Below are 230686 nucleotides of genomic sequence, written 5' to 3' on the forward strand. Positions count from 1 at the left end.
CAATAAGGGTGATACGCGAACCCCGGGAACAATGATTTCTTTACTTAAGCGAACTTTAAGTTAAATTGAATTAATGTAATAGTCATATATCAGATTTATTTTTTGTGCAGGGTTTGAGCACTGACTGATGCTATTTTAATCTTTTCATGCATCTCTTTTATGGGGATTTCCTTAAATTAAGAAAACAGATCTTTAGTAAGTTATCTACCATTAAAAGTGGTTTGTTTGGGGGTTTTTATGGGTAATAATGCGTGGCGAAAATAAAATTTAGTTATTTTCAGTACGCATTGTACATTTTGCTGAATTCTAAAGTGAAAATCAACAAAAATAATCTTATCTGAGTGAAGAGTATGCACTCTGCATCGGCTTCGATGTTTTTATTGGAGACGCGTGTTAATCATACTCATCTTATTTTAAATGTTTAAAGGATTAAGAATGAAAACTGTAGTGAAAACAATCGCTGCTTCGGCAATGATTATGGGGTTCGTGTCTTTCGCTAATGCGGCGGGTACGAATATGGGTAACGTAACATTTACCGGTACGATTGAAGATTCTCCATGTTCGATTGCGGTGGGCGACGAGCATCAGACCGTTAACCTGGGACATATTGGCACCGGTTCTCTGTTGAAAGGCGGTCAGTCTTCCGCAGTTGATTTCCATATCAAACTGGAAAATTGTGCGTTCACTACCGAGAAAACCATGTCGACGACATTCTCAGCGGCGGGTAATGAATCCACAACGAGTGCAGGCAATATCGCCTTAATGGGCGCGAACGGTGAAATGGCAGGATCAAGTATCGTTTTGGCAACTTATAAAGGCGCACAGATTAAGCTGGATGAAGCTGATAGCCAGCCTCTGGCTGTCGATGCCAGCGGCGTAGGGCTGGCTGATCAGACGCTGAACTTCAAAGCATGGGTAAAAGGGGACGACGCGGCAACGTCGATCGATACTGGTGAATTTAACAGTGTCGTGAACTTCGCAGTGAGCTACCTGTAAGGTATGCCATTCTCTACGGCAGTCGTGCCGTAGAGAAACCAATCAAGATAATTTTATTCGCCATCCATCAGATCGTCTGAGGGTTTATTTCGCTTGCTATCATTAAATTATCAGGGATAGATATCTGATGAGCCGTTATTCATCATTTCGCTCGCATGCGCTAACGTTTCTCGTCGGTATGGCGTTAATTGGCGATCTGGGAAATAGCTTCGCCGAAGATGCTATTCAGTTTAATACTCAGTTTCTCGACGTTAAGGATGGTTCGAAATTCGATCTCAACCGCTTTTCCCGCAAAGGGTACGTCATGCCGGGCAAATACACATTACAGGTGATGGTAAATCAGAGCCAGATTGCCCAGGAACGCATCGTAAATTATATAACAGCGCAGGCTGATAACACGGTTACTTTTCCCTGTTTACCCCCTGAATTGATTGCGCAATTTGGATTAAAAACAGATGTTCTCGACAAATTACGCTGGATAAATTCAGGCGCCTGCCTGATGCCTAATCAACTCGATGGCGTCGAATTTCAAACGGATTTAAGTAAATCGACTCTGGTGGTTATAATCCCGCAAGCCTATCTCCAATATTCAGATAAAGACTGGGACCCGCCATCGCGCTGGGATGAAGGTATTCCCGGAATATTCATCGACTACAATATTAATAGCCAGTGGCAGCACCCTGAGCATACAAAAGGTGACGAATATGACGTCAGCGGGAATGGTACGCTGGGGGCAAACCTGGGGTCGTGGCGTTTGCGCGCCGACTGGCAGGCCAATTACTGGCATCAGGATGCGGACGATCGGGAAAATGACGAGGTTTCTGCTCATTCTGACCGTAACTGGGACTGGAGCCGCTATTACGCCTATCGTGCTATTCCGTCCCTGGGGGCGCAGCTGAAATTTGGCGAAGATTCGCTAACGTCAGATATCTTTGACAGCTTTCGTTATATCGGTGGCAGTCTGAATACCGACGATCAGATGCTGCCGCCGAATCTGCGAGGCTACGCGCCGGATATTTCCGGCGTCGCCCGAACGCACGCCAGGGTCACCGTTACTCAGCAAGGACGGGTGATCCATGAAACGCAGGTACCGGCGGGTCCGTTTCGCATTCAGGATCTCAACGAGGCCGTCTCCGGCGACCTTCACGTACGTATTGAAGAACAGAACGGTCAGGTGCAGGAGTATGACGTCAGCACCGCGTCTGTCCCTTATCTGACACGACCTGGACAGGTGCGTTATAAAGTGGCGATCGGCCGCCCGCAGGACTGGGATCGTCATTTGCAGGGTTCGCTGTTCAGCGTCGGGGAGGCGTCCTGGGGGGTGGCGAACGGCTGGTCATTGTACAGCGGCGGGATTGGCGAAAAAGATTACCAGGCGCTGGCGATCGGCGTCGGGCGGGATATGGCGGTTCTGGGGGCGCTGTCGATCGACCTGACCCATTCGCGAGCGCGTATGCCTGAAGGCAGCGTTTATGGCGAGGGAATCATCCACGGGAACGCCTTTCGGGCCAGCTATGCTAAAGATTTTGACGCGTTGAAAAGTCGTCTGACCTTCGCGGGTTTTCGTTTCTCGGAAGAGAACTATATGACGATGGATGACTATCTGGATGCTCAGTATGCGGATGAGGATCGGGTGCGCAGCGGCCATGATAAAGAGATGTATACGCTGACGTACAGTCAGAACTTTGCCGAGATTAACGTCAACGCCTATCTGAATTTTACTCACCGGACCTACTGGAACCGACCGGACGAAGAAAGCTATAACCTGACGGTTTCCCACTATTTCAACGTTGGCGACATGCGCAATGTCAGCTTATCGATCAATGGTTATCGCAACGACTATGACACTGATACCGACGATGGGGTTTTCGTCTCGCTGAGCGTCCCATGGGGAAGTGACCGCACGCTAAGTTATAACGGCTCCTTCAGCGACGGCAATAACAGCAATCAGGTGGGGTATTACGAGCGCATCGATGATCGTAATAACGTCCAAATCAACGCCGGTCACAGCAACGACGGTGCGACGATGGACGGCTACTATCGCTATGCCGCTAATTTTGCCGATGTGGATGCCAGCGTGAATTATCAGGAAGGGGAATACCTTTCCGGCGGGCTCTCCTTACAGGGAGGAGCAACGTTAACGCCGTACGGAGGCGCATTTCACCGTACTGGCGTGAATGGCGGTACCCGATTATTGGTTAACGTTGACAGTCAGGCGGATATTCCGGTCAGTGGCTACGATACGCCGGTGTACACCAATGGTTTTGGTAAAGCGGTGCTCACCGATGTCAACGATTACTACCGCAATCAAATCCGTATCGATCTGACGGAATTACCCGAAAATGCCGAAGTGATTAATTCGGTAGCGCAGGCGACGCTAACCGAAGGGGCAATAGGCTACCGTCATATGGACGTGATCAGCGGCGAAAAAGCGATGGCGGTTATCAGGTTGCAGAACGGTGATTATCCCCCTTTTGGCGCAGAGGTTCGCAACGAGCATCTCCAGCAGGTGGGCATTGTTGACGGCGACGGCAGCGTCTATTTGATTGGCGTCAATGCGGCAGAGCGGATGCAGGTTATCTGGGACGGACTGCCACAATGTGAAATCGTGCTGCCGACGCCGTTGCCGAAAGCGTTATACAGCGGGCTGCTGCTTCCCTGCCGGAGCGAGGGGGCTGTCATGAAAGAGCCGGCTCTCGACCTGTTCTCCCGATGACACAGCAGAAAACCCGGTTAGCGCCTTCCGTAAAACCGGAAGCGCTTTTAACCCGAAACTGATCACAAAGGATTTATTTTATGAAAGGACATCTTCTGACCGTGTTGGTGAGTTGCGCAATGGGCACAATTGGCGCGACGCAGGCGGCCGTATCCCCGGACCGCACGCGACTGGTATTCAAAGGGGATGATAAATCCATCAGCGTGGATTTAAAAAATGCCAGCGAGAAAATGCCTTACCTTGCTCAGTCGTGGATCGAAGACGAAAAGGGCGTGCGGATCAGCTCGCCGCTGACCGTCGTACCGCCGGTGCAGCGCATTGAAGCGAAAAGTATCGGCCAGGCCAGGATTCAGGGAATGCCGGGTTTAGCTGCGCTGCCCCAGGACAGGGAAAGCTTATTTTTCTACAACGTACGTGAGATCCCGCCCAAAAGCGATGCGCCCAACACGCTGCAAATTGCGCTGCAAACGCGGATCAAGCTGTTCTATCGCCCCGTGTCGCTAGCGAAAGTCGATCCCATGAATCCCTGGCAGTATGACGTGGTGCTGGAGAAAAAAGGGGGTCAGTATCAGGTGAATAACACCACGGGTTATTACGTCATAGTGAGCGATGCCAGTCGCGACGTGGACGGCGAGACGGCGAAAGGGTTTACGCCAATGGTGATTGCACCGCAGACCAGCCAGATGATGGTCGCCGGTATCGCCGAATTGGGTAACACGCCGGTACTTACTTACGTGAATGATTATGGCGCTCGCTTGCCGCTGATTTTTAACTGCTCAGCAGAGAAATGCACAGTCAATAAAGAGAAGAGCAGAAAATCGTGAGTGTCTTCAGCAGGAAGAACGTGGCGCGTATAGGGGCGGCGGCGTTAACGTTATTCATTTGCGCAGGAATAGCCCCGGTTAATGCGAAAAGTAAAACGGTCAATATGAAATTGATCGTGCTGGTGAACGCGGCTCCGCCCTGCACCGTCACGGGCGGGTCGGTTACGTTTGGCGACGTGCTGACGACCGAAGTGGGGAAGGTGGAGTATATCCAGCCGGTTAAGTACTCATTGAACTGTAACGGAAGGGTATCCGATTACCTGAAATTGCAGATCCAGGGCGCACCCGTGACGATAAACGGTGAGTCGGTGTTAAAGACCAGCGCCAGCGGGCTGGGTATTCGTATCCAGACGGCCAGCGACGGAACGCTGGTTCCCCTTGATAACAGCAACTGGCTGAATTTTACCTACGCTTCCACGTCCGGCATACCGCTGGAGGCCGCGTTGGTTAAGGCGAGCGGTAGCGAACTTCAGGCACAGGAATTCAGCGCGGCCGCAACATTAGTGGTGGATTATCAATGAAAAAAATACTCCTGGGCTTCCTGCTAAGCAGCTTTACGCTGTCGGCGGCGGAAAACCTGCAATTCAGCGGGACGCTGATCGCGCCACCCACATGCACCGTTAACAATGAAGAGACAATAGAGATCGGCTTCGGTGATGTCGCCATTGAGAAGATCGATGGCGTCAACTATACGACGCTGATTGGACTTTATGTTTATTGCAACTATCCCGGCAGGAACCACCAAATGACGTTAACCATCGGTGGGGCGATCAGCGATTATAATCCTGCGGCAATTGAAACAGATGTTGATGGTCTGGGTGTCGAAATCAAACAGAATGGTAAACCCTTCCCCATTAATGATGTGCTGTCGGTTGAGGAACTGACTTTCCCGTTGCTGGAAGCGGTGCCGGTGAAAAAGAGCGGGGCAAGCTTAAAGGACGGTTCCTTTGAGGCATGGGCAACGATAAAGGTGGAGTATCAATGAGCGTCGTGAAAGATGCGCTCTGCTTGCTGGCGCTGTGGGGAATGTTGGGACAGACGGTGAACGCAGAGACGAAAATTCATTTTACCGGTCGGTTGCTGTCATCGCCCTGCTCGCTGGTGGTCAATGGCAATACGCTTACAGAAGTCCTTTTTCCCTCATTGAGCGCGCCAGAGCTGGCTACCCGCGGGAGATCGAAGCCTGTCGCATTCAGCTTACAGCTTAAAGACTGCAATACGGTGACAAGCAAGTCTGTTTCCGTGCGTTTTTCCGGAATGGAAGTCAGCGGCATGAGCGGCTTTCTGGCGCTGGAAGGGGGCGCCGACGCCAGCGGCATTGGCATCGGCATTGAGACTGAAGACGGCGCACAGGTGAAGATCAACGGCGCTTCAGGAAATGAATTTATGCTGAGCGATGGGCTGAATACATTGAATTTTAATGCCTGGATTCAGGCGGTGGAAGGCCAGGAGATAACGCCGGGAACCTTCAGTGCGACAACTCTCGTTGCTTTTGAGTACTTATAACGATGAAAAAATTTATCTGCATCAGCGTATTTTTTCTTTGCTTACCCTTATTTTCCCCTTCCGCGACTGCGGCCGGGGATAAGTTGGCGAACTCAAAATTTAATAGTGAAACGATCTACTACGGGCGTAATCGGACAATCAATAGTGGACCGACGACGCTAAATGTTACTGTTGCCACGCCTCAGGGGGTTGCCTATGGGGCTTATCAAATTCCCTATGTGTCACATAAAGGCTCGGTCATTGCGGCAACATCCTGGTCGGGCACGGGAAAGGCGCCCATCCTGACGATAGTCGATTTTGCATCGGCATCGAACTCAAACTGTCCCGGCATAGATACCTCTAAATGGCAATGTGGTCAACTCGTCGTCAGCGTTGAGGTTGAATCGGATAACTTTGGCTGTCCATGGATAGCGACAATATCGGCGACATCGACAATGCGAGCGAATGGCAACTTTTATACGGGGCCAGTGACCCGCGACTCGGTATGCCCGACGGTACCGGTGGACACATTTGATATTTCCTGGGATCCCAACATCGTAAAGCACGAGACCGTTCTCGCTGTTGATGCTACAGGCGGGACGGTGACCTCCTCGCTGCAAACCTATTTAATGGAGAGCGGTTCGCTATGCGATAAAAGCAAGTATGATTCGCGCGGCGCGTACTGCCGTTTTGTGGGGACTGGAGTGACGTTGAGTGTACTGGGATGCGATGACAATCATGTCCAAAGCAGAGCCTCGCCCTTTGCGCTAACAGATAAAGCCTTGCACGATATTACTGTTTCGGTGAACACCAAAAATATAGGCACGGGAATGGTAAAAGCAACCTGTAATTTCCAGTATATTCTTGAACAGCTATAAGACGTTTTTCGCTGTACAGGCTTGCAGATAGCCCCCATCCCTGACTTATCTTCCGGATGGGGGCGGTGGTGTTTAAACCTCCAGGTAGTTCATGATCCCGTCAGCCGCTTTACGGCCTTCGGCAATGGCGGTGACCACCAGATCAGAACCGCGTACGATGTCGCCACCGGCGAAGATTTTCGGATTGCTGGTCTGGAACGCGTTATCGCTGCTTTCCGGAGCGATAATACGGCCCTGTGAGTCCAGCTCGACGCTGTGCGCTTTCAACCATTCCATGCTGTGCGGACGGAAACCAAACGCCATCACGACGGCGTCAGCCGGGACCACGTGTTCTGAACCGGCGACGATCTCCGCGCGACGACGGCCTTTCGCATCCGGCGCGCCCATTTCGGTGCGCGCCATTTTCACGCCGCACACCTTGCCGTTGGCGTTGACTTCAATACCCAGCGGCTGCACGTTGAACTGAAACTCGACGCCTTCTTCACGCGCGTTTTTCACTTCGCGTTTTGAACCCGGCATATTTTCTTCGTCGCGGCGATAGGCGCAGGTGACGTGCGTCGCGCCCTGACGAACAGAGGTACGCACACAGTCCATCGCCGTATCGCCACCGCCCAGCACGACCACGCGTTTGCCTTCCATACTGATGAACGGCGCGTCGGTGGTTTCGCCAAAGCCCATGATCTGCCTGGTGTTGGCGATCAGGAACGGCAGCGCGTCAAACACGCCATCGGCGTCTTCGTTTTCCAGCCCGCCGCGCATGGACTGATAAGTGCCGACGCCGAGGAACACCGCATCGTAATCCTTCAGCAGGTCGTCGAGCTGTATGTCACGACCCACTTCCACGTTGAGTTTGAACTCAATGCCCATGCCAGTGAAGATTTCGCGGCGACGGGTCATCACCTCTTTTTCCAGCTTAAACGCCGGGATGCCGAAGGTCAGCAGGCCGCCGATTTCCGGATGACGATCAAAGACCACCGCCTTTACGCCGTTGCGGGTCAGCACGTCGGCGCAGGCCAGCCCGGCAGGACCTGCGCCGATAATCGCCACGCGTTTGTCGGTCTGACGTACCCCGGTCATATCCGGACGCCAGCCCATCTCGAACGCTTTGTCGTTGATATAGCGCTCGATATTGCCGATAGTCACCGCGCCAAACTCGTCGTTCAGCGTACAGGATCCTTCGCACAGGCGATCCTGAGGGCAGACGCGACCGCACACTTCCGGCAGGGTGTTGGTCTGGTGAGACAGCTCGGCGGCCTCGAAAATACGCCCTTCGTTGGCCAGTTTCAGCCAGTTCGGGATGTAGTTATGTACCGGACACTTCCACTCGCAGTACGGGTTGCCGCAGGACAGGCAGCGGTCTGCCTGTGCTTTGGCCTGACCTTCAGAAAACGGCTCGTAGATTTCGACGAACTCGATTTTGCGAATTTTCAGCGGCTTCTTCGGCGGATCAACGCGCTGCAGGTCGATAAATTGATATACGTTTTGACTCATGACCAGACCCTCTTACTGCGCCTGCACGCGCAGCTCGGCTGCGCTACGACTACGGTGACCCAACAGGGCTTTCACATCACTGGATTTCGGCTTCACCAGCGCGAACTTCGTGGCAAAGGCTGACCAGTTCGCCAGAATTTCTTCGCCACGCTGCGATCCGGTATGCTGCACATGTTCGGTAATCAATCCACGCAAATGCTCCTCGTGAATCGCCAAATCGTCAACGCTCAGCACTTCCACTAATTCCGGATTCACGCGTTTGCGGAACTCACCGTCTTCATCCAGCACGTAAGCAAAACCGCCCGTCATGCCTGCGCCGAAGTTCACGCCGGTTTTGCCGAGAATGCAGACAATACCGCCGGTCATGTATTCGCAGCCGTTGTCGCCAATGCCTTCCACGACGGTGATTGCCCCGGAGTTACGCACCGCAAAACGTTCACCTGCGCGGCCTGCGGCGTACAGGCGACCGCCGGTCGCGCCGTACAGGCAGGTGTTACCAATAATGCTCGCCTCATGACTGCGGAAAGCTGAACCGACCGGTGGACGTACCGCCAGCAGCCCCCCCGCCATGCCTTTACCGACATAGTCGTTAGCATCGCCGGTCAGGTATAACTCAACGCCGCCGGCGTTCCAGACGCCGAAGCTCTGGCCCGCGGTGCCGTTAAAATGCGCTTTGATCGGGTCAGACGCCAGCCCCTGATCGCCATGCGTCTGGGCGATATAGCCCGACAGCGACGCGCCAACGGAACGGTCGGTATTGCGAATGTCAAACCAGAAGGTTTTGCTCTGACGTTCGTCAACGTACGGTTTCGCCTGTTGTAACAATTGCGCGTTCAGCACGCCGTTATCGAACGGCGGGTTGTTTTCCGTGCAGTACAGCGCTTTGCCTGGATGAGGCTCGGCGGTTTCCAGCAGACGGGACAGGGCCAGTTTCTGCTGTTTGGCGGTAAAGCCTTCCAGCTCTTTCAGCAGGTCGGTACGGCCAATCAGATCCACCAGGCGGGTGACGCCCAACTGCGCCATCAGCTCGCGGGTTTCACGGGCGATAAACTCAAAGTAGTTGGTCACTTTGAACGGCAGCCCGTGATAGTGATTCTTACGCAGTTTGTCATCCTGCGTTGCGACGCCCGTCGCGCAGTTATTCAGGTGACAAATACGCAGGTATTTACAGCCCAACGCCACCATCGGGCCGGTACCGAAACCGAAGCTTTCCGCGCCCAGAATCGCGGCTTTGATAATATCAACGCCGGTTTTCAGGCCACCGTCCACCTGCAAGCGGATCTTATGACGCAGACCGTTTGCCACCAGCGCCTGCTGGGTTTCCACCAGACCCAGTTCCCACGGACAGCCCGCGTATTTCACCGAGGAGAGCGGGCTGGCGCCAGTACCACCGTCGTAGCCAGCGATGGTGATCAGATCGGCATAGGCTTTCGCCACGCCGGTCGCAATGGTGCCGACGCCCGGCTCGGAAACCAGCTTCACGGAGATCATCGCTTTCGGGTTAACCTGCTTCAGGTCGAAAATCAGCTGCGCTAAATCCTCGATAGAGTAAATATCGTGGTGCGGCGGCGGGGAGATCAGCGTCACGCCCGGTACCGAGTAGCGCAGTTTGGCGATGTATGGGGTGACTTTATCACCCGGCAACTGGCCGCCTTCGCCCGGCTTCGCGCCCTGCGCGACCTTGATCTGGATAACATCGGCATTGACCAGATACGCTGGCGTTACGCCAAAGCGACCGGATGCCACCTGCTTGATACGCGACACTTTATTGGTGCCGTAGCGCGCCGGGTCTTCACCGCCTTCGCCGGAGTTGGAGTTCCCGCCGAGGCTGTTCATGGCTTCCGCCAGCGCTTCGTGGGCTTCGGGGCTCAGCGCGCCGATGGACATTGCCGCCGTGTCGAAACGCTTGAACAGTTCGCTGGCCGGTTCAACGTCGTCAATACTCACGGCGTCGTCACCCGGTGTGATAGCCAGCAGATCGCGCAGCGTCGTGGCGGGACGTTCGTTGACCAGCTTCGCGTATTCCTGATAGTCGCTGTACTCGCCGCTTTGTACCGCCTGTTGCAGGGTACGCACCACGTCCGGGTTATAGGCGTGGTATTCGCCGCCGTGCACGTACTTCAGCAGGCCGCCCTGGGCGATTGGCTTGCGCGCCAGCCAGGCGCGTTTGGAGAGATTCAGCAGATCCTGCTGGAAGTCGGCGAAGCCTGCCCCGCCGATGCGACTCACCACGCCCTGGAAGCACAGGTTCACCACGTCGTCATGCAGGCCGACCGCTTCAAACAGCTTCGAGCAGCGGTAAGAGGCGATGGTTGATATGCCCATTTTGGACATGATCTTGTACAGCCCTTTGTTGATGCCGTTACGGTAGTTCAGCATCACGGTGCGGTAGTCTTTGGCAATCGCCTGGGTGTCGATCAGACGGCCCAGCGTTTCGTATGCCAGATAGGGATAGATGGCGGTCGCGCCGAAGCCGAGCAGCACCGCAAAATGATGCGGGTCACGGGCGCTGGCGGTTTCAACGATGATGTTCGCGTCGCAGCGCAGGCTTTGTTCCACCAGACGCGTCTGTACCGCGCCCACGGCCATCGGCGCGGGCACCGGCAGACGGTTCTTGCCAATGTTGCGGTCGGAAAGCACCAGCAGGACGGTACCATTACGCACCATCTGTTCGGCAGTGTCGCAGAGCGTTTTCACGGTCTCTTCCAGCGTGGTCTGCGTGGCGTCGAAGGTGATATCAAGCCAGTCGGCGCGATAATGCTCCTCTTTCATCGTCGTCAACTGTTTAAAGTCAGAGTACAACAGGATCGGCGATTTAAAGCTCAGACGATGCGCCTGGCCTTCCGCTTCGCAGAAGACGTTCATTTCGCGACCAATGCTGGTGGCCAGCGACATGACGTGAGCTTCGCGCAGCGGATCGATTGGCGGGTTGGTTACCTGCGCAAACTGTTGGCGGAAGTAGTCGTAAATAATGCGCGGCTGGCTGGAGAGCACGGCAAACGGGGTGTCATCACCCATAGAGCCGACCGCTTCCTGGCCGTTTTCGCCCAGCACACGGATGACGGAGTCCAGCTCTTCCGCGCTGTAGTTAAATTGTTTCTGGTAGCTGGCGAGCGCGTCGTCGTCCAGTTCGCGGCTTCCCACCTGATCGTCAGCCAGCTCTTCAAACGGTACCAGGCGGCGAACGTTTTTCTCCATCCACTCTTTATACGGGTGGCGGCTTTTCAGATCGTCGTCGGTTTCGGCGGAATGCAGAATACGGCCGCCGCGGGTGTCGATCACCATCAGTTCGCCAGGTCCAACGCGGCCTTTTTCCACCACTTCGTCAGGCTGGTAATCCCAGATGCCGACTTCCGAGGCGCAAGTAATGAGCTTATCTTTGGTGATGACGTAGCGCGCCGGACGCAGACCATTACGATCGAGGTTACAGGCAGCGAAGCGACCGTCGGACATGACGATCCCCGCCGGGCCGTCCCAGGGCTCCATGTGCATGGAGTTAAAGTCGAAGAACGCGCGCAGCTCCGGATCCATGTCCGGGTTATTCTGCCAGGCTGGCGGCACCAGCAGGCGCATCGCGCGAACGATGTCCATCCCGCCGGCCAACAGCAGTTCCAGCATGTTATCCATGGAGCTGGAGTCGGAGCCGGTTTCGTTAACAAACGGCGCGGCGTCGTGCAGGTCCGGGATCAGCGGCGTCTGGAATTTATAGGTACGGGCGCGCGCCCACTGACGGTTACCGGTGATGGTATTGATCTCGCCGTTATGCGCCAGATAGCGGAACGGCTGCGCCAGCGGCCAGCGCGGTACGGTGTTGGTGGAGAAGCGCTGATGGAACAGGCAGATGGCCGACTCCAGACGCAAATCCGCCAGGTCCAGGTAGAAGCGCGGCAGATCCGCCGGCATACACAGGCCTTTATAGATGTTTACCAGGTTCGACAGGCTACAGACGTAGAAATCTTTATCATCCTGGAGGCGCTTTTCAATGCGGCGGCGGGCGATGAACAGGCGGCGTTCCATATCGCGCGGACGCCAGCCTGCAGGGGCGTTGACAAAAATTTGCTCAATGCGCGGCAGAGAGGAGAGGGCAATTTCACCGAGAACGCCTTCGTTGGTTGGCACATCACGCCAGCCGACAATTGACAGGGTTTCCTGCTGCAGCTCTTCTTCAACAATACGGCGAGAGGCGGCGGCCAGATCCGGATCTTTATTTAAAAAGATCATCCCGACGGCGTAGTTTTTGGCTAAGCGCCAGCCGCGCTCTTCGGCAACGATACGAAAAAAGCGGTCCGGTTTTTGTAACAGCAAGCCGCAACCGTCGCCGGTTTTACCATCGGCGAGGATCGCGCCACGGTGCTGCATTCGGGCCAGTGCGTGGATTGCGGTACGCACTACCTTGTGGCTAGGTTCGCCTTCTATGTGGGCGATCAGGCCAAAACCACAGTTATCCTTCTCAAGGGATTTATCGTACAACATATCAGTGAACCTCCCCAGGCTCTGCGGGATCCCCTTCCGACACCGTTTGCGCGCGGGCACACCAAGAGCATGGCGACGGGGTTTGCGCATCTTACGCTTACCTCGCATTCGCCCTCTTTATCCTTATCGCGTAGGTCAAACAAGTTTGTGGACTTGCTGTCAGAGGGAATCTCAATTACTGCATAAATATGATGAGCGCAGCGCTCATCCAGAAAGCTTCCAGCGGATTTCCAACTTATCGGGAATCCACACACAGGTCAAATGGCAAGCTTATTTATGCCAAAATGTGCTACGCAGCATGTATCAGAATGAAATTACTGGAATTATTGACATTTTTACATTGCTTTAACGTGGGAGATACGGGATGCGGAGTGTGATCTGTCTCACTGTCATATCCCCCTGTTAACCCTTATCTCAGCTTGATTCCCCGTGAGATGCAGTGTTTTGTGCTGGTTGTCGCTGTGAAGGCGATTCATCATACTGTTTTTGCGCAATCGGCGTCAGAAGATAAAAAAAATGGAAGGAGATAAGGAAAAATAATTGAACAGCTTATGAATGAAATAGCGTTTATTTTGACTGGATATGCAATTGATAAAAGCCCGCCGTGGCGATTGATCCAGGTCATCGCCGAACGGGGCTAAAAATGGCAGGCTTTGGCCTCTTTTTAAGAGGCGGTCTATCAGATTATGCAGTTACAGAAATTAGTCAATATGTTTGGTGGGGATCTTTCGCGTCGTTATGGACAAAAGGTTCATAAACTGACGCTGCACGGCGGGTTTAGCTGCCCTAACCGTGACGGCACCATCGGTCGTGGCGGCTGCACTTTCTGTAACGTCGCCTCTTTTGCCGATGAAGCCCAGCAGCATCGATCGATCGCCGAACAGCTTGCCCATCAGGCGCATCGGGTCAATCGCGCCAAACGTTATCTGGCCTATTTCCAGGCTTATACCAGCACCTTCGCCGAAGTGCAGGTGTTGCGCGCGATGTATCAGCAGGCGATAAGCCAGGCCAACATGGTCGGCCTGTGCGTCGGTACGCGTCCCGACTGCGTGCCGGATGCGGTGCTCGATCTGCTCTGTGAGTATAAAGACCAGGGCTACGAAGTGTGGCTGGAGCTTGGGTTACAGACCGCGCATGATAAAACCCTGCATCGTATTAATCGGGGTCACGATTTCGCCTGCTACCAGCGCACCACCCGGCTGGCGCGCGAGCGCGGACTGAAGGTGTGCGCGCATCTTATCGTCGGCTTGCCGGGCGAAGGCCAGCGTGAGGGCCTGCAAACGCTGGTGCGGGTGGTGGAGACGGGGGTGGATGGCATTAAGCTGCACCCGCTGCATATTGTCACGGGTAGCATTATGGCGAAGGCCTGGGAAGCGGGGCGGCTGACCGGCATTGCGCTGGACGATTATACCTTGACGGCAGGAGAGATGATTCGCCATACGCCGCCGGAAGTGATTTACCATCGTATCTCCGCCAGCGCCCGCCGTCCGACGCTGTTGGCGCCACTGTGGTGTGAAAATCGCTGGACCGGAATGGTCGAGTTGGATCGCTATCTTAACGAACACGGCGTTCAGGGGTCGGCGCTTGGACGCCCCTGGATTTCGCCCGACGCCTGATCTATGACGGGCGCTCGCATTTCTTGCACATTCTTCAACGTCACGCCCAGAATTGAGTATTATTGTGCCAGGTTGTCGTAAAGGAAATTCCTGATGAAGCAAATTCGTATGCTGGCGCAGTACTATGTTGATCTAATGATGAAATTGGGTCTGGTGCGCTTTTCGCTGCTTTTGGCGTTAGCGCTCGTTGTGCTGGCAATTGTCGTGCAGATGGCGGTCACTATGGTGCTGCATGGCCGGGTCGAACAGATCGACGTCATCCGCTCCATCTTCTTTGGTTTATTAATCACTCCCTGGGCCGTCTATTTTCTGTCGGTGGTGGTCGAGCAACTGGAGGAGTCACGCCAGCGGCTTTCCCGGCTGGTGCAAAAGCTGGAGGAGATGCGCGAGCGCGACCTTAAGCTCAACGTTCAGTTAAAAGATAATATCGCGCAGTTGAATCAGGAGATCGCCGATCGCGAAAAGGCGGAAGCTGAACGTCAGTCGACCTTTGAACAGCTGAAAGTGGAGATCAAAGAGCGCGAGGAAGCGCAAATTCAGCTTGAGCAACAGTCTTCTTTTCTGCGGTCATTCCTTGATGCATCTCCGGACCTGGTTTTTTATCGCAACGAAGATAAAGAATTTTCCGGCTGTAACCGGGCGATGGAGCTGCTGACCGGCAAAAGTGAAAAGCAATTGGTGCACTTAAAGCCTGCTGATGTTTATTCGCCGGAAGCGGCAGAAAAAGTCATTGAAACCGATGAAAAAGTGTTCCGCCATAACGTGTCGTTGACCTACGAACAGTGGCTGGACTACCCGGACGGACGGAAAGCCTGTTTTGAAATCCGCAAAGTGCCGTACTACGACCGCGTGGGTAAACGCCACGGTCTGATGGGCTTTGGCCGTGATATTACCGAGCGGAAGCGTTACCAGGATGCCCTTGAGCGCGCCAGCCGCGACAAAACCACCTTTATCTCCACTATTAGCCATGAGCTTCGTACGCCGCTGAACGGCATCGTCGGCCTGAGCCGCATTCTGCTCGACACCGACCTGACCGCCGAGCAGGAAAAATACCTGAAAACGATCCATGTTTCCGCCGTGACGCTTGGGAATATTTTCAACGATATCATTGACATGGATAAGATGGAGCGGCGAAAAGTCCAGCTCGATAATCAGCCCGTGGATTTCACCAGCTTTATGGCCGACCTGGAGAACCTCTCCGGTCTGCAGGCGCAGCAGAAAGGGCTGCGTTTTGTGCTGGAGCCGACGCTGCCGCTGCCGCATAAGGTGGTGACCGACGGTACGCGTCTGCGCCAGATTCTGTGGAATCTGATCAGCAACGCGGTGAAATTTACCCAGCAGGGTCAGGTGACGGTGCGGGTTCGCTATGACGAAGGCGATATCCTGCATTTTGAGGTGCAGGACTCCGGCATCGGTATTCCGCAGGATGAGCAGGATAAAATCTTCGCCATGTATTATCAGGTGAAAGACAGCCACGGCGGTAAACCGGCCACCGGCACAGGGATTGGTCTGGCGGTTTCCCGTCGTCTGGCGAAGAACATGGGCGGCGATATCACCGTGTCCAGCCAGCCGGGGAAAGGTTCCACCTTTACGCTGACCGTGCATGCGCCCGCCGTCGCGGAAGAAGTGGAAGACGCGTTTGAAGAGGACGATCTGCCGCTGCCGGCGCTGCATGTGCTGCTGGTGGAAGATATCGAACTCAACGTCATCGTGGCGCGTTCGGTGCTCGAAAAACTCGGTAACAGCGTAGACGTGGCAATGACGGGCAAAGCGGCGCTGGAGATGTTCACGCCGGGCGAGTATGACCTGGTGCTGCTTGACATCCAACTGCCGGACATGACCGGTCTTGATATCTCCCGTGAGCTGACCAAACGCTATCCGCGTGAAGATCTGCCGCCGCTGGTGGCGCTGACCGCGAACGTTCTGAAAGATAAACAAGAGTATCTGGATGCCGGAATGGATGACGTGTTGAGCAAGCCGCTGTCGGTTCCGGCATTAACCGCGATGATCAAGAAGTACTGGGACACGCAAAACGAGGAGGAGAGCACGGTGACACCTGAAGAAAGCAGTAAATCACAAGCGCTGTTAGATATTCCGATGCTGGAACAGTATATCGAGCTGGTGGGGCCGAAGCTGATTACCGATGGCCTCGCCGTGTTTGAAAAGATGATGCCGGGCTATTTGAGCGTGCTGGAGTCCAATTTGACGGCGCGCGACAAAAAAGGCGTGGTGGAAGAAGGACATAAAATTAAAGGCGCCGCTGGCTCTGTTGGTCTGCGTCATTTGCAACAGTTGGGGCAGCAGATCCAGTCTCCGGATCTCCCGGCCTGGGAGGATAACGTCGGCGAATGGATAGAAGAGATGAAGCAGGAGTGGCAGCACGACGTGGCGGTGCTGAAAGCCTGGGTGGCGGCGAACGGCGGAAAAAAATGACCCCGGCTTGACCGGGGTGCGCGAATACTGCGCCAACACCAGGGAAATCGTGGCTGCGCCGTAAGTTATACTCATTATCTCAAAAGGCGCAGCGCTCATTTTCAGGCCGCACGCAGATAAGATAGCAAATCTTAAATGTTTTGTTACATGAATCAGTTAAATGTGTGAAGCGCGGCAGTGTAATCACAATTATTAATGCGCTTCATACGAAGGGAAAAGGACATTTTGCATGAAGAAAATTGGCGTAGTGCTCAGCGGATGCGGCGTCTATGACGGTGCGGAAATTCATGAAGCGGTGCTGACTTTGCTGGCGATTGCCCGTAGCGGCGCGCAGGCCGTTTGCTTTGCGCCGGATAAGCCCCAGGCCGATGTGGTTAACCATGTGACGGGAGAGTCGATGGCGGAAACCCGCAATGTGCTGATCGAGGCGGCCCGCATTACGCGTGGTGAGATACGCCCGCTTTCGCAAGCCGTTTCTGCTGAACTGGATGCGCTGATCGTTCCTGGCGGCTTTGGCGCGGCTAAAAATTTGAGCACCTTCGCCAGCCAGGGCCGTGAATGTCAGGTTGACGCAGATCTTGCGGCGCTGGCTGTCGCCATGCATCAGTCGGGGAAACCGCTCGGCTTTATGTGCATTGCCCCGGCGATGCTGCCGAAAATCTTCGGCTTCCCGCTGCGGTTGACCATTGGTACCGACATTGATACCGCAGAAGTACTGGAAGATATGGGCGCAGAGCATGTGCCATGCCCGGTTGATGATATTGTCGTCGATGAAGACCATAAAATTGTCACTACACCGGCGTATATGCTGGCGCAGAATATCGCCGAGGCAGCGTCTGGCATTGAAAAACTGGTGTCGCGCGTGCTGGTTCTGACGGAATGAAAAAAGGCATCACCGCGTTTCTGCGGCGTCTGGTTCTGCGCATTATTCTGGTGCTCGCGGTGTTCTGGGGCGGCGGCATTGCGCTGTTCAGCGTGGCGCCGGTGCCGTTTTCCGCGGTTATGGCGGAGCGCCAGATTAGCGCGTGGCTACAGGGGGATTTCGGCTATGTCGCCCATTCTGACTGGGTGAATATGAATGAAATCTCCCCCTGGATGGGGCTGGCGGTGATTGCCGCTGAAGATCAGCACTTCCCGGCGCACTGGGGGTTTGACGTCGCCGCGATTGAAAAAGCGCTGTCGCACAATGAGCGCAACGAGAACCGCATACGCGGCGCCTCTACGCTGTCACAGCAAACGGTCAAGAATCTCTTTTTATGGGACGGGCGAAGCTGGCTGCGTAAAGGTCTGGAGGCGGGTCTGACGCTGGGTGTCGAGACCGTCTGGAGCAAGAAGCGGATCCTGACGGTGTATCTGAATATCGCCGAATTCGGCGAGGGAATATTTGGGGTGGAGGCCGCGGCACAGCGCTATTTCGGCAAGCCCGCCAGCCGGTTGACGCAGTCGGAAGCGGCGCTGCTCGCGGCTGTGTTGCCTAATCCGCTGCGCTATAATGCCGCCGCGCCGTCCGGGTATGTCCGTAGCCGTCAGGCATGGATACTGCGTCAGATGCGGCAGTTGGGTGGCGAGTCGTTTATGACCCGCAACGCGTTGTATTAAACGTTTTAAGCCTCGCGGGAAGAGAGCGCCAGACCTGCGGACTCTTTTGGCGCCGCGCTTCTTTCCAGCGCCAGTGCCAATGCCGGTTGGGCAATAAACCGCTGCCACAAACGTTCCTGTTTGCGCTGGCAAAACCATTTCGACCAGCTGGCCAGCGGGATCAGCGTTCCTTCACCAATGTTATCGCACACGACGGGCACCACCTCGGATTCACTGATGCGATGGCAGAGGATATTCTGCGGCTTCAGCGTCATGGTCACGATATGGTTGTCACGCAGATAGCGCTTCAGCTTCTTCAGTAATTGACGCAAAACGGCAACGTCATCCTCGTAACGACACTGTTTAGCAAATTCAGTGAGCGTCACAGACGGTTTGCCATCGTAATCGGCAATCACATCGTATACATATCCTGTACCGCAGTCGGTCTCCACCGTGCCGTAATAGCGCGGGATCCCGCTCCAGTCCTGCAAATAGCGAGAGAGACGCGCGTAGTATTTCAGTTCGCGCTGTGTCTCTTTATCGCCGCCGTGGCCGCCGTTATAGACAATCTTGATACAGCGCCGGGCATCATCCGGATGCGCATAACATTTACGATGTCGTCCGGTGCCCAGGGGTGTCTGATCGGATAGACGAATCATGAGGGTATCCTGGAAATATTTACTGACAATAATCCAGTATGGACAACCAAAGTAAATGAAACCTAAACGAGCGGCCTTAAGGTTTTCTTAAGGTTATTCTTAGAGAAAAAAGCGCACAAAATGTACAAACGGAGAGCGTGAGAATAAAAAAACGCCGGGCGGCGTTTTCTGTGAAGATCTTAATTGCGGTCAACCGGAGACTTAGTCTTCGTCGAATCCTGAATTGAACAAGGCGATCACCGCAGCCAGCGCCTCGACTTCCTGCGGGCCTGAGGCTTCAATTTCAATCTGGCGGCCTTTCGCCGAGTCCAGCATCAGCAGCGCAATGACGCTGTTGGCTTCGGCTTCGGTGCCTTCATCGTTACGTAACAGAACTTCGGCGTCAAATCCCTGCATTAATTCGAAAAGCTTCATCGCAGGCCGGGCATGCATGCCCAGCTTGTTGGTGACTTCCACAGTTTGCTTCACGGTCATGTTTTGCGTTTTTCCAGCGTACGATGGCGCGACTGTACGTTTTTACCGCGCGAGCGGAAGTAGTCTGCCAGCTGTTCTGCAATATACACCGAACGGTGCTTCCCGCCGGTACAGCCGATGGCTACGGTCAGATAGCTACGGTTGTTGGTTTCCAGCATCGGTAACCATAGCTCAAGATAGCTGCGCGTCTGGTAAATAAAATTGTGTACTTCTGTGTGCCTGTCGAGAAAAGCGGCAACGGGTTTGTCGAGACCGGTCATGGGGCGTAGCTTCGGGTCCCAGTGCGGGTTTGGCAGAAAGCGCACGTCGAAAACATAGTCGGCATCAATCGGGATGCCGTGCTTAAAGCCAAAGGACTCAAACACCATCGTCAGCTCGCGCTCGCGTTTCCCCAGTAATCGGGTGCGTAGCATTTCCGCCAGCTCATGTACCGACATTTCTGAAGTATCGACAATCAGGTCGGCGCGGGAGCGTAGCGGCTCCAGCAGGTCGCTTTCCTGATCGATCGCGCTTTCCAGGGAGAGGTTTTTACTGGAAAGAGGATGCAGACGACGTGTATCGCTGTAACGGCGAATCAGGGTGTTGCGATCGGCGTCAAGGAACAGCAACTGCGGTGAGAACGCATCGGGCAGGTTGTTCATCGCCTGCTCGAAGATCTCCGGGGATTCAGGCATGTTGCGCACGTCAATACTGACAGCTGCCGAGATCTGGCGTTCGGCAAGCGTGCGAGCCAGATCGGGCAACAGCACCACGGGAAGGTTATCCACGCAGTAAAAACCCATATCTTCCAGCGCCCGCAGGGCGACAGATTTACCTGACCCTGAACGACCGCTGACGATCATCAGTACCATGTACTGTTTCTCCTCACCACGTCAAAAGGGGAGTGTTTTACGCGCTTACTCATCATCCTGGCGGCCTTCTGTGTCAGTGATGATTTGATACAGCTCTTCATCGCTTTGCGCAGCGCGAAGCCGGCGACAAATGGTTTTATCCGCCAGACGCTTGGCGACTAAAGACAGCGTGTGCAGATGCGTTTTGGTTTGATCCGCGGGCACCAGCAGTGCAAAGAGCAGATCCACCGGTTGATTATCGATCGCGTCGAAAGCAATCGGCGTTTCCAGTTGCACAAACACGCCTACGGCCCGCAAGGTATCTTCTTCCACTTTGCCGTGTGGGATGGCGATGCCGTTGCCGATGCCGGTACTGCCCATCTTTTCCCGCGTCAGGATCGCTTCAAAAACGATCTGTGGAGGCAAACTTAGCTGCTTTGCCGCCAGTTCACTGATAATCTCCAGCGCGCGTTTTTTGCTCTGGCAATGCACGCCGCTGCGTGTACATTCCTGGTTAAGTACACTGCTCAGTTGTAGAGTTGTATCGTTATTTATCATAATTTCACCTAAGAACCTGCCCCTTCAAGTGAGAAAACAGGTTCGGAGCGCTAACTGTACAAATGGCCCGTTGTTGTACACAACAGGCCGTCCTGCACCCGCTAACTGCCCGGACAATTAGTGTTGTTTCAGTTTATCTTTATGTTTGGTTAGCTGTCTTGCCAGCTTATCGATTAAGCCGTCAATGGCGGCATACATGTCCTGACCTTCCGCACTGGCGTGAATTTCGCCACCGTTGACGTGCAGGGTTGCATCCGAGATGTGGGTGACTTTCTCCACTTTCAACACAATGTAGACCTGATTGATTCTGTCGAAATACTGTTCGAGCTTCGCGAACTTGGTATTGACGAAGTCGCGCAGGGCTTCAGTGATCTCGACGTTGTTTCCAGTGATGTTGAGCTGCATAGTGTCTTCCTTATCGGTTGGGTCAAACCAGCTGTTTACGCTGATTCGACGGCGGAATGGATAAAGACTCTCGGTACTTCGCAACGGTGCGGCGCGCCACCATGATACCCTGTTCCGACAGCAAAGATGTTAACTTGCTGTCGCTCAGCGGTTTCGCGGGGTTTTCGGCCGCAATCAGCTTTTTCACCAGCGCGCGGATAGCCGTGGAGGACGCTTCGCCACCGCCTTCGGTGTTCACATGGCTGGAGAAAAAATACTTCAGTTCAAAAATGCCGCGCGGACTGTGCAGGTATTTCTGCGTGGTCACACGGGAAATGGTTGATTCGTGCATTTCGACGGCTTGGGCGATATCCGCCAGCACCATCGGTTTCATAAATTCTTCGCCCTGCTCAAAGAAGGCCTGCTGTTGCTCGACGATACAGCGGCTGACGCGCAGGAGCGTATCGTTACGGCTCTCCAGGCTTTTAATGAGCCATTTCGCGTCCTGCAAATTGCTGCGAATGTACTGACTGTCGGCATCGTTACGCCCGCCGCTACACATTGCCGCATAGTGCTGATTGATCTGTAGCCGGGGGATGCTGTCGCCATTCAGTTCGACCGTCCAGCGGCCATTGTGCTTACGCACCAGCACATCCGGAATGACGTATTCAGGTTCACTGGTCTGGATCGACTGGCCGGGCCTGGGATCGAGCGACTGGATAAAATTGACCGCCTCTTTGAGCACGTCTTCTTTCAGGCGCGTCACGCGCATCAGGGTGCGGAAGTCATGATTCGCCAGCAGATCAAGGTGATCGCTGACGATCAGCCGGGCTTCGTCGAGAAACGGGGTGGCCTTATCAAACTGGGACAGTTGGATCAGCAGACAGTCACGCAGATCTCTCGCCGCCACGCCAACCGGATCAAAGCGCTGGATGCGTTTCAGGACCGCTTCGACCTCATCAATGTCCACCTCCTCGTCGCCCATGCTGTCGAGAATGTCTTCCAGAGAGACGGTGAGATATCCGGTGTCATCCACGGCATCAACGATGGAAGTGGCTATCGCGCGGTCTGTATCGGAGAAGGGCGTCAGCTCCACCTGCCACATCAGGTAATCCTGAAGGGACTGGGTGGTCTCGCCCTGATAAACGGGAAGCTCGTCGTCGATGTAATCTCCGCTGGTGCCGGATGGCGTACCGGCGGTATAGATCTCATCCCAACTGGCGTCGAGCGGCAGCTCTTCCGGCATCTCTTTTTGTTCGAGCGCGTCGGCGGCGTCCAGCGTTTCGCTGTCCTGCGTTTCGCGGGTTTCCACTTCATCATGAACGTCGGTTTGCTCAAGCAGCGGATTGCTTTCCAGCGCCTGTTGCAGCTCCTGCTGAAGTTCCAGCGTGGACAGCTGCAGCAGACGGATAGCCTGCTGAAGTTGCGGCGTCATCGCCAATTGTTGGCTGAGCCTGAGTTGCAAACCTTGCTTCATGTTCAGAGTCGTTTTCCCCCGCTATAACGTCGCGAACTTCTACCCTATCAGAGTCTGAAGTCTTCCCCAAGGTATACGCGCTTAACGTGTTCATCCTGGAGAATTTCCGTTGGCGTGCCGTGGGCGATCAGATGTCCCTGGCTGACGATATAGGCGCGTTCACATACTGCCAGCGTTTCACGGACGTTATGGTCGGTGATCAGAACGCCCAGGCCGCTGTCGCGCAGGTGCTCAATGATACGTTTGATGTCGATGACGGAGATCGGGTCAACGCCCGCAAACGGTTCATCAAGCAGGATAAATTTCGGGTTTGCGGCCAGCGCGCGGGCGATCTCGACACGGCGGCGTTCGCCCCCGGAAAGCGACTGTCCCATGCTGTCGCGCAGGTGCTCAATGTGAAATTCTTCCATCAGCTCGTTGGCGCGATCTTCGCGTTGCTCGCTGGTAAGATCGTCGCGAATTTGCAGTACCGCCATCAGGTTATCGAACACGCTCAGGCGGCGGAAGATCGATGCTTCCTGCGGCAGATAGCCAATACCGCGGCGCGCGCGGGCGTGCAGCGGCAGCAAACTGATGTCTTCATCATCAATGATGATGTTACCGGCGTCGCGCGGCACAATGCCGACCACCATATAGAACGTGGTGGTTTTACCCGCGCCGTTAGGCCCGAGCAGACCGACAATTTCGCCTGAGTTAACGGTCAGACTGACATCTTCCACGACGCGGCGGCCTTTGTAGGCCTTCGCCAGATTCTTTGCAGTTAATGTTGCCATAACGAATTAGTTACTCTTTTTCTGAGCCGGAGCCTGGTCTTTATTTTTGTCCTGCAGCTGGGACGGTACCAGAACGGTGGTCACGCGCTTGCCTTTCTCGCTGAACGCCTGCATTTTTTGCTCTTTCACCAGATAGGTAATCTTGTCGCCGGTGATGTTACTGTCGAGCTGTTCCAGGTAAGCATTGCCGGTAAGCACGACGAAGTCTTTCGCCAGCTCGTAGTGCATCTTCGAGGCGTGGCCTTTGACCGGCTTCCCGTTGTCCTGCATTTGATAGAAAGTGGCCGGGTTGCCGAAGCCGTCAATGACCTCTTTGCCTTCTTCGCCGCCCGGGCGGGTCACGACAACTTTATCGGCGTTGATTTTAATGGTGCCCTGGGTCACGACGACATTGCCGGTGAAGGTGACGACGTTACCTTGCATATCCAGAGACTGCTGGTCCGACTCGATATGGATCGGCTGCTCGGTATCGCCGGTGACGGCGAACGCTGGAATGCTGGCGGCCAGAAGGGCGCTGGCAAGCACAAGATTAAGGCTGAGTTTGTTTGTTTTGAATTTCATAGGAGGTTCTAACCTTTTCAATCAGCTCGGCGTTCTTGCTGCGTAAGTTGCCGCGCATTTTCAGTCCGCTGGAGTTAAATGTTGTTCCGTATAACGTGACAAGATCCTCAGACGTGACATCCTGCGTCACGAGGTTGATCTGCGCGTTATCGGTGGTAATTTTGCGAAGTTGAGCGTCAGGCACCAGCGCGTTGACTTCAACGTGACCATACAGATACAGCATCCGATCGTCGGTCAGCTTGGCTTTATCCGCCTTGATTGACCACGTAGGGACCTTGTCCTTATCAAAGGTGGTTAATACCGGTTGAGTAAACCACGAAATGGCTTCATCCGAGAAATACTCAACGTTCTGCGCAATTAAACGATAGCTCAGCGCGCCTTCCGGGCTGTACACGACGGTATCGGTATGCTCGCTCTTATAAGTGGGATCGCTCGTGTTCACCACCACCTGCGCGGTATCGTCTTTATCGGCCAGATTAATACCAATCAGCACCAGCACGGCCAACGACAGTAGAATGATAACCCAACGTCTGGCTTTACTCATATCGATTGCCCTTTGGCCTCATCAAGCTTACCCTGCGCCAGCAGGAGTAAATCGCACACTTCCCGTACCGCACCGCGTCCGCCAGCGATTTTCGTGACGTAATCCGCGCGCGGAATCAGTAACGGATGCGCATCCGCGACCGCGACGCTCAGGCCGATTTTTTCCATCACTGGCCAGTCGATCAGGTCATCGCCGACGTACGCCACGTTTTCCGGAGCAATCGCAAGCTTATCCAGCAGATCGTGAAACGCCAGCAGCTTGTCAGACTGGCCCTGATACAGATGGGTGATCCCCAGGGTGGCGCAGCGATCTTCTACCAGTTTAGCCTTTCGCCCGGTAATAATGGCAACGTCGATATCAGACGTCAGCGCACAGCGGATGCCGTAACCGTCGCGTACGTTAAAGGCTTTTAGCTCTTCACCGTTGTTACCCATGTAAATCAGCCCATCCGACAGCACGCCGTCGACGTCAAGAATCAGCAGCCGAATGTTCTCTGCTTTGGCGATGACTTCAGCGCTAACGGGGCCATAACAGGTCGCAAGCGACGCACCTGCTTTACTCATTTCTTTTATCCTTGAATTGCTACACAACGCCTGCACGCAGGAGATCATGCATATGTAACACACCGAGTAACTGGTCGCCATCGGCAACCATTACTGAGGTGATATGGCGGGACTGCATTAAGTTCAGCGCATCGACCGCCAGAATCCCGGGACGCACGCGGATACCGCCCGGCGTCATCACGTCGGCGATACCTAACTGGCGTACGTCAACGCCCATATCAAAGACGCGACGTAAATCGCCGTCGGTGAAGATACCGTCGATCTTCATCGCATCGTCGCAAATCACGGTCATACCGAGATTTTTACGGGTGATTTCCAGCAATGCCTCGCGCAGGCTGGCGTCTTTGCGTACATGGGGGATTTCATCCCCGGTATGCATAATATCGTTAACGCGCAGTAAAAGTTTACGCCCCAGCGCGCCGCCCGGATGAGACAACGCGAAATCCTCGGCGGTAAACCCGCGCGCTTTTAACAATGCCACCGCCAGCGCATCGCCCATGACTAATGTGGCCGTGGTGCTGCTGGTCGGCGCCAGCCCCAACGGGCAGGCCTCTTTCGGTACTTTAACACACAGATGCACATCCGCGGCACGCGCCATGCTGCTTTCTGGCCGGCCAGTGATACAGATAAGCTGCACCTGGAGGCGTTTGAGTACAGGAATTAACGCGGCAATCTCGCTGGATTCGCCGGAGTTGGAGATGGCAATCACCACATCCTGCGAGGTTACCATGCCGAGATCGCCATGGGCGGCTTCACCCGGATGCACAAAAAAGGAGGACGTGCCGGTGCTGGCGAACGTCGCGGCCATTTTGCGTCCGATATGCCCCGATTTTCCCATGCCCATGACTACCACTTTGCCAGTGCAGTTGAACATCTTCTCACAGGCGAGGGTGAAGTCCTGATTGATGTACTGATCAAGCTCCGCCAGGCCTTCACGTTCAATCGCCAGGACCTCTTTACCGGCCTGCTGAAAGTCAAAACCCGGTTGTAACGCTAAGTGCGACATAATCTGTTTCCAGTTATCCAACAAGGAGCGGCGACAGCCAATACAACATCGCCAGCCATATGATAAAACCGCCGGTCAGCAGTACGCCCGCGCCGCGACCGGACTGGCGGGGGCGCCGCCAGCAGAGTAATGCGAAGATGACGCTTACCAGTAGCATCACGCTGTAATCGCGGCTAAACGCCAGCGGGTTGACCTCGCCGGGCGTCAGCAGCGCGGGCAGGCCAAGGACCAGAGCGAGATTAAAAATGTTCGCCCCAATAATATTGCCTACCGCGATATCGTTCTCACCTTTACGCACGCCGGCAATCGCGGTCGCCAACTCCGGCAGGCTGGTGCCGATAGCGATAACCGTCAGGCCGATGGTCAGTTCGCTCATCGCAAAGTAATTGGCAATAACGGTGGCGTTATCAACCACCATGCGAGTGGCCATCGGCATTATGATAAGCGCGATGCCCAGCCATAAAAACGCCACCGGCAGCCCGCCTTCGCGCGGTAGCTCCGCCAGTTGTTCGCGGGTGAGGCTGTCATTGCCCTGGCGTTCGGCCAGACGGGCGATTTTAACAATGAACAGCAGCCATAACACCGCTAACAACAGCAAAAATATGCCATCGCTACGGCTTAGCTGACCGTCGTAAAGTACGGAACCGGCCACTACGCTGACCAGCAACATTAACGGTAATTCGCGACGCAGAATATCGGAATGCACGGTAAAGGGGTGGATCAGCGCGGCAAGCCCCAGAATCAACAGGATATTGGTGATATTGGATCCGATCGCGGTGCCAACGGCGAGATCCAGCTGCCCGTGCAGGGAGGCGGCGAGCGAAACGATGATCTCTGGCAACGACGTGCCGATACTGACCACCGTCATGCCGATGATCAGCGGCGGGACCCCCAACGTTCGGCATAAAATAGACGCGGCGAACACCAGACGGTCGGCGCCGTAGACGACCAGAAGTAAACCAATAATTAACAGCGCCGTTGCTAAAAGCATCTAAAGTCCTTTCTTCAGGTATACTCGCCGGTCACCGGGATCCTCTGGAAACCGTAACGAAGTCTTAATTTTGACTTTATGCGGCTAAAAAGTAAAACAAATGCCAGCTTTAGCTAACCAGGGCAGGTAATATTCTGTAAATATGTTGGGTTCATGGCGCCATTCAACGCCATGCTTTGATCAACACGTAATACAAAGGATGAATGAATGGGTGAGTCTGCGGCGAATTTAGTCGATATGCGCGACGTCAGCTTTACGCGTGGCGACCGCTGCATCTTCGATAATATCTCCCTGACGGTGCCGCGTGGAAAGATCACCGCGATCATGGGACCATCGGGCATCGGTAAAACGACGCTCCTGCGCCTGATCGGCGGTCAAATTTCCCCAGACAAGGGCGAGATCCTGTTTGATGGCGAGAATATTCCCGCCATGTCGCGTTCGCGGCTCTACACGGTACGTAAACGGATGAGTATGCTGTTTCAGTCGGGCGCGCTCTTTACCGACATGAACGTTTTCGATAATGTCGCCTATCCGCTGCGCGAACATACCACGCTGCCCGCGCCGTTACTGAAAAGTACAGTCATGATGAAGCTCGAAGCGGTCGGTCTGCGCGGGGCGGCCAGACTGATGCCGTCCGAACTCTCCGGCGGAATGGCCCGTCGCGCCGCGCTGGCGCGCGCTATCGCGCTGGAACCGGACCTTATCATGTTCGATGAACCGTTCGTGGGGCAGGACCCCATCACGATGGGTGTACTGGTTAAATTGATCTCTGAATTAAACAGCGCGCTGGGCGTCACCTGCGTGGTGGTTTCTCACGATGTGCCTGAAGTCCTGAGCATTGCCGATCACGCCTGGATCATGGCGGACAAGAAAATTGTCGCCCACGGTAGCGCGCAAGGACTGCAGGAGAACGCCGATCCGCGCGTCCGTCAATTCCTGGACGGTATTGCCGACGGGCCGGTCCCGTTCCGCTATCCGGCGGGCGATTATCATTCTGATCTACTCGGAACAGGGAGTTAAGCCACACATGCTGTTAAATGCACTGGCGACGCTGGGACACAAAGGTATCAAAACCGTCAGCTCGTTTGGGCGCGCCGGGTTAATGTTATTCAATGCGCTGGTCGGCAAACCGGAATTTCGTAAACATGCGCCGCTGTTGGTGCGCCAACTCTATAATGTCGGCGTCCTGTCGATGCTTATCATTCTGGTGTCGGGCGTGTTTATCGGCATGGTGCTGGGGCTACAGGGGTATCTGGTGCTCACTACCTACAGCGCGGAAACCAGCCTTGGCATGCTGGTGGCGCTGTCGCTGCTGCGTGAGCTTGGCCCGGTTGTCGCGGCGCTGCTGTTTGCCGGACGCGCGGGTTCCGCGTTAACCGCGGAAATCGGTCTGATGCGCGCCACCGAGCAGCTGTCCAGTATGGAAATGATGGCCGTTGATCCGCTACGCCGGGTGATTTCGCCGCGCTTCTGGGCTGGCGTGATTTCGCTGCCGCTGCTAACCATTCTGTTTGTCGCGGTCGGTATCTGGGGCGGCTCCCTGGTCGGCGTAAGCTGGAAAGGAATCGACCCGGGATTCTTCTGGTCGGCGATGCAAAACGCCGTCGACTGGCGTCTCGACCTGGTGAACTGTTTGATTAAAAGCGTGGTGTTCGCCATCACCGTAACATGGATTGCATTATTCAATGGATATGATGCGATCCCGACCTCGGCAGGGATCAGCCGGGCGACCACACGCACCGTTGTGCACTCGTCGCTGGCCGTTCTGGGCCTGGATTTTGTGCTGACCGCTTTGATGTTTGGGAATTGAGTTCATGCAAACGAAAAAAAATGAAATTTGGGTGGGGATTTTCTTATTAGCGGCGCTGCTGGCGGCGCTGTTTGTCTGCCTGAAAGCGGCAAACGTAACGTCGATGCGCACAGAGCCGACCTACACGATTTATGCGACCTTCGATAATATCGGCGGCCTGAAAGTGCGCTCGCCGGTGCGCATTGGCGGGGTGGTCGTGGGACGCGTCGCGGATATTTCGTTAGATCCGAAAACTTATTTACCGCGCGTCACGCTGGATATCGAAGAACGTTATAACCACATTCCTGACACCAGCTCGTTGAGCATCCGGACCTCCGGTTTGCTGGGCGAACAATATCTGGCGCTGAACGTCGGTTTTGAGGACCCGGAGCTGGGAACGTCTATCCTCAAAGATGGCGGCACGATTCAGGACACTAAATCCGCGATGGTGCTGGAAGATATGATTGGTCAGTTCCTTTACAACAGTAAGGGGGATGACAATAAGAATTCTGGCGATGCGCCAGCGCCGGCCGAAGGCAATAATGACGCTAACGGGCCTGCGGGCACAACGAATTAATCTCAGGAGATTCGACATATGTTTAAACGATTGATGATGGTGGCTCTGCTGGTGATTGCACCACTGACCGCCGCCACTGCAGCCGATCAAACTAACCCGTACAAGCTGATGAACGAAGCGGCGCAAAAAACGTTCGACAGACTGAAAAATGAACAGCCGAAAATCCGTTCGAATCCGGACTACCTGCGCGACGTCGTCGATCAGGAACTGCTGCCGTATGTGCAGGTGAAATATGCGGGCGCGCTGGTGCTGGGCCGTTACTACAAAGAAGCGACCCCCGCGCAGCGCGAAGCCTATTTCGCTGCGTTCCGTGAATACCTGAAGCAGGCTTACGGACAGGCGCTGGCGATGTACCACGGTCAGACTTACCAGATTGCGCCTGAACAACCGCTGGGCGATGCGACGATCGTGCCGATCCGCGTCACCATTATCGATCCTAACGGTCGCCCGCCGGTGCGCCTCGACTTTCAGTGGCGTAAAAACACCCAGACGGGCAACTGGCAGGCCTATGACATGATCGCCGAAGGCGTCAGCATGATCACCACTAAACAAAACGAGTGGAGCGACCTGCTGCGAACCAAAGGGATCGACGGCCTGACCGCGCAACTGAAATCTATCGCACAGCAGAAAATCACGCTGGATGAGAAGAAGTAATGACGCAGTCACTCAGTTGGACGCGTAAAGGCGATACGCTGGCGCTGATGGGAGAGCTGGATCAGGACGTGGTAAATCCGCTATGGGATGCGCGCGTTGAGGCAATGCAAGGCGTCACCTGTATCGACCTGAGCCAGATTTCCCGCGTCGATACCGGTGGGCTGGCGCTGCTGCTCCATCTTATCGATCAGGCAAAAAAGCAGGGCACCCGTGTTTCGTTGCAGGGGGTGAACGATAAAGTTTACACCCTGGCGCAGCTGTATAATCTGCCTGAGGACGTTCTTCCTCGCCTGTAATTTGCGCCGGGTAGCTTACTGGCTATCCGGCCTTTTCCTGTCGTTCTGATCACCGCGTTAGCGTCACCATCAGGCAACTTTACGTTGATCGCCCTTTTGCTTATTTATGACAGCGCAACTTTGCTCTAAGATGTTGGGCTGTTTTCACTATCTGACGAATATAGAGCCCATGGAAAATAATGAAATCCAGAGCGTGCTGATGAACGCACTCTCCCTCCAGGAAGTCCACGTCTCCGGCGATGGCAGTCACTTTCAGGTTATTGCCGTGGGTGAGATGTTTGACGGTATGAGCCGGGTGAAGAAACAGCAGACCATCTATGCCCCGCTGATGGAGTATATTGCGGACAACCGCATTCATGCTCTGTCCATCAAAGCGTATACCCCCGCAGAGTGGGCGCGCGATCGCAAACTTAACGGTTTTTGAGCTACGGGAGAAATACCGGTAGCGACGATGAATTTTAACTGAGAACAACATCATGGATAAATTTCGTGTACAGGGGCCAACGAAGCTCCAGGGCGAAGTCACCATTTCAGGTGCAAAAAACGCCGCACTGCCGATCCTCTTTGCGGCGCTGCTGGCGGAAGAACCGGTCGAGATCCAGAACGTCCCGAAACTGAAAGATGTGGATACGTCCATGAAGCTGCTGAGCCAGCTTGGCGCCAAAGTGACGCGTAACGGCTCTGTGCACATTGATGCGCGCGACGTCAACGTATTCTGCGCGCCGTATGATTTGGTGAAAACCATGCGCGCGTCGATCTGGGCGCTGGGTCCGCTGGTCGCCCGTTTTGGTCAGGGCCAGGTTTCGCTGCCGGGCGGCTGTACTATCGGCGCACGTCCGGTTGACCTGCATATCACCGGTCTTGAGCAACTGGGTGCGACCATTAAGCTGGAAGAAGGTTATGTGAAGGCCTCTGTCGACGGACGACTGAAAGGCGCGCATATCGTGATGGATAAAGTCAGCGTTGGCGCGACGGTCACCATCATGTGCGCAGCGACTCTTGCGGAAGGCACCACCATTATTGAAAACGCCGCGCGTGAGCCGGAAATTGTCGATACGGCGAATTTCCTGGTGACGCTGGGGGCGAAGATCTCCGGTCAGGGGACCGATCGGATTACGATCGAAGGCGTTGAACGTCTGGGCGGCGGCGTGTACCGCGTACTGCCGGACCGTATCGAAACCGGCACCTTCCTGGTCGCGGCGGCTATCTCCCGCGGTAAGATCATCTGCCGCAACGCGCAGCCGGATACGCTGGACGCCGTATTGGCGAAGCTGCGCGACGCCGGTGCGGACATCGAAGTGGGCGAAGACTGGATCAGCCTCGACATGCATGGCAAACGCCCGAAAGCGGTAAACGTGCGTACGGCGCCGCATCCGGCGTTCCCGACCGATATGCAGGCGCAGTTTACGCTGCTGAACCTGGTGGCGGAAGGCACGGGCTTCATTACTGAAACCGTGTTTGAAAACCGTTTTATGCATGTGCCGGAGCTGAGTCGCATGGGCGCGCATGCGGAAATCGAAAGCAATACCGTGATTTGCCACGGCGTCGATAAACTTTCCGGCGCCCAGGTGATGGCAACCGACCTGCGTGCTTCTGCAAGCCTCGTGCTGGCAGGATGTATTGCAGAAGGAACCACAGTGGTTGATCGTATTTATCATATCGATCGCGGTTACGAGCGCATTGAAGATAAACTGCGTGCGCTGGGCGCAAACATCGAGCGCGTAAAAGGCGAGTAATTCGGACGCATTCGTCACGAATAAACAGGTAGCCCCATCGCGAAAGGGGCTACCGTTCTGCCGTGTCACTCGGTGCCTGGCTTCTCCCGACGCGACGCTCTCATCAGGCGCGTTCTGTCGATGAATTCATGCGTTTTGGCGTCGTGATAGCGCGACGGCCAGATCACCCACGGTTCCGTTCCCAGCGCTTTGGCAATAATCAGTTCGCCTTTCGGCCACGGTCGGGTTAAGGCATTGGCCAGCGTCGAAGAACTTAATCCGTTTCTGCGCGATTCAGCCGCCATTGATGTCCCTCTTTTGCGTAATCCCGCGATGATATCAGCGGGATGCCAGTCGATCAGTTTGCTCTCCATTTTTCCCTCGCTCCTTAACTTGTTCATGGGAATTTTGAACAATAAACCTGAGAAACACACTATACGCCGAAAGAACAAATGTTCTAAAAAGTTCATGTAAAGAGAGCGAATATTCAGAATATGCCAGGAGTTATTACAGCTATTGCAAGGGGTTTATGGATGAGCAAATTAATTAAAGAAATTTACTGGAATTTATATGAATCCATCCCGCGCGATACGGGATGGAGAGGATGTGTTTAACGGTCGCGCTGGACGGCGATATGCGCGAGGCCAATCAGCGCGTCGCGCCACGGCGTGTCCGGTAGGATCTGCAGGGCGGCGATGGCCTTATCCGCTTCTTCTTCCGCGCGCTGGCGTGTCCATTCCAGCGAGCCGCAGGCGTTCATCGCATCCAGAACCGGTTCCAGAAGATGTCGGCCGTTTCCTTGTTCAATGGCGGTGCGAATCATTTGCGCTTGTTCAGGCGTACCGTGACGCATCGCATGCAGCAGGGGAAGGGTTGGCTTGCCTTCGTTCAGATCATCACCCACGTTTTTACCAAGTTGCTCGCCGTCGGCGCTGTAATCCAGCAAATCGTCAATCAACTGGAAAGCGGTGCCGAGGTAACGGCCATAGTCCTGTAACCCTTTTTCCTGCGCGCCAGTACAGCCCGCAAGGATACCGGAGCATTGCGCCGCCGCTTCAAACAGGCGCGCGGTCTTGCTGTAGATGACGCGCATGTAGTTTTCTTCGGTGATGTCCGGGTCGTTAACGTTCATCAACTGCAGCACTTCGCCTTCTGCGATGACGTTAACGGCTTCGGACATCACTTCCAGTACCTTCAGCGAGCCAAGGCTGGTCATCATCTGAAACGCGCGGGTATAGATAAAGTCGCCGACCAGAACGCTGGCGGCGTTACCAAACGCGGCGTTGGCGGTGGCTTTGCCACGACGCATGTCGGATTCGTCCACCACATCGTCGTGAAGCAGGGTGGCGGTGTGGATAAACTCGATCAGCGCCGCGATAGTGACATGGGCATTTCCCTGATAACCCACGGCGCGCGCCGCGAGTACCGCAATCATCGGACGGATACGTTTTCCGCCGCCGCTCACAATGTAATAGCCCAACTGGTTGATCAACTGGACGTCGGAATTAAGCTGTTCAAGGATTGTCGCATTGACACCCGCCATATCTTGCGCGGTTAACTCGTTGATTTTTTCTAAATTCATCGCAAAAGCCGGGCTTTTCGCCCTGTTTACCTGACGGTACATCAAGGTAACTTAGGGTTTAGGGTTAGAAATAAATGCTGATTGTACTGAAAAAACGCCGCAGATAAACGTTACCATACACGTTGTGTTTTTTTTCTTCATGTATTGACTGTAGCACTTGTCAAAGGCTCACGTTTTGCGTAATATTCGCGCCCTATTGTGAATATTTATAGCGCACTCTGAATCATTCAAAAGGTGTGCGCGGAAGCGGAGTTTTTTATGTACGCGGTTTTCCAAAGTGGTGGTAAACAACACCGAGTAAGCGAAGGTCAGACCGTTCGCCTGGAAAAGCTGGACATCGCAACTGGCGAAACTGTTGAGTTCGCTGAAGTTCTGATGATCGCAAACGGTGAAGAAGTCAAAATCGGCGTTCCTTTCGTTGATGGCGGCGTAATCAAAGCTGAAGTTGTTGCTCACGGTCGTGGCGAGAAAGTTAAAATCGTTAAGTTTCGTCGTCGTAAACACTATCGTAAGCAGCAGGGCCATCGTCAGTGGTTCACTGATGTGAAAATTACTGGCATCAGCGCCTAAGACCTGAGGAGAGATTTAAATGGCACATAAAAAGGCTGGCGGCTCCACTCGTAACGGTCGCGATTCAGAAGCTAAACGCCTGGGCGTTAAGCGTTTCGGTGGCGAAACCGTTCTGGCGGGTAGCATCATCGTTCGTCAACGTGGTACCAAATTCCACGCTGGTGCTAACGTAGGTTGCGGTCGTGACCACACTCTGTTTGCTAAAGCAGACGGTAAAGTGAAATTTGAAGTTAAAGGCCCGAACAACCGTAAATACATCAGCATCGTTGCTGAGTAAGTTTTTCGTGGTCCGGTAACGGATTAAAGCCCCGCACCTGTTGCGGGGCTTTTTACATTCGACGACCGGTAAATATGCTCGTGAAACCGTTCCTTTTCGGCTCACGAGCCCTTGCAGGGAAACGGGCATGAAGCAGCAGGCTGGCATTGGCATTCTTTTGGCGCTCACCACCGCGATGTGTTGGGGGGCTTTGCCAATTGCGATGAAGCAGGTGCTGGAGGTGATGGAACCTCCTACCGTCGTGTTTTACCGTTTTTTAATGGCCAGCGTTGGCCTGGGGGCGATCCTGGCGGTGAAGCGCAAGCTGCCGCCGCTGCGAATTTTCCGTAAGCCGCGCTGGTTGGTGCTGTTGGCGATTGCCACCGGCGGGCTTTTTGGTAATTTCATTTTGTTCAGCTCTTCCCTGCAATATCTTAGCCCGACAGCCTCGCAGGTTATTGGGCAACTGTCGCCGGTTGGTATGATGGTTGCCAGCGTATTTATTCTCAAAGAGAAAATGCGCGGCACGCAGATCATCGGCGCAATGATGCTGCTGAGTGGGCTGGTGATGTTCTTCAACACCAGCCTGGTCGAAATCTTTACCAAACTGACCGATTACACCTGGGGCGTCATTTTTGGCGTTGGCGCGGCGATGGTCTGGGTGAGTTATGGCGTTGCGCAAAAAGTATTATTGCGGCGTCTGGCGTCACCGCAGATCCTGTTTTTACTGTACACTTTATGTACGATAGCGCTATTGCCGCTGGCGAAGCCAGGGGTGATCGCGCAGCTCAGCGACTGGCAGCTTGCCTGTTTGATTTTCTGCGGGCTGAATACGCTGGTAGGATATGGCGCCCTGGCGGAAGCGATGGCGCGCTGGCAAGCGGCGCAGGTGAGCGCGTTAATCACGCTTACCCCGCTGTTTACCTTGTTATTTTCAGATCTTTTATCTGTGGCCTGGCCCGATTTCTTCGCCAGACCGATGTTAAACCTTTTAGGTTATCTCGGTGCGTTTGTCGTGGTTGCGGGCGCGATGTACTCCGCCATTGGTCATCGAATTTGGGGCGGATTACGCAAGCATGAACCGGTGGTATCGCAACCCCGCTCAGGCGAATGATTTACGGAGAGTAAAATGAAGTTTGTTGATGAAGCAACGATTCTGGTCGTTGCAGGCGATGGTGGTAACGGTTGTGTCAGCTTCCGTCGCGAAAAATACATCCCGAAAGGCGGCCCGGACGGCGGCGATGGCGGTGACGGCGGTGACGTCTGGCTGGAAGCGGACGAAAACCTTAACACCCTGATCGACTACCGTTTTGAGAAATCCTTCCGCGCGGAGCGTGGTCAGAATGGCGCCAGCCGTGACTGTACCGGTAAACGCGGTAAAGATGTCACCATTAAAGTGCCGGTCGGCACACGCGTGATCGATCAGGGCACTGGCGAAACCATGGGCGATATGACCAAACACGGTCAGCGTCTGATGGTGGCGAAAGGCGGCTGGCACGGTCTGGGGAATACCCGTTTTAAATCTTCCGTAAACCGTACCCCGCGTCAGAAGACCATGGGGACGCCGGGTGATAAGCGCGATCTGTTACTGGAGCTGATGCTGCTGGCTGACGTCGGTATGCTCGGTATGCCAAACGCCGGTAAATCGACCTTTATCCGCGCAGTATCGGCGGCGAAACCAAAAGTGGCGGATTATCCGTTTACCACGCTGGTGCCGAGCCTTGGCGTGGTGCGTATGGATAATGAGAAGAGCTTTGTGGTCGCGGATATCCCGGGGCTGATTGAAGGCGCTTCTGAAGGCGCAGGGTTGGGGATTCGCTTCCTGAAGCACCTTGAGCGCTGCCGTGTTCTGCTGCATCTCATCGACATCGATCCGATCGACGGTTCCGATCCGGTGGAAAACGCCCGTATCATCATTGGCGAACTGGAGAAGTACAGCCAGGATCTGGCGTCCAAGCCGCGCTGGTTAGTGTTCAACAAGATCGATCTGCTGGATAAAGCCGAAGCGGAAGAGAAAGCGAAAGCGATCGCTGATGCGTTGGGCTGGGAAGGTAAATATTATCTCATCTCTGCCGCCAGCCAACTGGGCGTGAAAGATCTCTGTTGGGATGTGATGACCTTTATCATCGAGAACCCAATCGTTCAGGCTGAAGAAGCGAAGCAGCCGGAAAAAGTCGAATTCATGTGGGATGACTACCACCGCCAGCAGCTCGCGGAAGTCGAAGACGAAGCGGAAGATGACTGGGATGACGACTGGGACGAAGACGACGAAGAAGGCGTTGAGTTCATTTATAAGCGTTAACCTGTGTAATGCGAAGCGCCGGATGGCGCTTCGCTTCTCCGGCATTACCGCCCGCCTAGTTGTTCTGATAAATATCCTTGTACAACCGGCTTTCGAAACGCACCAGCGGAATTCGGCGGTTACGCTGCTCGGCTGGCGCAACCGCATAGCCTGACAGATACTGTACGAATGCCATACGCTGCCCGCTTGCGGTAGTGATGAACCCTGCCAGGTTATAAACGCCCTGAAGCGAACCGGTTTTCGCCGACACCTTACCATCCACTCCCGCCTGATGCAGACCCGCCCGGTATTGCAGAGATCCGTCATAACCCGCCAGCGGAAGCATAGAGATGAAGTTCAGCTCGTTGTCGTGCTGTGCGATATATTGCAGCACCTGCATCATGGTCGCAGGGGCTATCAGGTTGTGGCGAGAAAGACCGGAACCATCGGCGATAATGGTATTGCCAATATCTACGCCCGCCTGCTGACGAAGGATCTGGCGTACCGCATCGGATCCGGCGCGCCAGGTGCCCGGCACGTTGAAACGGGCATGGCCAATCATGCGAAAGACGGTATCGGCAATCATGTTGTCCGACTTTTTCAGCATAATCTTAAGCAGATCGTGCAACGGGGCGGACTGTTTGCTGGCAACAATGGTTCCCGGTTCATTGACCTGCGTCTGGCGTAATAACGTTCCGCCATAACTGATACCGGCTTGTTTTAACTCGGCTTTTAAAATTGCCCCGGCATAGCTGGCGCCATCCTGGATGGCGAAGGCTAATGGCAGCGGTTCGGCACGCTGCGGCAGGCAGCCGGTTAATGTGAAGCGGTTTAAATCTCCAGGCACCACGTCCAGTTCACAGTATTGCGCCTCAGCGGAGCCGCGAGCGAGCGTACGCACCTGGCTAAAGAAGGTGACAGGATAGTAAGACGCTACGCGAATATACGCCAAATCGTTGGGTTTCTGGGCGCTATAAAGCGAAATGGAGAAGCAGTTTCGGTCCACAATCGCAGCCGCAGGCGGGGCGCTAAAGCATTGAGTCATGTCATTCCACGGCCATCCCGGCGCTTTGTCATGACTGGCAAAAATCGAGGTATCAATGAGGATATTTCCGGTAATCTGCGTGACACCTGATTTTTTCAGGTTCGCGACCATATTCCGAATATCCTGACGTTTTAACGTCGGATCGGCACCGAATCGCGCCACTAAGTCACCCTTCAAAACGCCGCCATCGACCTGGCCTTTGGTCTCCAGCGTTGTCGTAAAACGGAAGTCCGGGCCGAGCTGTATCAGCGCCGCCAGCGCGGTGATGACTTTCTGCGTGCTGGCAGGTAGGGCCATTTGCTGACTATGATAATCAATCGCGGGGGCCGGCGCGCCAACCTTCTGCACCATGAGGGCAAGATTGGCTCCGGCAGGAAGCTGGTTGATGTACTCATCAACGTTCGCGGCCTGGACGCTGAACGCTATACTGGTGGTCAATCCGATGATAAATCTGGAAAATCGCATAATCTCGCGCTAACAACCTGGAAACAAGCCGTCATACTACGGCGCAATGCCCTGGAAAGTAAACGATGACCCATAGGGAACTCCAGGGTAAAATGAGTATCAAATTGAGAATTGTAGCTGACCTGGGTTTTTGCCCGGGTCGGTATTTTTTTGCTTCTGGCTCGGGTATGACGCCATACCGGGGCAGGCTTAACAGCCGGGGTGGACCATTGCCCCCCTACAGGAATGTTTAAGAGGTATAACAAATGCAAGCTATTCCGATGACCTTACGCGGCGCAGAAAAACTGCGCGAAGAGCTGGATTTTCTGAAATCTGTACGCCGCCCTGAAATTATCGCCGCTATCGCTGAAGCGCGTGAACATGGCGATCTCAAAGAGAATGCGGAATATCACGCCGCGCGTGAGCAGCAAGGGTTTTGCGAAGGCCGCATCAAAGATATCGAAGCGAAACTGTCGAATGCGCAGGTGATCGACGTTACAAAAATGCCTAACAACGGTCGCGTGGTTTTCGGTGCGACGGTCACCGTGCTGAATCTTGATAACGATGAAGAGCAGACCTGGCGCATCGTGGGCGATGATGAGGCCGACTTTAAACAAAACCTGATTTCGGTGAATTCGCCGATTGCCCGCGGTCTGATTGGCAAAGAGCAGGATGACGTTGTGGTCATCAAAACGCCGGGCGGCGAAGTGGAGTATGAGATCACCAGGGTCGAATACCTGTAAGAATTTCCCAATACTCAAGATGTTGATGTATTGTAAAGAAAGGAAAAAGGCCGCATAGCGGCCTTTTATCAACGAACAGAGCGTGGCATTTTGCTCTCCTGCCAGCGGAAAATCCCTCGTTTTACACAGAATTTGTGTTCAACGTCAGGATATTCTTAGCGCGGCAGCGAGATTTTACGTTCTTTACTTGGGCGATAAAGCACCAGCATTTTACCGATGACCTGTACGTTACAGGCGCCGGTTTCGCGCACGATAGCGTCCACGATCAAGGTTTTGGTTTCGCGATCTTCTGATGCGATTTTCACCTTGATAAGTTCATGGTGCTCTAACGCTTGTTCAATCTCGGCCAGTACCCCTTCGGTCAAACCATTATTGCCAAGCATAACGACCGGCTTGAGCGGATGTGCCAGACCTTTCAGGTGCTGTTTTTGTTTAGTACTCAGATTCATCGTATATTTTTGCTTACGTTGGGATTGAAAACGGGTCATTCTACCGCCATCTCCCATATATCACCAAATAGTGCGTTGAAATTTACGCCGTATGGCAACGATGTTCTGCCCGGATGGGAAAGTTAAATGACAGGTAAAAAGCGTTCTGCCAGCTCGAGTCGCTGGCTTCAGGAACACTTTAGCGATAAATATGTTCAAGAGGCACAGAAAAAGGGGTTACGTTCCCGTGCCTGGTTTAAACTTGATGAAATACAGCAAAGTGACAAACTCTTTAAGCCGGGAATGACGGTTGTCGATCTCGGTGCCGCGCCAGGGGGCTGGTCACAGTATGTGGTCTCGCAAATTGGCGGCAAAGGCCGCATCATCGCTTGCGATCTTTTACCTATGGATCCTATTGTTGGTGTGGACTTTCTTCAGGGCGACTTTCGTGATGAACTAGTGATGAAAGCGCTGCTGGAACGCGTGGGTGACAGTAAAGTACAAGTTGTCATGTCAGATATGGCACCAAACATGAGCGGAACACCGGCGGTGGACATCCCCCGCGCCATGTACCTGGTGGAACTGGCGTTAGAAATGTGTCGTGATGTGCTAGCGCCGGGTGGAAGTTTTGTAGTGAAGGTGTTCCAGGGCGAAGGTTTCGATGAGTACCTAAGGGAAATTCGCTCCCTGTTTACGAAGGTGAAAGTTCGTAAGCCGGACTCTTCTCGCGCACGTTCGCGTGAAGTGTATATTGTAGCGACCGGGCGTAAACCATAACTGGTCGATTTCAGACGAAAGTTTGAAAGACGCTGGATATAGAGTATCCTGACGCTGTTTTTAACACAGTTGTAATAAGAGGTTAATCCCTTGAGTGACATGGCGAAAAACCTAATACTCTGGCTGGTCATTGCCGTTGTGCTGATGTCAGTATTCCAGAGCTTTGGGCCCAGCGAGTCTAATGGCCGTAAGGTGGATTACTCTACCTTCCTGCAAGAGGTCAACAACGACCAGGTTCGTGAAGCACGTATTAACGGACGTGAGATCAACGTTACCAAGAAAGATAGTAACCGTTACACGACCTACATTCCGGTTAACGATCCGAAGCTGCTTGATAACCTGCTGACGAAAAACGTCAAGGTTGTGGGTGAACCACCGGAAGAGCCGAGCCTGCTGGCTTCCATCTTTATTTCCTGGTTCCCGATGCTGCTGTTGATCGGTGTCTGGATCTTCTTCATGCGTCAGATGCAGGGCGGCGGTGGCAAAGGCGCCATGTCGTTTGGTAAGAGCAAAGCGCGCATGCTGACGGAAGATCAGATCAAAACCACCTTTGCCGACGTAGCAGGTTGTGACGAAGCGAAAGAAGAAGTCGGTGAACTGGTTGAATACCTGCGCGAGCCGAGCCGTTTCCAGAAACTGGGCGGTAAAATCCCGAAAGGCGTTCTGATGGTAGGGCCGCCGGGTACCGGTAAAACCCTGCTGGCGAAAGCCATCGCCGGTGAAGCGAAGGTACCGTTCTTTACCATTTCCGGTTCTGACTTCGTGGAAATGTTTGTTGGTGTCGGTGCGTCTCGCGTACGTGACATGTTCGAACAGGCCAAGAAGGCGGCGCCCTGCATTATCTTCATCGATGAAATCGACGCCGTAGGCCGCCAGCGTGGCGCAGGTCTGGGTGGCGGTCACGATGAACGTGAACAGACGCTGAACCAGATGCTGGTTGAGATGGACGGCTTCGAAGGTAACGAAGGTATTATTGTTATCGCGGCGACAAACCGTCCGGACGTTCTTGACCCGGCGCTGCTGCGTCCAGGCCGTTTTGACCGTCAGGTCGTGGTGGGGCTGCCGGATGTGCGCGGTCGTGAACAGATCCTGAAAGTCCATATGCGTCGCGTGCCGTTGGCGCCGGATATCGATGCGGCCATCATTGCCCGCGGTACGCCTGGCTTCTCCGGTGCGGACCTGGCGAACCTGGTGAACGAAGCGGCCCTGTTTGCTGCGCGTGGCAACAAGCGCGTGGTCTCCATGGTTGAATTCGAAAAAGCGAAAGACAAAATCATGATGGGTGCGGAACGTCGCTCCATGGTGATGACGGAAGCGCAGAAAGAATCGACCGCTTACCACGAAGCTGGCCATGCGATCATTGGTCGTCTGGTGCCGGAGCACGATCCGGTGCATAAAGTGACGATTATTCCGCGCGGTCGTGCGCTGGGGGTGACCTTCTTCCTGCCTGAGGGCGACGCGATTAGCGCCAGCCGCCAGAAACTGGAAAGCCAGATTTCGACGCTTTACGGTGGTCGTCTGGCAGAAGAGATCATCTACGGTGTTGAACACGTTTCTACCGGCGCGTCAAACGACATCAAAGTGGCGACCAACCTGGCGCGTAACATGGTGACCCAATGGGGCTTCTCGGAAAAACTCGGTCCGTTGCTGTATGCGGAAGAAGAGGGTGAAGTGTTCCTTGGTCGAAGCGTCGCGAAAGCCAAACACATGTCCGATGAAACCGCGCGTATCATCGACCAGGAAGTGAAAGCGCTGATTGAACGTAACTACAATCGTGCGCGTCAGCTTCTGAACGATAACATGGACATCCTGCACGCAATGAAAGATGCGCTCATGAAATACGAGACCATCGATGCGCCGCAGATTGATGACCTGATGGCACGCCGTGACGTTCGCCCGCCAGCTGGCTGGGAAGAACCCGGCTCTAACAATTCTGACAACAATGGCACCCCGCGTGCGCCGCGTCCGGTTGATGAACCCCGTACGCCGAACCCGGGCAATACCATGTCAGAGCAGTTAGGCGACAAATAAGTCATACCATTGTTGATGACTGCGCGTTAATGAAAACCCTGGGGCTTGCTCCGGGGTTTTTTATGATTTCATACCAGGGATAACATTATGCAACTCTTCGCCCAGGGCACTTCACTTGATCTTAGCCATCCGCATGTGATGGGCATTCTCAATGTCACCCCAGACTCCTTCTCTGACGGTGGAACGCATAACACGCTGATCGAGGCCGTGAAGCATGCGAATCTGATGATTAACGCCGGTGCCACCATCATTGATGTTGGTGGCGAATCAACGCGTCCTGGCGCGGCTGATGTCAGCGTGGAAGAGGAATTGCAGCGGGTGATTCCGGTTGTTGAGGCGATTGCGCAGCGTTTTGAAGTCTGGATTTCCGTGGATACATCAAAGCCGGAGGTGATCCGCGAATCAGCCAGAGTGGGCGCTCACATCATTAACGACATCCGCTCGCTTTCTGAACCCGGCGCGCTGGAAGCCGCAGCGGAAACCGGTTTGCCCGTTTGCTTAATGCACATGCAGGGGCAACCGAAAACCATGCAGCAGGCGCCGAAATATGACGACGTGTTCGCTGAAGTTAATCGCTACTTTATTGAGCAGATAGCACGTTGTGAAAGGGCGGGTATCGCAAAAGAGAAATTGTTACTCGACCCGGGATTCGGTTTCGGTAAAAATCTCTCCCACAACTATACATTACTGGCGCGTTTATCTGAGTTTCATCATTTTAATCTGCCGCTGTTGGTGGGAATGTCGCGCAAATCGATGGTGGGCCAGTTGCTCAACGTCGGGCCTTCAGAGCGACTGAGCGGCAGCCTGGCCTGCGCGGTAATTGCGGCCATGCAGGGAGCGCAGATCATTCGTGTCCATGACGTCAAAGAAACCATAGAAGCGATGCGTGTGGTCGAAGCCACATTGTCCGCAAAGGAAAACAAACGCTATGAGTAACCGTAAATATTTTGGTACCGATGGAATCCGTGGTCGCGTTGGCGACGCCCCGATCACCCCTGATTTCGTGCTTAAACTGGGATGGGCGGCCGGTAAAGTGCTCGCGCGCCACGGCTCCCGTAAAATCATCATCGGTAAAGATACGCGTATTTCCGGTTACATGCTGGAGTCGGCCCTGGAAGCGGGACTGGCGGCGGCGGGCTTATCCGCCTCATTTACCGGCCCGATGCCGACGCCCGCCGTGGCATACCTGACGCGTACTTTCCGCGCAGAGGCTGGCATTGTGATATCAGCGTCGCACAATCCGTTCTATGACAACGGTATTAAGTTCTTCTCTATTGATGGCACCAAGCTGCCGGATGCGGTGGAAGAAGCCATTGAAGCAGAAATGGAAAAAGAGATCACCTGCGTGGACTCCGCTGAACTGGGTAAAGCCAGCCGTATTGTGGACGCCGCAGGACGCTATATTGAGTTCTGCAAAGGCACATTTCCAAATGAACTGAGCCTGAATGAGTTAAAAATTGTTGTCGATTGCGCGAACGGCGCGACCTACCACATCGCGCCCAACGTGTTGCGCGAGCTGGGCGCGAAGGTCATTGCGATTGGCTGTGAACCGAACGGCGTCAATATTAACGAAGAAGTGGGCGCGACGGATGTGCGTGCTCTGCAGGCGCGCGTTGTCGCGGAAAAAGCCGACCTGGGGATTGCCCTGGACGGTGACGGTGACCGCGTGATCATGGTTGACCATGAAGGCAATAAAGTCGATGGCGATCAGATTATGTATATCATCGCCCGTGAAGCGTTGCGTCAGGGACAATTACGCGGCGGCGCCGTCGGTACGCTGATGAGCAACATGGGGCTGGAGCTGGCGCTCAAACAGCTGGGCATTCCGTTCACCCGTGCCAAAGTAGGCGACCGCTACGTGCTGGAAAAAATGCAGGAAAAAGGCTGGCGTATCGGTGCGGAAAACTCCGGGCACGTCATTCTGTTGGATAAGACCACCACGGGCGACGGCATTGTGGCGGGACTGCAGGTATTAGCGGCAATGGTGCGTAACCATATGAGTCTTCACGATCTCTGCAGCGGCATGAAAATGTTTCCGCAGATCCTCGTTAACGTGCGCTATACCGCCGGCAGCGGCGATCCGTTGGAAAACGAAACCGTGAAGGCGATCACGGCGGATGTGGAAGCGGCGTTGGGCAACCGCGGTCGCGTGCTGTTACGTAAGTCAGGCACCGAGCCGTTAATCCGCGTGATGGTGGAAGGCGAGGACGAAGCCCAGGTCACTGAATTCGCTCACCGTATCGCAGAGGCTGTAAAGGCGGTGTAAAGGTCCTTTTTACTGCATAAAAAGGCGGCAAATGCCGCCTGTTGCAGGTAGAAATGGCATGCTTTTGCTGTTTTTTTCCGCAGTTGATACAATGGCCTAAAATTGCCCTTGCGAAGGACATTCGCTTTGGTTAGTATTCACACCCGCTTCAGTGGGAAACAGTAGCTTATCCCACTTTATTGGTTTGAAGCATTGGTATGCGGCAACTCCGCAAGGAACAGGTTGATTATGTACGAAGCTCTTTTGGTAGTTTTCCTTATTGTGGCAATTGGCCTTGTCGGTCTGATCATGCTGCAGCAAGGTAAAGGCGCTGATATGGGAGCCTCCTTCGGAGCAGGCGCTTCCGCTACGCTGTTTGGTTCAAGTGGTTCTGGTAACTTCATGACCCGAATGACGGCTGTGCTGGCGACGTTGTTCTTCATCATCAGTCTGGTGCTGGGCAATATCAACAGCAATAAAACCAATAAAGGAAGTGAGTGGGAAAATCTGAGCGCGCCGGCGAAAACCGAGCAGACTCAGCCTGCGGCTCCGGCTAAGCCGACCAGCGATATCCCACAATAAGATTTTCGTGCCGAGGTGGTGGAATTGGTAGACACGCTACCTTGAGGTGGTAGTGCCCAATAGGGCTTACGGGTTCAAGTCCCGTCCTCGGTACCAATATTCCGAAAGAAAGACGCTGAAAAGCGTCTTTTTTTTCGTCTTTTATTTATGACTCTTGCCGTCTGTGGTCATTTGCCTGCCGAATAGTGGTTGCGCCGATATTCAACATTATTCACGAAGCCTGATGGCGCCACGCTTATCCGGCATACAGGGTGACGCCACGTATAAAAAAGGCCGCAAACGCGGCCTGGTGGAAAGCATCTTTTCCGATCACTTCGCTTTATTTTCCAGATTCTCTACCTGCGGCAGACCGGTCGCGGAAGAGGCGGTGAGCAAGCCAGACTGCGCATAGCCAAACAGCTTCTCACGGGTGTCGGTGATATCCAGATTACGCATAGTTAACTGACCGATACGATCGTCCGGTGAGAATACAGAGTCACCTTTTTCCATCGTCAGGCGTTCCGGTTTGTAGGTCAGATTCTCTGAAACGGTATTGAGGATGGAATAATCATTACCGCGGCGCAGTTCCAGCGTGACTTCACCGGTGATCTGGCTGGCGACCCAGCGTTGCAGACCGTCACGCAGCATCAGCGCCTGTGAGTCAAACCAGCGGCCCTGATACAGCAGGCGGCCTAACTGACGCCCGTGCGCATGATATTGCTCAATAGTGTCTTCATTATGAATGCCAGTCAGCAAACGTTCGTAGGCGATATGCAGCAGCGCCATCCCCGGGGCTTCATAAATACCGCGACTTTTCGCTTCAATGATACGGTTTTCAATCTGATCGCTCATGCCCAGACCATGACGGCCGCCGATACGGTTCGCTTCCAGCATCATCTCCACATCGTCGCTAAACGTTTTGCCGTTCAGCGCCACCGGATGCCCCTGTTCGAAACGTACGGTGACTTCTTCCGCCGGGATTTTCACGTTTTCGTCCCAGAACTTCACGCCCATGATCGGATTAACGATCTTCACGCTGGAGTTCAGAAACTCGAGGTCTTTGGCTTCGTGCGTCGCGCCGAGCATATTGGAGTCCGTGGAATACGCCTTTTCGACAGACATTTTGTAGTCGAAGCCGCAGGCGATCATAAATTCAGACATCTCGTGACGACCACCCAGCTCATCAATAAAGTCGGTGTCCAGCCACGGTTTGTAAATCTGTAGCTCAGCGTTGGTCAGCAGACCGTAGCGGTAGAAACGCTCAATATCGTTTCCTTTATAGGTGCTGCCGTCACCCCAGATGTTCACGCCGTCTTCTTTCATCGCGGCAACCAGCATGGTGCCGGTTACTGCGCGGCCGAGTGGCGTGGTATTAAAATAGGTCAGGCCGCCAGTGGTGTTATGAAATGCGCCACACTGAATCGCCGCGATACCTTCGGCAACCAGCTGTTTACGGCAGTCAATCAGGCGAGCGTTCTCTGCACCGTATTCCATTGCGCGACGAGGAATCGCATCGTAATCGTCCTCATCTGGCTGACCCAGATTCGCAGTATATGCATATGGGACAGCCCCTTTTTGTCGCATCCACAGCAGTGCTGCGCTGGTGTCCAGTCCGCCGGAAAAAGCGATACCAATACGTTGACCTGCCGGAAGATGCTTGAGAATCGTCGTCATAAAATAAAACCCTGCTTGATAGACTGATGGTGAGATCGGCTTTCTGCTCTTATTGCATTTTTATGCAAAATAAATGAGTTTTCATTTAAACATCTTTTTCGCAAGACAGGAAGTGTTTCATGCGTTTTTCCACCATTCGCGCCGATGGCGTGTCGCGAGAGGATGCTGTTAACAAGGTTGACACAATGGGGGAGTAATCAATATAATAGCTGCAGATTTTACGTCCCGTCCTCGGTACCAAATCCCAGCAGTATTTGCATCTTTTACCCAAAACGAGTAAAATTTGCCACGTTTCAGGCGCGGGGTGGAGCAGCCTGGTAGCTCGTCGGGCTCATAACCCGAAGGTCGTCGGTTCAAATCCGGCCCCCGCAACCACTTTCCCTTAGAGTTCTTTTTCAAATATACTGTGAAGACTTAGGCCTTCGTAGCTGGATTTGAAAAAAATTCTTTCGGAAGGTTCTCCAGACCGCAGTTGCGGTTATAGGGTTCAGTTATCTAAAGCCCCGATTTATCGGGGTTTTTTGTTATCTGACTACAGAATAACTGGGCTTTAGGCCCTTTTTTTATGTCTTGGGGGTGGGCTTGTCCACATTAGAGCAAAAATTAACAGAGATGATTACAGCGCCAGTTGAAGCCTTAGGTTACGAGCTGGTCGGCATCGAATTTATTCGCGGTCGCACATCCACACTGCGCATCTATATTGATAGTGAAGATGGCATCAATGTTGATGATTGTGCTGATGTGAGCCATCAGGTGAGCGCTGTACTGGACGTAGAAGATCCGATCACGGTGGCGTATAACCTGGAAGTCTCCTCACCGGGGCTCGACCGTCCGATGTTCACTGCTGAACACTACGCGCGTTTCCTGGGTGAAGACGTTTCGCTGGTACTCCGCATGGCGGTACAGAACCGCCGTAAATGGCAGGGCGTGATTAAAGCGGTGGATGGTGAAATGATTACCGTCACAGTCGAAGGAAAAGATGAAGTGTTCGCGCTGAGTAATATCCAGAAGGCGAACCTGGTTCCCCACTTTTAACAGTCTGGATTGAGGTGAAAAGCCCGCGATGAACAAAGAAATTTTGGCTGTTGTTGAAGCCGTATCCAACGAAAAGGCGCTGCCACGCGAGAAAATTTTTGAAGCGCTGGAAAGTGCGCTGGCTACAGCAACTAAGAAAAAATATGAACAAGAGATCGACGTTCGCGTAGAAATCGATCGTAAAAGCGGTGATTTCGATACCTTCCGTCGCTGGCTGATTGTTGAAGAAGTAACCCAGCCGACGAAAGAGATTACACTCGAAGCGGCGCGTTTTGAAGACGAAAGCCTGAACCTGGGCGACTACGTTGAAGATCAGATCGAATCTGTCACCTTTGACCGTATCACCACCCAGACGGCAAAACAGGTTATCGTACAGAAAGTACGTGAAGCCGAACGCGCGATGGTTGTCGATCAGTTCCGTGAACACGAAGGTGAAATCATCACCGGCGTAGTGAAGAAAGTGAACCGCGACAACATCTCACTGGATCTCGGAAATAATGCTGAAGCCGTGATCCTGCGTGAAGATATGCTGCCGCGTGAAAACTTCCGTCCGGGCGACCGTATCCGCGGCGTACTGTATGCAGTCCGTCCGGAAGCGCGCGGTGCGCAGCTGTTCGTTACCCGCTCCAAACCGGAAATGCTGGTCGAATTGTTCCGCATTGAAGTGCCGGAAATTGGCGAAGAAGTGATCGAAATTAAAGCGGCGGCTCGCGATCCGGGTTCCCGTGCGAAAATCGCGGTGAAAACCAACGACAAGCGTATCGACCCGGTCGGCGCCTGCGTAGGTATGCGCGGCGCGCGCGTTCAGGCGGTGTCGACCGAACTGGGCGGCGAGCGTATTGATATCGTTCTGTGGGACGATAATCCGGCGCAGTTCGTCATTAACGCAATGGCGCCTGCTGACGTCGCGTCTATCGTGGTGGATGAAGACAAACACACCATGGATATCGCCGTCGAAGCGGGTAATCTGGCGCAAGCGATTGGACGTAACGGTCAGAACGTCCGTCTGGCTTCGCAACTGAGCGGCTGGGAACTCAACGTAATGACCGTTGATGACCTGCAGGCAAAACATCAGGCTGAAGCCCACGCCGCCATCGATACCTTCACCAAATATCTCGATATTGATGAAGAGTTCGCAACAGTTCTGGTTGAAGAAGGTTTCGCAACCCTGGAAGAGCTGGCCTACGTGCCAATGAAAGAACTGCTGGAAATCGACGGCCTTGACGAGCCGACCGTTGAAGCGCTGCGCGAGCGCGCTAAAAACGCACTGACCACTCTGGCACTGGCCCAGGAAGAAAGCCTCGGTGATAACAAACCGACTGACGATCTGCTGAATCTCGACGGTATGGATCGTGAACTGGCCTTCAAACTGGCTGCCCGTGGTGTTTGTACGCTGGAAGATCTCGCCGAACAGGGCATTGATGATCTGGCTGATATCGAAGGGTTGACCGACGAAAAAGCCGGAGAGCTGATTATGGCTGCCCGTAATATTTGCTGGTTCGGTGACGAAGCGTAATAAACTGTAGCAGGAAGGAACAGCATGACAGATGTAACCGTAAAAACGCTGGCCGCAGAGATACAGACCTCCGTGGAACGCCTGGTACAGCAATTTGCTGATGCCGGTATCCCGAAGTCTGCTGATGACTCTGTGTCCGCACAAGAAAAACAGACCTTACTGGCGCACCTGAACCGTGAAAACGGTTCAGGCCCGGATAAGCTGACGCTGCAACGTAAAACGCGTAGCACCCTGAACATTCCTGGTACCGGTGGAAAAAGCAAATCGGTACAAATCGAAGTCCGCAAGAAGCGCACATTTGTGAAACGCGACCCGCAAGAGGCTGAACGTCTCGCCGCGGAGGAGCAAGCGCAGCGTGAAGCGGAAGAGCAAGCCCGTCGTGAGGCAGAAGAAGCAGCCAAACGCGAGGCGCAACAAAAAGCTGAACGTGAGGCCGCAGAACAAGCTAAGCGTGACGCCGCTGAAAAAGCGAAACGTGAAGCTGCGGAAAAAGACAAAGTGAGCAATCAACAGACTGACGATATGACCAAAACCGCCCAGGCCGAAAAAGCCCGCCGTGAAAATGAAGCTGCTGAGCTGAAGCGTAAAGCGGAAGAAGAAGCGCGCCGCAAGCTTGAAGAAGAAGCGCGTCGCGTAGCGGAAGAAGCTCGCCGTATGGCGGAAGAAAACAAATGGACGGATAACACTGAGCCGACTGAAGACACCAGTGATTATCACGTCACCACTTCTCAGCATGCCCGCCAGGCTGAAGACGAGAACGATCGTGAAGTTGAAGGCGGCCGTGGCCGCGGTCGCAACACGAAAGCGGCCCGTCCGGCGAAGAAAGGCAACAAGCACGCTGAGTCTAAAGCCGATCGCGAAGAAGCGCGCGCAGCGGTTCGTGGCGGTAAAGGCGGCAAGCGTAAAGGTTCCGCGCTGCAGCAGAGCTTCCAGAAGCCAGCGCAAGCCGTTAACCGTGACGTTGTGATTGGCGAAACCATCACCGTTGGCGAACTGGCGAACAAGATGGCGGTGAAAGGCTCTCAGGTCATCAAAGCGATGATGAAACTGGGCGCAATGGCCACCATTAACCAGGTCATCGACCAGGAAACCGCGCAGCTGGTTGCCGAAGAGATGGGCCACAAAGTGATCCTGCGTCGTGAAAACGAGCTGGAAGAAGCGGTAATGAGCGACCGTGACACCGGCGCAGCGGCTGAACCGCGCGCACCGGTAGTGACCATCATGGGTCACGTTGACCACGGTAAAACCTCTCTGCTGGACTATATCCGTTCCACGAAAGTGGCCTCTGGCGAAGCGGGCGGCATTACCCAGCACATCGGTGCGTATCACGTTGAAACCGACAACGGCATGATCACCTTCCTGGATACCCCGGGTCACGCCGCGTTTACCTCCATGCGTGCGCGTGGCGCCCAGGCAACGGATATCGTGGTTCTGGTTGTTGCCGCAGACGACGGCGTGATGCCGCAGACCATTGAAGCTATCCAGCACGCGAAAGCGGCGGGTGTGCCGGTGGTGGTTGCAGTGAACAAAATCGATAAGCCGGAAGCGGATCCGGATCGCGTGAAGAATGAACTGTCCCAGTACGGCATTCTGCCGGAAGAGTGGGGCGGTGAAAGCCAGTTCGTCCACGTATCGGCAAAAGCCGGTACGGGCATCGACGAGCTGCTGGATGCGATTCTGCTGCAAGCCGAAGTACTTGAGCTGAAAGCGGTACGTAAAGGCATGGCGAGCGGCGCGGTCATCGAATCCTTCCTGGATAAAGGACGTGGCCCGGTTGCTACCGTTCTGGTTCGCGAAGGTACCTTGCATAAAGGCGATATCGTGCTGTGTGGCTTCGAATATGGCCGCGTTCGTGCGATGCGTAACGAACTGGGTCAGGAAGTGCTGGAAGCGGGTCCGTCGATTCCGGTGGAAATCCTCGGTCTGTCCGGCGTACCGGCTGCGGGTGATGAAGTGACCGTGGTGCGTGACGAGAAGAAAGCGCGTGAAGTTGCACTGTACCGTCAGGGCAAATTCCGTGAAGTCAAACTGGCGCGTCAGCAGAAATCGAAACTCGAGAACATGTTCGCCAACATGACCGAAGGCGAAGTTCACGAAGTGAATATCGTGCTGAAGGCCGACGTACAGGGCTCTGTGGAAGCGATCTCCGACTCCTTGCTGAAACTGTCTACTGACGAAGTGAAAGTGAAGATCATCGGTTCCGGCGTGGGCGGTATCACCGAAACCGACGCGACCCTGGCGGCAGCATCCAACGCAATTCTGGTTGGCTTCAACGTACGTGCCGATGCGTCTGCGCGCAAAGTGATTGAAGCGGAAAACCTGGATCTGCGTTACTACTCCGTCATCTATAACCTGATCGACGAAGTGAAAGCGGCGATGAGCGGTATGCTGTCTCCGGAACTGAAACAGCAGATTATTGGTCTGGCTGAAGTGCGTGATGTGTTCAAATCACCGAAATTCGGTGCGATCGCGGGCTGTATGGTTACCGAAGGGACCATCAAACGTCACAACCCGATCCGCGTTCTGCGCGACAACGTGGTTATCTACGAAGGCGAGCTGGAATCCCTGCGCCGCTTCAAAGATGACGTCAACGAAGTCCGGAACGGTATGGAATGTGGTATCGGCGTGAAGAACTACAATGACGTTCGCGTCGGCGATATGATCGAAGTGTTCGAGATTATCGAGATCCAACGTACCATCGCGTAATCTTCGTCGTCTTTCGGGCCGCAACTGCGTTGGCTACGAGTGTTCACCCCGGTCACATAGTTATCTATGCTCCCGGGGATTCACACTCTTGCCGCCTTGTTGCAACCCAAAATACTTAGAAGATAATTTTGCGTAGGCCGGGTAAGCGAAGCGCCACCCGGCATGAATTTCAAAAGGGGGCTGATTGCTCCCTTTTTTGTCTGGAGAATTGATTATGGCGAAAGAATTTGGTCGCCCGCAGCGCGTGGCGCAGGAAATGCAAAAAGAGATCGCAATTATCCTGCAACGCGAAATTAAAGATCCGCGCCTGGGCATGATGACGACCGTTTCCGGTGTCGAAATGTCCCGCGATCTGGCGTATGCCAAAGTGTACGTCACTTTCCTGAACGACAAAGATGAAGACGCAGTGAAAGCGGGCATCAAAGCGTTGCAGGAAGCCTCCGGTTTTATCCGTTCCCTGCTGGGTAAGGCAATGCGCCTGCGGATCGTGCCGGAACTGACCTTCTTCTACGACAACTCGCTGGTCGAAGGGATGCGCATGTCTAACCTGGTGACCAACGTGGTAAAACATGACGAAGAGCGTCGTGTGAACCCGGACGACAGCAAGGAGGACTAATGAGTCGTCCTCGTCGTCGTGGTCGCGACATTCACGGTGTCCTGCTGCTGGACAAGCCGCAGGGCATGTCCAGCAATGATGTCCTGCAGAAAGTAAAGCGCATTTATAACGCCAACCGCGCCGGACACACCGGTGCGCTGGATCCGCTGGCGACCGGTATGCTGCCGATTTGCCTCGGAGAAGCGACAAAGTTTTCGCAATATCTGCTGGATTCTGACAAGCGCTATCGTGTGATTGCCCGTCTCGGGCAGCGAACGGACACCTCCGATGCCGACGGGCAAATCGTGCAGGAGCGTCCGGTAACGTTTACCCCTGAGCAGCTTGCCGCCGCGCTGGATACCTTCCGTGGCGACATTGAACAGATCCCATCGATGTACTCGGCGCTCAAGTATCAGGGCAAAAAGCTCTACGAATACGCGCGTCAGGGGATAGAAGTACCGCGGGAAGCCCGACCGATAACGGTTTACGAACTGCTGTTTATTCGCCAGGAAGGCAATGAACTGGAGCTGGAAGTGCACTGCTCGAAAGGCACCTACATCCGCACCATCATCGACGATCTTGGCGAAGCGCTGGGCTGCGGGGCGCATGTCACCTATCTGCGCCGCCTGACGGTAAGCAACTATCCGGTTGATCGGATGGTGACGCTGGAACAACTGCGTGAGCGGGTGGCGCAAGCCGAGCAGCAGGGCATTCCGGCGGCGCAGCTGCTGGATCCGCTGCTGATGCCAATGGACAGTCCGGCCTCGGACTACCCGGTCGTTAATCTGCCGTTAACCTCCTCGGTTTACTTTAAAAATGGTAATCCGGTACGCACCGCGGGCGCGCCGCTGGACGGGCTGGTCCGCGTGACGGAAGGGGATGACGGTAAGTTTATTGGCATGGGCGAGATCGACGATGAAGGCCGCGTGGCGCCTCGTCGGTTAGTGGTGGAATACCCAGCCTGATGCGGGTTCGTCTTGCGATAAGCAGGCGCTACGAGTAGAATACTGGCGCTTAACGTCGCGTAAATTTTTTAACAGTTTACGCGATGTACACTGGGACTGCTGAATTAGAGATCGGCGTCCTTTCATTCTTAATACTTTGGAGTTTTAAAATGTCTCTAAGTACTGAAGCTACAGCTAAAATCGTTTCTGAGTTTGGTCGTGACGCAAACGACACCGGTTCTACCGATGTTCAGGTTGCTCTGTTGACTGCACAGATTAACCACCTGCAGGGTCACTTTGCAGAGCACAAAAAAGATCACCACAGCCGTCGTGGTCTGCTGCGCATGGTTTCTCAGCGTCGTAAACTGCTCGACTACCTGAAACGTAAAGATGTTGCACGCTACACCGCGCTGATCGAGCGTCTGGGTCTGCGTCGCTAATTCTTGCGAGTTTCAAAAAAGGGGGCCTTCATGGCCCCTTTTTTCAAGCAGATGGCAGCAATTCACTGGAAACTATTGTATTGTTGCTATGAATGATCTTCCGTTGCAGAGGTTCGCGCGGCTAATGAGAGGCTTTACCCCATATCATGCGGGTTAGGGTTGTCATTAGTCGCGAGGATGCGCAGAAGATCGGGTCTTAACGGCGACTCAGCATAGGGTCGCCAGAATCAGGAAAGGATATTATTTTGCTTAATCCGATCGTTCGTAAATTCCAGTACGGTCAACATACCGTTACGCTGGAAACTGGCATGATGGCGCGTCAGGCCACTGCCGCTGTTATGGTTAGCATGGATGACACTGCGGTATTCGTTACCGTTGTGGGCCAGAAAAAAGCCAAACCAGGTCAGGACTTCTTCCCGCTGACCGTTAACTATCAGGAGCGTACCTACGCTGCTGGTCGTATTCCGGGTAGCTTCTTCCGTCGTGAAGGCCGCCCGAGCGAAGGTGAAACCCTGATCGCGCGTCTGATTGACCGCCCGGTTCGCCCGCTGTTCCCGGAAGGCTTTGTCAACGAAGTCCAGGTTATCGCGACCGTGGTTTCCGTTAACCCGCAGGTTAACCCGGATATCGTTGCGATGATCGGCGCCTCTGCCGCGCTGTCCCTGTCCGGCATTCCGTTCAACGGCCCGATTGGCGCCGCGCGTGTAGGCTACATTAATGACCAGTACGTACTGAACCCGACGCAGGACGAACTGAAAGAGAGCAAGCTGGATCTGGTTGTTGCCGGTACTGAAGCTGCTGTGCTGATGGTTGAATCCGAAGCGGAACTGCTGAGCGAAGACCAGATGCTGGGTGCGGTGGTGTTCGGTCACGAACAGCAGCAGGTGGTTATCCAGGCGATCAACGATCTGGTGAAAGAAGCCGGTAAACCGCGCTGGGACTGGCAGCCGGAAGCCGTAAACGAAGCGCTGAACGCGCGCGTTGCTGCTCTGGCCGAGTCTCGTCTGAGCGACGCTTACCGCATCACCGACAAGCAGGAGCGTTACGCTCAGGTAGACGTGATCAAATCTGAAACCATCGATGCGTTGCTGGCGGAAGACGACACTCTGGACGTTAACGAGCTGGGTGAAATCCTGCACGCCATCGAGAAAAACGTTGTCCGTAGCCGCGTACTGGCAGGCGAACCGCGTATCGATGGTCGTGAAAAAGATATGATTCGTGGTCTGGACGTGCGTACTGGCGTACTGCCGCGTACTCACGGTTCCGCACTGTTCACCCGTGGTGAAACCCAGGCGCTGGTTACCGCGACGCTGGGGACTGCCCGCGACGCGCAGGTGCTTGACGAACTGATGGGCGAGCGCACCGACAGCTTCCTGTTCCACTATAACTTCCCTCCGTACTCCGTCGGCGAAACCGGCATGGTCGGTTCTCCGAAACGTCGTGAAATCGGCCACGGTCGTCTGGCGAAGCGCGGCGTGCTGGCGGTTATGCCGGAAATGGATAAATTCCCGTACACCGTGCGTGTGGTATCGGAAATCACGGAGTCCAACGGTTCTTCCTCCATGGCTTCCGTGTGTGGCGCGTCTCTGGCGCTGATGGACGCAGGCGTGCCGATCAAAGCCGCCGTTGCGGGTATCGCGATGGGTCTGGTGAAAGAAGGCGACAACTTTGTTGTCCTGTCTGACATTCTGGGCGACGAAGATCACCTGGGCGATATGGACTTCAAAGTAGCGGGTTCCCGCGACGGTATCTCTGCGCTGCAGATGGATATCAAAATTGAAGGTATCACCAAAGAGATCATGCAGGTTGCGCTGAACCAGGCTAAGGGTGCGCGTCTGCACATCCTCGGCGTGATGGAACAGGCGATCAATGCGCCGCGCGGCGACATCTCAGAATTCGCTCCGCGTATCCACACCATCAAGATCAACCCGGACAAGATCAAAGATGTGATCGGTAAGGGCGGTTCTGTGATCCGTGCGCTGACCGAAGAGACCGGCACCACCATCGAAATCGAAGACGACGGTACAGTGAAGATCGCCGCGACTGACGGTGACAAAGCGAAACACGCGATTCGCCGCATCGAAGAGATCACCGCTGAAATCGAAGTGGGTCGTATCTACAATGGTAAAGTGACCCGTATCGTTGACTTTGGCGCGTTTGTTGCCATCGGCGGCGGTAAAGAAGGTCTGGTCCACATCTCTCAGATCGCTGATAAGCGCGTTGAGAAAGTGACCGATTACCTGCAGATGGGACAGGAAGTACCGGTTAAAGTTCTGGAAGTTGACCGCCAGGGCCGCGTACGTCTGAGCATCAAAGAAGCCACTGAGCAGTCCCAGCCAGCTGCTGCGCCGGAAGCGCCAGCCAGCGAACAGGGCGAGTAAGGTTGTTTTTGCCCTCCGCTTTGCGGAGGGCGTTTAACCTGGCAGGACGCCTTGTTGAGCCGCCGGTGGACAGGACGTTCAGTTAATCGTTGTCTTCGGGAGTGGGAAATGAAGCCTTTTTTGCGCTGGTGTTTCGTAGCGACAGCACTCACGCTGGCAGGATGCAGTAACTCCGCCTGGCGTAAGAGTGAAGTCCTCGCAGTACCATTGCAACCGACTTTGCAGCAGGAAGTGATTCTGGCACGCATGGAACAAATCCTTGCCAGTCGGGCTTTAACCGATGACGAACGCGCGCAGCTTTTATATGAGCGCGGAGTGTTGTATGATAGTCTCGGTCTGAGGGCATTAGCGCGAAATGATTTTTCACAAGCGCTGGCAATCCGACCGGATATGCCTGAAGTATTCAATTACTTAGGTATATATTTAACGCAGGCAGGCAATTTTGATGCTGCCTATGAAGCGTTTGATTCTGTACTTGAGCTTGATCCAACTTACAACTACGCGCACTTAAATCGCGGTATCGCATTGTATTACGGCGGTCGCGACAAGTTAGCGCAAGATGATCTGCTGGCGTTTTATCAAGACGATCCCAATGATCCTTTCCGCAGCCTGTGGCTTTATCTCGCTGAGCAGAAGCTCGATGAGAAGCAGGCGAAAGAAGCGTTAAAACAGCGCTTCGAGAAATCGGATAAAGAACAATGGGGATGGAACATTGTCGAGTTCTACCTGGGCGACATTAGCGAATCCACGCTAATGGAAAAGCTTAAGGCAGACGCAACGGATAACACCTCGCTCGCTGAGCATCTCAGTGAAACCAACTTCTATTTAGGTAAGTACTACCTAAGTCTGGGGGATTTGGACAGCGCTACGGCTCTGTTCAAACTGGCGGTGGCTAACAACGTTCATAACTTTGTTGAGCACCGATATGCATTGTTGGAATTATCGCTCCTGGGCCAGGACCAAGATGACCTGGCAGAATCGGACCAGCAATAGCTGACGTACACATCAGCCCGTAATCTTATTGATTGCCATCACCTTCACGGGTGAGGGCGTTGTTGTTCGTTAATACACCTACTTTGAGCCGGTTCACACTTTTCAATGAAAATTGCAGATCAATTTCATGATGAGTTATGTAGACTGGCCGCCATTAATTTTGAGGCACACGTACTACATGGCTGAATTCGAAACCACTTTTGCAGATCTGGGCCTGAAGGCTCCTATCCTTGAAGCCCTTAACGATCTGGGTTACGAAAAACCATCTCCAATCCAGGCAGAGTGCATTCCGCATCTGCTGGGTGGTCGCGATGTTCTGGGTATGGCCCAGACCGGTAGCGGCAAAACCGCAGCGTTCTCTTTACCGCTGCTCAACAATCTTGATCCTGAGCTGAAGGCACCTCAGATTCTGGTGCTGGCACCGACCCGCGAACTGGCGGTTCAGGTTGCTGAAGCCATGACAGATTTCTCTAAACATATGCGCGGCGTAAACGTGGTAGCCCTGTATGGCGGCCAGCGTTATGACGTGCAGTTACGCGCCCTGCGTCAGGGGCCGCAGATCGTCGTCGGTACGCCGGGTCGTCTGCTTGATCACTTAAAACGCGGTACCCTTGACCTGTCTCGCCTGAGCGGTCTGGTACTGGACGAAGCCGATGAGATGCTGCGTATGGGCTTCATCGAGGACGTCGAAACTATCATGGCGCAGATCCCGGAAGGTCATCAGACCGCGCTGTTCTCTGCCACCATGCCGGAAGCGATTCGTCGCATTACTCGCCGCTTTATGAAAGAGCCGCAGGAAGTGCGCATTCAGTCCAGCGTGACAACCCGTCCTGACATCAGCCAGAGCTACTGGACCGTCTGGGGCATGCGTAAAAACGAAGCGCTGGTGCGTTTCCTGGAAGCAGAAGATTTTGATGCGGCGATTATCTTCGTTCGTACCAAAAACGCGACCCTGGAAGTGGCGGAAGCGCTGGAGCGTAACGGCTATAACAGTGCCGCGCTGAACGGTGACATGAACCAGGCGCTGCGTGAGCAGACGCTGGAACGCCTGAAAGATGGTCGTCTGGACATCCTGATCGCGACCGACGTTGCCGCCCGTGGCCTGGACGTTGAGCGTATCAGCCTGGTCGTCAACTACGACATCCCGATGGATTCCGAGTCTTACGTTCACCGTATCGGCCGTACGGGCCGCGCCGGTCGTGCGGGTCGCGCGCTGCTGTTCGTTGAGAACCGCGAGCGTCGTCTGCTGCGTAACATCGAACGCACCATGAAGCTGACCATTCCGGAAGTGGAACTGCCGAACGCAGAGCTGCTGGGCAAACGCCGTCTGGAAAAATTCGCCGCGAAAGTACAGCAACAGCTGGAAAGCAGCGACCTGGATCAGTACCGTGCGCTGCTGGCGAAAATCCAGCCGACCGAAGAAGGCGAAGAGCTGGATCTCGAAACGCTGGCCGCTGCGCTGCTGAAAATGGCGCAGGGTGAACGTACCCTGATCGTTCCGCCGGATGCGCCAATGCGTCCTAAGCGTGAGTTCCGCGACCGCGATGACCGTGGTCCGCGTGACCGCAACGATCGTGGTCCGCGTGGCGACCGAGAAGATCGTCCGCGTCGTGAACGTCGCGACGTAGGTGATATGCAGCTGTACCGCATTGAAGTGGGCCGTGATGATGGCGTGGAAGTGCGTCATATCGTGGGTGCGATTGCCAACGAAGGTGATATCAGCAGCCGTTACATTGGTAACATCAAGCTGTTCGCTTCTCACTCCACCATTGAACTGCCGAAAGGCATGCCGGGTGAAGTGCTGCAGCACTTTACGCGTACCCGCATCCTGAACAAGCCGATGAACATGCAGCTGCTGGGCGATGCACAGCCGCACACTGAACGTCGTGGCGGTGGTCGTGGCTTCGGTGGCGAACGCCGTGAAGGTGGTCGTGGCGAAGGTCGCGGTTTCGGCGGCGAGCGTCGCGAAGGCGGTCGCGGAGATGGACGTCGCTTCAGCGGCGAGCGTCGCGAAGGTCGTGCTCCACGTCGTGAAGAGGGTTCAAGCCGTCGCCGTTTTGGTGACGCGTAAATCCCGCGCTGACTAACGTAAAGTAAAAGATACAGGCCCCGATAAAATTATCGGGGCTTTTTTTATTCCCTTTGTACTATTGTACTGGTACAGTGCAGCGTATTAAAATTCAGTCGCAAAAGAATTCACTGGAGATCGGGCTGTATGGCAACACTAACCACCACCCAAACGTCACCGTCGCTGCTTGGCGGCGTGGTGATCATCGGCGGCACTATTATTGGCGCAGGGATGTTCTCTCTGCCGGTGGTTATGGCAGGTAGCTGGTTTTTCTGGTCCATGGCAGCGCTGGTCTTTACCTGGTTTTGCATGCTGCATTCCGGGCTGATGATCCTTGAAGCCAACCTGAACTACCGTATTGGCGCCAGCTTTGACACCATCACCAAAGACCTGCTGGGTAAAGGCTGGAACGTGGTCAACGGCATTTCGATTGCCTTTGTGCTTTATATTCTGACCTATGCCTACATTTCGGCGAGCGGCTCGATTCTGCATCACACCTTCGCTGAAATGTCGCTGAATGTGCCAGCTCAGGCGGCAGGCTTCGGCTTTGCGCTGTTGGTGGCGTTTGTGGTGTGGATGAGTACAAAAGCAGTGAGCCGGATGACGGCAATTGTACTGGGCGCGAAGGTGATCACCTTCTTCCTGACTTTCGGCAGCCTGCTTGGGCACGTCAACCCAACCACGCTGTTTAACGTCGCGGAAAGCAACGCCACCTATACGCCGTACCTGCTGATGACGCTGCCGTTTTGTCTGGCGTCATTTGGCTACCACGGTAACGTGCCGAGCCTGATGAAGTACTACGGCAAAGATCCGCGCACGATTGTGAAGTGTCTGGTCTACGGTACGCTGCTGGCGTTGGTGCTGTACAGCGTCTGGCTGCTGGGGACGATGGGCAATATTCCACGTCCGGAATTTATCGGCATTGCGCAGAAGGGCGGCAATATTGATGTGCTGGTGCAGGCGCTGAGCGGCGTACTGAACAGCCGCAGTCTGGATCTGCTGCTGGTAGTCTTCTCCAACTTCGCGGTGGCGAGTTCGTTCCTCGGCGTCACGCTTGGTCTGTTTGATTATCTTGCGGATCTTTTTGGCTTTGACGACTCAGCGATGGGGCGTTTCAAAACCGCGCTGTTGACCTTTGTTCCGCCGGTGGTGGGCGGCCTGCTGTGGCCGAACGGATTCCTGTACGCGATTGGCTACGCAGGACTGGCGGCGACGATCTGGGCGGCGATTGTCCCGGCGCTGCTGGCGCGTAAATCACGTGAACGCTTCGGTAGCCCAACATTCCGCGTCTGGGGCGGCAAACCGATGATTGCGCTGATCCTGGTGTTCGGCGTGGGCAACGCGCTGGTGCATATCTTGTCGAGCTTTAGTTTATTGCCGGTGTATCAATAGCGATAATGCCCGGCAGGCGTAGCGCCACCGGGCAAACCCCTGTTTACCCCACCAGTTCTTCTTTCACCTGCATGGCAAGATCGAAGGAGTGCAGACGCGCCTGATGATCGAAAATTTGGCCATTAACCATAATCTCATCGGCCTGCGTTTCCCGCAGAATGGATTCCAGACCGTGGCGGACTTTCGCTTTATCCCCCACCAGCGACATGCTCAGCGCCTGTTGTACGCCGTACTGTTCTGACGGCGACCAGAACTGATCCATATTCTGAATGGGCGGCGGAAGCTGGCCTGTTTCGCCACGGCGAAGTTTCACAAACGCCTGCTGCATTGAGGTAAACAGATATTCCGCATCACGGGTGCTGTCGGCGGCGATGATATTAATGCACACCATCGCGTACGGTTTTTCCAGTCGCGCGGAGGGTTTGAACTGAGTACGGTACAGATGTAGCGCCTGGAATAGCATATCCGGCGCGAAGTGCGAGGCGAACGCAAACGGCAGACCAAGCTGCGCCGCCAGCTGCGCGCTGTACAGGCTGGAACCCAACAGCCACACCGGGATCTGTTCGCCGTAGCCGGGCACCGGACGTACTTGCGGGTTGGGGTGGCAGGCGTCAAACCACTCAACCAGCTCCGCCACGTCGCGGGGGAAGTTATCGATATCGCCGCCCATATGACGACGCAGCGCGCGCATTGTGTGCTGATCGCTACCCGGTGCGCGGCCGAGACCCAAATCAATGCGTCCCGGATACAGGGTGTTGAGCGTACCGAACTGCTCGGCAATCACCAGCGGTGAATGGTTGGGTAGCATCACGCCGCCGGACCCCAGATGCAACGTGCTGGTATTCGCCGCCAGGTAACCAATCAGCACCGAAGTTGCCGCACTGGCGATGCCGGTCATGTTGTGGTGTTCCGCCAGCCAGTAGCGATGATAGCCGCGCTTTTCCGCCAGACGCGCGAGGTCCAGCGAGTGTGAGAATGCCTCTTTGGCCGAGGCCCCTTCAGGGATCGGCGCCAGATCCAGCACCGAGAATGGAATGGTTTTGTCAGTCATAACGGCTCACTTTGTTCCGGTTAATCTTTTCATACTGCATTAAAGATTAGCGAATGTTGTTAACAAAGTGAGCTGTTTTATCAGGCTTCCAGCGTCAGCCCGGCGAGCCGCTTCCAGTAGCCGTTGCAATCGCTGTGCGCAGCGAGCGGCAGCGGCGACGCGCCGTTTTCGTTGGCGCGGAAGGCGTCCATCATGGCGAACGTCCCGGTGTCGAGCGGCGACAAACGAACGATATCCACCAGTCCCTGCATCGACGTCAGTTCGTTACCAAGGTTATAGACATAGCCGCTCATGGTCTGAATGCCATTTAGTACAAACACCTGCTGATTCTCCTGGGAGAGCACGTCGCGGCCATTCGGATAGTTGATGCAGCAGGTTTCACACTCATCTTTCGGACGATCTTCCGAACGGGCGGTAAAGCAGCGAGCGGAATATGCCAGCGGCAGATGGCCGTAGCTCAGCACCTCGACTTCAAACTGGTTGCGAATGCCCAGCTCATCGCACTGCTCCAGCAGGTTAGCCAGCCAGTCGCGGGAAAGCTCCACCGGCATACACCAGCGTACCATTCCCTGTTTGAGCAGCAGACGAAGCGTTACCGCGTTATAGCAGTTCAGCGCATGTCCGGCGACAAACGGCAGCTTGCGCTCGGCGCACATGTTTACCACGCCGAGATCGCTCGCTTCCAGCAAAAACTCGCCGTTTTCCACGTAGCGTTTCAGTTCGTTCAGCTCAGACGAGGCCTGCACCAGCGCCAGCGTCGAAAGCACCACCTGCTTGCCGCTGCCGGCGAGCGATTTCGCCATCTCCAGCCAGTCGCCCACTTTAGTGGCGCGGCGTTTGCTGCACACCGCTTCACCCAGATAAATCACGTCAGCGCTGCTTTGCGCCGCCTGTTGATAAAAATCTTCCAGTGTTTCTTTCGGCCAGTAATAAAGCACCGGCCCCAGGGAATATTTCATTGCTTCTCTCACTGCCATTTCCGGTGATACGCGCCAAGCGTGGTCTGGGTGCCTTCGGACATCGCGCCGAGCGTCTCCATCCATGCGCTTTGCGGCACAAAGTTTTGCGGGTCGGCCAGACAGCGGTCGATCGCCTGACGCCACACTTTCGCCACCTGGCTTACGTATGCCGGGCTGCGCTGGCGTCCTTCGATTTTCACCGACGCAATGTTCGCCGCCAGCAGTTCCGGCAGCAGTTCCAGCGTATTCAGGCTGGTGGGTTCTTCCAGCGCGTGATAGCGCTCGCCGCCGACGAGATAGCGGCCTTTACACAGTGTCGGATACCCGGCGTTTTCGCCGTCCTGGTAGCGGTCTATCAGCACATCGTTCAGGCGGGATTCCAGTCCCTGCCCGGTTTGCTGCCAGCGAACAAAACGGGCGGGGGAGCAGGCTCCTACCGTATTCGGCGATTCGCCGGTTAAATACGACGACAGGTAGCAGCGACCCTCCGCCATAATGCACAGGCTACCGAACGCAAAGACCTCGAGTGGTACTGGCGTGGCGCGGGCAAGTTGCTTCACCTGGTGAATGGACAGCACGCGGGGCAGCACCACACGTGCGACGTCGAAGTTGCGATGGTAGAAGTTCACCGCTTCTTCGTTGGTCGCCGATGCCTGAACGGAGACATGGCGCTCAATATGCGGATAACGTTCTGCGGCATACTCAAGCATGGCCAGGTCGGCGAGGATCAGCGCGTCGGCGCCCAGTTGCGCCGCCATATCGACAGCGCGCTGCCAGCGGGCATAGCCGTCCGGATGCGCAAAGGTGTTGATGGCGATATGCAGCTTGCGGCGATGTTGATGGACAAAACTCACCGCTTCCTGCAGTTTCTTCTCGGTAAAGTTAAGGCCGGCGAAGTGACGGGCATTGGTATCATCTTTCAGCCCGATATAGACGGCGTCAGCGCCGTTTTCGATGGCCGCCTTAAGCGCCGGGAGATTTCCGGCAGGGCAGAGCAGCTCCATAATTTATCCTGAAGGTAGCGCCGCCTGGGACGCATAATTGTTAACGAACTGGGATTTTAGTTAACCTTGCTGCGACAATTTTTGATTTAAGGCAGTTAAAGTCGTATTGATATCAGCAATAAAGAGGTACGGTTAACGCATACAATTGTTGATTTACGCCGCTATGTCGTTTATCTGATATGGCAAAATGGCAGGACTACGGAAACAGGGAGTAAAGCTCGTGTTAGATAAACTGCGTTCACGCTTAGTGCATTTTGGTCCGTCTCTGATGAGCGTGCCGGTTAAACTGACGCCCTTTGCGCTGAAGCGCCAGGTTCTGGAACAGGTCCTGAGCTGGCAGTTTCGCCAGGCGCTGGCAGACGGGGAGCTGGCGTTCCTCGATGGCCGTTGGTTAAGCATTACGGTTAGCGATATTGGCCTTCAATGGTATACCTCTGTTGAAAATGACAAGCTGATCGTCAGTCAGCACGCGCAGGCCGACGTCAGTTTTCGCGCCGAAGCCAGCGATCTGCTGATGATCGCCGCGCGTAAGCAGGATCCGGATACGCTCTTTTTCCAGCGTCGGCTGGTCATTGAAGGGGATACGGAGTTAGGGTTGTATGTGAAAAACCTGATGGACGCCATTGAGCTGGAGCAGATGCCAAAAGCCTTACGCGTGCTGCTGCTACAGGTGGCGGATTTTGTTGAGGCGGGACTGAAGCACTCGCCGGAAACCAAACAGACATCGGTAGGTGAACCATGCTGATTCGAGTAGAAATTCCAATTGACGCGCCGGGGATTGATGCCCTGTTGCGTCGTTCATTCGAAAGCGATGCGGAAGCAAAACTGGTTCACGATCTGCGTGAAGATGGTTTTCTGACGCTCGGTCTGGTCGCCACGGACGACGAAGGTCAGGTGGTGGGTTACGTCGCGTTTAGCCCGGTCGATGTACAGGGCGAAGACCTGCAATGGGTGGGGATGGCGCCGCTGGCGGTGGATGAACACTACCGTGGGCAAGGGTTGGCTCGTCAACTGGTCTACGAAGGACTCGATTCCCTCAACGAATTTGGCTATGCCGCCGTCGTCACGCTGGGCGATCCGGCACTGTATAGCCGTTTTGGTTTTGAACTGGCCGCCCATTACGATCTACACTGCCGCTGGCCGGGCACGGAGAGCGCGTTCCAGGTGCATCGTTTAGCTGAAGATGCGCTGAAGGGCGTGACGGGGCGGGTTGAGTATCACGAACACTTTAATCGCTTTTAAGCGCCGTGGTTTGCAGGTCGTTGAGTAACGCTGCAAAACCGTCGCCATTCGCCACCAGGCGCTCTTTTTGACGCTTGGTGAGCTGTTTAATGCGGTATTCCATGCGCAGCGCCAGCGAGCGATCGCCCACCTGCGCGGAAAACGCCAGCGTCAACTCACCCTTTCCCCGCAGCGCCTTCGCGCCTTTTCCACTCTGATGCTGTTGATAGCGGCGCGCCACATCGGTGGTGATACCGGTATACAGCGCATTATCCGCAGTACGGATCAAATAGAGAAACCAGGGTGTCATCGTGACCTTCTGCGTGTTACGTTTCTGGCTCCCAGTATAAAAGAGAACAGCAATGGAAACACTCACTGCGATTAGCCGCTGGCTGGCAAAACAACACGTTGTGACCTGGTGCGTCCAGCATGAAGGGGAACTCTGGTGCGCCAACGCGTTTTACCTTTATGATGCGCAGAAGGTGGTTTTTTACCTGCTGACAGAAGACAAAACCCGCCACGCGCAGATGTCGGGGCCGCGAGCGAAGGTCGCCGGGACGGTAAACGGTCAGCCCAAATCAGTAGCGCTTATTCGCGGCGTGCAATTTACAGGTGAAATTCGCCGACTGGACGGTGAAGAAAGCGACGCGGCGCGTAACGCCTATCATCGCCGCTTTCCGGTTGCCAGAATGCTGTCAGCGCCAGTCTGGGAGATCCGGCTGGATGAACTCAAGTTCACCGACAACACGCTGGGCTTTGGCAAAAAACTTCACTGGTTAAGGCAGTCAGGCGCCGAGGATACGTAACGCCTCGCGGTTAAACGCCGGCAGATCGTCAGGGGTTCGGCTGGTGACCAGTTGGTCTTTATCCACCACCACTTCCTGATCGAAGAATTCCGCCCCGGCGTTCTTCACGTCAATCACAATGGGTTTAACGGCGGTGAGCTTGCGCCCGCGAATGACGTCCGCGCTGATCAGTAACTGTGGGCCGTGGCAAATGGCAAAAACCGGCTTTCCGGTGTTCACAAAGTCGCGTGTGAAGGTGACGAAGCGATCGTCGCCGCGCAGGTAATCCGGTGAATGGCCGCCGGGCAGCAGCAGGGCGTCAAAGTCGGCAGGGCTGACATCATCAATGGCTTTATCGATGGTGACGCTGGCGTCGCCTTTTTTCCCTTTTACCGTTTTCCCCGCCTGCTTCTCAATGGTGATGACCTCGTGTCCGGCCTGACGAAATTCTGCTGCGGGTGAAGTAAATTCGGAATCTTCAAACTCGTCAGTGATTAAAACGGCTATCTTCTTGCTCATGCTTCCTCCGCGGTGTTGGCATTGGATAAGGCAAATTTTCCATGATGAGGGATAATTACCTTGTGAATGAATAAGTCTGGTCGATGAGACTGAGAGTGCAAGTTGGACAATTCTGTAAAGGGGTGAGGATGAGTCAGGTATTGATTACAGGCGCGACGGGGCTGGTAGGCGGTCATCTGCTGAGAATGCTGCTTAATGAACCGAGAATCCATTCGATTGCCGCACCCACGCGTCGTCCGCTGGCTGACATGCCTGGCGTGTACAATCCTCACGATCCGCAACTGACCGATGCGCTGGCGCAGGTGACGGATCCGGTGGATATTGTTTTCTGCTGCCTGGGGACCACCCGGCGCGAGGCGGGAAGCAAAGAGGCGTTTGTCCATGCAGATTATACGCTGGTGGTGGATACCGCGCTGACCGGACGGCGGCTTGGCGCACAGCACATGCTGGTAGTCAGCTCAATGGGCGCTAATGCCCGCTCGCCCTTTTTCTACAATCGGGTAAAAGGGGAGATGGAAGAGGCGCTCATCGCCCAGGACTGGCCGCGGCTGACCATTGCCCGCCCGTCGATGCTGCTGGGGGACCGGGCGAAACATCGAATGAACGAAACCCTTTTTGCGCCGCTGTTCCGGCTGCTTCCGGGTAACTGGAAGTCGATAGAGGCGAGGGATGTGGCGCGGGCGATGCTGGCAGAGGCGCTGGCGCCCGAAAAAGAGGGGGTAACAATTCTTAGTTCTGCGCAGTTGCGGGAAAAAGCGGCGCAATAGGCTTTCGCATCGTGCCGGAAGCCAACGCGTTGCGTCTTATCCGGCATTCGGCATCAGGCAAAAAAACGACATTTCCAAACATTTCCCAAAGGCGTAGTATTCACCGGCAAAATATTCTAACACTCCCTGGGGAATGCTATGACTGGTCAGTCTTCATCTCAGGCGGCAACGCCAATGCAATGGTGGAAACCCGCTCTTTTCTTTCTCGTTGTTATCGTCGGTCTCTGGTATGTGAAATGGCAACCGTATTACGGTAAAGCTTTTACTGCCGCCGAAACTCACAGTATCGGCCAATCCATTCTGGCGCAGGCGGATGCGAATCCGTGGCAGGCAGCCTGGGATTACGCCATGGTCTATTTCATCGCCGTCTGGAAAGCGGCGGCGCTGGGGGTGATACTCGGCTCATTAATCCAGGTGTTGATCCCGCGAGACTGGCTGCTGCGCACGCTGGGGCAATCGCGCTTTCGCGGTACGCTGTTTGGCACGCTGTTTTCTTTGCCCGGAATGATGTGTACCTGCTGCGCCGCGCCAGTGGCGGCAGGAATGCGCCGTCAGCAAGTGTCAATGGGAGGCGCGCTGGCCTTCTGGCTGGGAAACCCACTGCTTAACCCGGCGACGTTGGTCTTTATGGGCTTTGTGCTTGGCTGGCATTTCGCGGCGATTCGCCTGGTTGCCGGGCTGGCAATGGTGCTGGTGGTGGCGACGCTGGTGCAAAAATGGGTGAAAGAGCCTGCGCAAACCGATCTGCCGATCGAGATCGCCGCGCCGCAAGCGCAGGGTGGGTTCTTTGCGCGTTGGGGTAAAGCGCTGTGGACGCTGTTCTGGAACACTATTCCGGTCTATATTCTGGCGGTGCTGGTTCTCGGCGCGGCGCGCGTCTGGTTGTTTCCGCACGCCGATGGCGCCATTGATAACAGCCTGATGTGGATCATCGCGTTGGCGGTAGCCGGATGCCTGTTCGTGATCCCGACGGCGGCGGAAATTCCGATTGTGCAAACGATGATGCTGGCCGGTATGGGCACCGCGCCCGCGCTGGCGCTGTTGATGACGCTTCCGGCAGTGAGCTTGCCGTCGCTGATCATGCTGCGCAAAGCATTCCCGGCAAAAGCGCTGTGGCTGACGGGGGTGTTGGTGGCGATATCGGGGGTTATTGTCGGCTGTCTTGCGCGAGTGTGACGTGGGATTGCTACCCTGCCTACGTGAGCCATCACGTAGGCAGGTTGATGTGTTATTTAATAAAGGTAAACGCGGTGGTGACACGCTTCACGCCGCTCACCCGGCTGGCGATGTCGGCTGCGGCTTTGGCTTCACGTTCAGTCACCAGGCCCAGCAGGAACACTTCGCCGTTTTCGGTGGTCACTTTCACGTTAGAGGATTTCACCTGGTCGCTGGTGAGTAACTGAGAGCGTACTTTGGTGGTGATCCAGGTGTCGTTGGAGGCGGTTCCGAGGCCAATTGGCTGGCCCTGACGGATCTCGTTAAAGACTTCGGTTGTGCCTTCCACGCCCATTGCGATCTGTTTGGCGCGCGATGACAGTTCGCTGTTAGGCGACTGACCCACCAGCAGCACCTTGCCCTGATAAGCCGTCACGTTAATCCGCGCTTCTTTCTTAATTTGTTCGTCTTTCGACAGCGCGCTGTTCACGCGCAGTTCCAGGGTTCCATCATCCACCTGGGTGCCGACGCTACGCGGGTCGGTTGCTGCTTTGGTTCCCACCGCGGCGGTACCGACTACGGCGGCAGCGACACAGCCTTGCAACAGCAGCGCAGAAATAAGGACTGCGATTGGCGATAAAGCCTTCATGTAAACTCCTTAATCATCCTGGTGAGGGAAAAGCGTGTTATCGATCAGATCGCACAAACAATTTACCGTCAGCATATGCATCTCCTGAATGCGCGCGCTATGGTGAGACGGTATGCGGATTTCAACGTCCTGCGGCCCTAACAGCCCGGCCAGCTCTCCTCCGTCATACCCGGTCAGCGCCACAATCGTCATATCACGCGTGACGGCGGCTTCTACGGCTTTTACGATATCGCGACTGTTGCCGCGCGTCGAAATAGCCAATAAAACATCGCCCGCATGTCCCAGCGCCCGGACCTGTTTTGCATAGATTTCATCATGCAGGCGATCGTTGGCAATCGCAGTTAAGACCACGTTATCGGTATTTAGTGCGATAGCGGGTAAACTGGGACGCTCTGTCTCAAAACGGTTGATCATGCTGGCAGCAAAATGCTGTGCATTGGCAGCGGATGTCCCATTACCACAACAGAGGATTTTGTTGCCATTCAGCAGCGAGTGTACCAGCGTCATGGCGGCGCGGGAGATCGCATCCGGGAGCGCTTCAGCCGCAGCTATCTGAGTTTGAATGCTTTCTGTAAAGCAGACTTTAATTCTGTCTAACACGCGAATCCTTAAGTCCCTGCTATAAGGCTATTTTATTTGCCATTTGTCCCTGGCAAGCGCTTACCCTCCGCACGTACGACACGTACACTCCGGGTGTTCCGCGCTGTCCGCCCGGACTGGCGGCAACAATGACGCCTTATAAGCAGGAACTGGTTTAAGTATCATGAGCAGTCGTTAAAGGCATCCCTTAACCACTCAACATCATTTCCGGTGAAGGCTAACACATCGAACCGGCAATCCACAGTATCAAAACTCCCATTGTGGCGCGCGAGCCACAAGCGGGCAGTGTGTAATAATTTGCGTTGTTTGCTCCGGGTCACACTGGCCGCCGCGCCGTCGAAGGCTGCTGAGCGGCGGTAGCGGACCTCAACAAAGACGGTCGTTTTACCTTCACGCATAATCAGATCAATTTCGCCGCCACGTTCGTTGACGTTGGCGGCGATAAACTGCAGTCCCTTGCGCTCGAGCCAGCGTCGCGCGGAGACTTCCCACGCGCCGCCGGTCTGTTTGCTCGTTAACTGGCCGGGACAATCTGCCCTTGCTGGTATTTGAGCCATGATAACTTCCTGTTAATCACACAGTCCTGATTAGCGGTCAGCGCGCCGGTGTTGCCGTTGATTTCAAAGCCCTGAACCTGACGCATCTGCGAGAAATGGTTCGCCAGCGTCCAGGCGTCAACGCCCATCGCGTACATGCGCGCCAGAGAGTAGTCGTTGCGTACCGCGCCGAGCGCCTGTTGCATCAGCGAGGGATTGCCGCCAGCCAGCATTGGGATTTCGCTGTACTGTAAGCCTTCCATTTCCAGACGGAAGTCCGGTCCGGCATTTCCCTGTGCGCTACGGGAGCTGGCGTAAAGCGTTGCGCCGCTCTGGCTGCCGTTGCGCATGGCGATCATCGGCTTAATAAACGCGATCTCGTTCGGCGTCGCCAGTATATAGACCGCGTCGACACGACCGCCGCTACCGGTAATTTGGGCCTCGGTTGGCGGCGCCGGAATGGTCAGATCGCCAATGGTCACCCCAGGCTGCGATGGCGCGCTGGCGGCGACCGGGCTACCGGTTAACGCGATGCCGGCGCCGCCGTTGACGCCCATCCGTAGCTCTGCGGTAGAACCGAATTTTTGCTGTAGCACGGTACCGCCGCCCAGCTTCAGCCATTCTTCAGCAAAAGCGTTGGCCACGCGATCGCCCAGCGCGCTGCGTGGGATCAGCAGCAGCGGCGACTGTTTACCCTCGTCACGAATGTGACGGGCGGCATCGCGCGCTTCATCTTCCGGCGAGAGGGCGAAATAGCAGATATTGACGCGGTTCTGCACTGCTTCCGGCTGGTTTAGCGCCAGCACGTTCAGCGGGGTATTGCTCTTGATCAGCTCATCGACATTGCTTTTCAGCAGCGGGCCTACCACGATGCTCGCGCCATCCTGCTGAACCTGATTCAGGATCTGCGTCAGCGGCTGTGAGCTGGTGTCATAAATTTTGAGTTCCGCGGAGGGATTCGCCGCCGCGCTTGCCGTTACAGGCTGTGCAGACGCTGTTTGCGGGGCGCTGGTCGGCGTGGGTTGCTGTGCTGGCTGCTCGTTGGTCAGATCGTTCACCGACGCCTGAGACGGGCTGGCGACGCCATCGGTTACCTGCGGCTGTTGCTCGGCTGGCGCAGGCGCCTCCACCGGCGCGGGCTGGGCGGCTGGCTGCGCGTCTACGGGCTGCGTGCCCTGGTTTTTCGCCGCTTCAAACCCTTGCTGGATGGTACGGCCAAAAACGGCGGCCTGACCGTTCAGCGGCAGCAGCAGGGCGATTTTACTGGTGGACGCTGGCTTAAAACTTTGCACATTCACCAATTGCGTCGGCAGCATTTTCGCTCCCGGGTTCTGTGGATAGCGTTTTTGCCAGTCTGTAATGCCCGCTTTCATCATGTCCGGATCGCTGCGGTTATCAAACCAGACCCGCTGCAGATCCAGCCAACCCTGCAGTACGTTTTCATCCGCATTGATAACCAGCGCTTTTGCCTGATCCTGACTCATGGAAGTCAGCGCCTGCCAGGTGGCATCGATGTTCGCCTGTTTTTCTTTTGCGCCGAGCAGTGGTTCCTGGGCGATCAGCGCACGCAGGAGCGTCAGGGAAGGCTGTCCCTGTTCCGCGGCGATGCCGATTTGCCAGAAACGCAATTGTTGATTTTTATCCAGCGCGGAAAGATCGATCTCGCCTAACTGTTTTTTCGCGCCGGCAACGTCCTGCTGCACGACCTTCACTTCTGCCCCCAGCAGCGCCTGCTCACGGCGCTGGGCGTCGTTCAGGTTCTGCGGCAGTTGGTTAAACAGTTCGATAGCCTGCTGGTTTTTGCCCTCTTTCAGCAGGGCACGAATGGCGAGTAATTGCCAGTTGGTCTTGCTATCATCTGCGCTCTGCTGCATTTGCTGTAAATAAAAGCCAGAGTCAGCTTGCGCGCTGCCCTGCATGTGCGCAGTGCTTTGATCGGGCGCCTGGGTGCCACAGCCGGCGAAAATCAGTGCTGCCAGAATGACGGGCAGACAGCGCGCGGCTTTTAAACGAGAAAATGTTAAGGGTACCATACTGTATCCAGTGATATTTTTTATACGCAATGCTCAATATTAAATCGGCAATACGGACGACACAATGAAACAACACGAATCGGCGGATAAATCTCCCGGCCAACTCTTTATTGTACCTACTCCCATCGGGAATTTGTCCGATATTACCCAACGTGCGCTCGAAGTTTTGCAAGCCGTTGATTTAATTGCCGCTGAAGACACACGTCATACCGGTTTGCTGTTGCAGCATTTCGCGATTACCGCCCGCCTGTTCGCCCTGCACGACCATAACGAGCAACAAAAAGCCGATACGCTGGTGGCAAAGCTGAAAGAAGGGCAGAACATTGCGCTGGTATCAGATGCCGGAACGCCGTTGATTAACGATCCGGGTTATCACCTGGTGCGCACCTGCCGGGAGCAGGGGATCCGCGTGGTGCCGCTACCGGGGCCCTGCGCGGCCATTGCGGCATTAAGCGCGGCGGGCTTGCCTTCTGATCGCTTCTGCTATGAAGGCTTTTTACCTGCAAAATCAAAGGGTCGGCGTGATGCACTCAAAGCCCTCGAAGCGGAACCGCGGACGCTAATTTTTTATGAATCGACTCACCGCCTGCTCGACAGTCTGGAAGATATGGTGGCGGTATGGGGAGGAGCCCGTTACGTCGTGCTGGCGCGAGAGCTGACCAAAACCTGGGAAACGATTCACGGCGCGCCGGTCGGCGAGCTGCTGGCGTGGGTGAAAGAGGACGAAAACCGCCGCAAGGGCGAGATGGTATTAATTGTCGAAGGGCATAAAGCGCAAGAAGACGAATTGCCCGCTGACGCCCTGCGCACGCTGGCGTTACTCCAGGCGGAGCTGCCGCTGAAGAAAGCCGCCGCGCTGGCGGCTGAAATTCACGGCGTGAAGAAAAACGCGTTGTATAAGTATGCGCTGGAGCAGCAGGACTAACGCTGCTACTTCACCACCACGGTAATGGTGGCGGTCCCCTTAAAACGCCCTCCGGCAAGCGTGCCCCCGGTGAGATTGACCGGGTAAGCCTGTAAATGCGCGGTCCCGCTGCCGGAACTGTCCATCAGAAGTGCGCCGGGGTTAAAAGGAATATCTATGTTTGTGGTGGTGATATCCACCAGGCGGATTCCCACATCCGGCTCGTTGTCAGACTCTCTGCGTCTTGCGACGAGCACATATTGGCTGGCCAAATCGCTGCCCTCGATATACATATACAGGCTGTTCTTTATTTCAGACATATCCCCGCAGTCATAGGTAATGTCGAAGTTAATGGGTGTGTAATGCTCAGGCATTTGGTCCTTAATTGTAAAATGTGCAGCACTGATTGTTCCAAGATTCACCTGGATGACGTCTCCTTGATTAATCTTACAGTGTTGTGGAACCGTAATTCGCCCCTGGATATGCAGCTCAGCAATATTATTGAAGGTTTTTGGATAGGTCGACGAGCTGCTCCATGCCGCCTGGATGTAGGCGACAAGGGTGTCAGGAATAATCATTTCGCCTAAAAACGGTTTGCGGACATACAGCGTAAATGTGGTATCCATACCAATTGAAATCGCTGACGATCTTTGCTCGGCAGGATCGTCATTACAGACGCTGTTACTGGTTTTTGTACTGTAAGAACCGCTGGTATCCTTGATGGGCGAACCAATTTTCGTGGGAACAAGTACGGTACCTGCGTTGGGAATATCGTTAATCTCGGTTTTAATGTCCAGACTGTCGTTTAAACGATAAAAACCACTTAAATGTCCGGTGGTGGTGATTGCGCTGACGGTAGAATAATAAAGGTTTACCTTGGTGTTAGCACTGCAGTCGCATCCTAATTGATAGGCATTGCCCCTGGCTGCCGAAGGGATCTGCCAGACTGAAGCTGTCACATTCTGTTCTTTTGTCCAGTCGGTTGCGATATCTGTCATAAAATTTCCATTCGCTTCGCAAATACCTGTCGCTGACTGAGCCGGTGAGACAGAAGCCAGGGCGATAAGCGCGGTAATCACAGATAAAATATAAATTCTCATCGAATACACCCTTAACGACATACCGTTGTGTCTTTTAGAACAGATGATGCGCTCTGCCGGTTATCTGACAGGCTATAAGTAAACTGACATTGCTGGCTGGCTTCTTTACCCCAGCGAATCGTCCAGGTTTGCGGCAACTCGTTAACCCCAGTGAGATAAAGCACGCCGCCCTCGTCCACGATGCTTTGCGTTCCCGCACTCTGGTTATTCGCCATAGCACCGAAAGGTAAAGGGGTATTCTGCGCATCGGTCACGGTGAGTAAAACTCTGCGCCCCGTCTGCGCACTAAAATAGGCACTCACGGCAGCGCCCTGACCTGGCACGACGATTTTTGCTGTTTCCGTTACGTCAACGTCATCCGGCATGGTGGTCGTGTCCAGCGTAATTCGGTTTTCCTGATACGGCGTGAGAAAAGGGATAACGGCATTGCCAAAATAGTCGGTTGCGATTCCCGGGTAGTTCTTAATCCGTATATTGGCGGCGCCATTGGCGTCAATAAGCGCAAAGGCATTACCAAGCGGCTGGGACAGCGTTACGCCATGAGAATGCGCAACGACGCCGCCAGAAAGGCCATAGCTGAGCTGGCGATTATCTGGACTGTAGTCGTAGCTACTGCTGACGGTACCGTATGCGGAGCGGTAATTTGCGGAAAAACTGCTACTGGTGTTGTCGTTATTTTCGCTTTGCCGTTGCTTAAGGCTATAGCTCAGACGATGGTCATCCAACAGCGAACCATTAATTCCTATCTCATGCTGTGTCGCTTTATTTTTATCTTCCGTAATACGCCATGTCGCCTGCGCATGGGGAAGCCATCGATCCAGCGGTACGCTAATACTGAGCGAAACGGAGCGCTCGCTCTCGCGGTCCGTTGAATCGGTGAATTGTCCGTTAAGGTTATAGCTGACGCCGTAGAGGCTGCCATTCAGTCCTGCGGAGAAGTTGTTATCTTTTTGGCTGTCGTTCCAGTAGGTACGTTGAGAACCGGAAACATAAAAATTGATGCTGTTGAGTAGCGTCTGGCTGATGCTGAATTGTGCTTCACTTTTTTGACGGTAACTATTATTTATATTCTTTGCATTGGCATCAGAAAACGTAAAATAGCCATTGCTGGTATAGCGATAATATCCCAGCGATAAATTCGTGCCAGTTTCTGGCAAATCTTTAATATATTGGGTACGCCAGGTATAGCCTTCAAAGGTATTGCCATCGTCAAATTGCGTCTCTGCCCTGCCAATATCCACTGAAACGGCGCCGAATTCTCCCAGAGTGCCGCCAACGCCGACGGTTTGCGACCGATAATTTTCAGCGGTTAGCATTCCGCCATACACCGTCAGGGCGTTGCTCAGACCATAGATGCCCGTACTTTCAATAAATTGGGGTTCTTTACTCTCTGCTGATTGGGCGGCGCGAAAGCGACCCGCAGTAAGGCTGTATTTCAGATGCCCCAGCCTTTGCATAACGGGAAGCGACGAGAAAGGTTGAACGAAATGGCGAACTGTCCCGTCGGCTTCTTCGATACTGACATCCAAATCGCCTCCGAAGGAGGAGGGATAGAGATCGTTAATCTCAAATGCGCCCGCAGGGACGTTGCTTTGGTAAATGGTATAACCGTTCTGGCGAACCGTGACGATAGCGCTGGAATTGGCGATGCCACGAATGGTTGGCGCAAAGCCTTTTTGACTGTTTGGCAGCATGTTGTCGTCGGAGTAAAGGCGAGCGCCGGTAAACTGGTAGCCCGGAAAAATGGCGCCGTCTGTTGAGCTTTCGCCAATCACCAACTGTGACCTGAGGGACTTTATGTCCCGTTGCAGCCAGCTGTTGATGCTGTCCCAACGAGCGTCATCCTCATTGTGCGTCCAGGTGGAGTAGTTACGTAATCGCCACTCGCCGAAGTTCGCGCCACTTTGCAGGTTCATGTACTGGCGTTCACTTTGTTCGTTATTGTCGTAGCGGCTTCTGGAACCGGTGAAACTGTAGTTGGTGAAAACGACCGGAACACCGTTATCCCAGCGCGAAGGATCGACATAGCCTCTGGCATCGCGATAAAGGGCGATTTGCGGAACGCTTAACTTGAGTTTGCTGTGGTTAAAATCAAATATCGCAACGCTACCGGGAACGGCTTTAGCGAGATCGGGAATGCGCGTACCGTCATCAGCATTGGCAAATGCCGGATTCTCATCGACTTTAAAGCCTAATTCGCGTAGTTGCCCTACTGTAAATTGTGGTTGAAGCTGGTGATTATTTGCGATGACAAAAGGCAGCGTTCGTTGCATCATCTTTTTATTATTGATGTAAATATCGACAGAATATTCACCGGGTTGCTGTGCATTCTTATGAGAAAAAAGTGACAGATCGACGGGGCGTTGACCGCTTTTGGCGGTTTCCAGTAGAGCGGGGTCGAAAAAATAGTCATCGGCAAAAACAGTACCTGAAACCAGGTAACCGCTGGTGATGGTAAACGGCAAAAGGTACCTGATGCAGTGGCGCAAATATTTCTTTGCGTACAGTACATCGATTTTCTCCGTTAAATCCTTTTTCCGCTTATAGCTCATATTTCCCTTATCACTGAAGCGTTGCCTGTTTTATGGAATCAGGCGTGTTTCTGGCGCTGTACTGCCACCAAAATCATTTATTGCCGCCCATTTCACCGTTCTTCCAGTCGTGGCATTGATGGCAATTATTTTTCTTTCTTGCGGCGCGATGTATTCAATTTTGTCGGTGAGGTTGACATTGTCTAAACTTAATCCCGCAAAAACGACATGATATGCCGATGGGTTATAAATAGTCAGTTGGTTCGCTGAGATGCCAAACTCGAGCGCTTTGAAAGCATCTCTGGCTTTACCGTTGAGTCCTTTGGGTCGGTAAAAAAGTTTGATCCGGGTTTTAAACACTAACGTTAATGTATTGGTATTGGCGAGATCGGCTTTGTTCTGTGCAGGAATGGCTCGCACATTGATAAAATACATCGACTCTCTGTCATTAGGCACCTGTCCATCAGCCTTAATAATACGTAGCGTAGAGTCTTCTCCGTCATCAAGTCGAAACAGTGGGGGCGTGACAATAAACGGGCCGCGCGAGCTGTTGTTGCTATTTTCTACCCATGATTGCAGCAGATAAGGCATTTTTTCGCTGTGGTTAGCGAGCGGCAGAGCGGCCTCTTTTTTACTGGCGTCATAAATAACGCGCGTCCTTTCCAGTACGATACCCCCTGCGAAAGCTGTGCTTGCCAGAGTGGTAAGCAAGATAAAAAATGCCAGTGTCGCCAGTCTCTTCATTATTTACTCCCTGAAATGTTAATATCTCTTTATCCCTGTAAAAAGGGATAAAGAGATATGATGAAGGGATTAACGGTAATCAAGAGTGACATCAACCGAAGCGTTTGCTTCACCTGGGGTAATGTCTTTAGACTCTACGGTTGAAACGTAATAAGCCAGTAAATTGATATCCATCGTCGCCCCGGTAATAGGGAAAGACACTTTAGGATCGTTGAGTTTGTTAATGGCCATTTGTGTCCCCTGGTCGTTATCGATACGAATACCGACACCCGTCGCAGGTTCGTCCATACCCGTCACCGCAACCAGTTCGTCATTTGTTCCGGTCGTTCCGCCATTTCGTGTTTCTAACCATAGCTGGAAAGACGCATCTTCAACACCATCAACGTGCTCCCACGGGTCAGTTGGACAATTTTTTAATGGGATAGTGACTGGAATACTTGGCGTTTTATCGCTAACGGTTTTGAACTGAGAAGCGGCGTAATGACCAAGTTCAACATCAACCGTGTCGCCATTAGCAAATTCACAGGTGCTGGTTAATATTTGCCCGGTAAATTCAATCGTTCCATCTGTCGCCCACGCGTGGCTTGCGGAAAGCGTGAGTAAACCCGCAATAATGGATTTCGTATAGCGTTTCATTACTAATTCCTTATCCTTGCTTAAAATACAATGAAATATTTCATTAGGCAATATATCTGCATGCTTTAAGGATTATACAGTTCCTGACGGCTTAGAATGGCGTAATGTTATGTTTTCGGAATATATTTATATTAATAAAGTCTATTTGGCTGGTGGTTAATTGATCTGTCAACAGGGGGGGTTAAAAATTCATACTTAATGCTGTTGCTCATAACTGGTTGATTTTAAGTCATAATGAAAGTGTAAGGTTAAATAAAAGTGAGCAGTCTATTTAAGATAAGTCAAATAAAAATATTCATATTATTGATATGAGGGGGCGATTCATCTCAAAAAAGACTTTTTAATATTATTTTTGTGCAATATCTTTATATAAATTTCTTTCGGGATAAGATACCATCAAGCTAAAGATATAATCTTAAACTAAACAGTATTTTTAATTTGTATAACCGGATAAAAAGTAGACTCGCTGCAGGCAGGCGCAGGCCTGCCTTTATTAAGTGAAGCTCTATACAATAATAAGCTCAACGCCGGTTTTGAGCACCGCCGCTTTATCCTGCTTACTGATGCCATCGTCAGTGATCACGCAGTTGATCTTCTCCATGGGGAGAACCTGGTTGAATCCGCGGCGGTTGAACTTGGTGGCGTCCAGAACGGCGACAACTTTGTGTGCCGCAGCGGCCATCACTCCGCTTATCGAATACCCTTCATTAAAGGTGGTGATCCCGTTGGTGGCGTCGATACCGTCCGCACCGACAAACATCAAGTCTGCGCTGATGCCTTGTAACGAACGTTCGGCGATGGTGCCATGCATGGAATGTGTTTTATGCCTTACCGTGCCGCCGCAAACCACCAGCGTCAGGTCTTTGTTGTCGGACAGGGTAAATGCCGCCGGTAAGCTGTTGGTAATCACGGTAATGTTGCTCTTACGGTTCAACGCTTCGGCGATCAATAACGTGGTGCTGCCGCTATCCAGAATGACGGTCATCCCTTCTTCCACCATCGCCGTCGCTGACTGAGCAATGCGCTTTTTCGGATCGCTGGCAAGCTGGTAACGGTCCTCGAGTATAACTTCCTGATTATCGCCTTCCGCCAGATGACTTCCGGGTTTAGCCGCGCCGCCGTGAAACCGCGTAACCAGACCCTTTTCCTCCAGCAAACGCAGATCGGCACGGATAGTGACTTCAGAAATACCAAAGGTATTCGAAAGATCAAGCACCAACACGCTGCCCTGCGAATTAATCAGGTCGACAATTTTGTTCCTTCGCTCAAATGAGTTCATATTGATTTGCCTGATAATTAACTGTGACTAGTTTAATCGAAGGATTGCGAAAGGTGAACGCTAAATTTCGAAAGTAAATGTGAGCCAGCGCAGGTTGCTGGCTCGTACGATCAGGAGAAGTCCAGGAGAATTTTTCCCTGCATAGGTGCGCCGTTTAGCGCTTTCACGGCTTCTGCGAAACGCTCTGGGTTACCCCGATGGGCAACCAGCGGGGTGAGCTGCAGGCGTTTCTCGGTCAACAAGCGTGCGGCCGTTTCCCACTCTTCTCCTGGCCACGGGCTGGAGTAGTTCATCCAACTGCCCAGCACCGTGAGCTCTTTGCGCAGGATCAGCCCGAAAACGTGACTGGTGAGCGTCAGATCATGATGCAGCGTGCCGACCAGCGCTACCTGCGCACGCGGTCCGGCAATTTCAATTGAGAGTGAGACGGTCTGCGGCGTGCCTGCCGTTTCCAGCACCAACTGGTCGAACTGCGCGTCGTTCTGCGCTGCCTGAATCTCTGCTGCGCTCATCTCCCGGCTGTTATACACCCGCGTGGCTCCCAGCGCTGTTGCCAGCGCCAGTTTCTGTGGATTAATGTCGATGGCGGCGACGCTTTTCGCACCGAGCTCTTTTGCGCACTGAAGCGCGAGCAGGCCGATGGTGCCCGCGCCAACGATGATAACGTTTTTCCCTTCACATCCCCGCGCCAGATGAAACGCATGCAGACCAACGGTGATCGGCTCAATGAACGCGCCGTCTTCGACAGGCATATCGGAAGGTAAGCGGAACAGATTGGCGCGCTTTACGACAACGAACTCCGCATTGCCGCCTTCACTGCGCGAACCGACAAACTGGTACTGTTTACACAACGAGTAAAAACCACGCTCGCACTGGGGACAGTGAAAGCAGGGCAGAAGCGGCACGCAGGCAACCGCGTCGCCCGGCTGCATGTCCTTCACGCCCTTGCCATACGATTCAACGTAGCCGCTAAATTCATGGCCGAGGGTGATAGGGTAATAATGCGCGCCTTTAGCAAAAATACGCGGAATATCAGAACCACACAGACCAGAACTGATGACTTTCACCAGCACGTCGTCGTCGTTTTGCAACTGGGGCATGGGGCGTTCTTCAACGCGCACGTCTCCCTCAGCGTGAATCACCACTGATTTCATAATATTCTCCAGAAAGATAACGGGGAGCGAACGCTCCCCTGAAATTACACGGTGGGCTGACTTTCCGTCAGCGTTGCGTTTTGCTCCGCGGCTGCAAAATGACGCGCCCGACGCCAGGTCAGCAGTACGCCGGTGAAATAGAGGACGGCAATCACCACGAACCCTATAACGTTCTGCCAGGTAAAGAGCTGGATCAGAAGCCAGGTTACCGGCGATCCCCCCTGGTCCATGGAGGCCACCATGCCACCGGCTTTCAGCGCCCCGGCATTGGCGGCAAGCTGGGTATGCAGACCGATGGTTTGCGTGGCGATCCACAGCGTGATGCCCATAATGATGACGCCGGATATCAGCGTGCGGAACAGGTTGCCCTGATGCACCGCCACCGCCATCGCGACAAAGAAACCGATAGTCGCAAGGTCGCCGAACGGCAGCACCTGGTTACCCGGGACCAGCACCGCAATCAGGATCGTCAGCGGGATAAAAATCAGGCTGGCGGAAACCACAGAGGTATGGCCGAGGAGCAGCGCCGGATCCAGTCCAATCAGAAACGCCTGGCCGCCAAATCGGGCTTGCAGACGTTTACGCGCCTGTTTGGCTATCGGCGTTAAGCCATCCATGATCGGTTTGATCACGCGCGGCATTAGTAGCATCACTGCCGCTGTTTTGACTGCCAGTTGCAGGACGGCTTTCACGTCGTAGCCTGCCAACATGCCAATCACCAACCCCATCACAAAACCGACGGTCACCGGCTCGCCAAACGGACCGAAGCGTTTTTGCACATCGTCCGCGCTGAAATGAATGCGGTTAAGGCCCGGTATTTTGTCGATAACCGTATCGACCAGTACCGCGACAGGACCGAGGTAGGCTGAGGTGCCATGCGGGATAGCTATTCCTTCCAGACCGAAGAAGTCGCGGGTATCTTTTGCGAACCAGTCGCCAAGTTTGTAAACAAAGGCAGCATGGACAATCACGCCGAGGATCCCCAGCCAGTACGATCCGGTCGCCAGATGCAGCATCGCACCGGTAAAGGTCATGTGCCAGATATTCCAGATGTCGACGTTCACAACGCGGGTCATACGCGTCACCAGCATCAGAATATTGACGCCAATGGCGACCGGGATGGCGATCAGCGCAATTTGCGAGGCCCAGGTCATGGGTGACGATCCGGGCCAACCAACATCAATGACGTGAAGATTGATTTGAAATTGTTCGGCCATCGCTTTCGCCGCAGGGCCAATAGAGTCAAGCATCAGACCGATCACCAGGCCGATTCCGACAAAGCCAATGCCAATATGCAGACCCGATTTAAAACAGTCCCCGAGCTTCATCCCCAGCAGTTTTGAGAAGATGATGATCACCAGCGGCAGCATTACCGTTGGGCCTAAGTCGAGGATATAACGCATAATTTCGCTAAACATGGCGTCACCCCACGAGGATCGTCAGTATTTTTTGCTGCAACGCTTCGATACCCACCCCGGAAACAAAAGGCATACCGTGAACGACAGGAATATCGCCAAAGGTGCGGTCGACGCGGGCGGTGGTGCAAATGAGATCGGCGCCGTCCATATAGGTTTCGATTTCCGTGACCCGACATTGCACCAGGTCGAGTGTGATATCGTTGGCTTCACATAGCTCTTTAATTTCTTCCGCGGCCAGCGTAGAGGTCGCGACAGCACCGCCACAGGCCACAATCACTTTACGTTTCATAGGGTATTCCTTTTATTATCAGTATATTATCAGGCCTGTTCGCAAGGCTCAGGCATCAGGATAGTTTCCTGAAAACGGGCTGCCAGCGCTGTTTCAGGGGCACTCAGTAACGCTTCAAGGGTGTCCGGGTTTTGCAGTTCGCTAAACAGACGACGCAGGAGTTTCAGCTGCGCCGTCGGGTTTTCAACGATCAGCGCGATGATCAGCGAAACGGCAATTTCGCCGTCGTCATCGGCCTGCTGAAACGCCACCGGAGTATCGGGACGGATGAGGTAGATCGCCGGCGATTTGGCGTGAACCGCTTCGCAGTGTGGAATCGCAATGGCATGGCGTTCCAGCGCGATGCCGGTTGGAAAGTTTGCTTCACGTTCGAGAAGCGCCTGCGGATACGTGTCATGCACCACGCCTTTGGCCAGCATCTCCTCGGCAATGTGCGCGAGCGCCTGCTGGCGCGAGGTAAAATGAATTCCAGTACGGACAAAAAGTTGGCTCATAGCGTCTCCGGTTTTCAGGCTGTTTCTGACGCGCAACCGAACCGGTATGCACGTAAAACATCCTGAATTTTGTCAATAATCAGGCTGTGCGGCGTGGCGGTTAGCGCGCCTTCCGACAGCCGTTCAAACTGTACAGGCATAAACTGGCTGATTAATCCCAGCGGTAATGAGACGCCACTCAGATTGGCGATCAGTTTTTCCACACTTTGCCGAATACGCGGGTGCGGCCAGTAGTAACGGATACGGTCTGACAGGCTGAAATGGATATCGACCATCGCCTGGCTCCAGGTCGGCCGGTAATACTTCTTCCAGTATCCAGGCTCGTTAAGCATCACTTCATCGATCACCTCCAGCACCCGGCTGCGTTGTTCCGGCGAAATCAGGGCGTCTTCCATCTGCGCCAGCGCAAAAACGGCTTCACGCAGAGCGAAAGTCAGGGCCGGGCCGACCTTGAGAATGGCGTAGTGATCACGAACCAGCGCACGGTAGGCTTGTCGGGTCTGGTAGTCTGTGGAGTGCGCTTCGTAAACCATTGGCGTGGCCTTGATCCAGGTAGTGAGCGCTTCGGCAGCCTGAGGCTGGTAGTGGATAATTTGGGTGTGATCGAATTCCACGCCGGGCTGCACGACGATGGCGATAACGCGGGTTAAGGCCTCATCAAGCCCCCGAGCGCGAAAGGCAACCTGATGCGTTTCCAGCGTGCGGGCGGCATCGTCGGCGCGGGTGACGTGAACCGTCCCAATGCTGCTGGCTTCCCCGCCCGGTACCGGAACTTCAGTGCCGATTACATAGGTCAGTCGGCGTTTTTGTTCTTCCGTTGCCGTCGCTTCAGCCGCCTGGCAAAGTACCGCTGCGCGTTCGGCGACCACCATCGGGTCGAGCGGCGTGGGGTCATCGGCGCAGGACATAGAGGCGTCCAGGTGGATTTTACTGAATCCTGCGGCGACGTAGGCCTGAATCAACACCACCGATTTTTCCATCGCATCCGCTGCGGGTTCATCCTGCCAACAGTTCGGGCCCAAATGATCCCCGCCAAGGATTAAACGCTCACGCGGGAAGCCAACCTCCTGGGCAATGCCATAGACAAAATCGCGGAAATCAGCGGGTTTCATGCCGGTATACCCGCCGAACTGATTAACCTGGTTAGAGGTCGCTTCAATCAGCACTTTGTTGTCGCTGTGCAGATCAAAGCGCAGGGCCGCTTCAATGACCAGCGGATGGGCTGAACAGACAGAACAGATCCCGACATGTTCACCGGCTTTATGACGCGAGATAATTTCTTTCACTTCTGACTCCGATATCTTTCGTTTGTATTGAATGCGATTGCGCTATCTGTCAAAGCTTGCCTTCGCAGCCGCAGTCGGCGATGACTTTGCGCACGACGGCTTTCATGGCGGCTTTGGCTGGCACCATGTAATGTCGGGGATCATTGGCCTTGGGGTGCTCACTAAGATAGGTTTTCAGGGCATCGGAAAAGGCAATTTTAAGTTCGGTGGCAACGTTAACCTTGCAGATGCCGAGTGAGATTGCGCGTTGGATATCCCCGGTGGGCAGGCCCGAGGCGCCGTGCAGCACCAGTGGAATATCCACGTGTTGCCGAATCTCCGCCAGGCGCTCAAAATCCAGTCGCGGTTCGGCGGTGTAGAGGCCGTGAGCCGTTCCAATTGCTACGGCCAGAGAATCAATGCCGGTTCCGGCGACAAACTCCCGGGCCTGCTGCGGATGGGTATAAAGCGCGTCTTTTTCGTCAACGCTCAAATCGTCTTCCTGCCCACCCAAACGGCCCAGCTCGGCTTCGACGCTAACGTCGTAACGATGGCAGTAATCGACAACATTTTTCACCAGGGCAATATTGTCGGCAAACGGAAGGTGCGAGCCGTCGATCATGACGGAACGCACGCCAGCAGCGACTTTCTGTTCTATATCTTCACGTTTTTCATGATGATCAAGATGGATCGCGAGAGGGTGGTTCCATGACTTCGCCAGTTGCCCGGCTATGGCGACGATATTGCTCACGCCTGCATAGCGAAACGTGCCTGGCGTCCCCGCAACGATCAACGGTGAACGTAATTCTGCTGCGGTTTCCACGACCACCTGCAGGGTTTCAAGATTGTGGATGTTGAAAGCCGGTACGGCGTAACCCTCGCGCTGGGCCTTCCTGAGCATGGTCTTGCTGGAAATAATAAACATCCTTCCTCCGAAATCTTTCGTTTGTCTTCTTCGAAAGAATGTATAGGCTTTCGTAATGTTTTTATGTGATTTCGATCGGATAAATGAAAGCTACGAAAGTAAAAGAAGGTTTGCGAAAGATTACGGCCGAAAAAAAAGCACGCCCGCCGGGCATGCTTTATGAGAAGAGAAGGGGGGGCGTCACGTCACCGGCGCCGGGTTAAACACTGCCAGTTGGTTATGAAGGCCCCATTGATCCGAGAAGGTTTTCTTCCGTCCGCTGGCTACCTCCAGGATAAACGCAAACAGCTTCTGACCGACCTCTTCAATGGTTTCTTCCCCGGTGGCGATGGTCCCGGCGTTAATATCCATTAAGTCATACCAGCGGTTTGCCAGCTCGGTGCGGGTAGCCATTTTGATCACCGGTACCGCCATCAGCCCATACGGGGTACCGCGCCCGGTAGTAAAGACCTGGACGGTGATCCCTGACGCCACCTGCTGGGTGCCGCAGACAAAGTCGCTGGCGGGGGTTGCCGCGTATATCAGGCCGCGCTTCGTTGGCCGCTGGCCCGGCGACAGCACTTCAACAATCGCGCTCTTACCTGACTTGGCAATGGAGCCGAGCGCTTTTTCGACCACGTTCGCCAGCCCGCCTTTTTTGTTCCCCGGTGACGGGTTGGCGCTGCGGTCGGTTTTCCCCATGTCGAGGTAGTTATCGTACCAGGCCATCTCTTCGAGCAGGCGCTTGCCCACCTCTTCGTTGACCGTGCGCGGGGTCAGCAGATGGATGGCGTCACGCACTTCGGTCACTTCGGAGAACATCACCGTGGCGCCGCAGCGAACCAGCAGGTCCGAGGCATACCCTACCGCCGGGTTCGCCGTGACGCCGGAAAACGCATCGCTGCCGCCGCACTGCATCCCGACGACCAGTTCAGAGGCCGGGCAGGTTTCGCGCTGGCGCTGATTGAGTTTCGCGAGATGACGCTCTGCCACCTGCAAAATCTCATCCACCATCGAGCGGAAACCGACGTGTTTTTCATCCTGCAAGCTCACGATGCTGGCGCTGTCCACCGGGATACTCTGCACATCGTCGGTACCTTCCAGCAGGCGCTCAGGTTGCAGTTTTTCACAGCCGAGGCCGATGACCATCACTTCGCCGCCAAAGTTCGGGTTCAGCGAAATGTTGTGAATCGTGCGAATGGGCACTACCGCTGCCGGGGCGTTGATCGCCACACCGCAGCCGTACAGATGGTTCAGGCCGACGACGCCGTCGACGTTCGGGTAGTCAGGCAGCAGATCGCGCTCAATGATCTTCACCACATAATCGACCACACCCGCCACGCAGTGGACGCTGGTGGTAATGCCGAGCAGATTTTTGGTGCCCACGCTGCCATCGGCATTGCGATAGCCCTCAAAGGTATAACCTTCCAGCGGCGGCAGCGGCTCCGGCACTTTGGTCGCCAGCGGCAACGTGTGCAGTGGCGGCGCCTTCGGCAGTTCCACCATGGACTCATCGATCCAGCTTCCGCGCGCGATATTGCGAACGGCATAACCAATCACCTCGCCATAGCGAACGATTTCACCATGCGCGGGAATATCCACTAGCGCCACTTTGTGCCCCTGTGGAATATGTTCGATCAGTTCAAGCCCGTCCGGGAAACGCGTTCCGGCTTTTAAACCATTGTCGTTAACAATGATTGCCACATTATCGATGTCGTGAACTTTAATATAAAACGCCGTCGGCGATTGCTGTCGGATGTCGATGTTAGCCATTGCTCAGTATTCTCCAGCTAAAAATAATTCGTTCAGTGAACCTGAAAAAAGAGAATGTCATTTTGATAAAATAAGCATGTCAGGCGCGCTGGAATAAGAATGTGATCGCGATCACCCGTTGTGGCGAACGCCACGCCCGCAGGGTGAGCAAAGCGTAAATCTGTGCATCAGCGCCCAGGCTTATGTGCATATGCTCAAAATAATATTTAATGCTCGTTTCTTTAATGAGCGTTTGCACAATGCCTAATACACCGCGGCTGATTATACTGAACCACGAACTTATTACACCCGTCGGTTATTTTAATTAGCATCGGTAAATGTCAAACAATAATAAAATACCGGCTTAAATGTCTGGGTAAATAAATAGTGACCCGTCCGTCGGTTTATAAAACTCTCTATATAACGGTTAAGTGACAAGGTAAACGTGATGAATAACGACATCTTCCCCAACAAATTCAAGGCAGCGCTGGCTGCGCATCAGGTGCAGATCGGCTGCTGGTCGGCGCTGGCAAGCCCCATCAGCACCGAAGTGCTCGGTCTGGCGGGCTTTGACTGGCTGGTGCTGGACGGCGAACATGCGCCGAACGATGTCTCAACCTTTATCCCGCAACTGATGGCATTAAAAGGTAGCGCCAGCGCGCCGGTTGTGCGCGTGCCGACCAACGAGCCGGTGATTATCAAGCGTCTGCTGGATATCGGCTTTTACAATTTCCTCATCCCGTTTGTGGAAACAGAACAAGAAGCCGTAAAGGCCGTGGCGGCGACCCGCTATCCGCCAGAGGGGATTCGCGGCGTATCCGTATCACACCGCGCCAATATGTTTGGCACCGTAGCGGATTACTTTGCGCAGTCGAATAAGAACATCACCATCATTGTGCAGATCGAAAGCCAGCAGGGCGTCGATAACGTGGACGCGATTGCGGCAACCGCAGGCGTTGACGGTATTTTTGTCGGGCCAAGCGATCTGGCTGCCGCGTTAGGCCACCTTGGCAACGCGTCGCATCCTGACGTTCAGAAAGCCATTCAGCACATTTTTGCCCGTGCGAAAGCGAACGGTAAACCCTGCGGCATTCTGGCGCCGGTTGAAGCCGATGCGCGCCGTTATCTGGAGTGGGGAGCGACGTTTGTGGCCGTGGGCAGCGATCTGGGCGTATTCCGTTCCGCCACGCAGAAGCTGGCAGATTCCTTTAAGAAATAACCACCACCGCAACAAGAGAGAATAGTGATATGACGATGAAAGTTGGTTTTATTGGCCTGGGTATCATGGGTAAACCAATGAGTAAAAACCTCCTGAAAGCAGGTTACTCGCTGGTGGTTTCTGACCGTAACCCTGAAGCGATTGCTGAAGTTATTGCTGCCGGGGCAGAAACCGCCTCTACCGCAAAAGCGATCGCTGAGCAGTGTGATGTGATCATCACCATGCTGCCGAACTCCCCGCACGTGAAAGACGTTGCGCTGGGTGAAGGCGGCATTATTGAAGGCGCGAAGCCGGGCACCGTTTTGATCGACATGAGTTCGATCGCGCCGCTGGCAAGCCGTGAAATCAGCGACGCGCTGAAGGCCAAAGGGATTGATATGCTCGACGCGCCGGTCAGCGGCGGCGAACCGAAAGCCATCGACGGCACGTTGTCCGTCATGGTGGGCGGCGACAAAGCGATCTTCGACAAATATTACGATCTGCTGAAGGCGATGGCGGGATCCGTGGTGCATACCGGTGAAATCGGCGCGGGTAACGTCACCAAGCTGGCAAACCAGGTGATTGTGGCGCTGAATATTGCCGCGATGTCAGAAGCGCTGACGCTGGCGACCAAAGCGGGGGTAAACCCGGACCTGGTATATCAGGCGATTCGCGGCGGTCTGGCGGGCAGTACCGTGCTGGATGCGAAAACGCCGATGGTCATGGATCGCAACTTCAAACCGGGCTTCCGTATCGATCTGCATATTAAAGATCTGGCGAACGCGCTGGATACGTCGCACGGTGTCGGCGCGCAGCTGCCGCTGACCGCTGCGGTGATGGAGATGATGCAGGCGCTACGCGCGGACGGGCTGGGGACGGCCGATCACAGCGCGCTGGCATGCTATTACGAAAAACTGGCGAAAGTGGAAGTCACTCGCTAATCACGTCGTGCCTCGTGGCACGCAGCAATCTGGCCTGCCTGTCGCAGGCCGGAACAGTGAAACGCCAATTGGCGTTATGCAGTAACAGGCTACCCCTATGAAAATCGTCATTGCCCCAGACTCTTATAAAGAAAGCCTTTCTGCCAGTGAGGTAGCTCAGGCAATAGAAAAAGGATTCCGGGAAATTTTTCCGGATGCGCAATATGTTTCTGTTCCCGTCGCCGACGGTGGTGAAGGAACAGTTGAAGCCATGATTGCCGCCACGCAGGGAACTGAACATTCCGCTTGGGTTACCGGCCCGTTGGGGGAAAAGGTCAATGCCAACTGGGGCATGTCAGGAGACGGAAAAACCGCGTTTATCGAAATGGCGGCAGCCAGCGGACTGGCGTTGGTTCCCCCGGAAAAACGCAATCCGCTGATCACCACCTCTCGCGGCACGGGCGAGCTGATTTTGCAGGCGCTGGAAAGCGGGGCGCGAAACATCATCATCGGTATTGGCGGCAGCGCCACCAATGACGGCGGCGCGGGTATGATACAGGCGCTGGGCGCGAAACTGTGCGACGCCAATGGCACCGAGATCGGTTATGGCGGAGGCAGCCTGAACAGCCTCAACGCAATTGATATTTCGGGTCTTGATCCGCGATTACGCGCCTGCACAATTCGCGTTGCCTGCGACGTCACCAATCCGCTGGTGGGGGAGAAGGGCGCATCGCGAATTTTTGGACCGCAGAAAGGCGCGACCGAGGCGTTAATTGTCGAACTTGACGCCAATCTTGCCCATTACGCCGATATCATCAAAAAATCGCTACGGGTGGATGTCAGAGAGGTTCCTGGCGCAGGCGCGGCGGGTGGTATGGGCGCGGCGCTGCTGGCCTTTCTCGGCGCGGAGCTGAAAAGCGGTATCGAGATTGTGACCCAGGCGCTGAATCTGGAAGAGCATATCCACGACTGTACGCTGGTGGTGACTGGTGAAGGACGAATTGACAGTCAGAGCATTCACGGAAAAGTACCGGTCGGTGTGGCGAGCGTGGCGAAGAAATACCACAAGCCGGTGATAGGTATTGCCGGCAGCCTGACGCGTGACGTCGCGGTGGTGCACCAGCACGGTATTGATGCCGTGTTTAGCGTATTAAGCAGCATTGGCACGCTGGAAGAAGCCTTCCGGGGCGCATTTGACAATATTTACCGCGCTTCGCGAAATATTGCGGCCACGCTGGCGATGGGAATGCGCAGCGCGGGGTGACAAGGGCGCGTAAACCCTCTATACTTCGCGCCGAAGCTGACCAGACAGTCGCCGCTTCGTCGTCGTCCCTTTCGGGGGAGACAGGCGGAGGGGAGGAAAGTCCGGGCTCCATAGGGCAGGGTGCCAGGTAACGCCTGGGGGGGAAACCCACGACCAGTGCAACAGAGAGCAAACCGCCGATGGCCCACGCACGTGGGATCAGGTAAGGGTGAAAGGGTGCGGTAAGAGCGCACCGCGCGGCTGGTAACAGTCCGTGGCACGGTAAACTCCACCCGGAGCAAGGCCAAATAGGGGTTCATAAGGTACGGCCCGTACTGAACCCGGGTAGGCTGCTTGAGCCAGTGAGCGATTGCTGGCCTAGATGAATGACTGTCCACGACAGAACCCGGCTTATCGGTCAGCTTCAACTCATTACTGAAACCCCGCCTTCAGGCGGGGTTTTTGCTTTTGTGAGGCAGATGAATGCCTGCCCACGACGCTATACCCAAAAGAAAGCGGCTTACCGGTCAGCTTCAACTCATTACTGAAACCCCGCCATCAGGCGGGGTTTTTGCTTTTGTGAGGCAGATGAATGCCTGGCCACGACGCTATACCCAAAAGAAAGCGGCTTACCGGTCAGCTTCAGCTCATTACTGAAACCCCGCCATCAGGCGGGGTTTTTGTTTTTGTGAAGCCGATGAATGCCTGTCCACGAGGATAACCATTCGGCAGGGGAGCGTATCGGACGCAAGAGATTTCCCGTTATGTGACAGTAAACACAAAACGCTGGCTTTGATTGTTTTGGCGACAGAAACAAAAAGCAAACGATCGCCTTCACAAAATTACTTGCTATAAAATCTATAAAAACTAGTGTTAATGGTTTGTTGGTAATGATAATGAATTGTATGCTTATATTTAATTATTGATAAAAGTAATGTTTATTTACAAACAAATACGGCAAAAAAATGTGATATGCCACAATATTTAACGTCATTTATGTTTTATATATAATTATATTTGATAAATTGCACATTAAATTTAATGACATATTTGAACGTTAATTGCACGATAATTGCTTGAAATATCATCATTCGCCGATTGTGAAAATAACCACAAGTTTATCGATGTTATCGCCATAAAATATTGTTATCCCCCCCTATTTTTTTGATTAAAATCAGACTAAAGCGACATTGTAATTATATAACTGCTTGAAAAATATAAATTTAATAATTTATTTGCCAGCTTCATAAAATAATGGCAAGGCAATTTGTGAGTGGTCGCACATATCCCCCTTTACGTAATTTGTTACACTCCACGCCGTCAACAAAGTTATTTTCGCAGGTCGATATGAATACGTTTGCTCTCCCAAAAACTCAGCAGTTGGTGGTCTTTCAGGAAGTAATCAGAAGTGGTTCGATCGGATCTGCGGCGAAAGAATTAGGGTTAACTCAACCGGCGGTCAGTAAAATCATTAACGATATTGAAGCGTATTTCGGCGTTGAGTTGGTGGTACGGAAAAACACCGGCGTCACCTTAACTCACGCAGGGCAGGTTTTACTCTCGTGGTCAGAGTCCATCACTCGCGAGATGAAAAACATGGTGAATGAGATGAACAGCATGACCGACAGCGCGGTGGTGGACGTCTCCTTCGGATTCCCGTCGCTGATTGGATTTACCTTTATGTCCGATATGATCCAGAAGTTCAAAGAGGTCTACCCGAAATCGCAGGTCTCTATGTATGAGGCGCAGCTCTCCTCGTTTCTGCCAGCGATTCGCGACGGACGACTGGACTTTGCTATTGGCACGCTCAGCGATGAAATGAAGTTACAGGATCTCCATGTCGAGCCGTTGTTCGAGTCAGAGTTCGTGCTGGTGGCGAATAAGTCCCGAACATGCACCGGCACCACCACGCTGGAATCGTTGCAAAACGAACAGTGGGTGCTGCCACAAACGAATATGGGCTACTACAGCGAACTCCTCACCACCCTGCAAAGAAATGGCATCAGTATTGAAAACATCGTTAAAACCGACTCCGTCGTCACCATTTATAATCTTGTTCTCAATGCCGATTTTTTAACTGTTATTCCATGTGACATGACCGCGCCTTTTGGTTCAAACCAGTTTATTACGCTCCCTGTAGAAGAATCATTACCCATTGCGCGATATGCTGCAATATGGTCTAAAAATTATCGTATTAAAAAAGCCGCCTCGGTGTTGGTGGAATTAGCGAAAGAGTATTCATCTTATAAAGGTCGCAGACGAAAGCAATTAATTGAAATCGATTAACCCAATTAAATTTAGTTAATCCAATATTAACGCCATCGCGCTGTATTTCAGCCGTTGGTCACGGTCATTTATTACTTTACAATAAGTAAGAGGTTACAATGCACATTACTTACGATCTACCGGTTGCCATTGACGATATCCTCGAAGCCAAAAAACGCCTGGCAGGAAAAATATATAAAACAGGCATGCCGCGTTCGAACTATTTTAGTGAGCGCTGTAAAGGTGAAATATTTCTCAAGTTCGAAAATATGCAGCGTACCGGTTCTTTTAAAATCCGCGGCGCGTTTAACAAGTTAAGTTCGCTGACGGATGCGGAAAAACGCAAGGGCGTGGTGGCCTGTTCCGCGGGCAACCACGCGCAGGGCGTATCGCTCTCCTGCGCGATGCTCGGTATTGACGGCAAAGTGGTGATGCCAAAAGGCGCGCCGAAATCAAAAGTTGCCGCGACCTGCGACTACTCCGCAGAGGTGGTGCTGCACGGGGATAACTTTAACGACACCATCGCCAAGGTCAGCGAAATTGTAGAAACCGAAGGCCGTATTTTTATTCCACCGTATGACGATCCGAAAGTCATCGCCGGGCAAGGCACAATTGGTCTGGAAATCATGGAGGATCTTTATGACGTCGATAACGTCATTGTGCCTATTGGCGGCGGCGGTTTAATTGCCGGGATTGCCATCGCGATTAAATCCATTAACCCGACAATTAAAGTCATCGGCGTTCAGGCTGAAAACGTACACGGTATGGCGGCATCTTATCAGGCCGGAGAAATAACTACGCACCGAACGACCGGCACCCTGGCGGATGGTTGTGACGTTTCCCGCCCGGGTAATTTAACTTACGAAATTGTGCGTGAATTAGTGGATGACATAGTCCTCGTGAGCGAAGACGAAATACGCAACAGCATGATTGCCTTAATTCAGCGCAATAAAGTGGTGACAGAAGGCGCTGGCGCACTGGCTTGTGCCGCTTTATTAAGCGGGAAATTAGATAGCTATATCCAGAACAGAAAAACGGTCAGCATTATTTCTGGCGGCAATATCGATCTTTCTCGTGTATCGCAAATAACGGGTTTAGCAGACGCTTAACACCGGCTATTCATCTTTTCGTTGAGGATAGGATATGAGTACTACTGATAGCATTGTATCCAGCCAGACAAAACAGTCGTCCTGGCGTAAATCGGACACCACCTGGACACTGGGATTATTTGGTACCGCCATCGGCGCCGGAGTGCTGTTCTTCCCCATTCGCGCCGGATTTGGCGGCCTGATCCCCATTCTACTGATGCTGGTGCTGGCGTACCCCATCGCCTTTTACTGCCACCGGGCGCTGGCGCGCCTGTGCCTGTCCGGCTCGAACCCGTCCGGTAACATTACGGAAACGGTAGAAGAGCACTTTGGCAAGACGGGCGGCGTGGTGATCACGTTCCTCTACTTCTTCGCCATTTGTCCGCTGTTGTGGATTTACGGCGTGACCATTACCAACACCTTCATGACCTTCTGGGAAAACCAGTTGCAGTTGCCAGCCCTGAACCGCGGCTTTGTGGCGCTGTTCCTGCTCTTGCTGATGGCGTTTGTCATCTGGTTTGGTAAGGATCTGATGGTAAAAGTGATGAGCTATCTGGTCTGGCCGTTTATCGCCAGCCTGGTGCTGATTTCACTGTCGCTGATCCCGTACTGGAATTCGGCGGTGATCGATCAGGTCGATCTGAGCAACATCGCGCTGACCGGTCACGATGGAATTCTGGTCACCGTATGGCTCGGTATCTCCATTATGGTGTTCTCGTTTAACTTCTCGCCGATCGTCTCCTCGTTCGTGGTGTCGAAGCGCGAAGAGTATGAGAAAGATTTTGGCCGCGACTTTACCGAGCAGAAATGTTCACAGATCATCTCCCGCGCCAGCATGCTGATGGTCGCCGTGGTAATGTTCTTCGCCTTCAGCTGCCTGTTTACGCTCTCGCCGCAAAACATGGCGGATGCGAAAGCGCAGAACATCCCTGTGCTCTCTTACCTGGCGAACCACTTCGCCTCAATGTCCGGTACTAAGTCAACGTTCGCGACCACGCTGGAATACGGCGCGTCGATTATCGCGCTGGTCGCCATTTTCAAATCGTTCTTCGGGCACTATCTGGGCACGCTGGAAGGGCTGAACGGTCTGATCCTTAAGTTTGGCTATAAGGGCGATAAAACTAAAGTCTCGATGGGTAAACTCAATACCCTCAGCATGATCTTTATCATGGGGTCCACCTGGGTTGTGGCCTATGCCAACCCGAATATTCTGGACCTGATTGAAGCGATGGGCGCGCCGATTATCGCCTCGCTGCTCTGCCTGCTGCCGATGTACGCCATTCGTAAAGCGCCTTCGCTGGCGAAATACCGTGGCCGTCTGGATAACGTGTTTGTCACCGTCATTGGTCTGCTGACCATCCTGAACATCGTGTACAAACTGTTTTAAGCCTTAGGCTCAGGATGAGCGGAGTAGTGAAATGACTGAATTTCCTGTAGTTCTGGTAATTAACTGCGGTTCGTCTTCAATTAAGTTTTCAGTGCTGGATGCAACAAACCGCGACGTTTTAATGGCAGGTATTGCTGACGGCATTAACACTGAAAGTGCCTTCTTGTCGGTAAACGGAGGAGAGCCAGCAACGCTGGCTCACCACAGCTACGAAGGGGCATTAAAGGCGATCGCTTTCGAACTGGAAAAACGTAATTTAAACGACAGCGTGGCCTTAATTGGCCACCGCATCGCCCACGGTGGAAATATCTTTACCGCGTCGGCCATTATTACCGATGAAGTCATCGACAATATCCGCCGGGTTTCACCGTTAGCGCCGTTACATAACTATGCGAATCTGAGCGGAATAGAATCCGCACAGCAGTTATTTCCCGGCGTCACGCAGGTCGCTGTTTTTGATACCAGTTTTCATCAGACGATGGCGCCTGAGGCCTACCTGTACGGCCTGCCGTGGGAATATTACGAACAACTCGGCGTGCGGCGTTACGGCTTTCATGGCACGTCACATCGCTATGTGTCTCTGCGGGCGCATGCGCTGCTGGATCTTGCTGATGACGATTCAGGCCTGGTGGTGGCGCATCTTGGCAATGGGGCGTCTGTCTGCGCGGTTCGTAACGGGCAGAGCGTGGACACCTCAATGGGCATGACGCCGCTGGAAGGGCTGATGATGGGCACCCGCAGCGGCGATGTCGACTTCGGGGCGATGGCGTGGGTCGCCAGCGAAACCGGTCAGACCCTGAGCGATCTGGAGCGGGTGGTCAACAAAGAGTCCGGTCTGCTGGGAATTTCGGGTTTATCGTCCGACTTAAGAGTGCTGGAAAAAGCCTGGCATGAAGGACACGCGCGGGCGCAACTGGCGATCAAAACGTTCGTCCACCGTATCGCCCGCCATATCGCCGGGCATGCAGCGTCGTTACATCGCCTGGACGGCATTGTTTTCACCGGCGGTATCGGCGAGAACTCGGTCTTAATTCGTCGCCTGGTAGCAGAGCGTCTGGCGGTGCTGGGCGTTACGCTCGACAGTGACAGAAATAGCCTGCCGAATTCCCACGGCGAACGCATTATTTCCGCCAGCGATGCCCGGGTCATGTGCGCCGTTATTCCGACCAATGAAGAAAAAATGATTGCGCTTGATGCGATCCAGTTAGGCCGTATTCACGCGCCAGTGGAACTCGCTTAATTCATTGTTGTTCTGTAGAGAGATTATTTTTCATGAAGGTAAATATCGATACCAGCGATATGCTGTACGCCGACGCATGGCAGGGTTTTAAAGGTACGGACTGGAAAGAAGAAATTAATGTCCGTGATTTTATTCAGCACAACTATACGCCTTATGAAGGGGATGAATCTTTCCTCGCGGAAGCGACGCCAGCCACAACGGCGCTGTGGGAAAAGGTGATGGCGGGGATTCGCATCGAAAACGCGACCCATGCGCCGGTTGATTTCGACACTAACATCGCCACGACGATTACCGCGCATGACGCCGGCTATATCGAGCATTCGCTGGAAAAAATCGTCGGTCTGCAAACGGACAAACCGCTCAAGCGTGCCCTGCATCCGTTTGGCGGCATCAATATGATCAAAAGCTCGTTTGAGGCTTATGGTCGCGAGATGGACCCACACTTCGAATACCTGTTCACCGAGCTACGAAAAACCCACAACCAGGGGGTTTTCGATGCCTATTCGCCGGACATGCTGCGCTGCCGTAAATCCGGCGTCCTGACCGGTCTGCCGGACGGCTATGGCCGCGGGCGAATTATTGGCGACTACCGCCGCGTGGCGCTGTACGGCATCCGCTATCTGGTGCGCGAGCGTGAACTGCAGTTCGCCGATCTCCAGTCAAACCTGGAGTGGGGGCAAAATCTCGAAGCCACCATCCGACTGCGCGAGGAGCTGGCGGAACACCGCCGCGCGCTGCTGCAAATGCAGGAGATGGCGGCAAAATATGGTTTCGATATCTCGCGTCCAGCGCGCAACGCTCAGGAAGCAGTGCAGTGGCTCTACTTTGCCTACCTGGCGGCAGTGAAGTCGCAAAACGGCGGCGCGATGTCGCTGGGGCGTACCGCGTCGTTCCTCGATATCTACATTGAACGTGACTTCAAGGCGGGGATCCTGACGGAGCAACAGGCGCAGGAGTTGATCGATCATTTCATTATGAAGATCCGCATGGTGCGCTTCCTGCGTACGCCGGAATTCGACACCCTGTTCTCCGGCGATCCGATCTGGGCGACGGAAGTGATCGGCGGGATGGGGCTGGATAGTCGCACGCTGGTGACGAAGAACGCTTTCCGTTACCTGCATACGCTGCACACTATGGGGCCCGCGCCGGAACCAAACCTTACCGTGCTGTGGTCGGAAGCGCTGCCGGTGGCCTTTAAAAAGTACGCTGCGCAAGTATCTATCGTCACGTCGTCGCTGCAATACGAAAATGACGATCTCATGCGTACTGACTTTAACAGCGACGACTACGCGATCGCCTGTTGTGTTAGCCCGATGGTAATCGGTAAGCAGATGCAGTTCTTCGGCGCGCGCGCCAACCTCGCCAAAACGCTGCTGTACGCGATCAATGGCGGCGTGGATGAGAAGCTGAAAATCCAGGTTGGGCCAAAAACCGCGCCGCTGATGGACGATGTGCTGGATTACGACACCGTGATGGAAAGCCTCGACCACTTTATGGACTGGCTGGCGGTGCAGTACATCAGCGCGCTGAACATCATTCACTACATGCACGACAAGTATAGCTATGAAGCCTCGTTAATGGCGCTTCATGACCGCGACGTGTATCGCACCATGGCCTGCGGTATTGCCGGGCTGTCAGTGGCGGCGGATTCCCTTTCCGCCATCAAATACGCGAAGGTAAAACCGGTGCGCGACCATAACGGCCTGGCGGTCGATTTCGTTATCGAAGGCGACTACCCGCAGTACGGTAATAACGACGAGCGCGTCGACAGTATCGCCTGCGATCTGGTCGAACGTTTTATGAAGAAAATTAAGGTGTTGCCGACCTACCGCAATGCGGTGCCGACCCAGTCCATTCTGACCATTACCTCAAACGTGGTGTACGGGCAGAAAACCGGGAATACGCCGGACGGACGCCGTGCCGGTACGCCGTTCGCGCCGGGAGCCAACCCGATGCACGGACGCGACCGCAAAGGCGCGGTCGCCTCGCTGACCTCCGTGGCGAAGCTGCCATTTACCTATGCCAAAGACGGTATTTCGTACACCTTCTCCATTGTGCCAGCGGCGCTGGGCAAAGAAGATCCGGTGCGGAAAACCAACCTGGTCGGGCTACTTGATGGCTACTTCCATCATGAAGCGCATGTGGAAGGCGGTCAGCATCTGAACGTCAACGTCATGAACCGGGAAATGCTGCTGGATGCCATCGAACATCCGGAAAGCTATCCGAACCTGACGATTCGCGTTTCCGGTTATGCGGTGCGCTTTAACGCGCTCACCCGCGAGCAGCAGCAGGATGTCATCTCGCGGACTTTCACCCAGGCGATGTAACATTATCGGGGCGGTCAGCCGATCGCCCCTGGTCATAATGCGTATCAAACCTGGTCTCCACTGAACGGCATTCCGAGGGTGTAGATATGATTAGCGCATTCGATATTTTTAAAATAGGTATTGGTCCTTCCAGTTCCCACACCGTAGGGCCAATGAATGCAGGTAAGCGTTTTATCGATCAACTGGTCAACAGCGGTGACTTGCTGCGTACAACGTGCATCACGGTGGATCTGTATGGGTCGCTGTCGCTGACCGGAAAAGGCCATGCTACCGATACCGCCATCATCATGGGGCTGGCGGGTAACAGTCCGCAAAACGTCAATATTGACGCCATTCCCGGGTTTATAGAGGCGGTCACTCGCAGCGGGCGTCTGCCGCTGGCGGAAGGCGCGCATGTCGTTGATTTTCCGGTGACGAACAGCATTCTGTTTCATGGTGAAACGCTTCCCCGTCACGAAAACGGTATGCGCATCAGCGCCTGGGAACACCAGCGCCAGTTGTTGAGTAAAACCTACTATTCGATTGGCGGTGGGTTTATCGTCGATGAAGAGCATTTTGGTCAGGCCCACGATGTCGAAGCCCCTGTGCCTTACGATTTCCATTCGGCGAGCGAACTGCTCAGGCTGTGTGAGCGCAACGGGCTGTCGGTCTCCGGACTGATGATGCAAAACGAACTGGCGCTGCGCAGTAAGGCGGAAATCGACGACGGATTTGCCCGTATATGGGACGTTATGCACGCCGGAATCGAGCGAGGCATGAATACCGAAGGCGTACTGCCCGGTCCGCTCAACGTACCGCGGCGGGCGGTGGCGCTGCGGCGCTTGCTGGTTTCCAGCGATAACCTTTCCAGCGATCCAATGAACGTTATCGACTGGATCAACATGTTCGCCCTCGCGGTCAGTGAGGAGAACGCCGCGGGCGGACGTGTGGTGACAGCGCCCACTAACGGGGCGTGCGGGATTATCCCGGCGGTGCTGGCCTACTACGATAAGTTTCGCCGTCCGGTGAACGCCAATTCTATCGCCCGCTACCTGCTGGCGGCAGGCGCTATTGGCGCGCTATATAAGATGAATGCGTCGATCTCCGGCGCGGAGGTGGGCTGTCAGGGAGAGATCGGCGTAGCGGCGTCAATGGCGGCGGCAGGGCTGACTGAGCTGCTTGGCGGGAGTCCGGCGCAGGTGTGCATTGCGGCAGAAATCGCCATGGAACATAACCTCGGCTTAACCTGCGATCCAGTGGCCGGACAGGTGCAAATCCCCTGTATTGAACGCAACGCGATCAATGCGGTAAAAGCGGTTAACGCCGCGCGCATGGCCCTGCGTCGCACTTCGCAGCCGCGCGTGTCGCTCGATAAAGTCATTGAAACTATGTACGAAACCGGCAAAGACATGAACGACAAATACCGCGAAACGTCACGCGGCGGGCTGGCGATCAAGGTGGTCTGCAGTTAGCCTACGTCCCGGTCCGGTAAAAAAAAGCACACTTCGGTGTGCTTTTTTTATTGTGATCGCTATCAAATTAAGAAATTAATGCCTTTAAGATGCAGTTAAGGGGAAAATTTTTCTTAACACAGGGAAAATACAGGGGTTTGTTTGTGAAGTTTTTCTCTGCGCCCGGGCGTATGATTTTTTTCATACTAACAACTCGCCTGCGCACCTGTACCGCGTATCGCCCTGATGCGGCACGACAAAAATATAAAAACTTACCCTACATATTGAGCGAGAATTTTATGGAAACGGCAACGAACAGCAGTGTGATACCTGGTGCCTCCAGCCCGGCGCGCCGGGCCGGTATGACCGAAAGCGAATGGCGTGAAGCGATCAAATTCGACAGCACCGACACCGGCTGGGTCATTATGAGTATCGGGATGGCAATTGGCGCGGGGATTGTTTTTCTCCCGGTCCAGGTGGGGCTGATGGGGTTATGGGTCTTCCTGCTCTCTTCGGTCATTGGCTACCCGGCAATGTATCTGTTCCAACGACTGTTTATTAACACTCTGGCGGAATCGCCGGAATGTAAAGATTATCCGAGCGTTATCAGCGGCTACCTCGGCAAAAACTGGGGTATTTTGTTGGGCGCGCTGTATTTTGTGATGCTGGTGATCTGGATGTTTGTTTATTCCACCGCAATCACCAATGACAGCGCCTCTTATCTGCATACCTTTGGCGTCACGGAAGGATTACTCTCCGACAGCCCGTTCTATGGTCTGGTGCTCATCTGCATCCTGGTCGCCATCTCCTCGCGCGGTGAGAAACTGCTGTTCAAAATCTCCACCGGTATGGTGCTGACCAAACTTTTGGTGGTCGCGGCGCTGGGCGTGTCGATGGTGGGGATGTGGCATTTGTACAATATTGGCGCGCTGCCGCCGATGGCGCTGTTGGTGAAAAACGCGATCATCACGCTGCCGTTTACCCTGACCTCAATCCTGTTTATTCAGACCTTAAGCCCGATGGTGATTTCCTATCGCTCCCGCGAAAAATCCATTGAGGTCGCGCGCCACAAAGCGCTGCGCGCGATGAACATCGCCTTCGGCATTTTGTTTGTGACCGTTTTCTTCTACGCCGTCTCCTTTACGCTGGCGATGGGCCACGATGAAGCGGTGAAAGCCTATGAGCAAAACATTTCCGCGCTGGCGATCGCCGCACAGTTTATTAGTGGCGCGGGCGCAGGCTGGGTAAAAGTGGTCAGCGTGATCCTCAATATTTTTGCCGTAATGACCGCGTTCTTTGGCGTTTACCTGGGCTTTCGTGAGGCTACCCAGGGGATTGTGATGAACATCCTGCGCCGCAAAATGCCCGCCGAGAAGATCAACGAAACGCTGGTGCAGCGCGGCATTATGCTGTTCGCCATTTTACTGGCCTGGAGCGCCATTGTGCTCAATGCGCCGGTGCTCAGCTTTACCTCAATCTGTAGCCCCATTTTCGGCATGGTGGGCTGTCTGATCCCGGCCTGGCTGGTTTACAAAGTTCCTGCACTGCACAAATACAAAGGGGCGTCGTTATATCTGATTATCGTCACCGGTTTGCTGCTGTGCGTATCTCCGTTCCTGGCATTCTCCTGATTGACTTTGAAGGTTGTTGTTATGTTTGAGACTACAGAAAATCCGTTGTGGCAGCGTTTTATCCTCGCCGTACAGGAGGAAGTCAAACCGGCGCTGGGCTGTACGGAACCTATTTCACTGGCGCTGGCGGCGGCGGTTGCCGCAGCCGAACTGGATGGCGCGGTTGAACGTATCGACGCCTGGGTCTCGCCAAACCTGATGAAAAACGGGCTGGGCGTAACGGTTCCCGGAACCGGAATGGTAGGACTGCCTATCGCCGCCGCGCTCGGCGCGCTGGGCGGAAACAGTCAGGCCGGGCTGGAGGTGCTGAAAGACGCCTCCGCACAAGCTATCCATGACGCGAAAGCGATGCTGAGCGCCGGAAAGGTATCGGTGATGCTGCAACAGCCCTGCGACGAGATCCTTTTTTCCCGTGCGAAGGTCTACAGCCGCGACGGTTGGGCCTGCGTGACCATCGTCGGCGGGCATACCAACATCGTACGCATCGAAACGCACGCTGGCGTGAAGTTTGCTCAGGACACGCGGACGGACGGCGATGAGCAGGACTCTCCGCTGGCGGTGTTGTCCACGACCTCGCTCGAGGAGATTCTGGCGTTTGTGAATAACGTCCCGTTTGACGACATTCGTTTCATTCTCGACGCTGCCCGGCTCAACGGCGCGCTGTCGCAGGAAGGGCTGCGCGGCAGTTGGGGACTGCACATCGGCGCGACGCTGGAAAAACAGTGCGCACGGGGGCTGCTGGCGAACGATCTCTCTACGGCGATTATTATCCGCACCAGCGCGGCGTCCGATGCGCGCATGGGAGGGGCGACGCTGCCAGCCATGAGCAACTCCGGCTCCGGCAATCAGGGGATTACCGCCACGGTACCGGTGATGGTGGTGGCGGAGCACTTCGGCGCCGACGAGGAAAAACTGGCGCGCGCGCTGATGCTTTCTCACCTGAGCGCGATCTACATCCATCATCAGCTTCCGCGTTTGTCGGCTTTGTGTGCGGCGACTACGGCGGCAATGGGGGCGGCGGCGGGGATGGCGTGGCTGGTGGATGGGCGCTACAGCACCATCTCCATGGCGATCGGCAGCATGATCGGCGACGTTAGTGGGATGATTTGCGACGGTGCGTCAAACAGTTGTGCGATGAAGGTGTCGACCAGCGCGTCGGCAGCGTGGAAAGCCGTGTTGATGGCGCTGGACGACACGGCGGTAACCGGCAACGAAGGCATCGTGGCGCACAACGTGGAACAGTCCATTTCCAACCTGTGCGCGCTGGCGTGTCATTCTATGCAGCAAACGGACAAGCAGATCATCGAGATCATGGCCCGTAAAGCGCAGTAAGGGAGGCAACAGGCGGAAGGGGTCAGGCGGTGGCCTCTTCCTCGGCGAGCCGCACTTCGGCATCGGCGACAATCGCCTCCAGCTCGGTCAGCATCTCCTCGTAGCCAAAACGACGGGAAGCGACCGGGGTTTCTGCTGCCGCGGTAGGTTTCGCGGCAGCCTGTTTTTTGATTTTCTTACTCATAAGCAACTCCATTTACCGGCTACACCGGCAAATCTATCAGCAAAGCGCGCAGCGGCGAATCGGCGACGAGCGTTATGTTAGCTTCATCACGAATAAACGCGCCGTCGCCGCAGGTCAGCGCCTCGCGGGCTTCATCGTGCGTGACCGCGTGAAACGTACCGTGAATCGACTGCAGATAGGCACGGGGACCATGCAGTTGAAAGCGCAGGGATTCTCCCGCTTCCAGTTCAACATGATGCACCCACACCTGTTGACGCAGTTGCAGACTGCCGTTCTCGCCGTCAGGAGAGGCGATCAGCTGTTGCTTCGCTTTTTCAAGCGTGGTTTTCTGCACAGACGCGTTTTCGCGTTCAGGACAGGCGTCAAGCCACAGCTGCATGCGGGTTAACGGCTTGTCCTTACTGATGTTATGTTCGCTGTAGCTAATACCCGGCTGCGTGGCGAGCAACAGCGCTTCGCCCGCTTTGGCCTGGACATGGTTGCCGTCGCTGTCGCGATATTCGGCAACCCCTTCCAGAATCAGGTTTAAAATATCCACCTTCGGGTAGGTGCGCGGCTGAAAAGCGGCGCCGGGCGCCAGCACTTCCTGATTGAGTACGCGCAGTGAGGCGTAGCCCAGCAGTTTCGGGTCGAAGTAGTGTCCAAAGGAAAAAGTGTAACGGGCCTGCAGCCATCCGTAGTCCGCTTGTCCGCATTGTTTGGCTGTTCGGGTAGTAATCATAATTCTTGACCTCTCTTTACTCCCTTTTATGTTAAGGGGCTGGACGCTACATTGTTAGCCAGATATTCTGCCCGGTATGTTCAAATTTCCTGAATGAGAACGATATGGCCAAAGAAAGGGCATTAACGCTCGAAGCGTTGCGCGTGATGGATGCGATAGACCGTCGCGGCAGCTTTGCGGCGGCGGCGGATGAACTGGGGCGCGTGCCGTCTGCGCTCAGTTACACCATGCAGAAGCTGGAAGAGGAACTGGATGTGGTACTGTTTGACCGCTCCGGGCACCGCACAAAATTCACCAATGTCGGACGCATGTTGCTGGAAAGAGGCCGCGTTCTTCTCGAAGCGGCGGATAAACTGACTACCGATGCCGAAGCGTTGGCCCGGGGATGGGAAACGCATTTGACCATTGTAACGGAAGCGCTGGTGCCGACGCCGTCCTTTTTCCCGCTTATCGACAAGCTGGCGGCCAAAGCCAACACGCAGCTATCGGTCATTACCGAAGTGCTGGCAGGTGCCTGGGAACGTCTGGAGCAGGGGCGGGCAGATATCGTTATCGCCCCGGACATGCACTTTCGCTCGTCGTCAGAAATCAATTCGCGCAAATTATACACTCTGATGAATGTTTATGTGGCTGCGCCGGATCACCCTATCCATCAGGAGCCAGAACCGCTTTCTGAAGTGACGCGCGTGAAATATCGCGGCGTGGCGGTGGCGGATACCGCCCGCGAGCGTCCGGTGTTGACCGTACAACTGCTGGATAAGCAGCCGCGTCTTACCGTCAGTACGATTGAGGATAAGCGTCAGGCGCTGCTGGCGGGGCTTGGGGTGGCGACGATGCCTTATCCGTTGGTGGAACATGATATCGCTGAAGGGCGACTGCGGGTTGTCAGTCCTGAATCGACCAGTGAGATCGACATTATTATGGCCTGGCGGCGAGACAGTATGGGCGAGGCGAAAGCCTGGTGTCTGCGTGAGATTCCGAAACTGTTTATTGGAAAGTAATATTTGCTGGAACAATGAAATTCGGGGCAAATATATTGCCCCGAAAAATCTTAATTAATCTCACCCTGCTTAGGGTCTGCGCCGAAACGGTTATTTCCGGCGGTGCCGTTCTGGCACATAAAGACGATAAGCACAATCGCCCCGACAATCGGAATCAGGCTAATCAGCAACCACCAGCCAGAGCGCTCGGTATCGTGCAGACGGCGAACCGCCACGGCAATACTCGGCAGCAGAACGGCGAGGCTATAAATTATCGTGATGTACGGCGTTTCCATGCCGATAACGGCTTGAATAACGTTCAGAATTGCGCTGATGATCATGTTGATCAGCACAAACATCCAGTACTCTTTCCTGCGCGCACGTCCCGTAAAAAGGGCATAATTTTTTAATACACCTATATACCAATCCATTAAATATCCTTATTAGTGCTAAAAAAAGTCGCAGAAATATATCACGCTATATCGCTGAGGTCATTTTTATTATGCAAACTTAGGAATATTTCATGTTAATATTCGTATTAATAATAATATGATTAGATATAAATAAGATGTGAATGGATAAACGCACAGACAACAAAAAGAATATTTACCGTATAAAAATTAAAAAGGCAGCGTTTTTTTCTGCCTTTTTGGGTTCTTATGGCAGGGTTTTCGGATCCGGGCCGAAGCGGTTTTCGCCAGACGTACCGTCCTGACAGTTAAAGATAATAATAACCAGCCAGCCGATGACGGGAATGAGTAACAGTAACAGCCACCATGCAGATCGATCGGTGTCGTGCAGGCGTCGGAACTGAACCGCCCACCACGGCAGAAACACGAGGATCCCATACAGGGTTGTGAGTACGCCTTCTCCGCCTGCGCGTTGCCAGCCCAGGATTTTATCCAGCACGCCCAGAACGAACGTTAAGATGACGTTGACCAGAATAAACATCCAGTACTCTTTGCGCCGGGCGCGACCACCGAACCCGATGTAGTTTCGTAGAACTTTTAAATACCAATCCATTTTCGCCTCAACCTTGGGTCAATCACTTGTTTTTAAAGCAATCAAATTAAGAATAGCTGCGAATGATCGGGGGGTAAATATTTGTGAACGGAATGAGGCCAGGTAGGCAGAAAAAGAAAGAAGCGCCGCCATCCGCGGATGGCGGCAGGGTGTTACGCGAAGCGGGTGTCGCGCCCGTGAGGCTCGCTGAGATCCTGCCACGGACCGATGGAAATGATCCCCGTCGGGTTGATGGTCTTATGGCTTCGGAAGTAGTGCGTGCGAATATGGTCAAAATTCACCGTTTCCGCAATCCCCGGCATCTGGTAAATATCGCGCAGGAAGCCGTAAAGGTTGAGATAGTCGCTGATGCGATGCTTATCGCATTTAAAATGCGTCACGTACACCGGATCAAAACGGATCAGCGTGGTCCACAGACGAATATCCGCCTCAGTTAAGCGATCGCCGGTAAGAAAACGATGCTGACCGAGGATCTGCTCCAGGCGCGCCAGATGGGTAAAGACCTTGTTAACCGCGTCGTCATAGGCCTGCTGGCTGGTGGCGAAACCGGCTTTATAAACGCCGTTATTGACGTTGTCATAAATCCAGCCGTTCAGTTCGTCGATCTTACCGCGGAGATCGGCAGGGTAGTAGTCGCCTGCTTTGGCGCCCTGCGCATCAAACGCCGTATTAAACATGCGGATGATTTCTGCGGATTCATTGCTGACGATAGTGTGGTTCTTTTTATCCCACAGTACCGGTACGGTCACCCGACCGCTGTAATGCGGGTCGGCGTGTAGATACAGTTGATACAGAAATTCGTGTTGATACAGAGTATCACCTGTCGCAGCCGGGAAGTTGTCGTCAAAGGTCCAGCCATTTTCCAGCATTAAGGGATTGACGACGGAAACGGAAATAAACGGCTCCAGCCCTTTTAACTTGCGCAGGATCAGCGTACGGTGCGCCCACGGGCAGGCGAGCGAAACGTACAGATGATAACGATCTTTTTCCGCCGCAAAGCCGCCTTCACCGGAAGGACCGGGTGCGCCATCGGCAGTGAGCCAGTTACGGAATGCCGATACCGAACGCTGAAATTTGCCGCCGGTGGATTGGGTGTCGTACCAGGTGTCATGCCAGACGCCGTCAATCAGTTGTCCCATGTTTCTCTCCTTTACACGCTTCGTTGTAGGCCGACTCGAAGCAACGCGAAATCCATTAGGTATGGATAGCAAAAACGAGGAGAAGGTCTCCTCGTTTTACGTTCATCAAGTATAGTGCGTTTACCACTTTTTATTCAGCACGCGGTCGATACTGAACGCGCCCGGACCGGTGATGGCCAACAGCAGGAAGCCCCCAGCGATGGTCAGGTTTTTCATGAACATCAGCGAGTTCACCCCTTCCGCGAAATTACTGTGGAACAGAAATGCGGTCAGAAGCGTAAAACCGGCAGTAAACAGGGCGGTGGTGCGGGTCAGGAAACCAAACAGAATCGCCAGGCCGCCGCCAAACTCAAGCAGGATTACCAACGGTAACATAAAGCCAGGCACGCCCATGGCTTCCATATACTGTTGTGTACCCGCGTAACCGGTAATCTTTCCCCATCCTGCGGTAATAAACAGGATTGGCATCAGAATACGCGCGACCAGTACACCAACATCTTCTAATTTTTTCATTTTACTCTCCAGGAAACCACTCAGGCTGCTGATTATGTTTTTTAGCGCAATGGCGCGGTACTCCGCGTCATTGCTGTCGATGGAGAGAATCATAAACGTGAGTAATGAGAATTGTTAGCAAGGAAAACTGTCAAATTTCTTCAATAATTTTGATGAATATAAGATTGGGTGCTGAACAGCGACGATGGCGTATTGTGCCAGTGGGGGTTATGCGCTCAATAAGTGGGGAAAAAAGGAGAGGCCCGATAAGCGAAGCGCCATCGGGCAGAAGGCGTTCGGCCTACGCATTCAACGTCTTTTTGAATAACCGCCAGGCCGTCCAGGCACCGAATCCACGTCTTGCCCAGCGTACCAGCATATTTGGATGACGCACGGTCCAGATCGCCATCACGCTGCTGCCCACCAGCGCCCATGAACGCAGACTCAGGAGCGTGTTCCAGCCGCGATCGTAGGCGCCCGTGGCTTCCAGCCAGTCACGGCGACTGGCTGAAAGATCCAGCCTTTGCTGCTGGATCTCGCTAAGTAGTCGGGCCTTACGCTGTGCACGTTCGACTTTACCGCTCACGGCTCTCCTCCTCGAGAATTTGCCTGTCGTTCGCCAGTTCATGCCGCGTATGGCGAAGCAGCGTGGACTGACGCGCTTTGCGTAACGTCCATATGCCGCCAATCAGCGCCAGAACCAGCAGTACGACCGTGGTGGCAATCATCGCGTTGAGCCGGTACTGCGGATCAACGGCCCAGATCACCAGCACCATCAGGCTCATCAAACCAAATGCAGCGAAAAGCATGGTGAGTCCCAGCATCAGCAGCAACTGAAAGAGGTTAGCCTTTTCTTCTTCAAGCTCAACCACCGCCAGACGCAGCCGGGTTTCCACCATCTCTACCAGAATAGAGACGATTCGCTGCCCGATGCCCAGAACGCTTTTACCGGGCCCTTGCGCGTGATGAGTGTCCGCCATAATTAGCGACGCGACAGCAGTACGCCCAGCACTACGCCAACCGCAGCACCAATACCTACGCCAGTCCATGGATTTTCGCGAACATAGTCGTCTGCACGCGCAGCGGCTTCACGGGTCTGCTTCGCGATAGCATCACCGGTTTCACCAAGACGATAGCGGCTCTCTTTCAGCGCACGTTCGGCTTTGCTACGGATCTTACTCAACTCTTCTTTCGATTTTTCGCCAGAGGAGTTCAGCACTTCTTCCAGCGTATCGGTCAAGGATTTCAACTCAGCGCGCAGATGTTCCGAAGTAGTATCTTTCGACATAGTTTTTCTCCAGATGAGTAAGGGGTTAGGGTTGCTTAGTAGTCGCGAGCTTCCAGCTCTTTCAGCTCGGCTTCTGCTTCAGCCAGCTTGCGCTCACGTTTGGCAATTTTGTCCGCATCGCCTTTTTGCTTCGCTTCCACGAGATCCTGTTTACGCTCAGTAATCTCTTCTTTTTGCTCAGCAATCTTTTCCTGATGTTCCGCGCGCAGTTTACTGTCAGTGCAGTTGGCTTTGACTTCACTGAGCGCTTTCTTCAGCCCATCGATACGGTGTTGATTATTGTGTTTCTCGGCATAGCTGATTTCCCGTTGAATATCCTGCTCCTTCTGTTGGCAGAGCGTATTGGCGTAACTGCCAGCACTAAGAGCAAAAAGGGTAATAGCTAAAGCGATGCGGTGTTTCATTCTTGAACCTTCCATTGTGATTCGTTCCCGTGAAGTCAGGAACGAGAATCCAGATGACAACGCGATGGGGTGACCCACCGCTTTATTAATCATAGACATTAAACGGGGAAATCACCAAAGTGGGTGACGGGATTCGGATTCCTGGCGATATTATCCTACCCGATGTGGGGTATCGCGCAAACGCGACAGCCACTGTACGGCCTGGCTGTCATTATCCTGCTGAGCAATGATATAGCCCTGCGGCAGGGTTTTATCGAGCACCGCTTTTGCCGCGGCGCTTTGGGCGCTGGAATCGAACGTGATCAGCAGCGTATCTTTCTGTGGCGTGATGCTTTTAAAGCGAATACCGTTGGCGTCAAGATGATGCCAGATAGAGAAACCGTCGGGCACGCTTGCCCCCTGATGAACGGCGCGGATCGCGAGAGTTGAATCCTGCTGGCGAATGGCCGACCAGACCAGTAGCAGACTGCCCAGCACCAGCAGGAACGCGGTACTCAAGGCCAGTTGCTTCAGCGTTATACGCGGTTTCAGCATCCCTTACCCTCGGTTCCCGTATTTCTTTTTCCACAAGACCACCAGCGAACCGGCAAGGCCAAAGACCAGCAGGACGACCGGCAGCAGCATCAGGCAGGACATCAGTTGGTCTTCATATTTCAGAAAGACCGGTGTTTTGCCCAGCAGATAGCCCAACGTGGTCAGGATAAGCACCCACAGCAGGCCGCTCATCCAGTTGAAAAATTGAAAGCGCGCATTATTAAGGCCGGACAACCCTGCGATGGTGGGCAACAGGGTACGCACAAATGCAATAAAACGGCCAATAAGCAGTGCTGAAAGCCCATGCTTATGGAACAGATGGTGCGCGCGTTGATGATAGTGCGCGGGCAGATGCGAGAGCCAATTTTGCACGGTGCGGGTATTCCCCAGCCAGCGTCCCTGAATATAGCTCAGCCAGCAGCCCAGGCTGGCGGCGGTGGTGAGCAGCAAAATGGTTTGCGGATAGCCCATTGCGCCTTTCGCAATCAGCACGCCGACCAGAACCAGCAGACTGTCGCCGGGTAAAAAGGCGGCAGGCAGCAACCCGTTTTCCAGGAACAGAATCATAAATAAAACAAAATACAGCATGCCAATCATGGAAGGATTGGCCAGAGTTTCAAAATCCTGCGCCCACAGAGCGTGCAGTAATTGGGTCAAAAGTTCCATTCAGTATTCCTGGTGAATCGGTTAACGTCACGCCGGTTTCAGGAGTTTGCTATGCCGCATCATTTATCAACTTTTTTGTATGGTGTGCGAACGGCGCAAAGTCACGGCCTGAACTAATCCCTGTAAAGTGGTGAAGTAAGCAAGCACTAACAAACATAAATTCGATTTGCATCTAATTGTAACAAAGGTCAAGGGAGTCCGTTATAGAAATTACGCGTCCCTGAGGTCTGATTTTGCTTATCGTAGTGGAGTGAGGCGAGAGGATTTACACAGGCTGACACTTTATACCTTTCGCTTACTGTCAGGCGTGCAGACAGGCGCAGCGGCGCGCCTGTCGGAGAAAGAACGTTTATTTTGCCGCGTTGACGGCGGTATCAAGATGAACCACCGGATTTTCAGCAAAAAGATAACGGTCAGCGTTAAATTCGAAATCGTCGCTGGTTTCGTTAAACAGCATGATTTTGGTGTTTTCGAGATGCTGCCACATTGCCAGTTTGGCGGCGTTCGGATCTTTACGAATCAGCGCCTTAAGGATTTGATCGTGATCGTCGCACCAGTTGTCCACGGTGCGCGCATCAATGTGTTCGTGCAGTTTTTTCCAGTAGGGGTTATGGCTGCGCTGGGTCCACATTTTTTCGACAATCGCCGCCAACGCGGAGTTTTGCGTCGCTAATGCCACCTGAATGTGAAACTGCAGATCCCATTCGGAATCGCGAAAGCACTTTTCATTGCGCGCTTTCTCCTGGATCTCCATCAACTTCATGATGTCCTGCTTGGTCACCTGGGTCGCGGCAAATTCAGCAATATTGCTTTCAATCAGCTGACGCGCCTGTAGCAGTTCGAATGGTCCGTAATTGGCGAACTCCAGCGACTCGTCGGCCGCCTGATGATAGCGAGGCTGATTAGAAATGACGTGAATACCCGAACCTTTACGCACTTCCACAAAACCTTCCACTTCCAGCATGATAATGGCTTCACGAACCACGGTGCGGCTGACGTTCTTTTCATCGGCAATAAAACGCTCTGCGGGCAGTTTATCGCCCACCAGGTAAACGCCCTGCTCAATACGCTCTTTCAGGTCAGCGGCAAGTTGTTGATATAAACGACGGGGTTCAGTGATTTCCATATGCGCTCCAGGCATGATACGGCAGACTCTATTTGTTATACCACTTTCGCGAGTTTCGCTCCACTCACAGAGACGAAAAAGCCGCCCTGGAGCAGGCGGCTTAGGTCAGCCGGGCAGGTAAAGCGCTCCGGCACAGGCTCTGGATTGCAGGTTAGCTTTGCGTAGCCGGTTTATTCACCTGCGGACCGGCATCGACATCGCTGGCCGGTTTGTTTTGCAGAACGGTCCAGATGACCAACGCGCCCAGCAGGTCAAACACCGCCAACACAGCAAACAGCGGGCTAAAGCCGATGGTATCCGCCAGCGCGCCTACCACCAGGGCGAACAGGGTGCTCGCCAGCCAGGCGGACATCCCGGTCAGGCCATTCGCGGTGGCCACTTCGTTGCGGCCAAAGACGTCAGAGGAGAGGGTAATCAACGCGCCGGACAACGCCTGGTGAGCAAAACCCCCTACGCACAGCAGCATGATGGCAATGTACGGGCTGGTGAACAGGCCGATCATCCCCGGACCAATCATCAGTACCGCACCGAGGGTGACCACCATTTTACGCGACACGATCAGGTTTACGCCGAACCAGCGCTGGAACAGCGGCGGCAGATAGCCCCCGACGATACAGCCCAGGTCGGCAAACAGCATAGGCATCCAGGCGAACATGGCGATTTCTTTCAGGTTAAAGCCATACACCTTAAACATGAACAGCGGGATCCACGCGTTGAACGTACCCCATGCCGGTTCCGCCAGGAAGCGTGGCAGGGCGATCCCCCAGAACTGGCGGTTGCGCAGGATCTGCAGCAGCGACATTTTCTTTGCGCTGTTGGTCTGATGCTGAGCTTCCTGACCGTTAATAATGTAGTCACGCTCTTCGTCCGTCAGTTTTTTCTGGTCGCGCGGGTGTTTGTAGAAAATCAGCCATGCCATCGCCCAGATAAAGCTCAGGGCGCCGGAGATGATGAACGCCATCTGCCAGCTGTGCATCACAATCGCCCAGACGACCAGCGGCGGGGCAATCATCGCACCGATAGAGGAGCCAACGTTAAAATAACCCACCGCAATGGAGCGCTCTTTCGCCGGAAACCACTCAGAACTGGCTTTCAGGCCAGCCGGGATCATCGCGGCTTCGGCTGCGCCGACCGCGCCACGCGCCAGCGCCAGCCCGCCCCAGCTTCCCGCCAGTGCCGTTGCGCCACAGAAAACGGCCCACAATACGGCAAACATCGCGTAACCCACTTTGGTGCCGAGAACGTCAAGCACGTAACCGGCAACGGGTTGCATAACCGTGTAAGCAGCAGAGTAGGCTGCGATGATATAGGAATACTGTTGGGTGGAGATGTGTAACTCTTCCATCAGAGTCGGCGCAGCTGCCGCCACAGTGTTACGCGTCAGATACCCGAGCACGGTGCCAAGCGTCACCAGTGCGATCATGTACCAACGTAACCCTTTAATTTTACGCATGTAAAACCTCATCGTTTTGTTATTTCCGCCAGGAACGCGGCCATCATCCAGCGTAGGGCGGAGGATGTTCTTCTCACGAAGGGCGTAACCGAAAAAAGCCGGTACTCCCCGAACGTTGCCATTAAGTCGTTGTGCTCATTCGGTTTCCGTACCGGTCAATCCGATGATGAATTCATCGGTAATAATGCATTCCGTCAGCTTATGTATCGCGACGGCAGAAAGATAACTTGTCATACAACTTTAAAAGGTGAGAGCCATCACAAAAGTGCTATTCTTAGCAGGGTCATTATTTCTTTACAGGAAGGCCAGTCGTGGCGCGGCCTGGGACGGTTTTTACCTCCAGAAGGGTAACGTTTTTGTCAGGGTTTATTGATCTGGCTCACGAAAATATCTTCGGACAGTGGAAATTGGTGTGATAACTTTGTCAGCATCGCAACATAAGCAATCTGACGCACTCGATGAGAGGAAGACGATAATGACCCCGTTTATGACTGAAGATTTTCTGCTGGATACCGAATTTGCCCGCCGCCTGTATCATGATTACGCTAAAGAACAGCCGATCTTCGACTACCACTGCCATTTGCCGCCGCAGCAAATCGCCGAAGACTACCGTTTCACGAACCTGTATGACATCTGGCTGAAGGGCGACCACTACAAATGGCGCGCGATGCGAACCAACGGCGTGCCTGAGCGGCTGTGTACCGGCGACGCGTCCGATCGCGAGAAGTTCGACGCCTGGGCGGCAACCGTTCCGCATACCATCGGCAATCCGCTGTATCACTGGACTCACCTCGAACTGCGTCGCCCGTTTGGCATCACCGGTAAGCTGCTGTCACCGTCTACCGCTGATGAGATCTGGAATGAGTGCAACGACCTGCTGGCGCAGGATCGCTTCTCCGCGCGCGGGATCATGCAGCAAATGAACGTGAAAATGGTCGGCACTACCGACGATCCGATCGACTCGCTGGAGCACCATGCGAAGGTGGCGCAGGACAGCAGCTTCGCCATTAAAGTGCTGCCAAGCTGGCGTCCGGACAAAGCTTTCAACATTGAACAGGCGACCTTCAATGATTACATGGCGAAGCTGGGTGAAGTGTCCGATACCGACATCCGCCGCTTTAGCGATCTGCAAAGCGCGCTGACCAAACGTCTGGATCATTTCGCCGCCCACGGCTGTAAAGTCTCTGACCACGCGCTTGATGTGGTGCTGTTTGCGGAGGCGAATGAAGCCGAACTGGACGGCATCCTGGCGCGCCGTCTGGCGGGCGACGCCCTGAGCGAACACGAAGTGGCGCAATTCAAAACGGCGGTGCTGGTGTTCCTCGGCGCGGAATATGCCCGTCGCGGTTGGGTCCAGCAGTATCACATCGGCGCGCTGCGCAATAACAACCTTCGCCAGTTCAAACTACTGGGGCCGGACGTGGGCTTTGACTCCATCAATGACCGTCCGATGGCAGAAGAACTGTCTAAATTACTCAGCAAGCAGAACGAAGAAAACCTGCTGCCAAAAACCATTCTCTACTGCCTGAACCCGCGTGATAACGAAGTGCTGGGAACGATGATCGGTAACTTCCAGGGCGAAGGGATGCCGGGCAAAATGCAGTTCGGTTCCGGCTGGTGGTTTAACGATCAGAAAGACGGGATGGAACGTCAGATGACACAACTGGCGCAGTTGGGCCTGTTAAGCCGCTTCGTGGGCATGCTGACCGACAGCCGCAGCTTCCTGTCGTATACCCGTCATGAATACTTCCGCCGCATTCTGTGCCAGATGATCGGCCGCTGGGTGGACGCGGGCGAAGCCCCGGCAGACATTCAGCTGTTGGGCGAGATGGTAAGAAACATTTGCTTTAACAATGCGCGTGACTACTTCGCCATTGAGCTCAACTAAGGTTCGGGGTTGATATGCAATACATCAAGATCCATGCGCTGGATAACGTTGCGGTAGCGCTGGCCGATTTGGCGCAGGGCACGGAAGTGAACGTTGATAACCACACCGTAACGCTACGTCAGGCTATCGCACGTGGTCATAAATTTGCGTTGAGCAATATTACGCGTGATGAATACGTCATTAAGTACGGGCAGCCTATCGGCCATGCTCTGGCGGACATTGCGGCGGGTGAACACATTCATGCCCATAATACACGCACCAACCTGAGCGACCTGGATGCGTATCGCTATCAACCTGAGTTTCAGGATCTCCCGCCGCAGCCCGCGGATCGCGATGTGCAGATCTACCGTCGCGCCAGCGGGGACGTCGGCGTACGTAACGAGCTGTGGATCCTGCCGACCGTCGGCTGCGTCAACGGGATCGCCCGGCAGATCCAGAGCCGTTTCCTGAAAGAAACCCGCGACGCCGAAGGCACCGACGGCGTTTTCCTGTTCAGTCATACCTACGGCTGTTCCCAACTGGGCGACGATCACATCAACACCCGCACTATGCTGCAAAACATGGTGCGCCACCCGAACGCCGGGGCGGTACTGGTGATTGGCCTCGGCTGTGAAAACAACCAGGTCGATGCGTTTCGCGAAACGCTGGGCGAGTTCGATCCTGAACGCGTGCATTTTATGATCTGCCAGCATCAGGACGATGAAGTGGAAGCGGGGATTGCGCATCTGCATCAGCTTTACGAAGCGATGCGCCACGATAAGCGCGAACCGGGTAAACTGAGCGAACTGAAGTTTGGTCTGGAGTGCGGTGGTTCTGACGGGCTTTCCGGTATTACCGCGAATCCGATGTTAGGACGTTTTTCTGACTATATGATTGCCAATGGCGGCACGACGGTGCTGACCGAAGTGCCGGAGATGTTCGGCGCGGAGCAACTGCTGATGAGCCACTGCCGCGACGAAGAAACCTTCCACAAGCTGGTGACGATGGTCAACGACTTTAAGCAGTATTTTATGGCCCATAACCAGCCCATCTACGAAAACCCCTCGCCGGGCAACAAAGCCGGGGGCATTACCACGCTGGAAGATAAATCGCTGGGCTGTACCCAGAAAGCAGGATCCAGTCAGGTGGTGGACGTGCTGCGTTACGGCGAGCGTCTGAAAACGCACGGGCTGAACCTGCTGAGCGCACCGGGTAATGATGCAGTGGCTACCAGCGCACTGGCCGGGGCGGGGTGTCATATGGTGCTGTTCAGTACCGGACGCGGCACGCCCTATGGCGGTTTTGTGCCGACAGTGAAAATCGCCACCAACAGCGAACTTGCAGCGAAGAAAAAGCACTGGATCGACTTCGACGCGGGTCAGCTCATTCACGGTAAAGCGATGCCGCAGTTGCTGGATGAATTTATCGACACCATTGTTGAGTTCGCCAACGGCAAGCAGACCTGCAATGAACGTAATGATTTCAGAGAGTTGGCGATTTTTAAAAGCGGCGTTACCCTCTAATTACCCTTCGTTTTGAGTCAGGTTGTAAAAACAGGCCGGATACGCGCAGCGCTATCCGGCCTGGGGATGTCACATTAGCTACGCAGTGCGTTGTTGGCCAGACGCTCATCTTCCGCCTGGCAAGCCGCCGCGGTAAACAGTACGTCGGTAGAGGAGTTCAGCGCCGTTTCGCAGGAGTCCTGCAGTACGCCGATGATGAAGCCAACCGCCACAACCTGCATGGCAATATCGTTCGGAATGCCGAACATGTTACAGGCCAGCGGGATAAGCAGCAGTGAACCGCCCGCCACCCCGGATGCGCCACAGGCGCACAGAGAAGCCACCACGCTCAGCAGCAACGCCGTCGGCAGATCCACCGGCACGCCCAGCGTATGTACCGCCGCCAGTGTCAGTACGGTGATGGTGATTGCCGCACCCGCCATATTGATGGTCGCGCCCAGTGGAATTGACACCGAATAGGTATCACGGTCCAGATTCAGCTTTTCACACAGCGCCATGTTTACCGGAATATTGGCCGCGGAACTGCGGGTGAAGAAGGCGTAAACGCCACTTTCACGCAGGCAGGCGAACACCAGCGGATACGGGTTGCGCCGAATTTTCCAGAACACCAACAGCGGGTTGATCACCAGCGCCACCAGCAGCATACAGCCAATCAACACCACTAACAGCTGAGCGTAGCCCCACAGCGTAGAGAAACCGGTGGTGGCCAGCGTAGACGACACCAGGCCAAAAATACCAATCGGCGCAAAACGGATGACCAGCTTCACCATAAAGGTGACGGCATTGGACATATCGTTCACCAGGTTTTTGGTGGTCTCATTACCGTGACGCAGGGCAAAGCCCAGACCGACAGCCCACACCAGAATACCGATATAGTTGGCGTTCAGTAGCGCATCGACAGGGTTAGAGACCATGCTCATCAGCAGGCCGCGCAGGACTTCGACAATGCCGGACGGCGGCACAACGTCATTGGCGCTACTACTTAAATGCAGCGTGGACGGAAAGGCGAAGCTGAACACGACCGCAGCCAGCGCTGCAGAAAAGGTGCCCAGCAGATAGAGGAACAGAATCGGACGGATATTGGTTTTTTGCCCGTGTTGATGGTTGGCGATAGACGCCATGACCAGCATCAGAACCAGGACAGGTGCGACGGCCTTTAACGCGCCGACGAAAAGTGTACCCAGTAACCCTACAGCTTCTGCTGCGGGCTTAGAAATCCATGCCAGTAGAATCCCCAGAACGAGGCCCACTAAAATTTGTTTTACCAGACTCCCTTGCGCCAGGCGCTGGAACAACCCCGGTGTACGTTGCGTAGTCATTTCTCGATCCTTACAGTGTGATGTTGCTCATCCGCTGTGCGCTCTGATGGCGCATCTTTCTGGATGTAACAAAGTGTTTGCATGGTCGAGTATAAGGAAAGATAAAGCTTCGGGAAGCGAAATATGCTGGAATTTTCGCTGTGATCATATTTTATAACTTATCATTAACACAATTGTGACATGATAAACAAAAAGCGATCGCGCCGGGCGGAGGAAAACCGCCACCCGGCATAACAGATTTAAGCCTGCTGCTGCTTATCACGCTGGTGGTTCACCCAGGCATTGATCAGTAGCGTAACAACCAGAATACCAAACACCACACCCAGCGAAATGGCGATCGGGATATGGTAGAAGTCGACGATCAGCATCTTAATGCCGATAAACACCAGTATTACCGCCAGTCCGTATTTGAGCATTGAGAAGCGCTCAGCCACCCCCGCCAACAGGAAGTACATCGCACGCAGACCGAGGATCGCAAACAGGTTCGACGTCAGTACGATGAACGGGTCGGTCGTCACAGCGAAGATCGCCGGGATACTGTCGACCGCGAAAATGACGTCGCTCAGCTCCACGAGGATCAGCACCAGCATCAGCGGCGTCACGTACAGCAGACCATTTTTACGCACAAAGAAATGCTCGTTCTCAATGGTATCGGTCATCCGCAGATGTCCGCGCAGCCAGCGCACCAGCGGCTTGTCGCCAATGCCGGATTCGTCCTCTTTCGCCAGCGCCATCTTCACGCCGGTAAACAGCAGGAACGCGCCGAACACATACAGCATCCATTCGAACTGGGTTATCAACCAGGTCCCTGCAAAAATCATAATCGTACGCAGTACGATCGCGCCCAGCACGCCGTAGACCAGCACCCGACGCTGCAGCGCAGGGGGGACCGAGAAGTAGCTGAACAGCATCAGCCAGACGAAGACGTTATCGACGGCCAGTGATTTTTCAATCAGATAACCGGTGAGGAAGGCGAGCGCCTGTGGGTCTGCGACCGCGCGTCCTTCAGTTTGAACCAGATACCACCAGAATGCGGCATTAAACAATAACGAGAGGGTAACCCAGACGAGGGACCAGGCTGCCGCTTGCTTCATGGTCATCGTGTGTACGCCACGACGCCCCTGAAGCAAGAGGTCGATAGCCAGCATAATCACCACAACGACAGCGAATCCGCCCCATAACAACGGTGTGCCGACAGTATTCATAGACATTCCTTACACATAAAAAAAACGGCCAACGTCGGAAGACGTCAGCCGCTGCTTTTTATATGCATAGACCTCGCCTTCCGGCAAGGTCTCACTTACAACAAAACAGGAATACGTTGTCGCATTCCTGTTTGGTTGCCCGGTGACCGGATGTGGTTTTTCACACATCGTAATGACGATCAACCGACAATGAAGTTACTCCCCTTTGCAGGTTACAAAATATGACAGGCCACGCATTTCGTCAATGGCCTGTAACATCTGTTTTACAATGTTTTACGCAGGGGTCGCGTGGCTGACGTCATCCGCCGGGAAAATCACGCCGGTCTGGCAGCGAATTTCCGTAAGCAGTTTGGCGGTCACGCGACTGACCGACAGCCCGGGATGGTTCACTTCATTGGTTTCTACCAGTGCTGCAAAAACCTCTGCCTCATACAGCATAGTATTGATGTGCTGAGGTTGGGTGAGGTCCTGCGATTTCCCGCCGCGCGGCACGAAGCACACTTTCTGGCATTCGGATATCTTTTCGACAACCAGTGCGCCCGCTTCACCCTGAATTTCACTGTCGATAACGGAATCACTGACTTTCGAATGCTGCAACGTTACGCTGAAATCGCCGTAATCCATCACCACCACGCCGTGCGCATCGACGCCGCTGTCCAGCAGGCTGGCTGTCGCCTGCACGCCGTGCGGTTCGCCCCACAGCGCTACCGCTGACGCCAGGCAATAAAAGCCGATGTCCATGATGGAGCCGTTAGAAAAGGCGGGATTAAAGGTGTTTGGGTTTTCGCCATCCAGATAACGTTGATAGCGCGAGGAGTACTGGCAGTAGTTAAGAAACGCTTTACGCATTTTGCCCACTTTCGGCAACGATTGCTGGAGCAGCAGGAAATTCGGCAGGCTGGCGGTTTTGAACGCCTCGTACAGCACCACCTGATTTTCCCGCGCGCAGGCAATTGCGGCTTCCGCTTCCGCCAGGTTCGACGCCAGCGGTTTTTCGCAAATCACATGTTTCTTATGCCTCAGAAAAAGCTGTGTTTGCGGGAAGTGCAGCGAGTTCGGGCTGGCAATATACACAGCGTCAATGGCATCGCTCTGCGCCATCGCGTCCAGCGAGGTAAAAAGATGCTCGACGAGGTAATCATTGGCGAAGGTTTGCGCCTGCTCGAGGCTGCGGGAATAAACGGCGGTGAGCTTATATTTGCCGGTCTCATGGGCGGCATCGACAAACTGGCGGGTGATCCAGTTCGTGCCAATCACTGCGAAACGTATCATAAACGCGTTCTGGCTCCATAAAAGGTATCTGCCGACAATGTAGCATGCCCACGTGTCAAAGCCAGTGCGCTACCGCGCAGTTTCCCTGATTGAAAGCGCCGTCAGCCAAAGCCGGGTATCGAATTCCAACTGGTGATAGTGCGGCTCCATATGACAGCAGAGCTGGTAAAACGCCTTGCTGTGCTCTTTTTCTTTAAGATGCGCCAGTTCGTGCACCACGATCATGCGCAAAAACGGCTCCGGCGCATGGCGAAACACGGTGGCGACCCGGATTTCCGCTTTCGCTTTCAGTTTACCGCCCTGCACCCGCGACACGGCGGTATGCAGCCCCAGCGCGTTTTTCAGCACATGGATCTTATTGTCATACATTACTTTGTTGATCGGCGGGGCGCTGCGCAGGAACTGGCTTTTCAGATCCTGGGTATACTGCCAGAGCGCCTTATCGGTGGCGAAGTCATGCGTGCCGGGATAACGCTTTTCCAGCACAGCCCCCAGTCGTTGTTCGGCAATCAGCGTGCGCACCTGAGAAAGCAAATGTTCAGGGTAACCCTGGAGATAAGGCAGTTGGTTCATTACGGTCCACGCCATTGAATGAAAATGTTGTATACTCACGCACCCTTTTCAGGGACAAGCCGAAATTTTACCATTCAGGAGGGCCGATGAGCCACACAGACAACGGTTTCCGTTCACTGACATTAAAACGTTTTCCCCAGACGGATGACGTTAACCCACTGCTGGCGTGGGAAGCGGCGGACGAGTATCTGCTGCAACAGTTGGACGATACGGAAATTCGCGGCCCGGTGCTGATCCTGAATGACGCCTTTGGCGCGCTGAGTTGTGCGCTGGCGGCGCACACGCCGTACAGCATTGGCGACTCATATCTGAGCGAGCTGGCGACGCGGGAAAACCTGCGCCATAACGATATCAGCGAAGCCAGCGTTACGTTTCTCGACAGCACCGCGGCGTATCCGCAGGCGCCGGGCGTGGTGCTGATCAAAGTACCGAAAACGCTGGCGCTGCTGGAGCAGCAGCTACGCGCGTTGCGTAAAGTCGTTACCCCACAAACGCGAATTATCGCTGGCGCAAAAGCCCGGGATATTCACACGTCCACGCTGGAACTGTTTGAAAAGGTGTTGGGACCGACCACCACCACGCTGGCATGGAAAAAAGCCCGTCTTATCAACTGCGCCTTCAGCGAACCTGCGCTGACCGACACCCCGGACACCCTGAGCTGGAAGCTGGACGGTACCGACTGGACCATCCATAACCATGCCAACGTTTTCTCGCGTACCGGGCTGGACATCGGCGCGCGCTTTTTTATGCAGCATCTGCCGGAAAACCTGGAAGGGGAGATTGTCGATCTCGGCTGCGGGAATGGGGTGATCGGCTTAACCTTGCTGGCGAAAAATCCGCAGGCGAGCGTGGTGTTTGTTGATGAGTCGCCGATGGCGGTGGCGTCCAGCCGCCTGAACGTAGAAACCAACCTGCCGGATGCGGTCGATCGCAGCGAGTTTATGATCAATAACGCCCTTTCTGGCGTCGAACCGTTTCGTTTTAACGCCATCTTCTGCAACCCGCCGTTCCACCAAAAGCATGCCCTGACCGATAACATCGCCTGGGAGATGTTTCATCACGCCCGCCGTTGCCTGAAGATCAACGGCGAACTGTATATTGTCGCCAACCGGCATCTCGACTATTTCCACAAGCTGAAGAAGATTTTCGGTAACTGCGCCACTGTCGCCACCAACAACAAATTCGTGGTGCTCAAAGCGGTGAAACTGGGACGTCGTCGTTAACGTATTGCCGGATGACGGCCAACGCCTTATCCGGGCCGCATCGGAATGCTATCCCGTCGGCCCGGTAAGCGTAGCGCCTTAAATCGTCAGCGCTAAACGGGTGCCCTGGGCGATGGCGCGGCGAGCGTCCAGTTCCATCGCCACATCGCAGCCGCCAATCAAATGCACCGTTTTACCGGCCGCGTACAGCGGTTCGGCCAGTTCACGCCGCGGCTCCTGCCCGGCACAGATAATGACGTTATCCACTTTCAGGATCTGCGGTTCGCCGCCGATCAGCAGATGCAGCCCGTCATCGTCGATCCGTTGATAACTCACCGCAGGGATCATTTTCACCCCACGCGCGAGCAGCGTGGCGCGATGGATCCAGCCGGTGGTTTTCCCCAGCCCGTCGCCGGGTTTACTGGCTTTACGCTGGAGCATCACGATCTGGCGCGGACTGCGCGGGAGATGCGGCCCTTCCGGACGTAATCCGCCGGCCTGTTTCAGGCTGGTGTCGATGCCCCATTCCACGCAAAAATTGGCAATGTTCTGGCTGGTCGGTTCGCCTGGCTGGCTTAAATACATCGCGGTATCAAAGCCGATACCGCCGCAGCCAACGATCGCAACCCGGTTGCCCACCGGCGCTTTATCACGCAGCACGTCGAGATAGGTTAATACTGAAGGATGATCGATGCCTTCAATTGGCGGTCTGCGCGGTTCGATCCCGCTGGCGAGGATCACCTCGTCAAAGGCCTGAAGGTCGTCCGCGCTGACAACGTGGTTCAGCTGCAGCGTAACGCCTGTAACGTCGATCATCCGCCGGTAATAGCGTAGCGTTTCGTAAAACTCCTCTTTGCCGGGGATCTGTTTGGCAATGTTAAACTGTCCGCCGATCTCGCCCAGGGCATCGAACAGCGTGACGTGATGACCGCGCGACGCCGCGTTGATGGCAAAGGCCAGCCCTGCCGGACCCGCACCGACTACCGCCAGGTTTTTTGCCTGCAGCGCAGGCAGAACCGGCATTTGGGTTTCGTGACACGCGCGTGGGTTGACCAGACACGAGGTGACTTTTCCGGCGAAGATTTGATCCAGACAGGCCTGATTGCAGCCGATGCAGGTGTTGATCTCATCCGCACGTCCCGACTGCGCTTTTGACAGGATCCCGGCATCGGCCAGAAATGGACGCGCCATCGATACCATGTCGGCATCGCCGCGCGCGAGGATCGCATCGGCGACCTGCGGATCGTTAATACGGTTGGTGGTCACCAACGGTACAGAGACATGCCCCTTCAGCTTGCGAGTCACCCAGCTGAAGGCGCCGCGCGGTACCGGCGTGGCGATGGTGGGAATACGCGCTTCGTGCCAGCCAATGCCGGTGTTGATGATTGTCGCGCCCGCGGCTTCAATGGCCTTTGCCAGCTGGACGGTCTCCTCAAAGGTGCTGCCATTTTCCACCAGATCCAGCATTGACAGACGATAGATAATAATAAAATCGTTGCCGACACGCTGGCGTACCGCGCGCACCACCTCCACCGCAAAACGCATGCGGTTGGCGTATTCTCCGCCCCACTGGTCGTCGCGCTGATTGGTGCGCAGGGCGAGAAATTCGTTAATCAGATAGCCTTCCGACCCCATCACCTCTACGCCGTCATAACCCGCTTCGCGCGCCAGCTGCGCGCAGTGCGCAAAGTCCTCAATCAATTGCAGTATCTCATCATGAGACAGCGCATGGGGCGTAAAACGGTTGATCGGCGCCTGAATCGCGGAGGGAGCGACCAGCTGCGGCTGATAGCTGTAGCGCCCGGTGTGCAAAATTTGCAGGGCTATTTTGCCGCCCTCATTGTGCACTGCGTCAGTGACTACGCGATGCTGCGGCAACTGACAGGCATCGTTAAGCGTCGCGCCGCCCTTCAGCGCCACCCCGGACAGGGAGGGCGCAATGCCGCCTGTCACAATCAGCGCAACGCCGTGCCGTGCGCGTTCGGCGTAAAAGGCCGCCAGGCGTTCAGCCCCCTCGGGGTGCTCTTCCAGCCCGGTATGCATCGATCCCATCAGCACGCGGTTTTTCAGCGTGGTAAAGCCAAGATCCAGCGGGGCAAACAGCGACGGGTAGCTCATAGCAGTATCCAGTATGTAAAATTATTGTTATGTGGTCGGATGAGTTACTAATTTAGCCGTCGCGCCGTAAAAGGGAAAAGGGGAATGCGATGATTGTGATGGGATTCAAAAAAGCGCCACCGCAGATAAAAAAAAGCCGGATAGCGCTTATCCGGCCTGGATTGGTTTCTTGCCCGTAAGCCGGGTGGCCATACCGCCCCCCGGCACTGTTGCGTTACACTTCTTCCACGCTTACCCGTAGCGCCGCCAGCGCTTTGCGCGCGGCTTTCAGTACCTGCTCGCACTGCTCGACGGACAGGGTGAGCGGTGGCTCAATGCGGATCGTTTTCGCGTTGTTGAGCGTGCCGGCAACCAGTACGCGCTGTCGGAACATCTCGCTGGCGAAGCTGTAGCCGATCTCATTGTCGACAAACTCGATCGCCATCAGCATCCCCTTGCCGCGCGCGTCATGCACCAGATCCGGATATTCACGGCTCAACTGGCGGAAACCGTCCAGCAGCATATCGCCTTTCTGCTCTGCCTGAGCGGGCAGGTTTTGCTCCAGCAACACGTTGATGGTTGCCAGCGCCGCTGCGCAGGAAAGCGGGTTTCCGCCAAAGGTGGTGGTGTGCAGGAACGGGTTGTCGAACAGTACCGAAAAGACCTCTTCGGTGGCAATCGTTGCGCCAATCGGCATCACGCCACCGCCCAGCGCCTTCGCCAGGCAGAGAATGTCAGGCTGCACGTTTTCATGTTCGCAAGCGAACATCTTGCCGGTGCGCCCCATGCCGGTTTGCACTTCATCCAGAATCAGCAGCGCGCCGAATTCGTCGCACAGTTTACGCACGGCGCTAAGATACCCCTGCGGCGGCAGGATCACGCCGCCTTCTCCCTGAATGGGTTCGAGGATCACCGCCGCCACGTCGTCGCCGGTCTTTTTGCACTCGCTAAGGACCGATCGCATCGCGCTGATATCGCCAAAAGGCACATGACGAAAGCCCGGCAGCAGGGGCATAAACGGTTTGCGGAAGGTCGATTTCGCCGTTGCGGACAAGGAACCTAATGACTTGCCGTGGAACGCGCCGCTGGTGGCGATAAAAGTGAACTTACCGCGCGGCGACTGGTACGCTTTGGCGAGCTTCAGCGCCGCTTCGACGGATTCAGTACCGCTGTTGGAGAAGAAGCTGTATTTCAGTTTGCCTGGCGCCAGGGCGGCGAGCGTTTTTGCCAGCATCGCCCGTAAAGGATCAAGCAGTTCCTGACTGTGCAGGGGTTGTTTCGCGAGTTGATTCTGTACGGCGGAAACCACGACTGGATTACGGTGCCCCACGTTAAAGATGCCGAACCCACCCAGACAGTCGATAAATTCCTGACCCTGGGTGTCGACAAGCGTATTCAGACTCCCCGCTTGCCACTCTACGGCTCCGTAATCCCCGCCGGCGGTAACAGATTTGCGATACTCTAAAAAACCTGGATTCACATGCTCTTTGAAGTAATCAATCACCTCTCGGTTTAGTGCTTTCATTTCCTCATGGTCAAGCGTTCGCTTTTCGATGAGATTCAGGGCGTGTGCGCTGCAGGCTAATGCCGACGCGCTGGAAGGTAACCTGTTCAAAATATGCTCCCGCGGCTCGCGTATCACATGATACCGATTTAAGTATTGCAGGGATTGCGCCATCCCAATGAGGCCGACGAAAATCGGGATAAACATGATGAAATAAGGAAAATGCGCAATATTTAATCTTATTTGTTAACAAAAAGTAGCATATTGAGCAGAATTTAATCAGTTCACAACGAGGAGAGATCCCGCTCGCTGCACAAAAAAGAGGCGGATTTTGCGCTATGGTGGTGCGGGTGGGCTCGCAGGTACGGATAGTTTCATCCCGAAAGTATTCAAAATCAACAAATTGGAATTCGTACAAATAATAAGGTTTAATCGCAAATTGCGATCTAAATCAAATTTAACAACTAAAGATAAATCCGTTAGCGCCGAAATAACATCTGACAAGAAGTTAACAACCAGATAACCTGCACAGGACGCTACTATGTCTTCTCATCTCTACGTTACCCAGCAAAATACACCGCTGGATGACGATACGACGCTCATGTCCACGACCGATCTGCACAGTTACATCACGCACGCTAACGATACTTTCATCACTGTTAGCGGCTACTCGCTCAATGAGCTGTTGGCGCAGCCGCACAACCTTGTACGTCATCCGGACATGCCAAAAGCTGCGTTTGCCGATATGTGGTACACCCTGAAACAGGGCGAGCCGTGGAGCGGCATTGTTAAAAACCGTTGTAAAAACGGCGATCACTATTGGGTTCGCGCCAACGCGGTGCCGATGGTTCGCGGAGGGCAGGTCACTGGCTACATGTCGATTCGTACCCGCGCAACGGAAGAAGAGATCGCCGCGGTGGAGCCTTTATACCAGGCGCTGAACGAAAACCGCTGCGCCCGACGCATTCACAAAGGGCTGGTGGTACGCAAAGGCTGGTTGGGAAAACTCCCTTCTCTGCCGCTGCGCTGGCGGGTACGCGGCGTGATGACGCTGTTGTTCGTGATGGTCGCGGCGGGCCTGTATGCCTCCGACGCGCCCGCGCTGGCGTATCTGATGAGTGCGCTGGCGCTGGGAGCCGGCACCGCGATCTTTGAAGGACAAATAGTTCGTCCGATCGAAAACGTGGCGAAGCAGGCGCTGAAAGTCGCGACCGGGGAGCGTAACAGCGTGATGCATCTTAATCGCAGTGACGAACTGGGACTGACGCTGCGCGCAGTTGGGCAACTTGGGCTGATGTGCCGCTGGCTCATCAACGATGTCTCAAGTCAGGTGTCGAGCGTACGTAACGGCAGCGAAACGCTGGCGAAAGGCAATGACGATCTGAATAAACACACCCGCCAGACGGTTGATAACGTGCAACAAACGGTTGCTACCATGAACCAGATGGCCGCTTCGGTTAAGCAGAACTCCGAAACCGCCTCCGCTGCCGACAAACTGTCGAGCGCCGCCAGCAGCGCAGCGACTCAGGGTGGCGAAGCCATGGATACGGTGATCAAAACGATGGATGACATCGCCAACAGCACCCAGCGGATAGGCACCATCACCACGCTGATAAACGACATCGCTTTCCAGACCAATATCCTCGCGCTTAACGCGGCGGTGGAGGCGGCGCGTGCGGGCGAGCAAGGAAAAGGGTTCGCCGTCGTGGCGGGAGAAGTACGCCATCTGGCCAGCCGCAGCGCCAGTGCGGCGAACGACATCCGTAAGTTAATTGACGCCAGCGCGGACAAAGTTCAATCCGGTTCGCAGCAGGTTCACGCCGCAGGACGCACCATTGATGACATTGTTTCGCAGGTGCAAAACGTCACCCAACTGATTGCGCAAATCAGTCATGCGACGTCGGAACAGGCCGACGGGCTGAGCAGCCTGACCCGCGCGGTGGATGAGCTTAACCACATCACCCAGAAAAATGCCGAGCTGGTTGAAGAAAGCGCGCAGGTATCCGCTATGGTCAAACACCGCGCCAGCCGTCTGGAAGATGCCGTGACGGTACTGCATTAATTTCCTCATTTCTTCACATCTCTGCCTCTTCTTTTTTCTGCCAACGCTTACCGTAATGGGTGAGCGTTTTGTGAATTTAATGTTAAATTTATATTAAATATTAACCCATAAGGGTGAGATAGCTATTTTTATCCTCGTTGTCGCCCGGCGGTTTTTCGCATTTCACGAAAGCATAAAAAAAGCTTATATAACGATCGGTCTACCGTTATTCATCGTTAAAAGCGATTTATCAGAAAGCGTTTAAAATAAAAAGTGATCAATATCATAAAGTTACTGAGATTCCGACCGATAAGAAATGCTATTTGAGAAAAACGATCTCCGGGAGGGGAAATATGTTTTTGCGTAACGTGAAAATTCGTTCAAAGTTATTTATCGCGTTTGGTTTGTTTATTGTGCTGATGATGGTGAGTTCCGGTTTGTCGATATTTAGCCTGGAGCGTGCGAATCGTGGTATGCAAAACATCCTGACCGACGATTATCCGATCACGGTAAAAGCCAACAAACTTATCGACAATTTTCAGGAGTATGTCAGTACGCAACAACTGATGCTGATGGATGAAGAAGGGCGTTGGACAGGGGCTTCGCAGGCCCGGCTCGACGCGATAAGCCAGCAGATTAGCCTTCTGCTGGACGAGCTAAGCGCGGCGCCGCTCGACGATAAATCGAAAACGGTGATAGCAGACATTCGCGACGTGCGTGAGCAGTATCTTGCCTCGCAGCACCGTATCCAGGCGGCGGTGCAAAGTCACAACCGTCAGGCGGCAATGCAGGAGATGATGACCACCACGGTAAACGTGCAGCAGGCGTATAAAGATAAAGTGATGGCGTTGATTGCCATCGAAGACGCGCAGATGCTGAGTGCAGGCGAGCAAGTGGAGAGCGATTTTAAAGCCAACCGGATCCTGCTTGTCGCCCTGGCGTTGGCAGGCATTGTCGCTGGCTGCGTTATGGGGCTGTACATCGTGCGTTCCATTACCCGACCGCTGGACGACGCTGTCCAGTTTGCCGAAGCGATCGCCGAGGGCGACCTGACCCGCACTATCACCTGCGAACAGCGGGACGAAACCGGCGTATTGCTGCAGGCGCTGATGACCATGAAAAACCGCCTGCAAGAGATTGTGCAGGAGGTACAAAACGGCTCGGAGAATATTTCCAGCGCGGCGGCGCAGATTGTGGCTGGCAACCAGGATCTGGCGGCGCGTACCGAAGAGCAGGCCAGCTCGGTTGAACAAACTGCCGCGTCGATGGAACAGATCACCGCGACGGTGAAAAACACAGCGGAGCATACCGGAGAAGCGACGAAGCTCTCTGCGGGGGCGGCGACCGTAGTGAAAAACAACGGTGAAATGATGAATCAGGTCACGCAAAAAATGCGCGTCATAAATGAAACCGCTAACCGCATGTCCGACATCATCAATCTGATTGACTCTATTGCCTTCCAGACCAACATACTGGCGCTGAACGCTGCGGTAGAAGCGGCGCGTGCGGGTGAACACGGGCGTGGGTTCGCGGTAGTGGCGGGTGAAGTGCGGCAGTTGGCGCAGAAAAGCGCTTCGTCCGCCAGCGAGATCCGTAGTCTGATTGAAGATTCCACCGGTCAGACTCAGGAGGGAATGCTGCTGGTCGAAAAAGCGAATGCGCTAATCAATGGTATGGTGAGCAATGTAGAGGAAATGGACGTGATCCTGCGGGAAATCGGCCAGGCCAGTCGCGAACAGACCGACGGAATTTCGCAGATCAACAGCGCGATTGGCCTGATCGACGCCACCACGCAACAGAACTCCTGTCTGGTGGAGGAGTCCGTTGCCGCGGCAGCGTCACTGAATGAGCAGGCGCTTCACTTAAAAGAGCTGGTGAAAGTGTTCCGTGTCAGGGAAGACGACGCGCAGCCTGCTTAATCCAGTTGAGTGATTTCCAGCGCCGCGCGGTCGATCACGCCAGTGATCTGTTTTAACTGCGCGTCGCTGAGATTCCCTTGATTCACTTTCAGGTCCAGCACCGCCTTGAAATTGTCCAGCGCCCGCTTCATCTGCGGATTCTTACGCAGTTCAGCGCCAACATTACGCGCAGTGATCCGCGCCTGAATGTGTCCGAGGTGTTCCTGGTTCTCCTCCAGCCATTGTGCGCCGGACGCGGTAAGGGTGATTTTCTTCCGTCCGCCGTCTTCTTCGCTAATGGTGATAAGCGCCTGCTCCTGTAAAAAATCGAGCGTTGGATAGATCACGCCCGGGCTGGGGGTATAGTTCCCTTGAGTCAAATTTTCGATAGCTTTGATCAGCTCGTAGCCATGACTGGCCTCACGGGAGAGGATATCCAGAATCACCAGACGCAGCTCGCCATGTCCGAAGAAGCGTTGGCGTCTTCCACCGCCTCTGCCATGACGTTGCCCACACCCGCCATGATGATGACCTTCGCCGTTACACCCGCCGTGATGATGATTTTCGCCATTACATCCGCCGTGTTGATGACCTTCGCTGTGACAGCCGCCCTGGTGGCGACCTTCGCCGGAACAGCAGCCCTCATGATGCTCCCCTTCGCCGTTGCAGCAACCCTCGTGATGATGTCGCATAAGTTTCTCCTGATGTTTATTAGATATATCTAATTTATATCTAAATTCTTGATTTTGGCAAGCTGAGCAATGAAAATTTTATAATCTATTGAATTTAATGCTTATTTATGGCGAGTGAGGCAGTATAAAACAGTATCGAAAAATAGCTTGCAATCATCTTGATTAGCAATCATTATCATTTAAAGATTAAATTCGATATATCTGATTATTTCCCGAAGGCAGCGACATGACCGACATCACCTCACGTTATCCTCAACGCGTGCGCAACGAATTGCGTTTTCGCGAACTTACCGTTTTGCGCGCGGAACGTATCAGCGCAGGCTTTCAACGCATTGTACTGGGCGGCGACGCGCTGAAAGGCTTTTGCTCACACGGCTTTGACGATCACACGAAAGTCTTTTTCCCCCAGGCTGGCGCTCCGTTTGTCCCTCCAACGGTCACTGACGAAGGCATTGTCTGGGGAGAGGGCGCACGCCCGGCGTCCCGTGACTACACGCCGCTTTACGATGATGCGCGTCATGAACTGGCGCTGGATTTCTTCATTCACGATGGCGGCGTGGCGAGCCGTTGGGCGATGCAGGCTCGCGAAGGGGACACGCTGACCATCGGCGGGCCGCGTGGTTCGCTGGTGGTGCCGGAGGATTATGCATACCAGGTTTATGTTTGCGATGAGTCAGGCATGCCCGCGCTGCGTCGGCGTCTGGAAGCGCTCAGCCGCTTGCCGGTCAGGCCGTCGGTGAACGCGCTGGTGAGCGTCAAGGATCCTGCTTATCGGGATTACCTGGCGCATCTTGACGGGTTCAACATCGAATGGCTGGCGCACGACGAGCAGGCGATTGATGCGCGACTGGCGCAATTGTCGGTGCCAGCGGCAGATTACTTTATCTGGGTCACCGGAGAAGGAAAGGTGGTCAAAAACCTCAGCCGCCGTTTCGAAAGCGATGCGTTTGACCCGCAGTTGGTGCGCGCGGCGGCCTACTGGCATCGAAAATAAGGCCGTCCGTGGCCCCATTGTTGCAGGCCGGGTAAGGTGTTTTCGCACCACCCGGCAAAAAGCCGATGTCAGAAAATTCGCCAGGATATTTCGTTCTGCCATTAAGATTATCCTAAATAATGGGGGTAATTTAGTCGACCGTTTACCGTAACGTTTTATTATTTTCACATTAACTGGAAAATTTAGGACTTTTCAGTTCCAAAAAACTATAAATCCATCGCGACTGCCGTTAGGATAGCTTTTCCAAAATTACTGACTCGCTATATCATGTTCTACACAAAAGTCTTCATGTTGCTGTGTGCATTAAGCATTGGCACCTTTCTTTTTCTTTCAATTCGCTATTTGCTGACGTCGCCGTTTAGTACGAATAATCTGTTGTCCGAACAGCGAATGCGTGACCAGCGTATTATTGAGGAGATTCTTCACGTTTGGCCCTATGAAGAAACAGTGGGCTGTACGCAGTACTATTTGCATCCGGCGATTATTCATCAAATCTCACATCGCATGGAGCAGGCTGAAAAATTTAACGATAGCGACTATCGCCTGCATGATGAAACGATAGAGCTGGCGAAACGTGAATTCATTTCTTCGATCATCGAACTTAATTATACAATATACGCATTCCTGCTCTCTGAAGGCTCGGAATACAACGACTATCGCGACAAAATAGGCATCAAGTCGCAATTGATGATCGAAAAGTACGACCGCTTTCTTTTCACCTGTAAGCGGAAAAACCACACCGTTTTACTCCCTTCCTGATTTCCCGCATTAACACGCTCACCTCGGCATGGATGCTAACTGATTGGAATAATATTGTTTCTAATTTGTTATTCATCTGAAAACTGATCCGGTTTAATTTTAGTCAGGGATGAACAATACTGATGAATCTCTGCGCACCCTATGGCTTTTTAGTTCAAAATTTCAGCAAGTAAAGGGCTTTTCAGAGTGTTTAAGATCTTTGGTTGAAATATCATGTTCTTGTTTTTATTAGTTTTAGTTCTTCATGGTTACAATCAGAAATCATTTAAGATGAATTAAGGTTATTTTTCTTTCCTCGTTTACCCCGACACCTCAGAATATTCTTCAACCCGTGATGCCAGCGATAGGTAACGCTTACCCTGAATACCCGGGAAAGTGTCTTTTCTGGACGCTGGAAAATGTCATACAGACGTAGTGATGATGACGTTTTTCAACTTTGTTTGTCACGGACAGGTATATGTCGTTATCAGTGTGGGCATTATTTAAGCTCAGGGGAGACTGACCGTTAAATTCAGCGGAATGCGCTGAAAACACATTGATAAGGGCATATCTCATAGCAGGCTTAGTTATTTTCCATATCGCTCTGAAAAAGAAAAGTGTGGAGGCATCGATCAGCCTGAAAAAAGCCATTTTAATTAGGATATGTGTTGTGAGTATGCGTTTTGTTTTTTCATTGGTGACGTTAACCCTTGCACTTTGCGGCGCTTCTGTTTCTTGCTTCGCGGCATTAGCGAATGTTGAAGAGACGAATCTGAAAGAAAGTATTTTATTTGCTTTAGATCGCGACCCGGCAATTAGCCGTCAGGCCGCGCAAATGGGAATCGGCCAGGCAATGACAAAAGAGGCGAAAAGCGGCTGGATGCCGCAAATTGGCTTAACGGCGAGTACCGGTCACAGCCAGACAACGGATTCCAGTGGCTCGTTAAATAATTCTGCAGCCTGGGGAATTACCGTTACGCAATTAGTGTATGACTTTGGTAAAACCAATAGCGCTATTGCCCAGTCGGAAGCGCAATACGAAAGTTATCGCTATCAGTTGATGGCCACCCTTTCGGAAGTGGCGGAAAAAGCCGCGCAGGGTTATGTCGAAGTGAAACGCTATAGCGCCTTAGTGAATGCGGCGCGGGAGAACATCGCCGCGCTGGAGAAAATTCAGCATCTGGCGCAGCTGCGCGCTGGCGCAGGTCTTAGCTCGACCTCTGACGATCTGCAAACCCAGACCCGCATTGCCGGGATGCGAGCGACGCTGGAGCAGTACGACGCCGCGTTGCAAAAAGCGAAAGCGGTGCTGGCGGTACAGACCGGTATCAGCGCCCATCGTTACGCCCGTCTGCCGGAGAACCTGGAAGCCAAACAGGTCGCCGTTGACGATATCGATTATTCCAGAATCCCTGCCGTGCTGTCCGCACGCGCTATGGTGACATCCGCACAGCACGGCATTGATCGGGCGAAAGCCCAACATCTGCCCACGCTCAGCCTGAAAGCGGGACGCACCCGTTATGAATCTGACAATCGCGGCTACTGGGACGATCAAATCCAGCTCAGCGTGGATGCGCCGCTGTATCAGGGGGGGGCGGTTTCCGCGCGCGTTGATCAGGCGCAGGGGGCAAAGGCGATGGCCGCTTCAGAAGAAGAAAAAGCGCGATTCGACATTCTGCAAAAAGCCTCATCGGCAATGGCGGACTGGAAAGGCGCACGCGGTCGTGAAGATGCCGGCAAATTCCAGCTGGTTAACGCCATGCAAACCCGCAGCGTTTACAAAAACGAATACACCCTGAGCAAAAAAAGCATCAACGACCTGCTGAGCGTCGAACAGGACGTCTGGCAGGCGCAATCTTCACGCATTAATGCTGAATACGACGGCTGGAGCGCCGCCATTCAGTACGCCACGGCAGTCGACAACCTGTTGCCCCTTATCGGGATTGAAAAACAGGCATCTAAAAAATTGCCCGATCTCTAATCCATTTTACTCGCAGCACCATGACCTCAGGGACGCGACCCGCAAGCGTAGTACTGATTAACTGACCTTTATGAGCCAGACTATGAATACATTAAAAACCGCAAACATTATCAATCGTCACACCGCGAAAAAAACCGTCCTGTCGGGCGAAGGCAACCTTTCCGTCGCAGTATCCGGCGCTTCCGTGATCGAAATCCTCGGTTCCGCTCAGGATGTGGCCCGCTACGTCCGCCAGGGCAACGACCTGCTGATCTACATGAAAGACGGCAGCGTGATTCGTTGCAGCGGCTATTTCACCGAAGATCCCGAGTCGAAACTGCACTCTGAACTGGTTTTCAATGATGAAACGGGACTGACCCACGTGACCTTTGACGATGTGGGCAATGTTGCCAGCCTGGACGCGGTTGAGCTGACGGCGCATGCGACGCCGATCGACAGCATCGAACCGTTGATGGCGGAAGCCGCCAGCGAAGAGAATGATTTTCCGTGGGCATGGCTGGCTGGTGCCGCGTTGGGCGGCGGCGCGATTGGCGCGCTGCTGGCTAATGATGACGGCGGTGAAACGAAAACAGTCACAGTGACCGAAACTGAAACCGTTGATAACACCAAAAATACGCCAACCTACATGGTCACCGATAATCAGGGCGACAAACAGGGCGGTCTGACCGCCAATGCCACGACCGACGATAACACGCCGACCTTCAGCGGGACCGGCCATCCGGGCGCGACAATTCAAATCAAAGACAGCAACGGCAACACCATCGCCAGTACAATGGTCGATGCAAATGGGGTCTGGACGGTACTGCTGCCCACGCAGACCGACGGCGTACATACCTGGTCTGTCGTGCAAATCAACGGTAGCGAGTCCACCTCAGCGGGCAAAATTACGGTCAATGTCGATACCACGCAGGCAACCCTCACGCTGGCGACAACGGCTAACGATAATGTGATTAACGCCAGTGAACAGTCTGCCGGGTTTACGCTGTCAGGCAGTAGCAGTCATCTGGCGCAGGGCACGCAACTGACCGTCACGCTAAACGGTAAAATCTATCTCACCCGCGTCGACGCGAACGGGGAGTGGCAGATCAACGTCCCGGCGGCGGATGCCGCTGCGTTGGCTGACGGGAGCTGGACGGTGAGCGTTAGCGGTCAGAATGCGGCGGGCAATACGGTGACGGGCACTCAGGTGATCGCTGTCGACACACAGGCGCCGCTGCTGTCGATGGATAGCATCGCCGTTGATCAGATCCTCAATGCCGTTGAGCACAACGCGTCCCTGGCATTAAGCGGAAAAACCACTGCCGAAGCCGGGCAGACGGTCACACTGACGCTGAATGGCCAAACCTATACCGCCCTTGTGACGAACGAGGGGACCTGGGCGCTGACGGTGGACGCCGCAGACGTTCAGGCGCTGGCGAATGGCGATCATTCATTGACGGTTTCAGTGAGCGATAAAGCCGGGAACGCGGCGGATTTCTCCGATCAACTGACTGTCGACACCACCGCGCCGATCCTGACGGTCAATCCCGTAGCTGGCGATAATATCCTTAATGATGATGAGCAGGATGTCGCTCAACTGATTTCAGGAATGGCGAACGGCGCCGCGCCCGGCGACGTCGTGACCGTTCAGTTTGGTGATCAGACCTTTACTGGCGTGGTACAGGCAGACGGCAGCTGGAGCGTGGGCGTTCCGGCCTCGTTGTTTAATTCCATGAGCAACGGGCAGCACACCATTACCGTGACGGTGACCGATGCGGCGGGCAATACCAGCACAGCCACCCACGATGTGACTCTCAACAGCCTGGCCGTCGGGATCACCGTCGATACTATTAGCCAGGACAACGTACTTAACGCCCAGGAGTCGATGCAGCCGCTGACCTTAAGCGGCGCCAGTACTCTCACGGACGGCAGCACCCTGACCGTGATGCTCAACAATATCGCCTATACCGCAACGGTTAACGGTGGCGTCTGGTCTGTTCAGGTGCCGGTTTCTGATGTACTGAACCTTGCCAATACCCTCTATCATGTCACCGTTAGCGGCACGGACGCCACCGGTAACAGCGGCACGACCAGCGCATCCTTCCTCGTCGACACGGCGCTGCCGCAGGTGGTCATTAATCACTTCGCCACCGACAACCTGGTGAACCACGCGGAAACGCAAAGCGACCAGATTTTAAGCGGTCGTGTCATCCATGCCGCGGCGGGCGATACGGTCACCGTTCAGGTCGGCGGAAAAAGCTACAGCGCTACCGTGGAAAATGATCTGAGCTGGAAGGTGACCATTCCGGCCAACGACCTGCAACACTTTGGCGATGGCGACCTCACCTTTACCGCTTCCGTAACCAACAGTCACGGCAATACCGGGACCGGCGATCGCGATATCAGCATTAATGCGTCGCTGCCGGGCCTGCGTATTAATACGCTTTCTGGCGACGACATTGTTAACGCCATCGAACACCATCAGGATCTGGTGGTGAGCGGTAGCAGCAGCCATCTGGCGGCGGGTACGCTGGTCACGGTGTCTATCAATAACGTGAATTATCAAGCGGTGGTGAGCAGCAACGGGGGTTGGCAGATTGGTGTTCCGGCAAGCGACTTGCAAAACTGGAACGCAGGACAACTGACCGTAACGGCCAGCGCACAGGATGGCTGGGGCAACCCCGTGTCCGTTGATCATCCGGTTGAGCTGGATCTTGAACCGGTGGCAATTACGATCAATACCGTTGCCGCAGACGATCTCATTAACGCCGCGGAGAAAGGCGCAGACCTGCTGCTTTCAGGGCAAACTCAGGGCGTGGAAGCGGGTCAAACTGTGGTGGTGAAATTCGCTGACCAGACTTTTACGGCACAGGTTCAGGCGGACGGTTCCTGGCGCGTGACTGTACCGTCATCGGCGATGGATTTACTGACCGACAGCCGCGAACAGATTGGCGTAAGCGTGACTAACGTCAGTGGCAACACGGCCAGTGCGAGCCATACCGTCACCCTGGACTCCCACGCGCCGGTGATCGCCATCAGCACCATCGCGGCAGACGATATCCTGAACGCCACGGAAGCGCAGGCGGATCTGCTGATCGGCGGTACCACTAATGCTCCGGCAGGCCAGGTGGTGACCGTGACGATTGGCGGCACAGGCTACACCACCCAGGTGGAAGCTAACGGCAGCTGGAGCGTGACCGTCCCGGCAGCGGACGTGGCGTCCCTCGCCAGCGGCACCGTAACGGCCAGCGTGGCAGACGCCGCCGGTAACACCGGCTCGGCCAGCCATACCCTGACCGTCGACACCGCCGCGCCGGTGGTGACCATCAACACCGTGGCGACCGACGACATCATCAACAGCGCCGAACACGGCCAGACGCAGCTGGTCAGCGGCGCCGTCACCGGTGCGGCGGCGGGCGATGCGGTCGTCGTCACCATTAACAACAAAACCTACACCACGGTGGTGGACGCGGCGGGTAACTGGAGCGTCGGCGTTCCGGCGGCAGATATCACCGCGCTGAACGACGGCACCACCACCGTGTCAGTGACCGTCACCAGTGCCGCAGGCAACAGCGGCTCGGCCACCCACGATGTGACGGTGAACACCGCCGCACCGGTGGTGACCATCAACAGCGTGACCGCCGACGACGTGATCAACGCCGCCGAGCAGGGCGCGGACCTGACGCTCTCCGGCACCACCACAAACGTGGAAGCCGGCCAGAACGTCACCGTCACCTTTGGCGGCAAAACATATACCGCCAGCGTTGACAGTAACGGAGCATGGACGCTGGTCGTCCCGGCTGCGGATCTGGCTGGTCTGAGCGACGGCAGCGCCCGCGTGGAGGCCAGCGTCAGCAACACCGCAGGTAACTCCGCGTCGGCCACCCACGACTACAGCGTGGATACGGGCGCGCCGGTGATCGCCATCAGCACCATCGCGGCAGACGATATCCTGAACGCCACGGAAGCGCAGGCGGATCTGCTGATCGGCGGTACCACTAATGCTCCGGCAGGCCAGGTGATGACCGTGACGATTGGCGGCACCGGCTACACCACCCAGGTGCAGGCGAACGGCAGCTGGAGCGTGACTGTTCCGGCAGCGGATGTTCCCGCGCTCAGCAGCGGTGCGGTCACCGCGACCGTCTCCGACGCCGCCGGTAACACCGGCTCGGCCAGCCATACCCTGACCGTTGACACTGCCGCCCCGGTGGTGACCATCAACACCGTGGCGACCGACGATATCATCAACAGCGCCGAACACGGCCAGACGCAGCTGGTCAGCGGCGCCGTCAGCGGTGCGGCGGCGGGTGATGCGGTAGTGGTCACCATTAACAACAAAACCTACACCACGGTGGTGGATGCATCCGGCAACTGGAGCGTCGGCGTCCCGGCGGCGGATATCACCGCCCTGAACGACGGTACGGCAACCATCAGCGTGACCGTCACCAGTGCCGCAGGCAACAGCGGTACTGCCACCCATGATGTGACGGTGAACACCGCCGTGCCGGTGGTGACCATTAACAGCGTGACCACCGACGACGTGATCAACGCCGCCGAGCAGGGCGCAGACCTGACGCTCTCCGGCACCACCACAAACGTGGAAGCCGGCCAGAACGTCACCGTCACCTTTGGCGGCAAAACATATACAACCAGCGTTGACAGTAACGGAGTATGGACGCTGGTCGTCCCGGCAGCGGAACTGGCTGGTCTGTCCGACGGCAGCGCCCGCGTGGAGGCCAGCGTCAGCAACACCGCAGGTAACTCTGCGTCGGCCACCCACGACTACAGCATCGACACCGATGCGCCGGTGATCGCCATCAGCACCATCGCGGCTGACGATATCCTGAACGCCACCGAAGCGCAGGCGGATCTGGTCATCAGCGGCACCACCACCGCCCCGGCGGGTCAGACGGTGACCGTGACGATTGGCGGCACCGTCTACACCACCCAGGTGCAGGCCAACGGCAGCTGGAGCGTGACCGTTCCGGCAGCGGATGTGGCCTCCATCACAACGGGGGCAGTGACGGCCAGCGTGGCAGACGCCGCCGGTAACACCGGTTCGGCCAGCCATACCCTGACCGTTGACACTGCCGCCCCGGTGGTGACCATCAACACCGTGGCGACGGACGACATCATCAACAGCGCCGAACACGGCCAGACGCAGATGGTCAGCGGCGCCGTCAGCGGTGCGGCGGCGGGTGATGCGGTCGTCGTCACCATTAACAACAAAACCTACACCACGGTGGTGGACGCGGCGGGTAACTGGAGCATCGGCGTCCCGGCGGCAGATATCACCGCCCTGAACGACGGCACCACCACTGTGTCAGTGACCGTCACCAGTGCCGCAGGCAACAGCGGTACTGCCACCCACGATGTGACGGTGAAAACCGCCGCACCGGCCATCACCATTAACAGCGTGACCGCCGACGACGTGATCAACGCCGCCGAGCAGGGCGCGGACCTGACGCTCTCCGGCGCCACCACAAACGTGGAAGCCGGCCAGAACGTCACCGTCACCTTTGGCAATAAGACATACACCGCCAGCGTTGACAGTAACGGAGCATGGACGCTGGTCGTCCCGGCAGCGGATCTGGCTGGTCTGACTGACGGCAGCGCCCGCGTGGAGGCCAGCGTCAGCAATGTGGCAGGTAACAGCGCATCGGCCACCCGCGACTACAGCATCGACACGGATGCGCCGGTTATCTCCATCAGCACGATCTCCGCGGATGACGTACTGAACGCGGCGGAACAGCAGCAGCCGCTTACCGTGCAGGGCAACACCAGCGCAGAAGCGGGGCAGACCGTAACGGTAACGCTGAATGGCGCTAATTACACCGCGCAGGTGCAGGCGAACGGCACCTGGAGCGTCACCGTGCCTGCCACCGATCTGGCCGGGTTAAGCGACGGTCCGCTGACGGTTTCCGCTGTCGTCAGCGACAAGGCGGGAAATGAAAGTCAGGCTGCCCATAATCTGACAGTGGATGCCAGCGCGCCGGTTATTACCGTCAATACGGTGGCGGGCGACAACATCATCAACAGTGGCGAGCAACGAGCCGGACAGACCCTCAGCGGCACCACAACTGCCGAACCGGGACAGACGGTAACCCTGACCTTTAACGGGCACACGTATCAGACGACGGTAGATACCAGCGGCAACTGGTCGCTATTCGTCCCGGCGGGCGATTTTACCGGCCTGGCGGACGGTAACTATGTCATCTCCGTCACCGTTAACGACGCGGCGGGTAATGCAGGTAACGTCACGCACAACGTTATCCTGAACGGTGATGTGCCGACTATCGCCATTGATGCCATCAGCACCGATGATGTGATCAATGCCGCAGAGCAAGGTGCTCCGTTGACTCTCAGCGGTACGACGGACGCGCCTGCAGGCCAGACGGTGACCATCACGCTTAACGGCAATCGCTATACCGCGGTGGTCGACAGCAACGGACAGTGGAGCTGCGTAGTAAGCAGCGTCGACGTCGCCGCGCTGGCGGACGGCACGGCGTATACGGTAAATGCGCAGGTCAGCAATACCATTGGCAACAGCGCCAGCGCCGATCGGGTAATGAACGTCGATCTGACCGCGCCAGCCCAGATCATCAACATTGATGCCGTGCAGGGCGACAGCGGCCTGAGCGGCAGCGACTTCATGACTAACAGCAATCTGGTGGTACTGGACGGCTCGCTCAGCGCATCGCTCGCCAGTGGCGAAACCGCGCAGATCAGTCTTGATGGCGGGACAACCTGGATCGATCTGTTGGTGAACGGCACACAGTGGTCTTACGCCGACGGTCGTAGCCTGGCGGACGGCGGTTATCTGTACATTGTGCGAGTGATTGATGCGGCGGGTAACGTCGGATCGGTCGACAGCCAGTCGGTGCGGGTAGACACCACGCCGCCAGCCGTAACGCTGATCTCTGTTGATGCGATCACCCAGGATACCGGGCTGTCGACAAGCGATTACATTACGCATGACAACCAGATTTCCCTGCAAGGCTCGCTGAACGCGGCGATCGCCAGCGGTGAACATGTGCAGATCAGCCTTGATGGCGGCAACACCTGGACTGACGTCAGCGTCAGCGGACTGAGTTGGTCGTTTGCCGACGGGCGCACGCTCGCCGACGGCGATTATATTTATCAGCTGCGCGTGATCGACCAGGCGGGTAACGTCAGCGCGACCACCAGCCAGACGGTGACCGTGGATACTTTGGTACCGGACGCGACGAAAACCATCGTCTTTGACAGCATTACGGACGACAGTGGTCTGAGCAGTAGTGACTTTATTACGAAAGACACCTCGCTCAGTCTGCAGGGATCGCTGGGCGCGACGCTGGCACCGGGCGAGATCGTCCAGATCAGCCTCGATGGCGGCGCCACCTGGCAGAACGTTACGGTGATTGGCAATAGCTGGTCGTTTGCCGATGGGCGTACGCTGGGCGAAGGCGTTCATGATTACTGGGTCCGCGTGATCGATACCGCCGGAAACATTGGCGCGACCGCGCACCAGCAGGTGTCCGTCGATCTGACCCCGCCGGACAGCGCGATCACGGTCAGCATCGACAGTATCTCTACGGATACCGGTTACAGCAGCAGCGACTTCCTGACCAACGATACCTCGCTGACCCTCAGCGGCTCCCTTGGCGCGCCGCTTGCCGCAGGCGATCGCGTACAGATTAGCGTCGATAACGGCCTGACCTGGCATGATGTCGTGACGAACGGCAACAGTTGGCATTATGTCGATTCGCGCACGCTGCCGGAAGGCGATCAGACTTACCAGGTCCGCGTTGTCGATGTGGCGGGTAACGTGGGCGCGACAACGAACCAGGTTGTCACCGTCGATCTGACCGCATCCACCAACGCGGCGAATATCCACAGTTATACCGACGACGTTGCCTCTTCACGCGGCGAGTTCGCGGCAGGCACCACAACCGACGATCGTATGCCGGTGCTGAACGGCACGCTGACGACAGGTCTGCTGACCGGGGAAATGGTGCGTATTTACCGCGCCGACGGCACACTGGTCGGCGAAGCGGACGTCAACGGCACCGACTGGACGTTCCAGTTGAACGAACCGTTGGTTGACGGCGAAAAAGGGGAGTTCTATGCGGTTGTCGTCGATGCCGCTGGCAACGAAGGCGCGCAGTCGCCGGTATTTGATTTCACTGTCGACCTCAAAATGTATGCCGATACCCAGAATACGCTGGATACCACGCCGATTATTACAGGGCGCGTGGACTTTGAAATCCTGCCGGGCGAATACGTGGAGGTGACGATCAATAACGTCGTGTACAGCTCACGCAACGGCGCGGTGGTCATTGACCCAAAAAACAGCACCTGGTACGTGCAGCTGCCGGACAGCGACGCGCTGGCGCTGGGCACTTACGACGTGAAGGCCGCGCTGTTTAAAGCCGATGGCACGGAGATTACCCATGACGACACCACTGGTGAGCTGACGGTTTCGCCAACGCCGTCCATCACCTTTACGTCATCCGCGGCCTCTTCGGAAGATACCGGTACCGCGCTAACCCTGGGCGAAGATGGGACGTGGCGTATCCTCAGTAACTCGACGGTCTTTACCCAGAACGCGACGGATTCGACTACCCTGGGCTCGTTTGACTCGGTGGCGATCAGCGGACCAGATCGTCAGCAGCAGTCGTCGTTTATCGACTTCGACCGCGATGGCCTGATGGATATTCTCGGCGCGGACACCAGCTATGCCAACGGACAGCAGTCGTTCAAATACAACGCCGACGGCAGCTATACCGCCTTCCAGGTGGGCGCTTATGGCGTGTCGGGCCAGACTAACGATCCGAACGGCAACGTCTACGGCTGGTACGGCGGCGCAATGGGGATCGATATCAACGGCGACGGCTATGTGGATATGGTCTACGGCGATGAAACGCCGAACGACTCCGAAGGACGGGGCGGCTATGACTCCGGGTTTGTACTCAACACTGACGGCACCGTGATGGGGTTTGATAAGACCGGCGCTTATGTCTATACCAATAACTCGCAGGACGGCGTGGCTTCGACCAATGGCGGTAACCCGACGCCGGACCGTGAAGTATCGGGCGTTGACCTGAACAACGACGGTTACGTGGACATTACCTATCACGCAACCTCAGGCACCAGTACGACTTCGGCCGGAGGCACCAGTAGCTCCAACTCCCGTCTGGCGATCGTAACCAACGGCGTGGATGCTAACGGCAATATGACGCTGACCAATACCCAACTGATCACGGATGTGTTCAACGGGGATAACGCATCCGATAACCATTACACCACGCTAACCTGGTCCGATCTGAATGGCGATGGCTATATGGATCTGTTTGTTGCCGGGTTGACCGCCAAAGGCGGCGCCACCAGCGCCATCTTCTATAACGACGGCACCGGCAAACTCACCGCGGCGGCCAACGGCGCGGGCGTAGGGTCAAACGTGCAGACGCTGGGCGACAGCGTGAACAGTATGTCCTCGCTGGCAGTGGACTGGAACGGCGATGGCCGGATGGATCTGATCGAAATCGCCGGAGCGGCGGGATCGACCATCGCCACCAATACCAGCAACGTGGGACTGCTGTGGACCAACAACGGCGTGAACGGCAGCAACCAGGTTGACTGGTCTTCTCAGACTTTGCTAACCGGCGCGAACCAGGGCAGCACCAACATCACCACTGGCGCGTTGACGCTGGACCTGGATTATGACGGCGACAAGGATCTGGTGGTGTTCCGCGCCGCGGGCGGTAAAACGGAATACATCGAGAACACCAGCACCATCAGCAACGGCACGAGCATGATTTTGCGTATTGCCGATGCCAACGGGATTAACGCCTTCTATGGCAATACCGTGCTGTTGGTGGATGAGAGCACCGGCAAGGTGGTCAGCTCGCAGGTGATTAACCCGCAGGGCGGTGTGAACATGAACGACTCGTCAGGTCTGGTCTACTTCTACGGTCTGGACGCCAGCAAGTCGTACAGCGCGGTGCTGCTGGCGAACGGTCAGGATTACGGCGGCGTGTCGTCGGCGACGTTTGACGCTTCCGGCGTAGTGAACACGGTTGAAAACGTCAACGCTTCCTGGGGCGGCCTGACGGCGGTGGAGAAGAACCATGCGTACGTCCTGACAGCGGAAGACGGCGCGTCAGCGGCGAATAGCGCACTGGCGGCGACCGACGGCAGCAATACCGTGGGAATTGTTGGTACCGGCTACAACGATACGCTGAACGCTACCGCGGGCACCCATATCTATAACGGCGGCGGCGGTAGTCGCGTCGTGTCGGATGTGGACGTCTGGACCGCACAGGGCGGGATGGATGTGGTGGATTACACGCTGGCGGGCAGCGCTGCGCTGAACATCGATCTCAGCAACGGCGCGATGCAGAACACCGGTTTTGGTCAGGCACAGTTCGTCAACATTGAAGGGATTGCCGGAGGCAACGGTGACGATGCCTTTACCGGCAGTACCGGCGAAAACGTCTTCAACGGGCGCGGCGGTAACGATACTTTCAATATTGGCAACGGCGGACACGATACCCTGTTGTACAAGCTGATCAACGCCTCAGACGCCACTGGCGGCAACGGCAGCGACGTGGTCAACGGCTTTACCGTCGGCACCTGGGAAGGGACGGCGGATACCGATCGTATCGACCTGCGCGAACTGTTATCCGGCAGCGGCTACACCGGCAGCGGGTCAGCCACCTACGTCAATAGCGTCGCGACGCTGGATGCCCAGGCGGGGAATATCGAAGACTACGTCCGCGTGGTGCAGAACGGCAGCAACACCGAAATTCATGTGGATCTTGACGGTGCGGGCGGGGTCTCCGCCTCTACCACCGTGGTCACCCTGAACGGCGTACAAACCGACCTCGCCACCCTGCTGGCAAACCATCAGTTGGTGATTATGTAATAACCGACGTCCGGGGGAATCGCTTCCCCCGGCACACTTCGCGGTAAATACGCACTAGACTAAAAAATGAACAGCGCAGAGTGGATAACAGGTTTATCGCGCTGCGGCAGAAACGAGTATGAGCACACAATCCGTTATTCCTCACGCAATTCCGTTACGGCGCAATGTCGCAGAACAGGAACAGAATGCTATGAACACGCAGTCGCAATATGAACCCTGGTTACAGGCTATGATCGGCGTGGCGCAACATTATCGTCTCGACTACTCGCAGGAGCATGTTCGGGTGTCGATAAACTATGAAACTGACTCCCCGCGCGAGCTGGTGTTAAAAGATATGGCGCGCCAGCTGGGGCTGGGTTTGCGCAGGGGCGCAGCGAAAGTCTCGCATCTCGATCCGTGGCGTCTGCCGCTGATTGCGGAATTTAGCGAAGGGCAAATCGCCGTCATTACCCGCATGGACAACGACGGGAATATCAGCCTGCAGTTCAGCGGCGATGAAGGGCTGGAAACCGTATTACCGCGCGATGAATTAAGCGCGCGACTGAAAGCGTTATTTATTTTACGTCCGCTGGAATCCACGCCTGACGCGCGCGTTGATGATTACATTAAGCCGTATAAGAAAAACTGGTTCTGGCAGTTGGCGTTAAAAGACTGGCCTCGCTATATCGACATTATGGTGGTTGCGCTGGTGGCGAACGTGCTGGCGCTCTCTGGCATGATTTTTTCGATGCAGGTTTACGACCGCGTAGTGCCCTCGCAGTCTGAAACTACCCTGTGGGTGCTGTTTGGCGGGGTAATGCTGGCGATCCTGTTTGAATTTATTATGCGTATGCTGCGCGTCTATATTTCTGACGTGGTGGGCAAGCGGGCCGACTTGCGTATTTCAGAGCGCATTTTTGCTCATGCGATGCGGATTAAGAACGGCGCGCGATCCAAATCCACCGGATCGTTTATTGCCCAGATCCGCGAACTGGAGTCGGTGCGTGAGCTGATCACCTCAACCACCATCGCCGCGCTCTCCGATCTGCCCTTCTTCCTGCTGTTTGTCTTCATTTTATGGATGATTGGCGGTCCGCTGGTGCTGGTGGTGCTGATGGCGGTTCCGCTGCTGCTGATCCCCGGCCTGCTGGTGCAGCGTCCGCTGGGGCGGCTGTCCAGCGAGGGGATGCGCGAGTCGGCTATCCGTAACGCCACGCTGGTGGAAGCAGTACAGGGCATTGAAGATATCAAACTGATGCGCGCCGAACAGCGTTTTCAGAACCAGTGGAACAACACCAACTTTGTGGCCGCTGACGTCGGCATGCGCCAGCGCTGGCTGACCAGTCTGTTGCTGACCTGGACCCAGGAAGTGCAGTCCATTGTCTATGCGGTGGTGCTGCTGATTGGCTGTTATCTGGTCATTGCTGGTGATATGACCACGGGCGCGCTGGTCGGGACCTCGATTCTGGCCTCGCGCACTATCGCGCCGCTGTCGCAAATCTCTGGCGTGTTGTCGCGCTGGCAGTCGGCGAAGGTGGCGTTACAGGGGCTGGATGAGCTGATGCAGCGTCCGGTTGATGAGCCGCAGCAGGGCAAGAAAGTACATAAAGCGCACCTGCGCGGGCATTATCAACTGGAAAACGTCGCGTTTTACTACGACGAAGAAGAGAAAGTTAACGTGCTGACGGTGCCTTCGCTGAATATCAACGCCGGGGAGCGCGTGGCGCTGCTCGGTCGCAACGGCTCGGGTAAAAGTACGTTGCTGCAGGTGCTGGCGGGTATGCAGGAACCGCAGCAGGGGTCGGTGCTGCTCGACAATATCGCGCTCAATCACCTTGACCCGGCGGATCTGCGCCGCGATATGCAGTTGCTGAGCCAGCAGGCGCGCCTGTTCTTTGGCTCCATCCACGACAATATTACGCTCGGTAACCCCACGGCGACCGATGACGATATCCAGCAGGCGCTGGCGATCAGCGGCGCGCTCGAATTTGTGCGCAAGCAGAAAACCGGGCTGAACTATGTGATCAGCGAAGGCGGCGCCGGACTGTCGGGCGGACAACGTCAGGCGCTGCTGTTGGCGCGCGCGCTGCTGACGTCGCCGAATATTTTACTGCTGGATGAGCCCACTGCCTGGCTGGATGAAATTGGCGAGAGCCAGTTTATTCAGCACCTGAAGAACTGGCTGGGCAATACGCGAACGATGGTGGTGGCGACGCACCGTTTGCCGATCCTTGAACTGGTGGATCGCATTATCGTGCTCGATAACGGACGTATTGTCATGGACGGCCCGCGTGACGCCATTTTGCATAAACACGGTATGACGCCGCCGACGACAGGCAATGTGACCCGGATGCCGTCGAACAACCCAGGGAGAGCGTAAAATGCGCGATGTAAACCGTTTTAACAGTCGCCTCAGCGAGCCTAAACTGCCGCGCTCTTCCCTGATCGTCTGGTTCCTGTTTGCCCTGCTGGCGGCGTTTGTCGCCTGGGCGAGCTACTTTCATCTGGATGAAGTAACCACCGGTAGCGGCAAAGTGGTGCCATCGTCCCACGAGCAGGAGATCCAGTCGCTGGAAGGCGGCATTATCTACAAACTGCACGTGCGTGAAGGCGACATTGTGGAGAAAGGGCAAGTCCTGGCGCAGCTCGACCGGACGAAAACCGAGTCCGGCGTGCAGGAGAGCGAATCGAAACTGCATGCGGCGCTGGCGACCTCGGCGCGTTTGACGGCGGAAGTGAACGGCACCGAGCCGGTATTCCCGCCGGAGCTGAACAACGAGACGGCGCTGATAAACCAGGAGCGCGCGCTGTTTCTGTCCCGACGTGAAAGCCTGGAAAAAGGGATCCAGGGGCTGAAGCAGGGCATCGCGCTGATTGACGGCGAGCTGGCGCTCACCCAACCGCTGATCAAACAGGGCGCAGCCAGCCAGGTGGAAGTGCTGCGCCTGCGCCGGCAAAAGAATGAGATGGAAAATAAGATCGCCGAGCTGCAAACCCAGTATTACGTGCGCGCCCGTGAAGAGCTGGCGAAGGCCAACGCTGAAATCGAGACCGAGCGGTCAGTGATGCGCGGGCGGGAAGATTCGCTGACCCGCCTGACCTTTAACGCCCCCGTGCGCGGCATTGTGAAAGATATCGACGTCACGACCGTGGGCGGTGTGATCGCCCCAGGCGGCAAGCTGATGAGCCTGGTGCCGTTAGACGATCAGATCCTGATTGAAACGAAAATCCTGCCGCGCGATGTTGCGTTTATCCATCCGGGACAGGAAGCGATGGTAAAGATTACCGCTTACGATTACTCCATTTATGGCGGCATCAACGGCGTGGTGACGCTCATTTCGCCGGATACGATTCAGGATGAAGTCAAACGCGATCTCTACTATTACCGGGTTTACATTCGCACCAACAGCAATCATTTAATTAATAAACAGAAAAAAGCCTTTCCGGTGTTTCCCGGCATGATTGCCACCGTGGATATCAAAACCGGCAATAAAACGGTGCTGGAGTATCTGCTGAAACCGCTGAACAAGGCGAAAGAAGCCATGCGGGAAAGATAACGACAGCCCGCAGTGGACAACGGTCCGCCGGGGAATTTCAGGGCGGACCAGCAGCTTTTTTATGTCAATGCCACTCCGCAGAGAGATGGACAGGCAAACGTGTAAAAATTCCTGTACAACGAGGGCGGTTATTTGTGCGCTTCATCAGATTCTTACCAAAAATTGGCAAATGTGTCTCTTGAAAATTGACTTAAATCAAACTGAAGGCACTTAATTTGCGTCCTTAAAAAATGTTGCCGTTTACGTCTTGTTTACCTTTCCAGCGCGACAAGCAGCAGTGGTAAGACGTCCGGGGGCAGAATATTGTGAGGCTCACTACAAAAATGATGGGGTAAGCATCGTTTAAGTCCCTCTAAAAATTCCGGTTATTCCGCGCAATGTAAACATTTATTTGGGGAGTAACTTATTGGCGAACAGGAATTTTCCACTGTCGGTCCACATTTTATCCATGCCAATTTACACCAGGCCGACGTAGAATAAAGGTCAGGGTGTAAAGGAATCGTGACGAAATAAAGGTTGCCAGTCTTCCCTTTCATTTGAAATAGCGTTCCATTTTGAGGCGATTTATTAACAATTAAATTACCTGGCTGATGAATTTTTGTGCGTTGACTTGTTTTTCCGCTAACTGCATATTCCTCTCCTGTTAAGACCACCCGCCTTCAGGAGATGACAATGCCTTCTCGCGATTATCCCGATCAACGCAAAGCCAGAGGCACGCGTTCTAAAAATATGGTTCTGTTGAGCGCCCGCGTAGAGTCAACCCTTTGGGACTATGTCCGTGCGCTGGCGCTGGAAACGCGAAAAAGTAAGCAGGATATTATTGCCGAAGCGTTAATGCTTCACCGCACCGTCCACGAAGACGATCTTAAGCACGGCGCGGAAAATTAAGCGCTGGTTTTCAGACGTTGCCTTTGCCGCTCTGCCGTTCCGTGGACTGTATTAGCGCTTTTACAAGGGGCCTGACCCTGGCCGTCGTGATGATAACGATAATGATGTGGGGATGTACCGTCATCATATTTCCTTCGCCGATTATCACCACCCATAAAATAGTCACGGATTTATTCTTTCGGAACTTCTGGAATGGCTTCATCACGTTTCGAAAATAATCCAGGCCCGCTTTTTATGACTCCGGTGATTATTTTGCGCGGCAGCGTAATAAGCGCTTTTGTTGATAAAGCTGGGCGACACTGATTAATGCGGCAATCATTAGCGCCAGCGCGCCGCAGAGCGTTGCGCGGGTAATGGCCTCTGTTCCGCTGGCGAAAAAGGTGGTTAATAGCGGGCCGAGGATCTGCCCAATACCGTAAGTCAGCGTGACAAAGCCCAACAGATTGAGATTCCCGGGCACGCTCAACTGACGGGCGAGGGTCATCACCAGCGAAGTGGTGCCCATAAAGGTCGCGCCAAAACCAATACTGCTGAGCACCAGCAGTGTCGGCGAGCCGCTGGCGAGGGTGAGGAGCACACAGGCACCCTGAATCACCAGGTTTGCCGTCAGGCATTGCAGAACGCCCCAGCGTTTTGCGGCCCATAGCCAGCCGAAGCAGCCCGGCACAATCGAAAGGCCCACCAGCGTCCACAGGTGTACCGTTAAAAGCGGCGACCCCGCGTCTTTAGCCATCAACGGCAGATAGGTGGCAACAATAATGTAGCCGAACCCGGCAAGGCCATAGAGTATCGCCAGTAACCACCAGCGCATTGGCTGATGCTTTGCCTTAGCCAGTGGCGCGGGCGGTATCGCATGAGCGCGGGAAGGCAGCAGCAGCGCGAGCAAAACCACCAGCAGGCCGGAGAAGGCGGCGGCCCCTGTCCACAGGGTCTGCGAGGTGAGCGCCAGTTGAAGCCCGGCGATAACATACTCATTGCCCAGCGCGATGCCCACGCCGACCCCGGAAAACAGCGAGGCCACAACGAACGGATGACGGGTATGTTGCAGGATCAGCGTCGAGCCAAAAATCAGCATTCCGGCGCTGGCGACCCCGGCGAGAAAACGCGCCAGCATCACGCCGACCGGATGTGTCAGCGCCGCCATCGCCAGAATCAATATGCCGGTGGCCACGGCAGAGGTGAACAGCAGCGGGCGTAACCGTCCCGGCAGATGGAACAGACCAAAAGAGAACAGCAGGCTTCCCACCAGATAGCCCGCATAGTTGACGCTGGCGATCCACGACAGTTCGCTAAAACTAAAGCGTCCTTCAGCCAGCAGTACTGGCAGCATAGGCGTATACAAAAAGCGGCCTATGCCCATGCCGAGCGCTAAAACCATCATGCCAAACAGAGCGGTGCTAAAAGAAAAACGATCAGCGAGATGATGCGGTTGTTGGCTCATGCCGTACCCTGTGTGATGATTCGCGTGGTAAGAGTGAGAGTAACAAATTTTTAACAACCGGGTAAGGCATAATGTGAATTTAGTGTGCAGGCTCTGGCGTAAAGCGGTAAAACAGATTCGGTTCGCCGACGATAAAGATCGTGCCCTGGTTGTCCATCGCAATCCCTTCCGCCTGCTGGAGAGTCTTTGCCAGCCCGTGGTGGCCCCCGGTCAACGACAGGGAGCCAATCACGTCGCCGTCCCGCGTCACCTCTTTTAGCGTTCGTGACTCATGAGAAAGGATCAACAAGGTATTATTTTGTGAATTAAACTCTGCGCCGGAAATGTCTTTTACCGCCAGATTGCGCTGCAGCGCGAGATCCCGGCTAATCGAGAGCTCATCGTTACGCAGTAATCCCCGAACCGTGTAAATCTCAATCGGTTTACGCTCCTTAAAGAACCAGAAGGTACGATCGTTTTGTGACCAGGCCAGTCCTTCAAAACCGCGGTTGGTCGGCGTGTCATGCACAGCGAACTGCACTTTTTTGACGATTTTCACCTCTGAGCGCTCATTTACGGTGATCACGTAAATGGTGTAGTTTTTCTCATCGCTCACCACGAAGGTGTCGTCGCCGACGTATTCGATCGTTTCCATATCTTGCACAAAATCGAGCGGGATGGTGCGCAGTAAGTCACCTTCTTTGGTCAGCTCAACAAGAGTGGCGGGTCTGTTCAGGGTGCTGAACAGGGTGTCGCTTTTTTCCGACCAGGTGAGCGAAGAGATGTTGTTTTTAATGCCAACAATTTCTTTGCCATCAATCGTGGCGCGATAGTGCTGTAGAGAAGAGTCCGGACGTTCGGCATCGGCCATCGCCCCGGTAAGGAGCGTGTAGCCCATTGCGGCGATAACCCCAGCAAACACGACAAACCCGGCCACGGGGCGTTTTAACAGCCAGACAATCCTTTTCATAAGCGATCTTTCCCTGAACGACGAACAGACGTCCAGTATTAGACAGAGATCTTAACGACTTCTTAACCGCCAAACGGATCGCTTTGAGACGGCATCGCTAGAGGATCTTTTTCAGATCCATCTCCTCCTGAATCCGTTCATTCCACGCAAGGTGAGTGCGGATCGCCTCTTCAATGCCGGCGTTGTAGAAGGCGGGTCCCAATTTATCGATAATAAAATCGATAAAAAACTCAGCGTCGAACTGCTCCAGGTGGAGATCGAACTGATCGCGGCAGTAGCGCTCCAGCTCGTCGCGCAAGCGCTCGCGCTCCGCTGCGGAAAGAGTGAGATCAGCCATAGTATTTCCTTAAAAGCCCATCAGGGCCGGGGCGTGGGATAACAGATAAAGCACCAGCCCAATGGTACCACCGACCAGGGTGCCGTTGACGCGGATAAACTGCAAATCTTTGCCAATATTCAGTTCTATCTGCCGCGACATATCGCGCGGGTCCCAGCTTTTTACCGTGTCGCTGATGTGGCGGGTCAGAAAGCTGGCGAACTCTGGGGCAACCCGATGCGCAGCCTGTTCCAGATGACCATTAAGCGACGCGCGCAGCGCATCGTCGGCAATCAGCGTTTCGCCAAACCACTGGCCAGCGTTGGCGATCCGCTGTTTGACGCGAGAATCGTCGGCGTTGATATCGTTCTTCAGCCACTGGCGCAGATCCGCCCACAGCTCGCCCAGATAGCGGTTAAAGGCTTCATCTTCCTTCAGGTACTCTTTAATGCTTTCGGCGCGATCCGCCATTTCCGGATCGTTTTTCAGCTTATCGATAAGTTTGAATGTGGCGCGATCGAAAGCATGGCGGATCTGGTGAGCGCGATCCTGGCTGATGTCATCCAGTAGCGAATTCACCGCGTCAGAAACCAGTTCGGCGCTGTGCTCGCCGAGCCATTCGGTCGGCAGAATTTTCGCTTTCAGCGGATGCTCGGTTTCCAGCCAGCGCACGATCTGCTGGGCGATAAACCGGCGTGAGCTGTCGCGTTGCAGCAGGGCGATAAGCTGGGCGATCAGCGTGTCGAGCAGCACCTGGTGACGATCGTTTTTGGTCATGCTTTCCAGCATCAGGGCGCTGGTACCGGAGAGATCCACCTTGTCGATGGCTTTATGTACTGCGCGTTTCAGCAGGCGCTGAATGCGGGCGTCGTCGGTCAGTTCCAGAAAACCGCTCATGATCTGCAATAAATGCAGGCCGACCCGCTGGGCATTGTCCGGCTGGCTAAACCACTTGCCGATTAACAGCGCCGGTTCGTGGCGGCGGATCAACGCCACCAGCGACTGAGTATCGAGGAATTTTTCCTGGACGAACTGGCCGAGATTCTCGCCAATGCGATCTTTATTGCGTGGGATGATCGCCGTATGGCGCGAGATAAACGGCAGCGGCACGCGGCGAAACAGCGCCACGACCGCGAACCAGTCCGCCAGCGCGCCGACCATCGCCGCTTCGGCAATGGCCTTGATTCCGCTAACCCAGAAACCGGGAGGCAGAAAAAGCGTGACCACAAAAGTGCTGGCGGCGATCAGCAGCAACGAGAGCGCCAGCATTTTGGCGCGTTTAAGTTCAGCGATTTTATTCATACGCTTAAGGATAGAGGCAGACAGTGGGATTGTGCAACGCGTACTCAGCCCGGGATCCAGTTGTCCCAGGCCGGAAGAGCGCCGAGTTCCGCCACCAGAAAATCGATAAACGATCGTACCTTTGGGTTACTGTATTTGCTGGGGAAATAAAGTGCGTACAGGGTGTGCGTTTCGCAGGCGATCGTACCGTCGAGCATCAGCGGGGTGATCTCTTCTTTCTGGATATGATCGCCAATCAGGTAGGTGGGCAGATACGCCACGCCCTGATCCTCCAGCACCGATTTCAGCAGCACCAGACTGCTGTTGGCCTGAATCGGCATATGCAGTTTGAGCTGATGCAGCCGATCCTGCTCGTCGGCGATCTTTACGGTTGGCGTCAGGCCGGGGTAAACCAGACAGTCATGATCCACCAGATCGGCGCGCCGCAGCGGCATCCCTTTTTTGGCGAGATAGCCCGGTGAGGCGCACCAGGCCCAGCGGATCGGCACCAGCTTGCGCATCGCATAGTTTTGCGGCGGTGCGGTGGAGATGCGCAGCGCAATATCAAAGTCAGTATCGTTCAGGTTGATAAAATTATCGTTGAGATCGATATACAGATTCACGTCGGGAAACTGGGTGCGGTATTTATCCACCAGATTGACCAGCCGGGAATAACCAAAGGCAATAGAGCAGGTAATGCGTAATTCCCCCTGAGGATTGTGATAATAGCCAGAGGTGGTATTCAACGTTTCATCAAATTCTTTCAGTAATTTATTGGCGCGATTAAATAAATAGTGTCCAGCGTCGGTCAGGGTAATACTGCGGGTGGTGCGCTTAATTAAGGTCGTTCCTAATGTATCTTCCATTGCCGCCAGACTTTTACTTACCGCCGACGGCGAAACGTTAAGCTGCGCCGCCGCTTCAGATAAGCCGCCACAGTCGACAATCCGGACAAAAAACTCTAAATGCTTGAGTGAAATGGGCGCGCTCATTGTTTCCTTTAATTCACAAGTGATTTGCAAAAACGGTACGAATATGCCGTTACATTCCTTTCTGAAACATGCAACTATTGAATCACAGGAAACAACGTGCTGACAAAATGAAAAAATAACAACTTAAGTGAGTCAGGTCACAAAATAATAAGGAGGAAAAATCGGAACCCCATCAAATTGTGAATTTACTCTCATTTATATTCTATTTTAATGAAAGGTGCCTCGTATGTGGTCACGACTCGAACCCTATAAATCGTCAATTATCTTATTACTCGCACTGGTGGCCGGCGGCGTATTCGGTATTTATGCCCCCGCGGTTGCCAGTCAACTTCAGCCAATAGGTCAGATTTTCCTGAACCTGCTGTTTATGATTATTGTTCCGCTGGTTGGCATTAGCGTGATGTCTTCTATTGCCAGCATGACCGACCTGAAGCGTCTGGGGCGCATTATGGCGGTTATTTTTATCGTCTCTATTGCGATGGCGTTTATACCCGCGGCAGGGATCGTCGCTCTGGCGCTGTGGTACAACCCGGCGCAGGGCGTCACTATCGATCTGTCTCAGTCCGTGCAGGCGGGCAGCGGCAAGATGGATTTTGTCAGTATGATCACCACCAATGATTTTATCGGCCTGTTTTCCAAGTCGAATATTCTGGCGTTGATCGTCATGGCGATCGTTGCCGGGATCGCTATCGGTCAGTCGGAGCAGGCCGGTAAGCGCATCGCGTCGCTGCTGGAAGACGCCAATACGGTGATCATGAAGATCGTGTCGATCATTATGAAGGTCGCGCCGGTCGGGCTTGGCTGCTACTTTGCGGCGACGATGGCTAGCCAGGACGCCGACTTGCTGCTGACCTTCGCCCGGGCAATTGGCCTGTTTATGGTCGCCACCCTGGTGTATTACGTCTTTGGCTCAATACTCTATTCGTACATCGGCGGGGGCGTTCCGGCGGTAAAAGCCTTCTGGCGCCACGCCATTGAGCCTTCCGTGACCGCGCTGGGCACCTGTTCCTCGCTGGGCACGTTACCGGTAACCCTGCGCGCGGGCAAGGCGATGGGCATGAATCCGGAAATTGTTGATGTCTCCGTGCCGCTGTTGGTCAACCTGAACAAGGGCGGCGTGGCGATGATTGCGGCGCTGAAGATTGTCTTTATCTATTCAGTACTGGGGATGGAATTTACCACCGAGACCTTCTTTTTGACCATGCTGATTGCCGTGCTGTCGGCGATTATCGTTGGCGGCGTGCCGGGTGGGGCGTTTCTCGGCGAGATCTTTATCGTCACCACGCTGGGACTGCCGATGGAGGCAATTCCGATGCTGGTGGTGCTTGGTACCATTACCGATGCTCCGGCAACGCTGATTAACGTCATTCACGATTTAAACGCGACGCAGATTGTTGAGCGCTTCGCGGGAAAGAAACAGGCCAGTGTCGGGATTAACCCTGACACGGCGACGGTATAAGTTTGCGTACGGATGAAGGATAAAAAAATGAAAGATTCAATGAAGCTTGAAACGCAGTTAATCATCGCCGGACGCGATAAGCGCTATACCCAGGGAGCGGTGAACCCGGTGATCCAGCGGGCCTCCTCGCTGGTGTTTGATACCGTCAAGGACAAAAAATTCGCCACTGCCAATCGCGCCAACGGCGAACTGTTTTACGGGCGTCGCGGCACGTATACTCACTTCGCCTTTCAGAAGGCGATGAGCGAACTGGAGGGCGGCGTCGGCTGCGCGCTCTATCCGTGCGGCGCGGCGGCGGTGACCAATGCGATCCTCGCCTTTGTACAGGGGGGCGATCATCTGTTGATGACCGGCGCGGCGTATGAGCCGACCCAGGATTTCTGCAATAAGATCCTCAGTAAATTCAATGTCGAAACCACCTATTACGATCCTATGATCGGCGCGGGAATTGCCGAACTGATCCGACCGGAAACCAAAGTGGTGTTTCTTGAATCACCCAGTTCGATCACCATGGAAGTTCAGGATGTTCCGGGGATGGTAAAAGCGATCCGCGCGGTGAACCCGGAGATCGTCATTATGATCGACAACACCTGGGCGGCTGGCGTGTTGTTTAAGGCGCTGGACTATGGTGTGGACATTTCGATTCAGGCAGGAACCAAGTACACCATCGGTCATTCAGACGGTATGCTGGGTACGGCGGTGTCCAACGCCCGCTGCTGGGAGCGCCTGCGTGAGAATTCATATCTGATGGGGCAGACGCTGGATGCAGATACCGCTTATAACGGCAGCCGCGGCCTGCGTACGCTGTCGGTCCGCCTGAAGCAGCATCAGGAGAGCAGTATTGAGATTGCCCGCTGGCTGTCGGCGCGACCGGAAGTGGCGCGCGTGAACCATCCGGCGTTGGCGGAATGCCCGGGGCACGAGTACTTTGCGCGTGACTTTAGCGGCAGCTCCGGCCTGTTCTCCTTTGTGCTAAAAAAACGCCTGTCGGACACGCAACTGGCCGCGTTCCTTGATAACTTTTCGCTGTTCCATATGGCCTACTCCTGGGGCGGCTTTGAATCGCTGATTCTGGCGAATCAGCCTGAGGAGCTAAACGGCATCCGTCCGGCAGGGGACGTGGACTTCAGCGGAACGCTGGTGCGGGTGCATATCGGTCTGGAAGACGTGGGCGATTTGATTGCCGATCTCGACGCCGGATTTGCGCGCATCGCGTAAAGTGATTCCCTTGCCGGATGGCGCTGATGTTTAACCCACCTGCGAACCCTGCCGGTTGGTTAAGGGGTCTGCACCGCCATCCGGTTTGCTTTATTTCTCAAGCGCCAGCTCGGTTTCGCCATGCTGGCGCACGCGATGGAGCAAACCTCGTAGCGTGAATACGACCACCACGCCTGCCGCTACCGCCAGCAGGTGAAACGGGATTCGCCCGCCGTTAAACCACAACCAGCGGCCAACCTCGACGGAGACGGCCATCACCAGCAGAATCACCATATTCAGCGACGCCGAGACCGTGCCCTTGGGCAGATTGTTGGTAAACAACGTAAAGCGGAACAGCGTCGGGAAGATCATTCCAATACCAAACGCGTACAGGCTGGTGCCGATCACCGACCACAGCCAGACGTGCGGCCAGAGCAGGTTTCCGGCAATCAACACCGCGAGTCCGCTAAGCTGGATAGGCACCGCGCGCCAGATAAAGCGGGGATCGGTGGGATCGTTAACAAAACGCGCGACGATGGCGTTGGCGACGATCACTGCGCCGAACACCGGCACCTGCGCCCAGGCAAACTGCGAGGTGGTCATGCCGCCAGCGTCGATCAGGATCACCGGCGAAACGGCGACCCAGCTCATCATCGGGATATAGCTGAGCGACAGCGTCGCGGCGCCCGCGAGGAACACACGATTGCGGAACACATCGCGGAAGTCGCGCAGCACGCTGACCGCGCTGAATGGCACCGCGCCGCGCTTGACCGTTTCCGGCATGGTCAGCAACAGGCCAATAAATGCAAGAAAGCCCATCACGCCGATAATACCAAACAGCGCTTTCCAGTGGACAAAGTGCATCAGCGCCGCGCCGGAAAGCGGGCCGATAATAGGCGCCACAAGAACGATAGAGGTGATAATCGCCATCAATTTAATGCCTTTCGTCTGGCCGAAGGCTTCCTGAACCGTGACGTAGCCGACCGTCGCGATAAAGCAAATGCTGGTGCCCTGTACCACGCGCGCGATCAGAAACTGCGTCATGGTGGTGGTGAACAGCGTGGCGGTACAGGCGAGGGCGAAGATCAGCGCGCCGGTAATCAGCACCGGCCTGCGGCCAATGCGATCCGAAAGCGGCCCCAGAAACCATTGCAACACCATGCCGCCGGTCAGATAAAGGCTGACCGCCGCGGGCGCAAGGCTGACGTCGGCGTTAAAATCGCGCACGACGTTGATGATGCCAGGCTGAATCAAATCCGTCGACAGATAAGCGGCAAAGTCATACACGATCAGCGCCATCGGAAAAAACAGCGACGTGGCGTGTCGTGAGAAAAAGTGAGAAATCCGTGACATCGTAAACGCACTCCATGTGGAACAACCCATAGCGGGAACAACGAAATTCAATACCGTCACAGGGACGTCAGGCAGAGAACGGGCGCAAACAGACTGCGGATGGACTGAATTTCATGTAATCAAAAGCGCTGTCCGCGCATAAACACAGACAGGAAAACACCACTGACTCACGTCAGAAAGTGTGTCGATTACAGATGACATTCAGCACATCACACCTCGGGAAAAGTAAGTTGAGTGGAAAATATACACATTAAGTGTAATTAAAATTTGACGGTAATCAAAAGAGTTTTGCGGGTTAATTCGGCGTAGCGACAATCAGCGGCCAGATAAACCGTCCGACAATCCCCACGCCAAAAACGCACAAGATGGCGCCAGCGGCCCGCTCAATCCACAGTAACCCGTGGGTGAAGCGCTGCTGGACGGCTGGCAGAGCGATAACCGTGACGATCAGTATATCCCATGCCAGCACCACGCTGGTCATCCAGATGCCGCTTACCGTTTGCTGCACCAGCGTCACCCCGGGGCCAAGCAACGCTGTCATTAGCGCCAGGTAAAACAGCGCGTTCTTTGGGTTGAGCAAAGAGGAGCCCAGCCCCAACAGCAGCTGTTGGTGAAAACCCGGGTAAGCGTTTTCAGCGCCGGAACCGAACAACGTCTGCGGACGGCTTCGCAGCAGCAGGGTGCCAATCCACAGAAGATACACTGCGCCGAGCAGCTCAATGACGGTAAACAGGAGCGGCAGCTGGCGCAGGATCCCCCAGCCGACAATCGCCAGCAGGATGTACAGGCCATTGCCTGCGGCAATCCCGACACATAGTCCGGCGCTACCCCGCAATGGGTAGCGGACCGCATAGCCGACCAGTAAAAAGAAGTCGGGACCCGGACTCAGCAGCGCCACAAAATGTGCCAACGCCAGCGCGGGGAATGCCGACGGAAAGAGAACAGAGAAGCGTTCCATAGTGACCTCAGACAGTAAACCTGAGATCACCCTACCTTTTGTCCGGCGCTAATTATTGTCTGATATTGATCGCCCCGACGCATACTGTCGCGGCGTGGCGGCGGTATAGCTGACAAAGGTGCGATGAAAATGACTCTGATCGGCGAATCCGCTCTGGTAACTGACGTCGGCAATCGTCTCCCCGGCGCGTAAACGCGCGCGGGCGTAACCGATGCGCGCGATGTTCAGGTAACTGCCCGGCGTCAGGCCGACATCCTGTTTAAAGGTGCGGATCAGCGTCTCTTTACGCATTTGGCACTCATGGGCTAACTCATCCAGCGACGGTGGAGAAAGCAAATCGCTTTGCAGGCGTGTCAGTAAATAGCGACTGCTGGCGCGTGGAGTATCTGTCGTGCCAATGTGCAAGGGGAGCTGGCGCAGCAGACGCTGGGCGGCGCTCGCTACCGCCGCCGTCTGCCGGCGCGCCATGAACGTGACCAGCGTAAGGTAATCGGCAAACAGCGACGGGCTGCGAATGACCGGCGCGGGGGCGACAAGGCGCGCGCTGGCGGTCACGCCAATGAATTGCGCACGGCACCAGTCTGCGTCCAGATAGAGCATATGATAGCTGCGACACTGTCCGTCTACCGGGTTGCAGCTGTGTGGCGCATCCGGCGGGATCACAATCAGATCGCCTGCCTGCAGGCGGTACTCCACACCGTGACTGACGCAACGGGTTTCTCCTTCCAGGATCGCGCCAACCGACAGTTGCGGGTGGTAATGGCGCTTGTAGGCCTGATGGCTGCGTCTGGTACTGCGCAATTCCAGCCACGGCAGTTGTTCGTCACGCCAGAATGATTGTGAAATATTTCGGGTGCGGTTCACGGTCAGCCTCTCCTGTTGATAATGATGAGTTATACCACAGGCCGGACGGCGGAAACGTCGTAATCGCCGACGTTGTGTGGTTTTTGCGTAGCGCATTCCGCGAACATGTTGCTGTTACATCTGGGGGGACTTTTTCTCTGGAGGCGTTTCGCAGAGAAGAAAAGTGGCGCATGAAACGGGGGAGGCGGCACGGTAACGTGGCGGTAAATTTTTTAGGTGACGGACCGCCATGAGCAAAACAAACACATCCACCCCGCATGACGCCGTGTTTAAGACCTTTCTACGCCATCCGGATACCGCCCGTGATTTTCTGGATATTCACCTTCCGGCTTCTCTGCGATCGCTGTGCGATTTGCAGACGCTGAAGCTGGAGCCGACCAGTTTTATTGAAGACAATCTGCGGGCGTATTATTCAGATGTGCTGTGGTCGGTACACACCGATGAAGGCGAGGGGTATATCTATGTAGTTATCGAGCATCAAAGCACGCCTGATGCACATATGGCATTCAGGCTGATGCGCTACGCCATCGCGGCGATGCAACAGCATTTAGACGCCGGACATAAGCGGCTGCCGCTGGTGGTGCCGATGCTGTTTTATCACGGCGCGGAAAGCCCTTATCCCTTTTCTCTGAACTGGCTGGATGACTTTGCCGATCCTGCGCTGGCGCGTGAACTGTATAGCGCCGCGTTCCCTCTGGTGGATATCACAGTGATCCCGGACGATGAAATTATGCAGCATCGGCGGATGGCGTTACTGGAGTTGGTCCAAAAGCATATTCGCAGACGCGATCTGTTGGGGCTGGTAGAACAACTGGCATCGCTACTCGTTACCGGTTGCGCTAATGACAGACAGTTGAAAGCGCTGTTTAATTATTTACAAAGACAGCACGGTTATACGCCACGGTTCAGCGTCTTTCTGGAAGAGATGGCGCAGCGGGTGCCTCAACACAAGGAGCGATTAATGACGGTTGCAGAAAGATTTCGTAATGCGATTCTCAGAAAAGGGATCCGCCAGGGCATGGAGCAGGGCAAACAGGAAGGGCTGGCCGAAGGCCAGCGCGCAGCAGCCCGGCGTATTGCCGCAATGATGCTCGCGGAGGGGATTGAACCTCCAACGGTGCAGCGTCTGACCGGGCTCTCTGCGGAAGAGATACAAAACGTGGCGCATTGAGGGGCGCCCGACTGGCAACGCGTAGCGGGTGGCAGAAGCTAGTCCATCGCCACCTTAATCGCCTCGCCAAGCTTTTGCATCACTTCCCGGTGTTTCTCGTCCGGTGGTAGCGCGCAATTGATGCGCACGCAGTTGCGGTATTTACCTGATGCCGAAAACAGGGAGCCGGGCGCAACCTGGATTCTCAGTCGACAGAGTTGTTTCGCCACGCAGACCATATCGACCTGTTCTGGTAATTCAACCCACAGTAAAAAACCGCCTTTCGGCCGCGTGATGCAGATGCCGCCGGGAAAATATTCCCGTGCCCAGCAGGTGTAGACTTCCATGTTGCGTTGGTAAATCTGGCGCATTCGCCGGAGGTGACGGTGATAGTGACCCTCCCGGACAAACGCGGCCGCCGCCAGTTGGGTGACCGGGACGTTGGAGCCGATAACGGCGTACTTCATATGCAGCAGCTTGTCATGGTAACGGCCAGGCGCCACCCAACCGACGCGCAGGCCCGGCGCGACCGATTTGGTAAACGAGCTGCACAGAATCACCCGTCCGTCGATATCCCAGGCGTGAATGGTTTTCGGGCGAGGGTACTCCGAGGCCAGTTCGCCGTAAACATCGTCTTCGAAAATAACGATATCGTGACGCTGGGCGAGCGCCAGTACCGCTTTCTTACGCGCATCCGGCATGATAAACCCAAGCGGATTATTGCAATTTGGCACCAGTATGACCCCTTTGACCGGCCATTGTTCCAGCGCCAGTTCCAGCGCTTCGATACTGATCCCCGTATCCGGATCGGTAGGAATTTCAATTACTTTGATGCCTAAACCGCGCAGAAGCTGCATGGTGCCGTAGTATGCGGGCGATTCCACGGCGACAATATCCCCCGGCTGACACACCGCCAGCAGCGCCAGCGACATGCTGCTCTGGCTGCCGCTGGTTATGATAATATCTTCGGCGGTGACCACGGAACCGCCGTCGAGCATCAGCCGCGCGATTTGCTGACGCAGTTCGCGACAGCCGGATAGCTCATCATAGCCCAGCACCGCGCTCAGATTGTGCTGCGCGACGCGGCTTAACTCGCGCCAGAGCGGCTTTAGGCTTGGCTGGCTGATGTCCGGGATGCCGCTACTAAAGGGAATGATGGACGCGTCGTGATGCCCTTCCAGCATATCCTGCACCTGATCCCACTGGGTGATCTCCACCGGACGCTGTACCGGTCGTGACATCGGAGGGACCGGCGGCTGCGCTTTGCGCGGCGCGACAAAATAGCCCGACCGCGGCTGTGGCGTAATGAGCTGCTGCGATTCCAGGCGCTGATACGCCTGTTGCACAGTGCTGATACTCACGCCATGTTGCTGGCTCAGGCTGCGCACTGACGGCAATTTTTCTCCATGACGATATAAACCTTGCTCAATACGTTCAGCCAGCAGATTGGCCAGATGTTGATAACGCGTCATGCTGTATCCCTTATAAATGCCATACAGATTTCAAAACCAGTACAGACAGGTGCATTTTTTGCAGTTCAGACGTATTTTTAGCCAATCTGTATGTTAAAGAAAAGTGTTTTTTGAATCTGTATTGAATAATCGCACCCCGCCAGAATAAAGCCTCAGGTTAATGCGGAGGTGGAGAATGGAATTTTACGAGAACAGGGCAAAACGGCCATTTGCGGGATTTATGCTGATCTGGCGGGCGTATAAAGCGTGGCGCTTACGGGTTTACTCGCGACGCATTTTGCAACAGATGAATGATGAACGGCTCAAAGATATTGGCTTACGGCGGGATGAACTCTAAAAGCCCGTAAAATCAATAAGGGCGACGCGCACAGCGTCGTTCTAAATACATTCATGATATTTATCAATTCATGCGAATACCCGGCCTGTTTCTTGATACTTATCCTGATAAGTATTATTTTCCCCTCAGCTAAGAGGGGAAGTGCTATGACCGAAGACGAACTGTTTGCCCGCCGTCCGATGGGCATGCGCATGGCGATGGTGGTGCGTCAGTGGCGCGCCATTATTGATACCGCCATCACCGACACCGGCCTGACGCAGTCAAGCTGGACGGTATTGATGCAATTGCATCAACTGGGCGATAACGTCTCGGTAAGCGAGCTGGCTGAAATGCAGGGTATTGAACTGCCGCCGCTCATGCGCACGCTCGCGCAACTGGAAAAACGGGGTTATCTGATACGTTCCATATCGCCCTGGGACAAGCGTATTCGCCTGCTCACCCTGACGGACAACGGTCGCGCGGTACTGCGTGAACTCAACAGGGTGATCGAGACGTATCAGCAGCGCGTGACCTGTACAATCCCGGAAGCGGAACTTGCCCTTTTCAGCGCCACACTTAATCAAATCGCCTGCAATCTGCGGACAATCCGCGAAGAAGATAATCAACGCTAAAAATGATGACGCCAGAACAAAAATTTGCCCGTTGGGTAAGGGTGAGTATTGCCGCTTTCCTGGTGATATTCGCCTGGTTTATTGTTGCCGATATCTGGATCCCACTGACGCCGGACGCCACCGTAATGCGCGTGGTCACGCCGGTTTCTTCCCGGGTATCCGGTTACGTCTCCCACGTTTACGTACACAACAACAGCCAGGTGAAAAAAGGCGATCTGCTGTATGAGCTCGACCCGACACCGTTTATTAATAAAGTTGAGGCTGCGCAGATCGCTCTGGAACAGGCGAAACTGAGCAATCAGCAACTGGATGCGCAGATCGCCGCTGCGCGCGCCAGCCTGCGCACCGCGCAATACACCGCCCACAACGACAGACTTACGCTTAATCGCTACCAGAAGCTGAGCGCGATGCAGAACGTCTCTCAGGCGGATCTCGACAAAGTCCGCACCGCCTGGCAAACCAGCGAACAGTCGGTATCGGCATTGACAGCCAATATTCAGAACCTGCTGATCCAGCGTGGCGAACGCGACGACAGTCGTAACGTCACGCTTCAAAAATACCGTAACGCGCTTGACGAGGCGAAGCTGAACCTGGACTGGACGAAGGTCAGAGCCGAGACCGACGGTACGGTGAGTAATCTGCAGCTAAACCCCGGCCTGTATGCCACTGCCGCCACACCGCTGCTGGCGCTGGTCAGCAATCAGACCGATATCGTGGCCGACTTTCGCGAGAAGAGCCTGCGCCATACTCAGACCAGCACCGATGCCGCCGTGGTCTTTGACGCACTGCCGGGCAACGTGTTTCCCGCTCACGTCACCAGCAGCGATGCCGGGATCCTGGCGGGGCAGGAGGATGTGAATGGCCAACTGTCGCAGCCGGAGCAGTCCACACGCTGGGTACGTGATGCCCAGCGGATGCGCATCCATGTGGCGCTGGACAAGCCGCTGGAAAAACCGTTACCGACCGGGGCGCGCGCCACAGTGCAACTGTATAACAGTGAAGGGCCGTTTGCCCGCACCTTCGCCGGGGCGCAGATCCACCTCGTAAGCTGGCTGCACTATGTTTATTAGCTCTCTGGCCTCGATAAATACGCTGGCACAGGTGTTTACGCCGCACGGGAAGATTGTTTACACGGCCAACGATTTTCGCCAGACCGTACGCATCGCCGTCGCCGGAACGGTTGCCCTCAGTGTTTCCACATTTTACAACGTTCAGTACGGCGTGTTTTTTGTGGTCTATCCGCTGATGCTGATGTCGCTGGTGCCGGTGTTTAACCGTCACGTGGCGACGCAGTTTGTATTCAGCGCAGCGGTGAACTGCGTCGAAATGGTACTGATTGTCGGTTATCTTTCGCAATGGCCGCTTATTATGACGCTGGTGGTATTGGCTCTGTACGTGATGCGCTTTCGCTTTATGAGCAAGGGGCCACTGTTTCTGCTTGGCTCAATGGGGGTGGTTTGCCAGAGTACAATGCTTAACTTTATGAGCTATCCCACCACAAACTGGCATACGCTGATGTTTTCCAATATGGAAGCCTGTGTGATGGCCGTGGCGCTGAGCGCGCTGCTGCACTATCTGATTCCCGATGTGGAACCGCGACAGCCGCCGCCGCGTATTGACAAAGACGCTGCCCGGGTTCGTCATGAGTCGCTGCTTTCCGGCAGCGTGGCGACGATGATCTTTGTGGTTTTCCAGATTTGCGATCTCAGTGACTCCCTGTCGGCGCTGATGGCGGGCATTTTGATTCTCTTTCCCATGCACTATCGTGGCGCGGTGATCAGTTCTATCTGGCGCGTGGTGGGCGTCGTGTTGGCCTGCCTGTACATTCTGGTGGTGCAGCTGATTATTTATGACTTCAGCAACCACATGCTGCTCATGATGCCGTTAATTGGGCTCGGCCTGGCCTTCAGCGCTCGCCTGCATGTGATGGAAAAGGTCGGCGCGGGAGTGGGCTTCGCCAGCATCACTACCATCGGCATTATGTTCGGTCAGAACCTGCACCCGGACAGCGACCTGGTGTTCAGCGATCTGTACCGCATCACCTCGGTCACCGTGGCGCTGATAGTAACGCTGACGATGGTGTTTTTGGTACACCGGGTACTGAACTGCTTTGCGGCAACGCGGTTTGTGGTGGAGTGATTCGGGCTTACATGGGAAGGCGCCGGATGATAGCGTAAACGCTTTCTCCGGCCTGTCGGGCCAGACCCGACAGGCATCGCCATCGGGCAGGGAGGTATTACTTCTTCAGCCCCGCAAATGCGTCTCTGATTTCGTCTTCCGGCAACTGAATACCAATAAACACAAGCTGGCTGTGGGGTGTTTCGTCGCCCCACGGGCGATCCCAGTCGGCGCTGTACAGACGCTGTACGCCCTGGAACAGCAGGCGGTTGGGTTCGCCTTTAATCCATAACATCCCTTTGTAGCGCAGCAGTTTGTCGGCGGTTTCCAGCAGCAGGTTTTCCATCACGCGCGAAACGTCGCCAATATCTACCGGGTAATCCAGTTCCACCACAATGGAAGAAATATCATTCTGCTTATCGGCAATAAAATGGAAGCGTGGTGTCGCGCTGACCACGTTCTCTTCCAGCATAAAGCCGTTAGTATCGAACAGGAGAGAGAGGTCAATATCGCCATGCGTCACGGTATATACCGGGGCGCGGGCGTTGATGCGCGCCAGCCGCTCGCGCAGTTTTTCACTCCCGCCCGCCACGTCGGTTTTGGTCAGCAGGATACGATCGGCGTAACCGACCTGGGACTGGGCGATGGTGAACTGATTCATCTGCTCGTCGGCGTGAACCGCATCGACCAGCGCAATTACGCCGTCCAGCAGATAACGCTGGCAAATGACCTCATGGGAGAAAAAGGTCTGAATGATCGGACCGGGGTCGGCCATGCCGGTGCACTCAATCACCAGCCGGTCAAAGCTGATGTTGCCTTTATCAAGATTATCAAGCAGGTCCAACAGCGCATCCTCCAGCTCATTGGAGCGGGTGCAGCAAATACAGCCGTTAGTCAGGGTTTTTATCTGCGTGGCGCGATCGCCAATGAGTTGGTCATCAACGGAGACTTCGCCGAACTCGTTTTCGATAACAGCGATTTTATAGCCGTGCTGTTCGTTGAGGATATGGCGCAGCAGGGTGGTTTTACCCGCGCCAAGAAATCCGGTGAGTAGGGTGACTGCAATCGGGGTCATTCACTTCTCCTTCTAACAGCAGCGCATGCCGCCTTTACCGTCGCCGCCGTAGCGTGCTTGCTGGCGCTCGCGGAAGAACTCTTCGTAGCTCATGTACGGCTGATCGGGATGATTGGTCTGCATATGCTCGACGTAATTGTCGTAGTCTGGAATGCCAATCAACATCTTCGCCGCCTGGCCGAGGTACTTTTTTGCCTGCCCTAAGTTACCAAACATTGTCTTATACCTGTAATGAATTAAGCCGGATGGCGGCTAACGCCTTATCCGGCCTACTTTACTGCGGCGCTCATCATACGTAGACCGGGTAAGCGCAGCGCCACCCGGTCTCGGTTTTTAATGATGTGAAGATGTCTTCACGCCGCCTTCCGGAACCGGAACGTACGGGGTTTCTTTATCGGTACGTTTGTCCACGTTGCGCACTTTCAGCCAGGTTTTAAAACCGTAGAAAATAATGCTGTACACCACCACCAGGAACAGAATGCTCAGGCCTGCGTTGGTGTAGTTGTTCACAACAATGTGGTTCATGTTGGCGATCTGCTGAGCGGTCAGCTCGCCACCGTTGGCAATCTTCTCTTTGTACTGGTTAGCCATGTAGAAGAAGCCTTCCATCTGCGGGTTGTCACTGAACAGTTTCAGACCCAGCGCCCAGGTGGTGCAGATCAGCAGCCAGACCGCAGGGATCACGGTGACCCAGATGTATTTGGTGCGTTGCATTTTGATCAGCACCACGGTGCCGAGAACCAGCGCCACGGCAGCCAGCATCTGGTTAGAGATACCGAACAGCGGCCACAGGCTCTTCACGCCGCCCAGCGGATCGACCACACCCTGGTACAGCAGGTAGCCCCACAGACCCACACAGCCCGCGGTGCCGATAATGCCGGCGACCAGAGAGTCAGTTTTCTTCAGGAACGGCACGAAGTTACCCAGCAGATCCTGCAGCATGAAGCGGCCAGAACGGGTACCGGCGTCCAGCGCGGTCAGGATGAACAGCGCTTCAAACAGAATACCGAAGTGGTACCAGAAGCCCATATCCGCCATAGGCAGCACCTTGTGGAAGACATGCGCGATACCTACCGCCAGCGTCGGTGCGCCGCCAGCACGGTTCAGCACGGACGGTTCACCGATGTCTTTCGCAGTTTGCAGGATCTGCTCTGGCGAAATCACGAAGCCCCAGGAGCTGACGGTGGCCGCCGCGTGTGCGGTGACGTCTTTCAGTTGCGCCATAATCAGCGGCGCGTTTTCGCCACCCATTTCATGCAGGTTCGGCATGGTGATGCCCAGGCCCGCAGGCGGGGTGTTCATCGCAAAATAGAGACCCGGTTCGATGATGGATGCCGCAACCAGCGCCATGATCGCTACGAAGGATTCCATCAGCATTGCGCCATAACCAATGAAACGCGCGTCGGTTTCACAGGCCAGCAGTTTCGGTGTGGTACCGGACGAGATCAGCGCGTGGAAGCCAGAAACCGCGCCGCAGGCAATGGTAATGAACAGGAACGGGAACAGCGCGCCTTTCCACAGCGGGCCGGTGCCGTCGATGTACTGAGTCATCGCAGGCATTTTCAGTTCCGGATTCAGGATAACGATACCCAGCGCCAGACCGACGATAACGCCGATCTTCAGGAAGGTCGCCAGATAGTCGCGCGGCGCGAGGATCAGCCAGACCGGCAGCAGTGCGGAAACAAACGCGTAGCCGATCAGCGCGAAGGTAATGGTGGTGTCTTTAAAGGTCAGCGCCGGGCCCCAGTACGGGTCGTGCGCGATCACGCCGCCGAAATAGATCGAGGCGACCAGCAGAACGATACCAATCACGGAGACTTCACCCACGCGACCGGGGCGAATAAAGCGCATGTAAATGCCCATAAACAGCGCGATCGGCACCGTTGAGCAGACGGTGAAGACACCCCACGGGCTTTCCGCCAGCGCTTTGACCACGATCAGCGCCAGGACGGCGAGGATGATGATCATGATTAAGAAGCAACCAAAGAGGGCGATGGTCCCCGGCACGGTGCCCATCTCTTCTTTAATCATCTCGCCAAGCGACGCGCCGTTACGGCGTGAAGAAATAAACAGTACCATGAAGTCCTGCACCGCCCCGGCCAGCACCACGCCCGCCAGCAGCCACAGCGTACCCGGCAGGTAGCCCATCTGCGCCGCCAGAACCGGCCCAACCAGTGGACCCGCGCCAGCGATAGCGGCAAAGTGGTGACCAAACAGCACGTAGCGGTTGGTCGGAACATAGTTCAGGCCATCGTTATTGATGACCGCAGGCGTTGAACGTGTAGGGTCAAGCTTCATCACCTTTTGGGCGATGTACAGGCTGTAGTAGCGGTAAGCCACCAGATATACCGACACGGAAGCGACCACGATCCACAGGGCGCTGACGTGTTCACCCCGACGTAAGGCCACTACCGAGAGGCAGAAGGCCCCGATGATCCCGAGGATCACCCAGGGTATGTGCTTGAATATCTTTTTAGTATCCATAGTAAAACCTGGTTTTCTAAGATGAATAATTGGCCGAAGCCGTTGGGTTTGCGTTGCGTTTGAGGAGAAAAAATGACGACTAAGGTGGAGCGATCTTGCCAGAGGTACGCGCGCGTAAAGTAAGGTAAATGGGTAAGCGGTCAAATGTTGAGTTAAGCGGTCAGAAGTGTCAGTAAGCGGTAAAGAAGACCGTTAAGGGATTGATTTTATGTGACTGAGATCACAATGAAAAATACTGTGGCCTCGGGCAATAAGGGTCTACGCTTATTGCCGACACCCTTATAAGGAGAAGAACATGGAAAACGTCACCCTCGCACTCTCTGAGGCCTATGCGCTGTCACGCGAAGTGTTATGTAAAAACGGCTTTAGCGCTGAACATGCAGATGCTATCGCGCGTAACGTCACGGCGGGTGAACGCGACGGATGCGCGTCACATGGCCTGTGGCGGCTGCTGGGGATTGTCGACACCCTGCGTAAGGGAAAAGTCTCTGCGGATGCGCGTCCGGTCATTACCGATCAGGCCCCCGCGATTGTCAAAGCCGACGCGGGTGGCGCGTTTTCGCTGGTGGCCTATGAACAGGCGCTGCCGCTGCTGATTTGCAAAGCCAAAACCTGCGGCATTGCGGCGCTGGCCATTAATCGCTGTGTGCATTTCTCAGCGCTGTTCGCCGATATCGAACCGCTCACCGACGCCGGGCTGGTCGGCTACGCCTGTACGCCAAGCCATGCCTGGGTCGCGCCGGCTGGCGGTACGCGTCCGTTGTTTGGTACGAACCCCATCGCCTTTGGCTGGCCGCGAAAAGACAAGCCGCCGTATATTTTCGATATGGCGACCAGCGCGGCGGCGCGCGGTGAAATTCAGCTTCATCTGCGAGCCGGAAAGCCCATACCCGAAGGCTGGGGAATCGACAGTGAAGGGCAACCGTCTACCGATCCGCAGGCGGTGCTGGATGGCGCGATGCTGACGTTTGGCGGGCATAAAGGCTCCGCCTTCGCCGCGATGGTGGAGCTGCTGGCCGGGCCGCTGATTGGCGATATGACCAGCGCAGAGTCGCTGGCCTGGGACGATGGCGCAGGCGGTTTGCCGTACGGCGGCGAGCTGATCCTGGCGCTTGATCCTGAACGGTTTCTGGGTGCGGAAGCCCATGTACATCTGGATCGTGCTGAAACGCTGTTTGCCTCAATGCAGGCGCAGGGGGCGCGGCTGCCGGGCGAGCGCCGTTTCATCTCGCGGCAAACATGCCAGGATGCAGGCGTGACGATCCCACGCTCGCTGTATGAGGAGATTTCAGCACTGCTGTAACGTACGCGGGCAGCCGCCCGCTGCCCGTTTGCAGAGTGGGTTATCACCGTTATTGCCAGTTAATTAAGCAAATTTCCTGTGATACCGCCCGCGGTTCCATAAAGTTTTCTCATTCCAGGCCGAAAACCAGAGTATCTGTCTAGCGGAAAGAGAAAACATGTTAAAACGTATCAAGATTGTGACCAGCTTATTGCTGGTCCTGGCGCTGTTTGGCCTTTTACAACTCACCTCAGGCGGTCTGTTCTTTAACGCATTGAAGAATGACAAAGAGAATTTCACCGTTTTACAAACCATTCGCCAGCAACAGTCCACGCTAAACGGTAGCTGGGTGGCGCTGTTGCAGACCCGCAATACCCTGAACCGCGCGGGTATCCGTTACATGATGGATCAGAACAACATCGGTAGCGGCGCGACCGTGGCGGATCTGATGCAGATAGCCACGGCGTCGCTGAAACAGGCGGAAAAAAACTGGGCCGATTACGAAGCGTTGCCGCGTGACCCGCGCCAAAGCGAAGCGGCTTCGGCTGAGATCAAACGCAATTACGATATTTACCACAACGCGCTGGCTGAACTTATACAACTGCTCGGCGCGGGTAATATCAACGCGTTTTTCGATCAGCCAACCCAGGGATATCAGGACGCTTTTGAGAAGCAGTATGTGAGCTATCTTGAGCAGAACGACCGACTTTATGACCAGGCGGTCAAGGACAACAACAACTCTTACAATCAGGCGATGTGGGTGCTTGGCTGCGTGCTGCTCGCGGTGCTGGTAGTGATTTTTGCCGTCTGGTTTGGCATTAAGCTGTCGCTGATAGCGCCGATGAACCGGCTGATTGAAAGCATTCGTCATATCGCCAGCGGCGATCTGGTGAAGCGTATTGATGTGGAAGGCTCTAACGAAATGGGCCAACTGGCGGAGAGCCTGCGCCATATGCAGGGCGAGCTGGTGCGTACCGTGGGTGATGTGCGTAACGGCGCGAACGCGATTTACAGCGGCGCCAGTGAAATCGCCATGGGCAACAACGATCTCTCCTCCCGCACCGAACAACAGGCGGCGTCTCTGGAAGAGACCGCGGCGAGCATGGAAGAACTGACCGCTACCGTGAAGCAGAACGCCGAAAACGCCCGTCAGGCCAGCCATCTGGCGCTTAGCGCCTCCGAGACGGCGCAAAAAGGCGGTAAAGTGGTGGACAACGTGGTGCAGACCATGCGCGATATCGCTTCCAGTTCGCAAAAAATCGCCGACATTATTAGCGTGATCGATGGTATTGCCTTCCAGACCAACATCCTGGCGCTTAACGCGGCGGTTGAAGCGGCGCGTGCAGGCGAGCAGGGCCGCGGATTCGCTGTGGTCGCCGGTGAAGTGCGTAATCTGGCGCAACGTAGCGCCCAGGCGGCGCGTGAGATCAAGAGCCTGATCGAAGACTCGGTGAGCCGTGTTGACGTTGGCTCGACGCTGGTGGAAAGCGCGGGCGAAACGATGGATGAGATCGTGAACGCGGTCACGCGCGTAACCGACATTATGGGCGAAATCGCCTCCGCGTCTGACGAACAAAGCCGTGGGATTGATCAGGTCGGCCTGGCCGTGGCGGAGATGGATCGCGTCACGCAGCAGAACGCCTCGCTGGTGGAAGAGTCCGCAGCGGCGGCTGCAGCGCTGGAAGAGCAGGCCAGCCGCCTGACTCAGGCTGTCGCCGTGTTCCGCATCCAACAGGAGCAGCAGCGCGCGCGCGAAACCGCCAGCGTGAAACCGGTGTCGGCGCCCGTTCAGCCGCGCAAGGCCGTTGTGGCGGATACCGGCGAGAACTGGGAAACGTTTTAAGCGGTAAAGCCGGTGGCGAAGGAACGCCGCCGGTTGGCGCTGCGCTTAACCAGCCTACCGGGTAAGCGTCGGCCTGGGAAAGCGTAGCCGCCCTCGGACGTTTACCTCAGACGCAGGCGCATGGCGCAGCGGGAACCACGGGCGATACCCCGCGCCGTTTCTGCTTCTCGCTTCTGACGCAATGCGGCTGGCAGCGAGTCCTCGTCGAGCATCTCAAAGCCCAGCCGGGCATACAGCGGCGCGTTCCACGCCACGTCACGAAACGTGGTCAACGTCATCGCGGTATAGCCCTGTTCATCAGCCCATTGTCTGACAACGTTGAGCAACTGACGACCAATTCCTTTCCCCTGCCAGTCGAGATGCAGCGAAAACTCTGCGATATACAACGAAGACTCCTGTGCTTCTGCGAGCAGGAAGCCAACGGCATGCCTGTCGGTCTCTGCCAGCCAGCTCATTCCGGCTAAGACATATTCCCGATGCTGCTCCACGGTCGTAATGGTGTCGTCAGCGATCCAGGCAAGCTCAGGAACGGCTAAAAAGCGCCGTCCTGCCGAGCGCTCAATGGCGGGCAGGTCGGCGGTATCAGCAAGTGTGGTGGGGCGGCAGTGTATTTTCATCCGCTCAGTATATTGCTTTTCACACCTTACGGGGATCGCTAATTGGCTGGCGAACCAGGAAGATGTAAGCCAGCGCGCCTGCTGCGGTGACGCAGCCGCAAATAATCAACGCCAGGCGGAATGAGTGGGTGGTATCAACGATAAAGCCGGTAATAATCGGCGCGAACGAGGCGCAGATAAAGCTGGCGAAGTTCTGGATACTGCCCACCGACGCGGTCATCCGTGAAGCGACAGCCACGTGGATAAGACCCCAACAGGAAGTCCCGGCGAAATGGATACAGAACAGCGCCATGCCAATCAGCAGAACCGCGCTCATGGAGGTGGTGGCGTTTGGCACCACAAAGGTGAAGGCCGCAGAGCACAGCATCCCGGCGATAATGCAGATTTTACGGCTTTTAATTGGCTGCATTCCGCGTTTTACCAGCCCGTCGGTGACGTAGCCGTTGACCAGCATCCCCGCCGCGCCGAACAGGAAAGGGATCGCCGCCATCAGCCCGGTGCTCTTTAAATCCAGGCTGTAGGCCGTTTGCAGATACCCAGGCAGCCAGGCCAGATACAGCCACGCGGTATAATTAATGCCGCTAAAGCCGAGCATCATGCCCCACATGGTGCGGTTGCGGAACAGGCTGCGCCATTCGGCAAAACTCAACGGGTCGCGACGGGCGTTGACGCTCCCGGCGTTCAGATAAGCCTGTTCGACAGCGGTCAGTTCCACCTGCTCGCGGTTGCGATACAGCATATACCAGCCGATGGCGAGAAAGATGCCCAGCACGCCGATGGTAATAAACATGCCGCGCCAGCCCATGACCAGCATCATTGCCGCCAGAATCGGCGGACTGATGGCTACGCCAATAGTGGATGCCGCGTTAAAAAAGCCCATTGGTCGACCACGTTCTTTGATGTTAAACCAGTCGTTGATGACCTTCACGCCGCACGGGTTCATCGGCGCTTCGCCAATCCCCATGCCGATGCGCACCAGCACAAACTGCGTAAAACTGTGCACCATCCCGGAAAGCGCCTGAAACAGCGACCAGAAGAACATGCCGAGGCCGAGCATAATGCGTGGCCCTTTGCGGTCCAGCAGCGGGCCGCAGGGAAGTTGGGCGATGCCGTAGGCCAGAGAAAAGACCGACAGCAGCGCGCCGATTTCGGTGGCGCTTAGCCCTAACTCTTCCCGGATCGTCAGGTTCGCCACCGACAGCGAACTACGGTCAAGATAATTAATCACCGCCGCGAAAAATAATAAAATCATTGCAGTGGTCTGAATACGTTTTATTCGACTGCTGCGTTGTACCATGCCTTCAGGCGGGACGGTAATATCGGCAGTGGCCGGTTTGTCAAATGAAGAACGCGGTTCGAGGGTAATATTGTCTTTTTCCACGCCGGACTCCCATTACTTGTGTTTATTATTTTCTGCGGGACATCGTGTCGCGCAGCGTTCATGTAAACGATCGGCAAAGGAATATTTTATCCCCGCCGCTCACAATGCTTTTTTAATAACGTCGACAGTTCGTGAGCATAGGTAAGGGATATTTCTTCCGCGTTTTTATTTTGATAAAAGCGTGCGGTGGGTTCCGGAATCCTGTTTTTAATCTGTCTTTAATACGTCTCCTGGACACGCTGATTGATTGAGCGAATCATCGATTGTTTCGCGGTATTCAGATGGTTACGCAGTGCCAGCGTGGCATCGAGATCGCTTCGGCAGATTAATGCGCTGAGGATGGTCATGTGTTCGTCGACGGCGATGATATTGCGCTGCTTCAGGTCACGCTCGTCCCACTGATAGTGGAAATGAAAGATCACGGAGATAATTTCAAGTGACTGATTAAAAAATATATTATCTGCAGCGGAAAGGAGCAACGCGTGAAAATCCCGGTCCAACTGGGAAAACATGCGAAAGCTGCTGCCGATGCTGTCGCGCAGCGTCCGGTGGCGCTCAAGCAAGGTTCGGGCCTGTAACCAGCGCGGGTCGTCATCGGGTAGATTGAGAAAATGCTGCAATGCGTGCGTCTCCAGCATCTCCCGTAGCTCAAAAAGCTGTTCAGCCCACGACTGGTCAAATTGCTTCATACTCCAGTAGCCGCGTTTTTCACTTTGAATGAGGTTATAACGCCCGAATTTTAAAAGGTATTCCCGCACCACGACCGGGCTTACGCCCGCCGCGCGCGCCAGTTGAAGTTCAGAGAAGGTTTCGCCCGCGCGCAGTTGACGCTGGTTGATCATGGTGAAAAACGCCTGCTCAAATATCCGGTTTTGCTCCGCCATCGACGCCGTTGTGCAGGCAAAACCGTCGTCGGCGTCCGGACGGCGGGCGATGACGTAATCACCCGCCACCGGCGTCAGTACGCCGCATGCGCACAGGTGATGAAGGATATGGCGCACGGTCGTTCGGCTGATGTTATACATTTCCGCCAGCGCGCTTTGCGACGGCAGCGGAGAGGGAATATGGCCGCGCGCCATATCGTCGATTACCTGATTAATTACATTGTGGCGTAAATTTTGTGAACGGCTCATTATTTCCTCCTTTTTGCGCATTAAAACCCGATTTAAAACATTTTAATGCGTAGAGTTTCACAAATTAGCTTTCCGGTTACGCCGTTATTTCGCTTTTCATCAATATCTGAAGCAACGAAAAAACCGGAGTGCATGATTATGTCCACAATGACGATGTTGATTTGTCAGGAACCCAAAAAATTAATAGTGAAAAAAACAGAAATTCCGATTCCGGCGCGGTATGAGGCGTTAATTAAAATAAAAACTGTCGGTATTTGCGGTACCGATATTCATGCCTGGGGCGGGAACCAGCCTTTTTTTAACTATCCACGTGTATTAGGCCATGAAATATGTGGGGATATTGTCGCGCTCGGCGAAAAGGTGACTCATCTTAAGGTCGGTCAACAGGTGGCGGTGATCCCTTACGTCTCCTGCCAACAGTGTCCCGCTTGCCTGAGCGGTCGCACAAACTGCTGTGAACATATTTCGGTTATCGGCGTTCACCAGGACGGCGGCTTTGGCGAGTATCTCAGCGTCCCGGAAACGAATTTACTGCTGGCGGAAGATATTGAGCCGGAAGCGGCGGCATTGATTGAGCCTTATGCCATCAGCTCGCATGCGGTTCGACGGGCGGCAATTGCGCCGGGCGAGCAGGTGCTGGTTGTGGGGGCGGGTCCGATCGGGTTGGGCGCAGCGGCGATCGCCAAAGCGGATGGTGCGCAGGTCGTGGTGGCGGATACCAGCCCAGCCCGGCGCGAACATGTCGCCACCCGCCTGGGGCTGCCGGTGGTGGATCCGTCGGCCACAGACTTTGACGCGCAGCTGCGTGCGCAATTTGACGGCGCGCTGGCACAGAAAGTACTGGATGCCACTGGCAGCGCGCACGCGATGAATAACGCAGTTAATCTGATTCGTCACGGCGGCACGATTGTGTTTGTCGGTTTGTTCAAAGGCGATCTTCAGTTTTCCGATCCGGAATTTCACAAGAAAGAGACCACCCTGATGGGCAGCCGTAATGCCACTCCGGAAGATTTTGCCAAAGTGGGGCGCCTGATGGCGGAAGGCAAGCTGACCGCTGAGATGATGCTGACGCATCGCTATCCGTTCAGCCAGCTTGCCGGGATCTTCGAACGTGAAGTGATCAATAACCGGGAACTGATCAAGGGCGTGATAACGTTTTAGCTGTTGCCATACAGCGCCCGGAGCAGTGTGGGGCGCTGTCTTTTTATCCGGCACAGACCAGCAGCGGCGAGTAATAGTTGCTGATGACAACCGCCTCATCAGGCGTTCGTTGAATGTTTAAGAGGCGCTTCTGGTCCTGCGTTATCCCAAGGGCGTATTTTTCGAACACCCCCGCGGGCACGTCATCATGACCGAACCGTTCAACCTGATTGATCTGCAACTGGTAAAAAGCGTCATGGATGTGCTTCCAACTGAAATTCTGCTGGCGCGACACTGTCCAGTGATTCTGCTTATTCATGATATCGCCGTTCAGACTGAAATAACCGGTGCCGTCGGGCGTGAAATGCATCACCACGACGCCTTCAAAGGTAAACGGGTTGTCTGCCCGCCGATCCTTAAAGACCAGGCCTCCCTGACAGGTCATGGCCAACTGCTCACTGTGTTTGATCCACAGCCAGGTGCTCAGAATCACCAGCAGGCTGAGGGCAAGAACGGCGAAGATCCTTTTTTTCTGTTTCACGGTCTACCACTCATAGTAATACAAGGTCTGACAACTGCTGGTGTGTCCGCGAAAGCGCGAGCACTGCGAGAGCACCAGCCGTCCTTGATCGCCATACAGCAGCGGATCCTGAATGTGCACATAAAAGAGCGAGTCGGGCAGACAGCGAAATTCACCGGCTTTTTGTATCTGCGCCAGTAGCGCATCCGCCTGTTCGCGAAAGCCGTCAGGGAAGGGAGTGAAGCTGTAAACCGGACAGGTATCAATGTGGCTGAGCAGAAACAATTCTGCACGCTGACGATGCGCATTCCAGAACAATGCCGCGAGACATAACCCCGTCACGATGAGCGTCACGAGTATCAACGACCCGGTTATGCGCGGGGAGCGGGGGGACGCGGGGGCGCTTTCGCGCGTTTCTGTGTCGAGAGGGATCACGGGCATATCTGCGCTGAGCATAAACCCCACTTTCGGCACCGTGACGATAAACAGGCTGTCGGGCACCAGCGTCGCCAGCATTTTACGCAGGATACTGATGTATTGATTTAGTGAATTACTGGAGCCATGCAGGCCGCGGTTATCCCACACCTCCTGCAGGAACGTCTCGCGTTCAACCACCATGCCGTGGTGGTCGATCAGCAGATTCAGAATGGTCTGCGCGGTGCAGGTTAACGACTGACTTTCCGCAGCGGCGTCATTCTGGAGTGTAAGCGTACCATCCTCGTTGTCGTAAACGAGCATGTCTGCAAGCAGGTATTTCATGGGATTATTGGTAGTCCGGGTGAAAGAGTAGCGGTGTATTTATTTAGTGCGTGAATAATTTTAACGCTAAATGTTATCGGTAACATTGATCCAGACCGGTATTAAACAGATTAATAAGTGAGCGTTACGACAACATCGTCGCTGAACTCACCTGTGCCGGTTAAGGTTTGCGCCGGTACGCTGCCGTACACCGTCACATCCTGAATGCTGCCGTTATGATGGTCCATTTCCAGCGTATTGTTGCCGATCTGGTCTCCCCAGGGGCGGCTCATTGCGGCATCCTGCCAGAGGTTATACGTGAGGCATTGCTGTTGCGAATTGCACATCTGGCGGTTTTGCCCGTGCGCATGTTCTCCGACGCTAAGTCCCAGGGAATAGCGCGTGCCGACAGGACAACGGGCACGGATCGATGCCGTTGAGTTCACCTGGCCGCGTAATGCGGTGCTGTTTACCACGCCAAAGTTGAGCGGCGAGACATTCTGGATGAAACAGCTGTCTGACAGAGTTGCACTGGCGTGTGAGGCGCTGTCGATGGCTTCGCCTTGTGATACGCCGTCCTGACAGGCAGTGAGCGCCTCGGGGCGGGTGGCGCTATTCCACGTTAATCTCAGTCCGAGGGCATAGTTAAAATAACTGCGCACCGGCAGGTTGTTCTGTCCGGCGGGGATCTCCGCGTTTAAGGGAAAACTGCCGCTGCCGACCTGATTGCCGCCCACCGTTAGCGGCGTTTGCAGCGCGCGACCCGCCGTTTGCGCGGTAAGCGGCCGGGTATTGTCCACGGCGCTGTACAGGTTAAACAGCATCGTGTACGCCTTGCCTTCCTCATCGCCGTTGGAGGTCATCTTAAACGGGCTGGCCTCAAGGCTGCTCAGGCAGACGTTGAAGTAGCGCGTTTCGCCGAAATCGGCATAGCAACTGAAATGGACGCTGGCATGCGTCGTACTGGCGCTGCCGGTCACCAGCGTACCAAACGTGACGCCTGCGCCCTGGGTTATCCAGCATTTGCTGGCGCTGGCGTTAAAAGCCGACAGAATAAACAGCAGTAGCGCGAACAGCGGGCGCTGGCTTACAGACACGACAGCTCTCCCAGATTAACCGGACCAGCCTGCGGTTCAGAGGCGGGCAGACGGATCTGGCAGCGTCCTGCCGGCTGTTGTATCTCCAGTTTTCCCGGCATGGGCGGATTTTCCAGCCAGATAAACCCGTCGCGTCCGACAATCGTGGCGCCGTCGGGAGTATTGACCCTGCTGCCCATCGAAAGCGGATGACGCTGTTTATCCACTACCTTTGCCGTGACTAACCGCGAACGGTGGACGTGAAAGTCGACCTTCACCGCTTCGGTGACGCCCGGCGCGGCGTGGATATCCGTCATCGGCGTCACCACGTCCGGCGGCAACCTCAGCGGATCCAGGGTAATTTTGCTCTGGTGGTAGCGAGGCAGATCGGTCAGCAGCAGAAAGCCATTTTCATCGGTTTCGCCCGCAGGCCGGTTTTCGATGGCGATGGGGATATGACCTATGCCGTTAGTGGTGATCAGCGCCATGCCCTGCTGATTGTAGCGCAGCGCATAGGCGTGTTTTTCCAGGAGCATCAGGGAGCCTTCGCCGGTGAGGTAGCGGCTGTTCTCGCGGTTGTCGCGATCCAGACCAACGCGCCATTCGCCATAGCGGCTCAAATGCCCAAGTTCCGCATGCTGCTGCCTGAGCTGACCGTCGCTGCGGGCAAGCTGCCAGGACCAGCCGCCCTGCAGGTCATCGGGTTGATGGCGATAATCCCAGCGAGTTGCGGTCTGGCGGGTCTGGAACGACACCGTGTCCCGCCTTCCCAGTGGCAAAGAGAGCAGAAGCTGAACGGTTTTGTCGCCATTGCTGAGTGAATGGCTATAGCCCAGCGTGGCAGAAATCCGGTTATCAAAGGTACGCGACCAACTGGCATTGATGTAGCGTACGCTGTCCTGCCGCACCCAGCCCGCACCGAGTGTGCCCCAGTCCGGTAACGCCTGGCTGAGCCACAGGCTGTCGCTGCGGCTGACGGGCAGACTTCCGCTGACCCGGGCAATATCAGACCAGTCGTCGCTGCTGCGGCTGGTGTTCAGCGAAAAACCGCTGCCCTGCGCGTTCCACTGATAGCCCAGCCCCCATTTCACGCCGTTGCCCACCTTTCCCTGGCTGGTCGCCAGATGACCGCTGAGCACCCCGGCGCGTGGCGAGGGTAGCCAGTCGCTGGCGATGCCGATATTGTGCGCCTGTCGATGCTGCTCGCTATGGACGCCCAGCGTCAGTTGGTTGCTGACCCCGTAGCGCCATCCCGCATCCAGTAGCGGGGATGCGGCGTAATCGTTTGAGTGTTCGGCATAATTTTCCCGTAGCCAACCGATATCCAGCGAATGGCTGCTCATCCCTTTCGCCAGCATGTCTGGCGTACCGTATACGTCGAGAGTGACCTCTCGCCGCTGTCCATTGATGTCGGTGATCACCACCTGCGCCTGCCCGCGACCAGAAAAGGTCGGCATCGTATCCAGAACGTAGTTGCCCGGCGCGACCCGCTGGCGGCTTTGTCGCAGGCCGTCAATGTACAAATCGACCGTTGACGGCAAAACCACGCTGTCGCTGAATTCTGCCCGTGGCGCGGTATTCAGCCGGGGATCAAGCTGAAAGTTGCGCGACAGATGCAGCCCGGCAAACCGTACCTGGCGGCTCCAGCTTACCCCGGTGGTGATGGCGTCACCGAGCGTCAGGCTGGTTAACGACTGCGGCATATCGTATTGCCAGGCTGTCATCAGACGGGTATGGCGGGTGCGCGCGTCATTCTGCCCCTGCTGAATGCGGCTGTTCATGCTGCTGCTCAGTTGGCCAGGCAGCCATCCGGAGCTTTGCATCCGGCTCTGGACGCTAGCCTGTCGTTCCGTTGCGCTTTCGCTGGCGTACAGTGAATAGTCGAGAGAGAGCGTCCCCATGGTTTCCGCCTGCGGCAGCACCTGTGACGACGGGGGCGGCTGGCTGACCAGATGTTGACGATGGTTTAATGCCGACGGTTTGAGCGTTAGCGACAGATGCTGTTGCAGAGGGTCAAACTCCGCCTTAATGTCCTTGCGAGAAGCGAGATCGATCCAGGGGCGACTGTCATCGTTCAACGCGATCCCCAGAGATTTCGCGTCGCGGCTGGCGAGCCAGAGAGCGTTATCCTCAACGCGTACCGCCCAGAGTCCGTCGTGAACATAATGGTTAACGGTGATGGACAGGTACAGCGTGGTTTTCACAGAGGGTTCAGCGTGGAGTGTCATGGGCAGTAGCCACAGCAGCAGGATGTACCTTAAGCAGGCTGGCTTCAGTATTTTCATTCAGATAGGCGCGCAGGGCGGATAGCAGGCGACGGTGATCGCGTTTAAACGGAAGCATGAACCGCTGTCCTGCCAGTACATAACCCGCCAGACCCGGGAGTGTTTCTATGGGGTGGCCATCGTTCGCCAGCGCCTGAACGTTACTCAGACGAATATGCGATGTTCCGCGGTTTTGGCACCAGATATCCTTCTCTTGCTGCGCGCAGGCGAGCTGCGAAATGTCATCCAGCGCCGCGTTGTGTTCCGCTGCGATAAACAGAGGGATCGAATAGCGCAACAGAAAATGGACGCCGGTATGACTGGCGCCAGCGGCGGAAAGCCCTGGCAGTTCGTCGATCTGCAGGCGAAAGCTCTGTTCATGCGCGTGTAAGCCTGGGTTGAGTACCACGATGCGCACCAGTTGCTGTTGTCCGGGCTCCAGTGAGGCCACCGCCGGGCTGCTGACGATGTCGTCGGTCAGCGTGAGGACGTCTTTACCGTCGTCCTGCGTCCAGTCATAGATTCGCACCTGCGCGTGAATCGGCGTATCGCCTGTGTTGGTGAGATACAGGGCGGCGGCGCGCTGATGTGGGTTAAGATTCAGCGTCACGGGGGCGACCTGTAACGTGGCGGACTCGGCGTAACGGCTTAACAAACCGAGGATAGCCAGACAAAACAGCGTCAACAGAAATAGCCAGCGCATATTAGTACACCAGATTCAGCGTCACATCATCGCTGTATAAACCGGCCCTGGCCTCGGCCAGCGCGCCAGCCTCAATGACGCCGTAGAGGGTTTCTGACTGCGTTTGACCGTTACCCGTGCCTTCGATGCCGCCGCTGGCGTTTACCGGCGTTTTCTTACTTTCGTCGGCATACAGCTTATAGGCGATATTTTTCGCGCCGAGGCTACTGTCTTCTGCTTTCAGCCAGAATGTTCCATCGTTTTCGCTGTCGGCGCTGGCGGCAGAAAGCGAAAACGGCGTACCGTTAGTGCACAGCACGCTGAGCTGCGTACTGGCCTGAATCTCGTTGGTTTCGTCGGAACCGTGGCGAGAAAAATTCAGATCGTTAGCCTGCAGCGTGCAGGACTTCAGCACCTCCAGCGAGACGTGCAGTGTGGCGCTGGCCGTGCTGTCAGCCCACGCCAGCGGCGCGACAAGTGCGGATAAACTGAGACAAAGCGCCGGGAGCGCGCGGGAAGAAATTTTCATGTTTTCGTCCTTACGATGACAGGTAAAGCGAACGGCTTTCCATCAGATGCATTTTTCGATGCAGTTCCGCCAGCGTATGGCAATGAAACTTGACCATCGCGTTGCGTCTATGGGTGTAAATGGTTTTCGGCGATTTGTTCATCATTTCGGCAATTTTCATGGTGGAAAATCCCTTAATGATCAATAAACAAACGCTCACTTCTGTTCGGGTCAGTGGCGCATCTTTCTGGATCGTGCGGCGAAAATCAGGGTGACGGAGATGATTGGCAAACTGCTTTAGCGTCAGAGTGTCACGGATTACGCAGACGTTTTCAGGCGGCAGGATTTGCTGCACTTCGCGCAGACGGTTGTCAGGGGTGACGACCAACCATCTTCTGCTGCTGGCGTCGTTAAGCATCGTTTCGCGTAGCTGAAACAGACTCTTACTGGAGAGATCGTTGTGCCAGGCAATCGACAGTTGTGGTTCGCCCATCTCGCGGATTAAGTGGCGTAACCCTGACCAGAGATAGTAGTTGTCGCTGTATACAATGAGCTGATAACGCTCTGCAAATGAGGGAGTCATAGTGCTGGTTTATTCCACAGATAACCCTGGCCGTAATGCGCCGTAGAGCGGCAGGCTAATTCGTAATCGTTGACGGTCTCAATGCCTTCTATCAGCACTTCTTCCGCAATCTGTCGGCAACGCTGAGCCAGCTTCAACAGCGGAGTTTGCTGTTCGCGACCGGCCCAGAAGGCGTGTTTGTCGATTTTCGCACCGGAAAAGGCGTAGGCCTGTTCGAGCAGGCAGGTGAGAATGTCGTCATGGACATCGTCGGCCCAGACGGCAATGCCCATTTGGCGAAGGGTGGCGATGCGCTCACGTAGCCTGCGGCTTTCGTCAGGGCTGAGCGCGCGGAGACGCTCAAGGTCTGTGAGCTCAATGGCAATCTTTTCCGGCTGATGCACTTCCGCTGCCAGGCGTTCTATGAACCCCTCGCTCAGCAGCACATCCTCACTGGCGTTGAGATAATATTTACCCGTCTGCGTTGTTTGCAGGACGTGAGTGAGCTGAGCAAAAAAGAGGCTGAACCTGTCCTGCAACGATAAGTGACTGAAAAAATGCTCCAGGTCTACCTCATCAGGGGCGGTGGACAACACCTCCCAGGCGATAACGTTTTCACTTTGTAAAACGCGGATAGATTCGAATTTATAACCTGTAAGCATGATAACCGGCGCGTTCGCTTGCCCTGAAAATGAATGTCGGGAAAGCGTAAGGGATTATCTTTCTGCAGGATATTTATAAATATAATTTCTATTTATAAGGTTGTAATGACTGGTTTTTTATTTTTTTATAGGTTTATATTTTGTGTTTAAGGGGTAAAGGCGGAATATTATCCCGCCTGATAATGTTAGCTTTGGCCGTTAACCACTTTGATTTCCACCATCCCAATACCGAGCTTACGCGGTGAGTGGCCGAGGATATTGCCTTCGTTTGTGGAAACCGGTTCAGGCGGAACAATCACCAGCGTATCCGCCTCGGAGGGGTTTTCAAAATGAAGCGTGGTGGTGGTGACGTCGTGACCTAATACCAGCGTCTGCTCTTGCTTGCCAACCCGCACCGGAATTGGGCGGTTAGCGTTGTCGCCGAATGCCTTCGCGGTGATCACCAGGTCAAATTTTTTCGGCAGCGGCTGCTTGTATTCGATTTTCACCTCATCGCCGAGCTGGGCGTTCGACCAGCGTCCCCACGATTCCGGGCGGGAAATCCCGCTGAACTGCTTCACTTCTTCCGGCGCGCCAGCCACGTTGAAGACAAAACTGTCGGCTTTGTAGCGGATGTCGTTATCAACGATCTTCAGCGTGTCGACGTTGCCTTTATAACGTTCCATGTCGATGAGCGTCTCGTTGAATGCCGTTTTGCCTTTCCACTGCGCTTTGTCGACATGTTGTACGATTTGCTGACCGCCAAGCTGTCCTTGCGACACGCACCAGTCAGTCGAAAGCGCCAGTTCCGGCGCCCACAGCTGGCCCATCTTGTAGCAGCGATCGACCCAGACGAAGTTATCTCGCGGGGCGAAATCGGCAAGCTGGAAGCGCAGCGGTGCGGAGTATTCACTTTCCGGCAGCGGCTCGACGCGCTTGTCGGAGACCCGCAGCAGCAGCGGCAGACGGAAATGACTGCCGGAAAAAGCGATCATGTTTTTATCCCGATCGACGGTGAACGTTTTCATCTCTTTCGGGAAGTTCCACAAACGGATAACGTCCGGCTTCATCGACAGGATTTTTTCTTTGCTGTTAAGGAAGATTTCGGACAAGGACCGACCGGATAAGCTGCTGCGGCCAAGACCGATAAAGTTATCGCCGCCGAGAATATCCAGCACCGTTGCGCCGTTATCCATGGTGTTACGCTTGACCGCCAGCGTCTCCTGCTGCGGCTTGTCGCCACGCAGCACAAAGAACAGATTATTACGATCCTGCTTGTTCAGGTATTTCCATGCGGTGTTGTTCATAGCCAGATGGTCAGAAGAGACCACGATAACGGTGTCTTTAAACCATGGTGACGCTTTGATTTTCTGGATAAAGGCGGCAATGTTTTCCTGGCTGCAGCTTACCGCGCTGAATGACTGGTTCGGCTTACCGTCAAAATCGTAGCGCTTACGATTACAGGTGCGCGAAATAAAGCCATCCGGGTGATGGGTATCGACCGTTAGGGTAAACAGTGAGAAACGCTGGCCGGAACGGGACAGTTCTTCAAACTTCTTCCACGCTTCGTCCAGCACCGTATCGTCGTAAAAGCCCCAGTCGTTGCGGTAGGCCGGATCTGCCACCACGTTTTTTAACTCCTCCGCGCCATACAGATGGTCAAAGCCGTGGGATTTCAGAAATACGTCTTTTCCGGCAAAACGCAGGTTAGCGCCCTGGACAAAATAGTTCTGGTAGCCGGAGTTTTTCAGGATATCCCCCAGACAAATATTCTGCGGGAAGAAACTGGAAACGGACGCCGAGGCATTACCTTCAAACGGGGCGAACAGCGGAATGCCGCACTGCGAAGCGACCATTCCGGCGATGGTGTAGTCGGTGCCCGGCAGTTGTTGAGTGTGGCTAAAGTCCAGCCCTTCATTTTTCAGCGCCCCCAGTTCCGGGGTCAGATCCGGAAAAGCGTCGTTATCGAAATACGTACGTTCGAGGCTTTCACCATAGATGTAAACCAGATTCAGCTTCGGGTCAGGAATACGCTTCGCAGGCTCTTTATAGTATGTCGCGAAATCAGGATCGCCATCGCGGGTCTGGGATTTTACCAGTTCGGTGATCTGGCGAAAGGCCGGGCTGGCATCCACTGAACCGAGGGCCAGCAGCAATGCCAGCAGGCTGTAGCCAAAATGGTGCGGGTGGTGGCGACGACGGCGCAGCACCCAGCCCAGCGCGCCAAAGACCGCCACTAACGCCAGCGCAATGCCGACGCCTGGCAGGATGTACTTGCCCACGCCTGCGCCCGTCAGACTGTTGGTCAACGTGTAGAGCACTGCGTCGTTAATGCCGTCACCGGTAAAATAGTCGCTGGCGTAGAGCGTGATATTTAAAATCACAAACAGCCCCAGCACGGTTAATGTTGCGGCAAACCACCAGGTGTTGCGACCCGCTTTCCACGCATAAATGAATACGGAAGCGAGAAACAGAACGATGGAAAGTAACTCAGACAACAGACGATCCTCACGAATAGCCTTCTTGCAGAAAGGCGCTTAACCAGGCGTTGGCTGGCAGTGAATCTTTTTTCAGGAAGTACAATGTAATGGGGTTGTCACTTAGCTGCAATTCTAGTGACATATTAATGCGATGTTATTCAGAATTGGTTTAGAAATAGACTTTTTTGATCGCCGTCACTTCCCGCTATACGGGGGACGAGAGGGGGGAGAAGGATAAAAAGAAGCGGCAAACGCCGCGCCAGCCGGGAGACAGCTGAAACGCGGCTTCTGGCGTCAGGAAATGAAGTTCATTCCCTGCTTTAGCACCAGGTCACAGGCTTTCGTTTTCACTTTTTCCGCCAGCGGCGTGCTGCCGATAGTGTTGAGGTTAAGCTGTTGGCCGTCTTTGGTATTCAGCAGACCCTGAATGCCGTCCAGATAGTGAGTGTCCTGCTTCTGCTCTGTCGCACCCAGCCCGAGTTTATCCAGTACCTGATTTTTCACGTTTTCCGCGTCGGTTACCGAGGCCAGTTTCTGCTTCGCGCAGTACTGTAAAATACCTGCGGCGTTGTTCATATTGTTCGCGCTCAGCGCCTGATTGCCGCCGTTAAGCAGGCTGGTCAGGGAAGAAAGCGACGTTCCGCTCTGGGAAGAAGAGGCGCTTTGCTTGCTCAGTTCATTGGCGGCGCTGGAAAGCGACTCCTGCCAGGAGGCGGCAAAGGTGCTGGTGGCGATAAACACGCTGGCGGTTACCGCGCAGCCCAGAAGGTATTTAGCTGTTTTCATCATACTGACTCATGTAAGGAAGTTATCGGTATGGCGGATTACCCGGCCTGATGACATGAATCGCAGACCGGATAAGCGTAGCGCCATCAGGCACGTTTAGCGCAGTATAGCGCTGTGAAAGGTAAGAATGGTCTTAGAACCCGCCCATCAGGCTATTAATACTCTTTACCGGTGACCCGGCTGCGAAAGCTGTCCCAGTTGAAGATCACCCACAGGCTGTTGCCGAGCCGCATACGATCCATCACCCGCTCGCCCAGCAATTTGGTCATTTCCTCCATGTTGCTGTTAGTGAGCATGCCGGTCGGACGCTTGGAGGAAGAGCGCCGATCGACGATCTGATTAATGATCACTTTTTCGTAGCGTGACTCTGTCTGTACGCCGATCTCGTCGATCACCAGCAGATCGACGTTACTGAGATCGTTTAGCAACTGCTCTTCACTGGTTTCCCGGTTGCTGAAGGTCTCTTTCATCGCGGACATAATATCCGCGACGGTAATGATCAGCACCGATTTGCCGCGCAGCAACAGTTCATTGCAAATGGCTGCCGCCAGATGATTCTTTCCGGTTCCCGGCTTGCCCGAAAAGATAAAGCTGGCGATGTTGCCGTCAAATTCTTCAACGTACTGGCGCGCTTTGCTGAGCGCGTTCATCTGTCCTTCACATTCAACATGATAGTTATCGAAGGAGCAGTTTTGATGCAATGGACGAATGCCGGAACGGTTAAAGGTACGCTGCATTTTCATCGCCCGGTTTTCGCGGGCCAGCGCCGCTGCGCGGATTTCACCTTGCTGTTTCTGCCATGCCAGCAGCTCTTCACCCGTTTTGAATGCAGGTTCGATGTGTGCTGGCATCATTTTTTGCAGACGTTTCATCAGATCGCCAACGTTTTTCATTGTTACCCTCTAAAACCCGGTGGAATTTGATTGTCAGGTTCGCTGACCGTGTTGACGTCGCGCTTCGGTAACCCGCCGTTGCTGGCGCGGCCTATCTGTACGCTGCGCGCCAGTTTTTGCTGCCACTGGACATGATGAAAGACTTTGCCTTCCGCCTGCCAGTAAGCCACGAACGCGGCCAGCTCTTCGGCGGTGACCGGCTCGCGTAGCGCCACGCCCCAAAGCGCGGCCTGACGCTGAAAGTCGTCGTCCGGGCGCCAGTCGGGATACATCGCAAATTTCCCCAGCGGCACGCTAACCGGCACCGGCTGCGGCTCTTCATACAGCTGAGCGTCCAGCGTCACGTCGCAACCCGGACGGGCTAGTTTATCTTCAAGCGCCAGTAGTTGCGCCAGACGCGCCGGAGTGACCGCGTAAAAGGCCGGGGCGTTATTGGCGAACACCGCTACCGCGCCGCCTTCGGATTTTGCCAGCACCGTCTGGTGGTCATGTAATAGGGCGTCAATACCAATGACGTCCGGGGTTAAAATTCTGGATGACATAACGTTTCTCAATACGGACTGCAACCGAGAAGGGACTCTGCTTCTATAGTAACACACCGGGGCGGGCGAGCGGCAGGGAGGAACCTGCCGCTAGGATTATACGCGTGGACGCTTGCGGTAAAGCCACAGGCCGGGTACCGACAGGCCGATCGACAGCGCGCCGACAATCGACGACGCCTTGAGGAAATTGGTCAGCAACGTGATCATCAGCGCCTCGCTGTAACCAAAGTGGCTGATTTTTACCGCGGAAATCATCGCCGTGTAGGCGGAAATGCCGGGGAACATCGGGATCACCGCTGCAACGGTAAATACTTTTGGATGCGCCAGATACCAGCGCGACCATTGAATGCCGATGCTGCCGATCAGCAGTGAGGCGACAAAAGTCGACCACTCAATATTGAAACCCGCGCTCATCATCACCATGCGCGAGCCGTGTCCGAGTGCGCCAAGCAACGCACACCAGGGCAGCGCGCGGTGCGGCACGTTAAACACCATCGCGAAACCCATCGCCGGTATGGCGGAAAGCGCCATGTCCTGCATCAGCGCGAGAATAAAATCGATTATACCCATCCGCGAAGCCCCCACAGTGTTAATGCCATCACCACCCCCACGCAGGTCGCCAGCGTCAGCAGGCTGGCGATAGCCCAGCGCGCCAGCCCGGTGTTGATGTGCCCCTTGAACATATCCGCTACGGCGTTGATCAGTGGAAAACCAGGCACCAGCAGCAGGACGCTGGCGGCCATCGCCACCGTAGGCGTCAGGCGGAAGGCCGGCAGGTGCAGCAATAAACCGGAAATTGTGGTGGCGACAAATGCCGTAATACAAAAGTTGATCTGCGGATGCAGATGGCGGTGCGCCAGCAGCTGTCGGATATACATCGCGACCATGCTGGCGATGAAGGTGATCGCCGCGCCGTCCCAGCCGCCGTTGTTCAGCTTACAGAAACAGGCGCAGGACAGGCCGACCATCAACGAGACCAGCCACCGCGGGTAACGTAAAGGTCTGAGCTGGCTAAAGCGCTTCTCGACGCCTTTGTAATCCAGCAACTTATGTTCAGCGAGGATCACAATATGTTGAACCTCTGTGACCACATGCATGTTGATCCCGCGGTCCTGGTTTTTACGCGTTGAGGTCAGGCATTGCCCGTCTTTGATGGTGGTCAGGACGATGGCGTTTGAGGAGATAGCGCTTTCCACGCTGTCCATGCCCAGTGCCAGGCCGAGGCGGGTGGAGAGTTCATCAACCAGCGCGCTTTCCGCACCGTGTTGCAGTAAAAAAAGCCCGCACTGAATGCACAACCGTGTAACCGTTCGCTGAAATGACTGCTCTTCTTGCATGACTCGCCCTGACTGAAAAGACGCGTTGCGTACTGACTGATGACGAAAGACTTCTTTGTATCATGAAGCGGACGTTTTTTGGCTCCCGCTGAGATCAATCTTTATGTTGAAAAAAGAGCCAGTTCTCTGCAGATGAGAATTTGAACTGCGCCACACTTTTATCAAATCGGTGAAAAGTGCAATTTTTGTCCGCATTTTGACCTTCTTTTTCGTCGCGTGCTTATCAAAAATGCAATTTGAAACTTTTAATCAACATTGTTTAAACAAATAATCAACTATCAGCAGGGGGACGCGATGAAAACTCAGGTCGCCATTATTGGCGCAGGGCCTTCCGGCCTGTTGCTCGGGCAATTGCTGCATAAGGCGGGGATCCGCACGCTTATCATTGAACGCCAGACGCCGGAGTATGTGCTTGGCCGGATCCGCGCGGGCATTCTGGAAAGCGGGACCGTAGATCTTTTGCGCGAAGCGGGAGCCGCCCGACGCATGGACAATGAAGGGCTGGTACATCATGGCGTTGAGTTTATCTTCGACGGTAAACGTATCCCCGTGGCGCTGAGCGAATTAACCGATGGAAAAAGCGTGATGGTTTACGGCCAAACGGAAGTCACGCGGGACTTAATGCAGGAACGTGCCGAATGTGGAGCGCCCACGATTTATGGCGTGCAGCAGGTAGACATTCACGACGCCAAAAGCGATCGCCCGTACGTCACGTTTGAAAAGGAGGGGGAGAAGTGTCGTGTGGATTGTGACTTCATCGCCGGTTGCGATGGTTTTCACGGCGTCTCGCGGCAAAGTATTCCGCGCGAGGCGATCCGCGAGTATGAAAGTCTTTGGCCTTTTGGTTGGCTGGGGCTGCTCTCCGACACGCCACCGGTGAATCCGGAGCTGATTTACGCCCATCATGAACGCGGGTTCGTGCTCTGTAGTCAGCGCTCACTAACAAGAAGCCGTTACTATTTGCAGGTGCCGCTTAGCGAGCAGGTTGAGGCCTGGAGCGATGAGCGCTTCTGGGACGAACTCAAACGGCGGCTGCCGGACGGATTAGCACAAAAGGTAGTGACGGGTCACTCACTGGAAAAAAGTATCGCGCCGCTACGCAGCTACGTCGTGGAACCAATGCAGTATGGTCGGCTGTTCCTGGTTGGCGACGCGGCGCATATCGTTCCGCCCACCGGGGCGAAGGGCCTGAATCTTGCCGCCTCGGATGTGAACTATTTATGGCGTATTCTGACGCAATATTACCAGCATGGGCGGGGCGACCTGCTGGCAAGCTATTCACGCCTGGCCCTTAACCGGGTCTGGAAAGGGGAAAGATTCAGTTGGTTTATGACTCACCTGCTGCATGATTTTCAGGACAAGAGCGATTTCGACCGCAAGATGCAGGAGGCGGATCGGCAATATTATCTTGGGTCTGTCGCCGGACTGACGACCATTGCGGAAAACTACGTCGGGCTGCCTTACGAAAAAGTGGGTTAACGAGAAGGAGAGAAAATGCCGTTCACTGATGGGGTTCCCGTTTTCAAACTGTACGGCGAACAACAGGGGTGGCCGACGCCGGAATTGCTGCACTGTGAGTCGATCCATCAGCGCAGCAGCCTGCATGAATGGCACATCCGGGTGCACCAGCACGCCGAGATTGTCCAGCTTCTCTATTTGCACCGGGGGGAGGCGATGATCGAGGTTGAAGGACTCTCGACGGTCATGCGGGAGCCCTGCCTGCAGGTGGTGCCTGCGCTGTGCGTGCATGGCTTTCGTTTCTCACCGGGAACCCAGGGCTATGTGCTCTCGCTTGCCCTGCCGCTGATAAGCCGCCTAGAGGCGCAGTTTCCACAGCCGCTCTCTTTGCTCAGCGCCCCGCAGTGCGTGCCGGTGGGACACTCCCGTCGCCATATTCACAGCCTGTTTTCGGCGTTACGTAAGGAATACCAGACGGATCACGAGGCGCGGGAAATGATGCTATTTGCCTTGCTGAGCGCGCTACTGGTCTGGCTGCGTCGGCAACATCGCCCGGCAATACAACAGGACGACAAACTGGCGCGCAGACGTAGCGCAATGCGTCTTTTTGCGCGCCAGATCGAAAGTCATTATCGCGAACACCTGCCGCTGGGGGAATATGCGCGTCGGGTGGGTCTCTCCGCGAATTACCTTAATCAGTTATGCCGTGAATTTCATAATTGCAGTGCATTAATCGTTGTGCATCAGCGCATCATGCTGGAAGCCAAACGCAGTCTGCAATATACCAGCATGACCATCAACCAGATCTCAGATTACCTGGGGTTTAGCGATGTGACTTACTTTTCGCGTTTCTTTAAAAAAAATGAAAATATGTCGCCTAAAGCATTTCGTGAATTAATGAAACAAATCCGTTATCTCAAAAAGGATTAGTAATGCTAATTTATAATTTAAGAATATTTTAATGTCTCATTCTGGATTTATGGTTAAATATTGACGGGGCAGGATTGCATTATACTACGTGGATAGTTGTATAATCGCCCATATGAATTCTGAAAGAAAACCAGGGATTAACAATTCATACTGATTATTGTTATGTTTATTTGTATTGCGTTGAATAATGTTTTTCTGCGCAAATTGCAAAAATAACAGGGCGATAACGGCTATGGGATGTGGAGGATATATGTTGCCAGGATGCTGCAAAAACGGAATTATTATCAGCAAAGTACCGGTCATTCAGGCTGGACTGAATGGGGTGATGCATCGGCATTTCCCGGAATATGACGTCTCCACCTGTCGCGCTGTCGACGAACTTACGTTATTACAACTTCGTCGTTCTAACGTTGTCATCGCCGATCTTACCGGAGAGTGCCGCCATCCGCGCACTATCTGTGAACAGTTCTCCACCCTGATCTCTCAGTATCGCGATATTCATTGGGTTTTTCTCGTCTCACGCGCCTGGTATCCGCAGGCGGTGGAATTGCTAATGTGCCCATCCAGTACGCTGCTGTCCGATGTGGAACCGATTGAAAACCTGGTCAACACCTTGCGTGCAGGCAGCAAACATCCTGACAGCGTGAGCAAAACGTTGCTGTCGCCAGAACACGTCGAGCACGCGGAATTTGGTTCGCGTTCTATTATTTTAACGCTCTCCGAGCGAAAAGTGCTGCGCTTGTTAGGCAAGGGATGGGGCATCAATCAGATCGCGATGCTGCTAAAGAAAAGTAATAAAACCATCAGCGCCCAGAAAAATAGCGCGATGCGCCGTTTATCAATCAACAGCAACGCTGAGATGTACGCCTGGATTAACAGTTCTCAAGGAGCGAGAGAGCTGAATTTACCTTCTGTATATGGAGATACGCCAGAATGGAAAACCGAAGCTATGCGGGAAATGTCGCACTCATAGAAAAATGTGTTATGAGCGGTATTGGTATTCAGGATTTATTTAAAACAAATACTGAATATCACTATAAACTGCACCTTTACTCGACACGAGATGAATTTCTACAGGCGATGAACACAACGACATTTTCTGCCGTTATTTTCTCGCTTTCTTCAATCAGAAAAGATCGCCGGATGGGGTTAATGTGTCTGGCTGAACTGGCCACCAATTTTCCCCGTATGCGACGTCTGGTGATTGCCGATGATAACGTCGAAGCGCGATTAATCGGCGCGCTGTCGCCGTCGCCGCTGGACGGCGTTCTCAGTAAAGAGGCGTCGCTGCCGGTATTACAGGAAGCATTATTTACGGCGCTTAGCGGTACCCGCCGAATTAATGAAAGTAATCATAATCTCTGGTATCTCACACAGAGCCGGATGCTCAGCCCTACTGAGCGTGAAATTTTGCGTTTTATGTCCCACGGTTACTCTATGCCTGAAATCGCCGTTGAGCTTGAGCGAAATATTAAAACCATTCGGGCGCATAAATTTAATGTGATGTCGAAACTGGGCGTCAGTTCGGACGCCGGTTTGCTGAACGCGGCGGATATTCTGCTGTAGGCGCGGGAATCGCGCTTCTCTTAAGAGTAATGCGTACGGTTGACCTTCACTGGCAGACATCCACCCAGGTCGCTGAGGTCAGTTCAGCCATCCGTTCTGGTGAAATGCGGATAGCGCTATGGATTGCGCCAGCGGCGGGAAGCACTTCGGTATACGTCTTTAGCGACACATCACAATAAACCGGTAACGGCGTCTCCAGGCCAAACGGGCAAACGCCGCCAACCGGGTGACCCGTCGCGTTCACCACTTCATCACAACTGAGCATTCGGGCCTTCGCGCCAAAGGTACTTTTAAGTTTTTTATTGTCCAGTCGCGCGTCGCCTTTCGCGACGATCAGTACGATCATGTCTTTGACTTTTAGCGACAGGGTTTTTGCGATCTGTCCCGGTTGCACATTGTGCGCTTTTGCCGCGAGATCAACCGTGGCGGTGCTTTGGTCTAATTCAATGATTTCAATATCGGGCGCATGTTCGGCCAGAAACTGCCGTACGGATTGCAAACTCATTCTTTTCTCCTGACACCATTCGACGGTTTTCCAGTGTGTGCAAAACCGCTGGCGTAATTTGTCATAAGACAGGCGCCTCTGTAAATATTTTAATGTAACAAACCAGTAACATAGACGTTTTTTCGATCCTCTTCACATTCACGGAAACCGGTTACCGTAACCGGTTGCAGTACGGGGAAGGGCGATTAATACTGCAGTTGTCACTTCCTCTGTATCACATAAAAAGAGCCACTTATGAAATCTACCAACCATGCAGTCTTTAATGTGATTTTCCGGTTCGTCGAAAACTACGTCAGCCCTGTCGCGGGGCGTATTTCCTCACAACGTCATGTCATGGCTATTCGCGACGGCTTTATTTCTGCGATGCCGTTTATGATTGTTGGATCGTTTCTGTTGGTTTTCGCCTATCCGCCGTTTTCCCCCGACACCACCTGGGGTTTTGCCAGAGGCTGGTTGGATCTGGCAAAGCAGTTTGAAGGACAAATCCTTACCCCGTTCGATATGACGATGGGGATCATGTCTATCTACATCTGCGCGGCGATTGCGTACAACCTCGGAAAACACTATGCGAAGTCACATCAGCTTGATCCCTTTATGTGCGCAATGCTGGCGATTATGGCTTTTTTATTGATCGCCGCGCCAAAAACGAAGGGGACGTTGCCGGTTGACAGTCTTGGCGGTACAGGTATTTTTACGGCGATTCTGGTGGCGATTTATTGCGTTGAGATGATGCGTTTTCTGAAGACGCATAACATCGGGATTCGCTTACCGGATCAGGTGCCGCCGATGATCAAAAACTCCTTCGATCTGTTGATCCCCGTGCTGGTCGTTGTGTTGACGTTGTATCCACTCAGCTTGCTGATCCAGGCGCAGTTCGACATGTTGATCCCGCAGGCGATCATGGCCATCTTTAAACCCCTGGTTTCGGCAGCCGATTCGTTGCCGGCAATTTTATTGGCGGTGCTGATTGGGCATCTGCTGTGGTTTGCGGGCATCCATGGCGCGGCGATCGTCTCCGGGATGCTGCAAATGTTCTGGCTGACCAATCTCGGCATGAACCAGACGGCGCTGGCGCAGGGCGCGCCGTTACCGCACATTTTTATGGAGGCGTTCTGGACCTTCTTCATTGTCATTGGCGGTTCAGGAGCGACGATGGGGCTGGTGATTTGTTACCTTCGCAGCCGTTCCGTACATCTGCGTTCGATTGGTCGTTTAAGCGTGGTGCCCAGCATCTTCAATATCAACGAACCGGTGATATTTGGTACGCCCATCGTGATGAATCCAGTGTTCTTCATTCCTTTTCTGCTGGCGCCAATGGTTAACGCCATCATCGCATGGGCAGCCATGCAGTTTGATCTGATTGGTCGGGTGATTTCGGTGGTGCCGTGGACGGCGCCTGCGCCGGTGGGGGCGGCATGGGCATTAGGCTGGGATTATCGCGCGGCGATCCTGGTGGTGCTGTTGGCGCTGGTCTCCGCCATTATCTACTTCCCCTTCTTTAAGGTATATGAGAAGCAGTTACTGGCGCAGGAAGCGGAAGAAGCGCAGCGAACTGACGCCGAAAGCGAGCAGATTGCGTTATAACGGTCCGGGAGCGAAAGCTCCCGGCTTATTTCAGCGTGCAGTCGCCGCATTGCTGCACGTCGGGCAGGCGGTATCGTTGGCAGCACGTGCGGCGTACCAGTACGCCTTCGCGCGGGACAACGGTCCGCCAGAGTGGGTTATCAGTGCCGCAGGAAAGCTGTTTTTCGAAGAAGCAGGCATGGCGAAGCGCGTGAAGTAACTCTTCGCCAAGCAGCGGTTTCATCTCGTTGAGGTACCAGTGAATAAGGTAACCGGTATTGCTCCAGATGAGTTTACCGTTAATTTCGCCCGTGGCCTCAAGAGCCTGGACGACAGGCGTTAGCGCCTGTTTGATCAGGATTTCAATGCGCATCTGCGGAGAGCATTCCGTCGCCTGACGATCCGGATGAACGTCAATCCAGAAGCACGCGGCGCGACCCGTTTCATGAAACTCCACGTGCACATGCTCGGGAGAGACATCAATGGCCGTTTCCTGCGTTAATAAGGCAAGCATCAGCGGCGGCACCATCAGACCGATATACCACTGCGCCCACAGCGATAGCAGTGGCTTGTTTTCTCGCGGCTGCGTGGGCTGGTTGCGATAAATATGGTCGGAATAGACCGCCAACAATGACTGCAGCTCATTTGGTCGACACCATTGCGCCAGAGTCATAGCAGACTGGGGAGCAGGTTCGTCCAGACGAATGAAATCCAGCAGGTGTTCGCGTGTCTGGGCGATAGTTGCGCGTACGGCCTCCGCCAGCGAAGGGCGCTGCGGCTGCAGAGGCGTTCGCCAGATGACGTTATCAATGACGGATGCGGAACGATAAGCCATAGTCTGGATAATAATCTAAATGATAATGATTGCTAATCCTAGCTATAGGCATAACCGATAGCAAGCGCTTTGTCAGGCTTGCTTCTCACGCCGCACGATTACACCACGCCGCGTCAGGCGATACCGGGATCGCTGCTGGCTAAAATATGGTTACGTCCCAGATGCTTGGCTTTATAAAGCGCTTTGTCCGCACTGCTAATGGCGCTTTCGATCTCTCTGCCTGTCAGCGGCGCGATACCGATACTGATCGTGACGTTGGTCGCGACGCTTTCATTAAACATGTGTGGGATCTTAAGGTCATACACGCTTTGACGAATACGCTCAGCGGCGGCATGCGCCTGCTGCGGATCGGCTGCCGTCAGCAAAACCATAAATTCCTCGCCGCCAAAGCGAGCAACCACATCACGCGAACGTACGGCGTCGCGAATAGCCGCGGATACGCGCATCAGCGCCTGATCGCCCATCATGTGTCCGTAATGGTCGTTGTAGGCTTTGAAATGGTCGATATCGATCAGCAACACGTAATGCTCATCGGTATCCGTCTCAAGAAGGGTCTCCAGACGGTGTTGAAGTCCCCGCCGGTTGTATAACCCCGTTAAAGGATCGAGCATGCTGAGGTCGTTCAACGTCTCTTTTTCCGCCAACAGTTTGTACATCAGCTGCTGGGCGAAATCATCGTAACGTTTTTGGATTGCATGCTGAATCGCCACTCCCGCCATGGGCAACGCCAGGAAATAGAGGATCCGCAGGCCCTGTTCATTGCCGTTTAACCACAGGCAGACCAGTACGGAGGGCAGCGAGTGAAGCGTAAAAGCGACAATATTATTGGCAAATGAAATAGATCCGATGAATAAAACAGTCAGCAGCGCCATCAGCAGGAAAGTGTCGTCCGGAGACGGGAGCTCGGTGTATTTCAACGTAATATGCGCCGCCCATAGCCCGCCAAACGCGAAAGAAACGATCGGTAAATTAATCCTTTTATTGGCGTATCTACCGTGCCACGCGAGGAGGGCCGCGCTCAGCGCCAGAATAACAATACCCGGCACTGAGACGGTTTTAATCTGATAGATCGGATAAGCAATAGCAAACAAAGCGGAAACGGCGTTAAGAAACAAAAACAGACGGAGAGAGAGCTGATATTTTTTAGCGCGCAGGGAAAGCCAGGATTGTGCAGTCATGTCTTAATTCATTATTTATCTAACAATTACACTGTTCAGGCCACGTGAAAAAAGCGAGAAGTCGCTCGCTCAAAGTAAGAGGTATTTACTTTCTATGTTTACCGCTGCGCAATTTATCACCTTAAAGAATTCATGTCATCAATGCTTAAGTAAAGCTGATGTCAGGGTGTGCAACGGTGTGCTGACAAATGAGAAAGTTTATCATATGATATTGGTTATCATTATCATTGTTAGAGGTGAAACCATGTTGCAACGGGCGCTGGGCAGTGGTTGGGGAGTATTACTGCCGGGGATCGTGATTGCCGGACTGGCGTTTGCCGATCTTTCCCTTGAGGTCTGGAAGACCATTATTGTATTAGGGCTATTACTCACTCCGGTGATGCTGTATCACAAACACCTGCGGCATTTTGTTCTGTTGCCATCATGCGTTGCGTTGATCGGTGGAATGATGCTGGTAATGATGAATTTGAATCAGGGATAAACAACAGGGAACAGCAGAAGGAAGGCCGTAAGATAATTGGTGCGAGGGGGGGGACTTGAACCCCCACGTCCGTAAGGACACTAACACCTGAAGCTAGCGCGTCTACCAATTCCGCCACCTTCGCACAGTCATCTTACTTTTTTGATATCGCCTCGTTGGTGCGAGGGGGGGGACTTGAACCCCCACGTCCGTAAGAACACTAACACCTGAAGCTAGCGCGTCTACCAATTCCGCCACCTTCGCCCAGTGCGAGCAATATCAACGTGGATTATGGTGCGAGGGGGGGGACTTGAACCCCCACGTCCGTAAGGACACTAACACCTGAAGCTAGCGCGTCTACCAATTCCGCCACCTTCGCATACCATCGATTCTTGAAAAGAATCGCTACCACGGAGGCGCATTCTAGTGGTTTTCAGCTTTTCGTCAATAGTTAATTGCGCACGCAAGCTCAATTGCTGGAAAAATGGGCGCTAACCGTAGCGTTGAACGCAGGCCGGATAAACAACGCGTTATCCGGCATCTGTAAACCATACCGGACGGTGCGCAGACACCTTAATCCAGCCAGGGATGACCAGACTATTTCTTCGCCTGGCGGGTCATAACGGTACGGTAGACCTTAAAGCGACCGGTCTGAGCGATGACCTCATGGAAGCCAAAGGTGTCGTCCAGCACCTGTGGATAGGGCAGGAAGGCGTTAGCGACGATACGCAACTCGCCGCCGCTGTTCAGGTGGCGCACTGCGCCGCGAATCAGCGCCTGCGCCGCATCCAGGCTGGTCTGCATACCGTCGTGGAACGGTGGGTTGGAGATGATCATGTCAAACCGACCCTTCACTTCAGAAAAGACGTTGCTGGCAAACACCTCACCCTCAATGCCGTTGGCGGCAAGCGTTGCGCGGCTGGCTTCAACCGCGGGTGCGCTAACGTCGCACAGGGTTAAGCGCACCTTCGGCGAGTGGCTGGCCAGCGCGACGGAAAGCACGCCAGCGCCACAGCCGACATCCAGCACTTTACCCTTGGTATGCGGCGTCAGGGTGGAAAGCAGCAACTGGCTGCCCACATCCAGACCATCGCGGCTAAACACCCCCGGCAGGGTTTTGATGGTCAGGCCGTCAACGGCGTATTCGCCCCAGTATTTTTCTGCGTCAAAGACCGGCTGTTTTTCCAGACGGCCATGATACAGACCGCAGCGACGGGCGCTGTCGACTTTGTTCAGCGGCGCAAAGTCCGCCAGCATCTGTTCAGCGCTGCGCACGCCGCTGCGGTTTTCGCCAACGACAAAAATATCGGTGCCCACCGGTAACAGCGACAGCAGATTCATCAGCTGGAACTGGGCTTCCGGTTTGTTTTTCGGCCAGTAGTAGATCAGCGTATCGCTGTCGGCCACATCTTCAGCCTGGGCTACCAGGCTAAAACGGGCGCTGTCGCCCATCTGGCCGCTTAGCTCCTGCCAGTGGTGAAACTGTTGGGTATGCACACGGCTGGCGGCGCTGGCAAAACGCGCGGGCAGGTCATCCTGCAAATCTCCGGCAAACAGAATACGGCTTTGTTCGAAATCATCACTGTGGCGCAGCAAGACTTCACTTGCCGGGGTAAAAGCAGACATGGAAGGCTCCTTAAGTTAATCAGCCGGGGATTATAGAGCGTAATTGGCGCAGTTTCGATGAATTTGCTATATTTGCGCCCTTGACAGACAGGAGCGTTTTACATGACATCGCGGCGAGACTGGCAATTGCAACAGTTGGGTATCACCCAGTGGTCACTGCGTCGCCCTGGCGCTTTACAGGGCGAGATTGCGATTACGCTTCCCCGGCACGTCAGCCTGGTGATCGTTGGCGACGATCTCCCCGCGCTGACGGAACCGCTGATGCGCGATATTCTTCGCGCGCTGCGCCTGACGCCGGATCAGGTATTACCGTTGACGCCCGACCGCGTGGTCATGCTGCCGCAGGGGAGCCGCTGCCACTGCTGGCGTCTCGGCAACGATGCGCCCGTCACGCTGGAAGGGGCGGTGATTTCAACGCCTTCATTTAATGAACTACAAACCAGCGCGCCCGCGCGCGCCGCGTTATGGCGACAAATCTGCACACATGAACACGATTTCTTCCCTCAGCCAGCGTGACTTACCCGCGGCGTTTCAGATTGAAAAGCGCGCCCACGCGTTTCCCTGGAGTGAACAGACATTTACCAGTAATCAGGGGGAACGTTATCTCAACTATCAGTTGACGATAGACGGACGCATGGCCGCATTTGCCATCACGCAGGTGGTAGTCGATGAAGCGACGCTGTTCAATATCGCGGTCGATCCCGACTTTCAGCGTCAGGGCGTAGGGAAAGCGCTGCTGGAACACCTCATTGATGAGCTGGAAAAACGCGGCGTCCTGACGCTGTGGCTGGAGGTTCGCGCCTCCAACGTTGCCGCCATCGCACTGTATGAAAGCTTAGGCTTCAACGAGGCAACGATTCGCCGCAACTACTACCCGACCGCCGACGGTCGCGAGGACGCCATCATAATGGCACTGCCAATCAGTATGTAAGAGAAGGTGTAATGATGAAGTGGGACTGGATTTTCTTTGATGCCGACGAAACGCTGTTTACGTTTGACTCGTTTACCGGCTTACAGCGGATGTTTCTCGACTATAGCATCACCTTTACCGCTGAGGATTTTCAGGACTATCAGGCCGTCAATAAACCACTGTGGGTGGATTACCAAAACGGCGCGATCACCTCATTACAGCTTCAGCATGCCCGGTTTCAAAGCTGGGCGGAACGGCTCAACGTGGCGCCGGGGCAGCTTAATGACGCCTTTATAAATGCGATGGCGGAGATCTGCGCACCGCTACCAGGCGCTGTGTCGCTGCTTAATGCCCTGCGCGGCAATGCCCGGCTTGGCATCATCACCAACGGTTTTACCGCCCTGCAACAGATCCGTTTAGAGCGGACCGGTCTGCGCGATTATTTTGATTTGCTGGTCATCTCGGAAGAAGTTGGCGTGGCGAAGCCGGACCCGAAGATTTTCGATTACGCGCTGGCGCAGGCCGGTAATCCGGACCGTTCCCGGGTACTGATGGTGGGCGATACCCCGGCATCTGATATCCTCGGCGGTATCAATGCCGGGCTGGCGACATGCTGGTTGAATGCGCATCATCGCGAGCAGCCAGAAGGCATACAACCGACCTGGACCGTGACGTCATTAGCCGAACTGGAGCAACTCCTGTGTAAACACTGATTGCCTCCCCCCCGTTGATGGGTAAAATAGCCGCAATTTTTCGTATTCAACATGCGCGGCGCGACGCCGCGCTTACCAAGAAGAATGAATTATGACGTTGTCTCCTTATTTGCAGGAGGTGGCCAAGCGCCGCACTTTTGCCATTATTTCTCACCCGGACGCCGGTAAAACCACCATCACCGAGAAGGTGCTGCTGTTCGGACAGGCTATCCAGACGGCGGGTACCGTTAAAGGCCGTGGTTCCAGCCAGCACGCGAAATCCGACTGGATGGAAATGGAAAAGCAGCGTGGTATCTCTATTACCACCTCAGTAATGCAGTTTCCGTATCACGACTGCCTGGTAAACCTGCTGGACACCCCGGGGCACGAAGACTTCTCGGAAGATACTTACCGCACGCTGACGGCAGTGGACTGCTGTCTGATGGTTATCGACGCCGCGAAAGGCGTCGAGGATCGCACGCGTAAGCTGATGGAGGTCACCCGTCTGCGCGATACGCCGATCCTGACCTTTATGAACAAGCTCGACCGCGACATCCGCGACCCGATGGAACTGCTGGACGAAGTTGAGAACGAGCTGAAAATTGGCTGTGCGCCGATCACCTGGCCGATCGGTTGCGGCAAGCTGTTCAAGGGGGTGTATCACCTCTATAAAGACGAAACGTATCTGTACCAGACAGGGAAAGGCCATACCATTCAGGAAGTGCGCATTGTTAAAGGGCTGAACAACCCGGATCTCGACGCCGCTGTGGGGGACGATCTGGCGCAGCAGCTGCGCGATGAACTGGAACTGGTGCAGGGCGCGTCTAACGAATTCGACAAAGAACTGTTCCTCGCCGGGGAAATCACGCCGGTCTTCTTTGGTACCGCGCTGGGTAACTTTGGCGTTGACCACATGCTGGACGGTCTGGTGGAGTGGGCGCCAGCGCCGATGCCGCGTCAAACCGACACCCGCACCGTGGAAGCCAAAGAAGAGAAGTTCACTGGCTTTGTCTTTAAGATTCAGGCCAACATGGATCCGAAACACCGCGACCGCGTGGCGTTTATGCGCGTCGTTTCCGGAAAATATGAAAAAGGCATGAAAATGCGTCAGGTGCGCATCGGTAAAGACGTGGTGATTTCTGATGCGCTGACCTTCATGGCTGGCGATCGTTCACACGTTGAAGAAGCGTATCCGGGGGATATTCTTGGCCTGCATAACCACGGCACCATTCAGATCGGCGACACCTTTACTCAGGGTGAGATGATGAAGTTCACCGGTATCCCGAACTTCGCGCCGGAACTGTTCCGCCGCATCCGCCTCAAAGATCCGCTCAAGCAGAAACAGCTGTTGAAAGGGCTGGTCCAGCTGTCGGAAGAGGGCGCGGTGCAAGTGTTCCGCCCTATCGCCAACAACGATCTGATCGTCGGCGCGGTCGGTGTGCTGCAGTTTGACGTGGTGGTTGCGCGTCTGAAGAGCGAATACAACGTTGAAGCGATTTATGAATCCGTCAACGTGGCGACTGCTCGCTGGGTGGAATGCGCTGACGCGAAGAAGTTCGAAGAGTTTAAACGTAAAAATGAAGTTCAACTGGCGCTGGATGGCGGTGACAACCTCACCTACATTGCGCCAACGATGGTTAACCTCAACCTGACGCAGGAACGTTATCCTGATGTTCAGTTCCGTAAGACTCGCGAGCACTAATCTCCCTCTCAGAGCGCGGCAATGCTGCGCTCTGCCACTTTCCCTGCCTTTTTAGTCCCTTGCGGAATGTTCTTAAATCCCTCTCTTTTGCTTATGTTTGCCGATTTTTTGCGCAATTCCCCGCGCGATTTCAAAATTGTGATCTATATTTAACAAAGTGATGACATAAATATTGGCTTTAAATACCGTTCAATGCGTGAAGTGGAGTGCTTAAAGCTGATGTTGATTGTAGCCACGATATTAATAACTGAAACGGAAGGGCCTTCGACAGCACTGCTTCACGCGTTGTGAATGTGACCGCTGCCATTGACTTCTGACTGGGTGATGTTTTGTCACCCCATTCAGCAATGCAACCCCGTGTTGCCGGAGCTCAAATTACGAGCAAACATACAGGAATAGATCGATGACTATGACAAGACTGAAGATTTCTAAAACTCTGCTGGCCGTAATGCTGACGTCTGCTGTGGCGACGGGTTCTGCATATGCAGAAAACGCTACCATGGACAAAGCGCAAGCCGGGGCCGAAAGCGCAGGGCAAAAAGTCGATAGCTCTATGAATAAAGTCGGTAATTTCATGGATGACAGCGCCATTACCGCAAAAGTAAAAGCGGCACTGGTGGATCATGAAAATATTAAGAGCACCGATATTTCTGTCAAAACCGATCAGAAAGTGGTGACCCTGAGCGGCTTCGTCGAAAGTCAGGCACAGGCTGAAGAAGCCGTGAAAGTGGCGAAAGGCGTGGAAGGCGTGACCTCGGTGAGCGACAAACTGCACGTTCGCGACGGTAAAGAGAGTTCAGTGAAAGGCTATGCCGGTGATACGGCAACCACCAGTGAAATCAAAGCCAAACTGCTGGCGGATGACATTGTTCCTTCCCGAAAAGTGAAAGTGGAAACCACCGATGGTGTTGTCCAGCTGTCCGGAACCGTAGAGTCGCAGGCGCAAATCGATCGCGCTGAGAGCATCGCAAAAGCCGTTGATGGCGTGAAAAGCGTCAAGAACGATCTGAAAGCTCAGTAATTCTTCGTATTCGACCTCCTGACATTTGTCGGGAGGCGTAATGTGCACCACACTAAAAATATCGCGAATGAGTAGCCTGAGCGCTCATAACAAGCGGTCGACATTAACTATGGTAAAGGAGAGGCTTATGTTTCGTTGGGGCATTATATTTCTGGTTATCGCGTTAATTGCCGCCGCTCTGGGATTTGGTGGACTGGCAGGTACAGCTGCAGGCGCAGCGAAAATTGTTTTCGTCGTCGGTATCATCCTGTTCCTGGTCAGCCTGTTTATGGGCCGTAAACGACCCTAGTGCGTGAAAGCGTAACGCTAACTTGCAACGAAGCCAGTCCAGTGGACTGGCTTTTTCTGTTTTCGCCGCGGTCAATTTGCGTTACTTTGGCTCCCTTAAGCATAACAATAACAGGAAGGCAGAGGTGGGGCAGCGTATACCCGTCACGCTCGGCAATATTGCGCCGTTGTCATTAAGACCGTTCAAGCCGGGCCGCCTGGCGCTGGTGTGTGAAGGCGGAGGACAGCGCGGCATCTTTACCGCAGGCGTGCTGGATGAATTTATGCGCGCGCAGTTTAATCCGTTCGATCTCTACTACGGCACCTCCGCAGGCGCGCAAAATCTTTCAGCCTACCTCTGTAATCAGCCTGGCTATGGGCGCAAAGTCATCATGCGTTACACCACGCGCAAAGAATTTTTTGATCCGTTGCGCTTTGTGCGTGGAGGCAATCTTATCGATCTTGACTGGCTGGTGGAGGCGACCGCCAGCCAGATGCCGCTGCAAATGGATACTGCCGCCCGGCTGTTCGACAGCGGCAAACATTTTTATATGTGCGCCTGCCGTGGCGACGACTATACGCCCGGTTACTTCACGCCGACGAAGCAGAACTGGCTGGATATCATTCGCGCGTCGAGCGCAATCCCCGGTTTTTATCGCACCGGGGTGTCGCTGGAAGGGGTCAGCTACCTGGACGGTGGGATTAGCGATGCGATCCCGGTTCGCGAAGCAGTGAAACAAGGGGCGCAAACGGTGGTGGTGATCCGCACCGTGCCGTCGCAAATGTATTACACGCCGCAATGGTTCAAGCGCATGGAGCGCTGGCTGGGCGAGAGCAGCCTGCAGCCGCTGGTGAATCTGGTGCAGCATCATGAGGCAAGTTACACCGACATCCAGCGTTTCATTGAAAAGCCGCCGGGCAGGATCCGTCTTTTTGAAATTTATCCGCCGAAGCCATTAAAAAGCATGGCGTTGGGCAGCCGCATTCCGGCGTTGCGCGAAGATTATAAAGTCGGGCGGCTATGTGGCCGTTATTTTCTCGCCACGGTCGGTAAAATGCTGGCCGAAGAGCCGCCTTTGCTGCGGCATCTTCCGAAAATTGTCACGCCTGGCCCGGTGGTGGTGCCTCCCGCACCGGTCGCCAACGATACCCATGTGGCGGCGGTGTCAGCAGCGCCGCAGGCCAATGACACACTGTTTACTGATGAGGATCTGGCGTGAGTTTGCGTTTTATCGATACCCATTGTCACTTTGATTTTCCGCCGTTTACCGGCGATGAGCGCGCCAGCCTGCAGCGGGCTTGCGCAGCGGGTATTGAGAAGATCATTGTGCCAGCGACAGAGGCGGCCAATTTTGCCCGCGTACTGGCGCTGGCAGAACGCTTCGTACCGCTATACGCCGCGCTGGGGCTACACCCGATAGTGATCGAACAGCATGCGGATGACGGTCTGGAACGCTTACAGCAGGTTCTGGACGATCGTCCGGCAAAAGTGGTGGCGGTGGGAGAGATCGGCCTGGATCTGTTTCGCGACGACCCGCGGTTCGACAGGCAGGAACAGATCCTGGAGGCGCAGCTAAAGCTGGCAAAACGCTACGATCTGCCAGTGATCCTCCATTCCCGTCGCACCCATGACAAGCTGGCGATGCATCTGAAGCGTCAGAACCTGCCGCGCACCGGCGTAGTCCACGGCTTTGCCGGCAGTTTTCAGCAAGCCGAGCGTTTCGTGCAACTGGGTTACCGGATTGGCGTCGGCGGCACGATCACCTATCCGCGCGCCAGCAAAACCCGCGACGTGATAGCGCAACTGCCGCTGACGGCGCTACTGCTGGAAACCGATGCCCCGGACATGCCGCTTAATGGTTTTCAGGGCCAGCCAAACCGCCCGGAACAGGCGGCTAAGGTGTTTGATGCGCTTTGCGAACTGCGCCCGGAACCTGCGGACGTGATCGCTGACGCGTTGTACCGCAATACCACGGCGTTGTTTGATGTGTAATATCGTTGTCGCTGCTCAGTGTTCAAATGTGCTGAAGAGGTAGAGAAGCACTTCCCGTAGGGTGAACGCAACCTGTTGCTGATGTGACAACGTTGAGAATATCCTGGAGCCAGATGCCGCACGCTATATGCTCCATGCGCCCCCGGCATATTCACAGATATAACGCAGGAAAGCGCAATTTTTCTACGCCGCGCTCGCGCAGGGCATCGGCCAGTTGCTCTACGTCCTCTGGCGTTGCGCTTGCCCATGTCCTGGCTTCGCCATGCGTCCCGTGCGCGTGAAAGGCGTTTAGCCTCACCGGCACATCGCCAAGCTGTCGGATGAACGCGGCGAGCGCATCGACATGCTGCATATAATCCACCCGTCCCGGAATCACCAGCAGCCGCAGTTCCGCCAGCTTTCCACGCTCTGCCAGCCACACGATACTATGCTTAATCTGCGCGTTATCGCGACCGGTAAGCCGCCTGTGGCATTCGCTGCTCCAGGCTTTAAGGTCGAGCATCACGCCTTCACACACTGGCAGCAGTTTCAGCCAGCCGGTTTCGCTAAGCTGCCCGTTGCTGTCCACCAGGCAACTCAGCGATGCCAGTTGCGGATCGCCTTTCATCGCGGTGAACAGTTCAAGGATAAACGGCAGCTGGGTCGTGGCTTCGCCGCCGCTAACGGTAATGCCTTCAATAAACGGCGCGGCCTTGCGGATGTGGGTCAGCATCTGGTCAATGCTCATGCTCTGCGCCATCGGCGTCGCCTGTTGCGGACACATCTTCAGACAGGCGTCGCACTGCTGGCAATGTTCGGCGTGCCAGATGACTTTTCCGTCGCTGACGCTCAGCGCCTGGTGTGGACACTGCGCCACGCACTCGCCGCAGTGGTTACAGCGTCCCATCGTCCATGGATTGTGGCAGTTTTTACAGCGCAGATTACAGCCCTGTAAAAACAGGGCCAGACGACTTCCGGGCCCGTCAACGCAGGAGAAGGGGATCAGCTTACTGACTGAAGCGCATCTGCTGTTCATGACCGATCACCCGGGGTTGTCGTTCCAGAATACGCGTATTGCGCGCGGCCTCTTCACCCAGCCAGGTGGTATTGGTACGGGAACCTTCAGCGCGATACTTTTTCAGATCCGACAGGCGCACCATGTAGCCAGTCACCCGGACCAGATCGTTGCCGCTGACGTTAGCGGTAAATTCGCGCATCCCGGCCTTAAACGCGCCGAGGCACAACTGCACCAGCGCCTGTGGATTGCGTTTGATGGTTTCGTCCAGGGTCAGTATGTCGCTGATCCCGGAATGATAATGGACGTGATGCGGCGCGACGGCTTGCAGATGGCTGATCGGGTCCGGCTCGTCGCCATAGGGCAGACGCGCGCCCGGTGTGGTGCCAACGTCAGAGCTAATCCCTGACTGTGCATGCAGCATTGCGCGCTGCTTCCAGCCATATTTTACCGGCGTATTCTCGACAAATTCCGCCAGTTGAGCGCTGATGCGATAGCCCAGTTCGTTAGCCGCTTCCGCTTTTCCGTAGCGCGCACGCATGCCCGCTTTTTCGCACAGCAGGTTTACCGCTTCCGCCAGACCGTACATACCGAACATGGGCACAAAACGTTGTGGATCGATCAGTCCTTCCTGCACGAGGAAGCTATTCTCAAAGAAATGTGATTTTTCATAGAGGAATTCACATCGGGCATCAATGATGGCGATTTGCTGGCGGCAATAGTAAGGAAGCGCATTTGTGAAGAAGTCATCAACAGAGCTGCTGCGCTCCGCCACGGCCTTCAGGTTAAGACGCACCAGCGTGCTGCCGCCGCCTCCAAGCGGCAGCGAGTTGTAACAGCTCACCACGCCGTACTGCCCTTTTGTGAAAATTTTATCATTCGCCGGGCCATTGGAAATATGCGGCTTACTGCATTCACAAATGTTTTCTGCCACCGCCAACAGCAGATTGTCCGGGGTGACGTCTGGATCGTAGATAAAGGTCAGGTTTGGCGCAACCTGCTTTAGCTCTGCGTCAGCACGTAAAATCGCCCGGGTAATGGGAGTATCGGCAGGACCGATATTGGCATGCATAAACGCGTCTGGCAGGGTTCTGTCGAGATAGCGCCAGAAACGTTTTATTCGAATATCGATCGCGTCTTGTGTTAGAATTTTAACATAAGCTTGCAACAGCGCATCAAGCTGACCGAGGTAAACCGGCATGGAGGTTACCGACGGCACATGATGATAAAGGATGGTCAGTAACGACAGCGCATCGTCCAGATCCTGCGCGCCTTCCAGTTCCAGCCAGGCGGAGCCATTGCGCAGAAAACGGGCGTAATCGGGGAGCACATAGCGGGGCTTGAACGGCGCGTGGCCTTCAAACATATCGCAAATGACCCCGTCGTCCAGCGCCTGGCGCGCCCCGGCGGGCAGCGCGGGATAAGGCAAATTGTTTTCGGCCTCCAGCGCCAGAAAGTGCCGTTTTTGCTCCGGGCTCAGCACCGGGCTGGTGACGATTTGCTGGCAGCGCTGTTGCAGCGCGGTTTCGTTGCTCGTGGTCATCGTGATTCCTTTTTATGCCGAAGGGCGTGCGGGCATTGTAGAAAGAAGTGCTGACGCGGCTTTTGATCCTGATGCGCCTGTGCGAAGAAGATCGCGGCAGAAGAGGTCATTTATTTGAATTTGATCTCATTACAGTAATGCAAATTTGTACGTAGTTTTCATTAACTGTGATGTATATCGAAGTGTAATCGCGGGTGGATGTTAGAATACTAACAAACCCGCAAGGTGAGAATTGATACGGCGATGCCGTTGGAGAATGTTATGAGCGATTTAACAGCAAGCAGCCTGCGTGCCCTGAAACTGATGGATCTGACTACCCTGAATGACGACGACACCAATGAAAAAGTGATCGCGTTGTGTCATCAGGCGAAAACCCCGGTCGGCAATACCGCCGCCATCTGCATCTATCCGCGTTTCATTCCCATTGCGCGTAAGACCCTGAAAGAGCAGGGCACCCCGGAGATCCGCATCGCGACCGTGACCAACTTCCCGCACGGCAACGACGACATTGAGATCGCCGTGGCGGAAACCCGCGCCGCGATCGCGTATGGCGCAGACGAAGTTGACGTGGTGTTCCCGTACCGCGCGCTGATCGCCGGTAATGAGCAGGTCGGCTTTGATTTGGTGAAAGCCTGTAAAGACGCGTGCGCGGCGGCAAACGTGCTGCTGAAAGTGATCATCGAAACCGGTGAACTGAAAGAAGAGGCGCTGATCCGTAAAGCGTCTGAAATCGCTATTAAAGCCGGTGCTGATTTCATTAAAACCTCTACCGGTAAAGTGCCGGTCAACGCAACCCCGGAAAGCGCGCGCATCATGATGGAAGTCATCCGTGATATGGGCGTCGAAAAAACCGTGGGCTTTAAACCTGCGGGCGGCGTACGTACGGCGGAAGACGCGCAGAAATTTCTGGCGATTGCCGACGAGCTGTTTGGCGCTGAGTGGGCGGATTCCCGTCACTACCGCTTCGGCGCGTCGAGCCTGCTGGCCAGCCTGCTGAAAGCGCTGGGTCACGGCGACGGTAAGAGCGCAAGCAGCTACTAAGATTTGAATTGCCGGGCGACGCGTAGCGAGCCCGGCCTGGTTTGAGGAGGTTACCGTGTTTCTCGCACAAGAAATTATTCGTAAAAAACGTGATGGTCTTGCCCTGAGCGACGAAGAGATCCGCTTCTTTATCAACGGCATTCGTGACAACACCGTCTCTGAAGGACAGATTGCTGCCCTGGCGATGACCATTTTCTTCCACGATATGTCGATGCCTGAGCGCGTGTCGCTGACCATGGCGATGCGAGATTCAGGAACCGTTCTGGACTGGAAAAGCCTCAACCTTAACGGCCCGATTGTGGATAAACACTCCACCGGCGGCGTGGGTGACGTGACGTCGCTGATGCTTGGCCCTATGGTCGCAGCCTGCGGCGGCTACATCCCGATGATCTCCGGGCGCGGCCTGGGCCATACCGGCGGTACGCTCGACAAGCTGGAAGCCATTCCGGGCTTCGATATCTTCCCGGATGACAACCGCTTCCGCGAAATTATTAAAGACGTTGGCGTGGCGATTATTGGCCAGACCAGCTCTCTGGCGCCGGCAGACAAGCGTTTCTACGCGACCCGCGATATCACCGCAACCGTTGACTCCATCCCGCTGATCACCGCCTCGATTCTTGCCAAAAAACTGGCGGAAGGTCTGGACGCGCTGGTGATGGATGTGAAGGTGGGCAGCGGCGCGTTTATGCCAACCTATGAACTCTCTGAGGCGCTGGCCGAAGCGATCGTTGGCGTCTCCAACGGCGCGGGCGTGCGCACCACCGCACTGCTGACGGACATGAACCAGGTGCTGGCTTCCAGCGCCGGTAACGCTGTCGAAGTGCGTGAAGCCGTGCAGTTCCTGACGGGCGAGTATCGCAACCCGCGCCTGTTCGACGTGACTATGGCGCTGTGCGTGGAGATGCTGATCTCCGGCAAGCTTGCCAAAGACGATACGGAAGCCCGCGCGAAGCTTCAGGCGGTGCTGGACAACGGCAAAGCGGCGGAAATTTTTGGCCGCATGGTGGCGGCGCAGAAAGGCCCGACCGACTTCGTGGAAAACTACGCGAAATACCTGCCAACCGCGATGCTCAGCAAAGCGGTGTATGCCGATAGCGAAGGCTTCGTCAGCGCGATGGATACCCGCGCGCTTGGCATGGCGGTGGTCTCGATGGGCGGCGGTCGTCGTCAGGCATCCGACACCATTGATTACAGCGTCGGCTTCACCGATATGGTCCGTCTGGGCGACAGCGTTGATGGCCAACGTCCGCTGGCGGTGATTCATGCCAAAGATGAAACCAGCTGGCAGGATGCGGCGAAAGCGGTCAAAGCGGCAATTATCCTTGACGACAACGCGCCTGAAATTACACCAACGGTCTATCGTCGTATTACCGAATAGCGGTATACTGATCTGATCGCTTTTTTACAGCGCAGATGTATGGAGAACATTATGAAACGTGCATTTATTATGGTGCTGGACTCCTTTGGTATTGGTGCAACGGAAGATGCCGATCGCTTTGGCGATGTAGGCGCCGATACTCTGGGACACATCGCAGAAGCCTGTGCTAAAGGCGAAGCGGATAACGGTCGCAAAGGCCCGCTGAATTTACCGAACCTGACCCGCCTGGGTCTGGTGAAAGCCCATGAAGGCTCAACCGGAAAAATCGCGGCCGGAATGGACGCGAATGCGGAAGTCATTGGCGCTTACGCCTGGGCGCACGAACTTTCTTCCGGTAAAGATACGCCGTCTGGTCACTGGGAAATCGCCGGAGTACCGGTGCTGTTCGACTGGGGCTACTTCTCGGATCACGAGAACAGCTTCCCGCAGGAACTGCTCGACAAGCTGGTGAAGCGCGCCAATCTGCCGGGCTACCTCGGTAACTGCCACTCTTCCGGTACGGTGATCCTGGACCAGCTCGGGGAAGAGCACATGAAAACCGGCAAGCCGATTTTCTACACCTCTGCTGACTCCGTGTTCCAGATCGCCTGCCACGAAGAGACGTTTGGTCTGGATAAACTCTACGAGCTGTGCGAGATCGCCCGTGAAGAGCTGACCGAAGGCGGCTACAACATTGGCCGCGTTATCGCGCGTCCGTTTATCGGCGACAAAGCGGGTAATTTCCAGCGTACCGGTAACCGTCACGACCTGGCCGTTGAGCCTCCTGCCCCCACCGTGCTGCAAAAGCTGGTCGACGAGAAAGGCGGTCAGGTAGTGTCTGTGGGTAAAATCGCGGATATCTACGCTAACTGCGGCATCACCAAAAAAGTGAAAGCGACCGGTCTGGACGCGCTGTTCGACGCGACCGTCAAAGAGATGAAAGACGCGGGTGACAACACGATTGTCTTCACCAACTTTGTGGACTTCGACTCCTCCTGGGGCCACCGTCGCGACGTCGCAGGCTACGCTGCGGGTCTGGAACTGTTTGACCGCCGCCTGCCGGAGCTGATGGAACTGGTAGGGGAAGATGACATTCTGATCCTGACCGCGGATCACGGCTGTGACCCAACCTGGACCGGTACTGACCACACCCGTGAGCACATCCCGGTGCTGGTGTACGGCCCGAAAGTGAAACCCGGTTCACTGGGACACCGTGAAACTTTTGCGGATATCGGCCAGACCATTGCGAAATATTTTGGCACGTCTGACATGGAATATGGCAAGGCGATGTTCTGAGGTCATTGCCGGGCGGCGACTGCGCCTTACCCGGCCTACAACACCGTAGGCCCGGATCGCGCCGCGTCACCGGGCAAAAAATCAAATTAAAAGGAACTGAAAGATGGCAACTCCTCACATTAATGCAGAAATGGGTGATTTCGCTGACGTCGTATTGATGCCTGGCGACCCGCTGCGCGCGAAGCACATTGCAGAAACTTTCCTCGAGGACGTGCGTGAAGTGAACAACGTTCGCGGCATGCTGGGCTTCACCGGGACCTATAAGGGCCGCAAAATCTCCGTGATGGGCCACGGTATGGGGATCCCGTCCTGCTCCATCTACACCAAAGAGCTGATCACCGATTTCGGCGTGAAGAAAATCATCCGCGTCGGTTCCTGTGGCGCCGTGCGTCACGATGTCAAACTGCGTGATGTGGTCATCGGTATGGGGGCTTGCACCGATTCCAAAGTGAACCGTATCCGTTTCAAAGATCATGACTTCGCGGCGATTGCCGACTTTGATATGGTGCGTAACGCGGTTGATGCGGCAAAAGCGCTGGGCGTTGACGCGCGCGTAGGCAACCTGTTCTCTGCGGATCTGTTCTACTCCCCGGACGGCGAAATGTTCGACGTGATGGAAAAATACGGCATCCTGGGCGTGGAAATGGAAGCGGCGGGCATTTACGGCGTCGCGGCGGAATTTGGCGCGAAAGCGCTGACCATCTGCACCGTGTCTGACCATATCCGTACTCACGAGCAGACCACCGCCGCTGAGCGTCAGACCACCTTCAACGACATGATTAAAATCGCGCTGGAATCCGTTCTGCTGGGCGATAAAGCGTAATGCTCTTTCCTGCCCTTCTCCTGTAAGGGAGAGGGGCAGGGTGAGGCATCAGAACGCGCTTAACGCACTGCCTGCGCTATCCATGCCGACACGTCCCGTAATTCCTTTTCCTGCTCCGGGAAGTCTCCCCTCAACGCATCGCACTCCTGCTGCAACGTATCCGCCCGATACAAACACCCCTGCAAACGTGCTGCCAGCGCCTCTAATGGCGCGGGATTAAGACTGTCCGTGAACACCTGTGTGCGGGTGATACGACCTTTCTCTACGTCAAAATGCAGTTCCACGCCACCCCAGGTAAAGCGCTCATCCAGCAGATGAGAGAACGCTGGCGCCTGGCCGAAGTTCCACTCCCAACTGCTCTGCCGGGCAAAGGTTTCAGCAAAGTTGGGCAGATCCGGGGTTTTATCCGGCGAGATCACTTCCGCGTCAACGCGTTCGTTATAGTAAGTGAAGAAGGCTTCGCTGACTGCATGACAGACATGCTCATGCGTGATCCCAGGCAGCAGTTCGGTGAGGTTCGCCACGCGGGAGCGAACCGAGGTAATCCCTTTAGCCGCCAGCTTCTTTTTGTCCGGGTTCAGGTAATTTGCCAGACGGCTGAGATCGGCGTTCAGCAGTAGCGTGCCGTGGTGAAAGCCGCGATCTTTGGTTTCGCGATAGGCTGAACCTGAGACTTTACGATCGCCGTCCGGCGTTTTGACCACCAGATCGTTACGCCCGGAGACCTCCGCCGTCACGCCGAGCGCATGGAGGGCGTTAAGAACAATTGAAGTCGAAATCGTTTTATCGTATTCCGGCTTGCCCGCCATAAAGGTAAAACAGGTATTGCCGAGGTCGTGGAACACCGCGCCGCCGCCGCTACTGCGACGCGCCAGGCGCACGTTGTCCTCTTCCATCCGTCGTGTGTTGCACTCTTTCCACGGATTTTGCGCACGGCCAATCACCACCGTATCCGCGTTGCGCCACAGGAAAAGCATGCGTTGGGTGGCGGGCATCTGGCGGAAAATGCACTCTTCTACCGCCAGGTTAAACCACGGATCATAAGAGTCAGAAATAAGCAGGCGAAGTGTAGACATAGCGTTTTCCTTTACAGAATTTATTCTTTTTTCTCGCTCTCTTCCTCTTCCGGTACCGACTTACTGGCGGTGAGCAAGAAAGGGGATTGCTGCCAGCGCGTTCGTTTACCCTGCAGCAATGTTCGGGTCAGCACCACGCCAATCGCCAGCGAGAGCAGCAGCATCAGGCGTAAAATATTGGTGGTGTTATCCACCTGTTTCGCTTCGGTCGCCAGGGTGTGGGTATCCAGCGTCAGGCGCAGATAGCCCAGCGGACCATTTTTTCCCTGAATGGGTTCGACGATTTGCTGGTTAAAATAGCCCCCGGCTTTTTTGCCGTCCAGCGCCAGGCGGTCGCGCACGTTTACGCTTTCACCCGCGCGGGCAATCATGTCGCCCTGTTCATCATAAACCCCGGCGTCAAGGATGCGGCTTTCATGGGTCAATTGCTGCAATATGCTTTTGATACGCTTTTCGTCAGGCGTTTCGGTACGCATAGAAGGCGCGATGTTCAGCGTGACCTGATGCGCCAGTGTGCGAGCCAGTTCTTCAAGCTGCGGATTGCGTTGCTTCTGGTGGTTTTGACTAAACCAGGACGCCCCCTGCATGAGCGCGACAAGCAGTGCGAGACAGAACAATACAATCACTGCACGATGAAGCCGAAATTTCAGTTTTGCGCGAGCCATATTCCACCTGCTGAAAATTTGAGGCTTAATGTTGCCAGAAGCGATGGATACAAGGTAGCCTCATGCGTTATTTTCCCCTGGAACCTTCCCGGCCCGAACGATTTTACAGGAGCTTTAATGCCTAACATTACCTGGTGCGATTTGCCTGAAGATGTCTCTTTATGGCCAGGTTTGCCCCTTTCTTTAAGTGGTGACGAGGTGATGCCACTGGATTACCACGCAGGACGTAGCGGCTGGCTGCTGTATGGTCGCGGGCTGGATAAACAACGACTGACCCAGTACCAGAGCAAGCTGGGCGCGGCAATGGTGATCGTCGCAGCCTGGTGCGTGGAAGACTACCAGGTGATCCGCCTGGCGGGGTCGCTGACACCGCGCGCCACGAAGCTGGCGCATGATGCGCAACTGGACGTCGCGCCACTGGGTAAAATACCGCATCTGCGGACGCCAGGTTTGCTGGTGATGGACATGGACTCCACCGCGATCCAGATCGAGTGCATTGATGAGATCGCAAAACTGGCCGGTACCGGCGAGCAGGTAGCGGAAGTGACCGAGCGCGCGATGCGCGGCGAACTGGACTTTACCGCCAGCCTGCGCAGCCGCGTGGCGACGCTGAAAGGCGCTGACGCTAACATCCTGCAGCAGGTGCGCGACACGCTGCCGCTCATGCCCGGCCTGACGCAACTGGTGCTGAAGCTGGAAACGCTGGGCTGGAAGGTGGCGATCGCCTCCGGCGGCTTCACCTTTTTTGCCGAGTATCTGCGTGAAAAGCTGCGCTTAACCGCCGTGGTGGCGAACGAACTGGAGATCGTAGACGGCAAATTCACCGGACACGTGACGGGGGATATCGTTGACGCGCAATATAAGGCCAATACCCTGACCCGGTTGGCGCAGGAGTATGAGATCCCCATGACGCAAACGGTGGCGATTGGCGACGGCGCGAACGATCTGCCGATGATCAAAACGGCGGGGCTGGGCATAGCCTACCACGCCAAGCCGAAAGTGAATGAGAAAACGGAAATCACCATCCGTCACGCCGATCTGATGGGCGTGTTTTGCATTCTTTCTGGCAGCATGAATCAGAAATAACGAGGTAACCCGTGGCAAAAGCTCCAAAACGCGCCTTTGTATGTAATGAATGCGGGGCGGATTATCCACGCTGGCAGGGGCAATGCAGCGCCTGCCACGCCTGGAACACCATCACTGAGGTGCGTCTCGCCGCATCGCCAACGGTGGCGCGTAACGAGCGGCTCAGCGGTTACGCTGGCAGCGCGGGCGTGGCGAAAGTTCAAAAACTTTCCGATATCAGCCTGGAAGCGCTACCGCGTTTTTCGACCGGCTTTAAAGAGTTCGATCGCGTACTGGGCGGCGGCGTCGTTCCCGGTAGCGCCATCCTCATTGGCGGTAATCCCGGCGCGGGGAAATCAACGCTGCTGCTGCAAACGCTGTGTAAACTCGCCGAGCAGATGAAAACCCTGTACGTCACGGGTGAAGAGTCGTTACAGCAAGTGGCGATGCGCGCGCACCGTCTCGGCCTGCCGACCAACAATCTCAACATGCTGTCGGAAACCAGCATTGAGCAGATATGCCTGATTGCGGAAGAAGAACAGCCGAAGCTGATGGTGATCGACTCCATTCAGGTGATGCACATGGCGGATATTCAGTCCTCGCCCGGCAGCGTGGCGCAGGTGCGTGAAACCGCCGCCTACCTGACGCGCTTTGCCAAAACGCGCGGGGTGGCGATTGTGATGGTCGGGCATGTCACCAAAGACGGTTCGCTGGCGGGGCCGAAAGTGCTGGAGCACTGCATCGACTGTTCAGTACTGCTCGACGGCGACGCGGACTCCCGCTTCCGTACCCTGCGCAGCCATAAAAACCGTTTTGGCGCGGTCAATGAACTTGGCGTTTTCGCGATGACTGAACAGGGGCTCCGGGAAGTCAGCAACCCATCCGCCATCTTTTTAAGCCGCGGCGACGAAATTACCTCCGGCAGTTCGGTGATGGTGGTCTGGGAAGGTACGCGCCCGCTGCTGGTAGAGATTCAGGCGCTGGTGGATCACTCGATGATGGCGAACCCTCGCCGCGTGGCGGTCGGTCTGGAACAAAACCGGCTGGCGATTTTGCTGGCGGTACTGCATCGCCACGGTGGTTTGCAAATGGCGGATCAGGACGTGTTTGTTAACGTAGTGGGCGGGGTGAAGGTCACCGAAACCAGCGCCGACCTCGCGCTGCTGCTGGCGATGGTCTCCAGTCTGCGTGACAGACCGCTGCCCCAGGACCTGGTGGTCTTCGGCGAAGTGGGGCTGGCGGGCGAGATCCGTCCGGTCCCGAGCGGACAGGAACGTATTTCCGAGGCCGCAAAGCACGGCTTCCGTCGGGCGATTGTGCCTGCGGCGAATGTGCCGAAAAAACCGCCGGAAGGGATGCAGGTGTTCGGCGTTAAAAAACTTTCTGACGCGCTAAGCGTGTTTGACGATTTATAATTAAGACCCGTCGTTTTTCCAGCAGGAGGCTCTTGTGTCATCGTTCGACTATCTCAAAACCGCCATCAAGCAGAAGGGCTGTACCCTGCAACAAGTGGCGGATGCCAGCGGCATGACCAAGGGGTATCTCAGCCAGCTTCTTAACGCAAAAATCAAAAGCCCCAGCGCGCAGAAGCTGGAGGCGCTGCACCGCTTTCTCGGTCTGGAATTTCCGCGCCAGCAGAAAAACATCGGCGTGGTGTTTGGCAAGTTCTATCCGCTGCATACCGGGCACATTTATCTGATTCAGCGTGCCTGTAGCCAGGTGGACGAGCTGCATATCATCATGGGTTACGACGATACCCGCGACCGCGAACTGTTTGAAGACAGCGCCATGTCCCAGCAGCCAACGGTGCCGGATCGGCTGCGCTGGCTACTCCAGACCTTTAAATACCAGAAGAACATTCGTATTCATGCGTTCAACGAAGAGGGCATGGAGCCGTATCCCCACGGCTGGGATGTGTGGAGTCGCGGCATCAAAACGTTTATGGCTGATAAGGGCATCCAGCCCAACTGGATCTATACCTCTGAGGAAGCCGACGCGCCGCAGTATCTGGAACATTTGGGCATCGAAACGGTGCTTATCGATCCGAAACGCACTTTTATGAGCATTAGCGGCGCGCAAATCCGTGAAAACCCGTTCCGCTACTGGGAATACATCCCGACGGAAGTAAAGCCGTTTTTCGTCCGCACCGTGGCGGTACTGGGCGGCGAGTCGAGCGGCAAATCGACGCTGGTCAACAAGCTGGCGAATATCTTCAACACCACCAGCGCGTGGGAATACGGGCGTGACTACGTCTTTTCCCATCTTGGCGGCGACGAAATGGCGCTTCAGTATTCCGATTACGACAAGATTGCGCTCGGACATGCACAATACATTGATTTTGCGGTCAAATACGCAAATAAAGTGGCGTTTATCGACACCGATTTCGTCACGACCCAGGCGTTCTGCAAAAAGTACGAAGGGCGGGAGCATCCGTTTGTGCAGGCGCTGATAGACGAGTATCGCTTTGACCTTGTGATCCTGCTGGAAAATAATACCCCGTGGGTGGCCGACGGTTTGCGCAGCCTCGGCAGTTCTGTGGATCGCAAAGAGTTCCAGACCCTGCTGGTGGAGATGCTGCACGAAAATAACATCGCGTTCGTTCACGTTGAAGAGGCCGATTATGATGGCCGCTTCCTGCGCTGCGTTGAACTGGTTAAACAGATGATGGGCGAGCAGGGGTAATGTTCGCGGCGGGGTGAACACGATGTTTAAGCATTTGCAGGATATGGCGCTGTTCGCCCTGGTCGCTGAAAACGGCAGCTTTACCGCGGCGGCGCAGAAGGCGGGGCTACCGAAGTCCAGTGTCAGCCAGCGCATCAGCCAGCTTGAACAGCAGGTCGGCATCCGTTTGCTCAACCGCACCACCCGTAAGCTGAACCTGACTTATGCTGGCGAACACTATCTTGTGCACTGCCGGGAGATCCTCGCTGCCAGCGAACGCGCGGAGTACGCGGTGCAACGTCTGCGCGACAACCCCAGCGGACGGTTGCGCATCACCTCGCCGGCGGGCATCGGCGCGACGCTGCTGGCGCGTCTGAACGCCCGCTTTCAACAGCATTATCCCGACGTGAACCTTGAAGTCTCGATTTCTGACGAAATGCTGGATCTGGTCGACAGCGGGTTCGATGTCGCGTTGCGCACCGGCAGGCCGCAGGATTCGACGCTGATTGGCCGGATGATAGGCCATTGCCCGCGTTACCTGCTGGCGTCGGCGGACTACCTTTCGCGGTTTGCGCAACTGACTCATCCGCGGCAACTGCCGGAACATCAGTGCATTACCCACAAGGCGTGGACGGAGTGGGTATTCCATCGCGGGGACGAAGATTATCAACACGTACCCGATCGCCTGCATCTGACGGATAACCTGGTCTATGCGCGTGAAAGCGCGATTGCCGGGGCGGGGATCACTTTGCTACCGGCATTTATGCGGGAAGATCGCGTCGAAAAAGGCGAGCTAATCCAGGTGCTGCCGGAATGGACGGTGGCGGGAAACGATCTCTGGCTGGTTTACCCCAGCCGTAAGCTGAATTCCCCCGCGCTGATGAGCTATATTGAGTTTGCCATGCAATTTGACGAACTCAGGCATTTTTACACGGGGTCTTAAAGTGCGTCAGTCCTGGCGCAGCACCTTGTGACCGTAGGCCAGCAGGGCGTCGGTTACGTTGCGCATCATCCGGCTTTCCGGCGCAAAGCGGTGCCAGTAAAGCATCCGACGCTGGAACAGTCCCGGCGTGAGGTCGATCAATTCGCCGCTTTCCAGCTCTTTCTCGATCTGCAAATGCGGGATCATGCAGCAGGTGGTGCCTTGACGCGCCAGCTGGACGAAGGCTTCCGAGGAGTTAACGATATGGCACGGCACACTGCCAGGCGGTAAGTCGAAGTTCTGCTGCAGGAAGGCCTGATGCATATCGTCGAGATGGTCAAACGCCACCGCAGGCGCTTTCAGCAGCGCTGAACGGGTAACGCCGTTTGGGAAATAGCGCTCGGCAAAGGGTTTCGAGCCGACAAACAGATAGTCCAGCGCCCCGAGCTTATCGACCAGACAGCTTGGTAGCGCCTGATGTTGAATACTCACCGCGCCCACCACTTCACCGCGACGCAAACGCTCCTGGGTTCGGGTTTCATCTTCCACCTGCAAATTGAGGCGGATAGGAGAGTCGGCCAGCACCGGCGCCAGCGCAGGCAGCAGCCAGGTCGCCAGACTGTCGGCGTTAACCGCCAGCGACAGCAGCAGCGGCGTAGAGCCGATCTGCTCATCGCCGAGCCACTCCTCTTCCAGCAGTTCTACCTGACGCAGCAGCGCCAGCAGTTTCTGCCCCTGCTCGGTCGGACGCGGCGGAACGGTGCGCACCAGTAGCGGCTGTCCGAACATGTTTTCAAGCTGCTTAATGCGTTGTGATACCGCGGATTGGGTGATGCACAGCTTCTGCGCCGCGCGTTCAAACCCGCGTTCACGTATCACCGCATCTAGTGCCTGTAATGTTCTGTAGTCCGGACGTTTCATTGCTCTGACCCACTCCTGAAAATTATTGCTTGTTCTGCACTATGACATAATTTCGCCCCCGGTAAAGACGAAATCCGCAGCGTGAGAGCGGGGCGGGAAGATTTTTCCGCGCAATCGTCTATAATGCGCGTGAATTTTTCCATATCACAGGCGATACGATCATGACGCAGGATGAACTGAAAAAAGCGGTAGGATGGGCGGCACTTCAGTATGTACAGCCAGGTACCATTGTGGGGGTGGGAACCGGTTCAACCGCCGCACACTTTATTGATGCGCTGGGCACCATGAAAGGACAAATTGAAGGCGCGGTTTCCAGCTCGGACGCCTCCACCGAAAAACTCAAAAGCCTCGGCATTCCTGTGTTCGATCTCAACGAAGTGGACAGCCTCGGCGTTTACGTCGACGGTGCGGATGAAATTAACCCGCATATGCAGATGATTAAAGGCGGCGGCGCGGCGCTGACCCGTGAAAAAATCATCGCTTCGGTGGCGAAGACGTTCGTTTGCATCGCCGACGCCTCGAAAGAAGTGGATATTCTTGGCAACTTCCCGCTGCCGGTCGAAGTGATCCCGATGGCGCGCAGCGCGGTCGCGCGTCAACTGGTAAAACTGGGCGGTCGTCCTGAATACCGTCAGGGCGTGGTGACCGACAACGGTAACGTGATCCTTGATGTCCACGGCATGGAGATCCTCGACCCTGTGGCGATGGAAAACGCGATCAACGCTATTCCAGGCGTGGTGACCGTCGGTCTGTTCGCCAATCGTGGCGCGGATGTGGCGTTAATCGGTACTGCCGACGGCGTAAAAACCATTACCAAATGATCTGACAGGGGGCGTCCGTCTCCTGTTAAAAAATTTCCGCAGGGCAAATTTGGTGACTTCTGTCACGTTTTATCGTTTGCCCTGCTGAACTCACCAAAGAAAAAGTTATCTCCAGCATTTTCCTCTGGTATTTCCCGCTGCATGATATTTCTTCAGCAAGTCGACGCAAACGTTCATATTGCCGCAATAATTTTTTTTGATATGTTGAAAGGCGGATGGAAATCCGCACACACAACATCAGATAAAACACAGGGTCGGGGAAATGGCAAAGGTATCGCTGGAGAAAGACAAGATTAAGTTTCTGCTGGTTGAAGGCGTGCACCAGAAGGCGCTGGATAGCCTTCGTACGGCAGGGTATACCAACATCGAATTTCACAAAGGGGCGCTGGATGCTGAACAGCTGAAAGAGTCCATCCGTGATGCCCACTTCATTGGCCTGCGATCCCGTACCCATCTGACTGAAGACGTGATCAACGCAGCGGAAAAACTGGTCGCCATCGGCTGTTTCTGCATCGGCACCAATCAGGTTGATCTGTCCGCGGCGGCGAAGCGCGGTATTCCGGTATTCAACGCACCGTTCTCGAATACCCGTTCGGTTGCGGAACTGGTGATTGGTGAACTCTTGCTGCTTCTGCGCGGCGTGCCGGAAGCCAACGCCAAAGCGCACCGCGGCGTGTGGAACAAACTGGCGGCCGGTTCGTTCGAAGCGCGTGGCAAAAAGCTGGGGATCATTGGTTACGGCCATATCGGTACGCAACTTGGGATCCTGGCGGAATCGCTGGGTATGCATGTCTTCTTTTACGATATTGAAAACAAACTGCCGTTGGGTAACGCGACCCAGGTGCAGCATCTTTCTGACCTGCTGAATATGAGCGACGTGGTCAGCCTGCACGTACCAGAAAACGCCTCCACGAAAAATATGATGGGCGCGAAAGAGATCGCCCTGATGAAGCCCGGATCGCTGTTGATCAACGCCGCGCGCGGTACGGTCGTCGACATTCCGGCGCTGTGCGATGCGCTGGCAACCAAACATCTGGCCGGGGCGGCAATCGATGTCTTCCCGACCGAGCCTGCGACCAACAGCGATCCGTTTACCTCGCCGCTGTGTGAATTCGATAACGTGATCCTGACGCCGCACATCGGCGGTTCCACGCAGGAAGCGCAGGAAAATATCGGTCTTGAAGTGGCGGGTAAGCTGGTGAAATACTCCGATAACGGCTCCACGCTTTCTGCGGTGAACTTCCCGGAAGTCTCGCTGCCGCTGCACGGTGGGCGTCGCCTGATGCATATCCACGAAAACCGTCCGGGCGTACTGACCGCGCTTAACCAGATCTTTGCTGAGCAGGGCGTGAACATCGCTGCGCAGTATCTGCAAACCTCAGCGCAAATGGGCTATGTGGTGATTGATATTGAAGCGGATGAAGACGTGGCGGAAAAAGCGTTGCAGGCGATGAAAGCCATTCCAGGCACCATTCGCGCACGTCTGCTGTACTGATTATCCAGAATGCCCGGTGGCGTTAACGCTGACCGGGCCTGATACAAAGTCAAGCTCCAGGCCGGGTAAGGCGTCGCCGCCCGGTTTTTTACAGGTCCACCAACCCTTCTTCGGTTTTCAGCCAGCGTGGCGCTTTTAGCGTATCGGCAAAAAAGATGACCAGATCCTGCAATAAATCACCGGCTACCCGCTCCATCTCCGCGGAAAGCGTTTTGCTCATCAACAACTGCGTTAACAGCTGGCAGTAGCGTCCGGTCTGATCCGCTTCCGGCGCGAAAAGAGGAAAACGCGTCGGCAAGGTGTCAACCGTCAGGCTGTCTTTCAAATGCGCGGGCACAGGCTCGGTTAGCGTGGGCTGTAACAACGCGAGACAGGCGGACAGACGTGCGCAGATAGCCAGTTTCTCCACCGGGTTATGGCATTCGACCAACGCTTCTGTAAAGCGCTCGCAGTTATCCGCCAGTTCGGTGAAATCCGTGGCATGGTTAAACGGCAGGGTAAATAAAGAGTGTGAAAAAAGCGGGGTAGTGTCCATTAGGGACGTCTCCAGTATGTCGTATTTAAACCACCACTGGAGAGGCTAATCTCGCGGGTGGTGGTGCCGGACGGAGTTAGCCTTACCGGTCATACTGGATACCGGCGCGTCTTGCGACGCCCCCGACCGGCCCACCATTGAGGCGAGACCAGTCGCACGACATAGAAGTATATATCGCCAGTATGATTTTCAGAAGGCTAATTCCGGCACCTGATTTTGCAGGTGCGGCAAGAAGATACCGCTTAACCATGACGCTGACAAGAGGGTATTCTGGAAGGCGACTCGCAAAATTAACCTATTGATATAGCTGATGATTCTTCCCGGAGGCGCTACGTTTACCGGGCCTGGAATAACCGCAAGCCGCAAACCACGAATCATGAACTCCAGGCCGGGTGAGGCATCGCCGCCATCCGGCATTTTGACAAGTCCCCTTTCCTGTCTTCAGCAAGCGCAGCTATTTTTGCCCTTTTCGGGCCTTATTCTGAAAAAAGATGACATAAGCGTGAATAACCCTTTTTTAGTATAACCTGATGTTAAATACAGACAGCGTGTTGAAAGCCTATGACTGTATCAATTCATGCTGCTATTTAATGAATATTATTGAAGGATGGTTATGTATTATAGTGACTCAATCATTACATCAATAGAAGCTGAAAAAATTCTCGCTTTGAAGCTCGAAAGTGCACTGACTGGAGTGAAAAAAAATGTTATCGATACATTGAAACAAATGGGTGATGGTTTTACTCGTGCTACATATTATTCTTCTTGTTTTATGGAAAACTATCAGGACGTTTGCACTCGACTCAAACATGAAGATGTAAGGTTTATTTCTGGTCTTATTCAACTCGTAAAGGAACGCAATATTATTTTTCTAATGATGCGGATCTATATAGAGATTCATTTCAAGAATAAAAAAGAAGGGCAGGTGCAAAATATAGTACGAAAACTTGTAGATGCAGGGGTTCATATTTCAACAACAGGTTTAACCAATAGATTATTGATCTCCTCCGTGGCGGTCGCAATCTGTCAAAGTTTTACTTTTAATGCCCTGGTGTACAGTCGTATATCGAAGTTACGCTCGCTTATGCTAAAAGGCAGTATAACAACAACGGCAATGGCACTGAACATTTATGGGTTAGTTCAACAGGCATCAATAAGTGCGAGTAATTTGAAGAGGTTTAATGTTTACTATTATCAGGCTTTATATGAGTATCATCTGGAAATGATGTATTTATTCATAGAGCCTGTCATTACGAAGAACCCATATTTAAACCCGGCTTTTATTACAGATGATGCGTTAGTTGATTTGATCATCAGGTTAGTGAAGTGATTATATGGGTTACTTTATAAAATGGTTGAAGGAAGAGCTTTTCCTTTTTTTCTGGTCTGCGGGATGGTTGCTGTCGATTGTTGTTTTGAGCATGGTAGCAGTGTCATTTTTTCCTGATTTCGCAATTACACTGATGGGCTTTTATATTCTACTGATCATCGGTATACATATCTTTCTTTGGTTTAAATGGAAATAATTAATTGAGGGTTTTATACTATGTCAAATCCTGCATATTTATGGTTAACAGATGAAAATGGTTCCCCGGTCACGGGTTCTTGTTTGATGCCAACCCGACTCGGTTCTATAGAATTACGATCAGTGAGCCATCATGTCTGGTTACCTACAGATCAGCATACAGGAAGACTGACAGATACCAGACTCCATGCGCCTGTTCTGTTCCAGAAAGAATTTGATAAAACAACGCCACTGTTATTTCGGGCGCTTTGTGAAGGAAGAACGCTCAAATCAGCCACGATAAAAATGTACAAGATTAATGATGCAGGTATCGAAGTTGAGTATTTCAATATGCTCTTAGAGAATGTGAAAATTACTGCAATAACGCCTAATTTGCATCCCAGTGGTATGACTAATATGCATCTCGAAGAAATAAATCTCCGTTATGAAACAATTACATGGAAGCATACGGACGGAAACATTATGTATAAAGACTGCTGGAACGATCGCATAGTAGCGTGAAAAAAGTATGAAATATGAACAATACTATCTTCATGCCGGGTAAGGCGCAGCCGCCACCCGGTTTTTTCACCACTCCCACACTTTCGACGGCGTCACCACCGCAGGTAGCGGAACATCCCACTTCTCAACGGGCAGGGCTTCTACAACCTGGCAATCGTGCGCATACCCCACTGGCGTAAAACCATGCTGCTGCCAGTTTTGCAACGTGCGATCGTAAAAACCGCCGCCCATGCCTAATCGCTGACCCTGTTTGTCAAACGCCACCAGCGGGGTCACCAGCACGTCCAGATCCGCAAGCGGCAGTACGTCGCGTACGTCGAGCTTAGGTTCCTGAATTTTCAGACGGTTTGTCACCAGTTCGCTTTGCGGGTGATAGTGTAAAAACAGGAGATTGCCGGGGCTGAAAGGATGAAGAACCGGCAGATAAACGCGCTTGCCCGCGCGCCAGAGTTGCTCGATCAGCGGCTGTGTGTCGAGTTCGCCATCAAAGGATAAAAACACGGCGACCGTATGCGCCATCACCACCGGAGGATAAGCAAGCATACGGGTAGCGGCGCGCTGACCAGATTCACGTTGATATGATGGCGTCAGGGCGCGGCGGCGTAGCCGAATCATACGGCGAATGTCTTGTCTGGATAAGGAAAGTTCAGAATGTAGCGTCATGGCTGTCGCCAGATTTAAGAAGGGGAATCTCCGAGATGCCGCCGCAGGCTGTAACCCTTGAACCCTTGGTTCAAGGTGAATGTGTCGTCACAGTTTTAAGGCTTCTCGGACGAACCGAGCATGCTCACCAACCGCGGAGCGCCACATTCTTGTGGTATGAAATATCGGCTCAGGGGACTGGCCCGCTTGCAAACATCTCAGAGAAATTTTTTCTTCACGGTCACTGTACCATAGTCAACCGGGAAGTGTTATTCAAAATTTTGGCCCGTTTTTTCGGTTATGCGACCCTGATCAAGCAGTGCCTGTTCGATGGTCTGTTGTAGCATCCGAATACGCTGCTCCATGCTCGCCGCGTAGTCGCGGGTCTTCGCTTTTTCCTGAGTTAATTCGTAGCTGATGTTCAGTGCGGCAATGAAAACCAGCTGCTCAGTATTTGTGACTCTAGTGCGAACTTTTAGATCTTGCAACCGCTGATTCAGATCGTCCGCAGCCTGATTCAACGCATCCCTTTGTTCAGGCGGGCAATTCACTCGCAGTGAACGGCCAAAAATTTGGATATCGACGGGTTGTGCAGACATGCCACCTTCCTGCTGATTGACTGCGCTGCCTTCGTCTCCAGACCCGGGGTCCGCGAAGGGGCGACACTATAGCTACCCTGGTGTGAAGATACAAGCCCTTTTCTGGTATCACCAGGGTCCAAAGTGGTAGCATATCATGAATATCCTCCCTTTGATGACGAATGCGTATGTCTATACAGAACGAAATGCCTGGTTACAACGAAATGAACCAGTATTTGAACCAACAAGGGGCTGGCCTGACACCAGCCGAAATGCACGGTTTAATCAGCGGGATGATTTGCGGCGGCAACAACGACAGCTCATGGCAGCCGCTGCTTCACGACCTGACGAACGAGGGGCTGGCCTTCGGTCATGAACTGGCTCAGGCGTTGCGCAAAATGCACGCGGCCACCAGCGACGCGCTGGAAGATGACGGCTTCCTTTTTCAGCTTTATCTGCCTGAAGGCGATGACGTGAGCGTCTTCGATCGCGCCGATGCGCTGGCGGGATGGGTCAACCATTTCCTGCTCGGTCTGGGCGTGACGCAGCCTAAACTGGATAAGGTCACCGGCGAAACGGGTGAAGCCATCGACGACTTGCGTAATATCGCGCAACTTGGCTACGACGAAGATGAAGACCAGGAGGAACTGGAAATGTCCCTCGAGGAGATCATCGAGTACGTGCGCGTTGCCGCGCTGCTGTGTCACGACACTTTTACCCGACAGCAGCCGACCGCACCGGAAGTGCGAAAACCGACGCTACACTAAAAAGATAACGAAAACGGAGGCCACGTCATGACACCGCAGGAATACCAACGTCGTCGCCAGGCACTGCTGGCGCAGATGCAGCCAGGCAGCGCCGCGCTGATTTTTGCCGCACCCGAAGTCACCCGCAGCGCAGACAGCGAGTACCCGTATCGCCAGAGCAGCGATTTCTGGTATTTCACCGGTTTTAACGAGCCGGAAGCTGTGCTGGTGCTGATCAAAAGCGACGAAACCCATAACCACAGCGTACTGTTCAATCGCGTGCGCGATCTGACCGCAGAAATCTGGTTTGGTCGTCGTCTGGGGCAGGATGCCGCACCGGAAATACTGGGTGTCGATCGCGCGCTGGCCTTCAGCGAAATTAATCAGCAACTGTACCAGTTACTTAACGGGCTGGACGTGGTTTATCACGCGCAGGGCGCGTACGCTTATGCCGATGAGATCGTCTTCTCTGCGCTGGAAAAACTGCGCAAAGGGTCGCGGCAGAATCTGAAAGCACCGGCAACCCTGACCGACTGGCGTCCAATGGTGCATGAAATGCGCCTGTTTAAATCAGAAGAAGAGATCGCCGTCATGCGTCGCGCGGGCGAAATCACCGCGCTGGCGCATACCCGGGCGATGGAAAAGTGCCGTCCCGGTATGTTCGAATACCAGCTTGAAGGTGAAATCCATCACGAATTTAACCGCCACGGCGCACGTTATCCTTCTTACAACACCATTGTTGGCAGCGGTGAAAACGGCTGTATTTTGCATTACACCGAAAACGAAAGCGAAATGCGCGACGGCGATCTGGTGCTGATCGATGCGGGATGTGAATACAAAGGTTACGCGGGGGACATCACACGTACTTTCCCGGTGAATGGCAAATTCACCCCGGCCCAGCGTGAAATTTATGACATCGTGCTCGAGTCGCTGGAAACCAGCCTGCGCCTGTTCCGTCCGGGAACGTCCATACAGGCGGTCACCGGCGAGGTGGTGCGCATTATGATCACCGGACTGGTGAAGCTTGGCATCCTGCATGGCGAGGTGGAGCAATTGATTGCCGACAACGCTCATCGCCCGTTCTTCATGCATGGCCTGAGCCACTGGCTGGGTCTGGATGTGCACGATGTTGGCGAATACGGTCAGGATCGCTCGCGGATTCTGGAACCGGGGATGGTCATCACCGTTGAACCGGGTTTGTATATCGCTCCGGATGCCGATGTGCCTGACGCATACCGTGGCATTGGCATTCGTATTGAAGATGACATCCTGATCACCGAAAACGGCAACGAGAATCTCACCGCCAGCGTCGTGAAAAAAGCGGACGAGATTGAAGCGCTGATGGCGGCGGCGCGTCAGCAATGAGCGTGATTATCGTCGGCGGCGGCATGGTCGGCGCGACGCTGGCGCTGGCTATTTCGCAACTCAGTCATGGGACGCTGCCGGTACATCTGATTGAAGCGACGGCGCCGGAGGCCGATGGCCACCCCGGATTCGACGCCCGGGCGATTGCGCTGGCAGCAGGTACCTGCCAGCAACTGGCGCGAATAGGCGTGTGGCAGGCCATTGCCGACAGCGCGACCGCTATCACAAGCGTTCACGTCAGCGATCGCGGTCATGCCGGATTTGTTACCCTTCATGCTCAGGACTATCGTCTCCCGGCGCTGGGGCAGGTGGTTGAACTGCACGACGTAGGGCTGCGGCTTTTTGCCCTGCTGCGCAAAGCGTCTGGCGTTACGCTGCACTGCCCGGATCGGGTCGCCAGCGTATCGCGTACGGCGAAGCAGGTGAGCGTGACGCTGGAAAACGGTCAGACGGTTACCGGTAGCCTGCTGGTTGCCGCCGACGGCACGCGTTCAGCGCTGGCAAGCGCGTGTGGCGTTGACTGGCAGCAGGAACCGTATGAGCAACTGGCGGTGATAGCGAACGTCGCCACGTCTCTTGCGCATGACGGCCGCGCCTTTGAACGCTTTACCGCGCATGGTCCGCTGGCGATGCTGCCCATGTCTGAAGGCCGCTGTTCGCTGGTGTGGTGTCACCCGCTGGAAAAGCGCGACGAGATTCTGGCTTGGTCAGACGAACGTTTTTGCCGCGAACTGCAGACAGCATTCGGCTGGCGGCTTGGCCGGATCACGCTGGCGGGCAAACGTAATGCTTATCCGCTTGCGTTGACTACGGCGGCGAAAGCGTTTACCCATCGCACCGTACTGGTGGGCAATGCGGCGCAGACGCTACATCCAATCGCCGGACAAGGGTTTAACCTCGGGCTGCGCGATGTGATGAGTCTTGCTGAAACCCTGACGCAGGCGCAGTCTGTGGGGCAGGATATCGGCGATTACAATGTGCTTTCCGCCTATCAGCAGCGCCGCCAGCAAGACCGGAACGCCACGGTCGGCGTGACCGACGGCATGGTGCATCTGTTTGCCAATCGCTGGATACCGCTGGTGGTTGGGCGCAACGTCGGGTTAATGGCTATGGAGCTTTTTCCACCCGCCCGTGACGCTCTGGTGAAGCGCACGCTTGGCTGGGTTGCGCGATAAGTGAACCGCCATCCGGCACGATGCGCGTTAAAATGCCTGAATGAGGGCTTTATCAGGTCTGCAACAGACGAAAGACGTTTTTTTGACCAGGAGTAAACAGTGCAAAGTGTTGATGTAGCAATTGTTGGTGGAGGCATGGTTGGCCTGGCTGTCGCCTGTGGTTTACAGGGCAGCGGACTGCGCGTCGCGGTTCTTGAGCAGCGTGAACCGCAGCCTCTGGCAGCGGATGCGGCGCCAGCGCTTCGCGTGTCGGCCATCAACGCCGCCAGTGAAAAACTTCTGAGCCGTCTCGGCGTATGGTCAGAGATCGTTTCCCACCGTGTGAGCTGTTATCACGGAATGGAAGTCTGGGATAAAGACAGCTTTGGCCGTATCACGTTCGATGACAAAAGTATGGGGTACAGCCATCTCGGTCATATCGTCGAGAATGCTGTCATTCACGACGCGCTGTGGCAAAAGGCCCGACAGTCTTCCGATATCACGCTGCTGGCGCCAGCGGAGTTACAACAGGTGGCGTGGGGTGAAAACGAAGCCTTCCTGACCCTGAAGGACGGAACGATGCTCACCGCGCGTCTGGTCATTGGCGCTGACGGGGCGCATTCGTGGTTGCGTAATAAAGCGGACATTCCGCTAACCTTCTGGGACTATCGTCACCATGCGCTGGTCGC

At 54.8% G+C, this 230686-nt stretch carries 211 protein-coding genes, 5 tRNA genes, 2 other RNA genes and 1 pseudogene (1 of these 219 cut by a window edge); 112 read left to right on the top strand and 107 right to left on the bottom strand.

The window, feature by feature from the left end:
• Positions 1–435: 435 nt before the first annotated feature.
• The 7 genes and pseudogenes from HVX72_RS02465 (at position 436) to HVX72_RS02495 (ending at position 6899) form a co-directional block, all read left to right on the top strand.
• The gene (locus tag HVX72_RS02465) at positions 436–996 is read left to right on the top strand and encodes a fimbrial protein (RefSeq protein WP_181822476.1); all 561 of its coding nucleotides are present in this window, start codon (positions 436–438) and stop codon (positions 994–996) included.
• Between the two features lie 127 nt (positions 997–1123).
• Positions 1124–3774, top strand: a pseudogene (locus HVX72_RS02470) (outer membrane usher protein).
• Between the two features lie 18 nt (positions 3775–3792).
• Positions 3793–4536: a fimbria/pilus periplasmic chaperone gene (locus HVX72_RS02475; protein WP_181822477.1), complete on the top strand. Its 744-nt coding sequence runs from the start codon at positions 3793–3795 to the stop codon at positions 4534–4536.
• A gap of 104 nt (positions 4537–4640) precedes the next feature.
• Positions 4641–5057, top strand: coding sequence for a fimbrial protein (locus HVX72_RS02480; protein ID WP_181823232.1), 417 nt, complete (start codon positions 4641–4643; stop codon positions 5055–5057).
• Positions 5054–5521 carry a fimbrial protein gene (locus tag HVX72_RS02485; protein WP_181822478.1) on the top strand — a complete coding sequence of 156 codons (468 nt, stop codon included), beginning with the start codon at positions 5054–5056 and terminating at the stop codon, positions 5519–5521. The genes HVX72_RS02480 and HVX72_RS02485 overlap by 4 nt, the downstream gene beginning before the upstream one ends.
• Positions 5518–6042, top strand: coding sequence for a fimbrial protein (locus tag HVX72_RS02490; protein ID WP_060571055.1), 525 nt, complete (start codon positions 5518–5520; stop codon positions 6040–6042). Before HVX72_RS02485 ends, HVX72_RS02490 begins: the two co-directional genes overlap by 4 nt.
• Positions 6043–6044: 2 nt before the next feature.
• Positions 6045–6899 carry a StfH/YfcO family fimbrial adhesin gene (locus HVX72_RS02495; RefSeq protein WP_181822479.1) on the top strand — a complete coding sequence of 285 codons (855 nt, stop codon included), beginning with the start codon at positions 6045–6047 and terminating at the stop codon, positions 6897–6899.
• Between the two features lie 72 nt (positions 6900–6971).
• On the opposite strand, the gene gltD is transcribed toward HVX72_RS02495, so the two are convergent.
• A complete protein-coding gene (gene gltD, locus HVX72_RS02500; RefSeq protein WP_060571057.1) occupies positions 6972–8390 on the bottom strand; it encodes a glutamate synthase subunit GltD in 1419 nt (472 codons plus the stop codon).
• Between the two features lie 12 nt (positions 8391–8402).
• Positions 8403–12863: a glutamate synthase large subunit gene (gltB, locus tag HVX72_RS02505; RefSeq protein ID WP_042291926.1), complete on the bottom strand. Its 4461-nt coding sequence runs from the start codon at positions 12861–12863 to the stop codon at positions 8403–8405.
• 686 nt (positions 12864–13549) lie between these two features.
• Here gltB and HVX72_RS02510 point away from each other — a divergent pair.
• From HVX72_RS02510 to mtgA, 4 genes are all read left to right on the top strand, one after another.
• Entirely contained in the window at positions 13550–14479 is a 930-nt protein-coding gene (locus HVX72_RS02510; RefSeq protein WP_060571058.1) for a TIGR01212 family radical SAM protein, read from the top strand.
• A 93-nt stretch (positions 14480–14572) separates the two neighbouring features.
• A complete protein-coding gene (gene arcB / locus HVX72_RS02515) occupies positions 14573–16912 on the top strand; it encodes an aerobic respiration two-component sensor histidine kinase ArcB (RefSeq protein WP_181822480.1) in 2340 nt (779 codons plus the stop codon).
• 229 nt (positions 16913–17141) lie between these two features.
• Positions 17142–17795: an isoprenoid biosynthesis glyoxalase ElbB gene (gene elbB, locus HVX72_RS02520; RefSeq protein ID WP_042291918.1), complete on the top strand. Its 654-nt coding sequence runs from the start codon at positions 17142–17144 to the stop codon at positions 17793–17795.
• Positions 17792–18511 carry a monofunctional biosynthetic peptidoglycan transglycosylase gene (gene mtgA / locus HVX72_RS02525; RefSeq protein WP_042291915.1) on the top strand — a complete coding sequence of 240 codons (720 nt, stop codon included), beginning with the start codon at positions 17792–17794 and terminating at the stop codon, positions 18509–18511. The genes elbB and mtgA overlap by 4 nt, the downstream gene beginning before the upstream one ends.
• Positions 18512–18516: 5 nt before the next feature.
• Here the strand turns inward: mtgA and yrbL are convergent, their stop codons facing one another.
• The 12 genes from yrbL to HVX72_RS02585 all read right to left on the bottom strand — a co-directional run bounded on the left by yrbL (position 18517) and on the right by HVX72_RS02585 (position 27310).
• A complete protein-coding gene (gene yrbL, locus HVX72_RS02530) occupies positions 18517–19149 on the bottom strand; it encodes a PhoP regulatory network protein YrbL (protein WP_042291913.1) in 633 nt (210 codons plus the stop codon).
• Positions 19150–19350: 201 nt separating this feature from the next.
• The gene (gene npr / locus HVX72_RS02535; protein ID WP_042291909.1) at positions 19351–19623 is read right to left on the bottom strand and encodes a PTS phosphocarrier protein NPr; all 273 of its coding nucleotides are present in this window, start codon (positions 19621–19623) and stop codon (positions 19351–19353) included.
• On the bottom strand, positions 19620–20474 hold the full coding sequence (gene rapZ / locus HVX72_RS02540; protein ID WP_042291907.1) for an RNase adapter RapZ: 855 nt from the start codon (positions 20472–20474) through the stop codon (positions 19620–19622). Before rapZ ends, npr begins: the two co-directional genes overlap by 4 nt.
• A 45-nt stretch (positions 20475–20519) precedes the next feature.
• Positions 20520–21011, bottom strand: coding sequence for a PTS IIA-like nitrogen regulatory protein PtsN (gene ptsN / locus HVX72_RS02545; RefSeq protein WP_042291903.1), 492 nt, complete (start codon positions 21009–21011; stop codon positions 20520–20522).
• A 117-nt stretch (positions 21012–21128) separates the two neighbouring features.
• Entirely contained in the window at positions 21129–21416 is a 288-nt protein-coding gene (gene hpf, locus HVX72_RS02550; protein ID WP_003025078.1) for a ribosome hibernation promoting factor, read from the bottom strand.
• A gap of 22 nt (positions 21417–21438) precedes the next feature.
• Entirely contained in the window at positions 21439–22872 is a 1434-nt protein-coding gene (gene rpoN / locus HVX72_RS02555) for an RNA polymerase factor sigma-54 (RefSeq protein ID WP_181822481.1), read from the bottom strand.
• Positions 22873–22919: 47 nt separating this feature from the next.
• On the bottom strand, positions 22920–23645 hold the full coding sequence (gene lptB, locus HVX72_RS02560) for an LPS export ABC transporter ATP-binding protein (protein WP_003025073.1): 726 nt from the start codon (positions 23643–23645) through the stop codon (positions 22920–22922).
• A 6-nt stretch (positions 23646–23651) separates the two neighbouring features.
• Entirely contained in the window at positions 23652–24206 is a 555-nt protein-coding gene (gene lptA / locus HVX72_RS02565; RefSeq protein WP_042291895.1) for a lipopolysaccharide ABC transporter substrate-binding protein LptA, read from the bottom strand.
• Entirely contained in the window at positions 24175–24750 is a 576-nt protein-coding gene (gene lptC, locus HVX72_RS02570) for an LPS export ABC transporter periplasmic protein LptC (protein WP_042291892.1), read from the bottom strand. The genes lptA and lptC overlap by 32 nt, the downstream gene beginning before the upstream one ends.
• On the bottom strand, positions 24747–25313 hold the full coding sequence (gene kdsC, locus HVX72_RS02575; protein ID WP_042291889.1) for a 3-deoxy-manno-octulosonate-8-phosphatase KdsC: 567 nt from the start codon (positions 25311–25313) through the stop codon (positions 24747–24749). The genes lptC and kdsC overlap by 4 nt, the downstream gene beginning before the upstream one ends.
• A 19-nt stretch (positions 25314–25332) precedes the next feature.
• A complete protein-coding gene (gene kdsD, locus HVX72_RS02580; RefSeq protein ID WP_042291887.1) occupies positions 25333–26319 on the bottom strand; it encodes an arabinose-5-phosphate isomerase KdsD in 987 nt (328 codons plus the stop codon).
• A gap of 13 nt (positions 26320–26332) precedes the next feature.
• Complete coding sequence (locus tag HVX72_RS02585; RefSeq protein ID WP_042291885.1) at positions 26333–27310, bottom strand: calcium/sodium antiporter; 978 nt, start codon at positions 27308–27310, stop codon at positions 26333–26335.
• A gap of 207 nt (positions 27311–27517) precedes the next feature.
• On the opposite strand from HVX72_RS02585, the gene mlaF reads away from it, so the two are divergent.
• From mlaF to murA, 7 genes are all read left to right on the top strand, one after another.
• Positions 27518–28330 carry a phospholipid ABC transporter ATP-binding protein MlaF gene (gene mlaF, locus HVX72_RS02590; RefSeq protein ID WP_042291883.1) on the top strand — a complete coding sequence of 271 codons (813 nt, stop codon included), beginning with the start codon at positions 27518–27520 and terminating at the stop codon, positions 28328–28330.
• Positions 28331–28337: 7 nt separating this feature from the next.
• Positions 28338–29120 carry a lipid asymmetry maintenance ABC transporter permease subunit MlaE gene (gene mlaE, locus HVX72_RS02595; protein ID WP_042291881.1) on the top strand — a complete coding sequence of 261 codons (783 nt, stop codon included), beginning with the start codon at positions 28338–28340 and terminating at the stop codon, positions 29118–29120.
• 4 nt (positions 29121–29124) lie between these two features.
• Positions 29125–29676, top strand: a complete 552-nt coding sequence (gene mlaD, locus HVX72_RS02600; protein ID WP_042292053.1) for an outer membrane lipid asymmetry maintenance protein MlaD — start codon at positions 29125–29127, stop codon at positions 29674–29676.
• A gap of 18 nt (positions 29677–29694) precedes the next feature.
• On the top strand, positions 29695–30330 hold the full coding sequence (gene mlaC / locus HVX72_RS02605) for a phospholipid-binding protein MlaC (protein ID WP_042291878.1): 636 nt from the start codon (positions 29695–29697) through the stop codon (positions 30328–30330).
• Positions 30330–30626, top strand: coding sequence for a lipid asymmetry maintenance protein MlaB (gene mlaB / locus HVX72_RS02610; protein ID WP_042291875.1), 297 nt, complete (start codon positions 30330–30332; stop codon positions 30624–30626). The genes mlaC and mlaB overlap by 1 nt, the downstream gene beginning before the upstream one ends.
• Positions 30627–30795: 169 nt before the next feature.
• Positions 30796–31050, top strand: a complete 255-nt coding sequence (gene ibaG / locus HVX72_RS02615) for a BolA family iron metabolism protein IbaG (protein ID WP_042291873.1) — start codon at positions 30796–30798, stop codon at positions 31048–31050.
• Between the two features lie 52 nt (positions 31051–31102).
• Entirely contained in the window at positions 31103–32362 is a 1260-nt protein-coding gene (gene murA / locus HVX72_RS02620) for a UDP-N-acetylglucosamine 1-carboxyvinyltransferase (protein WP_042291871.1), read from the top strand.
• 65 nt (positions 32363–32427) lie between these two features.
• On the opposite strand, the gene sfsB is transcribed toward murA, so the two are convergent.
• Positions 32428–32715: a DNA-binding transcriptional regulator SfsB gene (gene sfsB, locus HVX72_RS02625; RefSeq protein ID WP_042291869.1), complete on the bottom strand. Its 288-nt coding sequence runs from the start codon at positions 32713–32715 to the stop codon at positions 32428–32430.
• Positions 32716–32951: 236 nt separating this feature from the next.
• Positions 32952–33923 carry an octaprenyl diphosphate synthase gene (gene ispB / locus HVX72_RS02630; RefSeq protein ID WP_042292051.1) on the bottom strand — a complete coding sequence of 324 codons (972 nt, stop codon included), beginning with the start codon at positions 33921–33923 and terminating at the stop codon, positions 32952–32954.
• A gap of 258 nt (positions 33924–34181) precedes the next feature.
• Between ispB and rplU the strand changes: the two genes are divergently transcribed.
• The 4 genes from rplU to cgtA all read left to right on the top strand — a co-directional run bounded on the left by rplU (position 34182) and on the right by cgtA (position 37051).
• Positions 34182–34493, top strand: a complete 312-nt coding sequence (gene rplU / locus HVX72_RS02635) for a 50S ribosomal protein L21 (RefSeq protein WP_000271401.1) — start codon at positions 34182–34184, stop codon at positions 34491–34493.
• Between the two features lie 19 nt (positions 34494–34512).
• Positions 34513–34770, top strand: coding sequence for a 50S ribosomal protein L27 (gene rpmA, locus HVX72_RS02640; RefSeq protein ID WP_042291867.1), 258 nt, complete (start codon positions 34513–34515; stop codon positions 34768–34770).
• Between the two features lie 127 nt (positions 34771–34897).
• Positions 34898–35863, top strand: a complete 966-nt coding sequence (locus tag HVX72_RS02645) for a DMT family transporter (protein ID WP_060571061.1) — start codon at positions 34898–34900, stop codon at positions 35861–35863.
• A 15-nt stretch (positions 35864–35878) separates the two neighbouring features.
• Positions 35879–37051, top strand: a complete 1173-nt coding sequence (cgtA, locus tag HVX72_RS02650; protein WP_042291862.1) for an Obg family GTPase CgtA — start codon at positions 35879–35881, stop codon at positions 37049–37051.
• A gap of 55 nt (positions 37052–37106) precedes the next feature.
• Here cgtA and dacB read toward each other — a convergent pair whose 3' ends face one another.
• Positions 37107–38540, bottom strand: a complete 1434-nt coding sequence (dacB, locus tag HVX72_RS02655) for a serine-type D-Ala-D-Ala carboxypeptidase (protein WP_042291861.1) — start codon at positions 38538–38540, stop codon at positions 37107–37109.
• Positions 38541–38785: 245 nt separating this feature from the next.
• On the opposite strand from dacB, the gene greA reads away from it, so the two are divergent.
• Positions 38786–39262 carry a transcription elongation factor GreA gene (gene greA, locus HVX72_RS02660; protein WP_042291859.1) on the top strand — a complete coding sequence of 159 codons (477 nt, stop codon included), beginning with the start codon at positions 38786–38788 and terminating at the stop codon, positions 39260–39262.
• A gap of 155 nt (positions 39263–39417) precedes the next feature.
• On the opposite strand, the gene yhbY is transcribed toward greA, so the two are convergent.
• Entirely contained in the window at positions 39418–39711 is a 294-nt protein-coding gene (yhbY, locus tag HVX72_RS02665; protein WP_042292049.1) for a ribosome assembly RNA-binding protein YhbY, read from the bottom strand.
• A gap of 126 nt (positions 39712–39837) precedes the next feature.
• Here yhbY and rlmE point away from each other — a divergent pair, with 126 nt between their 5' ends.
• The 6 genes from rlmE to HVX72_RS02695 all read left to right on the top strand — a co-directional run bounded on the left by rlmE (position 39838) and on the right by HVX72_RS02695 (position 45421).
• The gene (gene rlmE / locus HVX72_RS02670) at positions 39838–40467 is read left to right on the top strand and encodes a 23S rRNA (uridine(2552)-2'-O)-methyltransferase RlmE (protein ID WP_042291855.1); all 630 of its coding nucleotides are present in this window, start codon (positions 39838–39840) and stop codon (positions 40465–40467) included.
• Positions 40468–40566: 99 nt separating this feature from the next.
• Positions 40567–42498, top strand: a complete 1932-nt coding sequence (ftsH, locus tag HVX72_RS02675) for an ATP-dependent zinc metalloprotease FtsH (protein WP_042291851.1) — start codon at positions 40567–40569, stop codon at positions 42496–42498.
• An 87-nt stretch (positions 42499–42585) separates the two neighbouring features.
• Positions 42586–43434: a dihydropteroate synthase gene (folP, locus tag HVX72_RS02680; RefSeq protein ID WP_181822482.1), complete on the top strand. Its 849-nt coding sequence runs from the start codon at positions 42586–42588 to the stop codon at positions 43432–43434.
• Positions 43427–44764 (top strand): phosphoglucosamine mutase, encoded by a 1338-nt coding sequence (gene glmM, locus HVX72_RS02685; protein WP_042291845.1) that lies wholly within the window; start codon positions 43427–43429, stop codon positions 44762–44764. Before folP ends, glmM begins: the two co-directional genes overlap by 8 nt.
• A gap of 228 nt (positions 44765–44992) precedes the next feature.
• The gene (gene secG, locus HVX72_RS02690; RefSeq protein ID WP_042291843.1) at positions 44993–45325 is read left to right on the top strand and encodes a preprotein translocase subunit SecG; all 333 of its coding nucleotides are present in this window, start codon (positions 44993–44995) and stop codon (positions 45323–45325) included.
• A gap of 9 nt (positions 45326–45334) precedes the next feature.
• A tRNA-Leu gene (locus HVX72_RS02695) sits at positions 45335–45421 on the top strand.
• A 213-nt stretch (positions 45422–45634) separates the two neighbouring features.
• On the opposite strand, the gene argG is transcribed toward HVX72_RS02695, so the two are convergent.
• Positions 45635–46978 (bottom strand): argininosuccinate synthase, encoded by a 1344-nt coding sequence (gene argG / locus HVX72_RS02700; protein ID WP_042291839.1) that lies wholly within the window; start codon positions 46976–46978, stop codon positions 45635–45637.
• 298 nt (positions 46979–47276) lie between these two features.
• Between argG and HVX72_RS02705 the strand changes: the two genes are divergently transcribed.
• The 12 genes from HVX72_RS02705 (at position 47277) to mtr (ending at position 61048) form a co-directional block, all read left to right on the top strand.
• Positions 47277–47353 (top strand) — tRNA-Met (locus HVX72_RS02705).
• Positions 47354–47560: 207 nt separating this feature from the next.
• Positions 47561–48013 (top strand): ribosome maturation factor RimP, encoded by a 453-nt coding sequence (gene rimP, locus HVX72_RS02710; protein WP_042292047.1) that lies wholly within the window; start codon positions 47561–47563, stop codon positions 48011–48013.
• Between the two features lie 28 nt (positions 48014–48041).
• Entirely contained in the window at positions 48042–49529 is a 1488-nt protein-coding gene (gene nusA, locus HVX72_RS02715) for a transcription termination factor NusA (protein ID WP_042291836.1), read from the top strand.
• A 24-nt stretch (positions 49530–49553) separates the two neighbouring features.
• Positions 49554–52235, top strand: coding sequence for a translation initiation factor IF-2 (gene infB, locus HVX72_RS02720; protein WP_042291835.1), 2682 nt, complete (start codon positions 49554–49556; stop codon positions 52233–52235).
• 214 nt (positions 52236–52449) lie between these two features.
• Positions 52450–52851 (top strand): 30S ribosome-binding factor RbfA, encoded by a 402-nt coding sequence (rbfA, locus tag HVX72_RS02725; RefSeq protein WP_001040201.1) that lies wholly within the window; start codon positions 52450–52452, stop codon positions 52849–52851.
• Positions 52851–53795, top strand: coding sequence for a tRNA pseudouridine(55) synthase TruB (gene truB / locus HVX72_RS02730; RefSeq protein WP_042291832.1), 945 nt, complete (start codon positions 52851–52853; stop codon positions 53793–53795). Before rbfA ends, truB begins: the two co-directional genes overlap by 1 nt.
• A gap of 149 nt (positions 53796–53944) precedes the next feature.
• Positions 53945–54214 carry a 30S ribosomal protein S15 gene (gene rpsO / locus HVX72_RS02735; protein ID WP_000059465.1) on the top strand — a complete coding sequence of 90 codons (270 nt, stop codon included), beginning with the start codon at positions 53945–53947 and terminating at the stop codon, positions 54212–54214.
• Between the two features lie 245 nt (positions 54215–54459).
• Positions 54460–56595, top strand: a complete 2136-nt coding sequence (gene pnp / locus HVX72_RS02740) for a polyribonucleotide nucleotidyltransferase (protein ID WP_181822483.1) — start codon at positions 54460–54462, stop codon at positions 56593–56595.
• Positions 56596–56703: 108 nt separating this feature from the next.
• A complete protein-coding gene (gene nlpI / locus HVX72_RS02745) occupies positions 56704–57588 on the top strand; it encodes a lipoprotein NlpI (RefSeq protein ID WP_042291827.1) in 885 nt (294 codons plus the stop codon).
• A gap of 105 nt (positions 57589–57693) precedes the next feature.
• A complete protein-coding gene (yrbN, locus tag HVX72_RS02750) occupies positions 57694–57774 on the top strand; it encodes a protein YrbN (protein ID WP_010723222.1) in 81 nt (26 codons plus the stop codon).
• A complete protein-coding gene (gene deaD, locus HVX72_RS02755) occupies positions 57767–59659 on the top strand; it encodes an ATP-dependent RNA helicase DeaD (RefSeq protein WP_042291824.1) in 1893 nt (630 codons plus the stop codon). Before yrbN ends, deaD begins: the two co-directional genes overlap by 8 nt.
• 144 nt (positions 59660–59803) lie before the next feature.
• Positions 59804–61048: a tryptophan permease gene (gene mtr, locus HVX72_RS02760; protein WP_181822484.1), complete on the top strand. Its 1245-nt coding sequence runs from the start codon at positions 59804–59806 to the stop codon at positions 61046–61048.
• Positions 61049–61091: 43 nt separating this feature from the next.
• Here the strand turns inward: mtr and HVX72_RS02765 are convergent, their stop codons facing one another.
• The 3 genes from HVX72_RS02765 to HVX72_RS02775 all read right to left on the bottom strand — a co-directional run bounded on the left by HVX72_RS02765 (position 61092) and on the right by HVX72_RS02775 (position 64062).
• Positions 61092–62099 (bottom strand): luciferase-like monooxygenase, encoded by a 1008-nt coding sequence (locus HVX72_RS02765; RefSeq protein ID WP_181822485.1) that lies wholly within the window; start codon positions 62097–62099, stop codon positions 61092–61094.
• 80 nt (positions 62100–62179) lie between these two features.
• Entirely contained in the window at positions 62180–63076 is an 897-nt protein-coding gene (locus HVX72_RS02770; protein WP_181822486.1) for a U32 family peptidase, read from the bottom strand.
• Complete coding sequence (locus HVX72_RS02775) at positions 63067–64062, bottom strand: peptidase U32 family protein (protein ID WP_181822487.1); 996 nt, start codon at positions 64060–64062, stop codon at positions 63067–63069. The genes HVX72_RS02770 and HVX72_RS02775 overlap by 10 nt, the downstream gene beginning before the upstream one ends.
• A gap of 220 nt (positions 64063–64282) precedes the next feature.
• On the opposite strand from HVX72_RS02775, the gene HVX72_RS02780 reads away from it, so the two are divergent.
• Both HVX72_RS02780 and HVX72_RS02785 read left to right on the top strand, forming a co-directional pair.
• Positions 64283–64807 carry an SCP2 domain-containing protein gene (locus tag HVX72_RS02780; RefSeq protein ID WP_060571070.1) on the top strand — a complete coding sequence of 175 codons (525 nt, stop codon included), beginning with the start codon at positions 64283–64285 and terminating at the stop codon, positions 64805–64807.
• Positions 64801–65304, top strand: a complete 504-nt coding sequence (locus HVX72_RS02785; RefSeq protein ID WP_042291809.1) for an N-acetyltransferase — start codon at positions 64801–64803, stop codon at positions 65302–65304. The genes HVX72_RS02780 and HVX72_RS02785 overlap by 7 nt, the downstream gene beginning before the upstream one ends.
• Here HVX72_RS02785 and HVX72_RS02790 read toward each other — a convergent pair.
• Positions 65291–65593, bottom strand: coding sequence for a GIY-YIG nuclease family protein (locus tag HVX72_RS02790; RefSeq protein ID WP_042291807.1), 303 nt, complete (start codon positions 65591–65593; stop codon positions 65291–65293). The two genes, HVX72_RS02785 and HVX72_RS02790, sit on opposite strands and share 14 nt — an antisense overlap.
• A 52-nt stretch (positions 65594–65645) precedes the next feature.
• On the opposite strand from HVX72_RS02790, the gene HVX72_RS02795 reads away from it, so the two are divergent.
• On the top strand, positions 65646–66089 hold the full coding sequence (locus HVX72_RS02795; RefSeq protein ID WP_181822488.1) for a YhbP family protein: 444 nt from the start codon (positions 65646–65648) through the stop codon (positions 66087–66089).
• On the opposite strand, the gene HVX72_RS02800 is transcribed toward HVX72_RS02795, so the two are convergent.
• Positions 66069–66587, bottom strand: a complete 519-nt coding sequence (locus HVX72_RS02800; protein WP_042291802.1) for a type 1 glutamine amidotransferase domain-containing protein — start codon at positions 66585–66587, stop codon at positions 66069–66071. The two genes, HVX72_RS02795 and HVX72_RS02800, sit on opposite strands and share 21 nt — an antisense overlap.
• Before the next feature lie 128 nt (positions 66588–66715).
• Between HVX72_RS02800 and HVX72_RS02805 the strand changes: the two genes are divergently transcribed.
• Positions 66716–67354: an NAD(P)H-binding protein gene (locus HVX72_RS02805; protein ID WP_060571072.1), complete on the top strand. Its 639-nt coding sequence runs from the start codon at positions 66716–66718 to the stop codon at positions 67352–67354.
• 138 nt (positions 67355–67492) lie between these two features.
• On the top strand, positions 67493–68530 hold the full coding sequence (locus HVX72_RS02810; protein WP_181822489.1) for a permease: 1038 nt from the start codon (positions 67493–67495) through the stop codon (positions 68528–68530).
• Between the two features lie 52 nt (positions 68531–68582).
• Here the strand turns inward: HVX72_RS02810 and dolP are convergent, their stop codons facing one another.
• The 4 genes from dolP to HVX72_RS02830 all read right to left on the bottom strand — a co-directional run bounded on the left by dolP (position 68583) and on the right by HVX72_RS02830 (position 72327).
• A complete protein-coding gene (gene dolP, locus HVX72_RS02815) occupies positions 68583–69158 on the bottom strand; it encodes a division/outer membrane stress-associated lipid-binding lipoprotein (RefSeq protein ID WP_042291799.1) in 576 nt (191 codons plus the stop codon).
• Between the two features lie 9 nt (positions 69159–69167).
• Entirely contained in the window at positions 69168–69758 is a 591-nt protein-coding gene (diaA, locus tag HVX72_RS02820; protein ID WP_012135279.1) for a DnaA initiator-associating protein DiaA, read from the bottom strand.
• A 161-nt stretch (positions 69759–69919) separates the two neighbouring features.
• Positions 69920–70315: a YraN family protein gene (locus HVX72_RS02825; RefSeq protein WP_181822490.1), complete on the bottom strand. Its 396-nt coding sequence runs from the start codon at positions 70313–70315 to the stop codon at positions 69920–69922.
• On the bottom strand, positions 70273–72327 hold the full coding sequence (locus tag HVX72_RS02830; protein WP_181822491.1) for a penicillin-binding protein activator: 2055 nt from the start codon (positions 72325–72327) through the stop codon (positions 70273–70275). Before HVX72_RS02830 ends, HVX72_RS02825 begins: the two co-directional genes overlap by 43 nt.
• Positions 72328–72391: 64 nt before the next feature.
• Here HVX72_RS02830 and rsmI point away from each other — a divergent pair, with 64 nt between their 5' ends.
• Positions 72392–73252, top strand: coding sequence for a 16S rRNA (cytidine(1402)-2'-O)-methyltransferase (gene rsmI, locus HVX72_RS02835; RefSeq protein ID WP_060571075.1), 861 nt, complete (start codon positions 72392–72394; stop codon positions 73250–73252).
• A 5-nt stretch (positions 73253–73257) separates the two neighbouring features.
• Here rsmI and HVX72_RS02840 read toward each other — a convergent pair whose 3' ends face one another.
• The 12 genes from HVX72_RS02840 to garD all read right to left on the bottom strand — a co-directional run bounded on the left by HVX72_RS02840 (position 73258) and on the right by garD (position 86818).
• Complete coding sequence (locus tag HVX72_RS02840) at positions 73258–74331, bottom strand: fimbrial protein (RefSeq protein WP_233459267.1); 1074 nt, start codon at positions 74329–74331, stop codon at positions 73258–73260.
• A gap of 11 nt (positions 74332–74342) precedes the next feature.
• Positions 74343–76883 carry a fimbria/pilus outer membrane usher protein gene (locus HVX72_RS02845; protein ID WP_181822492.1) on the bottom strand — a complete coding sequence of 847 codons (2541 nt, stop codon included), beginning with the start codon at positions 76881–76883 and terminating at the stop codon, positions 74343–74345.
• Between the two features lie 30 nt (positions 76884–76913).
• Positions 76914–77606 (bottom strand): molecular chaperone, encoded by a 693-nt coding sequence (locus HVX72_RS02850; protein ID WP_181822493.1) that lies wholly within the window; start codon positions 77604–77606, stop codon positions 76914–76916.
• A gap of 69 nt (positions 77607–77675) precedes the next feature.
• Positions 77676–78242 (bottom strand): fimbrial protein, encoded by a 567-nt coding sequence (locus HVX72_RS02855; RefSeq protein ID WP_181822494.1) that lies wholly within the window; start codon positions 78240–78242, stop codon positions 77676–77678.
• A 505-nt stretch (positions 78243–78747) separates the two neighbouring features.
• On the bottom strand, positions 78748–79521 hold the full coding sequence (locus tag HVX72_RS02860) for a DeoR/GlpR family DNA-binding transcription regulator (protein ID WP_181822495.1): 774 nt from the start codon (positions 79519–79521) through the stop codon (positions 78748–78750).
• 110 nt (positions 79522–79631) lie between these two features.
• The gene (gatD, locus tag HVX72_RS02865) at positions 79632–80675 is read right to left on the bottom strand and encodes a galactitol-1-phosphate 5-dehydrogenase (protein WP_181822496.1); all 1044 of its coding nucleotides are present in this window, start codon (positions 80673–80675) and stop codon (positions 79632–79634) included.
• A 44-nt stretch (positions 80676–80719) separates the two neighbouring features.
• Positions 80720–82093: a PTS galactitol transporter subunit IIC gene (locus HVX72_RS02870; protein ID WP_181822497.1), complete on the bottom strand. Its 1374-nt coding sequence runs from the start codon at positions 82091–82093 to the stop codon at positions 80720–80722.
• Positions 82094–82097: 4 nt separating this feature from the next.
• Positions 82098–82382 (bottom strand): PTS galactitol transporter subunit IIB, encoded by a 285-nt coding sequence (gene gatB, locus HVX72_RS02875; protein WP_042291785.1) that lies wholly within the window; start codon positions 82380–82382, stop codon positions 82098–82100.
• Positions 82383–82411: 29 nt separating this feature from the next.
• On the bottom strand, positions 82412–82876 hold the full coding sequence (gene gatA, locus HVX72_RS02880; RefSeq protein ID WP_181822498.1) for a PTS galactitol transporter subunit IIA: 465 nt from the start codon (positions 82874–82876) through the stop codon (positions 82412–82414).
• Positions 82877–82890: 14 nt separating this feature from the next.
• A complete protein-coding gene (gene gatZ / locus HVX72_RS02885) occupies positions 82891–84162 on the bottom strand; it encodes a tagatose-bisphosphate aldolase subunit GatZ (RefSeq protein WP_181822499.1) in 1272 nt (423 codons plus the stop codon).
• Between the two features lie 49 nt (positions 84163–84211).
• Positions 84212–85066: a tagatose bisphosphate family class II aldolase gene (locus HVX72_RS02890; protein ID WP_181822500.1), complete on the bottom strand. Its 855-nt coding sequence runs from the start codon at positions 85064–85066 to the stop codon at positions 84212–84214.
• 180 nt (positions 85067–85246) lie between these two features.
• Positions 85247–86818, bottom strand: a complete 1572-nt coding sequence (garD, locus tag HVX72_RS02895) for a galactarate dehydratase (protein ID WP_181822501.1) — start codon at positions 86816–86818, stop codon at positions 85247–85249.
• A gap of 427 nt (positions 86819–87245) precedes the next feature.
• On the opposite strand from garD, the gene garL reads away from it, so the two are divergent.
• The 12 genes from garL to HVX72_RS02955 all read left to right on the top strand — a co-directional run bounded on the left by garL (position 87246) and on the right by HVX72_RS02955 (position 102858).
• Positions 87246–88016 (top strand): 2-dehydro-3-deoxyglucarate aldolase, encoded by a 771-nt coding sequence (gene garL / locus HVX72_RS02900; RefSeq protein ID WP_181822502.1) that lies wholly within the window; start codon positions 87246–87248, stop codon positions 88014–88016.
• A gap of 29 nt (positions 88017–88045) precedes the next feature.
• Positions 88046–88936 carry a 2-hydroxy-3-oxopropionate reductase gene (garR, locus tag HVX72_RS02905; RefSeq protein ID WP_181822503.1) on the top strand — a complete coding sequence of 297 codons (891 nt, stop codon included), beginning with the start codon at positions 88046–88048 and terminating at the stop codon, positions 88934–88936.
• A 97-nt stretch (positions 88937–89033) separates the two neighbouring features.
• A complete protein-coding gene (gene garK, locus HVX72_RS02910; RefSeq protein ID WP_181822504.1) occupies positions 89034–90179 on the top strand; it encodes a glycerate 2-kinase in 1146 nt (381 codons plus the stop codon).
• 32 nt (positions 90180–90211) lie between these two features.
• An RNA gene (gene rnpB, locus HVX72_RS02915) (RNase P RNA component class A) lies at positions 90212–90588 on the top strand.
• A gap of 917 nt (positions 90589–91505) precedes the next feature.
• Complete coding sequence (gene tdcA / locus HVX72_RS02920; RefSeq protein ID WP_042292871.1) at positions 91506–92444, top strand: transcriptional regulator TdcA; 939 nt, start codon at positions 91506–91508, stop codon at positions 92442–92444.
• 98 nt (positions 92445–92542) lie between these two features.
• Complete coding sequence (gene tdcB / locus HVX72_RS02925; RefSeq protein ID WP_042292873.1) at positions 92543–93532, top strand: bifunctional threonine ammonia-lyase/L-serine ammonia-lyase TdcB; 990 nt, start codon at positions 92543–92545, stop codon at positions 93530–93532.
• Positions 93533–93566: 34 nt separating this feature from the next.
• Positions 93567–94898 carry a threonine/serine transporter TdcC gene (tdcC, locus tag HVX72_RS02930; protein ID WP_042292876.1) on the top strand — a complete coding sequence of 444 codons (1332 nt, stop codon included), beginning with the start codon at positions 93567–93569 and terminating at the stop codon, positions 94896–94898.
• Between the two features lie 31 nt (positions 94899–94929).
• Positions 94930–96138, top strand: a complete 1209-nt coding sequence (gene tdcD / locus HVX72_RS02935) for a propionate kinase (protein WP_181822505.1) — start codon at positions 94930–94932, stop codon at positions 96136–96138.
• Between the two features lie 32 nt (positions 96139–96170).
• Positions 96171–98465 (top strand): 2-ketobutyrate formate-lyase/pyruvate formate-lyase, encoded by a 2295-nt coding sequence (tdcE, locus tag HVX72_RS02940; RefSeq protein WP_181822506.1) that lies wholly within the window; start codon positions 96171–96173, stop codon positions 98463–98465.
• 86 nt (positions 98466–98551) lie between these two features.
• Positions 98552–99916 carry an L-serine ammonia-lyase gene (tdcG, locus tag HVX72_RS02945; protein ID WP_181822507.1) on the top strand — a complete coding sequence of 455 codons (1365 nt, stop codon included), beginning with the start codon at positions 98552–98554 and terminating at the stop codon, positions 99914–99916.
• Between the two features lie 278 nt (positions 99917–100194).
• Positions 100195–101526: an amino acid permease gene (locus HVX72_RS02950; protein ID WP_042292974.1), complete on the top strand. Its 1332-nt coding sequence runs from the start codon at positions 100195–100197 to the stop codon at positions 101524–101526.
• Positions 101527–101547: 21 nt separating this feature from the next.
• Positions 101548–102858 (top strand): serine dehydratase subunit alpha family protein, encoded by a 1311-nt coding sequence (locus tag HVX72_RS02955; protein ID WP_042292887.1) that lies wholly within the window; start codon positions 101548–101550, stop codon positions 102856–102858.
• A gap of 22 nt (positions 102859–102880) precedes the next feature.
• Here the strand turns inward: HVX72_RS02955 and HVX72_RS02960 are convergent, their stop codons facing one another.
• Entirely contained in the window at positions 102881–103042 is a 162-nt protein-coding gene (locus HVX72_RS02960; RefSeq protein ID WP_167333871.1) for a hypothetical protein, read from the bottom strand.
• 19 nt (positions 103043–103061) lie between these two features.
• On the bottom strand, positions 103062–103763 hold the full coding sequence (locus HVX72_RS02965) for a pirin family protein (RefSeq protein WP_042292890.1): 702 nt from the start codon (positions 103761–103763) through the stop codon (positions 103062–103064).
• Positions 103764–103867: 104 nt separating this feature from the next.
• On the opposite strand from HVX72_RS02965, the gene yhaJ reads away from it, so the two are divergent.
• Entirely contained in the window at positions 103868–104764 is an 897-nt protein-coding gene (yhaJ, locus tag HVX72_RS02970) for a DNA-binding transcriptional regulator YhaJ (protein ID WP_042292892.1), read from the top strand.
• Between the two features lie 50 nt (positions 104765–104814).
• Here the strand turns inward: yhaJ and HVX72_RS02975 are convergent, their stop codons facing one another.
• The 12 genes from HVX72_RS02975 to exuT form a co-directional block, all read right to left on the bottom strand.
• Positions 104815–105174, bottom strand: a complete 360-nt coding sequence (locus HVX72_RS02975) for a DUF805 domain-containing protein (RefSeq protein ID WP_042292895.1) — start codon at positions 105172–105174, stop codon at positions 104815–104817.
• Between the two features lie 226 nt (positions 105175–105400).
• Complete coding sequence (locus HVX72_RS02980; protein ID WP_042292897.1) at positions 105401–105766, bottom strand: DUF805 domain-containing protein; 366 nt, start codon at positions 105764–105766, stop codon at positions 105401–105403.
• 152 nt (positions 105767–105918) lie between these two features.
• Positions 105919–106905 (bottom strand): glutathione S-transferase family protein, encoded by a 987-nt coding sequence (locus tag HVX72_RS02985; protein ID WP_181822508.1) that lies wholly within the window; start codon positions 106903–106905, stop codon positions 105919–105921.
• A gap of 120 nt (positions 106906–107025) precedes the next feature.
• Positions 107026–107418, bottom strand: coding sequence for a DoxX family protein (locus HVX72_RS02990; protein WP_003024847.1), 393 nt, complete (start codon positions 107416–107418; stop codon positions 107026–107028).
• Between the two features lie 280 nt (positions 107419–107698).
• Positions 107699–107983 (bottom strand): YqjK-like family protein, encoded by a 285-nt coding sequence (locus HVX72_RS02995; RefSeq protein WP_042292902.1) that lies wholly within the window; start codon positions 107981–107983, stop codon positions 107699–107701.
• Positions 107973–108377, bottom strand: coding sequence for a phage holin family protein (locus HVX72_RS03000; protein ID WP_042292904.1), 405 nt, complete (start codon positions 108375–108377; stop codon positions 107973–107975). Before HVX72_RS03000 ends, HVX72_RS02995 begins: the two co-directional genes overlap by 11 nt.
• A 2-nt stretch (positions 108378–108379) precedes the next feature.
• Positions 108380–108685, bottom strand: coding sequence for a YqjD family protein (locus HVX72_RS03005; RefSeq protein WP_042292907.1), 306 nt, complete (start codon positions 108683–108685; stop codon positions 108380–108382).
• A gap of 35 nt (positions 108686–108720) precedes the next feature.
• Positions 108721–109089, bottom strand: a complete 369-nt coding sequence (locus tag HVX72_RS03010; protein ID WP_042292909.1) for a DUF1090 domain-containing protein — start codon at positions 109087–109089, stop codon at positions 108721–108723.
• Between the two features lie 150 nt (positions 109090–109239).
• Positions 109240–109623, bottom strand: coding sequence for an EnvZ/OmpR regulon moderator MzrA (gene mzrA / locus HVX72_RS03015; RefSeq protein ID WP_042292912.1), 384 nt, complete (start codon positions 109621–109623; stop codon positions 109240–109242).
• A gap of 3 nt (positions 109624–109626) precedes the next feature.
• Entirely contained in the window at positions 109627–110289 is a 663-nt protein-coding gene (gene yqjA, locus HVX72_RS03020) for a DedA family general envelope maintenance protein YqjA (protein ID WP_042292913.1), read from the bottom strand.
• A gap of 349 nt (positions 110290–110638) precedes the next feature.
• Positions 110639–111415 (bottom strand): transcriptional regulator ExuR, encoded by a 777-nt coding sequence (gene exuR / locus HVX72_RS03025; RefSeq protein WP_042292915.1) that lies wholly within the window; start codon positions 111413–111415, stop codon positions 110639–110641.
• 151 nt (positions 111416–111566) lie between these two features.
• Positions 111567–112868, bottom strand: coding sequence for a hexuronate transporter ExuT (exuT, locus tag HVX72_RS03030; RefSeq protein WP_042292977.1), 1302 nt, complete (start codon positions 112866–112868; stop codon positions 111567–111569).
• 475 nt (positions 112869–113343) lie between these two features.
• Here exuT and uxaC point away from each other — a divergent pair, with 475 nt between their 5' ends.
• Together uxaC and HVX72_RS03040 are read left to right on the top strand one after the other, a co-directional pair.
• The gene (uxaC, locus tag HVX72_RS03035; RefSeq protein ID WP_042292917.1) at positions 113344–114756 is read left to right on the top strand and encodes a glucuronate isomerase; all 1413 of its coding nucleotides are present in this window, start codon (positions 113344–113346) and stop codon (positions 114754–114756) included.
• Between the two features lie 14 nt (positions 114757–114770).
• Positions 114771–116258: an altronate dehydratase family protein gene (locus HVX72_RS03040; RefSeq protein ID WP_181822509.1), complete on the top strand. Its 1488-nt coding sequence runs from the start codon at positions 114771–114773 to the stop codon at positions 116256–116258.
• A 74-nt stretch (positions 116259–116332) separates the two neighbouring features.
• Here the strand turns inward: HVX72_RS03040 and sstT are convergent, their stop codons facing one another.
• From sstT to HVX72_RS03060, 4 genes are all read right to left on the bottom strand, one after another.
• Positions 116333–117577 carry a serine/threonine transporter SstT gene (gene sstT / locus HVX72_RS03045; protein WP_042292921.1) on the bottom strand — a complete coding sequence of 415 codons (1245 nt, stop codon included), beginning with the start codon at positions 117575–117577 and terminating at the stop codon, positions 116333–116335.
• Between the two features lie 239 nt (positions 117578–117816).
• Positions 117817–118782, bottom strand: a complete 966-nt coding sequence (locus tag HVX72_RS03050) for a TerC family protein (RefSeq protein WP_042292924.1) — start codon at positions 118780–118782, stop codon at positions 117817–117819.
• A 273-nt stretch (positions 118783–119055) separates the two neighbouring features.
• The gene (locus HVX72_RS03055; RefSeq protein ID WP_181822510.1) at positions 119056–120054 is read right to left on the bottom strand and encodes a Gfo/Idh/MocA family oxidoreductase; all 999 of its coding nucleotides are present in this window, start codon (positions 120052–120054) and stop codon (positions 119056–119058) included.
• Between the two features lie 69 nt (positions 120055–120123).
• Complete coding sequence (locus HVX72_RS03060; protein ID WP_042292980.1) at positions 120124–120627, bottom strand: M48 family metallopeptidase; 504 nt, start codon at positions 120625–120627, stop codon at positions 120124–120126.
• Between the two features lie 86 nt (positions 120628–120713).
• Between HVX72_RS03060 and rlmG the strand changes: the two genes are divergently transcribed.
• On the top strand, positions 120714–121850 hold the full coding sequence (rlmG, locus tag HVX72_RS03065; protein WP_042292930.1) for a 23S rRNA (guanine(1835)-N(2))-methyltransferase RlmG: 1137 nt from the start codon (positions 120714–120716) through the stop codon (positions 121848–121850).
• A 78-nt stretch (positions 121851–121928) separates the two neighbouring features.
• Here rlmG and HVX72_RS03070 read toward each other — a convergent pair whose 3' ends face one another.
• On the bottom strand, positions 121929–123947 hold the full coding sequence (locus tag HVX72_RS03070; RefSeq protein ID WP_181822511.1) for an NADPH-dependent 2,4-dienoyl-CoA reductase: 2019 nt from the start codon (positions 123945–123947) through the stop codon (positions 121929–121931).
• A 214-nt stretch (positions 123948–124161) separates the two neighbouring features.
• Entirely contained in the window at positions 124162–125541 is a 1380-nt protein-coding gene (gene ygjG, locus HVX72_RS03075; protein ID WP_167333872.1) for a putrescine aminotransferase, read from the bottom strand.
• 430 nt (positions 125542–125971) lie between these two features.
• Between ygjG and HVX72_RS03080 the strand changes: the two genes are divergently transcribed.
• Both HVX72_RS03080 and HVX72_RS03085 read left to right on the top strand, forming a co-directional pair.
• Positions 125972–127492 carry a PAS domain-containing methyl-accepting chemotaxis protein gene (locus tag HVX72_RS03080; protein ID WP_181822512.1) on the top strand — a complete coding sequence of 507 codons (1521 nt, stop codon included), beginning with the start codon at positions 125972–125974 and terminating at the stop codon, positions 127490–127492.
• Between the two features lie 332 nt (positions 127493–127824).
• Positions 127825–129390, top strand: a complete 1566-nt coding sequence (locus tag HVX72_RS03085) for a methyl-accepting chemotaxis protein (protein ID WP_181822513.1) — start codon at positions 127825–127827, stop codon at positions 129388–129390.
• Here the strand turns inward: HVX72_RS03085 and HVX72_RS03090 are convergent.
• On the bottom strand, positions 129387–130061 hold the full coding sequence (locus tag HVX72_RS03090; protein WP_181822514.1) for a PadR family transcriptional regulator: 675 nt from the start codon (positions 130059–130061) through the stop codon (positions 129387–129389). The two genes, HVX72_RS03085 and HVX72_RS03090, sit on opposite strands and share 4 nt — an antisense overlap.
• A 226-nt stretch (positions 130062–130287) precedes the next feature.
• On the opposite strand from HVX72_RS03090, the gene HVX72_RS03095 reads away from it, so the two are divergent.
• The 7 genes from HVX72_RS03095 to HVX72_RS03125 all read left to right on the top strand — a co-directional run bounded on the left by HVX72_RS03095 (position 130288) and on the right by HVX72_RS03125 (position 149083).
• A complete protein-coding gene (locus HVX72_RS03095; RefSeq protein ID WP_181822515.1) occupies positions 130288–131055 on the top strand; it encodes a siderophore-interacting protein in 768 nt (255 codons plus the stop codon).
• Between the two features lie 390 nt (positions 131056–131445).
• Entirely contained in the window at positions 131446–131814 is a 369-nt protein-coding gene (locus HVX72_RS03100; protein WP_220186091.1) for a hypothetical protein, read from the top strand.
• A gap of 655 nt (positions 131815–132469) precedes the next feature.
• Positions 132470–133774, top strand: coding sequence for a TolC family outer membrane protein (locus HVX72_RS03105; protein ID WP_042292970.1), 1305 nt, complete (start codon positions 132470–132472; stop codon positions 133772–133774).
• A gap of 82 nt (positions 133775–133856) precedes the next feature.
• A complete protein-coding gene (locus tag HVX72_RS03110; protein WP_233459265.1) occupies positions 133857–144659 on the top strand; it encodes an Ig-like domain-containing protein in 10803 nt (3600 codons plus the stop codon).
• A 190-nt stretch (positions 144660–144849) separates the two neighbouring features.
• Complete coding sequence (locus HVX72_RS03115) at positions 144850–147018, top strand: type I secretion system permease/ATPase (RefSeq protein WP_181823233.1); 2169 nt, start codon at positions 144850–144852, stop codon at positions 147016–147018.
• Position 147019: 1 nt separating this feature from the next.
• The gene (locus tag HVX72_RS03120) at positions 147020–148195 is read left to right on the top strand and encodes an HlyD family type I secretion periplasmic adaptor subunit (RefSeq protein ID WP_181822518.1); all 1176 of its coding nucleotides are present in this window, start codon (positions 147020–147022) and stop codon (positions 148193–148195) included.
• 672 nt (positions 148196–148867) lie between these two features.
• Positions 148868–149083 (top strand): hypothetical protein, encoded by a 216-nt coding sequence (locus tag HVX72_RS03125; protein ID WP_042292358.1) that lies wholly within the window; start codon positions 148868–148870, stop codon positions 149081–149083.
• 247 nt (positions 149084–149330) lie between these two features.
• On the opposite strand, the gene HVX72_RS03130 is transcribed toward HVX72_RS03125, so the two are convergent.
• The 5 genes from HVX72_RS03130 to HVX72_RS03150 form a co-directional block, all read right to left on the bottom strand.
• Positions 149331–150524: an MFS transporter gene (locus tag HVX72_RS03130; RefSeq protein ID WP_042292351.1), complete on the bottom strand. Its 1194-nt coding sequence runs from the start codon at positions 150522–150524 to the stop codon at positions 149331–149333.
• 79 nt (positions 150525–150603) lie between these two features.
• Positions 150604–151401, bottom strand: a complete 798-nt coding sequence (locus HVX72_RS03135) for a YjiK family protein (protein WP_233459280.1) — start codon at positions 151399–151401, stop codon at positions 150604–150606.
• A gap of 169 nt (positions 151402–151570) precedes the next feature.
• Positions 151571–151810 carry a DUF2164 domain-containing protein gene (locus HVX72_RS03140; protein WP_042292346.1) on the bottom strand — a complete coding sequence of 80 codons (240 nt, stop codon included), beginning with the start codon at positions 151808–151810 and terminating at the stop codon, positions 151571–151573.
• A gap of 9 nt (positions 151811–151819) precedes the next feature.
• On the bottom strand, positions 151820–153091 hold the full coding sequence (locus tag HVX72_RS03145) for a DUF445 domain-containing protein (protein ID WP_181822520.1): 1272 nt from the start codon (positions 153089–153091) through the stop codon (positions 151820–151822).
• 44 nt (positions 153092–153135) lie between these two features.
• Positions 153136–154062, bottom strand: coding sequence for a LysR family transcriptional regulator (locus HVX72_RS03150; RefSeq protein WP_181822521.1), 927 nt, complete (start codon positions 154060–154062; stop codon positions 153136–153138).
• Positions 154063–154288: 226 nt separating this feature from the next.
• Here HVX72_RS03150 and HVX72_RS03155 point away from each other — a divergent pair, with 226 nt between their 5' ends.
• Positions 154289–155521, top strand: coding sequence for a dicarboxylate/amino acid:cation symporter (locus HVX72_RS03155; protein WP_181822522.1), 1233 nt, complete (start codon positions 154289–154291; stop codon positions 155519–155521).
• Between the two features lie 27 nt (positions 155522–155548).
• Complete coding sequence (metC, locus tag HVX72_RS03160; RefSeq protein ID WP_181822523.1) at positions 155549–156739, top strand: cystathionine beta-lyase; 1191 nt, start codon at positions 155549–155551, stop codon at positions 156737–156739.
• A gap of 90 nt (positions 156740–156829) precedes the next feature.
• Here the strand turns inward: metC and mdtM are convergent, their stop codons facing one another.
• The 3 genes from mdtM to HVX72_RS03175 all read right to left on the bottom strand — a co-directional run bounded on the left by mdtM (position 156830) and on the right by HVX72_RS03175 (position 159893).
• Positions 156830–158062 (bottom strand): multidrug efflux MFS transporter MdtM, encoded by a 1233-nt coding sequence (gene mdtM / locus HVX72_RS03165; RefSeq protein ID WP_181823234.1) that lies wholly within the window; start codon positions 158060–158062, stop codon positions 156830–156832.
• Between the two features lie 304 nt (positions 158063–158366).
• Positions 158367–159029, bottom strand: a complete 663-nt coding sequence (locus tag HVX72_RS03170; RefSeq protein WP_181822524.1) for a LysE family transporter — start codon at positions 159027–159029, stop codon at positions 158367–158369.
• 48 nt (positions 159030–159077) lie between these two features.
• A complete protein-coding gene (locus HVX72_RS03175; RefSeq protein WP_181822525.1) occupies positions 159078–159893 on the bottom strand; it encodes an AraC family transcriptional regulator in 816 nt (271 codons plus the stop codon).
• 229 nt (positions 159894–160122) lie between these two features.
• On the opposite strand from HVX72_RS03175, the gene HVX72_RS03180 reads away from it, so the two are divergent.
• Positions 160123–161064 carry an Rpn family recombination-promoting nuclease/putative transposase gene (locus tag HVX72_RS03180; protein ID WP_181822526.1) on the top strand — a complete coding sequence of 314 codons (942 nt, stop codon included), beginning with the start codon at positions 160123–160125 and terminating at the stop codon, positions 161062–161064.
• Positions 161065–161102: 38 nt separating this feature from the next.
• Here HVX72_RS03180 and HVX72_RS03185 read toward each other — a convergent pair whose 3' ends face one another.
• A complete protein-coding gene (locus HVX72_RS03185; protein ID WP_181822527.1) occupies positions 161103–162515 on the bottom strand; it encodes a PLP-dependent aminotransferase family protein in 1413 nt (470 codons plus the stop codon).
• Between the two features lie 175 nt (positions 162516–162690).
• Here HVX72_RS03185 and HVX72_RS03190 point away from each other — a divergent pair, with 175 nt between their 5' ends.
• The 4 genes from HVX72_RS03190 to HVX72_RS03205 all read left to right on the top strand — a co-directional run bounded on the left by HVX72_RS03190 (position 162691) and on the right by HVX72_RS03205 (position 165602).
• Positions 162691–162852: a DUF1127 domain-containing protein gene (locus HVX72_RS03190; RefSeq protein WP_181822528.1), complete on the top strand. Its 162-nt coding sequence runs from the start codon at positions 162691–162693 to the stop codon at positions 162850–162852.
• Positions 162853–162998: 146 nt separating this feature from the next.
• The gene (locus HVX72_RS03195) at positions 162999–163463 is read left to right on the top strand and encodes a MarR family transcriptional regulator (RefSeq protein WP_042292325.1); all 465 of its coding nucleotides are present in this window, start codon (positions 162999–163001) and stop codon (positions 163461–163463) included.
• A 2-nt stretch (positions 163464–163465) separates the two neighbouring features.
• The gene (locus HVX72_RS03200) at positions 163466–164533 is read left to right on the top strand and encodes an HlyD family secretion protein (protein WP_181822529.1); all 1068 of its coding nucleotides are present in this window, start codon (positions 163466–163468) and stop codon (positions 164531–164533) included.
• Entirely contained in the window at positions 164523–165602 is a 1080-nt protein-coding gene (locus HVX72_RS03205; protein ID WP_181822530.1) for a DUF2955 domain-containing protein, read from the top strand. The genes HVX72_RS03200 and HVX72_RS03205 overlap by 11 nt, the downstream gene beginning before the upstream one ends.
• A gap of 97 nt (positions 165603–165699) precedes the next feature.
• Here HVX72_RS03205 and yjiA read toward each other — a convergent pair whose 3' ends face one another.
• The 3 genes from yjiA to btsT all read right to left on the bottom strand — a co-directional run bounded on the left by yjiA (position 165700) and on the right by btsT (position 169140).
• Entirely contained in the window at positions 165700–166656 is a 957-nt protein-coding gene (yjiA, locus tag HVX72_RS03210; protein WP_181822531.1) for a GTPase, read from the bottom strand.
• 12 nt (positions 166657–166668) lie between these two features.
• Positions 166669–166872, bottom strand: coding sequence for a YbdD/YjiX family protein (locus tag HVX72_RS03215; RefSeq protein WP_042292305.1), 204 nt, complete (start codon positions 166870–166872; stop codon positions 166669–166671).
• Positions 166873–166989: 117 nt separating this feature from the next.
• Entirely contained in the window at positions 166990–169140 is a 2151-nt protein-coding gene (gene btsT / locus HVX72_RS03220; RefSeq protein WP_042292303.1) for a pyruvate/proton symporter BtsT, read from the bottom strand.
• A 295-nt stretch (positions 169141–169435) separates the two neighbouring features.
• Between btsT and HVX72_RS03225 the strand changes: the two genes are divergently transcribed.
• Complete coding sequence (locus HVX72_RS03225; RefSeq protein ID WP_042292302.1) at positions 169436–170443, top strand: Ldh family oxidoreductase; 1008 nt, start codon at positions 169436–169438, stop codon at positions 170441–170443.
• Positions 170444–170600: 157 nt separating this feature from the next.
• A complete protein-coding gene (tsr, locus tag HVX72_RS03230) occupies positions 170601–172265 on the top strand; it encodes a methyl-accepting chemotaxis protein (RefSeq protein WP_042292301.1) in 1665 nt (554 codons plus the stop codon).
• A gap of 101 nt (positions 172266–172366) precedes the next feature.
• Here tsr and HVX72_RS03235 read toward each other — a convergent pair whose 3' ends face one another.
• The 3 genes from HVX72_RS03235 to HVX72_RS03245 form a co-directional block, all read right to left on the bottom strand.
• Positions 172367–172882 carry a GNAT family N-acetyltransferase gene (locus HVX72_RS03235; RefSeq protein ID WP_181822532.1) on the bottom strand — a complete coding sequence of 172 codons (516 nt, stop codon included), beginning with the start codon at positions 172880–172882 and terminating at the stop codon, positions 172367–172369.
• A gap of 19 nt (positions 172883–172901) precedes the next feature.
• Positions 172902–174263, bottom strand: coding sequence for an MFS transporter (locus HVX72_RS03240; protein ID WP_181822533.1), 1362 nt, complete (start codon positions 174261–174263; stop codon positions 172902–172904).
• A 218-nt stretch (positions 174264–174481) separates the two neighbouring features.
• Positions 174482–175396 (bottom strand): GntR family transcriptional regulator, encoded by a 915-nt coding sequence (locus HVX72_RS03245; RefSeq protein ID WP_042292297.1) that lies wholly within the window; start codon positions 175394–175396, stop codon positions 174482–174484.
• A 138-nt stretch (positions 175397–175534) separates the two neighbouring features.
• Between HVX72_RS03245 and HVX72_RS03250 the strand changes: the two genes are divergently transcribed.
• On the top strand, positions 175535–176557 hold the full coding sequence (locus tag HVX72_RS03250; RefSeq protein ID WP_181822534.1) for a zinc-binding alcohol dehydrogenase family protein: 1023 nt from the start codon (positions 175535–175537) through the stop codon (positions 176555–176557).
• Positions 176558–176600: 43 nt separating this feature from the next.
• Here the strand turns inward: HVX72_RS03250 and HVX72_RS03255 are convergent, their stop codons facing one another.
• From HVX72_RS03255 to HVX72_RS03320, 14 genes are all read right to left on the bottom strand, one after another.
• The gene (locus HVX72_RS03255) at positions 176601–177077 is read right to left on the bottom strand and encodes a hypothetical protein (protein ID WP_060570323.1); all 477 of its coding nucleotides are present in this window, start codon (positions 177075–177077) and stop codon (positions 176601–176603) included.
• A gap of 3 nt (positions 177078–177080) precedes the next feature.
• Positions 177081–177815, bottom strand: a complete 735-nt coding sequence (locus tag HVX72_RS03260; protein WP_042292295.1) for a winged helix-turn-helix domain-containing protein — start codon at positions 177813–177815, stop codon at positions 177081–177083.
• A gap of 110 nt (positions 177816–177925) precedes the next feature.
• Positions 177926–178891, bottom strand: coding sequence for a spore coat U domain-containing protein (locus HVX72_RS03265; protein WP_181822535.1), 966 nt, complete (start codon positions 178889–178891; stop codon positions 177926–177928).
• The gene (locus HVX72_RS03270; protein WP_181822536.1) at positions 178882–181098 is read right to left on the bottom strand and encodes a fimbria/pilus outer membrane usher protein; all 2217 of its coding nucleotides are present in this window, start codon (positions 181096–181098) and stop codon (positions 178882–178884) included. The genes HVX72_RS03265 and HVX72_RS03270 overlap by 10 nt, the downstream gene beginning before the upstream one ends.
• Positions 181082–181837 (bottom strand): fimbria/pilus periplasmic chaperone, encoded by a 756-nt coding sequence (locus tag HVX72_RS03275; RefSeq protein ID WP_181822537.1) that lies wholly within the window; start codon positions 181835–181837, stop codon positions 181082–181084. Before HVX72_RS03275 ends, HVX72_RS03270 begins: the two co-directional genes overlap by 17 nt.
• A 1-nt stretch (position 181838) precedes the next feature.
• Positions 181839–182345 carry a spore coat U domain-containing protein gene (locus HVX72_RS03280; RefSeq protein ID WP_042292287.1) on the bottom strand — a complete coding sequence of 169 codons (507 nt, stop codon included), beginning with the start codon at positions 182343–182345 and terminating at the stop codon, positions 181839–181841.
• A 10-nt stretch (positions 182346–182355) separates the two neighbouring features.
• Positions 182356–182907, bottom strand: coding sequence for a helix-turn-helix transcriptional regulator (locus HVX72_RS03285; protein ID WP_181822538.1), 552 nt, complete (start codon positions 182905–182907; stop codon positions 182356–182358).
• Positions 182904–183548, bottom strand: coding sequence for an EAL domain-containing protein (locus tag HVX72_RS03290; RefSeq protein WP_060570317.1), 645 nt, complete (start codon positions 183546–183548; stop codon positions 182904–182906). The genes HVX72_RS03285 and HVX72_RS03290 overlap by 4 nt, the downstream gene beginning before the upstream one ends.
• Positions 183549–183733: 185 nt before the next feature.
• On the bottom strand, positions 183734–186025 hold the full coding sequence (opgB, locus tag HVX72_RS03295) for a phosphatidylglycerol--membrane-oligosaccharide glycerophosphotransferase (RefSeq protein WP_060570316.1): 2292 nt from the start codon (positions 186023–186025) through the stop codon (positions 183734–183736).
• A gap of 276 nt (positions 186026–186301) precedes the next feature.
• On the bottom strand, positions 186302–186796 hold the full coding sequence (locus HVX72_RS03300; RefSeq protein ID WP_072015037.1) for a DUF2501 domain-containing protein: 495 nt from the start codon (positions 186794–186796) through the stop codon (positions 186302–186304).
• Positions 186797–186948: 152 nt separating this feature from the next.
• Complete coding sequence (gene dnaC, locus HVX72_RS03305; RefSeq protein ID WP_042292276.1) at positions 186949–187686, bottom strand: DNA replication protein DnaC; 738 nt, start codon at positions 187684–187686, stop codon at positions 186949–186951.
• A 2-nt stretch (positions 187687–187688) separates the two neighbouring features.
• Complete coding sequence (dnaT, locus tag HVX72_RS03310; protein ID WP_042292273.1) at positions 187689–188228, bottom strand: primosomal protein DnaT; 540 nt, start codon at positions 188226–188228, stop codon at positions 187689–187691.
• A gap of 96 nt (positions 188229–188324) precedes the next feature.
• Positions 188325–188798 (bottom strand): threonine/serine exporter, encoded by a 474-nt coding sequence (locus HVX72_RS03315; protein ID WP_042292271.1) that lies wholly within the window; start codon positions 188796–188798, stop codon positions 188325–188327.
• The gene (locus HVX72_RS03320; protein WP_042292269.1) at positions 188789–189565 is read right to left on the bottom strand and encodes a threonine/serine exporter ThrE family protein; all 777 of its coding nucleotides are present in this window, start codon (positions 189563–189565) and stop codon (positions 188789–188791) included. Before HVX72_RS03320 ends, HVX72_RS03315 begins: the two co-directional genes overlap by 10 nt.
• A 294-nt stretch (positions 189566–189859) precedes the next feature.
• On the opposite strand from HVX72_RS03320, the gene pobA reads away from it, so the two are divergent.
• From pobA to bglJ, 4 genes are all read left to right on the top strand, one after another.
• Positions 189860–191044: a 4-hydroxybenzoate 3-monooxygenase gene (gene pobA / locus HVX72_RS03325; RefSeq protein WP_181822539.1), complete on the top strand. Its 1185-nt coding sequence runs from the start codon at positions 189860–189862 to the stop codon at positions 191042–191044.
• Positions 191045–191059: 15 nt separating this feature from the next.
• A complete protein-coding gene (locus HVX72_RS03330; RefSeq protein ID WP_181822540.1) occupies positions 191060–191953 on the top strand; it encodes a helix-turn-helix domain-containing protein in 894 nt (297 codons plus the stop codon).
• 250 nt (positions 191954–192203) lie between these two features.
• Positions 192204–192926, top strand: a complete 723-nt coding sequence (locus tag HVX72_RS03335; RefSeq protein WP_060570312.1) for a response regulator transcription factor — start codon at positions 192204–192206, stop codon at positions 192924–192926.
• Entirely contained in the window at positions 192887–193519 is a 633-nt protein-coding gene (gene bglJ / locus HVX72_RS03340; protein WP_060570311.1) for a DNA-binding transcriptional activator BglJ, read from the top strand. Before HVX72_RS03335 ends, bglJ begins: the two co-directional genes overlap by 40 nt.
• Before the next feature lie 46 nt (positions 193520–193565).
• Here the strand turns inward: bglJ and HVX72_RS03345 are convergent, their stop codons facing one another.
• On the bottom strand, positions 193566–194024 hold the full coding sequence (locus HVX72_RS03345; protein WP_181822541.1) for a YbaK/EbsC family protein: 459 nt from the start codon (positions 194022–194024) through the stop codon (positions 193566–193568).
• A gap of 234 nt (positions 194025–194258) precedes the next feature.
• Here HVX72_RS03345 and HVX72_RS03350 point away from each other — a divergent pair, with 234 nt between their 5' ends.
• On the top strand, positions 194259–195608 hold the full coding sequence (locus HVX72_RS03350; protein ID WP_042292252.1) for a PTS sugar transporter subunit IIC: 1350 nt from the start codon (positions 194259–194261) through the stop codon (positions 195606–195608).
• A 25-nt stretch (positions 195609–195633) separates the two neighbouring features.
• Here the strand turns inward: HVX72_RS03350 and fhuF are convergent, their stop codons facing one another.
• The gene (fhuF, locus tag HVX72_RS03355; RefSeq protein WP_042292249.1) at positions 195634–196422 is read right to left on the bottom strand and encodes a siderophore-iron reductase FhuF; all 789 of its coding nucleotides are present in this window, start codon (positions 196420–196422) and stop codon (positions 195634–195636) included.
• A 113-nt stretch (positions 196423–196535) separates the two neighbouring features.
• Positions 196536–197600: a GGDEF domain-containing protein gene (locus tag HVX72_RS03360; protein WP_181822542.1), complete on the bottom strand. Its 1065-nt coding sequence runs from the start codon at positions 197598–197600 to the stop codon at positions 196536–196538.
• Positions 197601–197805: 205 nt separating this feature from the next.
• Here HVX72_RS03360 and HVX72_RS03365 point away from each other — a divergent pair, with 205 nt between their 5' ends.
• Positions 197806–198081, top strand: a complete 276-nt coding sequence (locus HVX72_RS03365; protein WP_181823235.1) for a DUF1435 domain-containing protein — start codon at positions 197806–197808, stop codon at positions 198079–198081.
• A 37-nt stretch (positions 198082–198118) separates the two neighbouring features.
• Here the strand turns inward: HVX72_RS03365 and HVX72_RS03370 are convergent.
• The 4 genes from HVX72_RS03370 to rsmC all read right to left on the bottom strand — a co-directional run bounded on the left by HVX72_RS03370 (position 198119) and on the right by rsmC (position 199686).
• Positions 198119–198205 (bottom strand) — tRNA-Leu (locus HVX72_RS03370).
• Positions 198206–198237: 32 nt separating this feature from the next.
• Positions 198238–198324, bottom strand: a tRNA-Leu gene (locus HVX72_RS03375).
• 28 nt (positions 198325–198352) lie between these two features.
• Positions 198353–198439: transfer RNA gene (locus HVX72_RS03380), tRNA-Leu, on the bottom strand.
• Between the two features lie 218 nt (positions 198440–198657).
• Positions 198658–199686, bottom strand: a complete 1029-nt coding sequence (gene rsmC / locus HVX72_RS03385) for a 16S rRNA (guanine(1207)-N(2))-methyltransferase RsmC (RefSeq protein WP_181822543.1) — start codon at positions 199684–199686, stop codon at positions 198658–198660.
• Between the two features lie 102 nt (positions 199687–199788).
• Between rsmC and HVX72_RS03390 the strand changes: the two genes are divergently transcribed.
• From HVX72_RS03390 to HVX72_RS03425, 8 genes are all read left to right on the top strand, one after another.
• Complete coding sequence (locus HVX72_RS03390; RefSeq protein WP_042292241.1) at positions 199789–200202, top strand: DNA polymerase III subunit psi; 414 nt, start codon at positions 199789–199791, stop codon at positions 200200–200202.
• Positions 200171–200617: a ribosomal protein S18-alanine N-acetyltransferase gene (gene rimI / locus HVX72_RS03395; protein ID WP_042292239.1), complete on the top strand. Its 447-nt coding sequence runs from the start codon at positions 200171–200173 to the stop codon at positions 200615–200617. Before HVX72_RS03390 ends, rimI begins: the two co-directional genes overlap by 32 nt.
• A gap of 14 nt (positions 200618–200631) precedes the next feature.
• The gene (gene yjjG, locus HVX72_RS03400; protein WP_042292375.1) at positions 200632–201309 is read left to right on the top strand and encodes a pyrimidine 5'-nucleotidase; all 678 of its coding nucleotides are present in this window, start codon (positions 200632–200634) and stop codon (positions 201307–201309) included.
• Positions 201310–201400: 91 nt separating this feature from the next.
• Positions 201401–202990: a peptide chain release factor 3 gene (prfC, locus tag HVX72_RS03405; RefSeq protein ID WP_042292237.1), complete on the top strand. Its 1590-nt coding sequence runs from the start codon at positions 201401–201403 to the stop codon at positions 202988–202990.
• 403 nt (positions 202991–203393) lie between these two features.
• Entirely contained in the window at positions 203394–204011 is a 618-nt protein-coding gene (gene osmY / locus HVX72_RS03410; RefSeq protein WP_042292235.1) for a molecular chaperone OsmY, read from the top strand.
• A gap of 127 nt (positions 204012–204138) precedes the next feature.
• Positions 204139–204300, top strand: a complete 162-nt coding sequence (locus HVX72_RS03415) for a DUF1328 family protein (RefSeq protein ID WP_000490275.1) — start codon at positions 204139–204141, stop codon at positions 204298–204300.
• A 124-nt stretch (positions 204301–204424) separates the two neighbouring features.
• Positions 204425–205498 (top strand): patatin family protein, encoded by a 1074-nt coding sequence (locus HVX72_RS03420; RefSeq protein WP_060569488.1) that lies wholly within the window; start codon positions 204425–204427, stop codon positions 205496–205498.
• Entirely contained in the window at positions 205495–206271 is a 777-nt protein-coding gene (locus tag HVX72_RS03425) for a metal-dependent hydrolase (RefSeq protein WP_042292231.1), read from the top strand. The genes HVX72_RS03420 and HVX72_RS03425 overlap by 4 nt, the downstream gene beginning before the upstream one ends.
• Positions 206272–206422: 151 nt before the next feature.
• Here the strand turns inward: HVX72_RS03425 and HVX72_RS03430 are convergent, their stop codons facing one another.
• Positions 206423–207286 (bottom strand): YjjW family glycine radical enzyme activase, encoded by an 864-nt coding sequence (locus tag HVX72_RS03430; RefSeq protein WP_181822544.1) that lies wholly within the window; start codon positions 207284–207286, stop codon positions 206423–206425.
• Entirely contained in the window at positions 207258–208808 is a 1551-nt protein-coding gene (locus HVX72_RS03435; protein WP_181822545.1) for a YjjI family glycine radical enzyme, read from the bottom strand. The genes HVX72_RS03430 and HVX72_RS03435 overlap by 29 nt, the downstream gene beginning before the upstream one ends.
• 261 nt (positions 208809–209069) lie before the next feature.
• On the opposite strand from HVX72_RS03435, the gene deoC reads away from it, so the two are divergent.
• From deoC to deoD, 4 genes are all read left to right on the top strand, one after another.
• Positions 209070–209849 (top strand): deoxyribose-phosphate aldolase, encoded by a 780-nt coding sequence (gene deoC, locus HVX72_RS03440; RefSeq protein WP_042292223.1) that lies wholly within the window; start codon positions 209070–209072, stop codon positions 209847–209849.
• A gap of 55 nt (positions 209850–209904) precedes the next feature.
• Positions 209905–211227: a thymidine phosphorylase gene (deoA, locus tag HVX72_RS03445; protein WP_060569485.1), complete on the top strand. Its 1323-nt coding sequence runs from the start codon at positions 209905–209907 to the stop codon at positions 211225–211227.
• 51 nt (positions 211228–211278) lie between these two features.
• Complete coding sequence (gene deoB, locus HVX72_RS03450) at positions 211279–212502, top strand: phosphopentomutase (protein WP_042292218.1); 1224 nt, start codon at positions 211279–211281, stop codon at positions 212500–212502.
• A gap of 103 nt (positions 212503–212605) precedes the next feature.
• Positions 212606–213325, top strand: coding sequence for a purine-nucleoside phosphorylase (deoD, locus tag HVX72_RS03455; RefSeq protein ID WP_042292216.1), 720 nt, complete (start codon positions 212606–212608; stop codon positions 213323–213325).
• Between the two features lie 59 nt (positions 213326–213384).
• Here deoD and lplA read toward each other — a convergent pair whose 3' ends face one another.
• Both lplA and HVX72_RS03465 read right to left on the bottom strand, forming a co-directional pair.
• Positions 213385–214401: a lipoate--protein ligase LplA gene (gene lplA / locus HVX72_RS03460; protein WP_181822546.1), complete on the bottom strand. Its 1017-nt coding sequence runs from the start codon at positions 214399–214401 to the stop codon at positions 213385–213387.
• A gap of 20 nt (positions 214402–214421) precedes the next feature.
• On the bottom strand, positions 214422–215066 hold the full coding sequence (locus tag HVX72_RS03465) for a YtjB family periplasmic protein (protein WP_060569483.1): 645 nt from the start codon (positions 215064–215066) through the stop codon (positions 214422–214424).
• Between the two features lie 117 nt (positions 215067–215183).
• On the opposite strand from HVX72_RS03465, the gene serB reads away from it, so the two are divergent.
• From serB to HVX72_RS03485, 4 genes are read left to right on the top strand one after another with little or no spacing between them, the layout of a single operon-like run.
• On the top strand, positions 215184–216152 hold the full coding sequence (serB, locus tag HVX72_RS03470) for a phosphoserine phosphatase (RefSeq protein ID WP_181822547.1): 969 nt from the start codon (positions 215184–215186) through the stop codon (positions 216150–216152).
• 11 nt (positions 216153–216163) lie between these two features.
• Complete coding sequence (gene radA / locus HVX72_RS03475; protein WP_181822548.1) at positions 216164–217546, top strand: DNA repair protein RadA; 1383 nt, start codon at positions 216164–216166, stop codon at positions 217544–217546.
• A gap of 34 nt (positions 217547–217580) precedes the next feature.
• Entirely contained in the window at positions 217581–218813 is a 1233-nt protein-coding gene (nadR, locus tag HVX72_RS03480) for a multifunctional transcriptional regulator/nicotinamide-nucleotide adenylyltransferase/ribosylnicotinamide kinase NadR (protein WP_181822549.1), read from the top strand.
• Between the two features lie 22 nt (positions 218814–218835).
• Entirely contained in the window at positions 218836–219735 is a 900-nt protein-coding gene (locus HVX72_RS03485; protein ID WP_181822550.1) for a LysR family transcriptional regulator, read from the top strand.
• A 6-nt stretch (positions 219736–219741) separates the two neighbouring features.
• Here HVX72_RS03485 and argP read toward each other — a convergent pair whose 3' ends face one another.
• The gene (argP, locus tag HVX72_RS03490) at positions 219742–220635 is read right to left on the bottom strand and encodes a DNA-binding transcriptional regulator ArgP (protein ID WP_060569479.1); all 894 of its coding nucleotides are present in this window, start codon (positions 220633–220635) and stop codon (positions 219742–219744) included.
• A 161-nt stretch (positions 220636–220796) separates the two neighbouring features.
• On the opposite strand from argP, the gene rpiA reads away from it, so the two are divergent.
• Positions 220797–221456: a ribose-5-phosphate isomerase RpiA gene (gene rpiA / locus HVX72_RS03495; protein WP_042292197.1), complete on the top strand. Its 660-nt coding sequence runs from the start codon at positions 220797–220799 to the stop codon at positions 221454–221456.
• Between the two features lie 262 nt (positions 221457–221718).
• Entirely contained in the window at positions 221719–222951 is a 1233-nt protein-coding gene (gene serA, locus HVX72_RS03500; protein WP_181822551.1) for a phosphoglycerate dehydrogenase, read from the top strand.
• Positions 222952–223039: 88 nt separating this feature from the next.
• Here serA and HVX72_RS03505 read toward each other — a convergent pair whose 3' ends face one another.
• Both HVX72_RS03505 and HVX72_RS03515 read right to left on the bottom strand, forming a co-directional pair.
• The gene (locus HVX72_RS03505; protein WP_181822552.1) at positions 223040–223486 is read right to left on the bottom strand and encodes a hypothetical protein; all 447 of its coding nucleotides are present in this window, start codon (positions 223484–223486) and stop codon (positions 223040–223042) included.
• A gap of 189 nt (positions 223487–223675) precedes the next feature.
• Positions 223676–223903 (bottom strand): hypothetical protein, encoded by a 228-nt coding sequence (locus HVX72_RS03515; protein WP_181822553.1) that lies wholly within the window; start codon positions 223901–223903, stop codon positions 223676–223678.
• Between the two features lie 196 nt (positions 223904–224099).
• Between HVX72_RS03515 and HVX72_RS03520 the strand changes: the two genes are divergently transcribed.
• The gene (locus HVX72_RS03520; protein ID WP_181822554.1) at positions 224100–224816 is read left to right on the top strand and encodes a hypothetical protein; all 717 of its coding nucleotides are present in this window, start codon (positions 224100–224102) and stop codon (positions 224814–224816) included.
• Positions 224817–225032: 216 nt separating this feature from the next.
• Positions 225033–225512, top strand: coding sequence for a type VI secretion system tube protein TssD (gene tssD / locus HVX72_RS03525; RefSeq protein WP_181822555.1), 480 nt, complete (start codon positions 225033–225035; stop codon positions 225510–225512).
• Positions 225513–225578: 66 nt separating this feature from the next.
• Here the strand turns inward: tssD and HVX72_RS03530 are convergent, their stop codons facing one another.
• The 3 genes from HVX72_RS03530 to zapA form a co-directional block, all read right to left on the bottom strand.
• A complete protein-coding gene (locus tag HVX72_RS03530) occupies positions 225579–226175 on the bottom strand; it encodes a 5-formyltetrahydrofolate cyclo-ligase (RefSeq protein WP_181822556.1) in 597 nt (198 codons plus the stop codon).
• 23 nt (positions 226176–226198) lie between these two features.
• A non-coding RNA gene (ssrS, locus tag HVX72_RS03535) (6S RNA) lies at positions 226199–226382 on the bottom strand.
• Between the two features lie 41 nt (positions 226383–226423).
• Positions 226424–226753 carry a cell division protein ZapA gene (gene zapA, locus HVX72_RS03540; RefSeq protein WP_006686880.1) on the bottom strand — a complete coding sequence of 110 codons (330 nt, stop codon included), beginning with the start codon at positions 226751–226753 and terminating at the stop codon, positions 226424–226426.
• A 167-nt stretch (positions 226754–226920) separates the two neighbouring features.
• Here zapA and ygfB point away from each other — a divergent pair, with 167 nt between their 5' ends.
• The 4 genes from ygfB to ubiI form a co-directional block, all read left to right on the top strand.
• Complete coding sequence (ygfB, locus tag HVX72_RS03545) at positions 226921–227499, top strand: UPF0149 family protein YgfB (protein WP_131729030.1); 579 nt, start codon at positions 226921–226923, stop codon at positions 227497–227499.
• Between the two features lie 27 nt (positions 227500–227526).
• The gene (gene pepP, locus HVX72_RS03550; protein WP_181822557.1) at positions 227527–228843 is read left to right on the top strand and encodes a Xaa-Pro aminopeptidase; all 1317 of its coding nucleotides are present in this window, start codon (positions 227527–227529) and stop codon (positions 228841–228843) included.
• Positions 228840–230018 carry a 2-octaprenyl-6-methoxyphenyl hydroxylase gene (gene ubiH / locus HVX72_RS03555; RefSeq protein ID WP_181822558.1) on the top strand — a complete coding sequence of 393 codons (1179 nt, stop codon included), beginning with the start codon at positions 228840–228842 and terminating at the stop codon, positions 230016–230018. Before pepP ends, ubiH begins: the two co-directional genes overlap by 4 nt.
• A 99-nt stretch (positions 230019–230117) precedes the next feature.
• Positions 230118–230686: the 5' end (the start) of an FAD-dependent 2-octaprenylphenol hydroxylase gene (gene ubiI / locus HVX72_RS03560; RefSeq protein ID WP_181822559.1), read on the top strand. The gene runs 634 nt beyond the window's last position; 569 of the gene's 1203 nt are visible here — the first part of the coding sequence; the start codon lies at positions 230118–230120; its stop codon lies beyond the right edge, outside the window.

The organism is Citrobacter sp. RHB21-C05, assembly GCF_013889015.1.
Lineage (GTDB): Bacteria > Pseudomonadota > Gammaproteobacteria > Enterobacterales > Enterobacteriaceae > Citrobacter_A > Citrobacter_A sedlakii.

What these genes read in the sequence shown, in the direction of transcription:
- HVX72_RS02800 (WP_042291802.1), bottom strand. Translation starts at nt 66,587, where the DNA reads ATGAGCAAGAAGATAGCCGTTTTAATCACTGACGAGTTTGAAGATTCC.
- HVX72_RS03260 (WP_042292295.1), bottom strand. Translation starts at nt 177,815, where the DNA reads ATGAAATACCTGCTTGCAGACATGCTCGTTTACGACAACGAGGATGGT.
- HVX72_RS03070 (WP_181822511.1), bottom strand. Translation starts at nt 123,947, where the DNA reads ATGAGCTACCCGTCGCTGTTTGCCCCGCTGGATCTTGGCTTTACCACG.
- lptC (WP_042291892.1), bottom strand. Translation starts at nt 24,750, where the DNA reads ATGAGTAAAGCCAGACGTTGGGTTATCATTCTACTGTCGTTGGCCGTG.
- HVX72_RS02805 (WP_060571072.1), top strand. Translation starts at nt 66,716, where the DNA reads ATGAGTCAGGTATTGATTACAGGCGCGACGGGGCTGGTAGGCGGTCAT.
- prfC (WP_042292237.1), top strand. Translation starts at nt 201,401, where the DNA reads ATGACGTTGTCTCCTTATTTGCAGGAGGTGGCCAAGCGCCGCACTTTT.
- HVX72_RS03010 (WP_042292909.1), bottom strand. Translation starts at nt 109,089, where the DNA reads ATGAAACACCGCATCGCTTTAGCTATTACCCTTTTTGCTCTTAGTGCT.
- HVX72_RS03140 (WP_042292346.1), bottom strand. Translation starts at nt 151,810, where the DNA reads ATGGCTGATCTCACTCTTTCCGCAGCGGAGCGCGAGCGCTTGCGCGAC.
- tsr (WP_042292301.1), top strand. Translation starts at nt 170,601, where the DNA reads ATGTTAAAACGTATCAAGATTGTGACCAGCTTATTGCTGGTCCTGGCG.
- gltB (WP_042291926.1), bottom strand. Translation starts at nt 12,863, where the DNA reads ATGTTGTACGATAAATCCCTTGAGAAGGATAACTGTGGTTTTGGCCTG.
- HVX72_RS02960 (WP_167333871.1), bottom strand. Translation starts at nt 103,042, where the DNA reads ATGAGTAAGAAAATCAAAAAACAGGCTGCCGCGAAACCTACCGCGGCA.
- HVX72_RS03180 (WP_181822526.1), top strand. Translation starts at nt 160,123, where the DNA reads ATGAGCAAAACAAACACATCCACCCCGCATGACGCCGTGTTTAAGACC.
- mlaC (WP_042291878.1), top strand. Translation starts at nt 29,695, where the DNA reads ATGTTTAAACGATTGATGATGGTGGCTCTGCTGGTGATTGCACCACTG.
- gatB (WP_042291785.1), bottom strand. Translation starts at nt 82,382, where the DNA reads ATGAAACGTAAAGTGATTGTGGCCTGTGGCGGTGCTGTCGCGACCTCT.
- HVX72_RS02955 (WP_042292887.1), top strand. Translation starts at nt 101,548, where the DNA reads ATGTTTGAGACTACAGAAAATCCGTTGTGGCAGCGTTTTATCCTCGCC.
- HVX72_RS03185 (WP_181822527.1), bottom strand. Translation starts at nt 162,515, where the DNA reads ATGACGCGTTATCAACATCTGGCCAATCTGCTGGCTGAACGTATTGAG.
- HVX72_RS03300 (WP_072015037.1), bottom strand. Translation starts at nt 186,796, where the DNA reads ATGATGAAAACAGCTAAATACCTTCTGGGCTGCGCGGTAACCGCCAGC.
- HVX72_RS02585 (WP_042291885.1), bottom strand. Translation starts at nt 27,310, where the DNA reads ATGCTTTTAGCAACGGCGCTGTTAATTATTGGTTTACTTCTGGTCGTC.
- tdcE (WP_181822506.1), top strand. Translation starts at nt 96,171, where the DNA reads ATGAAGGTAAATATCGATACCAGCGATATGCTGTACGCCGACGCATGG.
- yrbL (WP_042291913.1), bottom strand. Translation starts at nt 19,149, where the DNA reads ATGATTCGTCTATCCGATCAGACACCCCTGGGCACCGGACGACATCGT.
- murA (WP_042291871.1), top strand. Translation starts at nt 31,103, where the DNA reads ATGGATAAATTTCGTGTACAGGGGCCAACGAAGCTCCAGGGCGAAGTC.
- sstT (WP_042292921.1), bottom strand. Translation starts at nt 117,577, where the DNA reads ATGACTACGCAACGTACACCGGGGTTGTTCCAGCGCCTGGCGCAAGGG.
- HVX72_RS03100 (WP_220186091.1), top strand. Translation starts at nt 131,446, where the DNA reads ATGCGTGACCAGCGTATTATTGAGGAGATTCTTCACGTTTGGCCCTAT.
- mtgA (WP_042291915.1), top strand. Translation starts at nt 17,792, where the DNA reads ATGAAAAAAGGCATCACCGCGTTTCTGCGGCGTCTGGTTCTGCGCATT.
- infB (WP_042291835.1), top strand. Translation starts at nt 49,554, where the DNA reads ATGACAGATGTAACCGTAAAAACGCTGGCCGCAGAGATACAGACCTCC.
- pepP (WP_181822557.1), top strand. Translation starts at nt 227,527, where the DNA reads ATGACACCGCAGGAATACCAACGTCGTCGCCAGGCACTGCTGGCGCAG.
- yrbN (WP_010723222.1), top strand. Translation starts at nt 57,694, where the DNA reads ATGAAAATTGCAGATCAATTTCATGATGAGTTATGTAGACTGGCCGCC.
- HVX72_RS03360 (WP_181822542.1), bottom strand. Translation starts at nt 197,600, where the DNA reads ATGACTGCACAATCCTGGCTTTCCCTGCGCGCTAAAAAATATCAGCTC.
- gltD (WP_060571057.1), bottom strand. Translation starts at nt 8,390, where the DNA reads ATGAGTCAAAACGTATATCAATTTATCGACCTGCAGCGCGTTGATCCG.
- uxaC (WP_042292917.1), top strand. Translation starts at nt 113,344, where the DNA reads ATGACCCCGTTTATGACTGAAGATTTTCTGCTGGATACCGAATTTGCC.
- HVX72_RS03110 (WP_233459265.1), top strand. Translation starts at nt 133,857, where the DNA reads ATGAATACATTAAAAACCGCAAACATTATCAATCGTCACACCGCGAAA.
- HVX72_RS03195 (WP_042292325.1), top strand. Translation starts at nt 162,999, where the DNA reads ATGACCGAAGACGAACTGTTTGCCCGCCGTCCGATGGGCATGCGCATG.
- HVX72_RS02850 (WP_181822493.1), bottom strand. Translation starts at nt 77,606, where the DNA reads ATGAAGAGACTGGCGACACTGGCATTTTTTATCTTGCTTACCACTCTG.
- HVX72_RS02975 (WP_042292895.1), bottom strand. Translation starts at nt 105,174, where the DNA reads ATGGATTGGTATATAGGTGTATTAAAAAATTATGCCCTTTTTACGGGA.
- HVX72_RS03350 (WP_042292252.1), top strand. Translation starts at nt 194,259, where the DNA reads ATGAAATCTACCAACCATGCAGTCTTTAATGTGATTTTCCGGTTCGTC.
- tssD (WP_181822555.1), top strand. Translation starts at nt 225,033, where the DNA reads ATGTCAAATCCTGCATATTTATGGTTAACAGATGAAAATGGTTCCCCG.
- mzrA (WP_042292912.1), bottom strand. Translation starts at nt 109,623, where the DNA reads ATGCTGAAACCGCGTATAACGCTGAAGCAACTGGCCTTGAGTACCGCG.
- HVX72_RS03250 (WP_181822534.1), top strand. Translation starts at nt 175,535, where the DNA reads ATGTCCACAATGACGATGTTGATTTGTCAGGAACCCAAAAAATTAATA.
- HVX72_RS03530 (WP_181822556.1), bottom strand. Translation starts at nt 226,175, where the DNA reads ATGACGCTACATTCTGAACTTTCCTTATCCAGACAAGACATTCGCCGT.
- HVX72_RS02845 (WP_181822492.1), bottom strand. Translation starts at nt 76,883, where the DNA reads ATGAGCTATAAGCGGAAAAAGGATTTAACGGAGAAAATCGATGTACTG.
- osmY (WP_042292235.1), top strand. Translation starts at nt 203,394, where the DNA reads ATGACTATGACAAGACTGAAGATTTCTAAAACTCTGCTGGCCGTAATG.
- lplA (WP_181822546.1), bottom strand. Translation starts at nt 214,401, where the DNA reads ATGTCTACACTTCGCCTGCTTATTTCTGACTCTTATGATCCGTGGTTT.
- HVX72_RS03050 (WP_042292924.1), bottom strand. Translation starts at nt 118,782, where the DNA reads ATGAATACTGTCGGCACACCGTTGTTATGGGGCGGATTCGCTGTCGTT.
- gatA (WP_181822498.1), bottom strand. Translation starts at nt 82,876, where the DNA reads ATGAGCCAACTTTTTGTCCGTACTGGAATTCATTTTACCTCGCGCCAG.
- HVX72_RS03190 (WP_181822528.1), top strand. Translation starts at nt 162,691, where the DNA reads ATGGAATTTTACGAGAACAGGGCAAAACGGCCATTTGCGGGATTTATG.
- HVX72_RS03155 (WP_181822522.1), top strand. Translation starts at nt 154,289, where the DNA reads ATGTGGTCACGACTCGAACCCTATAAATCGTCAATTATCTTATTACTC.
- ftsH (WP_042291851.1), top strand. Translation starts at nt 40,567, where the DNA reads ATGGCGAAAAACCTAATACTCTGGCTGGTCATTGCCGTTGTGCTGATG.
- mlaB (WP_042291875.1), top strand. Translation starts at nt 30,330, where the DNA reads ATGACGCAGTCACTCAGTTGGACGCGTAAAGGCGATACGCTGGCGCTG.
- HVX72_RS03040 (WP_181822509.1), top strand. Translation starts at nt 114,771, where the DNA reads ATGCAATACATCAAGATCCATGCGCTGGATAACGTTGCGGTAGCGCTG.
- HVX72_RS03095 (WP_181822515.1), top strand. Translation starts at nt 130,288, where the DNA reads ATGACCGACATCACCTCACGTTATCCTCAACGCGTGCGCAACGAATTG.
- ptsN (WP_042291903.1), bottom strand. Translation starts at nt 21,011, where the DNA reads ATGATAAATAACGATACAACTCTACAACTGAGCAGTGTACTTAACCAG.
- HVX72_RS03200 (WP_181822529.1), top strand. Translation starts at nt 163,466, where the DNA reads ATGATGACGCCAGAACAAAAATTTGCCCGTTGGGTAAGGGTGAGTATT.
- garK (WP_181822504.1), top strand. Translation starts at nt 89,034, where the DNA reads ATGAAAATCGTCATTGCCCCAGACTCTTATAAAGAAAGCCTTTCTGCC.
- nusA (WP_042291836.1), top strand. Translation starts at nt 48,042, where the DNA reads ATGAACAAAGAAATTTTGGCTGTTGTTGAAGCCGTATCCAACGAAAAG.
- exuR (WP_042292915.1), bottom strand. Translation starts at nt 111,415, where the DNA reads ATGGAAATCACTGAACCCCGTCGTTTATATCAACAACTTGCCGCTGAC.
- ispB (WP_042292051.1), bottom strand. Translation starts at nt 33,923, where the DNA reads ATGAATTTAGAAAAAATCAACGAGTTAACCGCGCAAGATATGGCGGGT.
- HVX72_RS03130 (WP_042292351.1), bottom strand. Translation starts at nt 150,524, where the DNA reads ATGAGCCAACAACCGCATCATCTCGCTGATCGTTTTTCTTTTAGCACC.
- dnaT (WP_042292273.1), bottom strand. Translation starts at nt 188,228, where the DNA reads ATGTCATCCAGAATTTTAACCCCGGACGTCATTGGTATTGACGCCCTA.
- HVX72_RS02890 (WP_181822500.1), bottom strand. Translation starts at nt 85,066, where the DNA reads ATGTTTATTATTTCCAGCAAGACCATGCTCAGGAAGGCCCAGCGCGAG.
- gatD (WP_181822496.1), bottom strand. Translation starts at nt 80,675, where the DNA reads ATGAAATCAGTGGTGATTCACGCTGAGGGAGACGTGCGCGTTGAAGAA.
- HVX72_RS02810 (WP_181822489.1), top strand. Translation starts at nt 67,493, where the DNA reads ATGACTGGTCAGTCTTCATCTCAGGCGGCAACGCCAATGCAATGGTGG.
- HVX72_RS03205 (WP_181822530.1), top strand. Translation starts at nt 164,523, where the DNA reads ATGTTTATTAGCTCTCTGGCCTCGATAAATACGCTGGCACAGGTGTTT.
- lptB (WP_003025073.1), bottom strand. Translation starts at nt 23,645, where the DNA reads ATGGCAACATTAACTGCAAAGAATCTGGCGAAGGCCTACAAAGGCCGC.
- HVX72_RS03330 (WP_181822540.1), top strand. Translation starts at nt 191,060, where the DNA reads ATGCCGTTCACTGATGGGGTTCCCGTTTTCAAACTGTACGGCGAACAA.
- HVX72_RS03245 (WP_042292297.1), bottom strand. Translation starts at nt 175,396, where the DNA reads ATGAGCCGTTCACAAAATTTACGCCACAATGTAATTAATCAGGTAATC.
- mtr (WP_181822484.1), top strand. Translation starts at nt 59,804, where the DNA reads ATGGCAACACTAACCACCACCCAAACGTCACCGTCGCTGCTTGGCGGC.
- dacB (WP_042291861.1), bottom strand. Translation starts at nt 38,540, where the DNA reads ATGCGATTTTCCAGATTTATCATCGGATTGACCACCAGTATAGCGTTC.
- tdcG (WP_181822507.1), top strand. Translation starts at nt 98,552, where the DNA reads ATGATTAGCGCATTCGATATTTTTAAAATAGGTATTGGTCCTTCCAGT.
- HVX72_RS03115 (WP_181823233.1), top strand. Translation starts at nt 144,850, where the DNA reads ATGAACACGCAGTCGCAATATGAACCCTGGTTACAGGCTATGATCGGC.
- garR (WP_181822503.1), top strand. Translation starts at nt 88,046, where the DNA reads ATGACGATGAAAGTTGGTTTTATTGGCCTGGGTATCATGGGTAAACCA.
- deoD (WP_042292216.1), top strand. Translation starts at nt 212,606, where the DNA reads ATGGCAACTCCTCACATTAATGCAGAAATGGGTGATTTCGCTGACGTC.
- HVX72_RS03485 (WP_181822550.1), top strand. Translation starts at nt 218,836, where the DNA reads ATGTTTAAGCATTTGCAGGATATGGCGCTGTTCGCCCTGGTCGCTGAA.
- HVX72_RS03320 (WP_042292269.1), bottom strand. Translation starts at nt 189,565, where the DNA reads ATGCAAGAAGAGCAGTCATTTCAGCGAACGGTTACACGGTTGTGCATT.
- deoB (WP_042292218.1), top strand. Translation starts at nt 211,279, where the DNA reads ATGAAACGTGCATTTATTATGGTGCTGGACTCCTTTGGTATTGGTGCA.
- dolP (WP_042291799.1), bottom strand. Translation starts at nt 69,158, where the DNA reads ATGAAGGCTTTATCGCCAATCGCAGTCCTTATTTCTGCGCTGCTGTTG.
- HVX72_RS02480 (WP_181823232.1), top strand. Translation starts at nt 4,641, where the DNA reads ATGAAATTGATCGTGCTGGTGAACGCGGCTCCGCCCTGCACCGTCACG.
- rsmC (WP_181822543.1), bottom strand. Translation starts at nt 199,686, where the DNA reads ATGTCTGCTTTTACCCCGGCAAGTGAAGTCTTGCTGCGCCACAGTGAT.
- HVX72_RS03505 (WP_181822552.1), bottom strand. Translation starts at nt 223,486, where the DNA reads ATGGACACTACCCCGCTTTTTTCACACTCTTTATTTACCCTGCCGTTT.
- pobA (WP_181822539.1), top strand. Translation starts at nt 189,860, where the DNA reads ATGAAAACTCAGGTCGCCATTATTGGCGCAGGGCCTTCCGGCCTGTTG.
- HVX72_RS03005 (WP_042292907.1), bottom strand. Translation starts at nt 108,685, where the DNA reads ATGTCGAAAGATACTACTTCGGAACATCTGCGCGCTGAGTTGAAATCC.
- HVX72_RS02490 (WP_060571055.1), top strand. Translation starts at nt 5,518, where the DNA reads ATGAGCGTCGTGAAAGATGCGCTCTGCTTGCTGGCGCTGTGGGGAATG.
- HVX72_RS03125 (WP_042292358.1), top strand. Translation starts at nt 148,868, where the DNA reads ATGCCTTCTCGCGATTATCCCGATCAACGCAAAGCCAGAGGCACGCGT.
- garL (WP_181822502.1), top strand. Translation starts at nt 87,246, where the DNA reads ATGAATAACGACATCTTCCCCAACAAATTCAAGGCAGCGCTGGCTGCG.
- HVX72_RS03415 (WP_000490275.1), top strand. Translation starts at nt 204,139, where the DNA reads ATGTTTCGTTGGGGCATTATATTTCTGGTTATCGCGTTAATTGCCGCC.
- HVX72_RS02465 (WP_181822476.1), top strand. Translation starts at nt 436, where the DNA reads ATGAAAACTGTAGTGAAAACAATCGCTGCTTCGGCAATGATTATGGGG.
- deaD (WP_042291824.1), top strand. Translation starts at nt 57,767, where the DNA reads ATGGCTGAATTCGAAACCACTTTTGCAGATCTGGGCCTGAAGGCTCCT.
- HVX72_RS03145 (WP_181822520.1), bottom strand. Translation starts at nt 153,091, where the DNA reads ATGAATAAAATCGCTGAACTTAAACGCGCCAAAATGCTGGCGCTCTCG.
- tdcB (WP_042292873.1), top strand. Translation starts at nt 92,543, where the DNA reads ATGCACATTACTTACGATCTACCGGTTGCCATTGACGATATCCTCGAA.
- mlaD (WP_042292053.1), top strand. Translation starts at nt 29,125, where the DNA reads ATGCAAACGAAAAAAAATGAAATTTGGGTGGGGATTTTCTTATTAGCG.
- HVX72_RS03000 (WP_042292904.1), bottom strand. Translation starts at nt 108,377, where the DNA reads ATGGCGGACACTCATCACGCGCAAGGGCCCGGTAAAAGCGTTCTGGGC.
- mlaE (WP_042291881.1), top strand. Translation starts at nt 28,338, where the DNA reads ATGCTGTTAAATGCACTGGCGACGCTGGGACACAAAGGTATCAAAACC.
- HVX72_RS02860 (WP_181822495.1), bottom strand. Translation starts at nt 79,521, where the DNA reads ATGAACTCATTTGAGCGAAGGAACAAAATTGTCGACCTGATTAATTCG.
- HVX72_RS02645 (WP_060571061.1), top strand. Translation starts at nt 34,898, where the DNA reads ATGAAGCAGCAGGCTGGCATTGGCATTCTTTTGGCGCTCACCACCGCG.
- HVX72_RS03520 (WP_181822554.1), top strand. Translation starts at nt 224,100, where the DNA reads ATGTATTATAGTGACTCAATCATTACATCAATAGAAGCTGAAAAAATT.
- tdcA (WP_042292871.1), top strand. Translation starts at nt 91,506, where the DNA reads ATGAATACGTTTGCTCTCCCAAAAACTCAGCAGTTGGTGGTCTTTCAG.
- yhbY (WP_042292049.1), bottom strand. Translation starts at nt 39,711, where the DNA reads ATGAATCTGAGTACTAAACAAAAACAGCACCTGAAAGGTCTGGCACAT.
- rimI (WP_042292239.1), top strand. Translation starts at nt 200,171, where the DNA reads ATGAACACGATTTCTTCCCTCAGCCAGCGTGACTTACCCGCGGCGTTT.
- rapZ (WP_042291907.1), bottom strand. Translation starts at nt 20,474, where the DNA reads ATGGTACTGATGATCGTCAGCGGTCGTTCAGGGTCAGGTAAATCTGTC.
- HVX72_RS03225 (WP_042292302.1), top strand. Translation starts at nt 169,436, where the DNA reads ATGGAAAACGTCACCCTCGCACTCTCTGAGGCCTATGCGCTGTCACGC.
- yjiA (WP_181822531.1), bottom strand. Translation starts at nt 166,656, where the DNA reads ATGACCCCGATTGCAGTCACCCTACTCACCGGATTTCTTGGCGCGGGT.
- rsmI (WP_060571075.1), top strand. Translation starts at nt 72,392, where the DNA reads ATGAAACAACACGAATCGGCGGATAAATCTCCCGGCCAACTCTTTATT.
- rpsO (WP_000059465.1), top strand. Translation starts at nt 53,945, where the DNA reads ATGTCTCTAAGTACTGAAGCTACAGCTAAAATCGTTTCTGAGTTTGGT.
- folP (WP_181822482.1), top strand. Translation starts at nt 42,586, where the DNA reads ATGCAACTCTTCGCCCAGGGCACTTCACTTGATCTTAGCCATCCGCAT.
- rpiA (WP_042292197.1), top strand. Translation starts at nt 220,797, where the DNA reads ATGACGCAGGATGAACTGAAAAAAGCGGTAGGATGGGCGGCACTTCAG.
- HVX72_RS02870 (WP_181822497.1), bottom strand. Translation starts at nt 82,093, where the DNA reads ATGTTTAGCGAAATTATGCGTTATATCCTCGACTTAGGCCCAACGGTA.
- rbfA (WP_001040201.1), top strand. Translation starts at nt 52,450, where the DNA reads ATGGCGAAAGAATTTGGTCGCCCGCAGCGCGTGGCGCAGGAAATGCAA.
- metC (WP_181822523.1), top strand. Translation starts at nt 155,549, where the DNA reads ATGAAAGATTCAATGAAGCTTGAAACGCAGTTAATCATCGCCGGACGC.
- deoC (WP_042292223.1), top strand. Translation starts at nt 209,070, where the DNA reads ATGAGCGATTTAACAGCAAGCAGCCTGCGTGCCCTGAAACTGATGGAT.
- HVX72_RS03390 (WP_042292241.1), top strand. Translation starts at nt 199,789, where the DNA reads ATGACATCGCGGCGAGACTGGCAATTGCAACAGTTGGGTATCACCCAG.
- npr (WP_042291909.1), bottom strand. Translation starts at nt 19,623, where the DNA reads ATGACCGTGAAGCAAACTGTGGAAGTCACCAACAAGCTGGGCATGCAT.
- HVX72_RS02985 (WP_181822508.1), bottom strand. Translation starts at nt 106,905, where the DNA reads ATGGGACAACTGATTGACGGCGTCTGGCATGACACCTGGTACGACACC.
- yjjG (WP_042292375.1), top strand. Translation starts at nt 200,632, where the DNA reads ATGAAGTGGGACTGGATTTTCTTTGATGCCGACGAAACGCTGTTTACG.
- HVX72_RS02990 (WP_003024847.1), bottom strand. Translation starts at nt 107,418, where the DNA reads ATGAAAAAATTAGAAGATGTTGGTGTACTGGTCGCGCGTATTCTGATG.
- hpf (WP_003025078.1), bottom strand. Translation starts at nt 21,416, where the DNA reads ATGCAGCTCAACATCACTGGAAACAACGTCGAGATCACTGAAGCCCTG.
- HVX72_RS02950 (WP_042292974.1), top strand. Translation starts at nt 100,195, where the DNA reads ATGGAAACGGCAACGAACAGCAGTGTGATACCTGGTGCCTCCAGCCCG.
- HVX72_RS03365 (WP_181823235.1), top strand. Translation starts at nt 197,806, where the DNA reads ATGATATTGGTTATCATTATCATTGTTAGAGGTGAAACCATGTTGCAA.
- HVX72_RS02485 (WP_181822478.1), top strand. Translation starts at nt 5,054, where the DNA reads ATGAAAAAAATACTCCTGGGCTTCCTGCTAAGCAGCTTTACGCTGTCG.
- tdcC (WP_042292876.1), top strand. Translation starts at nt 93,567, where the DNA reads ATGAGTACTACTGATAGCATTGTATCCAGCCAGACAAAACAGTCGTCC.
- HVX72_RS02795 (WP_181822488.1), top strand. Translation starts at nt 65,646, where the DNA reads ATGGAAACACTCACTGCGATTAGCCGCTGGCTGGCAAAACAACACGTT.
- ubiH (WP_181822558.1), top strand. Translation starts at nt 228,840, where the DNA reads ATGAGCGTGATTATCGTCGGCGGCGGCATGGTCGGCGCGACGCTGGCG.
- HVX72_RS02855 (WP_181822494.1), bottom strand. Translation starts at nt 78,242, where the DNA reads ATGAAACGCTATACGAAATCCATTATTGCGGGTTTACTCACGCTTTCC.
- HVX72_RS02785 (WP_042291809.1), top strand. Translation starts at nt 64,801, where the DNA reads ATGCTGATTCGAGTAGAAATTCCAATTGACGCGCCGGGGATTGATGCC.
- HVX72_RS03105 (WP_042292970.1), top strand. Translation starts at nt 132,470, where the DNA reads ATGCGTTTTGTTTTTTCATTGGTGACGTTAACCCTTGCACTTTGCGGC.
- HVX72_RS02765 (WP_181822485.1), bottom strand. Translation starts at nt 62,099, where the DNA reads ATGACTGACAAAACCATTCCATTCTCGGTGCTGGATCTGGCGCCGATC.
- HVX72_RS03465 (WP_060569483.1), bottom strand. Translation starts at nt 215,066, where the DNA reads ATGGCTCGCGCAAAACTGAAATTTCGGCTTCATCGTGCAGTGATTGTA.
- HVX72_RS02790 (WP_042291807.1), bottom strand. Translation starts at nt 65,593, where the DNA reads ATGACACCCTGGTTTCTCTATTTGATCCGTACTGCGGATAATGCGCTG.
- truB (WP_042291832.1), top strand. Translation starts at nt 52,851, where the DNA reads ATGAGTCGTCCTCGTCGTCGTGGTCGCGACATTCACGGTGTCCTGCTG.
- rlmE (WP_042291855.1), top strand. Translation starts at nt 39,838, where the DNA reads ATGACAGGTAAAAAGCGTTCTGCCAGCTCGAGTCGCTGGCTTCAGGAA.
- kdsD (WP_042291887.1), bottom strand. Translation starts at nt 26,319, where the DNA reads ATGTCGCACTTAGCGTTACAACCGGGTTTTGACTTTCAGCAGGCCGGT.
- ygfB (WP_131729030.1), top strand. Translation starts at nt 226,921, where the DNA reads ATGTCTATACAGAACGAAATGCCTGGTTACAACGAAATGAACCAGTAT.
- HVX72_RS03080 (WP_181822512.1), top strand. Translation starts at nt 125,972, where the DNA reads ATGTCTTCTCATCTCTACGTTACCCAGCAAAATACACCGCTGGATGAC.
- arcB (WP_181822480.1), top strand. Translation starts at nt 14,573, where the DNA reads ATGAAGCAAATTCGTATGCTGGCGCAGTACTATGTTGATCTAATGATG.
- HVX72_RS03055 (WP_181822510.1), bottom strand. Translation starts at nt 120,054, where the DNA reads ATGATACGTTTCGCAGTGATTGGCACGAACTGGATCACCCGCCAGTTT.
- fhuF (WP_042292249.1), bottom strand. Translation starts at nt 196,422, where the DNA reads ATGGCTTATCGTTCCGCATCCGTCATTGATAACGTCATCTGGCGAACG.
- HVX72_RS03135 (WP_233459280.1), bottom strand. Translation starts at nt 151,401, where the DNA reads ATGGGCTACACGCTCCTTACCGGGGCGATGGCCGATGCCGAACGTCCG.
- exuT (WP_042292977.1), bottom strand. Translation starts at nt 112,868, where the DNA reads ATGCGTAAAATTAAAGGGTTACGTTGGTACATGATCGCACTGGTGACG.
- mlaF (WP_042291883.1), top strand. Translation starts at nt 27,518, where the DNA reads ATGGGTGAGTCTGCGGCGAATTTAGTCGATATGCGCGACGTCAGCTTT.
- glmM (WP_042291845.1), top strand. Translation starts at nt 43,427, where the DNA reads ATGAGTAACCGTAAATATTTTGGTACCGATGGAATCCGTGGTCGCGTT.
- HVX72_RS03515 (WP_181822553.1), bottom strand. Translation starts at nt 223,903, where the DNA reads ATGCCGGATGGCGGCGATGCCTCACCCGGCCTGGAGTTCATGATTCGT.
- HVX72_RS03335 (WP_060570312.1), top strand. Translation starts at nt 192,204, where the DNA reads ATGTTGCCAGGATGCTGCAAAAACGGAATTATTATCAGCAAAGTACCG.
- greA (WP_042291859.1), top strand. Translation starts at nt 38,786, where the DNA reads ATGCAAGCTATTCCGATGACCTTACGCGGCGCAGAAAAACTGCGCGAA.
- bglJ (WP_060570311.1), top strand. Translation starts at nt 192,887, where the DNA reads ATGGAAAACCGAAGCTATGCGGGAAATGTCGCACTCATAGAAAAATGT.
- rlmG (WP_042292930.1), top strand. Translation starts at nt 120,714, where the DNA reads ATGAGCCACACAGACAACGGTTTCCGTTCACTGACATTAAAACGTTTT.
- rplU (WP_000271401.1), top strand. Translation starts at nt 34,182, where the DNA reads ATGTACGCGGTTTTCCAAAGTGGTGGTAAACAACACCGAGTAAGCGAA.
- HVX72_RS03090 (WP_181822514.1), bottom strand. Translation starts at nt 130,061, where the DNA reads ATGCGACATCATCACGAGGGTTGCTGCAACGGCGAAGGGGAGCATCAT.
- HVX72_RS02495 (WP_181822479.1), top strand. Translation starts at nt 6,045, where the DNA reads ATGAAAAAATTTATCTGCATCAGCGTATTTTTTCTTTGCTTACCCTTA.
- lptA (WP_042291895.1), bottom strand. Translation starts at nt 24,206, where the DNA reads ATGAAATTCAAAACAAACAAACTCAGCCTTAATCTTGTGCTTGCCAGC.
- HVX72_RS03285 (WP_181822538.1), bottom strand. Translation starts at nt 182,907, where the DNA reads ATGACTCCCTCATTTGCAGAGCGTTATCAGCTCATTGTATACAGCGAC.
- HVX72_RS03235 (WP_181822532.1), bottom strand. Translation starts at nt 172,882, where the DNA reads ATGAAAATACACTGCCGCCCCACCACACTTGCTGATACCGCCGACCTG.
- HVX72_RS02510 (WP_060571058.1), top strand. Translation starts at nt 13,550, where the DNA reads ATGCAGTTACAGAAATTAGTCAATATGTTTGGTGGGGATCTTTCGCGT.
- ibaG (WP_042291873.1), top strand. Translation starts at nt 30,796, where the DNA reads ATGGAAAATAATGAAATCCAGAGCGTGCTGATGAACGCACTCTCCCTC.
- elbB (WP_042291918.1), top strand. Translation starts at nt 17,142, where the DNA reads ATGAAGAAAATTGGCGTAGTGCTCAGCGGATGCGGCGTCTATGACGGT.
- serA (WP_181822551.1), top strand. Translation starts at nt 221,719, where the DNA reads ATGGCAAAGGTATCGCTGGAGAAAGACAAGATTAAGTTTCTGCTGGTT.
- tdcD (WP_181822505.1), top strand. Translation starts at nt 94,930, where the DNA reads ATGACTGAATTTCCTGTAGTTCTGGTAATTAACTGCGGTTCGTCTTCA.
- secG (WP_042291843.1), top strand. Translation starts at nt 44,993, where the DNA reads ATGTACGAAGCTCTTTTGGTAGTTTTCCTTATTGTGGCAATTGGCCTT.
- HVX72_RS03270 (WP_181822536.1), bottom strand. Translation starts at nt 181,098, where the DNA reads ATGACACTCCACGCTGAACCCTCTGTGAAAACCACGCTGTACCTGTCC.
- zapA (WP_006686880.1), bottom strand. Translation starts at nt 226,753, where the DNA reads ATGTCTGCACAACCCGTCGATATCCAAATTTTTGGCCGTTCACTGCGA.
- cgtA (WP_042291862.1), top strand. Translation starts at nt 35,879, where the DNA reads ATGAAGTTTGTTGATGAAGCAACGATTCTGGTCGTTGCAGGCGATGGT.
- HVX72_RS03150 (WP_181822521.1), bottom strand. Translation starts at nt 154,062, where the DNA reads ATGAGCGCGCCCATTTCACTCAAGCATTTAGAGTTTTTTGTCCGGATT.
- kdsC (WP_042291889.1), bottom strand. Translation starts at nt 25,313, where the DNA reads ATGAGTAAAGCAGGTGCGTCGCTTGCGACCTGTTATGGCCCCGTTAGC.
- HVX72_RS03345 (WP_181822541.1), bottom strand. Translation starts at nt 194,024, where the DNA reads ATGAGTTTGCAATCCGTACGGCAGTTTCTGGCCGAACATGCGCCCGAT.
- argP (WP_060569479.1), bottom strand. Translation starts at nt 220,635, where the DNA reads ATGAAACGTCCGGACTACAGAACATTACAGGCACTAGATGCGGTGATA.
- yhaJ (WP_042292892.1), top strand. Translation starts at nt 103,868, where the DNA reads ATGGCCAAAGAAAGGGCATTAACGCTCGAAGCGTTGCGCGTGATGGAT.
- HVX72_RS02980 (WP_042292897.1), bottom strand. Translation starts at nt 105,766, where the DNA reads ATGGATTGGTATTTAAAAGTTCTACGAAACTACATCGGGTTCGGTGGT.
- HVX72_RS02825 (WP_181822490.1), bottom strand. Translation starts at nt 70,315, where the DNA reads ATGGCTCAAATACCAGCAAGGGCAGATTGTCCCGGCCAGTTAACGAGC.
- HVX72_RS02840 (WP_233459267.1), bottom strand. Translation starts at nt 74,331, where the DNA reads ATGAGAATTTATATTTTATCTGTGATTACCGCGCTTATCGCCCTGGCT.
- HVX72_RS03120 (WP_181822518.1), top strand. Translation starts at nt 147,020, where the DNA reads ATGCGCGATGTAAACCGTTTTAACAGTCGCCTCAGCGAGCCTAAACTG.
- HVX72_RS03315 (WP_042292271.1), bottom strand. Translation starts at nt 188,798, where the DNA reads ATGGGTATAATCGATTTTATTCTCGCGCTGATGCAGGACATGGCGCTT.
- dnaC (WP_042292276.1), bottom strand. Translation starts at nt 187,686, where the DNA reads ATGAAAAACGTTGGCGATCTGATGAAACGTCTGCAAAAAATGATGCCA.
- rpoN (WP_181822481.1), bottom strand. Translation starts at nt 22,872, where the DNA reads ATGAAGCAAGGTTTGCAACTCAGGCTCAGCCAACAATTGGCGATGACG.
- HVX72_RS03435 (WP_181822545.1), bottom strand. Translation starts at nt 208,808, where the DNA reads ATGACCACGAGCAACGAAACCGCGCTGCAACAGCGCTGCCAGCAAATC.
- HVX72_RS03170 (WP_181822524.1), bottom strand. Translation starts at nt 159,029, where the DNA reads ATGGAACGCTTCTCTGTTCTCTTTCCGTCGGCATTCCCCGCGCTGGCG.
- HVX72_RS03275 (WP_181822537.1), bottom strand. Translation starts at nt 181,837, where the DNA reads ATGCGCTGGCTATTTCTGTTGACGCTGTTTTGTCTGGCTATCCTCGGT.
- HVX72_RS02475 (WP_181822477.1), top strand. Translation starts at nt 3,793, where the DNA reads ATGAAAGGACATCTTCTGACCGTGTTGGTGAGTTGCGCAATGGGCACA.
- serB (WP_181822547.1), top strand. Translation starts at nt 215,184, where the DNA reads ATGCCTAACATTACCTGGTGCGATTTGCCTGAAGATGTCTCTTTATGG.
- btsT (WP_042292303.1), bottom strand. Translation starts at nt 169,140, where the DNA reads ATGGATACTAAAAAGATATTCAAGCACATACCCTGGGTGATCCTCGGG.
- HVX72_RS02770 (WP_181822486.1), bottom strand. Translation starts at nt 63,076, where the DNA reads ATGGCAGTGAGAGAAGCAATGAAATATTCCCTGGGGCCGGTGCTTTAT.
- HVX72_RS03430 (WP_181822544.1), bottom strand. Translation starts at nt 207,286, where the DNA reads ATGAACAGCAGATGCGCTTCAGTCAGTAAGCTGATCCCCTTCTCCTGC.
- HVX72_RS03290 (WP_060570317.1), bottom strand. Translation starts at nt 183,548, where the DNA reads ATGCTTACAGGTTATAAATTCGAATCTATCCGCGTTTTACAAAGTGAA.
- HVX72_RS02965 (WP_042292890.1), bottom strand. Translation starts at nt 103,763, where the DNA reads ATGATTACTACCCGAACAGCCAAACAATGCGGACAAGCGGACTACGGA.
- HVX72_RS02830 (WP_181822491.1), bottom strand. Translation starts at nt 72,327, where the DNA reads ATGGTACCCTTAACATTTTCTCGTTTAAAAGCCGCGCGCTGTCTGCCC.
- garD (WP_181822501.1), bottom strand. Translation starts at nt 86,818, where the DNA reads ATGGCTAACATCGACATCCGACAGCAATCGCCGACGGCGTTTTATATT.
- HVX72_RS03280 (WP_042292287.1), bottom strand. Translation starts at nt 182,345, where the DNA reads ATGAAAATTTCTTCCCGCGCGCTCCCGGCGCTTTGTCTCAGTTTATCC.
- HVX72_RS03060 (WP_042292980.1), bottom strand. Translation starts at nt 120,627, where the DNA reads ATGAACCAACTGCCTTATCTCCAGGGTTACCCTGAACATTTGCTTTCT.
- sfsB (WP_042291869.1), bottom strand. Translation starts at nt 32,715, where the DNA reads ATGGAGAGCAAACTGATCGACTGGCATCCCGCTGATATCATCGCGGGA.
- HVX72_RS03215 (WP_042292305.1), bottom strand. Translation starts at nt 166,872, where the DNA reads ATGTTTGGTAACTTAGGGCAGGCAAAAAAGTACCTCGGCCAGGCGGCG.
- argG (WP_042291839.1), bottom strand. Translation starts at nt 46,978, where the DNA reads ATGACGACGATTCTCAAGCATCTTCCGGCAGGTCAACGTATTGGTATC.
- HVX72_RS02775 (WP_181822487.1), bottom strand. Translation starts at nt 64,062, where the DNA reads ATGGAGCTGCTCTGCCCTGCCGGAAATCTCCCGGCGCTTAAGGCGGCC.
- rpmA (WP_042291867.1), top strand. Translation starts at nt 34,513, where the DNA reads ATGGCACATAAAAAGGCTGGCGGCTCCACTCGTAACGGTCGCGATTCA.
- nlpI (WP_042291827.1), top strand. Translation starts at nt 56,704, where the DNA reads ATGAAGCCTTTTTTGCGCTGGTGTTTCGTAGCGACAGCACTCACGCTG.
- yqjA (WP_042292913.1), bottom strand. Translation starts at nt 110,289, where the DNA reads ATGGAACTTTTGACCCAATTACTGCACGCTCTGTGGGCGCAGGATTTT.
- HVX72_RS03085 (WP_181822513.1), top strand. Translation starts at nt 127,825, where the DNA reads ATGTTTTTGCGTAACGTGAAAATTCGTTCAAAGTTATTTATCGCGTTT.